189 protein-coding genes, 10 tRNA genes, 3 rRNA genes, 1 other RNA gene and 14 pseudogenes (2 of these 217 running past the window's edge) are annotated in these 230,686 nt (G+C 51.8%); 127 read left to right on the forward strand and 90 right to left on the reverse strand.

Annotated features, from left to right (window positions below; translation table 11 throughout):
- Nucleotides 1-3,603, forward strand: partial view of an ESPR-type extended signal peptide-containing protein gene (locus J7445_RS10350; RefSeq protein ID WP_209283041.1) — the end only. Its footprint begins 3,963 nt before the window's first position; the window shows 3,603 of its 7,566 coding nt (coding positions 3,964-7,566); the start codon falls outside the window, past its left edge; it ends in the stop codon at nt 3,601-3,603.
- A gap of 296 nt (nt 3,604-3,899) precedes the next feature.
- Nucleotides 3,900-4,943, forward strand: coding sequence for an NAD(P)H-dependent flavin oxidoreductase (locus J7445_RS10355; protein WP_070656609.1), 1,044 nt, complete (start codon nt 3,900-3,902; stop codon nt 4,941-4,943).
- A gap of 614 nt (nt 4,944-5,557) precedes the next feature.
- Here the strand turns inward: J7445_RS10355 and J7445_RS10360 are convergent.
- The 5 genes from J7445_RS10360 to J7445_RS10380 form a co-directional block, all read right to left on the reverse strand.
- Entirely contained in the window at nt 5,558-6,523 is a 966-nt protein-coding gene (locus tag J7445_RS10360; protein WP_209283042.1) for an IS30 family transposase, read from the reverse strand.
- A gap of 536 nt (nt 6,524-7,059) precedes the next feature.
- Nucleotides 7,060-8,433 carry a bifunctional UDP-N-acetylglucosamine diphosphorylase/glucosamine-1-phosphate N-acetyltransferase GlmU gene (gene glmU, locus J7445_RS10365; protein ID WP_070656252.1) on the reverse strand — a complete coding sequence of 458 codons (1,374 nt, stop codon included), beginning with the start codon at nt 8,431-8,433 and terminating at the stop codon, nt 7,060-7,062.
- 115 nt (nt 8,434-8,548) lie between these two features.
- The gene (locus J7445_RS10370; protein WP_039856010.1) at nt 8,549-8,740 is read right to left on the reverse strand and encodes a hypothetical protein; all 192 of its coding nucleotides are present in this window, start codon (nt 8,738-8,740) and stop codon (nt 8,549-8,551) included.
- 107 nt (nt 8,741-8,847) lie between these two features.
- Nucleotides 8,848-9,138, reverse strand: a complete 291-nt coding sequence (locus J7445_RS10375) for a hypothetical protein (RefSeq protein ID WP_039410312.1) — start codon at nt 9,136-9,138, stop codon at nt 8,848-8,850.
- A 62-nt stretch (nt 9,139-9,200) separates the two neighbouring features.
- Nucleotides 9,201-9,857, reverse strand: coding sequence for a pyrimidine 5'-nucleotidase (locus J7445_RS10380; protein WP_070539775.1), 657 nt, complete (start codon nt 9,855-9,857; stop codon nt 9,201-9,203).
- Between the two features lie 62 nt (nt 9,858-9,919).
- Here J7445_RS10380 and J7445_RS10385 point away from each other — a divergent pair, with 62 nt between their 5' ends.
- The 13 genes and pseudogenes from J7445_RS10385 (at nt 9,920) to J7445_RS10440 (ending at nt 19,224) form a co-directional block, all read left to right on the forward strand.
- Complete coding sequence (locus J7445_RS10385; protein WP_009312517.1) at nt 9,920-10,921, forward strand: thiamine ABC transporter substrate-binding protein; 1,002 nt, start codon at nt 9,920-9,922, stop codon at nt 10,919-10,921.
- Nucleotides 10,922-11,207: 286 nt separating this feature from the next.
- Nucleotides 11,208-11,456 (forward strand): methionine-binding protein, encoded by a 249-nt coding sequence (locus tag J7445_RS10390; protein WP_070656249.1) that lies wholly within the window; start codon nt 11,208-11,210, stop codon nt 11,454-11,456.
- A gap of 168 nt (nt 11,457-11,624) precedes the next feature.
- A complete protein-coding gene (locus J7445_RS10395) occupies nt 11,625-12,575 on the forward strand; it encodes an adhesin (RefSeq protein ID WP_070656247.1) in 951 nt (316 codons plus the stop codon).
- Nucleotides 12,576-12,578: 3 nt separating this feature from the next.
- Nucleotides 12,579-13,556, forward strand: a pseudogene (locus J7445_RS10400) (MafB family polymorphic toxin); the annotation flags it as partial.
- 84 nt (nt 13,557-13,640) lie between these two features.
- Entirely contained in the window at nt 13,641-14,390 is a 750-nt protein-coding gene (locus tag J7445_RS12375) for an HINT domain-containing protein (protein WP_257962858.1), read from the forward strand.
- A gap of 1 nt (nt 14,391) precedes the next feature.
- Nucleotides 14,392-14,934, forward strand: coding sequence for a suppressor of fused domain protein (locus J7445_RS10405; protein WP_070656256.1), 543 nt, complete (start codon nt 14,392-14,394; stop codon nt 14,932-14,934).
- Nucleotides 14,935-15,049: 115 nt separating this feature from the next.
- A complete protein-coding gene (locus J7445_RS10410; RefSeq protein WP_209283043.1) occupies nt 15,050-16,015 on the forward strand; it encodes an IS30 family transposase in 966 nt (321 codons plus the stop codon).
- A gap of 94 nt (nt 16,016-16,109) precedes the next feature.
- Nucleotides 16,110-16,574, forward strand: a pseudogene (gene mafB, locus J7445_RS12295) (polymorphic toxin MafB class 1); the annotation flags it as partial.
- 243 nt (nt 16,575-16,817) lie between these two features.
- Nucleotides 16,818-17,087 carry a hypothetical protein gene (locus J7445_RS10420; RefSeq protein ID WP_019271396.1) on the forward strand — a complete coding sequence of 90 codons (270 nt, stop codon included), beginning with the start codon at nt 16,818-16,820 and terminating at the stop codon, nt 17,085-17,087.
- Between the two features lie 124 nt (nt 17,088-17,211).
- Nucleotides 17,212-17,562: a helix-turn-helix domain-containing protein gene (locus J7445_RS10425; protein WP_244969480.1), complete on the forward strand. Its 351-nt coding sequence runs from the start codon at nt 17,212-17,214 to the stop codon at nt 17,560-17,562.
- Complete coding sequence (locus tag J7445_RS10430) at nt 17,466-17,894, forward strand: IS3 family transposase (RefSeq protein WP_209283019.1); 429 nt, start codon at nt 17,466-17,468, stop codon at nt 17,892-17,894. Before J7445_RS10425 ends, J7445_RS10430 begins: the two co-directional genes overlap by 97 nt.
- Nucleotides 17,825-18,364, forward strand: coding sequence for an IS3 family transposase (locus tag J7445_RS10435; protein WP_209283044.1), 540 nt, complete (start codon nt 17,825-17,827; stop codon nt 18,362-18,364). Before J7445_RS10430 ends, J7445_RS10435 begins: the two co-directional genes overlap by 70 nt.
- 323 nt (nt 18,365-18,687) lie before the next feature.
- Entirely contained in the window at nt 18,688-19,224 is a 537-nt protein-coding gene (locus tag J7445_RS10440) for a C40 family peptidase (RefSeq protein WP_070655535.1), read from the forward strand.
- A gap of 297 nt (nt 19,225-19,521) precedes the next feature.
- Here the strand turns inward: J7445_RS10440 and J7445_RS10445 are convergent, their stop codons facing one another.
- A complete protein-coding gene (locus J7445_RS10445; protein ID WP_070655537.1) occupies nt 19,522-20,058 on the reverse strand; it encodes a porin family protein in 537 nt (178 codons plus the stop codon).
- A gap of 458 nt (nt 20,059-20,516) precedes the next feature.
- Here J7445_RS10445 and J7445_RS10450 point away from each other — a divergent pair, with 458 nt between their 5' ends.
- Nucleotides 20,517-21,482 (forward strand): IS30 family transposase, encoded by a 966-nt coding sequence (locus J7445_RS10450; RefSeq protein ID WP_209283045.1) that lies wholly within the window; start codon nt 20,517-20,519, stop codon nt 21,480-21,482.
- Between the two features lie 53 nt (nt 21,483-21,535).
- On the opposite strand, the gene mutS is transcribed toward J7445_RS10450, so the two are convergent.
- The 4 genes from mutS to J7445_RS10470 form a co-directional block, all read right to left on the reverse strand.
- Complete coding sequence (gene mutS / locus J7445_RS10455) at nt 21,536-24,160, reverse strand: DNA mismatch repair protein MutS (protein WP_070656259.1); 2,625 nt, start codon at nt 24,158-24,160, stop codon at nt 21,536-21,538.
- Nucleotides 24,161-24,268: 108 nt separating this feature from the next.
- A complete protein-coding gene (gene ftsX / locus J7445_RS10460) occupies nt 24,269-25,186 on the reverse strand; it encodes a permease-like cell division protein FtsX (RefSeq protein WP_003758748.1) in 918 nt (305 codons plus the stop codon).
- Nucleotides 25,183-25,833 (reverse strand): cell division ATP-binding protein FtsE, encoded by a 651-nt coding sequence (ftsE, locus tag J7445_RS10465; protein ID WP_003765335.1) that lies wholly within the window; start codon nt 25,831-25,833, stop codon nt 25,183-25,185. The genes ftsX and ftsE overlap by 4 nt, the downstream gene beginning before the upstream one ends.
- A 333-nt stretch (nt 25,834-26,166) precedes the next feature.
- Complete coding sequence (locus tag J7445_RS10470; protein ID WP_003775962.1) at nt 26,167-26,649, reverse strand: TlpA disulfide reductase family protein; 483 nt, start codon at nt 26,647-26,649, stop codon at nt 26,167-26,169.
- Between the two features lie 189 nt (nt 26,650-26,838).
- On the opposite strand from J7445_RS10470, the gene arsC reads away from it, so the two are divergent.
- Together arsC and J7445_RS10480 are read left to right on the forward strand one after the other, a co-directional pair.
- Nucleotides 26,839-27,198, forward strand: coding sequence for an arsenate reductase (glutaredoxin) (gene arsC / locus J7445_RS10475; RefSeq protein WP_070656262.1), 360 nt, complete (start codon nt 26,839-26,841; stop codon nt 27,196-27,198).
- A 22-nt stretch (nt 27,199-27,220) separates the two neighbouring features.
- Entirely contained in the window at nt 27,221-27,895 is a 675-nt protein-coding gene (locus tag J7445_RS10480) for a YdcF family protein (RefSeq protein ID WP_070656265.1), read from the forward strand.
- A gap of 406 nt (nt 27,896-28,301) precedes the next feature.
- On the opposite strand, the gene ruvA is transcribed toward J7445_RS10480, so the two are convergent.
- The gene (gene ruvA, locus J7445_RS10485; protein ID WP_019271203.1) at nt 28,302-28,886 is read right to left on the reverse strand and encodes a Holliday junction branch migration protein RuvA; all 585 of its coding nucleotides are present in this window, start codon (nt 28,884-28,886) and stop codon (nt 28,302-28,304) included.
- Nucleotides 28,887-28,977: 91 nt separating this feature from the next.
- The gene (gene mnmE / locus J7445_RS10490) at nt 28,978-30,342 is read right to left on the reverse strand and encodes a tRNA uridine-5-carboxymethylaminomethyl(34) synthesis GTPase MnmE (RefSeq protein WP_070656267.1); all 1,365 of its coding nucleotides are present in this window, start codon (nt 30,340-30,342) and stop codon (nt 28,978-28,980) included.
- 604 nt (nt 30,343-30,946) lie between these two features.
- Between mnmE and J7445_RS10495 the strand changes: the two genes are divergently transcribed.
- Nucleotides 30,947-32,125, forward strand: a complete 1,179-nt coding sequence (locus J7445_RS10495) for a phosphoglycerate kinase (protein ID WP_003779993.1) — start codon at nt 30,947-30,949, stop codon at nt 32,123-32,125.
- A 74-nt stretch (nt 32,126-32,199) separates the two neighbouring features.
- Here the strand turns inward: J7445_RS10495 and J7445_RS10500 are convergent, their stop codons facing one another.
- From J7445_RS10500 to J7445_RS12300, 4 genes are all read right to left on the reverse strand, one after another.
- Complete coding sequence (locus J7445_RS10500; RefSeq protein ID WP_070656285.1) at nt 32,200-32,616, reverse strand: nuclear transport factor 2 family protein; 417 nt, start codon at nt 32,614-32,616, stop codon at nt 32,200-32,202.
- Nucleotides 32,617-32,652: 36 nt separating this feature from the next.
- Complete coding sequence (locus tag J7445_RS10505; RefSeq protein ID WP_070656270.1) at nt 32,653-33,549, reverse strand: polyprenyl synthetase family protein; 897 nt, start codon at nt 33,547-33,549, stop codon at nt 32,653-32,655.
- Nucleotides 33,533-33,760, reverse strand: coding sequence for an exodeoxyribonuclease VII small subunit (locus J7445_RS10510; RefSeq protein WP_029609485.1), 228 nt, complete (start codon nt 33,758-33,760; stop codon nt 33,533-33,535). The genes J7445_RS10505 and J7445_RS10510 overlap by 17 nt, the downstream gene beginning before the upstream one ends.
- Before the next feature lie 133 nt (nt 33,761-33,893).
- On the reverse strand, nt 33,894-36,035 hold the full coding sequence (locus tag J7445_RS12300; protein ID WP_244969481.1) for a transferrin-binding protein-like solute binding protein: 2,142 nt from the start codon (nt 36,033-36,035) through the stop codon (nt 33,894-33,896).
- A 215-nt stretch (nt 36,036-36,250) separates the two neighbouring features.
- Here J7445_RS12300 and rnpB point away from each other — a divergent pair.
- Both rnpB and J7445_RS10525 read left to right on the forward strand, forming a co-directional pair.
- Nucleotides 36,251-36,612: RNase P RNA component class A (gene rnpB / locus J7445_RS10520), an RNA gene on the forward strand.
- Nucleotides 36,613-36,810: 198 nt separating this feature from the next.
- A complete protein-coding gene (locus J7445_RS10525) occupies nt 36,811-38,268 on the forward strand; it encodes an oligopeptide:H+ symporter (RefSeq protein WP_070656273.1) in 1,458 nt (485 codons plus the stop codon).
- A gap of 96 nt (nt 38,269-38,364) precedes the next feature.
- Here J7445_RS10525 and J7445_RS10530 read toward each other — a convergent pair whose 3' ends face one another.
- The 3 genes from J7445_RS10530 to J7445_RS10540 form a co-directional block, all read right to left on the reverse strand.
- The gene (locus J7445_RS10530; RefSeq protein ID WP_070656276.1) at nt 38,365-38,832 is read right to left on the reverse strand and encodes a CinA family protein; all 468 of its coding nucleotides are present in this window, start codon (nt 38,830-38,832) and stop codon (nt 38,365-38,367) included.
- A 128-nt stretch (nt 38,833-38,960) separates the two neighbouring features.
- On the reverse strand, nt 38,961-39,323 hold the full coding sequence (locus tag J7445_RS10535; protein WP_070656279.1) for a cupin domain-containing protein: 363 nt from the start codon (nt 39,321-39,323) through the stop codon (nt 38,961-38,963).
- Between the two features lie 634 nt (nt 39,324-39,957).
- The gene (locus J7445_RS10540; RefSeq protein WP_070656282.1) at nt 39,958-40,935 is read right to left on the reverse strand and encodes a siderophore ABC transporter substrate-binding protein; all 978 of its coding nucleotides are present in this window, start codon (nt 40,933-40,935) and stop codon (nt 39,958-39,960) included.
- A gap of 235 nt (nt 40,936-41,170) precedes the next feature.
- Here J7445_RS10540 and J7445_RS10545 point away from each other — a divergent pair.
- The 4 genes and pseudogenes from J7445_RS10545 to J7445_RS10560 form a co-directional block, all read left to right on the forward strand.
- Nucleotides 41,171-41,776: pseudogene (locus tag J7445_RS10545) on the forward strand (helix-turn-helix transcriptional regulator); the annotation flags it as partial.
- A 61-nt stretch (nt 41,777-41,837) separates the two neighbouring features.
- Nucleotides 41,838-42,845, forward strand: coding sequence for an IS5 family transposase (locus J7445_RS10550; RefSeq protein ID WP_209283046.1), 1,008 nt, complete (start codon nt 41,838-41,840; stop codon nt 42,843-42,845).
- Between the two features lie 139 nt (nt 42,846-42,984).
- Nucleotides 42,985-43,350, forward strand: a pseudogene (locus tag J7445_RS10555) (helix-turn-helix transcriptional regulator); the annotation flags it as partial.
- Nucleotides 43,351-43,475: 125 nt separating this feature from the next.
- On the forward strand, nt 43,476-44,441 hold the full coding sequence (locus J7445_RS10560; RefSeq protein WP_209283047.1) for an IS30 family transposase: 966 nt from the start codon (nt 43,476-43,478) through the stop codon (nt 44,439-44,441).
- A 105-nt stretch (nt 44,442-44,546) separates the two neighbouring features.
- Here the strand turns inward: J7445_RS10560 and J7445_RS10565 are convergent, their stop codons facing one another.
- From J7445_RS10565 to J7445_RS10575, 3 genes are all read right to left on the reverse strand, one after another.
- Nucleotides 44,547-46,562 carry a prolyl oligopeptidase family serine peptidase gene (locus J7445_RS10565; RefSeq protein ID WP_070655309.1) on the reverse strand — a complete coding sequence of 672 codons (2,016 nt, stop codon included), beginning with the start codon at nt 46,560-46,562 and terminating at the stop codon, nt 44,547-44,549.
- A 272-nt stretch (nt 46,563-46,834) separates the two neighbouring features.
- Complete coding sequence (locus J7445_RS10570; RefSeq protein ID WP_083310395.1) at nt 46,835-48,919, reverse strand: tetratricopeptide repeat protein; 2,085 nt, start codon at nt 48,917-48,919, stop codon at nt 46,835-46,837.
- A gap of 412 nt (nt 48,920-49,331) precedes the next feature.
- Nucleotides 49,332-50,138: a DNA ligase gene (locus tag J7445_RS10575; protein ID WP_070655313.1), complete on the reverse strand. Its 807-nt coding sequence runs from the start codon at nt 50,136-50,138 to the stop codon at nt 49,332-49,334.
- Nucleotides 50,139-50,267: 129 nt separating this feature from the next.
- Here J7445_RS10575 and J7445_RS10580 point away from each other — a divergent pair, with 129 nt between their 5' ends.
- The 4 genes from J7445_RS10580 to J7445_RS10595 all read left to right on the forward strand — a co-directional run bounded on the left by J7445_RS10580 (nt 50,268) and on the right by J7445_RS10595 (nt 53,632).
- On the forward strand, nt 50,268-50,900 hold the full coding sequence (locus J7445_RS10580) for an MBL fold metallo-hydrolase (RefSeq protein ID WP_070655315.1): 633 nt from the start codon (nt 50,268-50,270) through the stop codon (nt 50,898-50,900).
- 336 nt (nt 50,901-51,236) lie between these two features.
- The gene (locus tag J7445_RS10585) at nt 51,237-51,761 is read left to right on the forward strand and encodes an outer membrane protein assembly factor BamE (RefSeq protein ID WP_070655317.1); all 525 of its coding nucleotides are present in this window, start codon (nt 51,237-51,239) and stop codon (nt 51,759-51,761) included.
- 9 nt (nt 51,762-51,770) lie between these two features.
- Nucleotides 51,771-52,202, forward strand: coding sequence for a L,D-transpeptidase (locus J7445_RS10590; RefSeq protein ID WP_070493706.1), 432 nt, complete (start codon nt 51,771-51,773; stop codon nt 52,200-52,202).
- 422 nt (nt 52,203-52,624) lie between these two features.
- A complete protein-coding gene (locus tag J7445_RS10595; RefSeq protein WP_209282936.1) occupies nt 52,625-53,632 on the forward strand; it encodes an IS5 family transposase in 1,008 nt (335 codons plus the stop codon).
- A 218-nt stretch (nt 53,633-53,850) separates the two neighbouring features.
- On the opposite strand, the gene J7445_RS10600 is transcribed toward J7445_RS10595, so the two are convergent.
- A complete protein-coding gene (locus tag J7445_RS10600) occupies nt 53,851-55,875 on the reverse strand; it encodes an OPT family oligopeptide transporter (protein ID WP_209283048.1) in 2,025 nt (674 codons plus the stop codon).
- 245 nt (nt 55,876-56,120) lie between these two features.
- On the opposite strand from J7445_RS10600, the gene metG reads away from it, so the two are divergent.
- The 4 genes from metG to prfB all read left to right on the forward strand — a co-directional run bounded on the left by metG (nt 56,121) and on the right by prfB (nt 61,386).
- A complete protein-coding gene (gene metG / locus J7445_RS10605) occupies nt 56,121-58,178 on the forward strand; it encodes a methionine--tRNA ligase (RefSeq protein ID WP_070656429.1) in 2,058 nt (685 codons plus the stop codon).
- Between the two features lie 57 nt (nt 58,179-58,235).
- Nucleotides 58,236-58,700 carry a GNAT family N-acetyltransferase gene (locus J7445_RS10610; protein WP_070656432.1) on the forward strand — a complete coding sequence of 155 codons (465 nt, stop codon included), beginning with the start codon at nt 58,236-58,238 and terminating at the stop codon, nt 58,698-58,700.
- A gap of 203 nt (nt 58,701-58,903) precedes the next feature.
- Nucleotides 58,904-60,157 (forward strand): UDP-N-acetylglucosamine 1-carboxyvinyltransferase, encoded by a 1,254-nt coding sequence (gene murA, locus J7445_RS10615; RefSeq protein WP_070656435.1) that lies wholly within the window; start codon nt 58,904-58,906, stop codon nt 60,155-60,157.
- A 125-nt stretch (nt 60,158-60,282) separates the two neighbouring features.
- Nucleotides 60,283-61,386 (forward strand): peptide chain release factor 2, encoded by a 1,104-nt coding sequence (gene prfB, locus J7445_RS10620; protein WP_039407069.1) that lies wholly within the window; start codon nt 60,283-60,285, stop codon nt 61,384-61,386.
- 300 nt (nt 61,387-61,686) lie between these two features.
- Here prfB and J7445_RS10625 read toward each other — a convergent pair whose 3' ends face one another.
- Entirely contained in the window at nt 61,687-62,577 is an 891-nt protein-coding gene (locus tag J7445_RS10625) for a DegV family protein (protein WP_070636109.1), read from the reverse strand.
- Between the two features lie 209 nt (nt 62,578-62,786).
- Here J7445_RS10625 and J7445_RS10630 point away from each other — a divergent pair, with 209 nt between their 5' ends.
- Nucleotides 62,787-63,272: a dihydrofolate reductase gene (locus tag J7445_RS10630; RefSeq protein WP_070656438.1), complete on the forward strand. Its 486-nt coding sequence runs from the start codon at nt 62,787-62,789 to the stop codon at nt 63,270-63,272.
- A 199-nt stretch (nt 63,273-63,471) separates the two neighbouring features.
- On the opposite strand, the gene J7445_RS10640 is transcribed toward J7445_RS10630, so the two are convergent.
- The 4 genes from J7445_RS10640 to J7445_RS10655 form a co-directional block, all read right to left on the reverse strand.
- A complete protein-coding gene (locus J7445_RS10640) occupies nt 63,472-64,884 on the reverse strand; it encodes an OmpP1/FadL family transporter (protein ID WP_070656441.1) in 1,413 nt (470 codons plus the stop codon).
- A gap of 299 nt (nt 64,885-65,183) precedes the next feature.
- The gene (gene pyrI / locus J7445_RS10645; protein ID WP_070539784.1) at nt 65,184-65,642 is read right to left on the reverse strand and encodes an aspartate carbamoyltransferase regulatory subunit; all 459 of its coding nucleotides are present in this window, start codon (nt 65,640-65,642) and stop codon (nt 65,184-65,186) included.
- A 9-nt stretch (nt 65,643-65,651) separates the two neighbouring features.
- Nucleotides 65,652-66,572 carry an aspartate carbamoyltransferase gene (gene pyrB, locus J7445_RS10650; protein WP_003758865.1) on the reverse strand — a complete coding sequence of 307 codons (921 nt, stop codon included), beginning with the start codon at nt 66,570-66,572 and terminating at the stop codon, nt 65,652-65,654.
- 47 nt (nt 66,573-66,619) lie between these two features.
- Entirely contained in the window at nt 66,620-66,856 is a 237-nt protein-coding gene (locus J7445_RS10655) for a hypothetical protein (RefSeq protein ID WP_209283049.1), read from the reverse strand.
- Between the two features lie 162 nt (nt 66,857-67,018).
- On the opposite strand from J7445_RS10655, the gene yccS reads away from it, so the two are divergent.
- Nucleotides 67,019-69,166 carry a YccS family putative transporter gene (gene yccS / locus J7445_RS10660; RefSeq protein WP_070656444.1) on the forward strand — a complete coding sequence of 716 codons (2,148 nt, stop codon included), beginning with the start codon at nt 67,019-67,021 and terminating at the stop codon, nt 69,164-69,166.
- Between the two features lie 205 nt (nt 69,167-69,371).
- On the opposite strand, the gene J7445_RS10665 is transcribed toward yccS, so the two are convergent.
- The 3 genes from J7445_RS10665 to J7445_RS10675 all read right to left on the reverse strand — a co-directional run bounded on the left by J7445_RS10665 (nt 69,372) and on the right by J7445_RS10675 (nt 72,659).
- Complete coding sequence (locus J7445_RS10665; RefSeq protein ID WP_019270747.1) at nt 69,372-69,821, reverse strand: DUF4149 domain-containing protein; 450 nt, start codon at nt 69,819-69,821, stop codon at nt 69,372-69,374.
- Between the two features lie 387 nt (nt 69,822-70,208).
- Nucleotides 70,209-71,441: a PilT/PilU family type 4a pilus ATPase gene (locus J7445_RS10670; protein ID WP_003744423.1), complete on the reverse strand. Its 1,233-nt coding sequence runs from the start codon at nt 71,439-71,441 to the stop codon at nt 70,209-70,211.
- A gap of 171 nt (nt 71,442-71,612) precedes the next feature.
- Complete coding sequence (locus J7445_RS10675) at nt 71,613-72,659, reverse strand: type IV pilus twitching motility protein PilT (protein ID WP_070656447.1); 1,047 nt, start codon at nt 72,657-72,659, stop codon at nt 71,613-71,615.
- Nucleotides 72,660-72,838: 179 nt separating this feature from the next.
- Here J7445_RS10675 and J7445_RS10680 point away from each other — a divergent pair, with 179 nt between their 5' ends.
- From J7445_RS10680 to J7445_RS10730, 11 genes are all read left to right on the forward strand, one after another.
- Entirely contained in the window at nt 72,839-73,540 is a 702-nt protein-coding gene (locus J7445_RS10680; protein ID WP_070656450.1) for a YggS family pyridoxal phosphate-dependent enzyme, read from the forward strand.
- 8 nt (nt 73,541-73,548) lie between these two features.
- Nucleotides 73,549-73,944 (forward strand): RNA-binding protein, encoded by a 396-nt coding sequence (locus J7445_RS10685; RefSeq protein WP_070656453.1) that lies wholly within the window; start codon nt 73,549-73,551, stop codon nt 73,942-73,944.
- Between the two features lie 90 nt (nt 73,945-74,034).
- Nucleotides 74,035-74,832 carry a pyrroline-5-carboxylate reductase gene (gene proC / locus J7445_RS10690; RefSeq protein WP_070656458.1) on the forward strand — a complete coding sequence of 266 codons (798 nt, stop codon included), beginning with the start codon at nt 74,035-74,037 and terminating at the stop codon, nt 74,830-74,832.
- 2 nt (nt 74,833-74,834) lie between these two features.
- Complete coding sequence (locus tag J7445_RS10695) at nt 74,835-75,389, forward strand: YggT family protein (protein ID WP_070656460.1); 555 nt, start codon at nt 74,835-74,837, stop codon at nt 75,387-75,389.
- Nucleotides 75,390-75,582: 193 nt separating this feature from the next.
- Entirely contained in the window at nt 75,583-75,999 is a 417-nt protein-coding gene (gene dksA, locus J7445_RS10700) for an RNA polymerase-binding protein DksA (RefSeq protein WP_003744416.1), read from the forward strand.
- Between the two features lie 484 nt (nt 76,000-76,483).
- Nucleotides 76,484-78,024: ribosomal RNA gene (locus J7445_RS10705) — 16S ribosomal RNA — on the forward strand.
- A gap of 101 nt (nt 78,025-78,125) precedes the next feature.
- Nucleotides 78,126-78,202: transfer RNA gene (locus tag J7445_RS10710), tRNA-Ile, on the forward strand.
- A gap of 5 nt (nt 78,203-78,207) precedes the next feature.
- Nucleotides 78,208-78,283: transfer RNA gene (locus J7445_RS10715), tRNA-Ala, on the forward strand.
- 431 nt (nt 78,284-78,714) lie between these two features.
- Nucleotides 78,715-81,606 (forward strand): 23S ribosomal RNA (locus J7445_RS10720).
- Between the two features lie 93 nt (nt 81,607-81,699).
- A 5S ribosomal RNA gene (gene rrf / locus J7445_RS10725) occupies nt 81,700-81,813 on the forward strand.
- Together the 16S, 23S and 5S rRNA genes with 2 tRNA genes alongside form the textbook arrangement of a ribosomal RNA operon.
- 348 nt (nt 81,814-82,161) lie before the next feature.
- A complete protein-coding gene (locus J7445_RS10730; RefSeq protein ID WP_209283050.1) occupies nt 82,162-82,461 on the forward strand; it encodes a ComEA family DNA-binding protein in 300 nt (99 codons plus the stop codon).
- A gap of 168 nt (nt 82,462-82,629) precedes the next feature.
- Here J7445_RS10730 and J7445_RS10735 read toward each other — a convergent pair.
- From J7445_RS10735 to hrpA, 8 genes and pseudogenes are all read right to left on the reverse strand, one after another.
- Nucleotides 82,630-82,777: pseudogene (locus J7445_RS10735) on the reverse strand (IS481 family transposase); the annotation flags it as partial.
- A 117-nt stretch (nt 82,778-82,894) separates the two neighbouring features.
- On the reverse strand, nt 82,895-84,400 hold the full coding sequence (locus J7445_RS10740; RefSeq protein ID WP_209283051.1) for an SWIM zinc finger family protein: 1,506 nt from the start codon (nt 84,398-84,400) through the stop codon (nt 82,895-82,897).
- 157 nt (nt 84,401-84,557) lie between these two features.
- A complete protein-coding gene (locus J7445_RS10745) occupies nt 84,558-84,863 on the reverse strand; it encodes an MGMT family protein (RefSeq protein WP_209283052.1) in 306 nt (101 codons plus the stop codon).
- Between the two features lie 33 nt (nt 84,864-84,896).
- On the reverse strand, nt 84,897-87,638 hold the full coding sequence (locus tag J7445_RS10750) for a tetratricopeptide repeat protein (RefSeq protein ID WP_209283053.1): 2,742 nt from the start codon (nt 87,636-87,638) through the stop codon (nt 84,897-84,899).
- A gap of 99 nt (nt 87,639-87,737) precedes the next feature.
- Complete coding sequence (locus tag J7445_RS10755; protein ID WP_209283054.1) at nt 87,738-91,064, reverse strand: DUF3418 domain-containing protein; 3,327 nt, start codon at nt 91,062-91,064, stop codon at nt 87,738-87,740.
- A 68-nt stretch (nt 91,065-91,132) separates the two neighbouring features.
- Nucleotides 91,133-92,710, reverse strand: a complete 1,578-nt coding sequence (locus J7445_RS10760; protein ID WP_209283378.1) for a phosphoethanolamine transferase — start codon at nt 92,708-92,710, stop codon at nt 91,133-91,135.
- A 157-nt stretch (nt 92,711-92,867) separates the two neighbouring features.
- Complete coding sequence (locus J7445_RS10765; protein WP_209283055.1) at nt 92,868-93,536, reverse strand: hypothetical protein; 669 nt, start codon at nt 93,534-93,536, stop codon at nt 92,868-92,870.
- Nucleotides 93,537-93,623: 87 nt separating this feature from the next.
- Nucleotides 93,624-95,018 (reverse strand): ATP-dependent RNA helicase HrpA, encoded by a 1,395-nt coding sequence (gene hrpA, locus J7445_RS10770; protein ID WP_083310331.1) that lies wholly within the window; start codon nt 95,016-95,018, stop codon nt 93,624-93,626.
- 330 nt (nt 95,019-95,348) lie between these two features.
- Between hrpA and J7445_RS10775 the strand changes: the two genes are divergently transcribed.
- Nucleotides 95,349-96,356, forward strand: coding sequence for an IS5 family transposase (locus tag J7445_RS10775; RefSeq protein WP_209283056.1), 1,008 nt, complete (start codon nt 95,349-95,351; stop codon nt 96,354-96,356).
- Nucleotides 96,357-96,647: 291 nt separating this feature from the next.
- Here J7445_RS10775 and ptsP read toward each other — a convergent pair whose 3' ends face one another.
- From ptsP to J7445_RS10795, 4 genes are all read right to left on the reverse strand, one after another.
- Nucleotides 96,648-98,435 (reverse strand): phosphoenolpyruvate--protein phosphotransferase, encoded by a 1,788-nt coding sequence (gene ptsP / locus J7445_RS10780; RefSeq protein WP_070655175.1) that lies wholly within the window; start codon nt 98,433-98,435, stop codon nt 96,648-96,650.
- Nucleotides 98,435-98,704: an HPr family phosphocarrier protein gene (locus J7445_RS10785; protein WP_003742589.1), complete on the reverse strand. Its 270-nt coding sequence runs from the start codon at nt 98,702-98,704 to the stop codon at nt 98,435-98,437. The genes ptsP and J7445_RS10785 overlap by 1 nt, the downstream gene beginning before the upstream one ends.
- 47 nt (nt 98,705-98,751) lie before the next feature.
- Entirely contained in the window at nt 98,752-99,189 is a 438-nt protein-coding gene (locus J7445_RS10790) for a PTS sugar transporter subunit IIA (RefSeq protein ID WP_049228185.1), read from the reverse strand.
- A 285-nt stretch (nt 99,190-99,474) separates the two neighbouring features.
- Nucleotides 99,475-100,038 (reverse strand): hypoxanthine-guanine phosphoribosyltransferase, encoded by a 564-nt coding sequence (locus J7445_RS10795; protein ID WP_003755895.1) that lies wholly within the window; start codon nt 100,036-100,038, stop codon nt 99,475-99,477.
- Nucleotides 100,039-100,382: 344 nt separating this feature from the next.
- Between J7445_RS10795 and pyk the strand changes: the two genes are divergently transcribed.
- On the forward strand, nt 100,383-101,855 hold the full coding sequence (pyk, locus tag J7445_RS10800) for a pyruvate kinase (protein WP_070655173.1): 1,473 nt from the start codon (nt 100,383-100,385) through the stop codon (nt 101,853-101,855).
- Between the two features lie 154 nt (nt 101,856-102,009).
- Here the strand turns inward: pyk and J7445_RS10805 are convergent, their stop codons facing one another.
- The gene (locus J7445_RS10805; RefSeq protein ID WP_070655171.1) at nt 102,010-102,648 is read right to left on the reverse strand and encodes a hypothetical protein; all 639 of its coding nucleotides are present in this window, start codon (nt 102,646-102,648) and stop codon (nt 102,010-102,012) included.
- A gap of 222 nt (nt 102,649-102,870) precedes the next feature.
- On the opposite strand from J7445_RS10805, the gene J7445_RS10810 reads away from it, so the two are divergent.
- From J7445_RS10810 to J7445_RS12305, 3 genes and pseudogenes are all read left to right on the forward strand, one after another.
- Nucleotides 102,871-103,398 carry a hypothetical protein gene (locus J7445_RS10810; protein WP_070655168.1) on the forward strand — a complete coding sequence of 176 codons (528 nt, stop codon included), beginning with the start codon at nt 102,871-102,873 and terminating at the stop codon, nt 103,396-103,398.
- A 275-nt stretch (nt 103,399-103,673) separates the two neighbouring features.
- Nucleotides 103,674-104,681: an IS5 family transposase gene (locus J7445_RS10815; RefSeq protein ID WP_209282936.1), complete on the forward strand. Its 1,008-nt coding sequence runs from the start codon at nt 103,674-103,676 to the stop codon at nt 104,679-104,681.
- A gap of 139 nt (nt 104,682-104,820) precedes the next feature.
- Nucleotides 104,821-104,940: pseudogene (locus tag J7445_RS12305) on the forward strand (IS5/IS1182 family transposase); the annotation flags it as partial.
- Nucleotides 104,941-105,091: 151 nt separating this feature from the next.
- On the opposite strand, the gene fabF reads toward J7445_RS12305, so the two are convergent.
- Both fabF and acpP read right to left on the reverse strand, forming a co-directional pair.
- Complete coding sequence (gene fabF / locus J7445_RS10820; RefSeq protein ID WP_070655293.1) at nt 105,092-106,339, reverse strand: beta-ketoacyl-ACP synthase II; 1,248 nt, start codon at nt 106,337-106,339, stop codon at nt 105,092-105,094.
- A gap of 176 nt (nt 106,340-106,515) precedes the next feature.
- Nucleotides 106,516-106,752 carry an acyl carrier protein gene (gene acpP / locus J7445_RS10825; RefSeq protein ID WP_003742600.1) on the reverse strand — a complete coding sequence of 79 codons (237 nt, stop codon included), beginning with the start codon at nt 106,750-106,752 and terminating at the stop codon, nt 106,516-106,518.
- Nucleotides 106,753-107,608: 856 nt separating this feature from the next.
- Here acpP and J7445_RS10830 point away from each other — a divergent pair.
- Nucleotides 107,609-109,060 carry a DUF389 domain-containing protein gene (locus tag J7445_RS10830; RefSeq protein WP_070655288.1) on the forward strand — a complete coding sequence of 484 codons (1,452 nt, stop codon included), beginning with the start codon at nt 107,609-107,611 and terminating at the stop codon, nt 109,058-109,060.
- Nucleotides 109,061-109,121: 61 nt separating this feature from the next.
- On the opposite strand, the gene J7445_RS10835 is transcribed toward J7445_RS10830, so the two are convergent.
- Nucleotides 109,122-111,020 carry a bifunctional chorismate-binding protein/class IV aminotransferase gene (locus J7445_RS10835; protein WP_070655285.1) on the reverse strand — a complete coding sequence of 633 codons (1,899 nt, stop codon included), beginning with the start codon at nt 111,018-111,020 and terminating at the stop codon, nt 109,122-109,124.
- Between the two features lie 167 nt (nt 111,021-111,187).
- On the opposite strand from J7445_RS10835, the gene ppk2 reads away from it, so the two are divergent.
- Nucleotides 111,188-112,117, forward strand: coding sequence for a polyphosphate kinase 2 (ppk2, locus tag J7445_RS10840; protein WP_070655283.1), 930 nt, complete (start codon nt 111,188-111,190; stop codon nt 112,115-112,117).
- 119 nt (nt 112,118-112,236) lie between these two features.
- Nucleotides 112,237-113,079, forward strand: coding sequence for a TonB-dependent receptor domain-containing protein (locus J7445_RS10845; RefSeq protein WP_244969545.1), 843 nt, complete (start codon nt 112,237-112,239; stop codon nt 113,077-113,079).
- A gap of 131 nt (nt 113,080-113,210) precedes the next feature.
- On the opposite strand, the pseudogene J7445_RS10850 reads toward J7445_RS10845, so the two are convergent.
- Nucleotides 113,211-113,330 (reverse strand): annotated as a pseudogene (locus J7445_RS10850) (IS5/IS1182 family transposase); the annotation flags it as partial.
- Between the two features lie 97 nt (nt 113,331-113,427).
- Here J7445_RS10850 and hutW point away from each other — a divergent pair.
- From hutW to J7445_RS10865, 3 genes are all read left to right on the forward strand, one after another.
- Nucleotides 113,428-115,248 carry a heme anaerobic degradation radical SAM methyltransferase ChuW/HutW gene (gene hutW / locus J7445_RS10855; protein WP_209283057.1) on the forward strand — a complete coding sequence of 607 codons (1,821 nt, stop codon included), beginning with the start codon at nt 113,428-113,430 and terminating at the stop codon, nt 115,246-115,248.
- Nucleotides 115,249-115,624: 376 nt separating this feature from the next.
- Nucleotides 115,625-115,816, forward strand: a complete 192-nt coding sequence (locus J7445_RS10860; RefSeq protein WP_141752028.1) for a hypothetical protein — start codon at nt 115,625-115,627, stop codon at nt 115,814-115,816.
- Nucleotides 115,817-116,073: 257 nt separating this feature from the next.
- Nucleotides 116,074-116,694, forward strand: a complete 621-nt coding sequence (locus tag J7445_RS10865) for an NAD(P)H-binding protein (RefSeq protein ID WP_070655277.1) — start codon at nt 116,074-116,076, stop codon at nt 116,692-116,694.
- Between the two features lie 388 nt (nt 116,695-117,082).
- On the opposite strand, the gene J7445_RS10870 is transcribed toward J7445_RS10865, so the two are convergent.
- Complete coding sequence (locus tag J7445_RS10870; protein ID WP_070655275.1) at nt 117,083-118,363, reverse strand: LysM peptidoglycan-binding domain-containing protein; 1,281 nt, start codon at nt 118,361-118,363, stop codon at nt 117,083-117,085.
- 280 nt (nt 118,364-118,643) lie between these two features.
- On the opposite strand from J7445_RS10870, the gene def reads away from it, so the two are divergent.
- From def to J7445_RS10885, 3 genes are all read left to right on the forward strand, one after another.
- Nucleotides 118,644-119,147, forward strand: a complete 504-nt coding sequence (gene def / locus J7445_RS10875) for a peptide deformylase (protein ID WP_016688303.1) — start codon at nt 118,644-118,646, stop codon at nt 119,145-119,147.
- Nucleotides 119,148-119,292: 145 nt separating this feature from the next.
- Complete coding sequence (fmt, locus tag J7445_RS10880) at nt 119,293-120,219, forward strand: methionyl-tRNA formyltransferase (RefSeq protein WP_070655272.1); 927 nt, start codon at nt 119,293-119,295, stop codon at nt 120,217-120,219.
- A 133-nt stretch (nt 120,220-120,352) separates the two neighbouring features.
- Nucleotides 120,353-120,874 (forward strand): O-acetyl-ADP-ribose deacetylase, encoded by a 522-nt coding sequence (locus tag J7445_RS10885; RefSeq protein WP_070655271.1) that lies wholly within the window; start codon nt 120,353-120,355, stop codon nt 120,872-120,874.
- 128 nt (nt 120,875-121,002) lie between these two features.
- On the opposite strand, the gene J7445_RS10890 is transcribed toward J7445_RS10885, so the two are convergent.
- Nucleotides 121,003-121,287 carry a PepSY domain-containing protein gene (locus J7445_RS10890; protein ID WP_070655269.1) on the reverse strand — a complete coding sequence of 95 codons (285 nt, stop codon included), beginning with the start codon at nt 121,285-121,287 and terminating at the stop codon, nt 121,003-121,005.
- A 172-nt stretch (nt 121,288-121,459) separates the two neighbouring features.
- Here J7445_RS10890 and rsmB point away from each other — a divergent pair, with 172 nt between their 5' ends.
- The 8 genes and pseudogenes from rsmB to topA all read left to right on the forward strand — a co-directional run bounded on the left by rsmB (nt 121,460) and on the right by topA (nt 131,205).
- Complete coding sequence (gene rsmB / locus J7445_RS10895) at nt 121,460-122,719, forward strand: 16S rRNA (cytosine(967)-C(5))-methyltransferase RsmB (RefSeq protein ID WP_070655267.1); 1,260 nt, start codon at nt 121,460-121,462, stop codon at nt 122,717-122,719.
- A complete protein-coding gene (locus J7445_RS10900) occupies nt 122,685-123,278 on the forward strand; it encodes a DUF4390 domain-containing protein (RefSeq protein ID WP_009312693.1) in 594 nt (197 codons plus the stop codon). The genes rsmB and J7445_RS10900 overlap by 35 nt, the downstream gene beginning before the upstream one ends.
- Before the next feature lie 3 nt (nt 123,279-123,281).
- Nucleotides 123,282-125,405 carry a sensor histidine kinase gene (locus J7445_RS10905; RefSeq protein WP_070655265.1) on the forward strand — a complete coding sequence of 708 codons (2,124 nt, stop codon included), beginning with the start codon at nt 123,282-123,284 and terminating at the stop codon, nt 125,403-125,405.
- The gene (locus tag J7445_RS10910) at nt 125,398-126,681 is read left to right on the forward strand and encodes a sigma-54-dependent transcriptional regulator (protein ID WP_070655260.1); all 1,284 of its coding nucleotides are present in this window, start codon (nt 125,398-125,400) and stop codon (nt 126,679-126,681) included. The genes J7445_RS10905 and J7445_RS10910 overlap by 8 nt, the downstream gene beginning before the upstream one ends.
- Before the next feature lie 431 nt (nt 126,682-127,112).
- Nucleotides 127,113-128,043: pseudogene (gene dprA / locus J7445_RS10915) on the forward strand (DNA-processing protein DprA); the annotation flags it as partial.
- 134 nt (nt 128,044-128,177) lie between these two features.
- Nucleotides 128,178-128,333 (forward strand): annotated as a pseudogene (locus J7445_RS12620) (DprA-like winged helix domain-containing protein); the annotation flags it as partial.
- Nucleotides 128,334-128,358: 25 nt separating this feature from the next.
- Nucleotides 128,359-128,814, forward strand: a complete 456-nt coding sequence (locus tag J7445_RS10920; protein WP_003742632.1) for a Smg family protein — start codon at nt 128,359-128,361, stop codon at nt 128,812-128,814.
- 84 nt (nt 128,815-128,898) lie between these two features.
- Nucleotides 128,899-131,205 carry a type I DNA topoisomerase gene (topA, locus tag J7445_RS10925; RefSeq protein WP_070655256.1) on the forward strand — a complete coding sequence of 769 codons (2,307 nt, stop codon included), beginning with the start codon at nt 128,899-128,901 and terminating at the stop codon, nt 131,203-131,205.
- A gap of 74 nt (nt 131,206-131,279) precedes the next feature.
- Here the strand turns inward: topA and J7445_RS10930 are convergent, their stop codons facing one another.
- Nucleotides 131,280-131,975 (reverse strand): hypothetical protein, encoded by a 696-nt coding sequence (locus J7445_RS10930; protein ID WP_029609880.1) that lies wholly within the window; start codon nt 131,973-131,975, stop codon nt 131,280-131,282.
- Nucleotides 131,976-132,164: 189 nt separating this feature from the next.
- Nucleotides 132,165-132,386 carry a hypothetical protein gene (locus J7445_RS10935; RefSeq protein ID WP_003742639.1) on the reverse strand — a complete coding sequence of 74 codons (222 nt, stop codon included), beginning with the start codon at nt 132,384-132,386 and terminating at the stop codon, nt 132,165-132,167.
- 270 nt (nt 132,387-132,656) lie between these two features.
- Between J7445_RS10935 and rsmD the strand changes: the two genes are divergently transcribed.
- The 20 genes from rsmD to rpsJ all read left to right on the forward strand — a co-directional run bounded on the left by rsmD (nt 132,657) and on the right by rpsJ (nt 152,352).
- Entirely contained in the window at nt 132,657-133,223 is a 567-nt protein-coding gene (gene rsmD, locus J7445_RS10940) for a 16S rRNA (guanine(966)-N(2))-methyltransferase RsmD (RefSeq protein WP_070655252.1), read from the forward strand.
- Nucleotides 133,224-133,344: 121 nt separating this feature from the next.
- Nucleotides 133,345-133,596 carry a YfhL family 4Fe-4S dicluster ferredoxin gene (locus J7445_RS10945; RefSeq protein WP_003679513.1) on the forward strand — a complete coding sequence of 84 codons (252 nt, stop codon included), beginning with the start codon at nt 133,345-133,347 and terminating at the stop codon, nt 133,594-133,596.
- A 99-nt stretch (nt 133,597-133,695) separates the two neighbouring features.
- Nucleotides 133,696-133,779: transfer RNA gene (locus tag J7445_RS10950), tRNA-Tyr, on the forward strand.
- Nucleotides 133,780-133,815: 36 nt separating this feature from the next.
- A tRNA-Gly gene (locus J7445_RS10955) sits at nt 133,816-133,889 on the forward strand.
- An 11-nt stretch (nt 133,890-133,900) separates the two neighbouring features.
- Nucleotides 133,901-133,975 (forward strand) — tRNA-Thr (locus tag J7445_RS10960).
- Between the two features lie 40 nt (nt 133,976-134,015).
- The gene (tuf, locus tag J7445_RS10965; RefSeq protein ID WP_003742643.1) at nt 134,016-135,200 is read left to right on the forward strand and encodes an elongation factor Tu; all 1,185 of its coding nucleotides are present in this window, start codon (nt 134,016-134,018) and stop codon (nt 135,198-135,200) included.
- Nucleotides 135,201-135,206: 6 nt separating this feature from the next.
- Nucleotides 135,207-135,282 (forward strand) — tRNA-Trp (locus J7445_RS10970).
- A gap of 119 nt (nt 135,283-135,401) precedes the next feature.
- On the forward strand, nt 135,402-135,674 hold the full coding sequence (secE, locus tag J7445_RS10975) for a preprotein translocase subunit SecE (RefSeq protein ID WP_003779769.1): 273 nt from the start codon (nt 135,402-135,404) through the stop codon (nt 135,672-135,674).
- 2 nt (nt 135,675-135,676) lie between these two features.
- Nucleotides 135,677-136,210: a transcription termination/antitermination protein NusG gene (nusG, locus tag J7445_RS10980; protein ID WP_070654427.1), complete on the forward strand. Its 534-nt coding sequence runs from the start codon at nt 135,677-135,679 to the stop codon at nt 136,208-136,210.
- A gap of 106 nt (nt 136,211-136,316) precedes the next feature.
- Nucleotides 136,317-136,751: a 50S ribosomal protein L11 gene (gene rplK / locus J7445_RS10985; RefSeq protein ID WP_019270604.1), complete on the forward strand. Its 435-nt coding sequence runs from the start codon at nt 136,317-136,319 to the stop codon at nt 136,749-136,751.
- Nucleotides 136,751-137,446: a 50S ribosomal protein L1 gene (rplA, locus tag J7445_RS10990; protein WP_003763421.1), complete on the forward strand. Its 696-nt coding sequence runs from the start codon at nt 136,751-136,753 to the stop codon at nt 137,444-137,446. Before rplK ends, rplA begins: the two co-directional genes overlap by 1 nt.
- 227 nt (nt 137,447-137,673) lie before the next feature.
- Nucleotides 137,674-138,174, forward strand: a complete 501-nt coding sequence (gene rplJ, locus J7445_RS10995) for a 50S ribosomal protein L10 (protein ID WP_003760504.1) — start codon at nt 137,674-137,676, stop codon at nt 138,172-138,174.
- A gap of 58 nt (nt 138,175-138,232) precedes the next feature.
- Nucleotides 138,233-138,604 (forward strand): 50S ribosomal protein L7/L12, encoded by a 372-nt coding sequence (rplL, locus tag J7445_RS11000; protein WP_003677916.1) that lies wholly within the window; start codon nt 138,233-138,235, stop codon nt 138,602-138,604.
- Nucleotides 138,605-138,792: 188 nt separating this feature from the next.
- Nucleotides 138,793-142,971 carry a DNA-directed RNA polymerase subunit beta gene (rpoB, locus tag J7445_RS11005; protein ID WP_070654428.1) on the forward strand — a complete coding sequence of 1,393 codons (4,179 nt, stop codon included), beginning with the start codon at nt 138,793-138,795 and terminating at the stop codon, nt 142,969-142,971.
- 167 nt (nt 142,972-143,138) lie between these two features.
- Nucleotides 143,139-147,314 (forward strand): DNA-directed RNA polymerase subunit beta', encoded by a 4,176-nt coding sequence (gene rpoC / locus J7445_RS11010; protein WP_003760500.1) that lies wholly within the window; start codon nt 143,139-143,141, stop codon nt 147,312-147,314.
- A gap of 352 nt (nt 147,315-147,666) precedes the next feature.
- Nucleotides 147,667-148,038 (forward strand): 30S ribosomal protein S12, encoded by a 372-nt coding sequence (gene rpsL / locus J7445_RS11015; protein ID WP_002218431.1) that lies wholly within the window; start codon nt 147,667-147,669, stop codon nt 148,036-148,038.
- A 117-nt stretch (nt 148,039-148,155) separates the two neighbouring features.
- A complete protein-coding gene (gene rpsG, locus J7445_RS11020) occupies nt 148,156-148,626 on the forward strand; it encodes a 30S ribosomal protein S7 (protein ID WP_003745196.1) in 471 nt (156 codons plus the stop codon).
- A gap of 18 nt (nt 148,627-148,644) precedes the next feature.
- On the forward strand, nt 148,645-150,750 hold the full coding sequence (fusA, locus tag J7445_RS11025; protein ID WP_003745199.1) for an elongation factor G: 2,106 nt from the start codon (nt 148,645-148,647) through the stop codon (nt 150,748-150,750).
- Between the two features lie 88 nt (nt 150,751-150,838).
- Nucleotides 150,839-152,023, forward strand: coding sequence for an elongation factor Tu (tuf, locus tag J7445_RS11030; RefSeq protein ID WP_003742643.1), 1,185 nt, complete (start codon nt 150,839-150,841; stop codon nt 152,021-152,023).
- 17 nt (nt 152,024-152,040) lie between these two features.
- A complete protein-coding gene (rpsJ, locus tag J7445_RS11035) occupies nt 152,041-152,352 on the forward strand; it encodes a 30S ribosomal protein S10 (RefSeq protein ID WP_002642322.1) in 312 nt (103 codons plus the stop codon).
- Between the two features lie 349 nt (nt 152,353-152,701).
- Here the strand turns inward: rpsJ and J7445_RS11040 are convergent, their stop codons facing one another.
- Complete coding sequence (locus J7445_RS11040) at nt 152,702-153,604, reverse strand: hypothetical protein (protein WP_070655579.1); 903 nt, start codon at nt 153,602-153,604, stop codon at nt 152,702-152,704.
- Between the two features lie 253 nt (nt 153,605-153,857).
- Here J7445_RS11040 and ubiG point away from each other — a divergent pair, with 253 nt between their 5' ends.
- Entirely contained in the window at nt 153,858-154,577 is a 720-nt protein-coding gene (gene ubiG, locus J7445_RS11045) for a bifunctional 2-polyprenyl-6-hydroxyphenol methylase/3-demethylubiquinol 3-O-methyltransferase UbiG (protein WP_070655581.1), read from the forward strand.
- Nucleotides 154,578-154,672: 95 nt separating this feature from the next.
- Here ubiG and J7445_RS11050 read toward each other — a convergent pair whose 3' ends face one another.
- The gene (locus tag J7445_RS11050; RefSeq protein ID WP_019270601.1) at nt 154,673-155,623 is read right to left on the reverse strand and encodes a bile acid:sodium symporter family protein; all 951 of its coding nucleotides are present in this window, start codon (nt 155,621-155,623) and stop codon (nt 154,673-154,675) included.
- Nucleotides 155,624-156,033: 410 nt separating this feature from the next.
- Here J7445_RS11050 and gltS point away from each other — a divergent pair, with 410 nt between their 5' ends.
- The 3 genes from gltS to adhE all read left to right on the forward strand — a co-directional run bounded on the left by gltS (nt 156,034) and on the right by adhE (nt 161,390).
- Nucleotides 156,034-157,254 carry a sodium/glutamate symporter gene (gene gltS / locus J7445_RS11055; RefSeq protein WP_019270600.1) on the forward strand — a complete coding sequence of 407 codons (1,221 nt, stop codon included), beginning with the start codon at nt 156,034-156,036 and terminating at the stop codon, nt 157,252-157,254.
- Nucleotides 157,255-157,378: 124 nt separating this feature from the next.
- The gene (locus J7445_RS11060) at nt 157,379-158,386 is read left to right on the forward strand and encodes a lysozyme inhibitor LprI family protein (RefSeq protein ID WP_070655584.1); all 1,008 of its coding nucleotides are present in this window, start codon (nt 157,379-157,381) and stop codon (nt 158,384-158,386) included.
- 388 nt (nt 158,387-158,774) lie between these two features.
- A complete protein-coding gene (adhE, locus tag J7445_RS11065) occupies nt 158,775-161,390 on the forward strand; it encodes a bifunctional acetaldehyde-CoA/alcohol dehydrogenase (protein WP_070655586.1) in 2,616 nt (871 codons plus the stop codon).
- 327 nt (nt 161,391-161,717) lie between these two features.
- Here the strand turns inward: adhE and J7445_RS11070 are convergent, their stop codons facing one another.
- Both J7445_RS11070 and leuS read right to left on the reverse strand, forming a co-directional pair.
- A complete protein-coding gene (locus J7445_RS11070) occupies nt 161,718-162,629 on the reverse strand; it encodes a helix-turn-helix transcriptional regulator (protein ID WP_070655588.1) in 912 nt (303 codons plus the stop codon).
- A gap of 696 nt (nt 162,630-163,325) precedes the next feature.
- Entirely contained in the window at nt 163,326-166,058 is a 2,733-nt protein-coding gene (leuS, locus tag J7445_RS11075) for a leucine--tRNA ligase (protein ID WP_070655590.1), read from the reverse strand.
- 196 nt (nt 166,059-166,254) lie between these two features.
- Between leuS and J7445_RS11080 the strand changes: the two genes are divergently transcribed.
- Both J7445_RS11080 and dnaJ read left to right on the forward strand, forming a co-directional pair.
- Nucleotides 166,255-166,590: a hypothetical protein gene (locus tag J7445_RS11080; RefSeq protein ID WP_141752036.1), complete on the forward strand. Its 336-nt coding sequence runs from the start codon at nt 166,255-166,257 to the stop codon at nt 166,588-166,590.
- Nucleotides 166,591-166,741: 151 nt separating this feature from the next.
- Nucleotides 166,742-167,878: a molecular chaperone DnaJ gene (dnaJ, locus tag J7445_RS11085; protein ID WP_070655592.1), complete on the forward strand. Its 1,137-nt coding sequence runs from the start codon at nt 166,742-166,744 to the stop codon at nt 167,876-167,878.
- Nucleotides 167,879-168,269: 391 nt separating this feature from the next.
- Here dnaJ and J7445_RS11090 read toward each other — a convergent pair whose 3' ends face one another.
- The 5 genes from J7445_RS11090 to J7445_RS11115 all read right to left on the reverse strand — a co-directional run bounded on the left by J7445_RS11090 (nt 168,270) and on the right by J7445_RS11115 (nt 175,260).
- Complete coding sequence (locus J7445_RS11090; protein WP_070655594.1) at nt 168,270-169,244, reverse strand: S49 family peptidase; 975 nt, start codon at nt 169,242-169,244, stop codon at nt 168,270-168,272.
- 81 nt (nt 169,245-169,325) lie between these two features.
- A complete protein-coding gene (locus tag J7445_RS11095) occupies nt 169,326-170,276 on the reverse strand; it encodes a YheT family hydrolase (RefSeq protein ID WP_070539157.1) in 951 nt (316 codons plus the stop codon).
- Complete coding sequence (locus J7445_RS11100) at nt 170,276-170,776, reverse strand: phosphatase PAP2 family protein (protein ID WP_234403886.1); 501 nt, start codon at nt 170,774-170,776, stop codon at nt 170,276-170,278. The genes J7445_RS11095 and J7445_RS11100 overlap by 1 nt, the downstream gene beginning before the upstream one ends.
- Before the next feature lie 1,092 nt (nt 170,777-171,868).
- Entirely contained in the window at nt 171,869-172,855 is a 987-nt protein-coding gene (locus tag J7445_RS11110; protein ID WP_019270056.1) for a peptidylprolyl isomerase, read from the reverse strand.
- Nucleotides 172,852-175,260 (reverse strand): LPS-assembly protein LptD, encoded by a 2,409-nt coding sequence (locus J7445_RS11115; protein ID WP_209283059.1) that lies wholly within the window; start codon nt 175,258-175,260, stop codon nt 172,852-172,854. The genes J7445_RS11110 and J7445_RS11115 overlap by 4 nt, the downstream gene beginning before the upstream one ends.
- A gap of 69 nt (nt 175,261-175,329) precedes the next feature.
- On the opposite strand from J7445_RS11115, the gene amgK reads away from it, so the two are divergent.
- Nucleotides 175,330-176,334 carry an N-acetylmuramate/N-acetylglucosamine kinase AmgK gene (amgK, locus tag J7445_RS11120; protein WP_070655599.1) on the forward strand — a complete coding sequence of 335 codons (1,005 nt, stop codon included), beginning with the start codon at nt 175,330-175,332 and terminating at the stop codon, nt 176,332-176,334.
- A 330-nt stretch (nt 176,335-176,664) separates the two neighbouring features.
- Here the strand turns inward: amgK and J7445_RS11125 are convergent, their stop codons facing one another.
- The 4 genes and pseudogenes from J7445_RS11125 to J7445_RS11140 form a co-directional block, all read right to left on the reverse strand.
- Complete coding sequence (locus J7445_RS11125) at nt 176,665-178,140, reverse strand: malate:quinone oxidoreductase (protein WP_049227788.1); 1,476 nt, start codon at nt 178,138-178,140, stop codon at nt 176,665-176,667.
- 375 nt (nt 178,141-178,515) lie between these two features.
- On the reverse strand, nt 178,516-179,103 hold the full coding sequence (locus J7445_RS11130) for a GNAT family N-acetyltransferase (protein WP_070655602.1): 588 nt from the start codon (nt 179,101-179,103) through the stop codon (nt 178,516-178,518).
- 12 nt (nt 179,104-179,115) lie between these two features.
- Nucleotides 179,116-179,226 (reverse strand): annotated as a pseudogene (locus J7445_RS11135) (IS5/IS1182 family transposase); the annotation flags it as partial.
- A 76-nt stretch (nt 179,227-179,302) separates the two neighbouring features.
- Complete coding sequence (locus J7445_RS11140; protein WP_019270050.1) at nt 179,303-179,893, reverse strand: 5-formyltetrahydrofolate cyclo-ligase; 591 nt, start codon at nt 179,891-179,893, stop codon at nt 179,303-179,305.
- Nucleotides 179,894-179,970: 77 nt separating this feature from the next.
- Between J7445_RS11140 and J7445_RS11145 the strand changes: the two genes are divergently transcribed.
- The 7 genes from J7445_RS11145 to J7445_RS11175 all read left to right on the forward strand — a co-directional run bounded on the left by J7445_RS11145 (nt 179,971) and on the right by J7445_RS11175 (nt 187,894).
- On the forward strand, nt 179,971-180,213 hold the full coding sequence (locus J7445_RS11145; RefSeq protein ID WP_070655604.1) for a hypothetical protein: 243 nt from the start codon (nt 179,971-179,973) through the stop codon (nt 180,211-180,213).
- Nucleotides 180,214-180,386: 173 nt separating this feature from the next.
- Nucleotides 180,387-181,115 carry a 30S ribosomal protein S2 gene (rpsB, locus tag J7445_RS11150; protein ID WP_002243114.1) on the forward strand — a complete coding sequence of 243 codons (729 nt, stop codon included), beginning with the start codon at nt 180,387-180,389 and terminating at the stop codon, nt 181,113-181,115.
- 123 nt (nt 181,116-181,238) lie between these two features.
- On the forward strand, nt 181,239-182,093 hold the full coding sequence (tsf, locus tag J7445_RS11155) for a translation elongation factor Ts (RefSeq protein WP_070655606.1): 855 nt from the start codon (nt 181,239-181,241) through the stop codon (nt 182,091-182,093).
- Between the two features lie 496 nt (nt 182,094-182,589).
- A complete protein-coding gene (gene pyrH, locus J7445_RS11160) occupies nt 182,590-183,309 on the forward strand; it encodes a UMP kinase (protein ID WP_070655609.1) in 720 nt (239 codons plus the stop codon).
- A gap of 427 nt (nt 183,310-183,736) precedes the next feature.
- Nucleotides 183,737-185,632 (forward strand): tRNA uridine-5-carboxymethylaminomethyl(34) synthesis enzyme MnmG, encoded by a 1,896-nt coding sequence (gene mnmG, locus J7445_RS11165; protein WP_209283060.1) that lies wholly within the window; start codon nt 183,737-183,739, stop codon nt 185,630-185,632.
- Between the two features lie 182 nt (nt 185,633-185,814).
- A complete protein-coding gene (locus tag J7445_RS11170; RefSeq protein ID WP_101810176.1) occupies nt 185,815-186,273 on the forward strand; it encodes a hypothetical protein in 459 nt (152 codons plus the stop codon).
- 133 nt (nt 186,274-186,406) lie between these two features.
- Nucleotides 186,407-187,894: a KAP family P-loop NTPase fold protein gene (locus J7445_RS11175; RefSeq protein ID WP_209283061.1), complete on the forward strand. Its 1,488-nt coding sequence runs from the start codon at nt 186,407-186,409 to the stop codon at nt 187,892-187,894.
- Nucleotides 187,895-187,954: 60 nt separating this feature from the next.
- Here the strand turns inward: J7445_RS11175 and J7445_RS11180 are convergent.
- The 4 genes from J7445_RS11180 to pyrE form a co-directional block, all read right to left on the reverse strand.
- A tRNA-Thr gene (locus J7445_RS11180) sits at nt 187,955-188,030 on the reverse strand.
- Between the two features lie 315 nt (nt 188,031-188,345).
- Nucleotides 188,346-189,656: an amino-acid N-acetyltransferase gene (gene argA / locus J7445_RS11185; RefSeq protein ID WP_209283062.1), complete on the reverse strand. Its 1,311-nt coding sequence runs from the start codon at nt 189,654-189,656 to the stop codon at nt 188,346-188,348.
- Nucleotides 189,653-190,114: an MJ0042-type zinc finger domain-containing protein gene (locus tag J7445_RS11190; protein WP_070655390.1), complete on the reverse strand. Its 462-nt coding sequence runs from the start codon at nt 190,112-190,114 to the stop codon at nt 189,653-189,655. Before J7445_RS11190 ends, argA begins: the two co-directional genes overlap by 4 nt.
- Before the next feature lie 112 nt (nt 190,115-190,226).
- A complete protein-coding gene (pyrE, locus tag J7445_RS11195; RefSeq protein WP_070655392.1) occupies nt 190,227-190,868 on the reverse strand; it encodes an orotate phosphoribosyltransferase in 642 nt (213 codons plus the stop codon).
- A gap of 252 nt (nt 190,869-191,120) precedes the next feature.
- On the opposite strand from pyrE, the gene J7445_RS11200 reads away from it, so the two are divergent.
- The 7 genes and pseudogenes from J7445_RS11200 (at nt 191,121) to J7445_RS11230 (ending at nt 196,343) form a co-directional block, all read left to right on the forward strand.
- Nucleotides 191,121-191,807, forward strand: coding sequence for a Bax inhibitor-1/YccA family protein (locus tag J7445_RS11200; RefSeq protein WP_019270041.1), 687 nt, complete (start codon nt 191,121-191,123; stop codon nt 191,805-191,807).
- A gap of 128 nt (nt 191,808-191,935) precedes the next feature.
- The gene (coaD, locus tag J7445_RS11205; RefSeq protein WP_016686445.1) at nt 191,936-192,442 is read left to right on the forward strand and encodes a pantetheine-phosphate adenylyltransferase; all 507 of its coding nucleotides are present in this window, start codon (nt 191,936-191,938) and stop codon (nt 192,440-192,442) included.
- Nucleotides 192,443-192,705: 263 nt separating this feature from the next.
- Nucleotides 192,706-194,814: a TonB-dependent receptor gene (locus tag J7445_RS11210; RefSeq protein ID WP_070655395.1), complete on the forward strand. Its 2,109-nt coding sequence runs from the start codon at nt 192,706-192,708 to the stop codon at nt 194,812-194,814.
- A 66-nt stretch (nt 194,815-194,880) separates the two neighbouring features.
- A pseudogene (locus J7445_RS11215) lies at nt 194,881-195,021 on the forward strand (IS5/IS1182 family transposase); the annotation flags it as partial.
- A gap of 88 nt (nt 195,022-195,109) precedes the next feature.
- A complete protein-coding gene (locus tag J7445_RS11220) occupies nt 195,110-195,472 on the forward strand; it encodes a hypothetical protein (RefSeq protein ID WP_016686442.1) in 363 nt (120 codons plus the stop codon).
- A complete protein-coding gene (locus J7445_RS11225) occupies nt 195,472-195,858 on the forward strand; it encodes an acyl-CoA thioesterase (RefSeq protein ID WP_016686441.1) in 387 nt (128 codons plus the stop codon). The genes J7445_RS11220 and J7445_RS11225 overlap by 1 nt, the downstream gene beginning before the upstream one ends.
- The gene (locus tag J7445_RS11230) at nt 195,855-196,343 is read left to right on the forward strand and encodes a TlpA family protein disulfide reductase (protein ID WP_070655397.1); all 489 of its coding nucleotides are present in this window, start codon (nt 195,855-195,857) and stop codon (nt 196,341-196,343) included. Before J7445_RS11225 ends, J7445_RS11230 begins: the two co-directional genes overlap by 4 nt.
- A gap of 424 nt (nt 196,344-196,767) precedes the next feature.
- On the opposite strand, the gene J7445_RS11235 is transcribed toward J7445_RS11230, so the two are convergent.
- Together J7445_RS11235 and rpmE are read right to left on the reverse strand one after the other, a co-directional pair.
- The gene (locus tag J7445_RS11235) at nt 196,768-198,420 is read right to left on the reverse strand and encodes an ArnT family glycosyltransferase (RefSeq protein ID WP_070655399.1); all 1,653 of its coding nucleotides are present in this window, start codon (nt 198,418-198,420) and stop codon (nt 196,768-196,770) included.
- Between the two features lie 169 nt (nt 198,421-198,589).
- Complete coding sequence (rpmE, locus tag J7445_RS11240) at nt 198,590-198,805, reverse strand: 50S ribosomal protein L31 (RefSeq protein ID WP_003741450.1); 216 nt, start codon at nt 198,803-198,805, stop codon at nt 198,590-198,592.
- A 282-nt stretch (nt 198,806-199,087) separates the two neighbouring features.
- On the opposite strand from rpmE, the gene J7445_RS11245 reads away from it, so the two are divergent.
- Nucleotides 199,088-199,603 (forward strand): acyltransferase, encoded by a 516-nt coding sequence (locus J7445_RS11245; protein ID WP_070655401.1) that lies wholly within the window; start codon nt 199,088-199,090, stop codon nt 199,601-199,603.
- 85 nt (nt 199,604-199,688) lie between these two features.
- On the opposite strand, the gene cysS is transcribed toward J7445_RS11245, so the two are convergent.
- From cysS to J7445_RS11270, 5 genes are all read right to left on the reverse strand, one after another.
- The gene (gene cysS, locus J7445_RS11250) at nt 199,689-201,110 is read right to left on the reverse strand and encodes a cysteine--tRNA ligase (protein WP_070655403.1); all 1,422 of its coding nucleotides are present in this window, start codon (nt 201,108-201,110) and stop codon (nt 199,689-199,691) included.
- Nucleotides 201,107-201,622 carry a hypothetical protein gene (locus J7445_RS11255; RefSeq protein WP_019269889.1) on the reverse strand — a complete coding sequence of 172 codons (516 nt, stop codon included), beginning with the start codon at nt 201,620-201,622 and terminating at the stop codon, nt 201,107-201,109. The genes cysS and J7445_RS11255 overlap by 4 nt, the downstream gene beginning before the upstream one ends.
- 10 nt (nt 201,623-201,632) lie before the next feature.
- The gene (locus tag J7445_RS11260) at nt 201,633-202,679 is read right to left on the reverse strand and encodes an AAA family ATPase (RefSeq protein ID WP_019269890.1); all 1,047 of its coding nucleotides are present in this window, start codon (nt 202,677-202,679) and stop codon (nt 201,633-201,635) included.
- A gap of 83 nt (nt 202,680-202,762) precedes the next feature.
- The gene (gene obgE / locus J7445_RS11265) at nt 202,763-203,917 is read right to left on the reverse strand and encodes a GTPase ObgE (RefSeq protein ID WP_209283063.1); all 1,155 of its coding nucleotides are present in this window, start codon (nt 203,915-203,917) and stop codon (nt 202,763-202,765) included.
- A gap of 195 nt (nt 203,918-204,112) precedes the next feature.
- The gene (locus J7445_RS11270; protein ID WP_070655407.1) at nt 204,113-204,811 is read right to left on the reverse strand and encodes a thiol:disulfide interchange protein DsbA/DsbL; all 699 of its coding nucleotides are present in this window, start codon (nt 204,809-204,811) and stop codon (nt 204,113-204,115) included.
- 210 nt (nt 204,812-205,021) lie between these two features.
- Between J7445_RS11270 and murJ the strand changes: the two genes are divergently transcribed.
- Complete coding sequence (murJ, locus tag J7445_RS11275; RefSeq protein ID WP_070655409.1) at nt 205,022-206,563, forward strand: murein biosynthesis integral membrane protein MurJ; 1,542 nt, start codon at nt 205,022-205,024, stop codon at nt 206,561-206,563.
- Nucleotides 206,564-206,754: 191 nt separating this feature from the next.
- The gene (locus tag J7445_RS11280; protein ID WP_083310411.1) at nt 206,755-207,729 is read left to right on the forward strand and encodes a glycosyltransferase; all 975 of its coding nucleotides are present in this window, start codon (nt 206,755-206,757) and stop codon (nt 207,727-207,729) included.
- 68 nt (nt 207,730-207,797) lie between these two features.
- Here J7445_RS11280 and J7445_RS11285 read toward each other — a convergent pair whose 3' ends face one another.
- On the reverse strand, nt 207,798-208,598 hold the full coding sequence (locus J7445_RS11285; RefSeq protein WP_070655411.1) for a competence/damage-inducible protein A: 801 nt from the start codon (nt 208,596-208,598) through the stop codon (nt 207,798-207,800).
- 313 nt (nt 208,599-208,911) lie between these two features.
- Here J7445_RS11285 and argG point away from each other — a divergent pair, with 313 nt between their 5' ends.
- The 3 genes from argG (at nt 208,912) to J7445_RS11300 (ending at nt 211,442) form a co-directional block, all read left to right on the forward strand.
- Nucleotides 208,912-210,255 carry an argininosuccinate synthase gene (gene argG, locus J7445_RS11290; RefSeq protein ID WP_070655413.1) on the forward strand — a complete coding sequence of 448 codons (1,344 nt, stop codon included), beginning with the start codon at nt 208,912-208,914 and terminating at the stop codon, nt 210,253-210,255.
- A gap of 95 nt (nt 210,256-210,350) precedes the next feature.
- Complete coding sequence (locus tag J7445_RS11295; protein ID WP_209283064.1) at nt 210,351-210,800, forward strand: DUF3290 family protein; 450 nt, start codon at nt 210,351-210,353, stop codon at nt 210,798-210,800.
- A gap of 12 nt (nt 210,801-210,812) precedes the next feature.
- On the forward strand, nt 210,813-211,442 hold the full coding sequence (locus J7445_RS11300; protein ID WP_070655417.1) for a DUF421 domain-containing protein: 630 nt from the start codon (nt 210,813-210,815) through the stop codon (nt 211,440-211,442).
- A 136-nt stretch (nt 211,443-211,578) separates the two neighbouring features.
- On the opposite strand, the gene J7445_RS11305 is transcribed toward J7445_RS11300, so the two are convergent.
- Together J7445_RS11305 and J7445_RS11310 are read right to left on the reverse strand one after the other, a co-directional pair.
- On the reverse strand, nt 211,579-213,033 hold the full coding sequence (locus J7445_RS11305) for a surface lipoprotein assembly modifier (RefSeq protein ID WP_070655419.1): 1,455 nt from the start codon (nt 213,031-213,033) through the stop codon (nt 211,579-211,581).
- 112 nt (nt 213,034-213,145) lie between these two features.
- Complete coding sequence (locus tag J7445_RS11310) at nt 213,146-213,886, reverse strand: Slam-dependent surface lipoprotein (protein ID WP_070655421.1); 741 nt, start codon at nt 213,884-213,886, stop codon at nt 213,146-213,148.
- 316 nt (nt 213,887-214,202) lie between these two features.
- Here J7445_RS11310 and J7445_RS11315 point away from each other — a divergent pair.
- Nucleotides 214,203-214,322: pseudogene (locus J7445_RS11315) on the forward strand (IS5/IS1182 family transposase); the annotation flags it as partial.
- Between the two features lie 118 nt (nt 214,323-214,440).
- Here the strand turns inward: J7445_RS11315 and J7445_RS11320 are convergent.
- Nucleotides 214,441-214,516 (reverse strand) — tRNA-Phe (locus J7445_RS11320).
- Between the two features lie 220 nt (nt 214,517-214,736).
- Between J7445_RS11320 and J7445_RS11325 the strand changes: the two genes are divergently transcribed.
- Nucleotides 214,737-215,009 (forward strand): oxidative damage protection protein, encoded by a 273-nt coding sequence (locus J7445_RS11325; RefSeq protein WP_029609564.1) that lies wholly within the window; start codon nt 214,737-214,739, stop codon nt 215,007-215,009.
- Between the two features lie 81 nt (nt 215,010-215,090).
- On the opposite strand, the gene J7445_RS11330 is transcribed toward J7445_RS11325, so the two are convergent.
- Together J7445_RS11330 and J7445_RS11335 are read right to left on the reverse strand one after the other, a co-directional pair.
- Nucleotides 215,091-215,696 (reverse strand): nitroreductase family protein, encoded by a 606-nt coding sequence (locus tag J7445_RS11330; protein ID WP_045072156.1) that lies wholly within the window; start codon nt 215,694-215,696, stop codon nt 215,091-215,093.
- Nucleotides 215,697-215,779: 83 nt separating this feature from the next.
- Nucleotides 215,780-216,181 (reverse strand): DoxX family protein, encoded by a 402-nt coding sequence (locus tag J7445_RS11335; RefSeq protein WP_070655423.1) that lies wholly within the window; start codon nt 216,179-216,181, stop codon nt 215,780-215,782.
- A gap of 122 nt (nt 216,182-216,303) precedes the next feature.
- Between J7445_RS11335 and J7445_RS11340 the strand changes: the two genes are divergently transcribed.
- Entirely contained in the window at nt 216,304-217,200 is an 897-nt protein-coding gene (locus J7445_RS11340; protein ID WP_070655425.1) for a LysR family transcriptional regulator, read from the forward strand.
- A 79-nt stretch (nt 217,201-217,279) separates the two neighbouring features.
- On the opposite strand, the gene J7445_RS11345 is transcribed toward J7445_RS11340, so the two are convergent.
- Nucleotides 217,280-217,711, reverse strand: coding sequence for a plastocyanin/azurin family copper-binding protein (locus J7445_RS11345; protein WP_003743313.1), 432 nt, complete (start codon nt 217,709-217,711; stop codon nt 217,280-217,282).
- A gap of 20 nt (nt 217,712-217,731) precedes the next feature.
- On the opposite strand from J7445_RS11345, the pseudogene J7445_RS12625 reads away from it, so the two are divergent.
- Nucleotides 217,732-217,794, forward strand: a pseudogene (locus tag J7445_RS12625) (transposase); the annotation flags it as partial.
- A 303-nt stretch (nt 217,795-218,097) separates the two neighbouring features.
- Here the strand turns inward: J7445_RS12625 and J7445_RS11350 are convergent.
- From J7445_RS11350 to J7445_RS11360, 3 genes are all read right to left on the reverse strand, one after another.
- The gene (locus J7445_RS11350; RefSeq protein ID WP_070655426.1) at nt 218,098-218,865 is read right to left on the reverse strand and encodes an ABC transporter ATP-binding protein; all 768 of its coding nucleotides are present in this window, start codon (nt 218,863-218,865) and stop codon (nt 218,098-218,100) included.
- A gap of 10 nt (nt 218,866-218,875) precedes the next feature.
- Nucleotides 218,876-219,922: a FecCD family ABC transporter permease gene (locus tag J7445_RS11355; RefSeq protein WP_070655428.1), complete on the reverse strand. Its 1,047-nt coding sequence runs from the start codon at nt 219,920-219,922 to the stop codon at nt 218,876-218,878.
- 455 nt (nt 219,923-220,377) lie between these two features.
- Entirely contained in the window at nt 220,378-221,493 is a 1,116-nt protein-coding gene (locus J7445_RS11360; RefSeq protein WP_070655430.1) for an ABC transporter substrate-binding protein, read from the reverse strand.
- 261 nt (nt 221,494-221,754) lie between these two features.
- Between J7445_RS11360 and J7445_RS11365 the strand changes: the two genes are divergently transcribed.
- Complete coding sequence (locus J7445_RS11365) at nt 221,755-222,585, forward strand: ATP-grasp domain-containing protein (protein WP_070655432.1); 831 nt, start codon at nt 221,755-221,757, stop codon at nt 222,583-222,585.
- Between the two features lie 99 nt (nt 222,586-222,684).
- Here the strand turns inward: J7445_RS11365 and J7445_RS11370 are convergent, their stop codons facing one another.
- The gene (locus J7445_RS11370; protein ID WP_049226661.1) at nt 222,685-223,335 is read right to left on the reverse strand and encodes an HAD-IA family hydrolase; all 651 of its coding nucleotides are present in this window, start codon (nt 223,333-223,335) and stop codon (nt 222,685-222,687) included.
- A gap of 155 nt (nt 223,336-223,490) precedes the next feature.
- Between J7445_RS11370 and J7445_RS11375 the strand changes: the two genes are divergently transcribed.
- From J7445_RS11375 to J7445_RS12380, 3 genes and pseudogenes are all read left to right on the forward strand, one after another.
- A complete protein-coding gene (locus J7445_RS11375; RefSeq protein ID WP_070613518.1) occupies nt 223,491-224,495 on the forward strand; it encodes a quinone-dependent dihydroorotate dehydrogenase in 1,005 nt (334 codons plus the stop codon).
- A gap of 75 nt (nt 224,496-224,570) precedes the next feature.
- Nucleotides 224,571-225,101 carry an Imm42 family immunity protein gene (locus tag J7445_RS11380; RefSeq protein ID WP_070655434.1) on the forward strand — a complete coding sequence of 177 codons (531 nt, stop codon included), beginning with the start codon at nt 224,571-224,573 and terminating at the stop codon, nt 225,099-225,101.
- Between the two features lie 115 nt (nt 225,102-225,216).
- A pseudogene (locus tag J7445_RS12380) lies at nt 225,217-225,413 on the forward strand (integrase core domain-containing protein); the annotation flags it as partial.
- A gap of 156 nt (nt 225,414-225,569) precedes the next feature.
- Here the strand turns inward: J7445_RS12380 and J7445_RS11390 are convergent.
- The 3 genes from J7445_RS11390 to J7445_RS11400 form a co-directional block, all read right to left on the reverse strand.
- Nucleotides 225,570-225,645: transfer RNA gene (locus J7445_RS11390), tRNA-Ala, on the reverse strand.
- 6 nt (nt 225,646-225,651) lie between these two features.
- A tRNA-Met gene (locus tag J7445_RS11395) sits at nt 225,652-225,728 on the reverse strand.
- Between the two features lie 167 nt (nt 225,729-225,895).
- Nucleotides 225,896-227,053 carry a class I SAM-dependent methyltransferase gene (locus J7445_RS11400; RefSeq protein WP_070655436.1) on the reverse strand — a complete coding sequence of 386 codons (1,158 nt, stop codon included), beginning with the start codon at nt 227,051-227,053 and terminating at the stop codon, nt 225,896-225,898.
- A 351-nt stretch (nt 227,054-227,404) separates the two neighbouring features.
- Between J7445_RS11400 and mraZ the strand changes: the two genes are divergently transcribed.
- The 4 genes from mraZ to penA all read left to right on the forward strand — a co-directional run.
- A complete protein-coding gene (gene mraZ, locus J7445_RS11405) occupies nt 227,405-227,860 on the forward strand; it encodes a division/cell wall cluster transcriptional repressor MraZ (RefSeq protein WP_019271187.1) in 456 nt (151 codons plus the stop codon).
- Nucleotides 227,857-228,810, forward strand: coding sequence for a 16S rRNA (cytosine(1402)-N(4))-methyltransferase RsmH (gene rsmH, locus J7445_RS11410; protein ID WP_070655438.1), 954 nt, complete (start codon nt 227,857-227,859; stop codon nt 228,808-228,810). Before mraZ ends, rsmH begins: the two co-directional genes overlap by 4 nt.
- Nucleotides 228,811-228,865: 55 nt before the next feature.
- On the forward strand, nt 228,866-229,129 hold the full coding sequence (ftsL, locus tag J7445_RS11415) for a cell division protein FtsL (protein ID WP_003743297.1): 264 nt from the start codon (nt 228,866-228,868) through the stop codon (nt 229,127-229,129).
- Between the two features lie 90 nt (nt 229,130-229,219).
- Nucleotides 229,220-230,686, forward strand: partial view of a peptidoglycan D,D-transpeptidase PBP2 gene (gene penA / locus J7445_RS11420; RefSeq protein ID WP_029609824.1) — the 5' portion only. It continues 282 nt past the right edge of the window; the window shows 1,467 of its 1,749 coding nt (coding positions 1-1,467); it begins with the start codon at nt 229,220-229,222; its stop codon lies off the right edge, out of view.

Here is a 230,686-nt window from a genome sequence, read left to right on the forward strand (position 1 = left end):
GCCAAAACCAGCGGTACCAACGGTGAAGCCAACAACCACTCGCTGAAAGAAATTACCAACGGTTCGACCATCACGTTGGAAGCGGGTAAAAACATCGTGCTGAACCAAAACGAATCTACCGTCAGCATCAATACCGCCGATGCGCCTGAGTTCGCAGGCAAAATCACCGCCAAAGGCGGACTGGATATGTCCAACACCAAGATTACTAATCTGGGCAAGGGCGACCAGCCGACTGACGCGGTTAACCTGAGCCAGTTGACCGATGCCATCAACAACGTCCGTGCGACCACGCTGACGACAGTCACTAATGATGCTCCGTTCGCATATGTCGCCGACGATGGCAAAATCTTGAAGCGCAACGTAACGGTTGATGGTTCAGGCGCAAAACAGGTTTCCTTTGTTTATGCCGACGATGCAAGTACGCCATATAACGGCAACGTAACCATTGCTGCGTTGAATCCGACCGACTCGCAAACCACCGTTCCGACCACGGTTGGCAACGTTGCTGCAGGTAAGGGACAAAATGATGCGGTAAACGTATCCCAACTGGACAAAGTTGCCAAAGCCTTGGGTACTTCCGTCAACAGCGCGACCGGCGAAATCGCCGCACCGAAATACTCTGTGATTTCCGGCAGCCCTGCGACTTCAGGCGTAGCTGATTACAACGATGTCGGCAGTGCATTGACTGCCTTGAGCAATGCCGTCCGCGCACCTCTGACTTTTGCAGGCGACAGCGGTACGCCTTCAACCCGTCAATTGGGCAGCACTGTTGCCGTTAAAGGTGGCGAAGCCGATGCAACCAAACTGTCCGACAGTAACAACATCGGTGTGGTTTCAGACGACGTCAATGGTACGCTCAACGTCAAACTTGCTAAAGATTTGCAAGGTTTGAACAGCGCGCGATTCGATACGGATGGCAGCTCCACGACCATCAATGGCGGCAATGTTACCTTGGTTGGAAAAGACGGTGAAGTAAACGCTTCAACAGCCGAAGGCAATACTTTGACCGACCAGGACGGCAATACCACCAAATCCATTGCCGGTATTACCGAATTGACAGATGAGGCTGGCAATACCAACTTGCTGAACGCCAAAGGCATCGAATTGAGCAATACCGACGGCGGCCACAGTGCGTTCAAAGCTGACGGCAGCAGCATTTCCGATAAAAACGGCAACAAAGTCGATACTACGGCAACCGGTATTACGTTGACTTCGGCAGCAAACGGCGGCAAACAAACCGTCAGCCTGACTCAAAACGGCTTGAACAACGGCGGCAACAAGATTACCAACGTAGCCAAAGGTACGGAAGACAACGACGCCGTCAACGTTGCCCAACTGAACGAACAACTCGCCGCCACCGAAAAAACCACTACTGTCGTCGCCGGTAAGAACGTGACCGTCAGCGAAAAAGTGGACGGCAACAACACCGAGTACACCGTCAACGCCGACAAGACCACCCTCAGCCAAGCGGCTAACGGTGCGGTTAAAGTCAGCGAAGGTGCGAAAGACGCCGACGGTGTCACCGATTACGCTTTGGATCTGACCGACGAAGCCAAAGCCGACATCGCCAAAGGCGTGGCGGCGAAAGACGCGGTGGACAACAAAGGCCTGACCTTTGCCGGCGACAACGGCACAACCGGTGCGAAGAAACTGGGTGACAGCCTGAGCGTCAAAGGCGACGGCAACATCCTGACCCGCGCCGACGAAAACGGCATCAGCTTCTCTCTTGCCGACAAGATTACCGTCGGCAAAGCAGGCAAAGGCAACAAACCGCTCGTGATCGACGGTACCGCCGGTCTGATTTCCGGTCTGAGCAACACCACTCTGGGCGGTGCGGACTTTGCCACTAAAGGTCAAGCCGCCAGCGAAGAGCAGTTGAACGCAACCCAAGCCAACCTGGCGAACCTGCTCGGCGGTAACGCAGCCAACGACAAAGGCAACGTGACCACTACCGACATCGGCGGCACAGGCAAAGACAACGTCCACGACGCCATTGCCGCAGTGAAAGAAACTGCCGACAAAGGCTGGAACCTGAACGCCAACGACGAAACCTCGTCTGAAAAAATCGGCTCAGGCGACACCGTGACCTTCAAAGAAGGCAAAAACGTCAAAGTCAGCCGCAACGGTAAGAACATCACCGTAGCGACTTCAGACGACGTCTCCTTCGATAAGGTTACCGTAGGTGGCAGCGTACTGACCGACAACGGACTGACTGTGGGCAACGGCAAAGCAGGCAAACCTGTCAGCCTGACCAAAGACGGTCTGAACAACGGCGGCAACAAAGTGTCCGACATCGCCGCAGGCGAAGCCGACACCGACGCAGTGAACGTTGCACAGCTCAAAGCAGCCGCAGCGAAAGCCACGTCCAAAGTGGACAGCGGCAACGACAACATCGTCGTCACACCTGAGCAAAATGCCGACGGCAGCACCACTTACAAAGTGGCGACCGCACCTAACCTGAAAGCCGACAGCTTCACCGCAGGCGATACCGTTGTGAACAAAGACGGCGTTAAAGTCGGCGATAAAGTAGCGCTGGACAAAGACGGTCTGAAAGCAGGCGATGTCAACATCACTGCCGACGGTATCAACGCAGGCAACAAAGCCATCAGTAATGTTGCTGAAGGCAAGAAAGATACTGATGCAGTAAATGTTGGACAGTTGAACCGTCTGACCGCTGCTGCTAAGACAGAAGTCGAAGCCGGTACCAACATCGCCAGCGTGAGCAGCAAACAAGGTGCGAACGGTCAAACCGTTTACACCGTGAACGCAGACGGCGCGAGCGTTTCCGCAGGTTCCGACAATATCGTCGTGACCAAAGGCAACAAAGACGCCAACAACGTAACCGACTACGCGGTTGACCTGTCTAAAGCCGTCAAAGCCGACATCGCCAAAGGCGTAGCGGCGAAAGACGCAGTAGACAACAAAGGCATCAGCTTCGCAGGCGACAGCGGTACGACCGTTGCCAACAAACTGGGTGATACCGTCGCTGTTAAAGGCGATGTCAACATCACCACCACCGCAGGTGCGAACGGTATTCAGGTCGGCCTCAACAAAGACCTGAAAGTCGACAGCGTCAAAGCAGGCGATACGGTTGTGAACAACAGCGGCGTCAACGTCGGCGACAAAGTGGTGCTGGGCAAAGACGGTCTGAAAGCAGGCGATGTCAACATCACTGCCGAGGGCATCAACGCAGGCGGTAAGAAAGTCACCAACGTCGCCGCAGGTACCGTCGCCGCAGACAGCACCGATGCGGTTAACGGCAGCCAGTTGTATCAAGCTAATCAGGCGATTAACCAAAGGGTGACCAACCTTGGCAATTACGTGGTGAACATGGGCGACCAGATCAACCAACGTATCGACAATGTTGAAAGCGACTCTAAAGCCGGTACCGCAGCAGCAATGGCGGTGGCTGGTCTGCCGCAAGCCTACCTGCCGGGTAAGAGCATGATGGCGGTTGCAGGCGGCGTATACCGCGGTGAAAGCGGCTACGCAGTCGGCTTCTCCAGCATCTCCGACGGCGGCAACTGGGTCATCAAAGGTACCGCTACCGGCAACTCGCGCGGCCACTACGGCGCGACCGCAGGTGTCGGCTACCAATGGTAATCCTGACCTAAAGCCTGTTTGAAGGCAAAGCAAAGGTCGTCTGAAAACCCGAAACAGGGTTTTCAGACGACCTTTTTCTATATCGGGTTGAATAGGAGGGGTAGTTTTCCAATATGCTGGATTTCGCAAACACCCGCTTGACACAAAACGCTAAGATTTGTTTTCAGACGACCTTGCAGCCATGCCCGACTATTTTTTGTGGCAAAATTCAGCCATGTTCCACATGGTCAGTCCGCGTATTTAAACTGAAGAAATTTCAAGCCGGCTGACGAAACAGTTTACAAGGAGAAACAGACATGAGCCGCATTTTATCCTCGCTGCGCTATCCGCTGATTCAAGCACCGATGGCGTTTGCACATGACACAGAGCTGACTTTGGCTGTCGGCAAAACCGGTGCTTTGGGTTCGTTGGCGGGGGCGATGTATGACGCCGCGGGTTTGGAAAAAGCGTTGGCACGGATGAAGCAGGAGGGCGGAGGCCGTCCGTACAACCTCAACTTTTTCGCCCACCGCACGCCGTCTGCCGAACGCGCGCAATACGATGCCTGGTTTGCCGTGCTGCGTCCATATTTCGAGGCTTACGGGCTGACGGAAAACGACATTCCCAGCGGCGGCGGACGCCAGCCGTTTGATGCCGATGCGTTGGCATGTGTGGAACGTTACCGCCCGCCTGTGGTCAGCTTCCACTTTGGTTTGCCTGCGCCCGAATACTTGCAGCGCGTCAAAGCGACGGGCGCGGAAGTGTGGAGCAGCGCGACGACGGTCGAAGAAGCCGTCTGGCTGGAACAAAACGGCGCGGATGCCGTGATAGCCCAAGCGTGGGAAGCGGGCGGTCATCGGGGATGGTTTTTAAACCGCTATCCCGACGGCCAAAGCGGCTTGTTTGCCCTGTTGCCCGCCATCCGCAAGGCCGTGCGCCTGCCTGTTATAGCCGCAGGCGGCGTTTCCGATGCCGCCGCCGTCCGCGCCGCGTTGGGATTGGGTGCGTCCGCAGTGCAGGTCGGAACCGCCTTCCTGCTCGCAGACGAAGCCCTGACCAAACCCGCTCACCGCGCCGCCATCCAAACCTCCTGTCCTGAAGATACCGTAGTGACCAACTTGTTCAGCGGCGGCGCGGCGCGCGGGCTTTACAACCGCTTCATACGCGAAGCCGGCCCGATGAATGACGCAGCGCTCCCGTTTCCCTTGGCGGGCGCAGCCGTCGGCGCATTGAAAGCCGCCGCCGAAAAACAAGGCTGCTATGACTTTTCCCCATTTTGGGCGGGACAAAACGCAGGACTGTGCCGCCCCGGCAGCGCGGTGGAAATCGTCGAACGACTGTGTGGCGGCATCGAGCGTTAGGACGGTTTGAATACGGGCAAGGCGGATATGGCAAACAAGGTCGTCTGAAAATGTGAACTAGGTTTCCAGACGACCCGTAGCGTGGGCTTTGCCCGCGAAATGAAGATAAAGACAACCATCCGATTCGGATTGTCGGACAGCAGGTTCGCGGACAAAGCCAACGCTACGGATTGGGTTTATTCCTAGCCTGTCGGGTTAAATAAAAGGTCGTCTGAAAATGGGAGGAGCGAGTTTGTTTCTCCCAAACTCAAATCTCAAAGTTTTCAGACGACCTTGTTTTAACTTGCAACTTGCCCCCTCTCCCGTCCGGCGGGAGAGGGCTGGGGAGAGGGTGGTTCTGCGGATTGCACGAATTTGATTTTACCTAAACCTCAGAAGCCACCCCCATCCTAACCTTCCCCCGCCGGACGGGGGAAGGGACAGGTTGCTGTTGCTGCAACGAGTAGCGTGGGCTTTGCCCACGAGATAAATGCCAAAATGTATGTCCATTCGGCTGTTGTCTGATTTTGATTATTGGATGATAGATTTCGTGGGCAAAGCCCACGCTACTTGAGTTATCCCAAGTCTGTTTTGATTGAATAAAAGGTCCTTGGATTCGGATTTCAAGTGCAACACTATGGTACTAGTGGTTTGAACAGATTCAAGAATAAAACACTTGGCGTTTCGTAGCCAAGTGTTTTTCTTGGCCGGTGGTTCAATTCATCTTGAACCCTGCGTATCTCCCGATTGCTGATGTTTCGGAAATCGGTTTGTTTGGGGAAATATTGGCGGATGAGTCCGTTGGTGTTCTCATTCAGCCCTTTCTCCCAAGAATGGTAGGGGCGGCAAAAATAGGTTTTCGCCTTCAATGCTTCGGCTATTTTGGTGTGTTGATAGAACTCTTTGCCGTTATCCATAGTGATGGTGTGCACTCTGGCTTTATGTGCCTTTAATGCCCTAACGGCTGCCAGAGCAGTGTCTTCGGCTTTGAGGCTATCCAATTTGCAGACGATGGTGTAGCGGGTAACGCGTTCGACCAAGGTCAGTAATGCGCTTTTCTGTCCTTTGCCGATGATGGTGTCGGCTTCCCAATCGCCGATGCGGGTTTTCTGGTCGACGATAGCGGGTCGGTTTTCTATGCCGACGCGGTTGGGCACTTTGCCTCTGGTCCATGTGCTGCCGTAGCGTTTGCGGTAGGGTTTGCTGCATATTCTGAGGTGTTGCCACAAGGTGCCGCCGTTGCTTTTGTCTTGGCGGAGGTAGCGGTAAATGGTGCTGTGGTGGAGTGTTATCCCGTGATGTTTGCGCAGGTAGGCGCATACTTGTTCGGGACTGAGTTTGCGGCGGATAAGGGTGTCGATGTGTTGAATCAGCTGCGAATCAAGCTTATAGGGCTTTCGCTTACGCTGTTTGATAGTCCGGCTCTGCTTCTGTGCTTTTTCGGCGCTGTATTGCTGCCCTTGGGTGCGGTGCCGTCTGATTTCGCGACTGATGGTGCTTTTGTGGCGGTTAAGCTGTTTGGCGATTTCGGCGATGGTGCAGTGGCGGGACAGGTATTGGATGTGGCATCGTTCGTCTTGGGTCAGTTGCGTGTAGCTCATGGCAATCTTTCTTGCAGGAAAGGCCGTATGCTACCGCATACTGGCCTTTTTCTGTTAGGGAAAGTTGCACTTCAAATGCGAATCCGCCGTCGTCTGAAAACGAGGGGAGTGAGTTTGTTTCTCCCAAACTCAAATCTCAGAGTCTTCAGACGACCTCGTTTCGACTGGTAACCTGCCCCCCTCTCCCGTCCGGCGGGAGAGGGCCGGGGAGAGGGTGGTTCTGCGGATTGTACGAATTTGATTTTACCTAAACCTCAGAAACCACCCCCATCCTAACCTTCCCCCACCAGACGGGGGAAGGGACAGGTTGCTGTTGCTGCAACGGGTAGCGTGGGCTTTGCCCGCGAAATGAACATAAAGATAACTGCCCGATTTTGATTGTCAGACAACAGGTTTGCGGGCAAAGCCCACGCTACGGGCTGGGTTTATTCCGAGCTTGTAGGGTTAAATGAAAGGTCGTCTGAAAACTTGTTGTTTTAAGTTTTCAGACGACCTTTTGGGTTGATACGAATCTAGGAGGAAAGCGATTTACTGCTCTATTTCTTATCCCCTTTTTCGGGACGTACCCAACCTTCGATGACGGTTTGGCGGGCGCGGGCGAGGGCGAGTTTGTTGTCTTCGACGTTTTTGGTAATCGTGCTGCCTGCGCCGGTTGTAACTTTGTTGCCGAGGGTGACGGGGGCGACTAGGACGCAGTTGGAGCCGATGCGGACTTCGTCGCCGATGATGGTTTTGTATTTGTTCACGCCGTCGTAGTTGGCAATGATCGTGCCTGCGCCGAAGTTGGTTTTGCTACCAACTTCGGCGTCGCCGATGTAGGTGAGGTGGTTGGCTTTGGTGCCTTTGCCGATGGCGGCGTTTTTGATTTCGACGAAGTTGCCGACGTGTACGTCGTCTGAAAGGCGGGCTTTCGGACGCAGGCGGGCGTAGGGGCCGATTTGGTTGTTTTGTCCGACTTCGCAGTCTTCGAGGTGGGAGAAGGGGGCGATTTTGCTGTTTGCGCCGATTTTGGCGTGTTTGATGACGCAGTTTGCGCCGATTTCGACGTTGTCGCCGATTTCGATGTCGCCTTCGAGGACGACGTTGACGTCAATCACGACGTCTTGTCCGTGTTTCAGACGACCTCTTAAGTCGAAGCGGGCGGGGTCGCGCAGGGTGACGCCTGCTTTGAGCAATTCTTGCGCTTGTTCGGTTTGGAAGATGCGTTCGAGTTCGGCAAGCTGGAGTTTGTTGTTCACGCCGGCGGCGAGGTGGGAGGCGCGCACTTGGACGGGATGGACTTTGATGCCGTCGGCAACGGCTTTGGCGATGAGGTCGGTCAGGTAGTATTCGCCTTGGGCGTTGTTGCTGGAGAGGCTGTTCAGCCAGTTTTCGAGTTTGGCGTTGGGCAGGACGAGGATGCCTGTGTTGATTTCGCGGACGGCTTTTTGGGCGGCGTCGGCGTCTTTTTCTTCGACGATGGCGGTTACGTTGCCTTGGCTGTCGCGGATGATGCGGCCCAAGCCTGTCGGGTCGGCGGGAACGTCGGTCAACAGTCCGACTTCGCTGCCTGCGGCTTCGAGCAGGGTTTCGAGGGTGGCGGTGTCAATCAGGGGAACGTCGCCGTACAGCACCAGCGTGCGACCTTCGGCGGCGAGGTGGGGCAGGGCGGTTTTGACGGCGTGGCCGGTGCCGAGTTGTTCGGTTTGTTCGACCCAGACGACGTCGCGTTTGACGGTGTCTAAAACTTGGTCTTTGCCGTGTCCGATGACGACGCAGATGTTTTGGGGATTCAGGGCGGCGGCGGTGTCGATAACGCGCTCGACCATGGGCTTGCCGCCGATGCGGTGCAGCACTTTGGGCATTTTGGAATACATGCGCGTGCCTTTGCCGGCGGCGAGGATGACGATGTTGAGGGGTGTGGCGGACATGATGGGCTTTCTCGAATGCAATGTTGATGAAGGGGGTATTTAGGGGTCGTCTGAACGGGGTTTTGGGGTTTCAGACGACCTTTTTATTTGGGTTTGGCGTGCGGACGTTTGGGGGTTATGGTTTGTTGGGTTTGGGGGTGAACCGGTAAGAGTCGGCATGGCTGCCATGTTCCAAGCGGTCGAGTGTGGTCGGTTTCAGGGGCGTGCGCGCGGATGTGTCGGCGGGACGGCTGTCGAAGTCGTAGCGGTCTGAGGTGCAGCCGCTCAGGATGGCGGCGGTAACGAAAATCAGGGCGAGGGAACGCATGGTTTTCTCCTTGAGAAGGACGGCAGATATGGGACGAACGGGATGGCGGTTATGTTTGAGGTCGTCTGAAACGGAAAAGACAGTTTCAGACGACCTCTGCGGGCGGATTATTCCTCAGTTTGCGTTTCGGGCGCGGTTTGTCCGGCGCCTTGGGGTTTGTTCCATGTCGTGCCGCGTACGTTTTCTTGGTCGCCGTGCAGCGGTTTGAGGGTGCGGCGTTCGGGGCGGTATTGGTTGTAACGCATATCGCGGGAGTAGGTGCCGTCTTCGTAATAGATGCGCGTGCCTTTTTCGTATTTGGGGCGCAGGGAGGTGTGGCCGGATTCGTTTTGGTAGGTTTCCCAAGTACAGCCGGTCAGGGCGGCTGCGGCGGCGAGGATGAGGGCGGTGTATCGCATGATGGTTGTCCTTGTGGTCGGGCGGCTTGGTGCCGTTGTTCAAACCCGATATTGTAAAGGTTTCAGACGAGTGCCGACAGTTTTTCGGCACATTCGGCGAGCGCCTGCATATCTTTTGCAACGGCGTCGGTAAAGGGCAGGGGATGGGCTTTGCTGCCGAACCATACGGTTTTCATGCCCAGCTCTTTGGCTTGGTGCAGGTTGTCCGCGCTGTCGTCGATCATGATGCACTGTTCGGGCGCAGCGTCGAGCAGGCGGCAGACGGTCAGGTAGGCTTGCGGGTCGGGCTTGTAACGCAGCCCGAAGTCGTCCGTGCCGAAGAGCGCGTCAAAACGGTTTTCCAAACCCAATGCCCCGATGATAGCGCGGACGTAAAACGAAGGGCCGTTGGAAAAAACGGCTTTGCGTCCTTTCAGACGACCTAAAACGCTTTCGGTTCCCTCCATGCCCTCCAATTTTGCCAAGATTTGCGCGATGGGATGGCTTTCGCGCAGAAACTCGCGGATGTCGATTTCGGGATGGTGGATTTGCAGGCCGGCAAGCGTCGCGCCGTATCGGTGCCAATAGTCCTGACGCAGGTCGGATGCCGCCTCTTCGGAGAGCTTGAGGCGTTGCGCCATGTAGTCGGTCATGGCGCGGTTGATGATGTAGAAAATGCCGGCATCGGCGTTGTGCAGCGTGTTGTCGAGGTCAAACAGCCAAATGGGGGAAAAGTTCATGTCGTGTGTTGATGCGGATTTTGTTATGATGTTTCGTATTTTACCCGTACAAAGGTTAGAGAATGAAACTGAAATTATCCGCCCTCGCCCTCTTGCTGGCTTCGGCAAACTTATCCGCCCAGACTGAAGTGCGCCTTGCCGTGCACAAATCCTTCAGCCTGCCCCAATCCGTCATCGCGCAGTTTGAAAAAGCCAACGATGCCAAAGTCTCCGTCATCAAAGCGGGCAGCGGCAACGAAATGCTCAACAAGCTGATTCTCAGTAAGGCAAACCCGATTGCCGACGCGGTGTACGGGTTGGACAACGCCAACATCGGCAAAGCGCGCGAAGCAGGCATACTGGCGGCGGCGCAGCCCAAATCCGCGCCCGTTTCAGCGGGCATGCCCGTCATCGCGGCGGTCAATTACGGCTACGTTACCCTCAACTACGACAAAAAATGGTTTGAACAGAAAAAACTGCCGCTGCCCAAAACCTTGCAGGACTTGACCCGCCCCGAATATAAAAACCTGCTGGTTACGCCCTCGCCCGCTACCTCCTCGCCCGGACTTGCCTTCCTGATGGCGAACATCGGCGGCATGGGCGAAGAGGGCGCGTTCAAATGGTGGGCGCAGATGCGTCAAAACGGCGTGAAAGTCGCCAAAGGCTGGAGTGAAGCCTATTACACCGACTTCACCCAAAACGGCGGCGCCTATCCGCTCGTCGTCAGCTACGCCGCCAGCCCCGCCGCCGAAGTCCACTACTCCAAAGGCAAATACAGCGTGCCGCCGACCGGCAACCTTTTCCTCAAAGGCGGCGTGTTCCGCCAAGTCGAAGGCGCGGCAGTCTTGAAAGGCGCGAAACAGCCCGAGCTGGCGGCGAAACTCGTACAGTGGCTGCAAAGTGGCGAAGTGCAAAAAGCCCTGCCGACCGAAATGTGGGTCTATCCCGCCGTGAAAAATACGCCGCTGCCCAAAGTCTTCGAGTTCGCCCAAGCCCCGAAACACACCGACTCGCCCAGCCGCAACGACATCGACACCAAACAGAAACAATGGGTCAGCCGCTGGACGAAGACCGTGTTAAGGTAAGCGGGAAGGTCGTCTGAAAAAACGCCGGTTCATCTGTTCGGCTGGATATAGTCAAATGACTTTATTTTCGATACGCAACTTATTGGTTGCCGTTATGCCCGTCCCCGCCGTAGCCTGTCCTCGCGCAGGCGGGGGCGGGAATGACGGAATTTGATGATATGCCGTATTTAAAGTTAAGGATGTTGGCTATAAAAGGGTCATCTGAAACCCCAAAATCGGCTTCAACCGTATCGAAACTGTGTTTTCAGACGACCCCTTACCGTTTCGTTTTGAATGAAGGAATCTTATGAAGAAATCCCTACTTTACGCCTTCACGCTGACCGCACTGGGCGGCTGCTTCTACACCGAAACCCCATACGGGCGCACCGCCGTCCTCGACCTGCCCGTCCATTCCCAAACCACCATCAACAAAACCGTTACCGTCAACGCCCCGCCGGGAACGACCGTCATCTATCAGGACAGCGAGTCGGTACACCGCTACGGCTATCCCTACCCGCCTTACCCGCGCCCGTATCCCGCGCGTCGGGTTTATTAAGATCAAAAGGTCGTCTGAAAAATTAATTTCTGCTTTCAGACGACATTATCCTTTTGTCCTTCAAATATACCGTTTAAGTTGTTCTTTACATTTTTTATTTAAAATTAAATTAAACTAAGGAAGGTTAACCAACCTCAGTTTTTTTAATACGCAAATCTAAGGAACAACATGAAAATTCTTCTCTCTACACTTACCCTATCCGCCCTCCTGCTCACCGGCTGCGGTACACTGACCGGCATTCCTTCACACGGCGGCGGCAAACGCTTTGCCGTCGAACAAGAACTCGTCGCCGCCTCGTCCCGTGCCGCCGTCAAAGAAATGGATCTGTCTGCCCTGAAAGGCCGAAAAGTCGCCCTTTACGTTTCTACCATGGGCGATCAAGGATCGGGCAACATTACCGGCGGACGCTACTCCATCGACGCATTGATTCGCGGCGGCTACCAAAACAACCCCGACAGCGCCACCCAATACAGCTATCCCACCTACGATACTACTGCCACTACCAAAGCTGATGCGCTCTCCAGCGTTACCACTTCCACATCGCTTTTGAACGCCCCCGCCGCCGCTCTGACTAAAAACAGCGGACGCAAAGGCGAACGGTCTGCCGGATTGTCTGTCAACGGCACGGGCGACTACCGCAACGAAACCCTGATTACCAATCCCCGCGACGTTTCCTTCCTGACCAACCTCGTCCAAACCATCTTCTACCTGCGCGGCATCGAAGTCGTGCCGCCCGAATACGCCGACACCGACGTATTCGTAACCGTCGACGTATTCGGCACCATCCGCAGCCGTACCGAACTGCACATCTACAACGCCGAAACCCTTAAAGCCCAAACCAAGCTCGAGTATTTCGCCGTTGACCGCAACAGCCGAAAACTGCTGATCAAACCCACTTCCGCTGCCTACGAATCCCAATACAAAGAAAAATACGCCCTTTGGACCGGCCCTTACAAAGTCAGCAAAACCGTCAAAGCTTCAGACGGCCTGATGGTCGATTTCTCCGACATCACCCCCTACGGTGACACAACCGCCCAAAACCGTCCGGACTTCAAACAAGGCAATGCCCAAAACCTTGATGTCAGCGACGAAGTCATCCGCCGCCGTGAAGGAGAATAAACCGTGAAACCGCTGCGCAGACTGACAAATCTCCTTGCCGCCTGCGCCGTAACGGCGGCTGCCTTCGGGCAGCCCGCCCTCGCGGCGGACTTAAGGAACGACCCTGTAGTACAGGATTTGCTCCGACGGGAGAATTTCGACCCCGGCAAAAAATTCCACCTCTTCGGCAAAGCACGCGGAACCGTGGCCGAGCGTACCGGACTGATGACCATTTCGCCCACCATCACACAACGGTTGGGCAATTTACAGATGGAAACCGCAACCATCTTCAGTAATCCCGGATATATCGTCCGCTTTTCCGGACACGGACATGAAGTCCATTCCCCGTTCGACAACAGTGCCAGCAAAAGCGACAGTTGGAAAGGCGGCAAAGTAATCGACGGTACGGGCATGACCTTTGCCAGCATGTCATGGGACGGCTACGAACACCACCCTGCCGACGGTTACGACGGCCCGCAGGGAGGCGGCTACCCCGCACCTCACGGCGCCCGGGATATTTACTCCTACGTTGCCAAAGGCCAGGTAAGGAGGCAGACTGTTGTTCACGACGACAACCGCTCGACGCAGCAACGGTTTGCGGACAGATTCGGCAACATACCGAAAAATTTTTCCGACCGTGCCGAAGAAGCCAATAAAAAAATGTTCGAACACAACCCCGGGCTCAACCGCTGGGGTAACAGCATGGAATTTATCAATGGTGTCGCCGCAGGTGCCCTCAATCCCTTTCTCAGTGCCGGAGAAGCCATCGGCGTAGGCGATGCGGTTCAAGGGACGGGTTTTGCCATCGATATGGCGACTGCAGCGGCCATCAGCACCATGTCGCCGGACAACGCCATTACCGCCATCGACCATTTGAGGAGTTTGGCAAAATCGGAAGAAAAAATCGGCAAAACTGTCCGCGATTGGACGGCGGAAAATCCCAATGCCGCCGAAACCGTCGAAGCCATGTCCAATGCCCTGCCATATATCAAAGCCAAAAACCTGACGAAGGCGGCAAAAGCAGGGAAAGCTGATGTCAGCAGAGATTTTTCAACATCCTACACCTGCTCCTTCCACGGCAGCACCCTGGTCAAAACGGCAGACGGCTACAAAGCCATTGCCCGTATCCGGGCCGGCGACCGCGTCTTTGCCAAGGACGAAGCAAGTGGGGAAACGGGATACAAACCCGTTACCGCCCAATACGGTAATCCGTACCAAGAAACCGTTTACATTGAAGTTTCAGACGACCTCGGTAAAATACAGACCCTCGTTTCCAACCGCATCCACCCGTTTTATTCGGGCGGCAAATGGATTAAAGCGGAAGATTTGAAAGCAGGAAGCCGGCTGTTTGCCGAAAACGGTGCAGAGCAGACCGTTCAAAGCGTTACCGTCAAACCGGAACCGCTGCAAGCCTACAATCTGACCGTTGCCGACTGGCATACTTACTTCGTCAAGGGTGATAAGGCGGAAACGGAAGGGGTTTGGGTTCATAATGAGTGTCCGTATAGTGGCAATAAAAACTTTAATACTGACAGACCATCAGGGTTTCGAAAATCAACTGTTGAAAATGCTTGGGATGCTGCCAAAGATGGCAGTAAACCTAATACGAAACAATGTCCAACATGTGGTAAAGATGTACATGGAAATCCACATAATAGAGAAAATAGAAATACCAAAGATGGTTGGGACGTAAGTCATAATCCTTCTTGGAATAACCGAGATAAAAATCATGCCAATAGAAAAGAACTGATTAATGATTTTAATTCTGGGACAGGGTTGGAATGCCGCCATTGTAATCGTTCAGGAAAAGACAATGATAGTAGATTTAAAAAGTAATATGATTAATCATGTTGAAAAATATATAGGCATTATTTCTCATGGCTCGAAAAGCGATTCGGGAAGTCAGTACAAATTAAATATCGCAGCTATTCCCTCTTCCCCTAACAGGGATTTAAAAACTTATATTACTTTAGGGTTAAGCAAACATGATCTGAATTATAAAAGTAGATTTGAAATACTTTTTGTATGTTCTTTAAAATATGATGAAAATCAGATTTTTCCATTTTTAAGATGGTTGGCAGAAACCATCATTGAGAACAAAAAAATTCTTCTTCGAGGACAGGTTATTTATTTGCCTAGAAGCATTGTTGATTCAACAAAAATGGACGCACTGTATGTTTCCGCCCCATTTTATTTCGATGATGATTTTCAGGTCTGTTATGGCGAACACTACAATATCGTTTTCCCTTTGCTTGTCCCGTTGTATAAACAGGAAGCAGAATTGGTGGAAAAGAAAGGTTGGAATGCTTTTGAGCAGTTCTTGCTGGATAATGAAGTTGACAACCTTTCGGATATGAATAGGAAACCGTTTGTTTGGTAAGGGCTTTCTTAAATTTGATCAAAGGTCGGCGGATTCGCATTTGAAGTGCAACTTTCCCTAACAGAAAAAGGCCAGTATGCGGTAGCATACGGCCTTTCCTGCAAGAAAGATTGCCATGAGCTACACACAACTGACCCAAGACGAACGATACCATATCCAATACCTGTCCCGCCACTGCACCATCGCCGAAATCGCCAAACAGCTTAACCGACACAAAAGCACCATCAGCCGCGAAATCAGACGGCACCGCACCCAAGGGCAGCAATACAGCGCCGAAAAAGCACAGAAGCAGAGCCGGACTATCAAACAGCGTAAGCGAAAGCCCTATAAGCTTGATTCGCAGCTGATTCAACACATCGACACCCTTATCCGCCGCAAACTCAGTCCCGAACAAGTATGCGCCTACCTGCGCAAACATCACGGGATAACACTCCACCACAGCACCATTTACCGCTACCTCCGCCAAGACAAAAGCAACGGCGGCACCTTGTGGCAACACCTCAGAATATGCAGCAAACCCTACCGCAAACGCTACGGCAGCACATGGACCAGAGGCAAAGTGCCCAACCGCGTCGGCATAGAAAACCGACCCGCTATCGTCGACCAGAAAACCCGCATCGGCGATTGGGAAGCCGACACCATCATCGGCAAAGGACAGAAAAGCGCATTACTGACCTTGGTCGAACGCGTTACCCGCTACACCATCGTCTGCAAATTGGATAGCCTCAAAGCCGAAGACACTGCTCTGGCAGCCGTTAGGGCATTAAAGGCACATAAAGCCAGAGTGCACACCATCACTATGGATAACGGCAAAGAGTTCTATCAACACACCAAAATAGCCGAAGCATTGAAGGCGAAAACCTATTTTTGCCGCCCCTACCATTCTTGGGAGAAAGGGCTGAATGAGAACACCAACGGACTCATCCGCCAATATTTCCCCAAACAAACCGATTTCCGAAACATCAGCAATCGGGAGATACGCAGGGTTCAAGATGAATTGAACCACCGGCCAAGAAAAACACTTGGCTACGAAACGCCAAGTGTTTTATTCTTGAATCTGTTCAAACCACTAGTACCATAGTGTTGCACTTGAAATCCGAATCCAAGGTCGTCTGAAAAACATCAGACGACCTTTCCTTCATTTGAAACAGAATATTGAGAACTAATTTCTTCAAAAATCCTACACCTGCTCCTTCCACGGCAGCACCTTGGTCAAAACGGCAGACGGCTACAAAGCCATCGCCCGTATCCGGGTCGGCGACCGCGTCTTCGCCAAGGACGAGGCAAGCGGAGAAACGGGATACAAACCCGTTACCGCCCGATACGGCAATCCGTATCAAGAAACCGTTTACATTGAAGTTTCAGACGACCTCGGTAAAATACAAACCCTTGTTTCCAACCGTATCCACCCGTTTTATTCGGGCGGCAAATGGATTAAAGCGGAAGATTTGAAAGCGGGAAGCAGGCTATTTGCCGAAAACGGTGCGGAGCCGACCGTTCAAAGCGTTACCGTTAAACAAGAACCGCTGCAAGCCTACAATCTGACCGTTGCCGACTGGCATACTTACTTCGTCAAGGGTGATAAGGCGGAAACGGAAGGGGTTTGGGTTCATAATGATTGTCCTCCCAAAAGAGCTCCTTAATACTATGCAGGAACTGTATCTGAATCTACTTTTTTAAATTCAGCTGAGAAATGGCTAGGGGAAAACTATAAGTCATATCAAAATGGTCGATATATATCACAAGATGGAATGCGACAGGTACGATATGGTCATCATGAAACAAATTCATCTACACATCATGGTCATTTTGAATCATATGACAAACCCAATGGACGTGTAATAGAAAATAGTGTAGTAACAATTATTCAGGATTAAAAAATTATGAGTGTAAAAGAATTATTCAAAGTTATCTTAGATAAAAATAAAGATTTTTCTATTAGAACGATTCATCGCACTCCAATGGGGATACTTCCCAAGCCTGTTGCTTTAAGTATTGTTCAATATGAAGATGACCAGGGATTTTATTTATTTTATTTGGATGAGACCGGTCGGGAACAAACGGATACTTATCATGACACATTAGATTCGGCATTTAAACAGGCTGAATTTGAATTTGGAATTAGAAAAGAAGAATGGATACAAAGATCTTAAGTATCAAACGTAAGATGGGTTGAAAAACTCAACAATCAAAAGGTCGTCTGAAACCGTGTTTGGTTTTGAACTGCACCCCAAAAGTTGGACACATCCCCTCCAACTCGCAAGGTGCAGTTTTTTTATGAGCAAATATACATTACACTTCAAATACCAAGCCGTACTCCACTACCTGCATATACGCAGCCAACAGCGTACCGCAGACCACTACGGCATTTCCCGAACCCACCTGCGGCGATGGATACGCGCTTATCAAGAAGGCGGTATCGGCGCACTCGAACATCCCCAATCCAAAACCATGCCCCAACACCGCAAAAACCCCTTCATCGCAGATAAACCCGACCAAGAAAAAACACAGGCAGAGCTTATCGAAGAGTTGTGCTATATGCGCGCAAAGGTCGCCTACCTAAAGGAGTTGAAAGCCCTCAGCCAAAAGCAGACCGCAAAGGACAAAGCCAAACCGTCCAAGCACTGAGGGCGCAACACCCGCTCAAATACCTGCTGCACATCGCAAACCTGCCCAAAAGCAGCTTTTACTACCATCACCAAGACCGGCCCGACCCCGATGCAGCCGACAAAGCCCTTATCGCCGAAATCTACGAACGGCATAAAGGACGCTACGGGCAAAGGCGCATTGCCGCAGCATTGGATTGGAACCGCAAAAAAGCAGCGAGGTTGATGAAGCAGTTGGGGCTGAAAGCCCTTATACGGGCGAAAAAGCCTACCGCCATCCCGCCATGGGCGAAATATCGGAACACCTCCTCAAACGCCGGTTCAAAGCCCGAAAGCCCAACGAAAAATGGCTGACCGACGTGACCGAACTCAAAGGAAAGGACGGCAAACTGTACCTCTCACCAATCTTGGACCTGTTCAACCGCGAGATCGTCGCCTACGCCATGAGCCGCAATGCTAACAGCGAAATGGTGAAGGAAATGCTCGAAAAGGCCGCACCCGGTCTGACTGATAAGAAAGGAACGATGCTGCATTCCGACCAGGGTGTGCTGTACCGTACGGCGGGGTATAGGGAATTGCTTGCGGAGCATTCCATGGTTCAAAGCATGTCGCGTAAGGCGAACTGTTGGGACAATGCGCCGATGGAGAGCTTCTTTGCGGTGTTGAAGACGGAGTGTTTCTATAACGCAGGAGAATTGACGGTGGACGAATTGATGAAACAGATAGATGACTATATGGATTACTACAACTGGGAACGTTGCAGTTTGAAATTGAAAAAGCTGAGTCCTGTCGCATACAGAACCCAGCTTGCACAGAGCGCCTGAATAGGCTTTTATGAGTGTCCAAGATTTGGGGGCCAGTTCAACCCACAAAGCCACCCGCATCCTAACCTTCCCCAACCAGTCGGGGGAAGGGACAAGCTGTCTTACAGCCACCCGTAGTGTGGGTTTTACCCACGATATAAATAACAGGTACAGCTAACGGATTTAGATTGGCAGACGGCAAGTTCGCAGGCAAAGCCCATGTTACTTGAGTTTTCCCAAGCCAGCTTTCATTGCATAAACAACAGTCGTCTGAAGCCCAAAATTCAGGTTTCAGACGACCTTAAAAAGGCGACAATCAGTGTTACTCATAAAGGTTAACCATCATGAAACACATATTTCAAACTATCCTGACAGCCTCCCTAATCCCTTTTCTTGCCTCATGCGGCTTCTCAACAGGCAAACACCGTCCGACGGCCAAACCCCACGCTACTGCCCGAAAAGTCCAACCCGTCCGCATCAGCAATATCGACCACACCCAAGGTTCGCAAGAGCTGATGTTGCACAGCATGGGCCTTATCGGTACGCCGTACAAATGGGGCGGCAGCACTACTTCCACCGGTTTTGATTGCAGCGGCATGATTCAATTCGTCTATAAAAACGCCCTCGGCGTCAGCCTACCGCGAACCGCCCGCGATATGGCGGCAGCCAGCCGTAAAATCCCCGAAAGCCGCCTCAAGGCAGGCGACCTCGTTTTCTTCAACACAGGCGGTGCGAACAAATACTCGCATGTCGGCCTATACATCGGCAATGGTGAATTCATCCATGCGCCAAGCAGCGGCAAAACCATTAAAACCGAAAAACTCTCCAGCCCGTTTTACGCGAAGAATTATCTGGGCGCGCATACTTTCTTTACCGACTGAAAAAACAGCAAATCAGCAATCGGTATAACGATTCGTTTGGTTTTTGATACGATATTTATTATAGTGGATTAAATTTAAACCAGTACGGCGTTGCCTCGCCTTGCCGTACTAATTGTACTGTCTGCGGCTTCGTCGCCTTGTCCTGATTTTTGTTAATCCACTATATCATCATTCCTGTACACGAATGATGAACTGAGAAGTCGGCTAGATAGTCAATCCAAATCGGAAATGCTGATAAAAAAGGTCGTCTGAAACCAAAATTTGGGTTTCAGACGACCTTTGTCTGTTTAAAAAAGATTATTTGAAGCGGTAGCCGACAGTAGCCATGTAGCTGTTGTTGTGGACTTTCAAATCGTCTTTTTTATAACGGGTTTGCTCCCATTCGGCACCGACTTCGACATTCGGCGTAACGGCGTATTTCGCGCCCACACCGTAGCCGAGACCGTTCATATTGCTGCGTTTCGCGCCCAGATTGTCGAAGCGGCCGTAGTGGTAGCCGACCTTACCGTAAGCCAGCGCATTGTCGGTCAGGCGGTAGCCTTGGACGTAGGAAACGTTGGCATCGACTTTTTGTTTTGCATTGCCCGCAATTTTACGGTGCAGCGGTTTGACGCCGGCTTCAACGCCGCCAATCCAGTTGGTTTGTCCGAATTGTGTGTTGTAGCTGCCGCGTACGGCGACGTCGCCTTTGGTTTTTTCGTTCAGATTGACATTGCGGACATCACTTTTGGTTGCGCCCGCGCCGACTTCCAAGCCTGCGCCGGTAAATGAACCGTCAGCGAAAGTAATAGCGGAAGCGGTAGCCAATAAAACAGTCAGTAAGGTTTTTTTCATGATAATGCTCCTTCACGGATAAACAGGAAGCTTGTTCTGCTTCCGACGAATCCAGTATCGGATGCTTGCAGATGTCCTGCAACCGCCTTTGCCGAGGCGTTACCCATTTTCTCAAGTACTTAACGTTTGTAATTCATTGAAACGGCTAAATTTGTATCGACCGAAGTGTCGAGGTGCGCGATTTATAATTTGCGTAAAGTGCGATGAAAAATATGAAGATTTATGGGGCTTGCTGTGTGGAGAGAGGGGTGTTTGGCAGTGGCGGTGGAGTGTAGAAAAAATGATAAAGGCTTAGATGACGGTTTACATTGGTTGGTGTGGTTTTATTGCCATAAGGGTGGGAAAGGACGTCTGAAAATTTTCAGACGGCGGCGGATTCGCATTTGAAGTGCAACTTTCCCTAACAGAAAAAGGCCAGTATGCGGTAGCATACGGCCTTTCCTGCAAGAAAGATTGCCATGAGCTACACGCAACTGACCCAAGACGAACGATGCCACATCCAATACCTGTCCCGCCACTGCACCATCGCCGAAATCGCCAAACAGCTTAACCGCCACAAAAGCACCATCAGCCGAGAAATCAAGCGGCACTGCTTACAAGGGCAACAATACAGCGCCGAAAAAGCCCAGCGGCAAAGCCAGACTATCAAACAGCGTAAGCGACAACTCTATAAGCTCGATTCGCAGCGGATTCAACACATCGACACCCTTATCCGCCGCAAACTCAGTCCTGAACAAGTATGCGCCTACCTGCGCAAACACCACCAAATCACGCTCCACCACAGCACCATTTACCGCTACCTTCGCCAAGACAAAAGCAACGGCGGCACCTTGTGGCAACATCTCAGAATATGCAGCAAACCCTACCGCAAACGCTACGGCAGCACATGGACCAGAGGCAAAGTGCCCAATCGTGTCGGCATAGAAAACCGACCCGCTATCGTCGACCAGAAAACCCGCATCGGCGATTGGGAAGCCGACACCATCGTCGGCAAAGGACAGAAAAGCGCATTACTGACCTTGGTCGAACGCGTTACCCGCTACACCATCGTCTGCAAATTGGATAGCCTCAAAGCCGAAGACACTGCTCTGGCAGCCGTTAGGGCATTAAAGGCACATAAAGCCAGAGTGCACACCATCACTATGGATAACGGCAAAGAGTTCTATCAACACACCAAAATAGCCGAAGCATTGAAGGCGAAAACCTATTTTTGCCGCCCCTACCATTCTTGGGAGAAAGGGCTGAATGAGAACACCAACGGACTCATCCGCCAATATTTCCCCAAACAAACCGATTTCCGAAACATCAGCAATCGGGAGATACGCAGGGTTCAAGATGAGTTGAACCACCGGCCAAGAAAAACACTTGGCTACGAAACGCCAAGTGTTTTATTCTTGAATCTGTTCAAACCACTGATACACTAGTGTTGCACTTGAAATCCGAATCCAAAGTCCTTGTTTTATATAAACCAACGCGCTTACTCCCCGCCTTCGGCAATCTGCTTAAGGCGATACAGTGCGTCTAGAGCTTCGCGGGGGGTGAGGTCGTCGGGGCGGATTTGGTTTAGGGCTTCGGCGAGTGCGTTGTGGGCGGGGTTGGTTTCTTGGTTTGCGGCAGTTTGGGCTTCAGTGTCCGCTGTTTCGTCTTGGCTAAACCCGCTGTATTCGTTTTCAGACGACAAGGTACTGAAGATGTCCAACTGCGGGCGGACGGCGGCGGCTTGGGCTTCGAGTTCGTCCAGATGTTTTTGGGCAGCTTTGAGGGCGCGGTTGGGCAGGCCGGCGAGTTTGGCGACGGCGATGCCGTAGCTTTTGCTGGCGGGGCCGGGTTCGATGTGGTGGAGGAAGACGATGTCTTGTCCTTGTTCGAGTGCGGAGAGGTGCATGTTGACTGCCGTTGCGTGGGCTTCGGGCAGCTTGGTCAGCTCGAAATAGTGGGTGGCGAAGAGGCTGAAGGATTTGTTTTTTTGCAGCAGGTGTTCGGCGATGGCGTGCGCGAGGGCGAGGCCGTCGAAGGTGGAGGTGCCGCGTCCGACTTCGTCCATGAGGACGAGGGATTGGTCGGTGGCGTGGTGGAGGATGTAGGAGGTTTCGCTCATTTCGACCATGAAGGTGGAGCGGTTGGAGGCGAGGTCGTCGGAGGCGCCGATGCGGGTGAAGATTTGGTCGATGGGCCCGATTTGGGCGGCATCGGCGGGGACGAAGCTGCCGGTGTGTGCCATGAGGACGATGTGGGCGACTTGGCGCATGTAGGTGGATTTGCCGCCCATGTTGGGGCCGGTCAGGAGCATGAGGCGGTGTTTGTGGTCGAGGCGGGTGTGGTTGGCGGTGAAGTGGCGCACTTGTTGCTCGACGACGGGATGGCGGCCGTTTTCGATATGGATGACGGGGTAGTCGGCGAACTCGGGGCAGACGAAGCCGCGTTCGGCGGCGGTGGCGGCGAAGGTGGAGAGTACGTCGAGGGCGGCGGCGGCTTTGGCGGCTTTTTGAAGCTGGGGAAGGGTCGTCTGAATGTCTTTGAGGAGGGCTTCAAACAGGCGTTTTTCCAATGCCAATGCTTGCTCTTGTGCGGTCAGGACTTTGTCTTCGAAGGTTTTGAGTTCGGGGGTGATGAAGCGTTCGGCGTTTTTCAGGGTCTGGCGGCGTTGGTAGTCGGCGGGGGCTTGTTCGGCCTGGACTTTGGATAGCTCGATGTAGAAGCCGTGGACGCGGTTGAACTCGACTTTGAGGGTGGAGAGGCCGGTGCGTTCGCGTTCGCGCGCTTCGAGGTCGAGCAGGAATTCGTCGCCGTGGTTTTGGATGTGGCGCAACTCGTCGAGTTCTGCGCAATAGCCTTGGTTGATGACACCGCCGTCTTTGAGCCAGACGGCGGGTTCGGGCATCACGGCGGCTTTAAGGGTTTCGGCGACGGGCAGGGTTTCGGGGAAAACGGCTTTGAGGGTTTCCAACAGGCTGCTGCCCTCGGCGGACAATTCGATTTCGGATAGAGCAAACAGGCTGTCGCGCAGGGCGGCGAGGTCGCGCGGGCGGGCGTTGCCGACGGCGATGCGGGCGGCGATGCGTTCGATGTCTGCGATGTTTTTCAGACGACCTTGCAGGGTTTCGTATTGCGAACCCAGCGCGGCAACGGCTTCTTGGCGGGCGCGGATGTGGGTGCGGCTGCGTAAGGGGTGGTGCAGCCAGAGTGCCAAGAGGCGGCTGCCCATGTGGGTGGCGCAGCCGTCGAGTATGGAAAACAGGGTCGGCGATTTCTTACCGGAGAGGGTTTGCGTGATTTCGAGATTGCGGCGCGTAGCGGCGTCCATGCCGATATATTGGCTGTCGGTTTCGAGCGAAATGCCGTCTAAGTGTTGCGGCATCAGGTTTTGCGTCAGGCGGATGTAGTTCAACAGCGCGCCCGCTGCGCCGACGGCGGCTTCGTGTTCCTTGCCGTCCAAACCGAAGCCGTGCAGGTCTTGGCAGCCGAAGTATTCGGTCAACAATTTCGCGCCCGCGTCGGCGGCAAACTGCCATGAGTTCAGGCGCGTGATGTTGGCAGAGGTTGCCTGAAAACCGTCAGGCAGGCTTTTGCCTTCGGGCAACAGGATTTCCGCCGCCTGCAAACGCGCCAGCTCGTCGGCGAGTTTGTCCGCCGTCGTCAGCTTGGTTTTGAATTCGCCGCTTTGCAAAGATGCCCACGCGATGGCGATGTGTTTTTTATCCGCGTTCACCGCTGCGATGCGGTTGGTTTCCTTGTCTTCCAAAAACGCCGCGTCGGTCAGCGTGCCGGGTGTAACGATGCGCACGACTTTGCGCTCCACCGGCCCTTTGCCCGCGCCGACTTCGCCCACCTGCTCGCACACCGCCACGCTTTTGCCCATCTTCACCAGTCGAGCCAGATACTGCTCCGCCGCGTGAAACGGCACGCCCGCCATCTTAATCGGCACGCCGTCCATCTGCCCGCGGGTGGTCAGGGTAATGTCCAACAGCTTCGCCGCTTCCACCGCGTCATCCAAAAACAGCTCGTAAAAATCGCCCATGCGGTAAAACACCAGCTTGTCGGCGTGCTGCGATTTGATGGCGAGATACTGCTGCATCATCGGGGAAACGGCGGATTTGCTCATGGGATGTGCCTTAATCAAACAGAAGACCTTTATTGTAGCAAAAGGCCGTCTGAAACCCTAAAACAAGGTTTTCAGACGACCTTTTGCCTTTACTTCAATCCAATGATTTTATTTCTTGGCTCTAAAGCCCAACAGATGTTGCGTGGTGGCAAGCCATGCGCCGAAGACGCCTAGGGCGATGACGAAGCCGAACACCAGTGAAACTTCGCTGAAATGGAAGAAACGCCAGCCGATATTGAGTCCGTAGGGTTTGAAGATGGCATCGACCAACGGACGCACAGCGGAAAGCAACCAGCCGCACAGTCCCAAGCTGACAGCGGCAGAAAAGATGCTCTGCCACATGGCTTGGTAAAGGAAAGGACGGCGGATAAACGATGCGGGCGCACCGAGCAGCTTGGTGATTTCGATTTCTTCTTTGCGGCTCAGGATTTGCAGACGGATGGTGTTGTGCGCGACAAGGACGAACGCCATACCCAGCGTCAGTGACAGAAACCATAAAATTTTGCGGATGAACTCGTTGATTTGATACAGCGTTTGCACCCACTCAGTATCCATGGTGGCGGATTCGACCATGGGCAGCTTGACCATATCCTGATAAATCGCCTGCATTTGTGCGGGCGGTGTAGCGGGATCGGGCGTTACGATAAATGCGTCGGGCAAGGGGTTGCCGTCGAGCATGGAAACAAGGTTTTGGTCGAGGTTGGATTGTAGCTCTTCCAAGCCTTCCTGCTTGCTGATGAAACGGATTTTGTTGAGGCGGGCATCGCGTTCCAACAGGTTGCGGACGGTATCGCTGTCGGCTTTGGAAGCGTCGGTTTCCATATAGAGCGTGATTTGCGGCGACTCGTTGAGCTTGCCTAACACGCTTTGTCCGCTTTGGATGGCCAAATACATGAAAAGCGGCAGGGTCATGGCGACGGCGAGCATCAGGAGGGTGAGCAGCGTGCCGACGGGTTGGCGCAGGAGTTGTTTGAGCGCAGTACGCGCGGATTCGACGTGCAGCGAGACGTAGTGGATGATGCTCATGCGAGTCGTCCTTTCGAGAGGCGCAGGATGCGGTGGCCGTAGTCTGCCATGAGGGTTTCGTCATGGGCGGCGACGATGACGGTGGTTCCTGCTTCGTGGAAGGTTTTGAACAATTCCATGATGTCGAGCGCGTAGGCGCGGTCGAGGTTGGCGGAGGGTTCATCGGCAATCAGGAGGCTGGGTTGGTGGACAACGGCGCGGGCGATACACAGGCGTTGCTGTTCGCCGCCTGAGAGGGTTACGGGATCGTCCAATTCACGACCTTTCAAGCCGACTTTTTCAATGGCGATGCGGGCGCGCTCTTCGGCTTTACGCGGCTGATAACCGATAATCCGCAGCGGCAGGATGACGTTTTGCAGGACGTTGCGGTCATAGAGGATTTTGTGGTCTTGGAACACGATGCCGATATGTTGGCGCATGAAGCCGATTTGGTTGTCGCTCAATTCGCCCAAGTCTTGGTTGTTGAACCACACTTTGCCTTTGCTGGGTTTGGTAATACCGGAAATCAGCTTGAGGATGGTGGACTTGCCGGAGCCGGAGTGGCCGGCGATAAATATCATTTCGCCTTTTTTGATTTGGAAGCTGACGTTTTTCAGGGCTTCAAAACCGCCGGGATAGGTTTTGGAAACTTGTTCGAAACGGATCATAAGGTATTCCTAGAAAGGGGTCAGGACAAACTTATCCACAGTTAATCCACAAAAGGATGCGCTATCGGAGATAGGTCGTCTGAAAAATAGGATATGTGCCGAATTATAAAGATTTCGGCGTTTTTTTGATAGTTTGCCCGGATATGGACGGCAGCAGGCAAAGCGTCGGACTGACGGCTTTACAACACAATATTACAGGTGTGATTGTCGCGTTTGCAAAATGCTTAAATACTTATCCACATGTCGAAAAGTCGTCTGAAAAGGATTTCGGCGTTTCAATCAAACCCGCCGTATCCGTTTTCAGACGACCTTCCACATCGGTTTCAGCCCGACTTATTTACATTTCTCTTTAGCCGCATTGACGGCGGCGGTCAGGCTTTTTTCGTTGACTTCGCCAGTGATGGTTTGTTTGTAGCCGCACTTCGGAGCTTCGACGACGGTGAACGGCAATACGCCGACGTTGTTGCCGTAAGACTTCATGAAATTGCGGCTATCCGCGCCGGTATAGCGCCAAACATGATAGCTGACGGGGGTTTGTTTCAGGAATTTGCCGATGTTGTCGGAAGTATCCAACGCGATACCGACCATATCGACGCTGCCTTTTTTCTGCGCTTTGTACCAAGCGGACATGGCGGGCATTTCCTTACGGCACGGACCGCACCAGGTCGCCCACAGGTTCACCACGCGCACGGGGGCTTTGAGCGATTGCAGGCTTTGCGGTTTGTTGTCGTTCCAGCCTGCCAGCGGATCGGCGGCAAACGCAGGGGCAGACAGAGCTGCAGTCATCAAAACAGAGGCAAGCAATAATTTTTTCATAAGTTCCATCCTTTGCATCAATCAGATTGATGGCATTGTAACCCCTTTCAGCGTGCTGTCTATGGAGAAAATGAAGATGTTGGATTTTAGCGGTCGAAAATGAAGATTATCGGCGGGATAAGTTGAGGAAATCTCCAATGCAGCCGATAATAAAGCCCATCAGCAAAATCTAAAACATCGGAGAACGCTATGTCGTCTGAATTCACGCTCTACCACAATCCCCGTTGCAGCAAATCGCGCGCCGCTTTCGACCTGCTCGAAGCGCGCGGCATCAAAGCCGAAGTCGTCAAATACCTCGACACCCCGCCTGATTTGGCGGCACTGCAAGACATCTTCGCCAAGCTGGGCTTGGAGTCCGTACGCGGCATGATGCGCGTCAAAGACGACTTGTACAAAGAACTCGGTTTGGACAAGCCCGACCTCGACAACCAAGCCCTGCTCGAAGCCATTGCCGCCCACCCTGCCCTGCTCGAACGCCCCATCCTGACCACACAGGACAAAGCCGCCATCGGCAGACCGCTCGAAAACATCGAAGCCCTGTTGGACTGAAGCGCGGGAAGGTCGTCCCTACATGATTTCCCTGTTCCGCAGCCGCAACGGCTTGCGCTACTACCTTTTTCGCGGCATAGGCCTGAGTATCCTGCTGGTACTCGGCATATTCGGCGAGGGCGCATGGCAGGTGTACCACACCGGCTCGCAGCCCCTGCCCGGTCATGTCCGCGCCGATGCCGCCCTCGTGCTCGGTGCCGCCGCATGGGACAAACGACCCTCGCCCGTTTTCCGCGAACGCATCAACCACGCCATCACCCTCTACCAAAGCCACCGCGTTGAAAAAATCGTCTTCACCGGCGGCACATCCAAAAAAGGCTACATGACCGAAGCTGAAGTTGGACGGCGTTACGCCCTCAAACAAGGCATACCCGCGCACAACATCATCTTTGAAAACACCTCGCGCAACACCTACGAAAACATCCGCAACATCCGTCCGATACTGCGCGCCGAAGGCATCGAAAGCATTATCATCGTCAGCGACCCCTACCACCTCGCCCGCGCCCTCGAAATCGCCTCCGACCTCGACATCGAAGCCTACATCTCCGCCACGCCGACCACGCGGTTCGACCAAAGCAAGGAAAAAAACAAATTCCTGCTTCAAGAAAGCTACGCCCTCTTCCTCTACCGCATCGGCAAATGGAGCGAAAACTTTTGGGACTGGCTGACCGTTCGGGAAACGAAAGAAGAAGTATAGTTCGGAAGAAAATTAAGGTCGTCTGAAAATTTTCAGACGACCTTAATTTTTACCTGCAACCTACCCCATCTCCCGTCCGGCGGGAGAGGGCTGGGGAGAGGGTGGCTCTAAGAGCTGAACGAATTTGATTTAACCTAAACCCACAAAGCCACCCCCATCCTAACCTTCCCCCGCCGGACGGAGGAAGGGATAAGTTACCGTTGCAGCAATCCGTAGCGTGGGTTCTACCCACGAGATGAAAGCAAATAGATTGTTGTCTGACTTGAATGGTTAAGTGGTGGATTTCGTGGGCAAAGCCCATGCTACTTGAGTTATCCCAAACCCGCGTTGATTGAATAAAAGGTCGTCTGAAAACGAGTATGAACGAGTTTCTCCAAAAACCCGAATCTCAAAGTTTTCAGACGACCTATTTCAACAGGTTTTTCAAAGCCAAGCGCACGCCTTCGCCAACTTCCGTACCTTTGGGAATGCCTTTGATGGCGGCTTTTGCCTCGCGTTCGTTGTAACCCAACGCAATCAGGGTATTGACAATGTCGTCTGTTTCATCGGCGGCAGGCGCAGCGGCGAAAAGTCCGTCGATAGCGGCATGGGAAACCAGTTTGCCGCGCAGTTCCAAAACCATGCGTTCGGCGGTTTTTTTTCCGATGCCGGGCGCGGAGGACAGGCGTTTGATGTCTTCGTCGGCAACCGCGCGGGCAAGTTCGTCGGCGGACATGGCGGAGAGTATGCCCAGCGCGGTTTTCGCGCCGATGCCGCTGACTTTGACCAACTGGCGGAACGTCGCCCGCTCGTCGGCAGTGGCAAAGCCGAACAATAAATGCGCGTCTTCGCGGACGACAAGCTGGGTGTAAAGCTGCACGGTTTCGCCCAAGGCGGGCAGGTTGTAGAAAGTCTGCATGGATACGTCGGCTTCGTAGCCGACGCCGTTGACGTCGATGACGATTTGCGGCGGGTTTTTCTCGATGAGTTTGCCGGTCAGTCTGCTGATCATGAGGATTCCGTTAAGGGGTTGGGTAAAAAGGTCGTTTGAAACCTGAATCTTGGTTTTCAGACGACCTTTCGCGTATGGATAAGGTTTAATCTTATTTGCCGATGCAGAAGCGCGAGAAAATCACGCCCAGCAAATCGTCGGCGGTGAATTCGCCGGTGATTTCGCTGCACGCGTTTTGGGCGAGGCGCAGGTGTTCGGCGAAAAGCTCGATTTGGTTGTTGTCGCAGAGGGCGGCGTTTTCCAGCTCGGCTTCGGCTTCGTGCAAGGCGTTGAGGTGGCGGCTGCGGGCGAGGAACAGGCTTTCGCTTTCGCCCTGCCAGCCGACTTCCTGCAACAGCGCGTGTTTGAGCAAATCGAGACCTGTGCCGGTTTTGGCGGACAGGCTGATGATGGTGTCTGCGCCGGTTTGCGCGAGGCTGTCTGAACGGACGGCGACGGGTTCGCCGGTCAGGTCGGCTTTGTTGTGGATTTCGATTTTTTTCAAACCTGCGGGCAGGCTGTTCAAAATGGCTTGGGTTTTGGCGTTCACGCCTTCGCGCGGGTCAATCAGAATCAGGGCGACATCGGCTTCGGAGACGGCTTTGCGGCTGCGCTCAATGCCGATTTGTTCGACCACGTCGTCGGTTTCGCGCAGACCGGCGGTGTCGATGATGTGGACGGGTACGCCGTCGAGGGTGATTTGTTCGCGCACGGTGTCGCGGGTGGTGCCGGCGATGTCGGTTACGATGGCGATGTCGTCACCCGCCAAGGCGTTGAGCAGGCTGGATTTGCCGACGTTGGGTGCGCCGACGAGGACGACGTTCATGCCTTCGCGCAAAATCGCGCCTTGTTCCGCGCTGGCAAGGACGGTTTTCAGACGACCTTGCAGGGCTTGGAGCTTGCCGCGCGCGTCGGCGGCTTCGAGAAAGTCAATGTCTTCTTCGGGGAAGTCGAGCGTGGCTTCGACCAACATCCGCAGGGTAATAAGGTCGTCCACCAACTCGTGTATGTGTTGGGAGAACGCGCCTTTGAGCGAACGCAACGCCATGCGTGCGGCGGATTTGCTGGAGGCGTCGATGAGGTCGGCGACGCTTTCAGCTTGGGCAAGGTCGAGTTTGTTGTTGAGGAAGGCGCGTTTGGTAAATTCGCCCGGCTCCGCCATGCGCGCGCCCAGTTCGAGGCAGCGCGAAAGCAGCATGTCCATTACCACAGGACCGCCGTGCCCCTGCAATTCAATCACGTCTTCGCCGGTAAAGCTGGCGGGTGCGGCGAAGTAGAGCAGGATGCCGTTGTCTATCGGCTGCCCGTCGCCGCCGAGAAAGTCGGTGTAAAGCGCGGTGCGCGGTTTGGGCGTTTTGCCGCCGCTGAGGGTTTGTGCCAAAGGCAGCAGGTTTTTGCCGGAAAGGCGGATAACGCCGACGCCGCCGCGTCCGGGGGCGGTGGCGATAGCGGCGATGGTGGGTTGGGATGCGGACATGGCTGGCTCGTATCGGGAACTTAATGGACGGTATTATATAGTGATTTCACAATGATAAAGGTCGTCTGAAAACGGGAGACAGGCGAGATTTATTTGCTACCGTACCGAATCGGTAACAAGAAAGAAATTGCCGAATTTCTGAAAAGAAGTATGGAACAGACGCCGGGCAAGGCTCGAAATCACTTGCACACGCTCTCGGACACCCTGTCGAGTAGGCTGCGGTATCGAGATTTTCACCGCTTTTCCGACGTCCGCACGGGATAATATCATGATTACATTCAGAATAAATAATATTTCGGAAGGACAAAACCCGCTTCTTAAATTACAAAGCAGGCAACTGTCTGTCGGTTTCACGATAAAGCTAAAGTCATAGAATTTTGTCATCCCTAATCTCGGCAATCATCATAAGCTATTTCATGTTCATTAATCGGAATCGCAAAAAGTCGTCTGAAAACAGGAGATTTAAAGTTTCAGACGACCTTATATCGACACTGCCGCTGACGCAAATCAAGTGCAGGCAAATCCCGCCTTTACCGATACGCCCCGTTCGCGGATAATTGAGAACATTCCCATTTCCGTTTCCAACCTTCACAAAGGATACATCATGGCATTTCTGAAACTGACCGAACAAAACGTGCAGGGCAAAACCGTCCTCATCCGCGCCGATATGAACGTGCCGTTCAAAGACGGCAAAATCAGCGACGACACCCGTATCCGCGCCTCGCTCGCGTCCATCAAATACTGCTTGGACAACGGCGCGTCCGTTATCGTGATGACCCACTTGGGCCGCCCGACCGAAGGCGAGTTCCACCCCGAAGACGATGTCGCCCCCGTTGCCGCACACTTGGGCGGCCTGTTGGGCAAAGACGTGAAAGTATTGAACGACTGGCGTGAAAACAAACCCGCCCTGAACGCGGGCGATGTCGTCATGCTGCAAAACGTGCGCATCAACAAGGGCGAGAAGAAAAACGATTTGGAACTGGGCAAAGCCTATGCCGCCTTGTGCGACGTGTTCGTCAACGACGCGTTCGGCACCGCCCACCGCGCCCAAGCCTCGACCGAAGCCGTCGCCCAAGCCGCGCCCGTTGCCTGCGCCGGCGTATTGATGGCGGGCGAACTCGACGCTTTGGGCAAAGCCCTGAAACAGCCCGCGCGCCCGATGGTTGCGATTGTCGCCGGCAGCAAAGTGTCCACCAAACTGACCATTCTCGAATCGCTGGCGGACAAAGTCGACCAACTCATCGTCGGCGGCGGCATCGCCAACACCTTCCTGTTGGCGGAAGGCAAAGCCATCGGCAAATCGCTGGCGGAACATGATTTGGTGGAAGAATCCAAAAAAATCATGGCGAAAATGGCGGCCAAAGGCGGCTCCGTACCGCTGCCGACCGATGTCGTCGTTGCCAAAGCCTTTGCCGCCGATGCCGAAGCGGTCGTGAAAGACATTGCCGACGTTGCCGAAGACGATATGATTTTGGACATCGGTCCGAAATCTGCCGCTGCGCTTGCCGAGTTGCTCAAAGCCGCAGGCACGGTGGTGTGGAACGGCCCGGTCGGCGTGTTCGAGTTTGACCAGTTCGCAGGTGGCACGAAAGCCCTTGCCGAAGCCATTGCCCAAAGCAAAGCCTTCTCGATTGCGGGCGGCGGCGACACGCTGGCGGCGATTGCCAAATTCGGCGTTACCGACCAAATCGGCTACATATCCACCGGCGGCGGCGCGTTCCTCGAATTCTTGGAAGGCAAAGAGTTGCCCGCCGTAGCCGCTTTGGAAAAACGCGGCGCGTAAGCGGTTTGATGTAAAACAGAGGTCGTCTGAAAACCTGAATCGGGTTTCAGACGACCTCTTCTTCTTTTCGCGGATTATTCCGCCGCACGGTTCAGTGCCGAACGAATCAGCATCTGCGTGCCGAACCAGCCCCAGTAAATGCGGTGATGAACGATTTTTCCACCGGCAATCTGCATGAGTTCCAAAATATCCACTTGATCGCCGTCGGGCGTTTCGCGCGGGTATTCCCAAACCAGCGTGTCCCCCGTCGTGAAATGCGTGCCGTTGCGATACCAGCGTACCAATTCATTCGGTCGGCGGCGCGTTCCTTCTTCTAAAAAAGCAAGGATGTCGGCTTTGTCGCGCAAAATGCCGCTTTGCCGCTGCATGATAAGGGGAACGAGCGGGCTTTCGAAAACGGCGTTGTCGTCATACAGACCGATCAGTCGGGCGGTGTCGTGGTTTTTGGCAAACTCGTGCCAGTCGTTGTAAATGCGTTCGAAATCGTTCATGGTAGTCATTTTTCGGTCAGGTTGTTTACCGGAGCCCTAATTTTTCCGCGCAGTAACAAATTCCGCCAAGAGCCGCAAATGCAGGGCTTTTGCACCGAAGGGTTCGAGCAGGGCGGCGGCTTCGGCGGTCAGGGTTTCGGCATAGGTGCGGGCGGCTTGCAGGCCCATCAGTTTGACGTAGGTCGGTTTGTCGTTGTCGCTGTCTTTGCCGGCGGTTTTGCCCAAGGTGGCGGTGTCAGCTTCGCAATCCAACACGTCGTCGATGACTTGGAACGCCAAGCCGAGTTTGGCGGCGTAGTTGTCTAAGGTGCGGACGTCGTCTGAATCCAAATCGGGGCAGGCAAGCGCGCCCAATACGACGGCGGCGCGGATGAGGGCGCCGGTTTTGAGGCTGTGCATCTGTTCCAACTGCGCCTGGCTCATGGCTTTGCCGACGTTGGCAAGGTCGATGGCTTGTCCGCCCGCCATGCCGAGGCTGCCGGATGCTTTGGCAAGCGTGGACAACATGGCGATTTGGCGTTCGGCGGGCAGTCCGGTCGGACGGCTCAATACGTCGAAGGCTTGGGTTTGCAGCGCGTCGCCGACTAAGAGGGCGGTGGCTTCGTCATATTTCACATGGCAGGTCGGTTTGCCGCGCCGCAGGCTGTCGTTGTCCATGGCGGGCATATCGTCGTGAACCAAGGAATAGACGTGTACCATTTCGATCGCCGCCATGGCTTGTTCGACGGCGTTTTGGTCGGCATCGCCCAATTCGGACGCGGCGAGCACCAAGAGCGGGCGCAGCCGTTTGCCGCCGCCGAGGGTAACGTAACGCATGGCTTCGTGCAGCGTGTGCGGCACTTGTTTTTCAGACGGCAGGAAACGCTCCAGCAGCAATTCGGTCTGCGCTTGGGCTTTTTGCTGCCATGCTTTCAATTCATTCGCCAGGTTCAAGGTTCAGCTCCTTCAGTTCGCCCGCGTCCAATACTTGCAGCTTTTGTTCGACTTCCGCCAGCTTGGTTTGGCAGTATCTGACCAACTCGTTGCCTTCCTGATAGGCTGCCAGAGCGTCTTCCAGCGGCATTTCGCTGCTTTGCATGGACTGGGTCAGGGTTTCGAGGCGGGCGAGGGCTTCTTCAAAGGATTTGGGGGCTTTTTTCATGATGATGCGGGCAAAAAATCAAAGCGGTATTGTAGCATTTTATGGGCTGCTTCTTGGACGGGAACGGAAAAAGGTCGTCTGAAAACCTGATTTCCAAGTTTTCAGACGACCTTTTGAGCTGATGATGCGGTAAAAATCAGTCTTTCAGAACAGCGGCGCCGAACGTACCGCTCTTGCCTTCGCTCGGATGGTCGAAGCGGCCGGCCATTTCTTCCGCCTGCGGACCGAGGAAAATGCCCGACATACTGTTTTTAGTTGTCCCGTCCACATAAACAAAACGGTTACCAGCGATATTGGCCTGGAGCATTACGGGGTTAAAACGTCCTTCTGCCGAATAAACGCCGCCGGTCAGCGATTTTTCACCAAAATCAACATTGAACAGGGATGAGCCGACAGTGTTGATGTTGGATACGTCATTGTAGAACGCATTGCCTTGGTAGATAGCCGAACCGGTTTGCGGCATGGCTTCAACAGGCGTCATCAGACCTTGGTAGAACACCAGGGATGAATTGAGCTCGCCGTTTTCCTTTTTGCTTCCGTAAAAACCGTAATGACCGTATTGCAGATGCGTACCGATGGCGCGGATAATTTTGTTATCCGACAAGGACAGCATACCGTTTGCCGCGTCAAATGTTTGTGGCAGCAGGTTGATTTTTTGTCCGTTGACTTCGAGGACATCAGGATTACCCACTCTGTTAATCACTTTGTTATCGGCACCGTCAACCGACAACATGGTGTAAAAACCGCCGATTGATTGCATAGCCGGAGCAACCTCCGCTTTTGGGGTAACTTCTTCAGCGGCTTTATGCTCTGCTTCAGCTTTAGCGGCTTCTTCCGCAGCTTTACGTTCCGCTTCGGCTTTAGCTTTGGCAGCTTCTTCGGCAGCTTTGCGCTCGGCTTCGGCTTTAGCTTTTGCAGCTTCTTCCGCAGCTTTTCGTTCCGCCTCAGCCTTGGCTTTAGCAGCCTCTTCGGCAGCTTTACGTTCGGCTTCAGCTTTGGCTTTGTCAGCTTCTTCAGCGGCTTTGCGCTCGGCTTCAGCTTTAGCTTTGGCAGCTTCCTCAGCAGCTTTACGTTCAGCTTCGGCTTTAGCTTTGGCAGCTTCTTCCGCAGCTTTTCGTTCCGCTTCAGCTTTGGCTTTGGCGGCTTCTTCAGCGGCCTTGCGCTCGGCTTCTGCCTTAGCTTTGGCTGCTTCTTCTGCCGCTTTTCGTTCCGCTTCAGCCTTGGCTTTAGCTTTGGCAGCTTCTTCAGCGGCCTTGCGCTCGGCTTCTGCCTTAGCTTTTGCAGCCTCTTCAGCAGCTTTACGTTCGGCTTCGGCTTTAGCTTTGGCGGCTTCTTCTGCCGCTTTTCGTTCCGCTTCAGCCTTGGCTTTAGCTTTAGCAGCCTCTTCGGCAGCTTTACGCTCGGCTTCAGCTTTAGCTTTGGCAGCTTCTTCAGCAGCTTTACGCTCGGCTTCGGCTTTAGCTTTAGCGGCTTCTTCCGCAGCTTTACGTTCGGCTTCAGCTTTGGCTTTAGCGGCTTCTTCAGCAGCCTTGCGTTCTTCTTCAGCTTTAACTTTGGCAGCTTCCTCAGCAGCTTTACGTTCGGCTTCGGCTTTAGCTTTGGCAGCTTCTTCTGCCGCTTTACGTTCCGCTTCAGCTTTGGCTTTAGCAGCTTCTTCCGCAGCTTTGCGCTCGGCTTCGGCTTTAGCTTTTGCAGCTTCCTCAGCCGCTTTACGTTTAGCTTCGGCTTTAGCTTTGGCAGCTTTTTCAGCCTCTTCCGCAGCTTTACGTTCCGCTTCGGCTTTAGCTTTAGCGGCCTCTTCAGCGGCTTTGCGCTCGGCTTCAGCTTTGGCTTTAGCAGCTTCTTCCGTAGCTTTGCGTTCAGCTTCGGCTTTAGCTTTTGCAGCTTCCTCAGCCGCTTTACGTTCTTCTTCAGCTTTGGCTTTTGCAGCTTTTTCAGCGACTTTTCGTTCAGCTTCGGCTTTGTCGTTGCTATCCGCTTTTACGTCTTGATTCTGGTTTTCAGACGACGTTTGTGTTGAATTTACGGAATTTTCTACTTCTTTATGAATATTTTCTTCAGATGCTTCTAAAGCATTATTTGCATCGGCTTGATTACCGGCAGGAGAGGTTGCCGTTCTTTCCGTTTGTCCGGATGGATTCGGAATATTGCCCGGTTGGACAATCGGGTAAGTCGGGGTTGGCGCGACAGACGGTGTACCGCCTCCGTCACCTCCTCCACAGGCTGTTAATATCGAAACGGCAATACAGGATAAGATATGGGGGTAAGGTGTTTTCATCGCAATGTTCTCAATTTAAAGTAGTTATGTGAAAATCATTCTATGCGTCTTTCATTTTTATGTCATATAATTTTTGCGACGAATGGTATCATTTTTAGTTAAACGGTTTATTTTATTTGCATTTTTTTAGTGTGAAATATGCAAAAAGCGTGATAAATGGTCGTTTTTTATACTCAAACGGTATGTTTTTATTGTGTTATAATCCGCGTTTCATACAGGTCGGACAGACAGTCGCCGCGTATCGCGTAAGGCATACGGGGAGGAAAGTCCGGGCTCCGCAGAGCAGGATGCCGGCTAACGGCCGGGCGCGGAAACGCGACGGAAAGTGGAACAGAAAGCAATACCGCCGACGGCCGCCTTCGGGCGGCACGGGTAAGGGTGAAAAGGTGCGGTAAGAGCGCACCGTGCACTTGGTAACAAGGCGCAGCAGGCTAAACCCCATCCGGAGCAAGACCAAACAGAACGCATTGACGCTGCTCGCCGAGCGTTCGGGTAGGTTGCTGGAGTGCATCAGTAATGGTGTGCCTAGAGGAATGACTGTCCGAGACAGAACCCGGCTTACCGTCCGGCCTGTATGTCCCGATTATTGAAAAAGGTCGTCTGAAAACAGAATTCTGTTTTTCAGACGACCTTTTGCTTTTTTAGGTCAATCAGTTTGACAGTTTTTTGATATTACGTTAAAAAAGGTTATGCCATATACGGCTGAAAAATGGGCGGTGCGCAATGTGCCGCAACTGAAAATAAAAGGCGGTTTCAACGCCTTTGGAGAACTTTTATGTCTGACAACTACTCCGCCCGCAAGGGAAAAACCTTCTTCGGGCATCCTATCCAGCTTTCCACCCTGTTCCACATCGAATTGTGGGAACGTTTCTCGTTTTACGGTATGCAGGGTATCTTATTGATTTATCTGTATTACACTGCCGACAAAGGCGGTTTGGGCATGGATAAGTCGCTCGCCGGCGGCATCGTCGGCGCGTACGGCGGCAGCGTTTATTTGTCCACCATACTCGGCGCATGGCTTGCCGACCGGATTTGGGGCGCGGAAAAAACGCTGTTTATTTCCGGCATCGTGGTCATGCTCGGACACATCGTTTTGGCAATCGCACCGAGTCTCTACGGGCTGCTGTGCGGCTTGGTGCTCATCGCGTTGGGCAGCGGCGGCGTGAAATCGTCGGCAAGCTCGATGGTCGGCTCGCTTTATGAAGCGGACGATATGAAGCCCCTGCGCGATGCCGGATTTTCGATTTTCTATATCTCCATCAACATCGGCGGCTTTTTAGGCCCGCTCCTGACCGGCTTGCTGCAAACCGAGATGGGTTTCCACTACGGCTTCGGCGCGGCGGCAGTCGGTATGGCTTTTGGATTGTGGCGTTACTCCGTTGGGCGCAAACTGCTGCCGCACACGCCCGCGCCCAATCCTTTGCGTCCTGAAAAAGTGAAAACCGCGGTTGCAGTCGGCGTGCTGATTGTCTTGGTTGTCGGCAGCCTGATTGCGTCAGATACGCTCAATTTGGACAACTTTTCCAAATTCCTGCTCGGTACGGTCATCCTCACCGTCATCGCCTATTTCGCGCGACTGCTCGGCAGCAGCCATGTGTCGTCTGAAAACAAACGCTACATCACCGCCTATATTCCGCTGTTTCTGACTATCTGCCTGTTTTGGGCGGTCTGGTTCCAAGTTTATACCGTGGCAACGGTGTACTTTGACGAAACGGTTGACCGCACATTAGGCAACTGGACTGTACCCGTCGCATGGAAAGATTCCATCCAAAGTATGTGGGTCGTCCTCTTCTCCGGCGTGATGGCGGCGATTTGGACGAAAATGGGCAGACACCAGCCGAAAACCCCGTTGAAATTCGCGTTGGCGATGCTGGTTGTCGGCATATCCTATCTTGGATTCGTACCGTATATCTCGTCCGGCACGCCCATGCCGATCATTGTTTTCGCGCTGATCCTGCTTGCCATCACCATAGGCGAACTCATGATTTCTCCGATTTCGCTTTCCATTTCCACCAAAATCGCCCCGCCTATGTTCAAAACCCAAATGGTCGCACTCAATTTCTTAGGGTTATCATTGGGCTTCACTTTGGGCGGCGTGCTGTTTAAAGAAGGATTCAACGATAAAGCACCGCTGGATTTCTACTGGATGCTTTGCGGCATAGGCGTGATAACCGGTGTGGTATTGTTATTGCTTGTTCCCGTTTTGAATAGAATGCTCAAAGGCGCGGATTAAAAACCGCTCTGAGCAAGACATGCAAAAGGTCGTCTGAAAAATTTCTCAGACGACCTTTTTCATGAACGCGGTTTGCCATTCTTGCGTTGGGAACCGTCAAACCAAATGTTCCGCCAAAAATTCAAGGGCGAAGGCGACTGCCTGATTTCTAACGGCCTCTCGGTCGCCGCTGAAGATTTTCATTTGCTCCAACGATTCGGTCGGCGTGGACAACCCGAACCACACCGTCCCGACGGGTTTTGCCGCGCTGCCGCCACCGGGGCCTGCGATGCCGGAAATACTCAAGGCGTAGTCGGCTTGGGCGACGGCTTGGGCACCTCGCGCCATTTCATACACGGTTTCGCGGCTGACCGCACCGTGTTGCAACAGCGTATCAGGCATGACGCCGAGGCGTTCTTCTTTGGCTTGGTTGCTGTAAGTAACGAAACTTTGATGAAACCATTGCGAGCTGCCCGCGATGCTGGTGAATGCGCCCGCAAGCAGGCCGCCGGTGCAAGATTCGGCGCAAGTAACGGTTTGTCGGCGTCGGGTGAGATGTTCGGCGATGGTTTGCAGCGCGGTCATGGGATGTCCTTTCTTTCTTCAATGGCGGCGGATTCGTCGGCGGCGGACGGGAAATAGATTATAGGTCGATTGCCAATGGTGGCGGAAGGTCGTCTCCAACCGCTTTTTCAGACGATCTGAAGGACATTCTATTCCGCACCCGCCTTCTTCCCGTCTTTCACCAGCACAATCACCAATTCGCTGTCGTCGGTTATTTTAATGGCGACATATTCGCTGCCGTCCGCCTTCAGGACGCTGCCCGGCCGCAATTCCTGCCTTTTTCCGCCGTCAAACAAAAATACCGAGCTGCCTTTGGTTTGGGTAACCAGCAGGGTGTGGCCAGGGTGGTTGTGGCGGGGGATTTCCTTGCCTTTGGGCAGGGTTTCGCGGATGACGGTGTAGTTTTCACCTTCAAAAACTTTGCCCGTGCCTTGGGCGGTTTCAGCGGCAGGCACGGCTGTGGCGAAGAGGCCGATGAGAGCGGTGAAAAGTTGGGTTTTGATGTTTTTCATGATGGTTTTCCTTTGGTTGCAGACAAAATTTATCGCGGACTAAAATCGCAATGATACGGCGTTGCCAACACCCTTATGTATTCTAGCGGTACACAGCGGGCGTTGCCGTCTTGTCTCATTTTTATTTTAATCCACTATCTGTTTCGGTCGGTTTGGGTCGTCTGAAAGCGGAATATGCCGCGTTATTCGTTTTCGTAACCGGTTTGATTAGACTCCGTATGGCGGTTTTCGTTTCGTTCTGAATGTAAGCCTGCGGCTTACTGCCCTCTCCCTAACCCTCTCCCACGGGGAGAGGGGACGGGTTGCCGTAGCCTTGCTGTTTGCCGCATAAACTCGAGTGCGGACTGCCATCGGTCTGAATCTTTGATTCAGACGCTCGATGCGTGTGCCTGTGGTGCTTCAAAAGGTCGTCTAAAAACGGAGCTTCAACGAAGTTAAAAATTTGCCTGAACCCTAAAAGCAGCCTGCAACCCAATCCCCTCTCCCCGTGGGAGAGGGCTAGGGAGAGGGCGGCAAACCAAAGGTTTGCTTGGGTGGTATTTTCAACGTGCAGGCTACTTTTCAATTCGTTGAAACCGCGCTTTAGCTTCGCAGAAACCCCCGCTTCTTTTTCCGCTCCGTTTTCAGACGACCCCTATTCTTTCCCCGCCGCAACGGGTTCGGCCTTTTCAAACGCCGCCTTCAACTGTTCTGCCGCCTGTATCAACTGCCGTGCGCCGCCCGCGACGATATAGTTGGCAGCAGGCATGACGATGATTTGCTTGCGCTTCCAAGCGTTCGTGCCGCGTACCAGCGCGTTATCCAACACTTCCACGACCGCCGGTCCTTCCTGCCCGATGGCGGCGGTGCGGTCGATGATGAAAATCCAGTCGGGGTTTTTCTCTTTGATGTATTCGAAGGAAACGGGCTGTCCGTGCCCCTCGTTGCGTAAAGATTCATCCACGGGCGGCAGGCCGATGTCGCCGTGTATCCAGCTGGCCAACCGCGACTGCGTGCCGAAGGCGGACACCTTGTTGCCCGTAACCGACAGCACCAGTCCGCGCCCTTTGCCTTTGGCGGCTTCGCGCGTTTGGGCGAACAGCGCGTCAATCTGCGCCTTCAATTCCACCGCGCGCGCTTCCTTGCCGAAAATCCGCGCCAGGGTTTCCATCTGCTTTTCGCCGCTGGTGCGGATATTGCCGTTGTCCACCGTCAGGTCTATGGTGGTCGCGTTTTTCGCCAACTGTTCATACGCTTCCGCGCCCGGCCCGCCGGTAATGACAAGCTGCGGATTGTAGCGGTGCAAGGCTTCGTAATTGGGTTCGAACAGCGTCCCCACCGTTGCCGCCTTTTCAAATGCAGGCTGCAAATAGTCCACGCGCACCGGCGCGGTAGTTGCGCCCACGTTCACGCCCAACTCGGTCAGCGTATCCAATGCCGCCCAGTCGTACACGGCGACGCGTTCGGGATTCTTCGGCACAACGGCATCACCCCGCGCGGTCGGCACGGTCAGCGTGGCGGCAGATGTGGATGCGGCTTGGGATGCGGCGGATACAGTTTTTTCGGCGGTAGGTTCGGGCGAACAGGCGGCCAGCAGGACGGCGCAGGCTGCCCAATAAAAACGTGGTTTCACGGTGTGCGGTTCCTTTGCATACGAATAAGAATATTTATTATTAAAAAAATAATCTGCAAAAACCACGCCGCAAAACGCAAAATTCCCGATACGGCAAAACAAATTCCCGAAACGGGAAAGGTCGTCTGAAACACGCTTTCAGACGACCTTTCCCGTTTCAACCAATCCCTGCGCTTGATTATTAGTAATAATTCCTATTTAATTCATTTTTTAGACAACCCGTTCCCATCCAAGCATGAACACCGCCGCCATCTACCGCCAATACCAAACCTATGTCCGCTCCGATAAATCCGGCTGGGCGTTGGACGGCTGTTCCGACAGCGCGCTCATGGCGCAGGCAAAACAGCCCGGTTTACATCTGGAAATGTGCATCAACCGCTTCGACTCGGGCATCACCCTGTCGCGGATGCGCGGCGGCGGAACGGGTGCGTTTCCCACCGAAATCCACAATTTCAGCCACAACTGCGCCCTGTTCGTCATGGTGTCGGGGCAGAACCGGTTACAAATGGGCGGCAGGGAATACCGCCCGTTTGCCGGCGAAATCTGGCTGGTGCGCGGCGAGTTGGCGGACGTATCCGAAACCCTGCTGCCCGACAACGGCGGCATGTGCGCGCTGCATTTGGATTTTTCGCTGGAAAAACTGCGCCGCTGGCACGACGAAGGCTTGCTGGACGAACGCCTGTTTTCGCCGCAAACGATAGGCCGATTCGCCCTGCAACGGCTGGCGCAAAACGCGGCAACACTGACGGCGGCGGCCTGCCCCCTGCTGCAACGCCCGTTCGAATCGGACGGCTTCGGCCTGCTCGCCGACGAAGCCGCCGCGCTGGAACTCTCCGCCCGAGACCTTTGCAAAATTCCCCAAAATCCCCTAAATTCCCACCAAGACATTTAGGGGATTTCTCATGAGCACCTTTTTCCGGCAAACCGCACAAGCCATGATTGCCAAACACATCGACCGCTTCCCACTATTGAAGTTGGATCAGGTGATTGATTGGCAACTGATCGAGCAATACCTGAATCGTCAAAGAACCCGTTACGTCCGAGACCACCGCGGCCGTCCCGCCTATTCCCTGTTGTCCATGTTCAAAGCCGTCCTGCTCGGACAATGGCACAGCCTCTCCGATCCCGAACTCGAACACAGCCTCATCACCCGCATCAACTTCAACCTGTTTTGCCGTTTTGACGAACTGAGCATCCCCGATTACAGCACCTTATGCCGCTACCGCAACTGGCTGGCGCAAGACGACACCCTGTCCGAATTGCTGGAACTGATTAACCGCCAACTGACCGCAAAAGGCCTAAAAATAGAGAAAGCATCCGCCGCCGTCATTGACGCCACCATTATTCAAACCGCCGGCAGCAAACAGCGTCAGGCCATAGAAGTTGACGAGGAAGGACAAGTCAGCAGCCAAACCACACCGAGTAAAGATAAAGATGCTCGTTGGACAAAGAAAAACGGTTTATACAGACTCGGTTACAAACAACATACCCGTACCGATGAGGAAGGCTATATCGAGAAACTGCACATCACCCCCGCCAATACCCATGAGTGCAACCACCTGTCGCCTTTGCTGGAAGGTATAGCCGAAGGTACGACCGTCTATGCCGACAAAGGCTACGACAGTGCGGAAAACCGGCAACATCTGAAAGAGCGCCAGTTGCTGGACGGCATTATGCGCAAAGCCCACCGCAACCGTCCGCTGACGGAAGCGCAAACCAAACGCAACCGATATTTGTCGAAAACCCGTTATGTGGTCGAACAAAGCTTCGGTACGCTGCACCGTAAATTCCGCTACGCCCGGGCAGCCTATTTCGGACTGATTAAAGTGAGTGCGCAAAGCCATCTGAAGGCGATGTGTTTGAACCTGTTGAAAGCGGCTAACAGGCTAAGTGTGCCTGTTGCTGCCTAAAAGGTGGCCCGGATGCCTGATTATGGGGCGTCCGGGGAGGATTAAGGGGGTATTTGGGTAAAATCAGGAGTAATTAGGAGCGGAAATAGACGAAAACCTGTGTTTGGGTTCCGGCTGTCGGGGGAAGGGCTTTTTTGCAAAGGTCTCCGCCCGATTATTGCGCTTCACCTTCCGCCGCCACGACAACGGCTACCGCCGCCGGCGCATAGACGAAGCCGCCGATATTTTGAACAGCGAATTCGCCCGCCCGCTGACCATCGCCGAAATCGCCCGCCGAGTCGGGCTGAACGAATGCTACCTGAAACGCTATTTCAAAGCGCAAACCGGCGAAACCGTCGCCGGACGCCTGCGCCGCCTGCGGCTGGAACACGCGCTCGCCCTCATCGAATCGGGCAGCACCGTCCAAGCCGCCATGCACTTTTGCGGCTACCGCCACGCGGGACGGTTCAATGAAGCGTTCAGGCGGCATTACGGATTTTTGCCTTCGGATGCGAAGAAGTGCTGATGGGGCCGGCGGCATAGATATTTTGATTTGAAACAACGGCGGATTCGCATTTGAAGTGCAACTTTCCCTAACAGGAAAAGGCCAGTATGCGGTAGCATACGGCCTTTCCTGCAAGAAAGATTGCCATGAGCTACACACAACTGACCCAAGACGAACGATACCATATCCAATACCTGTCCCGCCACTGCACCATCGCCGAAATCGCCAAACAGCTCAACCGCCACAAAAGCACCATCAGCCGCGAAATCAAGCGGCACTGCATCCAAGGACAGCAATACAGCGCCGAAAAAGCACAGAAGCAAAGCCGGCTGACCAAACAGCACCGGCGAAAACCCTATAAACTCGATTCGCAGCTGGTTCAACACATCGACACCCTTATCCGCCGCAAACTCAGTCCCGAACAAGTATGCGCCTACCTGCATAAACACCACGGGATCACACTCCATCACAGCACCGTTTACCGCTACCTTCGCCAAGACAAAAGCAACGGCGGCACTTTGTGGCAACATCTCAGAATATGCAGCAAACCCTACCGCAAACGCTACGGCAGCACATGGACCAGAGGCAAAGTGCCCAACCGTGTCGGCATAGAAAACCGACCCGCTATCGTCGACCAGAAAACCCGCATCGGCGATTGGGAGGCCGACACCATCGTCGGCAAAAATCAGAAAAGCGCGTTATTGACCTTGGTCGAACGCACTACCCGCTACACCATCATCTGCAAATTGGATAACTTAAAGGCCGAAGACACTGCCCGGGCGGCCATTAGGGTATTAAAGGCATATAAAGCCAGAGTCCACACCATTACCATGGATAACGGCAAAGAGTTCTACCAACACACCAAAATAGCCAAAGCATTGAAGGCGGAAACCTATTTTTGCCGCCCTTACCATTCGTGGGAAAAAGGGCTGAATGAAAACACCAACGGACTCATCCGACAATCTTTCCCTAAACAAACCGATTTCCGAAATATCAGCGATCGGGAGATACGCAGGGTTCAAGATGAGTTGAACCACCGGCCGAGAAAAACACTTGGCTACGAAACGCCAAGTGTTTTATTCTTAAATCTGTTCCAACCACTGGTACCCTAGTGTTGCACTTGAAATCCGAATCCAAGAACCATTAAAAAAGGTCGTCTGAAAAAGCAATTTCAGACGACCTTTTTTCATTCGCGGCGGCAGTGTCGCTCCCTGCCCTTAGCCTAAAAACTCTTTCAAAAACAGCAACACGCAGGCGAGTTCGTCGGCGGCTTCGCGTTGCGTGCCGTTGCCGGTATGTCCGCCGCCGTCCGGAGCGTAGAGCCACGATTGCGCGGAGGTTTCGCGCAATTTGGCGTAGAACTTGAGCGCGTGGGCAGGATGGACGCGGTCGTCGCTGAGGCTGGTGGTAATGAGCGCAGGCGGATAATTGATGCCGTCTGAAAAATTGTGATACGGCGACAATTCACCCAGCCAGCGTTTGCAGACTTCGTATTTCTGCGGGTTGCCGTATTCGTCCGTCCAGCTTGCGCCGGCGGAGAGCAGCGGATAGCGGATCATGTCGGTCAGCGGCACTTCGCACACCAGCGCGCCTATGCTTTGCGGTTCGCGCACGAAGGCGGCGGCGGTAATCAGGCCGCCGTTGCTGCCACCCTGCAAACCGATGTGTTTGGGCGAACTCATGCCGCGTTCGGACAAATCGCGCACGACGGCAATCAAATCATCGACGCTTTTGTGTTTGCTGATTCCCTGCGCCGCCTGATGCCAGCGCGGGCCGAACTCGCCGCCGCCGCGTATGTTCGCCAACACGAAGGCGTTGCCCTCTTCCAGCCAGTATTTGCCGATGCTGCCCAGATAGTGCGGCAGCTCGGGCACGCCGAAACCGCCGTAGGCATAAACCAGCGTCGGCGTATCGGGCGCGGCGTTTTTGCCGACGTGGAAATAAGGGATGCGCTCGCCGTCGGACGAAACCGCCCAAAACTGCCGCACTTCGAGGTCGTCTGAAACAAACTGCTGCGGCTGGCGGCGCATGACGGTCAGTTCCATCACGTTCAAATCCAGCGCAAACAGCGTCAGCGGCGTGGTGAAATCGCTGGCGGCAAGGTAAACCACGTCGCCGCCCCAAGGCTGGTCGGTCATTTCCAGCGCGCCCGAAGGCAGGCGCGGCAACTCAGTTTCCTGCCATTTGCCATCGGTAAAGCGCCATGCTTTCAGACGGCCTTGTACGTTTTCCAGCAGGCTCGCCACCACAAAACGCTTGGTCGTTTCCACGCTTTCCAATGCCTGCGTTTCATCGGGCGCAAACAAAAGCTGCGCCGCCCCGAGTTCGCCCCGATTCAGCTTCACCGCCACCAGCGCGCCGCTCGGATAGCTTTGGTTCGCGCGGTTCCAGTCCTTGCGCAGCGTCAGCAAAAGATGCCCCGCCAGATAGCCGACCACGTCGCAATCGGCGGGCAGGTTCAACGGTTTCGCCTCGCCTTCAGACGACACCTGCAAATACGTCTTGGTGTAAAAACCGTCCGACGCTTCAATCAAATCAATCGGCGAACCCTGCGGATCAAGGTAACGCCACGCGTTCACCATCATCCCGTCTTCGCCGATTTGGTACACCGGCAGGCTTTCCTCGAAACTCTTGCCGCGCTCCACCAGCCACACCTCGCGCGGATAGCCCGATTCGGTCAACTGCCGCTCGTCCCAAGCCGGACACACCCACACGCTGTTTTCATCGCGCCACGACACATGGTTTTTCCCCGCCGGAAAATGAAAGCCGCCCTCGACCAGCCCGCCCGCTTCCAAATCCACTTCCAACGTATAAGCCGTATCGCCGCCCGATTTGCTCAAGGTCAACAGCGCGCGATTGGGCTGCTCCACCAAGTGCGACACCCCTCCCAGATACACATCGTCGCCGAGCAACTCATCGAAATCCGCCACCGAAAACAGGATTTTCCACTCAGGATAGCCCGAACGGTAGGTCGCCGCCGTACACACACGGTACACGCCCTTCGGATATTCCGCGTCCTGATGGAAGTGGTACATCCGCGCGCGGTGTTCCTGACAAAACGGAATCTGCCGCGTGTCCTGCATCTGCGCCAAAATCCCGTCCGACAGCGCGCGCGCCTTATCGTTTTCCAAAAAACGCGCACGCGTTTCGGCATGCGCTTCAGCGGCGAAGTTTTGCGTTTCGGGGGCGTCGAGGTTTTCGAAATGGAGATAGGAATCGGGGTAGGATTTCATAGAAAAGGGGCCGTCTGAAAATAGCGAAAGCGGGAATTATAGCGGGAAAAACCTTGTTGCCAGACAAAAAGGCCGTCTGAAAACGAGTGTGGCGGGTTTCGCTACCGCTTCCGATACACTGCCCGTCATTCCCGCGCAGGCGGGAATCCAGAACGCAGAATTTAGGAAACCTTTTTTCCCGACAGATTTCTGTGCCGACAGGACTGGATTCCCGCCTGCGCGGGAATGACGGCTGATAATAGATACCCGTATCGAAAATTAAGCAAACCCATCTACTTATTCGGCGGATTAATCGGCAGCGTCGAGCGGGAGACTTTGACGTCGGGGCATTTTTGCTTCATCTGATAGCGGAACACTTCCGCCTTGCGTTGATTGCCGGTTTTTTCGTAATTCGTACCCAAAATCACCTCGTCCGCCAGATTCCGTATATCGGCATAAGGGATATAGAGGGATTGGGTCGTCTCGCAATATTCGATTTCCTCCGAATCGATTGGTTTGATAACCAGCAGGCGGAACTCTTCTTCGTCGCGGAAGGCGAAGTCTTTAAACAGATAGCGGATGTATTCCAAGGCTTCTTTATCGTCGTCGCTGACGGCGGAGTTGTCCTTGAAAAACTCGATAAGCTCTTCCAACGCTTCTTTTAATTTTTCCAAGCGGAACTGATGCCAGTCTTCATTTCCGACGGGTTTCAGGCGGATACCGAATTTCAGTTTTTCTTGAGGAAGAAGCCATATCCCGCATTTCTTTTCCGCAATATATTCATCTTTGTATGCGATATAAGCAATCTGATAGAGCGGCAGTTTTTCGTATTTATCATTCCAAAAACCGTCTTCCGGCAGGTCGTCTGAATTCTGACCATATTTTTGGGATGGGTTATGGAACGAAGCAGAAACATCCACTTCTCTAAGCCAATCTCCGTTTTTATTGAACACCAGACAGCAGCCCGAAGCCTCCACGCCGCCCTCTTTGCCATACAGGCGGAACTGGTTCAAATCGTTGACGCGGCTGGAGAAGCAGGTAAAAAAGGCATTATGGGACGCGCCATCCGCCTTGTTTTCCAACTCCAAATCTTGCTGGTTCAATAAGTCCAGTAGTGGCTTGCCTTCGGACGGATCGTTCATATAGGTGGAGCTGCCGAGTCGCATTGGACTGGCGGTTTCGTTGCCGCCGATGCCGAATAATATATGGCATACATGGGGCGAAGTGTAATGCGCCATCGGGGTAAAGCCCAACTCTATCGGCGTAATATGGAGAACCGCCAATACGGTTGCAACGGCGTCTTGCGGTTGTGAAGTCTCCCCTTTGAAAAGCGATTCCTGTATTTCTTGTTTTTTCTTTTCGAAATAGGAATTCCAGTCTTCATTGAGGTAATCAATATCCGTTAAACCTTGACGGATGCTTTTTTCCCATTCTTTTTCTTCATCACTTAATTGTGGTAATTGTTCGTAGGCAGCAGAAAAATATTTGCTAGCCAGACATTTAGCAAATTTTTCCGCTTCAGGTGTACTTTTACTTCTCTTAATCCGTTCAAGATAACAACGACCAAGCCGAAATTGGGCATAGATTTGTTGTTGAATACGATCTTGTTTATCCGTCAGTTGCTTGGTAAGTTTTAACAATTCTCGAAGGTGTTCAACAGCTTTTTCAAACAGTTTATTTGCTTTATCCGTATCTTTGGTTTTTTGAGCCTGTTCTAAATAACAAGTGCCAAGCCCATATTGTGCAAGGATTTGATACTGAATCTTGGCTTGTTTATCTTCCAGCTGTTCGGTAAGCTCCAATTCCTTCTTAAAATCTTCAACAGCCTGCCCGAACCGTTTGTCTGCTTTATTCGTATCTTTAGTTTTTTTGGCCTGTTCGAAATAACAGCTGCCAAGCCGAAATTGGGCAACAATTTGCTTATGAATCTTGTCCTGTCCATCTTTTAGCTGTTTGGTAAGCTCCAACCGTTTCCTAGAATATTCAACGGCCTGTCCGAATAGTTTGTCTGCTTTGTCCGTATCTTTGGTTTTTTGGGCATGTTTCAAATAACAAAAGCTAAGCCGAAATTGGGCAATAATTTGCTCCTCAATCTTGTTCTGTTCATCTTCCAGCTGTTTGGTAAGCTGCAATAATTCCTGAAAATGCCAAACGGCCTGTTCGAATAGTCCGTCTGCTTTATCCGTATCTTTGGCATTTATGGCTTGTTCCAAATAACAACCGCCAAGCCGATTTTGAATCTTAATTTGCTCTGGAATTTGAGTATTTTTATCCGTAATCCCGTCCCAAGCCTGATGAAGTATTTCAATCGCTTCAGCGTATTTTTTCTCATTAAATAATTGGACTGCTGCACTAATCAAATCATTAACATCCATCATTTATCCCTCTATCAAACCAATCCATTAAAAATCAATCAGGCGGAAATTGTACATGATAATAATCAATTAACTTAATCCGATACGTTGTTTACCTTCTGCCGTCATTCCCGCCCCCGCCTACGCGAGGACAGGCTATGGCGGGAATCCAGGATGCAGAATTGAGGAAACCTTTTTGCCCGATAAGTTTCCGTGCGGATAGGACTGGATTCCCGCCTGCGCGGGAATGACGGGCTAAAGGGAATGACGAGGCTAAATAAGCTGCTGTATCAAAGGTTAAATTCCCCGCGATATACCAAAGCTCCCCCTCCCGCCCCCAAAGCCGAAAACCAATTCAGTATCCATCCATGTTTATAAAAAGGTCGTCTGAAAACCTAAAAATACGGTTTTCAGACGACCTTTCGACCATCGGCTCTTACCTGTCCGTTCTAACCCGCACAAACGTGGCAAATTTCGGCGTGCCTTTTTGTGTGAAGCCGCGGTAGCGGTATGTGATGACCGCGCCGATTTTGGGCGGGTTGTCGCGGTCTTTGTCTTTGAAGCCGCTGCCGATGCGGAATTCGCCGTGTCGGTTTTTGCAGCCGACCGCGCCCAGCCGTCCGGCGTTGCGCCCTTTGCCTTCATAATGCCGCGTTACCGTGCATTCGTCGTCGTATTGGCTTTTCAGCTTCAATAATTGGCTGCTCCTGCCGCCGCTGTAACGTGATTCGGGCTGGCGCAGCATCACGCCTTCGCCGCCCTGCGCTTCGATTTGTTTCAAAAAATCCATCGCGTGCTGCCGGTCGCGGACTTTGGTTTGCGGGATGATGGTGATGGGCGCGTTCGGATGCGTTTTCAGCCATTGCGTTGCGACGGCGAGGCGCTGGTAGAGATTGCCCTGCGCTTTGGGTACATCGAAAACATGAAGTCGGATGCCGCGCCAGTCGCCGGAAGACGAGCGTACGGCGGCGGAAATCTGTTCAAACTGCCCGCGTCCGCTATACAGCTCGCCGTCGAGCGGATACGGCGGGAACTGCGCGGTAAAACCTTTGGGCGGTGTGAACGCGTAGCCCTGCCTGCTGACCAGTTGCCGCCCGTCCCAATACGCGCGCACGCCGTCGAGCTTCTCGCTCATCGCCCAGCCTATAATGTCTTGGTCTTTGTATTCCTGCGCCAGCATCAAATCCGCGCCGAGCGCCGTTTGGATGAAAAAAGCGGCAAAAATCGGTATCATGCCCTGCATTGAAGTTCTCATAAACGTTCCTGTAATGTGAGTGATTATTTCAAATATAATAATGATACCGCATAAACAGACCGAAGGTCGTCTGAAAATATCCGCCCCGTCCAACCACTACCCAAGGAATCCCGCCTCATGGCACTTCAAGCCGAAATTATTGCCGTTACCCCTTTCCGCCAAAACTGCACCCTTTTGTGGGATGACGAAACCCGCGAAGCCGTCCTGACCGATGTCGGCGGCGACGTTTCCTACCTCCTGCAAGAGCTGGACGCGAAAAACCTCACCCTGACCGCCATTTGGCTGACCCACGGACACCTCGACCATGCCGGCGGCGTGGTGGAATTGCGTGAACACCACCCCGTCCCCGTCATCGGCCCTCATGCGGACGACGAATTTCTGCTGCAAGCCCTGCCCGAAACGACCGCCCAATACGGCTTTCCCGTTTCCCCCGCGTTTAAGCCGACCCGTTGGCTGACCGAAGGCGAAACGCTCAAGGTCGGCAGCCACGCCTTCCAAGTCCTGCACATCCCCGGCCACACGCCCGGCCACGTCGTTTTTTACTGCGCCGAAGCAGGGCTGCTCATCGCGGGCGACGTACTGTTTTACGAAACCATAGGCAGAACCGACTTCCCGCGCGGCAACCACGCCGACCTCATCCATAATATCCGCACCAAACTGTTCGCCCTGCCCGAAGACACCCGCGTCATCGCCGGACACGGCAGAATGACCGACATCGGGCATGAAAAACGGCACAATCCGTTTTTTTAAAACCTGAAAGCGAAAGGTCGTCTGAAACACGGATAAGCGTTTCAGACGACCTTTTTAAAAAATTGGCATAAAACTTGCATGGAATCTGAACAAGAAATTAACATTTCGCCTTAAATTTGATTAAACATCAAAATAAACAACCAGTAACGCGATTTTACCCGACCCGGACACACGCTTGCCTGAAGCCGATGTACCATCATTTCCAATTATATCCGTATGAAATTGTTACAAAGTGACAATAAACGGCATCAGCACAAAGGGCAGCGTGCGGGTAAATCGTATTTTTCCATGCGGCAGAGGCATAACCGAAGCCGCCAACACGAAAAAGGATTAACCATGAAAACGTCCCGTATCGCCAAAACCGCCCTTTGCCTCGCTGCCGCAGCCGTATTGTCCGCCTGCGCCGGCAAAAGCCACGTTAAAGCCGACGGAACGACGGACAACCCCGTCTTTCCGAAACCCTACTCCGTAACCTTCAACAAAAACCAAGGCACATTCCCGACCGCCGATGAACTCGAACAGATGAAACCGGGTCTGAGCAAAGACGACATTTACAAAATCCTCGGCCGTCCGCACTACGATGAAGGTATGTTCGGCGTGCGCGAATGGAATTATCTCTTCCACTTCCGCACTCCCGGCGTTCCCGCCAATCCCGACATCGGCTCCGGCGTAGAAGGCATTACCACCTGCCAATACAAGGTCTTGTTTGACAAACACAAATACGCCCGCAGCTTCCATTGGAAAACCGTCTTCCCGGAAGACGCCGTCTGCCCGCCCGTACAACCCGAGCCGAAGGTTGCCGAACCTCAAATCATCATCCGCGAAGTTGCGCCTGAAACCCACCACCGCATCCGCAAATAACAGGAAAACATGTTTAAAAGAATCATCCTCGGCATATCGCTGCTGGCAGGGCTGAACAGCTTTGCAGCAGCCGATGCCGCCAAAGAATACATGCAACGCAAAAAAGTCATCGTCAACACCGCCAAAGCCGAGCTGTGTTTCACCGACGATGCCCAGTGTTACCCCGTGCTCATCGGCAAAACCACGCCGAAAGGCACTTTTGATATGCAGTTGATGAAGACTTCCAAACCCGGCTACGGCGGCGAAATCATCGGCTTCAAGCAGGAAAAAGACTTCCTCTTCGCCCTGCACCGCGTCTGGACGCTCAAACCCTCCGAGCGCCGTATGCAGCGCATCGCCTCCAACGTCGTCTCCGACCGCGTCATCACCAACGGCTGCATCAACGTAACCGACAAAGTGTACGACAAATTGCGCCAATACTTTGTTTTGGAAGTGATTTGACGGGTTTCACCATATAGCAGGCATGAAAAAGGTCGTCTGAAAACTTGAAATTCAAGATTTCAGACGACCTTTTTATTGACTCGATACATACTTGGAGCAAACCGAACCCATAGCGTGGGCTTTGACCACGAAATTTACTGCTTAATAATCTGAATTAGTTATCTGTGTCCGAGCATTCATCTCGTGGGCAAAGCCCACGCTACTCGTTGCTGCAACGGCAACTTATCCCTTCCCCCGTCCGGCGGGGGAAGGTTAGGATGGGGGTGGCTTTGTGGGTTTAGATAATATTCGTTCAGCCCGTAGAGCCCCCCTCTCCCCAGCCCTCTCCCACTGGATAAAAGAGCAAGAAGTTACAGATAGAGACCTTTGCAAAATTCCCCAAAATCCCCTAAATTCCCATCAAGACATTTAGGGGATTTTCCATGAGCACCTTCTTCCAGCAAACCGCACAAGCCATGATTGCCAAACACATCGACCGCTTCCCACTATTGAAGTTGGATCAGGTGATTGATTGGCAGCCGATCGAGCAGTACCTGAATCGTCAAAGAACCCGTTACGTCCGAGACCACCGCGGCCGTCCCGCCTATTCCCTGTTGTCCATGTTCAAAGCCGTCCTGCTCGGACAATGGCACAGCCTCTCCGATCCCGAACTCGAACACAGCCTCATCACCCGCATCGATTTCAACCTGTTTTGCCGTTTTGACGAGTTGAGCATCCCCGATTACAGCACCTTATGCCGCTACCGCAACTGGCTGGCGCAAGACGACACCCTGTCCGAATTGCTGGAACTGATTAACCGCCAACTGACCGCAAAAGGCCTAAAAATAGAGAAAGCATCCGCCGCCGTCATTGACGCCACCATTATTCAAACCGCCGGCAGCAAACAGCGTCAGGCCATAGAAGTTGACGAGGAAGGACAAGTCAGCAGCCAAACCACACCGAGTAAAGATAAAGATGCTCGTTGGACAAAGAAAAACGGTTTATACAGACTCGGTTACAAACAACATACCCGTACCGATGAGGAAGGCTATATCGAGAAACTGCACATCACCCCCGCCAATACCCATGAGTGCAACCACCTGTCGCCTTTGCTGGAAGGTATAGCCGAAGGTACGACCGTCTATGCCGACAAAGGCTACGACAGTGCGGAAAACCGGCAACATCTGAAAGAGCGCCAGTTGCTGGACGGCATTATGCGCAAAGCCCACCGCAACCGTCCGCTGACGGAAGCGCAAACCAAACGCAACCGATATTTGTCGAAAACCCGTTATGTGGTCGAACAAAGCTTCGGTACGCTGCACCGTAAATTCCGCTACGCCCGGGCAGCCTATTTCGGACTGATTAAAGTGAGTGCGCAAAGCCATCTGAAGGCGATGTGTTTGAACCTGTTGAAAGCGGCTAACAGGCTAAGTGTGCCTGTTGCTGCCTAAAAGGTGGCCCGGATGCCTGATTATGGGGCGTCCGGGGAGGATTAAGGGGGTATTTGGGTAAAATCAGGAGTAATTAGGAGCGGAAATAGACGAAAACCTGTGTTTGGGTTTCGGCTGTCGGGGGAAGGGCTTTTTTGCAAAGGTCTCAGATAAAAACAAGGTCGTCTGAAAACCTGAATCCCAAGTTTTCAGACGACCTCTTTATTTTCAAACCCAGCTTACTTGACGCGTCCTGCTTTCAACACGCGTTGTGCGAAGAACACCATGCCTGTGATGAAGAATGCCAGCCCAAGCCAGGACGCGGTGGTTTCCCAGTTTTCCAGACCCAGCGCGAGCGGAGCGTCGGAGCCGCCGTTGGTCACGGAGAAGGCGATGATGAATGCCATCACTACGCCGACCAGGCTTTCGCCGACAATCAAACCGGCGGAGAACAAGGTTCCGATACGTTCGGCGTTTTTCAGACGACCTTCACGGTTTTCCGCTTTCTTGCCGATGATGTGTTTCAACACCGCCGCCAACACTGCGCCGATCACGATGGGCATATTGACGGACGGCGGCAGGTAGATGCCCATGCCGACGGCGAGGACGGGCAGTGCGCGTTTTCCGCCGGACGATTTTTTCAACACCAAATCAACGACGATCAACACCGCGCCGATCACGATGCCGGTGAAGATGTACGCCCATTCGAGGTTGTGGGCGAAGATACCCGAGGCGATGGTCGTCATCAAAGTCGCTTGCGGAGCCGCCAAAGCCTGCGCCGCGTCCATGCCTTCGCGCGGCATTGCGCCGGTAAAGCCGTAGGCTTCGTAGAGCAGTTCCAACACGGGCGAGATGACGAATGCGCCGACGATACAGCCGATAATCAGTGCAATCTGTTGCCTCCACGGCGTTGCTTTGAGCAGGTAGCCGGTTTTCAAGTCTTGCAGGTTGTCGTTGGAAATCGAAGCCACGCAAATCACCGCCGAGCCGCAGAACAAGGTCAGCGCCAGCAAAAATTTGCGGTTGGCTTCATCCGCCATCAAACTGCCGGATTCGCCCACGACCAACAACACCAGTGAAATGATGACGATGGAAACGATGCCCACGCCGGAAATCGGGCTGGAAGACGAGCCGACCAAACCTGCCATATAACCGCAAGCAGCAGCAACCAAAAAGCCGATGATGGAAGCCAAAAGCGTACAAACGACCACCAAAAGCCAAGCCATGCCGCCCGTAATGTGCGAATCGCCGATAAAGTGATAAAACGATACGCCCAGCACCAGCATCATGGACAACACCCAGAAAATCATGGCTTTAGGCGACAAATCCTGTTCTGTACGTTCCGCCGCAGGCGCGCCGCCGCCGAAACTCTTGAACGACATTTTCAGGCCTTCCAGCATCGGCTTGAGCAGCATCAAAAGCGTCCAAACCGCCGCGATACCGATGGTACCTGCGCCGATAAAGCGTACCTTTTCCTTCCACAGCTTCATCGCAAACGCGGCCATTTCCATATCGGCAGGCTGCGGAATGTGCGATGAAAAATACGGCACGGCAATACCCCAAGCAATCGAAATGCCCAACAGGATGGCGATGCCGCCCGTCAGCCCGACCAAATAGCCCGCACCCAACAATGCCAGCGAAAAGCCCATCGGCAGTTGGAAAATCGCCGTGCCGCTTTTAAACCAATAACTCGCACTGTCGGCAATCACGCGCAAACCGTTGGAACAAAAGCTCATAAAGCCCGCCAACGCGCCGCCTGCCGCCAGCTCTTTAATGCCGCTGCCGCCCTGACGGCCTTCCTCTTCCTCGTGGCTGCCGACTTTCAAAATTTCCGCCGCCGCCACGCCTTCGGGATAAGGCAACTCGCTTTTCACCACCATCGCGTAACGCAGCGGAATGGTGAAAATCACCCCCAAAATCCCGCCCGCCATACACAACAGCGCAGTCTGCCAAAACGGGAAACCGCTCCAATAGCCCGCCATCAACAAACCGGGCAGGACAAAAATAATGCTCGACAAAGTACCCGCCGCCGAAGCCTGCGTCTGCACCATATTGTTTTCCAAAATATTGCTGCCTTTGAAAAACTTCAAAACCGCCATCGAAATTACCGCAGCCGGAATCGACGAAGCAAAGGTCAGACCGACTTTCAAACCGAGATAAACGTTTGACGCGGTAAAGATAACGGTAATCAGCGCACCGAGTATCATGCCCCGAAGCGTCAGCTCGCGGTAGTCCGCATAAGGATCGTGAGTGGATTGTGTCATCGTGGATAGCCTTTCGGTTGATAAAAAACACGACGGCAGGCTCGAACCGGCTGCCGAATCTGCCTTTATGGTGTTGCGACAGCAAGGAAATGTCAAGTTAGACAAAGAATATGCAAAGAAAACGGAAAGGCAAAAGGTCGTCTGAAACCTTAAATCCTCCTTTTCAGACGACCTTTCCCCCGTCTCGCCCGCACGATTTACGGTATAATTCCCATCTTTATCCATTGTTTTCCAAAGCATAAACCATGACACGCAAAATCCTCGTTACCTCCGCTCTGCCCTATGCCAACGGCAGCATCCATCTCGGCCACATGGTCGAACACATCCAAACCGACGTTTGGGTGCGCTTTCAAAAACTGCGCGGCCACGAGTGCCACTACTGCTGCGCCGACGACACCCACGGCACGCCCGTGATGCTTGCCGCGCAAAAACAAGGCATTGCGCCTGAAGACATGATTGCCAAAGTGCGCGAAGAGCACCTCGCCGACTTTACCGGTTTCAACATCGGCTACGACAATTATTACAGCACCCATTCCCCTGAAAACAAACAGTTTTCCCAAGACATTTACCGCTCGCTGAAAGCCAACGGCAAAATTGAGAGCCGCGTTATCGAGCAGCTTTTCGACCCCGAAAAACAAATGTTCCTGCCCGACCGCTTCGTCAAAGGCGAATGCCCCAAATGCCACGCCCAAGACCAATACGGCGACAACTGCGAAGTTTGCGGCACGACCTATTCCCCGACCGAACTGATCAACCCGTATTCCGCCGTTTCCGGTGCCAAACCCGAATTGCGCGAATCCGAACACTTCTTCTTCAAACTGGGCGAATGCGCCGACTTTCTCAAAGCATGGACTTCCGGCAATAACCCGCACGACGGCAAGCCCCATCTGCAAGCCGAAGCCCTCAACAAAATGAAAGAATGGCTGGGCGAAGGCGAAGAAACCACCCTGTCCGACTGGGATATTTCCCGCGACGCGCCGTATTTCGGTTTCGAAATCCCCGACGCGCCGGGCAAATACTTCTACGTCTGGCTGGACGCGCCCGTCGGCTACATGGCGTCGTTTAAAAACCTGTGCGACCGCATCGGCATCGATTTTGACGAATACTTCAAAGCCGACAGCCAAACCGAGATGTACCACTTCATCGGCAAAGACATCCTCTATTTCCACGCCCTGTTCTGGCCTGCCATGCTGCATTTCTCCGGCCACCGCGCCCCAACCGGCGTGTACGCACACGGCTTTTTGACCGTGGACGGACAAAAAATGTCCAAATCGCGCGGCACCTTCATCACCGCCAAATCCTATCTGGAACAAGGCCTGAACCCCGAGTGGATGCGCTACTACATCGCCGCCAAACTCAACAGCAAAATCGAAGACATCGATTTGAACCTGCAAGACTTTATCAGCCGCGTAAACAGCGACCTCGTCGGCAAATACGTCAACATCGCCGCCCGCGCGTCAGGTTTCATCGCCAAACGCTTTGAAGGTCGTCTGAAAGACGTTTCAGGCAGCGCATTGCTGGCAAAACTTGCCGCCGAAAGCGACAACATAGCCGAGCAATACGAAAACCGCGAATACGCCCGTGCCCTGCGCGACATCATGGCATTGGCAGACGCCGTGAACGAATACGTCGATGCCAACAAACCGTGGGAACTCGCCAAACAGGAAGGTCAAGACGAACGCCTGCACGAAGTATGCAGCGAACTCATCAACGCCTTCACCATGCTGACCGCCTACCTCGCCCCCGTGTTGCCACAAACCGCCGCCAACGCCGCGCGTTTCCTTAATCTGGACGCGATTACCTGGGCAAACACGCGCGAAACCTTGGGCGAACACGCCATCAACAAATACGAACATTTAATGCAACGAGTGGAGCAAAAACAAGTGGACGACTTAATCGAAGCCAACAAACAAAGCATTCAGACGACCCCCGCGCCTGCCACCGAAGAGAGCAAATACGAAAAAGTCGCCGAACAGGCGAGCTTCGACGACTTCATGAAAATCGACATGCGCGTCGCCAAAGTATTGAACTGCGAAGCCGTCGAAGGCAGCACCAAACTTTTGAAATTCGACCTCGATTTCGGTTTTGAAAAACGCATTATCTTCTCCGGCATCGCCGCGTCTTATCCCAACCCCGCCGAATTGAACGGCCGCATGGTCATCGCCGTCGCCAACTTCGCCCCGCGCAAAATGGCAAAATTCGGCGTATCCGAAGGCATGATCCTCTCCGCCGCCACCGCCGAAGGCAAACTGAAGCTCTTGGATGTCGATGCAGGCGCGCAGCCCGGGGATAAAGTAGGCTAAACGTTAAAAGGTCGTCTGAAAACAGTTTCAGACGACCTTTCTACACGATAACGCGTCATGAACATCACCCCCTTGCAAGCCTGCCACATCGAACCGCTCTCCCGTGCGCTCTACCAAGAATGGCACGACTTCGCCCCGTGGTCGTCGCTTGAAAAAATCCGTGCCTATTACCGGAAATGTCTGGACGGGGACGGTTTGCCGCTCGCCTTTGCCGCAGTTGCGGAAGACGGACGGCTGCTCGGTTCCGCCGCGCTCAAACGCTTCGACATGGAAGAATTTCCGCAATACGAATACTGGCTGGGCGACGTATTCGTCCTGCCCGAATATCGAGGCAAAGGCATCGGACACGCGCTCATCACCCATTGTCTGCAAACCGCCCGCTCCTTACGCCTGCCCGATCTTTACCTCTATACGCCCGACGTACAGGCGGTTTACGCCAAATACGGCTGGCGGGAAATCGCGACGCAATGGCACAACGGCGAAACCGTCTCCGTGATGAAACTAGATTTACAGGTCGTCTGAAAACGTAGAAACAGACATCGCAAGGTTGCGTCTGATATGTTCAGACGACCCTTCCGACCATTCATACCCTGTAAACGCCCTTCGGAAGAATTCTTCCCGCCCGCCCGCAAAAACCGTCAAAATCCCTTATAATTCCGAATCTAACCGAATCCCGTCCTGCCGGCAGCGCCGTCGGGACTTGTCTCAACAACGAAAGAAACACTGTGGACAAACTCAAAATCACCGCCAACGGCCCGCTGAACGGCGAAATCATCGTATCCGGCGCGAAAAACGCCGCCCTGCCGCTGATGTGTGCCGGACTCTTGACCTCCGGCACCCTGCGCCTGAAAAACGTACCCATGCTCGCCGACGTCAAAACCACCCAAAAACTGCTGCAAGGCATGGGCGCACGCGTTTTGACCGACAACGTTCACGAATTCGAAATCAACGGCGGCACCGTCAACAACACCTGCGCACCCTACGAACTGGTGAAAACCATGCGCGCCTCCATCCTCGTGCTCGGCCCGACGCTGGCGCGTTTCGGCGAAGCCCAAGTCAGCCTGCCCGGCGGCTGCGCCATCGGTTCGCGCCCTGTTGACCAGCACCTCAAAGGCCTCGAGACCATGGGTGCGGAAATCACCATCGAACACGGCTACGTCAAAGCCAAAGGTCGTCTGAAAGGCACGCGCGTGGTGATGGATATGATTACCGTCGGCGGTACGGAAAACCTGCTGATGGCGGCGACCCTTGCCGAAGGCACAACCATCCTCGAAAACTGCGCCATCGAACCCGAAGTCGTCGATTTGGCGGAATGCCTCGTCAAAATGGGCGCGAAAATCAGCGGCATCGGTACTTCCACCATGACCGTCGAAGGCGTGAAAGAGCTGCACGGCTGCGAACACAGCGTCGTTCCCGACCGCATCGAAGCCGGTACCTTCCTCTGCGCCGTCGCCATGACCGGCGGCAAAGTTGTCCTGCGCAAAGCCGCCCCCAAAACCATGGAAGTCGTTTTGGACAAACTCGTCGAAGCCGGCGCCATCATCGAAGCGGGCGACGACTGGATTTCCATCGACATGCAGCAACGACCGAAAGCGGTAAACATCCGCACTACCGAACACCCCGGCTTCCCGACCGACATGCAGGCGCAGTTTATGGCGATGAACGCCGTTGCCGAAGGCGACAGCCGCGTCGTCGAAACCATCTTTGAAAACCGCTTCATGCACGTTCCCGAACTCAACCGCATGGGCGCGAACATCACCACCGAAGGCAACACCGCCTTCGTCAAAGGCGTGGAAAAACTCTCCGGCGCCGTCGTCATGGCAACCGACCTGCGCGCCTCCGCCAGCCTCGTCATGGCAGGCTTGGTCGCCGGCGGCGAAACCATCGTCGAACGCATCTACCACCTCGACCGCGGCTACGAACACATCGAGAAAAAACTCGGTCAAGTCGGCGCGAAAATCGAACGGGTACGCGGTTAAGAGCCTTGTGTAAAAAAGGTCGTCTGAAAACCTGAAATTCAGGTTTTCAGACGACCTTTATCATAGAAAAAAGCCCGCAAATCCCTTACAATACGCCCCTAAAATTTTGAAAGCACACAAGAATCATGGAAGCCGAAGTAATCAACCAGCTCAACAACACCCTGAACGATTTGGAAAAGCGCAGCGAAGACATCCGCGTCTATATGGACTATCAGGGCAAGAAAGACCGATTGGAAGAAGTCATCGGCCTTTCCGAAGACCCTGAGCTGTGGAACGACCCCAAACGCGCCCAAGAAATCGGCAAAGAGCGCAAAATCCTTGAAGGCATCGTGTTGACGCTCGACAACATCGCGTCGGGCATCGAAGACAACCGAATGCTGATCGAAATGGCCGTCGAAGAAAACGACGAAGAAGGTTTCGCCGCCGTACAGGAAGACGTGGCGGGACTGGAAAAACAGATGGCGGATTTGGAATTCAAACGGATGTTCAACCAGCCCGCCGACCCGAACAACTGCTTTATCGACATCACCGCAGGCGCGGGCGGTACGGAGGCGGAAGACTGGGCGGGTATGCTGTTCCGCATGTACAGCCGCTACGCCGAACGCAAAGGTTTCAAAATCGAAATCCTCGAAGAAGACGACGGCGAAATCGCAGGTATCAACCGCGCCACCATCCGCGTGGAAGGCGAATACGCCTACGGCTTGCTGCGCACCGAAACCGGCGTTCACCGCTTGGTGCGCTACTCGCCGTTTGACTCCAACAACAAACGCCATACATCGTTCTCATCCGTGTTCGTTTATCCCGAAATCGACGATTCCATCGAAATCGAAATCAACCCCGCCGATTTGCGCATCGACACTTATCGCGCATCGGGCGCGGGCGGTCAGCACATCAACAAAACCGACTCCGCCGTGCGTATTACACACGAGCCGACAGGGATTGTGGTGCAGTGTCAAAACGACCGTTCGCAACACGCCAACAAAGCCGCTGCGATGGAAATGTTGAAATCCAAACTGTATGAATTGGAAATGCGCAAGCGCAACGAAGAAAAACAGGCGTTGGAAGAAGGCAAGTCCGATGTGGGTTGGGGCAGCCAAATCCGTTCATACGTCTTGGACTCCTCGCGCATCAAAGACTTGCGTACAGGCTACGAAGTCGGCAACACCAAAGCCGTATTGGACGGCGATTTGGACGGCTTCATCGAAGCCAGCCTGAAACAAGGCGTGTAAAACCTAAAATACAAAAAGGTCGTCTGAAAACCAGAGATTTCAGTTTTCAGACGACCTTTTTGTTTCCTATCCGTCAAATTAGCCCCGACACAAAGTCATGGCATAACCGACCGCAACACATGGGGTTTCCCTGCGAAATAAATGCGCATAAAACCCAATTCTTGTCGGCATGGCAGGCCTTCGGCAAAGCCTACACTGAATATTCAGATCATCTCCAACCGACATCTATTTAATCATCAGGCCGTCAATTCAAACAAGCAATGCCCATAGTCTTTAAGATATGGCTTTGCTTTGAAATTTTCAGACAGGGGCTGCAATGCGTTCCACCATTCCCACGCCGACGCCGCAGATACCGACGTGCGCAGCGACAACGGGTGATACGGGTACGCCCTGCCCGAGCCGCCTTCCGGTTTTTTCAAAAAAACGTTCGGCAAAAAGCCGGTAGCGTTCTTCGTCGCCGCTGTATAGGCCGCCGAGGATAAATTGGTCTTTCGGCTTGTCGTTCATCAGGCTGACGGTATTGGCAATAATGGAATCAAACATTTTGACATCGTCGGTAACGGTTTCCAAGCGTTCCAAATTGTCTTGCGAAAAGTGCAGGACGTTACGCAATCCGAGCCAATCGCCGAAAGACGCGCCGACGCGGGAAAGCGTGCCGCCCAAAGAAAGGGACTTGAGCGAAGAAAGTCCGAATACGATGTGGCAATAAGGCTTGAGGCTTTCCAAGTGTGAGACGACCGTTTGGGGAGGCAGGCCTGCCCGAAGCAGCCGTTCCGCCTCCATGGCGAAAAAGCCTTCCGGCATACAGCAGGTACCTGTGTCGATAACATGGATTTTCAATTGTGGAAACTGCGCCGCCATTTTGCGGATAACATCCGCCGAGTCGCTCAATTTGTGACTCAACGTCGTAACGATGGCTTCGTGATAGCCCTGCTCCACCAGATAATTGAATGTTTTGAACAATTCGTCTTCGCAAGGTGGCAGCGTGCTGATCGGGTCATCCAGATGATTGGTGCGCCATTCGCAATATTCTTTGTTGTTCACATCTGAACCGTCTGCATGCCATTGATGATTAAACGAAATGTTTAAATGCAGAATATGTATGGTGCTGTCGCGTCCGGCCATACTGTCAATGGAACCGCTGGATGTCGATAAAACCGCACAGCGGTACAAAGCATAAGAACCCGGCATACTGTCTCCCTTGAATATCCGACAATGAAAATCTGCTTACTTATATAATTTGGCCGCAAGACAAACGGCATTCTAAAATGATAAACGGTATATTTATTATTGTCTATATGATTATTACCTCAAGTCATATTTTAGGATGCCAGGAAGAAAACCGCTCCATACGCCATATCGTTTACAATACTGGCTTTCAGCCTCAAACAAGGATGCTCATGCAAAAAATCACTCTGATTGCCGCTTATGCCGCCCACCGTTGTATCGGCATCAACAATACCATGCCTTGGCATCTGCCCGAAGACTTTGCCTTCTTCAAAACCTATACCACGGGCAAACCGGTCGTCATGGGGCGTAAAACATGGGAATCCCTTCCTAAGAAACCCTTACCCGGCCGCTACAATATCGTTATTACCCGTCAGTCGGATTATCTTGCCGAAGGGGCGGAAACCGTCCCCGGACTGGAAGAAGCATTGGCATTGTGTGCGGATGCCGAAGAAATCATTATCATGGGCGGCGCACAGATTTACGCCCAAGCCCTACCGTATGCAACCGATTTGCGCCTGACCGAGGTGTCGCTCGATGTATCCGGAGACGCTTTTTTCCCTGAATTTTCATCGAATGAATGGAAAGAGCAGTTGCGTGAAACACACATAAGCGAGAAAGGTATCGGATACGCCTTTGTCCACTATGTACGCCGTTGACTAAGCATTTCTTTGAATCCGTATATTATAGTGGATTAAATTTAAACCAGTACGGTGTTGCCTCGCCTTGCCGTACTATTTGTACTGTCTGCGGCTTCGTCGCCTTGTCCTGATTTAAATTTAATCCACTATAAAAAAGGTCGTCTGAAAACCTGGATATTGGTTTTCAGACGACCTTTTGACGTCGGCGCAAAACGGTTTACTTGAATTTGTAAGTGTATTGCAATCCAACGATGTCGGCGTGGTTTTTGAAACGCGCGCCGGATGCGCCTTTGCTGTCCACATCGTTGCCGGTGGCGCGGTCAGTGTGGTAGCGGGTGTCGTTGATGTGGATGTGGCTGTAAGCGGCATCGAGGACGTGGTTTTTGCCGATATGGTATTTCGCACCGAGCGAGAACCAGATGCGGTTGCCGTCGGGCAGGCTGTTCATGCGGTAGCCGGCGTTTTTGACGGGCGAGCGGTCAAAGGCGATACCTGCGCGCAGTTGCAGCGGGTCGGTCACTTGGTAAGAACCGCCGAGCGCGACTTTGTAAGTGTTGCGCCAGTTGGGCGTGATGACGGTGCGGTCGGATTTGCCGTTGACGACGTTTTTGGTGTTTTCAAAAACCAGTTCCGCTTTGTTGAAGCGGCTGTGGCGCGTCCAAGTTACATCGCTGAACAGGTTGAATTTGTCGGTGGCTTTGTACATGCCGTGAACGGACAAGGATTCGGGCGTGACGATTTTGACGCTTGCTTTTTCACGCGGAACGTAACCGCGGGCGGCAAGCGCGCCCAAATCCCAAGCGCGGCGGGCGTATGCGCCGTCGGCTTCCCATTCTGCAGAGCCTTTGAGGGTGTGTGATACTTTGGAGCGGTAGTTCACGCCGACCCGTGCGCGGTCATTGATGTCCCACATCCAGGCAAGTTGATAGCCGAAGCCCCAGTCATGGCCTTTAACTTCGGCGTGTCCGTCAGATTTGCCTTGCGCGCTGACGGATACAGGGCGGCCGGCGGCGCGTGAAGCAAGGCCGCTGGCGAGTTGGCTAATAGCGCCGGAGGCATCCCAGTCGGAATATTTGCGCAATTCGGCTTTGGAATATTGGGCGATCAGGCCGGCACCGAAAGCATGATTTTCATTGGCTTTCCAAGCGACGACCGGCTCGATGTCGATGCTGGTAAGGCCGAGTTTGTTGATGTTGTGGCGCAGCACGGAATCTTTTTCGTATTCGGTGACAGAGCCGAAAGGGACGTAAACGCCCAAGCCCAAAGTTACGTCGTCATTGACTTTGTATGCGCCGTAGAGGTGCGGAACGACGGTGGTTTTGGTGATTTTGCCGCTTTTCGAGCCGGAAACATCGCCGCCTTGATAGTATTGGGCGGAATTGGCTTCGTAGCGGATGCTGGGCAGGACGATGTTGGCGTTGACGGAAACTTGGCTGCTGTCGAGTTTGGACAGGCCGGCAGGGTTGTAGAAGATGGTCGATGCGTCGGCCGCTTCCGCGCCGGAAGAGTTGGCGGTGCCTTGCGCGTTGACCGACTGCGTACCGAAATGGTAGCCCGAAGCGTGGACTGCGCCGGAGAAGAAGACTGCGCTGAGTAAGATTACGGTTTGTTTAATAGGTGAGTTCGTCATTTTCTTATACCTGCGTGCAAATAATAAAGAGGTCGTCTGAAACAAACGCCTCTATCCGATTAGTATAGGTGCTCGATTCTATACCACCTTACCGTTTTTGCCTAATCTTTTCGATTCTTTGCACGGTTTTAACCCTATTCGATTGTTGCAGGAAAGTCATTTCTCTTTCATGCCTTTGAATTATCGTTTGTTGTGAAACCGACAACACTTCCCAAATGTAAAAAGGTCGTCTGAAAACCTGATTTTCAAGTTTTCAGACGACCTTTCGCATTTATGCCGGTTCAGCTTTATAACTAAAACTAAGCCTCCGTCACGGAATCGCGGCTGAAGGTTTTTTCGCAGTAGTGGCATTTGAGTTTGGTCTGACTGCTTTGTTTGCGAACGTAGAAGCGGCTTTTCACCGGCTCGCCGTGGCTGGCGCAGTTGGTGTTCGGGCAGCGGAACACTTCGGCGATTTCGTCTGGCAGGGTGAGCCGGCGTTTGTTGATGACTTTGAAGTGGTCGATGGTGTTGACGACGGCTTCGGGGGCGAAGAGGGCAAGGCGGTTGGCGGCGTTGTCGTCCAGCCAGACGCCGGTGATTTTGATGATGTCTTTGCTGCCTTGGGTTTTGCTGGGCAGGTTGAAGCCGACGGTTACGGCGCTGCCGTAGTGCAGCAGTTTGAATTGGCGCAGGATAATCAGGCCTTTGCCGGCGGGGATGTGGTCGATGACGGTGCCTTTTTCGATGGCTTCGACGCTGAGTTTTGGGGTTTCCATATTTGCTCCTTATACTTCTTCGTTCAACACCAGCGATAAAATCGCCATGCGGGCGTAAACGCCGTTGGTCGCCTGCTCGAAATAGTAGGCGTGCGGCGTGGCATCGACGTCGGGGTGGATTTCGTCAACGCGCGGCAGGGGGTGCAACACGCGCAGGTTGGGGCGGGCGTTGGCAAGCATGGCGGCGTTGAGGTTGAATTTACCTTGGATTTTGGCGAACTCTTGTTCGTCGAAGCGTTCGCGCTGGACGCGGGTCATGTATAGGATGTCCGCCCATTCGACGGCGGCTTCGAGGTCGGGCAGGATTTGGTAACGGCAGCCTGCGGCTTCGAGTTCTTCGGTGATGTATTCGGGCATGGCAAGGCTGGGCGGGGAGACGAAAGCGAATTCGCAGTCCCAGCGTTTGAGGGCTTGGCAGAGGGAGTGGACGGTGCGGCCGTATTTGAGGTCGCCCGCCATGGCGATTTTGAGCTTGTTCAGACGACCTTGGGTTTCGTAGATGGTCACGAGGTCGAGCAGGGTTTGGCTGGGGTGTTGGTTGGTGCCGTCGCCGGCGTTGATGACGGGGACTTTGGAAAACTCGGCGGACACGCGCGCGGCGCCGTCTTTGGGGTGGCGTTGGATGATGGCGTCGGTGTAGCTGGAGATGATGCGGGCGGTGTCGGCGAGGGTTTCGCCTTTTTTCGCGCTGGTGTTGGCGCCGTCGGAAAAGCCGATGACTTTGCCGCCCAAGCGTTGCACGGCGGTTTCAAACGACAGGCGCGTGCGGGTGGAGGGTTCGAAAAAGCATGAGCCGATGAGTTTGCCTTCGAGCAGGTCGTCGCGCGGGTCGGCTTTGAGCTTGAGGGCGGTTTGCAGGAGCAGCTCGAGCTGTTCGGTCGTCAGGTCGGAAATGGAGATGACGTGTTGTCGGTAAAGCGGGTTGGGCATTCGGCTTCCTTTCTTCAATTCGGCAAAAACCCCGCTAAGGCGGGGTTTTACGAAACAACGACGGACGCGCCGCGGCGTGCGGTACGGGCAAAACGGGCGGGGCGGGCGTTGAGGCGCATGGGTCGTCTGAAATCGGTTTGAGGTGGCGGTATTATCGCATATTTGACGGGGTGGGGTTTCGGATTTTCGTGAAAAAGGGTCGTCTGAAAATGGCGACAGTTTGCGCTTTCAGACGACCCCGCAGCCCCGTTCCGCCCTGAAATCCTGTTAGAATACCGTTTCATTTCATTCATAATATAGTGATATAGTGGATTAAATTTAAATCAGGACAAGGCGACGAAGCCGCAGACAGTACAGATAGTACGGCAAGGCGAGGCAACGCCGTACTGGTTTAAAGTTAAGCCACTATAATCAAACCATTCCCATTTAAAGCTGCGCCCAATACGATGAAACTCCCGCCGCTCAAACCCCTCATCATCACCTCGCTGCCCGTCTTCGCCAGCGTCTTTATCGCCGCGACCCTCGTCTGGCGGTTCGGCACGCCCAAGCTCGCCATGCCCTTCGTGCTCGGCATCATCGCGGGCGGTCTCGTCGATTTGGACAACCGCCTGACAGGTCGTCTGAAAAACATCATCATCACCGTCGCCCTGTTCACCCTCTCGTCGCTCGTCGCCCAAAGCACGCTCGGCACCGGCCTGCCTTTCATCCTCGCCATGACCCTGATGACGTTCGGCTTTACCATTTTGGGCGCGGTCGGGCTGAAATACCGCACCTTCGCGTTCGGCGCACTTGCCGTCGCCACCTACACCACGCTCACCTACACCCCCGAAACCTTCTGGCTGACCAATCCCGTCATGATTCTGCTCGGGACCGTGTTATACAGCACCTGCACGCTCGTTTTCCAAATCATCCTCCCGCACCGCCCCGTCCAAGAAAGCGTCGCCAACGCCTACGAAGCGCTCGGCGGGTATTTTGACGCCAAAGCCGACTTTTTCGATCCCGACGAAGCCGCCTGGCTCGGCAACCGCCAAATCGACCTCGCCATGAGCAACACCGGCGTCATCAGCGCCTTCAACCAATGCCGCGCCGCCCTGTTTTACCGCCTGCGCGGCAAACACCGCCACCCGCGCACCGCCAAAATGCTGCGCTACTACTTCACCGCCCAAGACATACACGAACGCGTCAGTTCCGCCCACGCCGACTACACCGAGCTGACCGACACCCTCAAAAACACCGACCTCATCTTCCGCATCCGCCGCCTGCTCGAAATGCAGGGGCAGGCATGCCGCAACGTTGCCGCCGCCCTGAGGAACGGCAAAGACTACACATACAGTAAACGCCTCGGACGCGCGATGGAAGGCTGCCGCCAATCCCTTTCGCACTACACCGACGACCATCCCGAAAGCCGCAACATCCACCACATCCGCCGCCTGCTCGACAACCTCGGCAGCGTCGATCACCAACTGCGCCAACTCCAACACAGCGATTCGCCCGCCGAAAACGACAACAGCAGCGATACCCGCATCGCCGCCCTCGAAAACAGCAGCCTGAAAAACGTTTGGCAGACCGTCCGCAGCCAGCTCAACTTCGAGTCGGGCGTGTTCCGTCACGCCACGCGCCTCTCCATCCTCGTTGCCGCCTCCTGCATCATCGTCGAAATCCTCCATCTCAACCTCGGCTACTGGATACTCCTGACCGCCGTTTTCGTCTGCCAACCCAACTACACCGCCACCAAAAGCCGCGTGTACCAACGCATCGCCGGCACCATCCTCGGCGTCATCGTCGGCTCACTCGTGCCTTATTTCACCCCCTCCGTCGAAACCAAACTCTGGATAGTCATCGCCAGCACCACCCTGTTTTTCATGACCCGAAGCTACAAATACAGCTTCTCCACCTTCTTCATCACCATCCAAGCCCTCACCAGCTTCTCCCTCGCCGGGCTGGACGTCTATGCCGCCATGCCCGTCCGCATCATCGACACCATCGTCGGCTCCGTCCTCGCCTGGGCAGCCGTCACCTACCTCTGGCCGGACTGGCGTTACCTCACCCTCGAAAAAACCGCCGCCCAAACCGTCGGCGGCAACGGCGCCTACCTCAGAAAAATCCTCGACCAGCTCCAATACGGCATCGCCGACGACGTCGAATACCGCACCGTCCGCCGCCAAGCCCACGAGCGCACCGCCACCCTCAGCAGCACCCTCTCCGACATGAGCAGCGAACCCAAAAAATACGGCAACAACCTGCAAAGCGGCTTCACCCTCCTCAAAATCAGCTACGCCCTGACCGGCTACATCTCCGCGCTCGGCGCATACCGCAGCGAAATGGACGGCGCGTGCAGCCCCGACTTCGTCCGCAAGTTCTACCAAAGCGGCTACCGCATCGCCGACCTGCTCGAACGCCTCCCGCAAACAAGCGAACAAGATTTTCAGACGACCCTCTCCCAAATCCGAACCGACTTGGAAGCCTTACAAACAGAGGCAGGCGACGAACGTCAAAGCCACATCCTCCACCGGCAGCTCACCCTCATCGCCAACCAGCTCGACCCCTGCTACCGCAGCTTGCATGACATCGAAGCCATCCCGCAGGTCGCGTGATATCAATCAGCAGATAAACGAAAGGTCGTCTGAAAACCCGAAACAAGGTTTTTCAGACGACCTTTGTTTTGTCGGACTTGAATGGTTTCCTTTGATTTCTTGATGCGAAGGATAAAAACATGGAGGAACTCGCCGCCAAAGAAATGAAAAATCTGATAAAGAAGTCCGAATCATTAAAGAACAAGGCAATGCGACCAGTAGACGGCTAATTGTTCTCAAATTTCAAATAACGCCACAGCAAACCTAAGCCCAAGACGCTGCATACCAGATAAATGATGCTGGAAATGCCGTGCCACATACCGAAAGAGCCGCCCAATAATGAAAGCAGCCAATTTGCCGTACCTGTCTTGTGTGCTGCGATAACAGGGCTTATCAGGAATTGGTTGGACGCGGTCAGCAGCAGAAGGAGGATAATGAATTTCGGCGCTGCTTTGCAGTTGTCGGAAAATGAACGGTTTCGGTTACTTCGCACTACCAGCCAAGCCACTGTCCAAGCCAGCAGGCCAAAATAATTGTTGATTGAAAACAGCATGCCTGCGATATTGCCTGCTTCCTGTTTGCCCAGCCGTTCAAATAAAATCGGGGCGGCAATATAGCCCGCCATTACCTGCATACCCAGCCACAGGCTGGTCAGCAATGCGCACAATCGGTTCATCATCCCTCCTGAAATTCAAATCTGCCGCATACTAACATAGTTTTCAGACGACCTGAGGCTTACGCCGCCTTACGCCCAATCCGATCCGTCTTTTATAGTGGATTAACTTTAAACCAGTACGGCGTTGCCTCGCCTTGCCGTACTATTTGTACTGTCTGCGGCTTCGTCGCCTTGTCCTGATTTAAATTTAATCCACTATAGATGCGGAGAAACGCAAACTCAGCGAGCGTAAAAGCAATCAAACCTATCACTAAAAGAGGGGGAAACGACAGCATTCGGTTTGCAGTACGAAATGATCAAAGGTCTCAAGGAAATATGAAAGAAGGTCGTCTGAAAAACCTGAATCGGGGTTTTCAGACGACCTTTGTTTTGCCTGAAATCGGGTGTTTACGAAATCAGGTTCAAATCGCTGATGCGGTCGTAGAGGCGGTCGGGGTCGTTGCCTTCTTCGTGCATTTGGATGCGCAGGCGCAGGTCGTTGGTGGAAACGGCTTGGCGCAGGGCTTCGTCGTATTCGATTTGACCTTTGATGTAGAGTTCGAACAGGTGTTGGTCGAAGGTCTGCATGCCGTCTGTGCCGGAGCGCGTCATGAGTTCGCGGATTTCCATGAGTTCGCCTTTGAAAATCAAATCCTGCATGGCGGGTGTGTTGAGCAGCAAATCGACGACGGCGGTACGCTGGCTGCGGTTTTTCTTGATGGCGAGGCGCTGGCCGATGATGCCGGTCAGGTTGAGCGCCAAATCCATGAGGACTTGTTTGCGGCGGTCTTCTTGGTAGAAGTTGATGATACGCTCGATGGTTTGGGCGGCGGTGTTGGCGTGGATGGTGAAGACGCACAAGTGGCCGGTTTGGGCAAGCTGGAGGGCGTATTCCATACTGGCTTCGCTGCGAACCTCGCCGATACAGACGACGTCGGGCGCTTGACGCATCGCGCTTTGGACGGCGATTTTCCAGTCGTTGGTGTCGATGCCGACTTCGCGCTGGGTGAAGATGCTGCGGCGGGGTTTGTAGATGAATTCGATAGGGTCTTCGATGGTGACGATGTGGCCGGGCATTTTGTGGTTGCGGTAGTCGAGCATGGATGCCATGGTGGTCGATTTACCGGAACCGGTCGGGCCGGCAAGGATTAACAGGCCGCGCGGGGAAAGGGAGAGGTCTTTGAGTTTGGCGGGCAGGCCGAGGCTCTCCATTTCGGGGATTTCTTGGTTGATGCGGCGCAAGACCATGCCGACGCGGCCTTGTTCGTGGTAGGCGTTGACACGGTAACGGGTGTTGCTGCGGGATTGGACGGAGTAGTTGAGTTCCCATTCGCGGTTGAAGGTCTCAAGCTGCTCGGGGTTCATGGTGGATTCGACGATGGCGGCTGTGTCTTCGCCGGTCAGGGCTTTGTGCGGGACGGGGGTCAGGGTGCCGCTGACTTTGACGGCAGGCGGGAAGCCTGCGCTGATGAAGATGTCGGATGCGCCGCGTTTTTCTGCTTCGACGCACATGCGGTCGAGCAGGGGATGGAGGTGTGTGCCGATTTCGGCGGGGGTGGGGATATGCGGCGGTTGGTTTTTTTGCGAGTAGGCTTGCACCATTTCGCTGAGTAAGTCGTGTAAAGGAGTTGTTTCGCTCATTTTGTGTACTCTTTATCAGTAAGTGAATATTGAGACCGGCGGGCGGTTTGTTTGTTATTGGGTGTTGTGCCTGCCTTACGGAGGTCGTCTGAAAACGGGAAACGGGCTTCCTCATTGTATAAACTGCGTTTTCAGACGACCTTGTTTGTTCCCGATAATGGAATGTGCTGATCAGACGATGGTCATGCTTTCGCTGTTTTGCGCTTTGCTGCGGGCTACGTCGGGGCTGATGGTGCCTTGGCGGACGAGGGTTTGCAGCGCTTGGTCGAGGGTTTGCATGCCGTGTGCTTGACCGGTTTGCAGCGCGGAGTTGATTTGGGCGATTTTGTTTTCGCGGATCAGGTTGCGCACTGCGGGGGTAGAAATGAGGATTTCGTGTGCGGCGACACGGCCGTTGCCGTCGCGGGTTTTCAGCAGGGTTTGCGAAATAACCGCGCGCAGGGACTCGGACAGCATCGAACGCACCATTTCTTTTTCGCCGGCAGGGAATACGTCGACGATACGGTCCACGGTTTTGGCTGCGCCGGTGGTGTGCAGCGTGCCGAATACCAAGTGGCCGGTTTCGGCGGCAGTCAGCGCAAGACCGATGGTTTCTGGGTCACGCATCTCGCCCACGAGGATTACGTCGGGGTCTTCACGCAATGCGGAACGCAGGGCGTTGGCGAAGCTGTGGGTGTGTTGGTGCAGCTCGCGCTGGTTGACGAGGGCTTTTTTACTTTGATGGACGAACTCGATCGGGTCTTCGATGGTGAGGATGTGTGCGGGTTGGGTTTCGTTGATGTAGTTGATCATTGCCGCCAGCGTGGTGGATTTACCGGAACCGGTCGGACCGGTTACCAATACCAAGCCGCGCGGGTTGTCGGCGATTTTTTGGAAAATACGCGGGGCGCGCAGGTCTTCCAGCGTCAATACGGCGCTCGGAATGGTACGGAAGACGGCGGCAGGACCGCGGTTGGAGGTAAAGGCGTTGACACGGAAACGGGCGACGTTGGGCAGCTCGAAGGAGAAGTCCACTTCCAAATCTTGTTGGAACAGTTTGCGCTGATGGTCGTTCATGACCGAAGTGACCATGTTGCCGACTTCTTCGGCGGACATTTCGGGCAGGTTGATGCGGCGGATGTCGCCGTGAACACGGATCATGGGGGACATTCCGGCGCTTAAGTGAAGGTCGGAAGCTTTGTTTTTGACGCCGAAAGCGAGTAAGTCGGTAATCTGCATAATGTGGCCTTGTTTTAGTTTAGAATAATGAAGCGGAACCCGATTTAAAATGCGGACGCGGAATGCTGGGCATTTCCCTGTTCAGGTTCCGATAAATTGTATTATTTTAAATACATAAATCGTTCAGACCAAGTAAAATTTTCAAAATCGCTGTAATTGATGTAATAAAGGAAGAAATCATGTCGGTATTGCAACAAAATTATGCGGAGGTGTGCCGCCGCATTGCCGAAGCCGAGCAAAAGGCAGGCAGGCAGGCGGGCGAAGTGGGTTTGATTGCCGTCAGCAAAACCTTCCCTTCAGACGACATCCGCGAGGTATATGCTGCAGGACAGCGTGATTTTGGTGAAAACTATATTCAGGAGTGGTACGAGAAAACGGAAACGCTCGCGGATTTGCCCGACATCGTTTGGCACGTCATCGGCGATGTGCAGTCGAACAAAACCAAATTTGTCGCCGAACGCGCGCATTGGGTGCATACGATAGGTCGTCTGAAAACCGCCCGCCGCCTGAGCGAACAGCGTCCGCCCGAAATGCCGCCTTTGCAGGTGTGCATCGAAGTCAATATCGCGGGCGAGGAGGCGAAACACGGCGTTGCGCCCGATGAAGCGGTCGTGCTGGGGGTAGAAGTAGCGAAGTTGCCGAATGTGGTTGTGCGCGGGTTGATGTGTGTCGCCAAAGCTGACAGCGATGATGAAGAATTGCGTGTTCAGTTCCAAACCATGCAGCAACTGCTCGCCGACCTGAACGCGGCGGGTGTCCACGCGGATGTATTGTCAATGGGGATGTCCGGAGACATGTCTGTGGCAGTCGCGTGCGGCGCAACGCATGTGCGCATCGGCAGCGCGATTTTCGGCAGGCGGGAGCAAAAACAAAAAGGATAAAGCAGCCAATGAAACATATCGTCTCGGTCGTTTTGCTGGGTTTGACGTTAACGGGCTGCCGGTTGATGGGCTGGTATCAATGTGAATCCTTATCAGGCTGGTGTAAGCCCAAAAAGCCGGCAGCAATAGATTTTTGGGAAATTAAAGGCGAGCCGCCGCCTTCTATCGAGGATTTCCGCGGAACACGTTTGGCGGACGGGAGTTATTCTGTTGACGACAATGCTTATCGTACAGCAGCTAATGATTATTTCAGTAGGAAAATCAAAAAGTTTGAAGCTTGCGGACTAGCTTGGCACACCCGCGATAAACGCCCTTTGGCGGAAACTTTCAAACAAGAAGGCTTCGATTGTTTGGAAAAACAGGGCTTATATCGAACATCGCTGCCCGAAAGCGTCCGTTGGTAAAAAGGTCGTCTGAAATTTTTCCGGTTGGGTAGAAACGACATTTCAGACGACCTAAGAAAATGTATCTCATTTAAAAAATTAAGGAAATTTATGAACATCTACTTTTTAGGCGGCGGCAATATGGCAGCCGCCATTGCGGGCGGATTGGTCAAGCAGGGCGGATACTGCATCCACATCGCCAACCGCGGCGCGGAAAAACGCGAGCGTTTGGCAAAAGAATTGAATGTTGAAGTTTCCGAATCCCTGCCCGAACTGAATTCAGACGACGTATTAATCCTTGCCGTCAAACCACAGGATATGGAAGCCGCGTGCCGCAACGTTCGTGCCAACGGCGCATTGGTGCTCTCCGTTGCTGCCGGTTTGTCTATTGATACCCTCAGTCGCTACCTTGGTGGAACGCGCCGCATCGTCCGCACCATGCCCAACACGCCGGGAAAAATCGGTTTGGGCGTATCTGGCATGTTTGCCGCAGCGGAAGTCTCCGAAGCCGATCGCGCCGCCGCCGACCGCATTATGCGTTCCATCGGTTTGACCGTTTGGTTGGAAGAAGAAGACAAGTTGCACAACATTACAGGCATCAGCGGCAGCGGTCCCGCCTACGTCTTTTATCTGCTGAGCGCGCTGCAAGCCGCCGCTCAGGCGCAAGGGTTCAGCAAAGAAGATGCGCGCGCCCTCAGTCTCGCGACATTCAAAGGCGCGGTTGCCTTGGCAGAACAAAGCGGAGAAGACTTCGCGCAATTACAGCAAAACGTTACTTCCAAAGGCGGAACCACCCACGAAGCTATCGAAACGTTCAAATCATGCCGCGTCGCCGAAGCCATTGCCCAAGGCGTTGACGCTTGCGTCAAGCGTTCGCAGGAAATGGCACAACAATATAAGGTCGTCTGAAAATGCGTGGAGATTTATTGATATTGCTTGCCGACGGCATCGTTATCCTGTGTTTGGCACGTCTCTTCCTGCAGTCGGCGGGATTGAGTGAAAATCATGCACTCTTAGCGTTCAGCAAGCGATCAACCGATTGGCTGGTCAACCCGCTGCATAAAATTCTGCCGATTAAAAAATACGACCCCGCCTGCCTGTTGTCAGGATTGTTGTTATATTACATCGTATTCACCTTCATCACTTTAGTGGCGCAGCCTACCGCATTCAGCGCAAAAATCATCATCGCCAATTTTATACTGGCAGTATTGAATACAATTAAATCAGCAGCTTATGTGTTATTGATAGGGTTGTTTATCCGCATAGTGCTCAGTATTAAAGATCCCTATTCCCAACTTTCCGTCGCGTTGGAACGGATATATCGCCCCATACTTTCTCCCGTGCAGTTTTTAAAGTACGGACGCTACGATTTTTCAGGTAGTATATTGGCATTATTACTGTGGATCTGGTTAAGCAGCCTATCGCCTCAAATTACCCGTCAAATCAACTTGTGGCTACTGCAATAGACAGCGAGTTCATTAAGAATTTGCAGCATGACGTAAGCAAAACGCAAAAAAGTGAAAATCAAAACCACGGCTGTGAAAACATGGTATTATGCCGCCATTTCTAAACGGACTTGAGAAAAGAAGTTCTAAGAAATCAATAAAATAAAACACTTGAGTAGCATTTCGTTTCCCGCAATAGATTGAAAGAAAAATTATGGCAAAGCTGACAGAACAAGACATTTTGAATTGGGACGGTCCGGAAGAAGACTACATGAATAGCGATCAGTTGGCATTCTTCCGCGAACTGCTGGTAAAAATGCAAGACGAACTGATTGAAAACGCATCTGCCACCACCGGCCACCTGCAAGAACACGAATCCGCTCCCGATCCTGCCGACCGCGCCACTCAAGAAGAAGAGTACGCGCTGGAATTGCGCACCCGCGACCGCGAGCGCAAACTTCTGGGTAAAGTACAAGCAACCATCCGCAGCATCGACGAAGGCGAGTACGGCTTCTGCGCAGATACCGGCGAGCCCATTGGTCTCAAACGCCTCCTTGCCCGCCCGACTGCTACACTTTCCGTAGAAGCACAAGAACGCCGCGAACGTATGAAAAAACAGTTTGCCGACTAAAATAACGAAGTCGGTTGATTGAATTAGGTAGTAAGAAAATACAAGGTCGTCTGAAAAAGATTTCAGACGACCTTTGGTGTTGTTGAGGTAGGTTGTTGAGTTTGGTTTGAGAATGGTTTTGAAAGTTTCGAAATAAAAGCTGTTGAATTTCAGATTGTTGTCGGTTTTTGCAGAATTTTTTGCGGTTTGGGAGTTGACGGTTTTTGAGGGGAGGGGTATAGTTCGGTTCTTCGCTGCTTTGGCGGTGATTGAACGAACTAATAAGTATATCACAGTTGGTCTGATTTTTCGAGGTTTTGAAAAAAGTTTTGATTGACAATGATTTGAAATGCTTTATAATTCGTTTTCGCTCTTTAACAAAACAGATTACCGATAAGTGTGAGTGCGACAGCCTCACACTGTTTAAAAGACAGACAAGATGATGTTTTAGACATTGTCCTGTCAGTTTCTTTGAAACAGACCAGAAGTTAAAAAGTTAGAGATTGAACATAAGAGTTTGATCCTGGCTCAGATTGAACGCTGGCGGCATGCTTTACACATGCAAGTCGGACGGCAGCACAGAGAAGCTTGCTTCTTGGGTGGCGAGTGGCGAACGGGTGAGTAACATATCGGAACGTACCGAGCAGTGGGGGATAACTAATCGAAAGATTAGCTAATACCGCATATTTTCTGAGGAAGAAAGCAGGGGACCATTTGGCCTTGCGCTGTTTGAGCGGCCGATATCTGATTAGCTAGTTGGTGGGGTAAAGGCCTACCAAGGCGACGATCAGTAGCGGGTCTGAGAGGATGATCCGCCACACTGGGACTGAGACACGGCCCAGACTCCTACGGGAGGCAGCAGTGGGGAATTTTGGACAATGGGCGCAAGCCTGATCCAGCCATGCCGCGTGTCTGAAGAAGGCCTTCGGGTTGTAAAGGACTTTTGTCAGGGAAGAAAAGGGCGGGGTTAATACCCCTGTCTGATGACGGTACCTGAAGAATAAGCACCGGCTAACTACGTGCCAGCAGCCGCGGTAATACGTAGGGTGCGAGCGTTAATCGGAATTACTGGGCGTAAAGCGGGCGCAGACGGTTACTTAAGCAGGATGTGAAATCCCCGGGCTCAACCTGGGAACTGCGTTCTGAACTGGGTGACTAGAGTGTGTCAGAGGGAGGTAGAATTCCACGTGTAGCAGTGAAATGCGTAGAGATGTGGAGGAATACCGATGGCGAAGGCAGCCTCCTGGGATAACACTGACGTTCATGCCCGAAAGCGTGGGTAGCAAACAGGATTAGATACCCTGGTAGTCCACGCCCTAAACGATGTCGATTAGCTGTTGGGCAGCTTGACTGCTTAGTAGCGAAGCTAACGCGTGAAATCGACCGCCTGGGGAGTACGGTCGCAAGATTAAAACTCAAAGGAATTGACGGGGACCCGCACAAGCGGTGGATGATGTGGATTAATTCGATGCAACGCGAAGAACCTTACCTGGTCTTGACATGTACGGAACCCTCCAGAGACGGAGGGGTGCCTTCGGGAGCCGTAACACAGGTGCTGCATGGCTGTCGTCAGCTCGTGTCGTGAGATGTTGGGTTAAGTCCCGCAACGAGCGCAACCCTTGTCATTAGTTGCCATCATTAAGTTGGGCACTCTAATGAGACTGCCGGTGACAAGCCGGAGGAAGGTGGGGATGACGTCAAGTCCTCATGGCCCTTATGACCAGGGCTTCACACGTCATACAATGGTCGGTACAGAGGGTAGCCAAGCCGCGAGGTGGAGCCAATCTCACAAAACCGATCGTAGTCCGGATTGCACTCTGCAACTCGAGTGCATGAAGTCGGAATCGCTAGTAATCGCAGGTCAGCATACTGCGGTGAATACGTTCCCGGGTCTTGTACACACCGCCCGTCACACCATGGGAGTGGGGGATACCAGAAGTAGGTAGGGTAACCGCAAGGAGCCCGCTTACCACGGTATGCTTCATGACTGGGGTGAAGTCGTAACAAGGTAGCCGTAGGGGAACCTGCGGCTGGATCACCTCCTTTCTAGAGAAAGAAGAGGCTGTTGCATTCACACTTATCGGTAAACTGTAGAAGATGCGGAAAAATGCTTGAGTGAAGACAAGATTCGCTTAAGAAGAGAATCCGGGTTTGTAGCTCAGCTGGTTAGAGCACACGCTTGATAAGCGTGGGGTCGGAGGTTCAAGTCCTCCCAGACCCACCAAGAACGGGGGCATAGCTCAGTTGGTAGAGCACCTGCTTTGCAAGCAGGGGGTCATCGGTTCGATCCCGTTTGCCTCCACCAATACTTTCCAAATCAAAGCGAGTTAAAAAGGCAGTGTAACTGCTTTCTTTTTTTCTAAAGAGGAGTCTGCTGACGAATCAGTTTGACGGGAAAAGAAAGGCTGCTATAATAATCAGCTCATTTTGATTTGCGAAGTAAATAGCAATATTGAACGCATCGATCTTTAACAAATTGGAAAGCCGAAATCAACAAACAAAGACAATGTGTCTGTTTTTGATGATTGACCGATTGCAAACGGTCAGTTGTCTCCTGGATAGGAAAAGAAAAACAGGTGCAGTATTTGGGTGATGATTGTATCGACTTAATCCCGAAAGACAAAAGGCGGGATTAAGACACAACAAGCAGTAAGCTTTATCAAAGTAGGAAATTCAAGTTTGATGTTCTCGTCAACGGAATGTCAGGCAAAGTCAGAGAAGTTCTTGAAATGATAGAGTCAAGTGAATAAGTGCATCAGGTGGATGCCTTGGCGATGATAGGCGACGAAGGACGTGTAAGCCTGCGAAAAGCGTGGGGGAGCTGGCAATAAAGCTATGATCCCGCGATGTCCGAATGGGGAAACCCACTGCATTCTGTGCAGTATCCTAAGTTGAATACATAGACTTAGAGAAGCGAACCCGGAGAACTGAACCATCTAAGTACCCGGAGGAAAAGAAATCAACCGAGATTCCGCAAGTAGTGGCGAGCGAACGCGGAGGAGCCTGTACGTGATAACTGTTGAGATAGAAGAACAAGCTGGGAAGCTTGACCATAGTGGGTGATAGTCCCGTATTCGAAATCTCAACAGTGGTACTAAGCGTACGAAAAGTAGGGCGGGACACGTGAAATCCTGTCTGAATATGGGGGGACCATCCTCCAAGGCTAAATACTCATCATCGACCGATAGTGAACCAGTACCGTGAGGGAAAGGCGAAAAGAACCCCGGGAGGGGAGTGAAATAGAACCTGAAACCTGATGCATACAAACAGTGGGAGCACCCTTGTGGTGTGACTGCGTACCTTTTGTATAATGGGTCAACGACTTACATTCAGTAGCGAGCTTAACCGAATAGGGGAGGCGTAGGGAAACCGAGTCTTAATAGGGCGAACAGTTGCTGGGTGTAGACCCGAAACCGAGTGATCTATCCATGGCCAGGTTGAAGGTGCCGTAACAGGTACTGGAGGACCGAACCCACGCATGTTGCAAAATGCGGGGATGAGCTGTGGATAGGGGTGAAAGGCTAAACAAACTCGGAGATAGCTGGTTCTCCCCGAAAACTATTTAGGTAGTGCCTCGAGCAAGACACTGATGGGGGTAAAGCACTGTTATGGCTAGGGGGTTATTGCAACTTACCAACCCATGGCAAACTAAGAATACCATCAAGTGGTTCCTCGGGAGACAGACAGCGGGTGCTAACGTCCGTTGTCAAGAGGGAAACAACCCAGACCGCCAGCTAAGGTCCCAAATGATAGATTAAGTGGTAAACGAAGTGGGAAGGCCCAGACAGCCAGGATGTTGGCTTAGAAGCAGCCATCATTTAAAGAAAGCGTAATAGCTCACTGGTCGAGTCGTCCTGCGCGGAAGATGTAACGGGGCTCAAATCTATAACCGAAGCTGCGGATGCTAGTTTACTAGCATGGTAGGGGAGCGTTCTGTAGGCCGATGAAGGTGCATTGTAAAGTGTGCTGGAGGTATCAGAAGTGCGAATGTTGACATGAGTAGCGATAAAGCGGGTGAAAAGCCCGCTCGCCGAAAGCCCAAGGTTTCCTACGCAACGTTCATCGGCGTAGGGTGAGTCGGCCCCTAAGGCGAGGCAGAAATGCGTAGTCGATGGGAAACAGGTTAATATTCCTGTACTTGATTCAAATGCGATGTGGGGACGGAGAAGGTTAGGTTAGCAAGCTGTTGGAATAGCTTGTTTAAGCCGGTAGGTGGAAGACTTAGGCAAATCCGGGTCTTCTTAACACCGAGAAGTGACGACGAGTGTCTACGGACATGAAGTAACCGATACCACGCTTCCAGGAAAAGCCACTAAGCTTCAGTTTGAATTGAACCGTACCGCAAACCGACACAGGTGGGCAGGATGAGAATTCTAAGGCGCTTGAGAGAACTCGGGAGAAGGAACTCGGCAAATTGATACCGTAACTTCGGGAGAAGGTATGCCCTCTAAGGTTAAGGACTTGCTCCGTAAGCCCTGGAGGGTCGCAGAGAATAGGTGGCTGCGACTGTTTATTAAAAACACAGCACTCTGCTAACACGAAAGTGGACGTATAGGGTGTGACGCCTGCCCGGTGCTGGAAGGTTAATTGAAGATGTGAGAGCATCGGATCGAAGCCCCAGTAAACGGCGGCCGTAACTATAACGGTCCTAAGGTAGCGAAATTCCTTGTCGGGTAAGTTCCGACCCGCACGAATGGCGTAACGATGGCCACACTGTCTCCTCCCGAGACTCAGCGAAGTTGAAGTGGTTGTGAAGATGCAATCTACCCGCTGCTAGACGGAAAGACCCCGTGAACCTTTACTGTAGCTTTGCATTGGACTTTGAAGTCACTTGTGTAGGATAGGTGGGAGGCTTTGAAGCAGAGACGCCAGTCTCTGTGGAGCCGTCCTTGAAATACCACCCTGGTGTCTTTGAGGTTCTAACCCAGACCCGTTATCCGGGTCGGGGACCGTGCATGGTAGGCAGTTTGACTGGGGCGGTCTCCTCCCAAAGAGTAACGGAGGAGTTCGAAGGTTACCTAGGTCCGGTCGGAAATCGGACTGATAGTGCAATGGCAAAAGGTAGCTTAACTGCGAGACCGACAAGTCGAGCAGGTGCGAAAGCAGGACATAGTGATCCGGTGGTTCTGTATGGAAGGGCCATCGCTCAACGGATAAAAGGTACTCCGGGGATAACAGGCTGATTCCGCCCAAGAGTTCATATCGACGGCGGAGTTTGGCACCTCGATGTCGGCTCATCACATCCTGGGGCTGTAGTCGGTCCCAAGGGTATGGCTGTTCGCCATTTAAAGTGGTACGTGAGCTGGGTTTAAAACGTCGTGAGACAGTTTGGTCCCTATCTGCAGTGGGCGTTGGAAGTTTGACGGGGGCTGCTCCTAGTACGAGAGGACCGGAGTGGACGAACCTCTGGTGTACCGGTTGTAACGCCAGTTGCATAGCCGGGTAGCTAAGTTCGGAAGAGATAAGCGCTGAAAGCATCTAAGCGCGAAACTCGCCTGAAGATGAGACTTCCCTTGCGGTTTAACCGCACTAAAGAGTCGTTCGAGACCAGGACGTTGATAGGTGGGGTGTGGAAGCGCGGTAACGCGTGAAGCTAACCCATACTAATTGCTCGTGAGGCTTGACTCTATCATTTGAAGAACTTCAAATAAAAAGCTTACTGACTGATTCAGTCATCACCGAATATATTGATTGAGGCTTTACCGATTTGTACAGTTTAAGTTTGGCGGCCATAGCGAGTTGGTCCCACGCCTTCCCATCCCGAACAGGACCGTGAAACGACTCAGCGCCGATGATAGTGTGGTTCTTCCATGCGAAAGTAGGTCACTGCCAAACACCTATTCTAAGCCCCCGACAGATGTCGGGGGCTTTTACTTTGAATCGTTGACAAGTTTGGCGAACCGGACCCTCCTGCCTTGATAGCGGCGGTGGGGCGGAATGGGGTAATACTCCGAATGCTCCGGTTGCAGAAGAATGGACTTTTGAGAATGTGGATGGGGCCGCTTCGAAATTGAGGTGGGTTAGTAGATGTTGTAGAATCAATACATTGAGAGATAGTAAAGTTAGAAATATTTAAAATTGTTTGAATTAAAATGATGTAAAGTATATGATGATAAGATATATAGTGGTAACGTCTCCCCGGTGTTACCGTCCATATTAACGAAATGATAGGAAAACGCCCTTATGAAAAAACTCCTCTTTGCCGCACTCTCCGTTTTAACTGCCTCGCTGTCGCTGGCAGCCGTCAACATCAATACCGCCTCTTCTTCCGAATTGGAAGCCCTGCCCGGCATCGGTCCGGCCAAAGCGAAAGCCATTGTGGACTACCGTCAGCAGCATGGTGCCTTCAAATCGGTGGAAGAGCTCAAAAACGTCAAAGGCATCGGCGAGGGTATCTTCTCCAAACTGAAGGCCGAAGCAACCGTCGCGCCCGCACCTGCAAACTCAAAAGCTAAAAACGCCGTCCCATCACCTAAAAAATAACCCCATCCGCGTATTCGTGAAATTGCAGGTGAATACGATGGTCAAACTAAAAAACGTCCAGTTCCGGAAGGGAGTGGGCGTTTTTGTTTGTCGAACCGATCTTGTTACCGTCGCTCAGAGTGGGACAGGACAATGTACCGTTTCAGCAATTTCTCTACAATATTGTGACTTACTCCTTACGACCTTAAGTGCTCGGGTAGGTGGTGACGCGGCTCACTTGGTAGCGGCGGGTTAGGGAGGTAACGCTTTCCTTTTCCTGTGTGTAAGCCTGCCAAACGGCTTGGTGGTATGGAGTGAAGCAGGTGTTTTTGTGCATGTTCCTGTTTCAGTATTCTCCTGAAAATACTGCAAACAACGCTACTGTTTTCTATATGTAAGGATTGCAGGCTTGCCTGGAAAATTCATCGTCAGGGTGTGGATGAATAGCTTTTTCCTAAAACCCCGCCCGATCCAATTCTTCCAACAGCGCAGGCCGGCGCGGTTTTTCGCTATATCGTTCCCTGATTTCGTCGGCAAAGTCTTCCATCGCCTGCCGTTGTGCGGAATATTGGCGGCGGAGGCCCTTTAATTGGTTAAAGAGCTGGCGGTATTGATTACGGTTGCTTGCCTTATTGATTTCAGCCTCAAAGATTTTCAGGTAGCAAGCTACGATTCGGTCGTGATACGGCTCGGGAAAAGACGGGGCAAAACGTTCCATCATGTACAACGAAAGATGTTGCTGCAATAGGGCAAGCAGCCGGTCGAATTCCTGGTCATGCTCCAATATTTCAGCTTGCAGCGAATATTGACCCGACAAGCGCGCAAGCAGGCGGTTGAATTCATGTGGCCATTCGGTGGCGGAAAACGTGGCTTTCCATGCCTCGTAATGCGGCAATGAAAGGCTGGTGGAAAACGCCAAATCTGCTGCGATTTCGCGTACATTTTTACCGGTTTCCTTTAATACATCAAAAAGTTGCAGCTTCCATTTGTGCAGTGTGCCGAGTGTTCCTTCATCTTCGGCAATGCTGATGCCTTCGCGCAAGAGGCGCTCCGCTTCCGCCCAATCTTGCTGCCCGACAGCTTGTTCTACCGCGATTTTTCTGAATTTCGGCAGGTGCAGATGTCGTCTGAAATAATCCTGCGCGGCAGCAGTATCGCCTTTCGCCTGCAAAACCTGCCAACCCTCGAATGCCCAAAATTCATGTTCCCAACCCGACTCGGTAGCAGCCAAACGTTTAGCCACATAATCTTGCCACGCCTGCCATTCGCCGCGCAGTCGCCAGATTCGGGCGCGGATTTGGTAGATTTTATTGCCTGCCTCCGAGAAATCAAAATAGCGGCTGTCGTCCAAGCATTTGTCCAAAAAATTGATCAAACGCTTTGGGACGTTTTCCATGACCGCTTCTTCCAGCAGGTCGATTGCCATATACATAGCATCGCCCAACATACCGTCGGAATCGTCCGCCTTTTCAAAAGCATCCTGCAAACGCGGTATCAACAGAGGCAAAGCCTGCTGCAACGCCTCCGTCCCCTCCCGCGCCACATCTTCCAACCAGTTTTGCAGCCTGAAGCCCAGATCAGCGGCTTCGTAGTAATCATAATATCGGGTTCGGGAAAAGATTTTGGAGAGCTGCTGCCGATACGGATTGCCGCCCTTTTTAGGCTGCTGCGCGTCAGATTCGTCAGGCTGCCCATCCGGCGTTTGAGCGCGCACCGCATACCACAACGCCGCCATATGCTTGCACGCCCAGCCATAAGGACAATCGCAGCCCCCATCCTTAATGTACAAATCACTATCCAGCTTCAGCCATACCGAATAGTTTTCCGAACCACACACCTCCGCCCGATAACGCCCTGCCGAAGTTTTTTGGACGTCGCGAACCTTACCCTGCTGAAAATACAACAGGCCGCGTTCGGCGATATGGGGTGGGAACAGGTGGAGCGGATGGATACGGGGCATGGTTTGCTTCCAAGAAGTTGTTGAAATATGGGAAGTTTACTGGTTCAGACGACGTTTGTGGAGAGGGTAGAGGGAAGATTTGTTTTGCAAAGAGGTAAAAGGTCGTCTGAAAATGGGGTTCAGACGACCTTTGGGGTGGGTGGAAAGGGAAGTGGTTTTAGAAAGACAGCGTGCGTGCGTACCGCACACACCCTACAGACGGTTTTTGTGGGATTGCAGGTAGGGTGTATGCCCAAAGGCACGCACGCGGTTGCAGGCTACGGCTTGCTGCGGCATTAACCACGCGGTGGCAGGGGTAATCGCCGTAATCCGCCGTATGACGCAGCACGCTACTGACCAAACGGGTGTTTTTCTCCCTGCCGATCAGGCGGGCGATTTGACCGTAGGTGGAGACTTTGCCGCAGGGGATTTCAGCGACGGCGGAAAGGATTTCGTAGGCGAGGCGGTCGTTTTTGGGGCGCATAAACGAGAGGTTAAACTTTAAGATATATGGATACTACACCTCCAATATAAACCCTTCTTTTGCAACAACGTCTTTTCCATCTTGAACGTTATCCCAATCTGGAATAATTGCTAATTTTGATCCCGTATTTAATTCTTTCCAAGAATGTAAATTTTCACCAACCAACGCATTTAAGTGAACGAAAAATCTTGTTTGATCATCTGAATGTGCAAAAACAAATTCTCTTATTTTATCCCCCACTTTCAACTGGCGTTCAACCGTAACAACAATGTGTTTATTTGATAGCTGTTGAGTGATGGCAGATTTTTTATTTTTAGGCTTAAATTCATTTAAAAAGCTCCCCCAATAATCAGTTTTAAATGGATTTTTCGTAGATGATAAATACATTTTTTCTATAAAATTAATTAAAAAATTACAATCTCTATTAGGATAAGATAAATAATCCTTAATTTCTGGAACATGATTTCTGATAAAGTCAAACCATTCTACAGAATTTGTACATTTTCTATACTCGGATCTAGTTAAAAGCAACATAGCGATCTCATTACAAATATTACGAACTTGGAAACATGCGCATTTAATATAGCCATGATTACGCAAAACATCATTTAATGTAGCAACTGCACGAGAAATACCTTTAGCTCGCTCAGGAATTTCATCAATATTCTCTACACTAGCTTTAATGGCTCTAGCTCTATATGATCCCTCAATACCTCTAAATTTAGAATTCTTCCATTCTTTTGTGAGTTCTAAAGTCCTTTCAAAATTATTTGAATACATTAAAGATCTAAATAAGTAATCTGTAATATATTCATGCAATTCGGAAGGTTTATTTTCATCAAGAAATAATTCCTCAAATAATTGAGCTGATTTATTTGCATTATGTTGTAAAAAATATGAGATAGCTAAAAAATATTTTGCAATTATTAGATTAGGATTTAATTGCAGTGCTTTCTCAAATTGTTTAATAGCCCTAGAAAATGCATTCATTTCATTCAACAACCTGCCATACCCAATATGAAATTCAGGAATGTGCTTACAATCCCTTTCATTTCTCTGAAACAATTCTAATAGGTTAGCCAGTTGTTGTGGATTAGTTTTTTTATTTTTCCAATGTTTAACTTTTTTATTTAACTCCATTAATATAATTTTCAGACTGCTTGGTAGAGTTTCATCAATATAATTAATACTATTTTTTGATATCCCCAACCTTTTTTGTTGCTCAGCATTTGCTGCAATTGCCCTTGCACGATGCGCAATATCAGTTTGGATTTTTCCTCGTATTTCAATATTTCTTGGGTTAGAAAGTAGCAAATTAGCTATAGACTCGCCAAGTCTATATGTTTCTGATTCATCATCCGTTTTTCGAGTAATTAAGCTAGTATTAGAAAGCTGTTGGATACTTTCTGCGATTTCATCTTCAGATAGATTAAGAATGTCCCTCAAATCAATTCTAGTACTATTCGGTTTTATATAAAGACATTCTAATATTTTAATAGCATCTTCACTTAATGAATCAATTAAATTTCTAAATGAGAATTGGGCAATTTCTTTATTAGCATATTGAATAGAAGAATCTATACTTCCTCCTTTCAAATATAAATCGATAGTTAATCTAATAGCAAGCGGGTTCAAAAAACACATTTCTGCAATCTGTTTTAGCTTATTTTCATCTATTTTGTGTTCACTTAACCCACCTGTTCTTTTAATCAAATATGCGCGAGCTAATTGAACCGCATCCTGTTTTTTTAAGTCCTTAATTTTAATAATTTTACTATTTTCAATAGAGATTCTACTAGTAATTAAAATTTTCCATGTTAGTGGAATATCTGATAGAAAATCATTAAATTCCCCCTGGTTAGAAATTAACAGCGTTTCTAAATTGTCAATACATAAAATAAATTTTTTATTTTCTTCTGACTGTTTCAATTGTTCAAAGGTTTCATATTCGGTATCTAACAAATCATTTAAAATCTCTGTGATTTCTTTTTCTAATTCTGTTACGGATTGAGCTGCATTTAATGGCTTAATACCTTCATCAGTTAATTCTTCTTGTTTTAATGTAACGTAAATACAGGCATCAAAATGATCTTTTGTAGAGTAATCATCAACAATTTTTTGTAAAGTTTCTAATACAATTGCTGTTTTGCCATTACCCCCTGGTGCAACAAGAGAAACAGTCAAAGAGCGGCGATCCAATTTATTAATTAATGAATTTTTTAATGATGTGACAGTTTCATTGCGTCCTATTAACCCTGTAATAGAATGTTCAAATCTCTCAGGTATATTATTTGGCAATTTACTAAAAATATTAAGAATCCAATCATCTGGTGGATCCATAATGCTTCCTTGTTCTGCCGCTAACAAAGTCTTCTGAATTTTTGTTAAACCCAAAATATCAATAATAGGTTCACTTGCCAGAGATGCAACCTTATACCAATAATTAATATGAAATGGTCTATTAGGGTGAGCAATTATATTTCTGATATGAAAAATTCCATTATTAATGAAAAAATTTCTTAAACTTGTAATTTCAGGTTCGAGACTTGTACCTTTAGCTACTGGAGCAATTAATTGAAATAATCCATCTAAATATGATTGCTCCACCAAATCTTTTGTAGTCAACGTTACAATATTTTGATCTTGTACTTCAGTTTCTCTTTTTAGTAAGTCCTGATTCTCCAAAACCAAATTTCCAATTTCAATTTCAATTTCATGTAGCAACATTGCTGTCTTACGTCTGAACAAATTTAAATCTAACACATCATTTAACATGGCTTAGCCTTTACATATTGTTTAATAGGAAATAAACTTAATTAAATTAAATTACGCAAATATTTTATTACGCACTATATAATAACTCATTAGATTGTTTTAACTCTTCTCCCACTCCTTCAACAACCTTTTCACCGACACCGGATACGGTGTTTTCAATTCCTGCGCAAACAGCGACACTCTCAATTCTTCAATCATCCATCTAAACGCGGCGAGGTCGTCTGAAACGGGTAGTCCTTGTTTCACCAAGCCGTCTGTTTTTTCCTGCCACATTTGTTCCAATTCCTGTATGTCGGCTTCGCGGGCTGCGTCGCGGGCGGGGTTGCTGCTGTATTTTTCGAGGCGCAGGGTCATGGCTTTGAGGTAGATGGGGAGGCGCGGCCATTGTACCCACGGGGTGCGGGTGGCGAAGCCGGCGGCGAGCAGGGTTTGCAGGCGTTGGCGCAGGAGGTGGGTGAGCGGGTGTTTGCCGAGTTTGCCGTTTAGTTCGGCGTAGGCGGCGGCGGTTTCCTGCAGGTAACGGCTGAGGGCTTCTTTGACGGCGGGCAGGCGGCTGCGGGCGCGTTTGATTTGTTCTTTGAAGGCTTTTTCGTTGCGCGGCAGCTCGTCTTCGCCGATAAAGGCGCGGTCGCAGACGGCTTGGGTGAGGTCGTCGCGCAGGGTGTCGGCGTTGATGTGTTTGAGCAGCATGGCGGCTTGGGTGAAGCCTTGGATGCCTTTGTTCAGGTCTTTAACTTGTTCTTTTAGTTGTAGTTTCATGAGTTCGATCACGCCTAATCTGTGGGCTTGTTCGGCGGCGGCAGACGTGTCGAACAGGCGCAGGGCGATGCGGCCGTCTTTTTCTTTTTGCAGGCCGAGGTAGCCGGTGAGCTGTTGTTTGCCGCGGGCGAATTTGATGGATTCGGGCAGGGTGCCGATGTCCCACGTGGTAACGTTGTCGCGCTCGAATTCTTGGGTGTTGTCGCGGAAGGTGGTGGCGGCGGCTTTGCCAAGTTGTTGTTGGATTTGGATTAAATCGCGCCCCATGGCTAATTCTTGCCCGCCGTCGTCGATGATGCGGAGGTTGAAATAGCAGTGTTCGGGCAGCCTGAACGCGGCCCATTCGTCTTGGTTGATTTGCTCCAGTATGCGGATGTCGCCTGCGGTTTTGGCGATGGCTTGGGCGAGCTGGGGCAGGATGGGGGCGTTGCGGTCGGGGTTTTGGCTTAAAAATTGGGTGATGAATTCGGGCACGGGCACGCAGATGCGGCGGATTTGTTTGGGCAATGCTTTGATTTGTAGCTGGATTTTTTCGCGTATCATGCCGGGCACGAGCCATTCGAGGGCGGCGGGGCTGATGCGGTTGAGCACGGTGAGCGGCAGGGTGAGGGTAACGCCGTCGAGCGGGTGGTGCGGTTCGAAGCGGTAGCTGAGTTTGAATTTGCCGTCTGCGGTTTGCCAGTGTTTGGGGAATTGTTCTTCGGTGATGTGCGCGGCAGCGTGCTGCATGAGGTCGTCGCGGCTGAGGAACAGCAGGCGCGGGTTGTCGCGTTCGGCGGTTTTGAGCCAGGCTTGGAAGGTGCCGATGTCGGCGAGGGGGAGGGGTTTCAGACGGCCTTTTGGGGGTGCAGGCTGCTTTTTGGGTTTGGGATCGTCTGAAATGTTTTGTAGGGTGTGTGAACTCGGTTCACGCACGCGGTTGTCCTTTTGAGATTTTAGGACATCTGCTGCATCCGCTCGTGCCAATAAGATGAGTTCGCCGGCAGTCTCGGCATCGGGATAGTGCACCAAGCCTGCTTCGTCAAATTGTGCCATTACGCCACTTTGTAATGTCGCCCATTCTTCGGCGGAACCGATGGACGGGTCGCATTGCTGCTCGGCAATCAAGGCAACGATTTTGCCGTGCCATTGTTTGCTGTCGATCGTTACACGGTCACCCAGCAGTATCGGTTGACCGTCGGCGTAGCATAGGGAGTTTTCAGGTAGCCTTTGGGCTTTGGGGGCGTCTGAAACCGTTGAAGCTGCGGCACTCTGTTCCCTCTCCTGTGGGAGAGGGTTTGCTGCGGTTGCGGAAAAGTTGGTTTGTGCGGCAACTGTTTTGCCCTCTCCCCAACCCTCCCCCACGGGGGAGGGGGCGGTTTGCTGGGGATTTTCAGGTAGTCTTCGGGAGTGCAGGCTGTTTTCGGTGTGCAGGTCGTCTGAAACCGCGTCCGCCGTATAAAAATCGGGCAGCCGTTCGTTATAAAACGCAAACAGGGCTTCATCATCGACCAGTACATCCTGCTTGCGCGATTTGTGTTCGAGTTCGGTAATTTCCTTAATCAGCATTTTGTTGTGGACAAAAAAGTCCGCTTTCAAATCGCATTCCTGCGCCACTAACGCGCTGCGGATAAAGATTTCGCGCGCTTCTTCGGGGGCGATTCTGCCGTAGGACACGGGGCGGCGCGGCAGGACGGTCAGGCCGTAGAGCGTTACCCGTTCGCTGGCGATGACTTCGCCGCGTTTTTGTTCCCAATGCGGCTCGAAATAGTGGTAGCGGACGAGGTGCGGCGCTTCCTGCTCGATCCATTCGGGCTGGATGGCGGCTACGTCGCGCGCGTAAAGTTTCGTTGTTTCAACGAGTTCCGCCGCCATCACCCATTTGGGTTTGGCTTTGAACAGGGCGGAGGCGGGGAAAAGGTGGAAGCGGCTGCCGCGCGCGCCGGTGTAGTCGTTGCCGTCGGGCGATTTCATGCCGACGTTGGCGATAAGGCCGGTGAGCAGGGCGCGGTGGATTTGTTCGTAGCCCGCTTCTTTGGCGGCGCGGATTTGGGCGCGGTGTTGTTTCTTATCCAGTTGTTTTTGTTTGAGTTTGGCGGATAAGTCTTGGTCGCCTTGGCTTTCAGACGACGTGAGCTGCCTGACTTCGGGAGGTCGTCTGAAAGCGGCTTCCTTGGTGGTCAAACCCATTTCAATCGCGGTTTGGGCAAGCTGGTGATGCAACTCGCGCCACTCGCGCATCCGCAGGTGCGACAGGAAATATTGGCGGCACCACTGCACCAACTGCTTGTTGGACAAGCCTTTATCGCGCTCGCGCTGGAAGCTGTCCCAAATGTTCAGGTAGGCAAGGAAATCGGACTGCTTGTCGGTAAAGCGTTCGTGTGCCTTGGCGGCGGCATCGCGTGCCTCCAGCGGCCGTTCGCGCGGGTCTTGAATCGACAGCGCGGACGCAATCACCAATATTTCCGCCATGCAGTCGTGTTTCTTCGCCGCCAGCAAAATGCGCGCAATTTTCGGGTCGATGGGCAGGCGCGCCATTTGCTCGCCGAGGCGGGTCAGGCGGTAGCGGGGAGGGGCGACGATATTGCCTGAAAAGTTTTGAAGGTCGTCTGAAACGGTTTTGTCGTTTGTCGGATTGTGTCGGGCGTGAATGCCTGAGCCGCGTGCTTGATTTTTAGTGTTTTGCATAGTCTTGTAGGTCGGGCGTTCATGTCCGACGTGGTCTCAATTTATATTGTTTGTAGGTTTGTGCCGCCTTATTGCGGATAAACATATTCCGCTTTGCCGTTGCGGATGTTCAGGCTGCCTGCATCGCCTGTGATCAGGTTACCGGTTACCGAGCCTTCGGTGCAGCCTGAAACCTTCATATCGTAGCCCAGCGTGTGAATCAGGAAAGTTGAAAGCTGTTGGTGGAAGGCAATTTCGCAAGGCGCAAAGGCTTGGTTGGCGGATTGCTGCACGGCAGCATCAGGGCTGTATAACACCAGCGGTACGATGTAGCTGTCGGGATGTACCGTGCCTTGGTTGAAGGTGTCTTTGTGCACATACTGCCCGTGGTCTGAGGTATAAACAAACAACCAGTTGTTTTCAGGCTGTTTTTGCAGCTGCTGGAATACGGTTTGGATCATTTGGTCGGTTTTGTGGATGGTACTGTCGTATTTGTCCACGATATTGGCTTCGCCGAACACCTTATCCTGTTGTTGCAACAGCGCGCCGTATGGGACGTGCGAACCGCGTTGGTGCAACACAATAAAATGCTTGCCCTGCTGCAAATTGATTTTGTCGAACAGCGGCAGCAGCTTATCGTCGGGCATATTGTCGCCGTTGCGGTAGCCGAGTTGGGTCGGTTGAATCAGATGGTCGATCCACTTTTTGCCGATCAGGTTCAAAATCGCCATCTCGTTTTCCGCTTGCGCGCTGTAAAAATACGTTTCGTAACCCTGCTCTTTGGCGAGGCGGAACATATTGGTATCGCCGCTGCTGATTTGTTCGTAGCCGTTGGCATGCGGTATGGCATTGAAAAAGCTGGGCAGGGATACAGCCGTCATCAAAGCGGCGGAATAGCTTTGCTTCACAATCGGCTTAAAGTCGGCTTGCGACAGTCGGGTCAAAAACGGCGAAGTTTCGCGTCCGTAGCCAAACAGTTTCAAATGCGCCGCGCTTTCGCTTTCACCCATGATTAGGACGATATTTTGAATACTGCCTTGTCCGGTTTTGCTTGGCGCAGGCTGTTTGAAAACAGGAATCTTGTTTAAATCAAACAACTGATACGGCAATACGCGCCCGACAAAATAGCCGAAGCTGAAATAATTGGCTTTGACGCGGCTGTATGTCGGTTTGGGAGAAATACCGTGTTCCTGCGTCGTACTGAATGAACGTCCAAAAATCAGCAACATCGCCGCAGCGAACAATATATCGGCGGCAAAATGCGTCTTACGGCGGAACTTGGCAAGGCTGCTAAACAGCACGACTTCCGCCACACCCCACAACGCAGGCAGCCACAACTTATCCAACATCGACGCCCCCGCGCTGCCGACTTCGGTAACCTCTTTCAGCATCAGCCAATAATTGATGCCCGTCATCCAACTTTGATAAACCGCGTAATGCACATTGTTGGCAATGATGCTGAGCGCGAAAAACAACGCAATCAGCAACCGTGAAGCCTTATAACGCGCAAACAGATACAGCGCAGCAATCACAAATATCAGCGCAAACGTTTCCGCCATTTTCGCAGCCGGCAGGGTTTCAATCCCAAATACAAAACGATAGGCAATTTCGCTGGCAGTAAGTAGGGATGAATAGAGAAAGAGAACGAAAAGGGATTTTTTCATAATGGGAAGTTCACAATAAAAGTTGCAGGCTGGGTTTGGGGGCTCGGCAACGGTATTCTTCAGCAGCTATCTGTTTACAGATTGTTTTTTAAAAACGAGGTCGTCTGAAACGGTTTTGTTGTTTGTCGGATTGTGTCGGGTATTTGTGCCCGACAAAAAATTAGGAGTTAGCTTTTTTGTCATCTTCCCAATATGGCAATATGTCTTCACGCAAATAAAAGGAACGTTGCAATATGGAAAAACACCAAAAAGATATTATAAAAAATAAAAAATATATAACCATGCCTAATAAAATATTATTTTCTGCAACGGAATTCAGTATTATAACGATATCTATCAATATGGATTTACTAGACTTTCCAAAGCAACCTAGGATCGAAAAAATGAGAATTCCCCATATTGCAGAAAAAATAAAGTTTATTTTTTGTAAATTTGCTTTTTCTTCTTGATAAGCACTCCATAATACAGAATTATTTTCTTTCACTGCTTTTCTTCTTAATCGGTACAATGATTTTCTATAATCTGTATTTTCGTTTTCAAACATATAAATATTAAATTTTGATAGAATAGTTAAGATAACAGAAAAATAAATTCCTTGAATAATAGGAACAATTACAGAAAAAATAAAAGAGAAAAGGATAACAGATTCAAAAATGCTGTATAGGTCTAAATTTTTCTGTTTATTTAAAAGTGCTGTAATAGAAAATCCATGTCTTAAATTTAAATACATATCGAAAAATGAAATTATCAGCAATGATGCCAAAAACCATTCGAGTCTCATCAATCTCTGTAATAATCCGTTGCTGAGTTTTTCTAAAATATCGCTCATTTATTATTCCTTCAATGTTTGTATGATAAAGTAATTATGCTATCGTTCCCCGATTTTCGTTAGACATCAATGCCCGTCCTATGCTTTTCAGACGACCTCCACCGCCCCCAATTCCAGCAACACCTGAAAACCATCATTGATATACCGCGAATCGGGCATTTCTAAAAACGGGAATGCCGCTACGTCGCCGAGTTTCAATGCTGCCATGCGCAGGATGACGGCGGCCAGGTTGCTGCGGACGATTTCAGGGTCGGTAAATTCGGTGCGGCTGTTGAAATCTTCTTCTGAAAATAAGCGGATACACACGCCTGCGGAGACGCGTCCGCAGCGGCCGGAGCGTTGGCGTGCGGCGGCTTGGGAGATTTTTTCGACATGAAGCTGCTCCACTTTCGCCCGTGCGGAATAGCGTTTGACGCGCGCGAGGCCGGTGTCGATGACGTATTTGATGCCCGGCACGGTGAGCGAGGTTTCGGCGACGTTGGTTGCCAGTACGATGCGGCGTTTCGCGCCTGTGGGGTGGAAGATTTTGTGCTGTTCGGCGTGCGACAGGCGTGCGAACAGGGGCAGGATTTCGTCGTTGCGGCGCAGTGTGGATTTGCGCAGGGCTTCGGCGGCTTCGCGGATTTCGCGTTCGCCCGGCAGGAATATCAAAATATCGCCTTCGCCGTGTCGCGCCAATTCGTCCGCCGCATCGACAATCGCGTCGGTCAGTTCTACTTCCGCGTCGTCTTCGTCTTTGCTGGTCAGCGGGCGGTAGAGGATTTCGACGGGATAGGTGCGCCCGCTCACTTCCAGCACGGGCGCGCCGTTGAAGTGTTGGGAGAAGCGTTCTGCGTCTATGGTTGCCGAGGTGATGATGACTTTCAAATCGGGGCGGCGCGGTAGTAGCTGTTTCAGGTAGCCCAGTAGAAAGTCAATGTTCAGGCTGCGTTCGTGCGCTTCGTCGATGATAATCATGTCGTAGGCGGCGAGATAACGGTCGGTCTGGGTTTCCGCCAGCAGAATGCCGTCGGTCATCAGCTTGACGCAGGCATCGCGCGAGGTGTGGTCGGTAAAGCGCACTTTATAGCCGACCGCGCTGCCGATTTCCGATTTCAATTCTTCGGCAATCCGCTCCGCCACCGAGCGCGCGGCCAAACGGCGCGGCTGGGTATGCCCGATCAGCCCCGCCGCCCCGCGCCCGAGTTCCAAGCAAATCTTGGGCAACTGCGTGGTTTTGCCCGAACCGGTTTCGCCGCAAATAATCGTTACCTGATTCTCGGCAACGGCTTTTTTGATTTCTTCGAGTTTTTCGTGAACGGGCAGGGTGTTGTCGAATTCGGGTTTGGGCAATGCTGCCAAACGCTTCAAAAAGATTTCGTGCGATTTTTGGTATTTTTCTTCGACTTTGGACAAGCCGCCGTATTTGTTGGGATTTTTGAAGGCGGAACGCAGGAAGTGTCGGTCTTTGGAGAGGGTTTGGGAGAAATCGGGATGGGGCATGGCGTTGGAAAAATTTCAAATAAAACAAAGGGAGTGATTATAGCAAAGGTCGTCTGAAAATTTTCAGACGACCTTTGCCGTTTCGGAAATATTAAGGATGATCTGCAACATAAGCCCAGAGGCTTGAAATCTTGGCAATCTTCAAATATTTCTTAAAAAGCGGAGGTCTGGATTCCCGCCTGCGCGGGAATGACGGTGCGAGGGTTCGGATTCGATATAAAAGGCTGCCAGAGGTGGGAGTTGAGAGTCCCGGAATTCCAGCAATCTGAGACCTTTGCAAAATTCCCCAAAATCCCCTAAATTCCCACCAAGACATTTAGGGGATTTCTCATGAGCACCTTCTTCCAGCAAACCGCCCAAGCCATGATTGCCAAACACATCGACCGCTTCCCACTATTGAAGTTGGATCAGGTGATTGATTGGCAACTGATCGAGCAATACCTGAATCGTCAAAGAACCCGTTACGTCCGAGACCACCGCGGCCGTCCCGCCTATTCCCTGTTGTCCATGTTCAAAGCCGTCCTGCTCGGACAATGGCACAGCCTCTCCGATCCCGAACTCGAACACAGCCTCATCACCCGCATCAACTTCAACCTGTTTTGCCGTTTTGACGAACTGAGCATCCCCGATTACAGCACCTTATGCCGCTACCGAAACTGGCTGGCGCAAGACAACACCCTGTCCGAATTGCTGGAACTGATTAACCGCCAACTGACCGAAAAAGGCCTAAAAGTAGAGAAAGCATCCGCCGCCGTCATTGACGCCACCATTATTCAGACCGCCGGCAGCAAACAGCGTCAAGCCATAGAAGTCGATGAAGAAGGACAAGTCAGCGGCCAAACCACACCGAGTAAGGACAAAGATGCTCGCTGGACAAAGAAAAACGGCCTCTACAGACTCGGTTACAAACAACATACCCGTACCGATGAGGAAGGCTATATCGAGAAACTGCACATCACTCCCGCCAATACCCATGAGTGCAACCACCTGTTGCCTTTGCTGGAAGGTATAGCCAAAGATACGACCGTCTATGCCGACAAAGGCTACGACAGTGCGGAAAACCGACAACATCTGAAAGAGCATCAGTTGTTAGACGGCATTATGCGCAAAGCCCACCGCAACCGTCCGCTGACGGAAGCGCAAACCAAACGTAACCGATATTTGTCGAAGACCCGTTATGTGGTGGAACAAAGCTTCGGTACGCTGCACCGTAAATTCCGCTACGCCCGGGCAGCCTATTTCGGGCTGATTAAAGTGAGTGCGCAAAGCCATCTGAAGGCGATGTGTTTGAACCTGTTGAAAGCAGCTAACAGGCTAAGTGTGCCTGTTGCCGCCTAAAAGGCGGTCCGGATGCCTGATTATCGGGTATCCGGGGAGGATTAAGGGGGTATTTGGGTAAAATCAGGCGCAATTAGGGGCGAAAACAGCCGAAAACCTGTGTTTGGGTTCCGGCTGTCGGGGGAAGGGCTTTTTTGCAAAGGTCTCAATCTTTAAACATTCCTGAAAAGCTAAGTCTGGATTCTTTGCTGCGTAGGCATGATTGGGAGTCTCTGATTCGGGTTCGATAAAAGGTCGTCTGAAAACCGAAGTTGGTTTTCAGACGACCTTTTAGTTTATAGAGAACCCTGTTTACGCCTGCGCTATCGGGCTGTCTTCTTCCTGCCGCTCTTCTTCGTGTTCCGCGCTGTTGAGCAATTTCAGCAGCTTTTCGGTTTTTTCCGAATCTTCGCTGCGGAGGATTTTGGCGGTTTCGGTTTCGAGCAGGGCGGTGTTGCTGTGCAGGATGATGTTTTTGACGGGCAGCAGGTTGTTGGGGTTCATGGAGAAACGGCGCAGCCCCATGCCCAGCAGCATCCGCGTGTAGGCGGTGTCGCCTGCCATTTCGCCACATATGGAGACGCTTTTTTCCATGCGGTTGGCGGTGCGGATGATGTGTTGCAGCATTTTGAGGACGGCGGGGTGTCCGGGCTGATAGAGGTGGCTGACGCTGTCGTCGCCGCGGTCGACTGACAAGATGTATTGAATCAGGTCGTTGGTGCCGATGGAGATGAAATCGACGAGTTTGAGGATGCTGCCGACGGTCAGGGCGGCGGACGGGATTTCAATCATGCAGCCGACGCTGACCGTGCCGAAGGTTTCGCCGCGTTCGGCGAGCTGGCGTTGGGCGGTGTCGAGGTGGATAAGGCATTGGCGCACTTCGGACAAGGAGGTAATCATCGGCCACATCATGCGCACGGGGCCGTGGGCGGCGGCGCGGAGGATGGCGCGCATTTGGGTGCGGAACATGACCGGTTCGGCGAGACACAGGCGGATGCCGGTAAGTCCGAGCGCGGGGTTGAGGCTGCCGTTGGGGGTGGAATTTTGACCGAACCAGCGGGGGTTTTTGTCCACGCCCAAATCGACGGTGCGGATGGTGATGCTTTTGCCTTTCATCTTTTTCACAATCGCGCTGTACACTTCGTACTGCTCGTCTTCAGACGGCATGGTGTCGCGGTTGAGATAGAGGAATTCGCTGCGGAAGAGTCCGACGCCGTCTGCGCCGAAGTTGTGCAGGGCTTTGATGTCTTCGGCGGATTCGATGTTGGCGAGCAACTCGATGTTGATGCCGTCGGCGGTGGTGGCGGCGGTTTTTTTGAGTTTGTTGAGTTCGCGCTTGTGGATGCGGTATTCGCGGGCGAGGCGGCGGTATTCGTTGAGGACGACTTCGTCCGGATCAATAATGAGGACGCCGTTGATGCCGTCGACGATGACGGTTTCGTTTTCGGTAATGAGCCTGCGGGCGTTGTGCAGCCCGATGACGGAAGGGATGTCGAGGCTGCGGCCTAAGATGGCGGTGTGGCTGGTCGGGCCGCCGACGTCGGTAACGAAAGCAGTGATGCGCTGCTCTTTAAAGAGGACGGTGTCGGCAGGCGAGAGGTCGTGGGCAATCAGGATGGTGTCTTCAAACAAGCCTTCGGTCAAATTCAGGTCGTTGCTTTGCCCGACGAGATTGTTGTGGATGCGGCGGACGACTTGCAGCATGTCTTGTTTGCGTTCGCGCAGGTAGTCGTCTTCGATGCTGTCGAACTGGGCAGCGAGCTTGTCGCTTTGCTGTTTCAACGCCCATTCGGCGTTGATTTTTTGTTCTTTTAAAATATCGACGGGTTCGCGCGAGAGGGTCACGTCGGTCAGCAGCATAAGGTGCAGCGAAATAAACGCACCCAACTCGGTCGGCGCGTTTTCCGGAATCGCGCTGCGCAACTGTTCCAACTCTTTGCGCGTGGCTTTGATGGCGGCATCGAAACGGGCGACTTCGGCATCGACAAGGTCGTCTGAAACATCGTATTGCGGCACTTCAGCCGTGCCGCGCGTAATCAGGTGGGCTTGTCCGATGGCGATGCCTTTGCCCGCCGCCACGCCGTGCAGCACGATACTCATTATTCGCCCTCGCCGAAGTAGTCGTTGATTAAATCAGTCAATGCCTTCATGGCGGCGACTTCGTCCAAGCCGTCGGTTTCCAGCTCGATGACCGTGCCTTTGGCGGCGGCGAGCATCATTAAGCCCATGATGCTTTTGCCATTGACGCGGCTTCCGTTTTTCGTTACCCAGACTTCGCTTTGAAACTGAGACGCGGTTTGGGTGAATTTGCTGGAAGCGCGGGCGTGGAGACCAAGTTTGTTGATGATTTCGATTTGTTGTTTTTGCATATTCGGCTTTCGGGTGTGCGGGGTCGTCTGAAAACGTGTTGGTCGGGTTAGACGGCTTCGGCGTGCTGTTTACACACCAAATCTTCCGGTTCGGCAGTGATGGCGAAAATGCCTTTGACGGCGGCTTCCCTGACTGTTTCGGTAAAGGCGGCAAGATCTTCCGCCATGGGCGAGTATTGGGTCGCTTTAATCATCATCGGCGCGTTCAGTCCGGTCAGGATGGCGGATTTGCCCGCACGAACTAGCCTGCGGGCAGCGTTGCACGGCGTTGCGCCGAAGATGTCGGTCATAATCAATACGCCGTGGTTTTCCGGAAACTCTTGCAACGCGGCGATGGCATTGTTGATGATGTCGGTTTGGTCTTCGTCAGGCTCCACGCCGAGGATACGGATGTTTTCCGGCATTCCCATGGGGAAGAAATGATGGGTCAGGCTGCGGTAGGCTTCGCCTACGGCCTCGTGGGTTATGATTAAGAGGTTGATCATGATGTGTTCCCTGATGATTTTATTCGGCCGGTGTGGGCGAAAGTATAGTGGATTAACTTTAAACCAGTACGGCGTTGTCTCGCCTTAGCTCAAAGAGAACGATTCTCTAAGGTGCTGAAGCACCAAGTGAATCGGTTCCGTACTATCTGTACTGTCTGCGGCTTCGTCGCCTTGTCCTGATTTAAATTTAATCCACTATATCGTCCGTTCACCCGCCACATAGCGCGATATGGTGGCACAAAGGTCGTCTGAAAAGGTTTTCAGACGACCTTTTTTAATCTTGTCTCAGCCTTGGTTGAGCGCGTAAATCTCGCCCAAATTGCGCCAGCAGCCCGCCGCGTCCATACCGTAGCCGAAGACGTAGCGGTTGGGAACATCCAGCCCGACATAATCCGCCTTGGTCGGTTTTTCCTTGTCGATCAACTTGTTGGCAAACACAGCCGCACGGCAGCTCGCCGCGCCCATTTCCAAGAGCTTGGACTGAATCGCCGACATCGTGTGTCCCTCGTCCAAAATATCGTCCAATACGACCACATGACGCCCCCGAATCTGCTCCGGGTCGGGCATCCGTTTCCAGTTGAACGCACCGCCCGCCAGCTTGTCGCCGTAACGGGAAACATGAACATAATCAAAGTCCAACGGAAAGCGCAACAGCGGCAGCAACTGCCCAGTAAACACCACCGCCCCACCCATCACAGGCAGCAGGAGCGGATATTTGTCCCCCAAGTCGCGCGTAATTTCGTCCGCCACTTTTTGCAGCGCGGCACGGCATTGGTCTTGGTCGAACAAAAGCTCGGCATTATCAAGCATGGCTTGGGTTTCAAGGCGTTTGGTTTCTAAATCAATCATGGTAAACGGGGAAAATCAGTTGAGGAAAAAGAAATTATAAACCCAAATCGCGCTGAGGTCGTCTGAAAGCAGGCTTTAAAGTTGCAGAAGAACAGTTTGTTTTTCTAGAACCCGTATAAGCCTGCCAAATTTAGCCTAAGTCAGAAAATTCTGTAATTTTCCACCAGTTGTTTGGCTTTAGGAGTAGAATGCCAAAATATTAATTTGTATCATGATTTGAGGCTTAAGTGTCTCAACACAGAATGTTGCTCTACAAATTTCAGACGACGTTTGGATGAAATTTTGTAATTTTCCAACAAAGCCGTATGCCATTTATCAACGGATTGACCGAAAGGACGCTTCACATGAGTAATGCAAAACGCGATGTAACCCGCATCAGCCACAACACCAAAATCGTTGCTACGTTGGGGCCGGGCAGCAACAATGTTCAGTTGTTGGAAGACATGATCCGTGTAGGCGGTCTGAATGTCGTCCGTTTCAATTTCAGCCACGGCACGCCCGAGTTTCATCAGGAAAATGCCCGCATCGTGCGTGAAGCGGCAAAACGCGCCGGACAGGAAATTGCCATCCTCGCCGACTTGCAAGGTCCGAAAATCCGCGTCGGCAAAATCGCCAGCGGCAGCATTGAATTGAATAAAGGCGAAACGCTGGTTCTGGATGCCGCGCTCGAAGGCGAAGGCACGCGCGACGCGGTCGGTTTGGACTACCGTGACCTGCCTAACGATGTCGTTGCGGGCGATGTTTTGTGGCTGGACGACGGTTTGCTGACTTTGACCGTGGAATCCGTTGAAGGCAGTAAGATTGTTACTAAAGTTGAAAACAGCCATGTGTTGAAAAGCAACAAAGGCATCAATAAACGCGGCGGCGGTTTGTCCGCAGGCGCGTTGACCGAGAAAGACTTTCGCGACCTGAAAACCGCGATTGCCATCGGTTGCGATTACCTCGCCATCAGCTTTGTGAAATCCGCCGAAGATTTGCACATCGCCCGCGCCAAAGTCGAAGAAGAAATGAAAGGCAGCACTGCCGTACGCCCCGGTTTGGTTTCCAAAATCGAACGGGTGGAAGCGATTGAAAACTTGGACGAAATCATCCTTGCCAGCGACGGTATCATGGTGGCACGCGGCGACTTGGCGGTCGAAGTCGGACACGCAGCCGTCCCCGCCCTGCAAAAACGAATGATCCGCCGCGCACGCGAGTTGCGCCGCTTCAGCATTACCGCAACCCAAATGATGGAATCCATGATCACCAACCCCGTACCGACCCGCGCGGAAGTCAGCGACGTGGCAAACGCGGTATTGGACGGCACCGATGCGGTGATGTGTTCCGCCGAAACCGCCGTCGGCGCGTATCCTTTTGAAACTGTCAGCCAAATGGCGATTATCTGCGCGGCAGCCGAAAAAGAGCAGGACTCGCTCAACGGCGTTGCCGAACAGGTCGATTATCCCGAAGCCGTCAGCACCAACCTGGCAATTGCCGGCGGCGCGGTCGGAGTAGCGCGTGCGGTTCACGCCAAAGCGATTGTCGCCCTGACCGAAAGTGGCTCAACCGCCTTCGAAATCAGCCGCCACAACATCACTTTGCCGATTTTCGCCCTGACTCCGAGCATTTCCGCCCAACGCCGCATGGCAATGTATCGCGGCGTGCGCCCGATGATTCTGGCGACCAGCACCGACCACGATACTGCACTAAACGAAGTGGAAGCTGTGTTGGTCGAACACAAAATCCTGTGTTCCGGCGACCAATACATCATTACCAGCGGCTCGAAAATGCGCGAATCCGGTTCGACCAATACGCTGGAAGTGTTGCGCGTTAAATAATCGACACGCAAACGACAGATAATCATGAGGTCGTCTGAAAACTTGGAAACGGGTTTTCAGACGACCTTTTCGCAATATGCCGTGTCGTCATGCGGAATGCGGAGCGGATGGCTTGCCGGAGCGGGTTATATTGCCTGATGCTCAATACAGATGCTCAATACAGCAGTTTTTTGCGGGGTATTTCGATTGTACCGACCTGTTTCAGTAGGCTGATGTCCAAATCCGTCTGCGAGATACAGGCATCGCCAAAAACGTTTTCACAGTCGGTGTCCACGCGGACGATTCCGCCGAATTCTCCTGCTTTGGCAAGGGTATGGATGTCGGCAAAAATACCTGCGTAAATTTCGTCTGCCGCCAGCATGTCCGCTCCTTCGGCAAATACCGGCAGCCGTGCCAGCGCGGCGGCGACAGCCGAAGCGGAAGGGTGGTCAGAAATAGCGGTGGCTTTCAGGCGGATGTTTTTCGCCATACCTTTACCGTGATTGCGGATAACGAAGGCAATCATGCCGGGTTTGTCTTCTACCGGGCGGATGGCGGCATGCAGGACGGGGTGGACGCTTTCACGCTGTATCAGTTTTTCCCGATGCTGCATTTCGCTTTTTGCCTTGATTCTGACCGAAACGACAGCCCACGCAAGCCAAACCAGCGCGATGGCGGAAAATGCCGTGATGACAGGGGTAAGGTCGGCGAGATAATCTTGGGGGTTAAACCAGACGCAGGCGGTTAGAAAACCGGCAAAAAACATCAAAATGTATAAAGCCGGTGCAAAACGGCTGAGGACGGATGCGTGCATAAAGATTCCTGTCGTTGGCAGAATAAGGTCGTCTGAAAGCGCTGTGCGGTATTGTCTTAAGACAATATGATTGTAACGTAAACCATATGGTTTAACATGCCCGAATAACGAACGGCATAATCGGAAGAGGGACGGCGACGCTATTGCCTCCCGCCGCCCGCTGCTTTACCATAAGCCGCTTTCGGTAAAAATGCCGCCACCACTTCCCATCACACAACTACCATGAAAAAACTGATCACCTCGTTGCCTATTTTCATTGTCTTAGCCGACATGGTTTACGGCTTTGTCCTCAATATCTCGCAAGGGCTTAATTTGCAGCAAAGCACGCCTTCTGACGGCGGACTTGCCGTTACCCCCGATATTGCGTTCAACAGCCTGCAAATTATTGCCAACGGCGGCATGATGGTTATTATCGGCTTCGGACTGCTGACTCTGCTCCAACTTAACGGTACGGTTTTAAAACGCCGTATCCTGCCCATCGGCATTTTCCGCACGTTGGGGCTGCTGGCGGTATTGGCATTCAGTGTGCCGTCGCTGTGGGAATGGGGCAATGCGCTGATTTCCGCTGCTATGGGGTATCCCGTGTTCAATTTCGGCAACCCGCGCTATTTGGCCAGCGCATTTTGTATGCCGCTGATTGCCTTATTGTGTCTGAAGCGGCTGTACGATTGGTACAAACTGCACCGTTTGCCGCAAGCGGATACGGTCGTGCCTGCCGCAGCACAGGAACCGGATAAAAAGGTCGTCTGAAAATCCTTTTTCTGGTTTTCAGACGACCGGTTTCCATAGGTTTCGGGAAATAAAGAATATCGGAAAATAGCAAAGATGAGATGCTTAAACCTAATGATATATAACGTGAATTCGAGATAAGGCTCTCTTTGTCTGATGGTGGGCAGTGCGTCGCAGATGCCTGTTGTGAAATGTGGCGGGACTTCGCCCGCGAAAAAACGTTTTAACCTATAGAGACCTTTGCAAAATTCCCCAAAATCCCCTAAATTCCCACCAAGACATTTAGGGGATTTTCCATGAGCACCTTCTTCCAGCAAACCGCACAAGCCATGATTGCCAAACACATCGACCGCTTCCCACTATTGAAGTTGGATCAGGTGATTGATTGGCAGCCGATCGAGCAGTACCTGAATCGTCAAAGAACCCGTTACGTCCGAGACCACCGCGGCCGTCCCGCCTATTCCCTGTTGTCCATGTTCAAAGCCGTCCTGCTCGGACAATGGCACAGCCTCTCCGATCCCGAACTCGAACACAGCCTCATCACCCGCATCGATTTCAACCTGTTTTGCCGTTTTGACGAGTTGAGCATCCCCGATTACAGCACCTTATGCCGCTACCGCAACTGGCTGGCGCAAGACGACACCCTGTCCGAATTGCTGGAACTGATTAACCGCCAACTGACCGCAAAAGGCCTAAAAATAGAGAAAGCATCCGCCGCCGTCATTGACGCCACCATTATTCAAACCGCCGGCAGCAAACAGCGTCAGGCCATAGAAGTTGACGAGGAAGGACAAGTCAGCAGCCAAACCACACCGAGTAAAGATAAAGATGCTCGTTGGACAAAGAAAAACGGTTTATACAGACTCGGTTACAAACAACATACCCGTACCGATGAGGAAGGCTATATCGAGAAACTGCACATCACCCCCGCCAATACCCATGAGTGCAACCACCTGTCGCCTTTGCTGGAAGGTATAGCCGAAGGTACGACCGTCTATGCCGACAAAGGCTACGACAGTGCGGAAAACCGGCAACATCTGAAAGAGCGCCAGTTGCTGGACGGCATTATGCGCAAAGCCCACCGCAACCGTCCGCTGACGGAAGCGCAAACCAAACGTAACCGATATTTGTCGAAGACCCGTTATGTGGTGGAACAAAGCTTCGGTACGCTGCACCGTAAATTCCGCTACGCCCGGGCAGCCTATTTCGGGCTGATTAAAGTGAGTGCGCAAAGCCATCTGAAGGCGATGTGTTTGAACCTGTTGAAAGCGGCTAACAGGCTAAGTGTGCCTGTTGCCGCCTAAAAGGTGGCCCGGATGCCTGATTATCAGGCATCCGGGGAGGATTAAGGGGGTATTTGGGTAAAATTAGGCGCAATTAGGGGCGAAAACAGCCGAAAACCTGTGTTTGGGTTCCGGCTGTCGGGGGAAGGGCTTTTTTGCAAAGGTCTCCTATAGTGGATTAAATTTAAATCAGGACAAGGCGACGAAGCCGCAGACAGTACAAATATTACGGCAAGGCGAGGCAATGCCGTACTGGTTTAAATTTAATCCACTATATTTGTCCGATTCAAGATTAGATTGATGTGTCTGCTGGCAAGGTCGATGCTGCGGTTTGACTGATTTTGAAACATTGCATTATTTAAAAAGGTCGTCTGAAAAACCTTTGTTTCAGGTTTTCAGACGACCTTTTGTCTTGTTTCAAACCGCTTCAATCAGTCTTTGAAACGTTTGAACACCAGCGTACCGTTGGTACCGCCGAAGCCGAAGGAATTGGAGATGGCAACGTCGATTTTCGCGTCGCGCGCTTCGTTGGCGCAGTAATCCAAATCGCAGCCCGCCTCGATGTCTTGTTCAAAGATGTTGATGGTCGGCGGGGATTTTTGCTCGTGTACTGCCAACACGCTGTACAACGCTTCCACGCCGCCTGCCGCGCCGAGCAAGTGGCCGGTCATGGATTTGGTGGAGTTGACAATAACTTTACGGGCATGGTCGCCAAGCGCGCGTTTGAGCGCTTTGGTTTCGTTGGCATCGCCCAACGGAGTGGATGTACCGTGTGCGTTGACGTAATCGACGTCTTCGGGATTCAGTCCGGCATCTTTCAACGCGCGGGTAACCGCCAATGCAGGGCCTTCTTCGTTCGGAGCGGTGATGTGGTAGGCATCGGAACTCATGCCGAAACCGACGATTTCGGCGTAAATTTTCGCGCCGCGTTTTTTCGCGTGTTCCAATTCTTCCAACACCAGCACGCCCGCACCTTCTCCGATGACGAAACCGTCGCGGCCTTTGTCCCACGGACGGGAAGCGGTGACGGGATCGTCGTTGCGGGTGGAAAGGGCTTTCATTGCAGCGAAGCCGCCGACGCCCAAAGTGCTGATCGCGCCTTCGGCACCGCCTGCAATCATCACGTCGGCGTCGCCGTATTTAATCAGTCGGGCGGAGTCGCCGATAGAGTGCGCGCCGGTGGTACAGGCGGAAACCATGCCGTAGCTGGGGCCACGGTAGCCTTTGAGGATGGTAACGTGGCCCGCAATCAGGTTAATCAGCGAACCGGGAATGAAGAAAGGGTTGATTTTGCGCGCGCCGCCTTCGATAACGGCTTTACCGGTGGCTTCGATGCTGGGCAGGCCGCCGATGCCGGAGCCGATGTTCACGCCGACGCGGTCTTTGTCGAGGCTTTCCAATTCGTCCAAACCGGCATCGCTGATGGCTTGCAGCGCGGCGGCGATGCCGTAGTGGATGAACACGTCCATACGGCGCGCTTCTTTCGCGCTGATGTATTGGCCGATGTCGAAATCGCGCACTTCGCCGGCGATTTGGCTGTTGATGTCGGATGCGTCAAAGCGGGTAATCCGGCCGATGCCGCTTTTGCCTGCGAGCAGGTTGCTCCATGCGGTGGCGACGTCGTTGCCGACCGGTGATACTTGGCCGAGGCCTGTGATGACTACTCTTCTCTGACTCATGATAATCTCGCTGTTGGTTTTCGGTGGGATGCGGCAAGATGCCGTCTGAAAATGATAATAGCGGTTCGGAATCGGATTCCAGGCGGCTATTATAACGGATTTTGCCCCATATATATAAGGTAACAGCCTCTATTGCGTTAACGCAGCAGAGGCTGGGGATGTTTGGTGCGACCGAATTAGCCGTTGTGGGCGTTGATGTAGTCGATAGCCAGTTGTACGGTAGTGATTTTTTCGGCTTCTTCATCAGGGATTTCGCAACCGAAAGCTTCTTCCAAAGCCATAACCAATTCTACGGTGTCCAAAGAATCTGCGCCCAGGTCGTCTTGGAAGGAAGATTCATTTTTGACTTCGGCTTCGTTTACGCCCAGTTGTTCAGCAACAATTTTCTTAACTTGTTGTTCGATGTTTGACATATCAGTCGTTCCTTTTGCCTTGCGGCGGGTTGTTTAAGAGAAATAAATTCGTCGGTATTGTACCGAGTTCGGATAGAGTTTTCCATCTAAGTCTGCATTCTAACACAGATTATTCTGGAAAAACCTGTTGTTGTGCATATTAGCATAGCCTGATTTTAACCTACAAGCGGGAATTTGTTTTTCTTTGGTATCAATAAGTTAATAAGCGGAAAGGTCGTCTGAAAACTGATTTCCCCGTTTTCAGATGACCTTTTTATGAGATTAATGGGGGCTTGGAAGTTAATGAGTAGCGTGGGCCTCGTCCGCGAGCCTGTTGTCCACAATTTGAATTTAGCGGTTATTCTTGCATTTATATCGTGGGTAGAACCCACGCTACTCGTTGTTGCAACGGAACTTGTCCCTTCCCCCGTCCGGCGGGGGAAGGTTGGGATTGGGGCAGGTTGCAGGCAAAAATAAGGTCGTCTGAAAACTTTGGGATTTGGGTGTTAGGGAAACCCGTTCGCGTTCATTTTCAGACGACCTTTTATTCAATCAAGGCAGATTTGGGATAACCCAAGTAGCGTGGGCTTTGCCCACGAAATCCACCATCCAACAACTAAATCCGACAACAGTCACATAGACTTTCATTTCGACATTCATTTCGTGGGCAAAGCCCACGTTACGGCTTGCTGTAACGGCAACTTTGCCCTTCCTTCATCTAACGGAGGAAGTTTGCGGACGTATGCTAATATATTGTATATTGCGGGAAGTGTGCCTGTCAGATTTAGCCGTAATGGCAAGGCATTATTTCATTACTCAAAAATTCTTTATGAACTTAGATGTTTAAAATAAACTATTAAAACTTTAGGATACGCACATGCAAGATCAGGAAGAAAGTAAAAATCAGGAAATACAAGAAAAGCAGGAACAAGAAGACAATGGTGCCATGACCAAGTTGCAAGATGTGTTCAATCTTGCGCATGACCAAGCTCATCCCGATAAGATCGATGCCACCATCCGCGCCAATACTCGGGTGACCGGAACCAATATGTGGGTATTGATGTTTGCCATTGCCGTGTCGAGTATCGGTCTGAATGTAAACAGCACGGCGGTAGTGATCGGCGCGATGTTGATTTCGCCGTTGATGGGGCCGATTGTAGGTATGGGTTACGGTTTGGCGGTAGGGGATACTGCGCTGATCCGTCAAGCGATGCGCAATATTATTATATTCGTCGTCATCAGCTTGATTACCGCTACGTTGTATTTCCTGTTAACCCCGCTCAAAGGGGCGCAAAGCGAGCTTTTGGCGCGTACTCAGCCGACCCTTTGGGATGTGTTGATTGCCTTCTTCGGCGGTAGTGCGGGTATTGTGGCGCTGACCCGAAAAGAGGGAGGCAATGCCATACCGGGAGTGGCGATTGCGACTGCATTGATGCCGCCCCTGTGTACTGCGGGCTACGGACTGGCACATGGCAACTGGCACTACTTTCTCGGTGCTTCATATCTTTTTGCCATCAACTGCGTGTTCATCGCTTTTTCGACCTTGTTGTTTTCCAAGCTGCTCAAGCTGCCGCGCAGGGGGTTGGTAAAAGAATCCAAACGCCGGCTGCAAAGTATCATGATTACTGCCGTCGTGTTGGCTGTGATGATTCCGAGCGGCTATATGGCATCAGGACTGGTGCGTCAGGAAATCTTCAACACCAGAGCCAATGCCGCCATTGCCACTGCGCAGCAACAGGAAGGTTTTTTCGTGCTGCGTAAGATGTTGAACCATAGAGAAAATAAAGTCGATCTGATTGTCAATGGAACGGGCAATGCCGAGAAAATTTCCGCCTTGCTGGTGAAAAGCCTTGAAGCGTCAGGTGTGAAAGCGCCGAAGGTAAACGTGGTTTATGCGGGAGGGAACGATGCCAAAATCGAAGAATTGCTGGCAAGCCAAAACAACTCGGTACAGTTGCAAAACGAGCTGAAAGAGCAGCAAGCCTACATCGATACCGTGCTTGCGGGCAAAACTGCCGATACCGCCGGTGCTGACGATGCTGCGGTACTCAAGGAAATAAAAGCCCAATATCCCGAAGCGGAAAAAATCGTTGTCGGACGCGGCTTGGTTTGGGAGAAAGCGCAAACAGAGCCTGTTTCCGAGCAGCCTGAAAGCAGCAAAAATACTAAATCGGAAACAGGCGAACATGACGATATTGTCGTTGTCTCGCTCGAATTTAAGGAGCCTTTGCCTGCCAAAGATCGCGAACGCTTACAGGCGTGGTTGAACCAGCGTTATGAGGGTAAGGCCGTGCGCATGTTTGTGAACACTCAAGCTTCAGACATATAACCCGTTTCACGAATACTCCGCCTGTCGGCTTTATCCGTTTTCAGGAAATCATTTATTGTTCCTAATAAACCAAATCCGCCTCAAACACGCCCCTCAAGGCGTTGGAGAGGCGGATTTTTTCTGCGCGCTCGAGCATGTCGCGGGTGATGTGGGTTTCGATGACTGCGTCCGCGCCCAAGTAGGTTTGCGGCTGCTGCAATACGGCTTGGCGCATGACGCCGTTGAGGATGTCCAAATCCAGAGACGGGGTGAGCCATTGCCCTTGGTATTTGACGAACACGTTGCTTCTGCCGCCTTCGAGCAGGAGGCCGTCTGAATTGAAAAACAGGCTGTCGAACGCGCCTTGTGTTTCGGCGGTTTGCCATGCTTGGTCGTACAGGGTGCGGCGGGTGGTTTTGAAGCGGCGCAGGTAGTCGCGGCGCGGGAGGGGTTGCGGGGCGGGGATGACGCGCTGCGGGGCGGACAGCTCGGCGGTGGCGGCATGGCTGAGAATGAGGCCGTCTGAAACGAGTTCGGCTTTCAGGCGGAAGAGGCCGTCGGGCAAGTCGGCGATGTATTGCCGGATTCGGGTTTCGCCATCGTCGGGCAGGGGCAGGTTGAAGGCTTGGGCGGAGGTTTTCAGACGACCTAAATGCAGGCCGAGCAGGCGGCATTGCCTGTTTTCTACGCGCATGGTTTCGAAGATGCCGAAGGCGGGGCGCAATTCGTTGAGGAAACGGGCTTTCCAGCCGCATTCCCGATATTCGGCGGTGGGGTCGCTGTCGATGACGATGCCGGAACCGACGCCGTACACCCCTTGATATAGTGGATTAACTTTAAACCGGTACGGCGTTGCCTCGCCTTGCCGTACTATCTCTACTGTCTGCGGCTTCGTCGCCTTGTCCTGATTTGTTAATCCACTATCTAGGTCGTCTGAAATCGAGTCTGAAACGGGTTTGAGCGATAAGGTGCGGATGACGACGTTGAATATGCCTTCAAACCCAAGCCCACTTTCGCATGGATTCAGGTAGCCGATGCTGCCGGTGTACAGGCCGCGCGGTTCGGCTTCGAGCAATTCGATAATCTGCATACTCATGCGTTTGGGCGCGCCGGTGATGCTGCCGCAGGGGAAGGCGGCGCGGAGGATGTCGGCGGCGGTGATGTGCGGCAGGGCTTGGGCTTGGATGGTGCTGGTCATCTGCCAGACGCTGCCGAAACGCGATACTTTAAACGGATCGGGCACGCATACTTTGCCGGTTTGGGCGATTTTGCCGAGGTCGTTGCGCAGCAAATCGACAATCATCACGTTTTCGGCGCGGTTTTTCGGGTCGGCTTGCAACTCGGCGGCGCGGCGTTCGTCTTGCCCGTCGCCCAAAATCGGCGCGGTGCCTTTCATCGGTTCGGTGCTGATGGTGCCGTCCGCACCGATTTTGAGGAAGAGTTCGGGCGAGAAACACAGCGTCCACGCGGATTTTCCTGCCGCATCGGGCAAGTGGGACAAAACGGCATAGGGGACGGGTTGGCGCAGGCGGCGGTAGAGGCTGACGGGGTTACCGTAGGCTTGCAGGTGCAGGCGGGTGGTGTAGTTGATTTGATAGGTGTCGCCGCGCCGGATGGCTTCGTGGATTTGGCGGATGCGGTCGAGGTAATCGGCTTCGGATACGGAGGATTGCGGCGTGGAGATGCCGGCGGGGAGGTCGTCTGAATTTTGGGCAAGCCAGCTTTCGGCATTGATATCGGCGCAGTCAGCAAACCAGTGCAGGGCAAGATTGCCGCCGCGTTCGGACGCTATCCCCATCAGCGGCAAACCGAATTCGTAGTCTGCAAACAACACAGCATGCAGCCCTTTTTGCCAGCCCTTTTGCAGCGCATCGTTTAGCGAATCCAGTTCGTTATGATGGAAAAGGCGGCTTTCCACATGATTTTGATAGAGTTTTGCGCGGCCGCTCACGGCATCGTCAAACAGGGCGAAATAGGGCATGGCTGTGGTGCAAATAGCCTGATTATACGCCGTTTTTACACAAATTAGCAGACCGCGCCGAAAAAAATGGCGCAGTGTAATTTTATGTAGTCCGCAGCAGCACAAAAGGAGTAAAATCAAGTCATCCCACACCATATCATTTCAAACTTAAGCAATAAGGAGACCCTATGGCAGATCATCAGTTAGAACCCTTCGAAAACGTTGAATTGGGCGAAAAACAAGACCAGTTACAAGTTTTTGAAAGAGCTGTTTTGGAACACGAAGGACGCGGTACGGACGAAGACTCCAGCAGCGCGCCGCTTCCCGCCAACTACCCCTACAAACAACGTATGCGCCGCGCCGCATACGAAAAAGAAAAACAAAAGCTGCAAATCGAATTGCTGAAAGTGCAAAGCTGGGTCAAAGACTCCGGCCAACGCATCGTCAGCCTGTTTGAGGGCCGCGACGCCGCAGGTAAAGGCGGTACCATCAAACGCTTTATGGAACATTTGAATCCGCGCGGCGCACGCGTTGTCGCTTTGGAAAAACCGACCACCACCGAACGCGGTCAATGGTATTTCCAACGCTACATCCAAAACCTGCCGACCGCAGGCGAAATGGTATTCTTCGACCGTTCATGGTACAACCGCGCCGGCGTAGAGCGCGTGATGGGCTTCTGCGAACCCAACGAATACCTGCTTTTCATGCGTCAAACCCCTGAATTGGAACGTATGCTCGTTGCCAGCGGCATCCACCTCTTCAAATTCTGGTTCTCCGTATCCCGCGAAGAACAACTGCGCCGCTTCATCTCCCGCCGCGACGATCCCCTGAAACACTGGAAACTTTCCCCCGTGGACATCCAGTCGCTCGACCGTTGGGACGACTACACCGAAGCCAAAAACGCCATGTTCTTCCACACCCACACCGGCGATGCGCCTTGGGTCATTATCCGTTCCGACGACAAAAAACGCGCCCGCCTCAACTGTATCCGCTACTTCCTGCATCAGTTGGACTACCCGGGCAAAGATGTGAAAGCCATCGGCAAAGTGGACGAAAAAATCGTCCTCGTCCCCGATACGCGCTACAAAGAGAAAACCGTCGATATCGGTCATGACTGATTGATCGGTCAGCTGTTTCAGCAGTAAAAAGGTCGTCTGAAAACCTGAAATACGGGTTTTCAGACGACCTTTTGTTTGTGTGGTAAAGGTCTTGGATACGGGCTGTCCTAAAAGATAGGCTGAACACCGAAACCGACCAAGCCTATCTCAACGCCAACCCTGACGGTACGGCAACCCGTTTCAACGATTCCGCACTCACGCCCAGCCTGCGCCTGAGTGTACCGATGGGCGAGCAGTTCACCGGTTTTGCCACTTATTCACAAGGCTTCCGCACGCCGCCGTTTGACAGCGCGACTATGGCGTTTGCCAACACAACCTACGGCTATGCCGTCATCCCGAATGCCAACCTCAAATCCGAACGCTCCAACAGCTTCGAATTGGGCATGAAGTTCAAAAACGAACGCGCCCGCGCGCAAGTTACCGCGTTCTACAACCGTTATCGAAACTTCATCGACCGCACCGAAGTCGGCACTGCCTCCATAGGCGGCTGCCCGATTATCCAGTACCAATATCAAAACCTGGATAGGGTCAAAACCTACGGCGCAGAAGCCTCCGCCGCCTACAAATTCCTGCCGGGCTGGCAGGTTTCCGGCAGCATCGCTTGGATGCGCGGCAAACAGCAAGACGGCACGCCGCTGGATTCCGCCTACCCGCTCAACGGCGTTTTGGGCATCGACTACGCGCAAGAAAAATGGGGCGTCGATACCAAACTGCGCTGGTCGAAAAAACACAGCCGCGTCAGCAGCGACAGCGTTTTCCAAGCGCCGGGCTACGGCGTATGGGATGTCGGCGCGTGGTACAGGCCGTCTAAAAACGTCGAAATCGGCGCGAACATTTACAACATCGGCAACAAAAAATACTGGCAACACGCAGACGTCGCCGGCATGAGCCGCTCAAGCGTGATGGATTTGTACACTGAAACCGGCCGCAATTTCGCCGCCCGTGTGCAGCTTAAGTTTTAACATGAACCCAAGAGGTCGTCTGAAAACAGGTCATGGGTTAAATGCCTGACACTCAAGCCAAACAGCAAATCAAATCTTTGATTTTTCAGACGACCTCAAGCCATCCCGCACAATGCCGACCTCAAAATTTATAGTGGATTAACTTTAAACCAGTACGGCGTTGCCTCGCCTTGCCGTACTATCTGTACTGTCTGCGGCTTCGTCGCCTTGTCCTGATTTAAAGTTAATCCACTATAGTCAGTTACCGATACTTTTCATTTTCTGTTTCCCCTCGCTATCGTCCCTTGACACTACCTATCACTAGTGATTTAATTTTCAAATATGGTTAATAATCATTTTTAATCAAATATGGAACAGCAGCTTGTTTGGACACCGCGCCAATCCGCGCCCAAAGCCTTTCCCGAACGGCAGGCGTTGATGCCGATATGGGGCGGCATACCGATTCCCCGTCCGCAATGGCAGAACATCTGGCGGCAGAAGCTCCCCCATGCCGCCGATTCCGACGCGCTCGCCTATCTGCACATCCCCTTCTGCGCCAACCACTGCGTGTTCTGCGGCTTCTACCGCAACGCATGGAAAGAGAGTTACAGCAGCGTTTACACCGACAAAATCATCGAAGAAATGGCGGCGGAATCCGAAATCCGCCAAGGCAACGGCAAAATCCGCGCCGTCTATTTCGGCGGCGGCACGCCCACCGCGCTGCAAACCCCGGACCTCGCCAGACTCATCCGCGCCTGTTACCAATACCTGCCGATTGCTGACGACTGCGAGTTCACCATCGAAGGCCGCATGAGCCATTTCGACATCGAAAAAGCCCAAGCCTGCATCGAAGCGGGCGCCAACCGCATTTCCATCGGCGTGCAAACCTTCGACACCGCCATCCGCCGCCGCCTCGGTCGCAAACACGGCGGCGACGAAGCCTTTGCCTATCTGGAAAAACTATGTGAAATCAATGCCGTCATCGTTGTCGATTTGATGTTCGGCCTGCCCAACCAAACCGACGCCGTTTGGCAAAACGACCTCGAACGCGCCACCGCCCTGCCTTTGTCCGGACTCGACACCTACGCCTTCAACCTCTATCCCATGCTGCCTATCAACCGCATGGTGGAGAAAGGCGCATTTCCCGCCCCGCCCGGTTTCGACGTTCAGGCAGACCAATACGCCTACGCCGTCGAAACGCTGGCGCAAAAAGGCTGGAACCAAGTCAGCAACAGCCATTTCGCCTATCCCGGCCGCGGCGAACGCAATCGCTACAACACTCTGGTCAAATCCAATATCCCCTGCTGGGCGTTCGGCTCCGGCGCAGGCGGCAACCTCGGCGGCTTCAGCTATCAGGTGCAGGGCGATTTGGACAGCTACCTCGCCACCCCGAAAGGCGAAAAAAACATCGCCTTCATGAGCGGTCACAGCCCGAACAAAACCCTGCTCGGACAAGTGCAGCACGACATGGAAACAGGTCGTCTGAATCCCTCGCTGTTTGACGGCAACGCCGCCGCGCAGAAGCTGATTGCCCAATGGCAGGCAATGCAGCTCTTTGAAGAAAAAGGTTCAGACGGCCTCATCCGCCTGAACACCAGCGGCCGCTACTGGTCGCCCACCCTCATCCGTAAACTCATGCTCACCCTTCCGACCCAAGAAAAGGATCAAACCATGCAAAAACTTTCATCCGAACAACAAATCATGTTGCGCCAATCATTGGAAAAAAATCCCGGCCAAGTGCTCGAAATGCTCGCCGGGCAAAACCAATGCAGCTTTGAAGACGTCATCCGCTGCCTGCCCGAAAACTGCATCCGCCAAACCGAAGGCAGCCGCATCGTCGAAATCCTCCAAGCCGTCGCCGCTTGGGACGAAGCCGTCACCTTCATCGCCCACACCCCCGACGCCATCGTCGAAGTCACCGGCAAACTGCCCGGCGGCAAAGTCGGCCGTGGCTTCTACAATTTCGACCACCCCGAAACCGACGGCGGCGTACACGGTCATATCTATTACGAAAACTGCGCCGCCATCTACCTTTTAGAGCGTCCGTTTATGGGCAAAGACACCTGCTCGCTCAACTTCATCAACCGCAACGGCGGCGCCATGTTCAAAATCTTCGTCGGCCGCGACGAAGCAGGCGAACTCAAACAACACCAAATCGAAGCCATGAGAAAACTGTTTGAGGCAGCTTAAACAGGTTTCAGACGACCTTTGGCTGGAACCGATAAAAATTGCCGCATTCCTGCACAAACGAAATCATCTTCCGGCATCGCAAATATCCGATGATTCGACAGGCTGCCTGCAAGATTGGCGTTTGCCCAAAGTAAGCTTGCGCTTACCGCCCTCTCCCTAACCCTCTCCCACGGGGAGAGGGGATTGAGGATACTGAGATTCAACCATTTTGGGCTTCTCTGCCACTTGGAGTTTCCCTGCCAACCCATTCCCTCTCCCCGTGGGAGAGGGCTAGGGAGAGGGCAAAGCCCGCATTACGACAGTTGTTATAAAACCTACTTTACCCGTTTTCAGACGACCGCAGCTCTGTCACGAAAGAAAACCAAAAAGAAGTAGCGTGAGCTTTGCCCACGACCACACGGCTTCAAACACAACAAGGTCGTCTGAAAGTGCAAACATCAACGAAGTTAAAGCGAATGTAGCGAGTTTTGTTGAAACCCAAATACAGATTTCAGACGACCTTTGGGTCAAAGTCGCGGGCGAAGCCCACGCTACGACTGCCCCCATTTTTGGCTTCTCTGCCACTTAGAGTTTACCTGCCACCCCATCCCCTCTCCCCGTGGGAGAGGGCTAGGGAGAGGGCAAAGCACGAACCGTGCAGGGTACGCTTTTGGGTTTCAGTTTCACAATAGTCGGAACGTAGCGTGGGCTATGCCCACGACCACACAACATTCAAATGCAAATAAGGTCGTCTGAAAATCAAAAATCCTTACCCCACACGACTCTTCCACAACAAAGTGGACAAATTATTGAACCCCTTACCATCCGACACACAAAGGAGTCCTCATGCAACTTATCTTCGGCGCCAACGGCCCGTCCGGCCGCGCATTCATCCGCACGCTCACCCACCCCGCCGACACCGTCGCCGTATTAAGAAAGCCGTCTGAAGATTCGTTCTTTAGCGAACACCGCATTCAGACGACCGTAGCCGACGCGCTCGATACCGATGCGCTCGACAAAGTGTTCGCACAATACCGCCCCGACAGCGTCATCAGTTTCGTCGGCGGCAAAAACGAGCAAGGCATACGCAGCGACGCACTGGGCAACATCAACATCATCGCCGCCGCCCAAGCCGCCAACCCGCAAGCCCGTTTCATCCTGATTACCAGCATGGGCTGCGGCGAACAATGGGACATGATGAGCGAACCCTTCAAACAAGCCCTCGGCGAAGCCGTCCGCGCAAAAACCGAAGCCGAAATCTACCTCAAACAAAGCAGCCTGAACTGGACCATCCTCCGCCCCTGCGGCTTGGACAACAGCGAAGACAGCCGCCACATCCTGACCGACCACCCCGACAGCATCCCTAAAAACTACATGAGCCGAAACGGACTTGCCACCGCTGTCGCCGCTGTCCTGCAAGACCCCGGCAGCATTGGTAAAGTTTACACCGTCGGCGCAGGCAGTTAACACCGCGCCCATGGTCAAACAGGTCATCTGAAAAGGTTTCAGACGACCTGTTTGGCGCGTGACTGATTCGATAGGTAACAATATATCCGCTTATGACTTGGTAGGGATGAGCGGCAGAAGTTTATCGGCACGTTCAAGAAACAAGTTATCTTGAGGATAAATCGGATTGGGCAGATAGAGCGAGCGATAGCAAGAAATATCGACATCGTCATTCCCGCGCGGGCGGGTATTTGGAGGCTTGGGATTGCGGCAATCTTCATATTTTTCTGGAAAACTCAGGATCAGACTCACGCCTGAGTAGGAATGACAGTACGGCGTTGCTTATTCAAAATTTTATGAAAAAACGTCGTCTGAAATTTTCAGACGACGTTTTCTTGTCGGCAATCCATCAATATTTATTGATGTTGCTGTGGATATTGTATTGGTTGTATTCCGTATCGTGGGAATCTTGCGGCTCGTTGCGGACGTGCGGTTTGTCGTCAGACATGTTGTCCAAGTCGCGGCCTGGTTCGGATACGGTGTCGCCGATGTTGACGTTGGTCAGGTTTTCCAAAATGATGGCGGACGAGAGATGTTCGCCAGTGCGGTACACCATAGCCAATGCGGTTTCTTCGGCAGGGATGGAAACATATTTGACTACGCTCTTACGGCCTTTTTTGCCGTCTTCCAAATCAACTTTCACTTGGCGGTCGCGTTTGTAAATGCTCAAGACCGTGCCTTTGTCCAAGCCGTCGGCAGAACCTTTGTTCAGGGTAACGGTTTGGAATTGTCCGGCTTCGTGTACGCCGTCGAGGATGGAGATGACTTTACCGTCGATGTGTTGCGTCGGCGCGTGCGGCATGATTTGGAAGGGCTCGGTTTCGCCGTCCATTTTCAGCAGGAAGTCGCCTTTGCGGATTTCGGAAACGGCTTCTTCCACAATCATAGGCTGCGCGGTTTGGGTCGGTACTTTCGCCAGCGGATGCAGGCGGGTGTAGTATTCGCCGTCTTTCAGGTATTTGCGGTCTTCGTCGGAAGCGGAGTCCAGCGCGCTGTTGGTGTAGGGCAGGGTGCTGACGATGCCGCTGAAGACGACTTCTTGTCCGAGGTATTTGCGGGTATCGGGATCAGTCAGGTCTTTGACGGCGCGGTAAACCAGATAGCGGCCGGGTTCGGTAATGCCGTAGGCGTACACGCGTTCGCCTTTGCTGTACATAATGCGGTTGTCAGGGCCGTCGATCAGGCGCGGTGCGTCTTGGGTCTTCATTTGGTCGATGAACTGCGGATGTTGCATGAACATGCGGTAGAAGTTCACGTTGACGGTTTGGATGCCGTAGCCTGAAGAGGTTTCGCGAACGCGCGGGCTGAGCTTGATGACGGGAATGCCATCATTGCCTGCGGAGCCGTTTTCGAAGCCCAGTTGCGGGCGGCCGTTGACGTAGCGCAAAACCAACACCTGACCCGGATAAATCAGGTGCGGATTGCGGATTTCGCCGCGGTTTGCACCCCAAAGGCGGTTCCACTGCCACGGGCTGTACAGATATTTGCCGGAGATGCCCCAGAGTGTGTCGCCGTTTTTCACGACGTAGCGTTGCGGCGCATCGGGGCGCACTTTTAATGAAGCTGCTTGAGTGTGGGCGGAAATTGCCATGCCCGCGACACAAAGCAGGGTTATAATACGTTGTTGCATAACCGTTCCCCTTGAAATTGATTCGGTTTGTCTTTAAATGATAAACGGAGAAAATGAAATGGCCGGGAGTTTGCAAAAACCGCCGTCCCCCTTTAAAAAACGTCAATGGGCGTTTCGTGCGCATTGAACGGAAATTCATTGGTACATATTTTATCATTGAATGTTGGTGTCATCACGGGAATTGTGAAGACAGACGCAAAATTTGTATGAAAACACACACGATCTGCTGCCGGATGCGTTTGGATGCGCGTCCCAAGTATTGAAAAACGAAGAGAAAATTATGGCTTTACTGAATATCCTGCAATATCCCGACGAGCGACTGCACACCGTGGCAAAGCCTGTCGAAAAAGTCGATGAGCGCATCCAAAAGCTGGTTGCCGATATGTTTGAAACCATGTACGAAGCGCGCGGCATCGGGCTGGCGGCGACGCAGGTCGATGTGCATGAGCGCGTCGTCGTGATGGATTTGACCGAAGACCGCAGCGAGCCGCGCGTGTTCATCAACCCCGTCATTGTTGAAAAAGACGGCGAAACCACTTACGAAGAAGGCTGCCTGTCCGTGCCGGGTATTTACGACACCGTTACCCGCGCCGAACGCGTCAAGGTCGAGGCTTTGAACGAAAAAGGCGAGAAGTTCACACTGGAGGCGGACGGTCTGCTGGCGATTTGCGTGCAACACGAGCTGGATCACCTGATGGGCATCGTTTTTGTCGAACGCTTGTCGCAGCTCAAGCAGGGGCGGATTAAGACCAAACTGAAAAAACGTCAGAAACACACCATCTAAAAGCCGAATGATACGGTCGAACAGGTCGTCTGAAAGAGGGAAGCGGCAGGCAAGCCGTTGTTTTTCAAACTTTCAGACGACCTGTCGCAATGTTTGCCGTTGCGCTATATAGGTCGTCTGAAACCCATTTCCAAGGAGTTTCCCCATGAAAGTCATCTTTGCCGGTACGCCCGATTTTGCCGCTGCCGCCTTGAAAGCCATAGCCGCCGCCGGTTTTGAAATCCCGCTGGTGTTGACCCAGCCCGACCGTCCCAAAGGACGCGGGATGCAGCTTGCCCCGTCTCCCGTGAAGCAGGCAGCATTGGAATTGGGTTTGCGCGTGGCGCAGCCTGAAAAACTGCGCAACAACGCCGAAGCGCTGCAAATGCTCAAAGAGGTTGAGGCCGATGTAATGGTCGTTGCCGCCTACGGGCTGATTCTGCCGCAAGACGTGTTGGATACGCCGAAACACGGCTGCCTCAACATCCACGCCTCGCTGCTGCCCCGTTGGCGCGGCGCAGCGCCGATTCAGCGTGCGATTGAAGCAGGCGATGCCGAAACGGGCGTGTGCATCATGCAGATGGACATCGGTTTGGACACCGGCGATGTGGTCAGCGAACACCGTTACGCCATTCAACCGACTGATACGGCGAATGAAGTACACGACGCGCTGATGAATCTCGGTGCGGAAGCGATTGTTGCTGATTTGCAACAATTAAAGGCGGAGGGTCGTCTGAAAAGCGTCAAACAGCCCGAAGAAGGTGTGACTTATGCACAAAAATTAAGCAAAGAAGAAGCGCGTGTCGATTGGAACGAAAGCGCGGCAGTGATTGAACGCAAAATCCGCGCCTTCAACCCCGTCCCCGCTGCATGGGTGGAATATCAAGGCAAGCCGATGAAAATCTGGCGGGCTGAAGTAGTGGCACAACAAGGCAGGGCGGGAGAAGTGTTGTCCTGTTCGGCTGACGGCTTGGTCGTTGCCTGTGGCGAGAACGCGCTGAAAATTACCGAATTGCAGCCTTCGGGCAGCAAACGGATGCCGATTGCGGCGTTTGCGGCAGGACATAAGATTGAGGTTGGGACGGTTTTGTAGAAGCGGTTTGCAGACTGATTAATTTTCAGACGACCTTTCTTCTGATGATTCAGAGGTCGTCTGAAAATATCGGCAGGGAAACGTTTGGTTTTGTTGAACTGACGACAAGATTCCCCACGTTTAGGAGCAGATCATGGCAGTGTTTGAAGTAGTCGAAGACGATATTACGAAACTTGAAGTCGATGCCATCGTGAACGCCGCCAATGCCTCGTTGTTGGGCGGCGGAGGCGTGGACGGCGCGATTCACCGCGCGGCGGGACGGGAATTGTTGGAAGCGTGCAGAAAGTTGAACGGCTGCCGCACGGGCGAAGCGAAAATCACCAAAGGCTATCATCTGCCGGCGAAATTTGTGATTCACACCGTCGGGCCGGTTTGGTTCGGCGGACACCGCAGCGAAGCGGTCAAGCTGGCGGAAGCGTATCAAAATTCCCTGCTGTTGGCGCAAGAACACGGCATCCGCAGCATCGCCTTCCCCTGTATCAGCACGGGCGTGTACCGTTTCCCCGCCGATTTGGCTGCCGAGACTGCTTTGGCGATTTTGAAAAAAACCTTGCCGCAGTGTCCGTCTGTCGAAAAAATCGTTTTCTGTTGCTATTCGCCGCAGGATGCCGAACGCTATCGGGCATTGTTGGAACGGGACGGGGCGGTCGTCTGAAAGTCCCGAATCAGGCAAAACGGCAGATTAAATGTTTTCAGACCTCGGGCAAGCTTGAGGTCGTCTGAAAACAGAAAAGCCGGACAGACAGTCCGGCTTCCTATAAGAATCCATTAATCAAGAATCGATTAATCGTCGCAGTGGTTGTCGGTATCGACTCTGATGACGCGGCCGCTTTGTGAGGAAACGTCCACATCGTATTCGGTGCAGCCTCTGCGGATTTCGATTTCCCAGCGTCCGTCGCTGTGGTCGATGTCGGTAACGCGGCCGCCGCCGACGCGTTTCTTGGCGATTTTGACGGCTTGCGCTTGGGAGATGGCGCGGGAATGTTTGTGCGGTGCCGCCGCGGCGGTCAGGCTGCCGGAAACGAGTGCGGCAGAAACGGCAAGCAGGGAGAGGAAGCGTAAATTCATGATGAATCCTTATGTGTGTTGAAAAGAACGGACTATATGGATATTGTCATGAGCGGGCAATCGGATTAACACAATTTGAATCTTGCCCTGAACACCGCCCGAACCGCTTGTGCGGCGTTTACATTTTTAACGAACAAATCGAACCACAGCAGGTATTTAAGGAATTGAATTTATGAGTATGTCCCTCGCCCAAAAACTCGCCGCCGACAGCATTGCGGCGGTCGCCGAAGGGCGCAACCTTCAGGATGTGTTGGCGCAAATCCGCGCGGCGCATCCCGAGCTGACGGCGCAGGAAAACGGCGCGTTGCAGGATATTGCCTACGGCTGCCAGCGTTATCTGGGCAGCTTGAAACATATGCTCGCGCAGATGCTGAAAAAGCCGATTGACAATCCGCAGCTCGAAAGCCTGCTTTTGGCGGCAATGTACCAACTGCATTACACGCGCAACGCGCCTCATGCGGTGGTCAACGAGGCGGTCGAGAGTATCGCGAAAATCGGGCGCGGGCAGTACCGTTCGTTTGCCAACGCGATTTTGCGGCGTTTTTTGCGCGAGCGGCAGAAGCTGGAGGCTTCGTGCAAAAAAGACGATGTGGCGAAGTACAACCTGCCGCTGTGGTGGGTGGCATACCTGAAAAACCATTATCCGAAACACTGGCACAACATCACCACCGCGCTGCAATCGCATCCGCCGATGACGCTGCGGGTCAACCGACGCCACGGCAATGCCGAATCGTATTTGGAAAAGCTGGCGGCGGAAGGGGTTGTGGCTAAGGCGTTGGACGAATATGCGGTAACGCTGGAAGAAGCCGTGCCGGTGAACCGCCTGCCCGGTTTTGCCGAAGGGCTGGTGTCGGTGCAGGATTTCGGTGCGCAGCAGGCGGCGTATCTGTTAAACCCTAAAGACGGCGAACGGATTTTGGACGCGTGCGCCGCACCGGGCGGGAAGACGGGGCATATGTTGGAACTGGCGGATTGTCATGTTACCGCTTTGGACATAGACGAAGGTCGTCTGAAAAGGGTGAAGGACAATCTCGACCGCTTGGGGTTTCAGACGACCGCTCTGGCTTGCGCCGATGCGCAGGACTTGGCGGCGTGGTATGATGGAAAGCCTTTCGACGCCATCCTTGCCGACGTGCCGTGTACCGCTTCGGGTGTGGCGCGGCGCAATCCCGACGTGAAATGGCTGCGCCGTCCGACCGATGCCGCCAAAACCGCCCGTCAGCAGGAGGCATTGCTGGACGCGCTTTGGCAAACCCTGACGAAAAACGGCAGAATGCTGCTTGCCACCTGCTCGGTGTTCGTCGAAGAAAACGACGTTCAGTTGCAAAAATTCCTCAACCGCCACGCCGATGCAGAGCTGATCGAATCGCGTGTGCTTTTACCGAACAAACATCAAGATGGCTTTTATTACGCGCTTATCAAAAAGCAGTAAACGGCTGTTTGGAACGCTGTTGCTCGCCCTGTCGCTGAATGCGGCGGCGGAGGGCATCAGCGTGACCCGCTCCGAGGCGAAGCTGACCGAGACCGGACAGCTTTCCGTCAGCAGCCGTTTCCGCACCGATTTGCCCGACCAGCTCAAACAGGCGCTCCGGCAGGGCGTGCCGTTGAATTTTACTTTGAGCTGGCAGCTTTCTGCGCCGTCCATGCCGTCTTACCGCTTCAAGTTTGACCAGCTGCTCAACAGCGACAACACCATCCACTACAAACTTTCCTTCCATCCGCTGACCAACCGCTACCGCATAACCGTCGGCACGTTTTCCACCGAATACGACACGCTCGATACCGCCTTGCGCGGCGTAGGGGCGGTCGCCAACTGGAAAGTGCTGTCCAAAGGCGCGTTAAGCGGCGTCGCAGCGAAAGACACGCAAGCCGAAATCCGCCTGCTGCTCTCGACGGCGAAGCTGCCCAAACCCTTCCAAATCAACGCATTGACTTCTAAAAACTGGCACTTGGATTCCGGCTGGAAGTCGCTGACCATCTCTCAGGAGTAAACCATGCGCCGCTTTCTCCTGATTGCCGTGTTGGCGGCGGTGGGACTGCTCTACGGACTGACCATTGCAACGGGCAGCACCAGCCCGCTGGCGGAATATTTCTGGTGGATTATCGCCCTGTGTGCGCTGCTGATGCTGGTGTTGGCGTCGGTTTTGACGCGCTACGTCCTGCTCCTCATGCGCGACAAAAGCAAGGGCGTGTTCGGCTCGCAGATTGCGCGGCGGCTGTCGGGGATGTTTACGCTGGTGGCGGTATTGCCGGGCGTGTTCCTGTTCGGCATTTCCGCGCAGTTCATCAACGGTACGATTAATTCGTGGTTCGGCAACGATACCCACGAAGCCCTCGAGCGCAGCCTGAACTTGAGCAAATCCGCGCTGAATCTGGCGGTGGACAACGCCGTCAGCAACGCCACGCCGGTGCAAATCGACCTGATTAGCACTGCGTCTGTGGACGGAGATTTGGGCAAAGCGTTGACCAGTGCCGCCAAATCGGGCGGCTTTACCCAGCTTTCGCTATACGACGTCAAAACCCATAAAACCGAGAAAAGTGTCAATCCGCTGAAACTAAACCAGCCCGAACTCGACAAAGAAGGATGGGAGAAGCTGGAGCAGACCGGCTCGATACGCAGTTTGGAAAACATAGAAAACGTCTTGTACGCGCAAGGCTGGATGCTGATCGGCGCGCACAACGGACGCGATTACGCCTTGTTTTTCCGCCAGCCCATCCCGCAGGATGTGGCGCAAGACGCGACGCTGATTGAAGCGGCGCGGGCGAAATACGCCGAATTGAGCTATACCAAACAAGGTCTGCAAACCTTCTTCTTGGCGACTTTGCTGGTTGCCGCGCTGTTGGCGATTTTCCTTGCCTTGGTAATGGCGCTGTATTTCGCCCGCCGCTTCGTCGAGCCGGTATTGTCGTTGGCAGAAGGCGCAAGGGCGGTGGCGCAGGGCGATTTCAGCCAGAAACGCCCCGTGTTCCGCAATGATGAATTCGGCAGGTTGACCCAGTTGTTCAACCACATGACCGAACAGCTTGCCATTGCCAAAGAAGCCGACGAGAACAACCGCCTGCGCGAAGAAGCGGCGCGCCACTATCTCGAATGCGTGTTGGAAAGTTTGACCACGGGCGTGATTACTTTGGATGCCGAAGGTCGTCTGAAAACCTTCAACAAAGCCGCCGAACGGATTTTGGGCATTGAATTGGTGCCGCTGTGGGGCAGCAACTGGCATGACTGGCGCGGACAATCGCCGCAGCAGACCCTGCTTGCTGAAGTGTTTGCCGCCATTGAAGAAACCGCCAATGCCGCCAAGCCCGTCCAAGTCGAATACGCCGCCCCCGACGATGCGCGCATTCTCTTGGGTAAAGCCACCATCCTGCCCGACGACAACGACAACGGCGTGGTAATGGTGATTGACGACATCACCGTCCTCATCCGCGCCCAAAAAGAAGCCGCTTGGGGCGAAGTGGCGAAACGGTTGGCGCATGAAATCCGCAATCCGCTCACGCCTATCCAACTTTCCGCCGAGAGATTGGCATGGAAATTGCATGATAAATTGGACGAACAACACGCCCAAATCCTCAACCGTTCGACCGACACCATCGTCAAACAGGTGGCGGCATTGAAAGAAATGGTCGAAGCCTTCCGCAATTACGCCCGCGCTCCGTCGCTGAATTTTGAAAAACACGATTTGAACCGCTTGGTCGAAGAAGTGTTGCTGCTGTACGAGGGCGGGGCGTGCCGCTTTGTTCCGAACTTGTCCGACAAACCGCAGCCGATTTCCGCCGATACCACCGCCATGCGGCAGGTGTTGCACAATATTTTCAAAAACGCGGCGGAGGCGGCGGAAGAGGCAGAAGTTCCGCAAGTGAATGTCAGTGTCGGTGAAGATAACGACGGACAGGTTTTATTGACCGTTTGTAACAACGGCAAAGGTTTCAGCAAGGAAATGCTGCATAATGCCTTCGAGCCGTATGTTACCGACAAGCCGACAGGTACGGGTCTGGGATTGCCCGTTGTGAAGAAAATCATCGAAGAGCACGGCGGCCGCATCAGCCTGAGCAATCAGAACGAAGGCGGCGCGTGTGTGAAAATAGCCTTACCCCGATTGGTAGAAACTTATGCGTAGCAGTGATATTTTAATTGTAGATGACGAAGTAGGTATCCGCGACTTGCTCTCGGAAATCCTCCAAGACGAAGGTTATTCCGTGGCTTTGGCGGAGAACGCCGAAGAGGCGCGCCAACTGCGCCACCAAACCCGTCCCGCCATGGTGTTGTTGGACATCTGGATGCCCGACTGCGACGGCATCACCCTGCTCAAAGAGTGGGCGAAAAACGGGCAGCTCAATATGCCCGTGGTGATGATGAGCGGACACGCCAGCATCGACACCGCCGTCGAAGCCACCAAAATCGGCGCGCTCGACTTTTTGGAAAAACCGGTTGCCCTGCAAAAGCTGCTCTCTACCGTCGACCGCGCCCTCAAACACGGCGAAATGCAGATGGCGGCGGGCTTGTCCTTCGATAAGCTCGGCAACAGCCCCGCCATTCAGGAATTCAAACAGCAGCTCGAGCCTGCCGTGAAAAAAAGCGGTCCCGTGCTGCTCAGCGGCGAAACCGGTTCGCCGTTTGAAATCGTTGCCCGCTATTTCCACAAAAGCGGCACACCTTGGGTCGAACTCAGCCGCGTCGAACTCATCGCGGACGCGCCTTTAGAGTTGCTGCAAAAAGCATCGGGCGGCACGCTCTATCTCGGTGATGCCGCGCAGTACAGCAAAAACATCCAAAACGGCATCAGCTTCATCCTCGGTAAGGCAGACCGTTACAACGTGCGTGTCATTGTCGCCGGCAGCCATGCCGCCGATGAAAGCCCGGCAGACGCCATTGCCGATGCCAAGTTGTCCGAACTGCTCTCCGGCAACGTCATCAGCATCCCGCCGTTGCGCAGCCAATCCGAAGACATCGCCTTCTTGGTCAACCAAGTCATGACCGAATTGGCGGACAGTGAAAAAATCCAGCCCGTCAAATTCAGCAACGGCTCGCTGACTGTCCTCTGCCAATACAACTGGCCGGGCAATTTCGACCAACTCCGCAGCGTCGTGAAAAACCTGATGCTGGAAGCGGACGGACAAGAAGTCCACGAGCAGGCGGTCGTTGCCGCATTGGGACAAAAACGGGCAACGGTTGCTACCGAAATCGTCGGCGGTTTCAACTTCAACATGCCTTTGCGCGAACTGCGTGAAGAGTTGGAACGCCGCTATTTCGAATACCACATCGCCCAAGAAGGGCAAAACATGAGTCGCGTCGCCCAAAAAGTCGGCTTGGAGCGCACGCACCTTTACCGCAAACTCAAACAATTAGGCATCAGCGTTTCCCGCCGCAGCGCAGCGGAAAAAGCAGAAGAGTAGGGCGGCAGTAGGATAAAAGGTCGTCTGAAAGCATATGGCACGCCGCGGTATGTTTTCAGACGACCTTGTTTGCCATCAACTCGACCGCTTTTGCCGTATCCAACCCACTGATGCAAATCCGGTTCATTTATTGAATGCGCCATTCCCGTGCAGGCGGGAGAAGGAATCACGGCTGCGTGCGACAATCATTTGAATAACAGATATTTCTACCGTATCGTGTAGAATATAAAAATATTACAAAAGTTACTAACGGGCTGCCGGCTGTTCAGCAGCATCCGCATGGCGGTGAACGGACAGGAAACCGGAAGCTGGCGCGGGAACGCCGTATCGGTTTAAAGTTCGCCGGTTTTATCTTTAAATACTGACATTTATCCGTTTTCAGACGACCTCACGAACAAAGGTCGTCTGAAAACAACAAGGGGACACAATTGATGACGGAAAATGACCGCCTTGCCTGGCTGCAACTGGCGTTTACGCCTTATGTCGGCGCGGAGGGCTTCTTGCTCCTGCTGCAACGTTTCGGCAGCGCGAAAGCCGCGCTGGATGCTCCGGCGGAACAAATAGCCGCGGTGGTGCGCCACAAGCAGGCAGCCGAATCTTGGCGCAACGGCGAAAAACGGGCGTTGGCGCAAAAGGCTGCGGAAGCGGCGTTGCAATGGGAAACGCAGGACGGCTGCCGTTTGTTGCTGCTGCAAGATGATGATTTTCCCGAAATGCTGACGCAGGGCATTACCGCGCCGCCGGTTTTGTTTTTGCGCGGCAACGTGCAACTGCTGCACAAACCTTCCGCCGCCATCGTCGGCAGCCGCCATGCCACGCCGCAGGCGATGCGGATTGCCAAAGATTTTGGTAGGGCGTTGAGCGAAAGGGATATTCCTGTCGTGTCGGGTATGGCTTCGGGTATAGACACCGCCGCCCATCAAGGCGCGTTACAGGCGGGCGGCAGTACCATCGCCGTCTGGGGAACGGGCATAGACCGCATTTATCCGCCGTCCAATAAAAACCTTGCCTATGAAATCGCCGAAAAAGGGTTGATCGTCAGCGAGTTTCCTTTGGATACGCGGCCTTTTGCGGGCAACTTCCCGCGCCGCAACCGCCTGATCGCTGCATTGTCGCAGGTTACGCTGGTGGTCGAGGCCGCCTTGGAATCCGGTTCACTGATTACCGCCAAGCTGGCGGCGGAGATGGGGCGGGAGGTGATGGCGGTACCCGGTTCGATAGACAATCCGCACAGCAAAGGCTGTCACAAGCTGATTAAAGACGGCGCGAAATTGGTGGAATGTTTGGACGACATCCTTCACGAATGTCCGGGGCTATTGCAAAATGCGGCAGTTCCATCATATTCTATAAATAAGAAAAACAAAAAAACGGAAAAACGCACTGCCGTCAGAGAGACGTCGTCTGAACCTGTTTTACCGTTTTCAGACGACCTTCATGTCCGAAAACAGCCGGCGCAAGCCAATACGGTTGCCGCGCCGACAGCGGAAGACGGGCTGCTGGACGCCATGGGTTACGACCCCGTTCATCCCGATATATTGGCGCAGCAAACCGCATGGGCGGCGGCAGACGTTTACGCTCGACTGCTGGAATACGAACTCGACGGCATCGTCGCCGCCTTGCCGGGCGGACGCTATCAGCGCATAAAAGCATAATTGATTCATTCATTAAGGAACCAGCATGACAGAAGTCATCGCCTATCTCATCGAACACTTCCAAGATTTCGACAACTGCCCGCCGCCGGAGGATTTGGGCCGCCTGTTGGAAGATGCGGGTTTTGACGTAACGGAAATCGGCAATACGCTGATGATGATGGAAGTGTTGTTCAATACGTCCGAATTCGCCGCCGCGCCGTTCGACAGCCATGCCCTGCGCGTGTATTGCAACGAGGAAGTGGAAAACCTGCCGCAGGAAGTCATGGGGCTGATGCAGTATCTGGTTGCCGAACGCGCCATCACTTACGAGCAGCGCGAAATCGTCATCCACGCCCTGATGCACATCCCGCCCGAAGAAATCACACTCGATACGGCGAAAGTGCTGGTGTTGCTCTTATTGTGGGCGCACAAAAGCGAATTGCCCGTCTTAATCGGCGACGACCTGATGGGCGCGCTCAACGGCAAAGCGACCATGCATTAAACCTTTTCAGACGACCTTTTGACGCAGCTTGTTCAGAAAGGTCGTCTGAAACGCATCATCCAATACATTAAAAGAGAACAAACAATGGCGAAAAACCTCTTAATCGTCGAATCACCGTCCAAAGCCAAAACCCTGAAAAAATACCTTGGCGGCGATTTCGAAATTTTGGCCTCCTACGGCCACGTCCGCGACCTCGTCCCCAAAAACGGTGCCGTCGATCCCGAACACGACTTCGCCATGAAATACGAGCTGATCAAACGCAACGCCAAACACGTCGATGCGATTGTTGCCGGAGCTAAAGAAGCCGAAAACATCTACCTCGCAACCGACCCGGATAGGGAAGGCGAAGCGATTTCCTGGCACCTTTTTGAAATCCTCAAATCCAAACGCGGCCTGAAAAACATCAAGCCACAGCGTGTCGTGTTCCACGAAATCACCAAAAATGCCGTGCTCGATGCCGTCGCCAATCCGCGCGAAATCGAAATGGATTTGGTCGATGCGCAACAAGCCCGCCGCGCTTTGGACTATCTGGTCGGTTTCAACCTCTCGCCATTGTTGTGGAAAAAAATCCGCCGCGGCTTGAGCGCAGGCCGTGTGCAAAGTCCCGCCTTGCGTTTGATTTGCGAACGCGAAAACGAAATCCGCGCGTTTGAAGCGCAGGAATATTGGACGGTGCATCTCGACAGCCACAAAGGCCGCAGCAAGTTCACCGCCAAACTCGCCCAATACAACGGGGCGAAACTCGAACAATTCGACCTGCCAAACGAAGCCGCGCAAGCCGACGTGTTGAAAGAACTTGAAGGCAAAGAGGCCGTCGTTACCGCCATCGAAAAGAAAAAGCGCAACCGCAATCCCGCCGCGCCGTTCACCACATCCACCATGCAGCAGGATGCCGTGCGCAAACTCGGCTTCACCACCGACCGCACCATGCGTACCGCCCAGCAGCTTTACGAAGGTATAGACGTGGGGCAGGGCGCCATCGGTCTGATTACCTATATGCGTACCGACAGCGTGAACTTGGCTGACGAAGCGTTAACCGAAATCCGCCATTACATCGAAAACAAAATCGGCAAAGAATATCTGCCGAGTGCCGCCAAACAATACAAAACCAAATCCAAAAACGCCCAAGAAGCGCACGAAGCCATCCGTCCGACTTCCGTGTACCGCACGCCCGAAAGCGTCAAACCCTTCCTGAGTGCAGACCAGTTCAAACTCTATCAAATGATTTGGCAGCGTACCGTCGCCTGTCAGATGACGCCCGCCAAATTCGACCAAACCACCGTCGATATTACCGTCGGCAAAGGCGTATTCCGCGTAACCGGACAAGTGCAAACCTTCGCAGGCTTCCTCAGCGTTTACGAAGAAAGCAGCGACGATGAAGAAGGCGAAGACAGCAAAAAACTGCCCGAAATGAGCGAAGGCGACAAATTGCCCGTGGACAAACTCTACGGCGAGCAACACTTTACCACCCCGCCGCCGCGCTACAACGAAGCCACGCTGGTTAAAGCCCTCGAAGAATACGGCATCGGCCGCCCCTCGACCTACGCCAGCATCATCTCCACGCTCAAAGACCGCGAATACGTTACCCTTGAGCAAAAACGCTTCATGCCCACCGATACAGGCGACATCGTCAACAAATTCCTGACCGAACACTTCGCCCAATACGTCGACTATCACTTCACCGCCAAACTCGAAGACCAGCTCGACGAAATCGCCGACGGCAAACGCCGCTGGATTCCTGTGATGGACAAATTCTGGAAACCGTTCATCAAGCAAGTGGAAGAAAAAGAAGGCATCGAACGCGCCAAATTCACCACGCAGGAACTCGACGAAACCTGTCCGAAATGCGGCGAACACAAACTGCAAATCAAGTTCGGCAAAATGGGCCGCTTCGTCGCCTGCGCCGGCTATCCCGAGTGCAGCTACACGCGCAACGTCAACGAAACCGCCGAAGAAGCCGCCGAGCGCATCGCCAAAGCCGAAGCAGAACAAGCCGAACTTGATGGGCGCGAATGCCCCAAATGCGGCGGACGGCTGGTGTACAAATACAGCCGTACCGGCAGCAAATTCATCGGCTGCGCAAACTACCCCAAATGCAAGCACGTCGAGCCGCTGGAAAAACCCAAAGATACCGGCGTCCAATGCCCGCAATGCAAAAAAGGCAACCTCGTCGAGCGCAAATCCCGCTACGGCAAACTGTTTTACAGTTGCAGCACCTATCCCGACTGCAACTACGCCACTTGGAACCCGCCCGTTGCCGAAGAATGCCCGAACTGCCATTGGCCGGTCTTGACCATCAAAACCACCAAACGCTGGGGCGTGGAAAAAGTCTGTCCGCAAAAAGAATGCGGCTGGAAAGAACAGATTGAACCGCCTGCACCGAAAGAATGATGAAAGTAGGTTGGTTTAAAGAGAAAAGGTCGTCTGAAAAAATTTCAGACGACCTTTGCTGTTCTGTGATTGTTTTATTTAAATCCGCGTGTCGTTTTAAAGTCCGATAAAATACGGTTCATTTCTGGTTCAAATAAGGCTATGTAATCGTAAGATAGACCGCGGCTGGCACTAGGGTGGGGCAGGCAGACGACTTCGCAATTTTCAAACGATTGGAATCTGATTTTGAAACGTGTACCGCTAAAATCTTTTTGTACTACTCGTAGCGGTTGAGTTTGTTTTCCGACAAGCTGCTCGAAGCGCGGCAATACATTTGCGCAATTAAGATAATTTGTCAGGTTGCTTCCCATGAAGAGAATCAATTTAGGGCGTAGTTTCTCAATGTGGTAGAGAAAATTATCGACGTGTTCAGGTTGGAGAAATTTGTTTGGATTGTCGATTTTGTTGCCCTGAGTGGCTGCCCAGTTGGTTTGAACCAGGGATTTTTCAAATGCACCGCCCAATCCATTTTCGTCTAAGGGGTGTCCCCACATTTCAAACCAGTTTTTTATCGTATTGTCGTAACGCCACTTTTTTGCCTGCTCACCATAATAGAGGGATTTATTGGCAAATGTATGGTCGATTTTGTTTTCAGGGAGTTTGTATTCACCTGCTACATAAGCAGCCTCATCGGCTTTACTCCAACCCCATTCATACCCACAAATCATTAAACCATGTTTGTCGTTGTAACCTTGGAATATACTGTTACTGAGATTCAGGTCTGACATGATAATAACCTTATATAAATATTTCACAGAGAGATACTCATTATAAATAAGTAAATGTAATTTATCTAGTTTAAGTTTAAAATGCACTTTACATGGTGAAACATAGTTCAGTATTTCATGTCGTCAAACTCAAACTGAAAAGGTCGTCTGAAAAATTTTCAGACGACCTTTTCAGTCTTATTAAGAAAGGATTTAACGCCTTGCAAAAACCAGTGTGGCAAGAAAGAATAAACTGACTATCAGAGCAACGGTTTTGCCGATCAAGGGCAGGCAAAAGACGAACCAAAGCAGACCGCGTCCCAAGTTCGGAATCAATCCCAAGTGGCGGTAATATTCGTCAAAGAAATGGGCGTGGGCGGTGAAGGCAATCACGCCGCCGATATAAACACCCAAAATAATTTTCCAAAGCGGCATTGTCAGCCATCCATATTTTCATTAAGTATTATGGCCAATAGACTGAAAAAACGGTGGGAAAGTTCTAATGGTGGACGTAAGCAACCTTTTTATTTGAGAAAATATTTTATGATTTATAAAATTTTGTAAGTTTACCATTATAAAAAATAAAATTTCACGATGCGCCGATTTGTTTTCATGCGGCCTTAAATGAAAAAAACGCTGCGGTATAATGGCTGCTTTGTCATTCTTTAGAGGTCGTCTGAAACTGTTGGACGATTCGTTTTAATCATGAGCAAACACAGCAAACATTCAAATCAAGTCCGCATCATCGGCGGGCAATGCAGGGGACGGAAACTGGTTTTTGCAGATGCGGACGGTCTGCGTCCAACGCCTGACAGTGTCCGCGAAAAACTTTTCAATTGGCTGGGTCAGGATTTGACCGGTATGAATGCGTTGGATTTGTTTGCTGGAAGCGGCGCGTTGGGATTTGAGGCCGCGTCCCGTAACGCGAAGAGGGTGGTGCTGGCAGATAATAATCGCAAAACTGCCGATATGCTGCGGCAAAACGCCAGAGCATTGGGTTTGGATAAACTGGAAATCCTCAATACCGATGGCCTTGCGTATCTGCAGAGGTCGTCTGAAAAGTTTGATGTGGTCTTTTTGGATCCGCCGTTTGCGTGGCAGGATTGGGAAAATTTGTTTGCTTCTTTGAAAAACAGCTTGAAAAACGGGGCAATGGTCTATATTGAAGCAGGGGAGCTGCCCGATTTCCCCGAGTGGCTGGAGCCTTATCGCGAAGGACGGGCGGGTAAGAGCAGTTTTGTGCTCTTGCAGTTTGTCCAAGTAGCTGAATAGTAAGAGATTTGAGAATCATTACCAGGGTGTAAACATTCGCCTAAACGGATTGTTTTTGACGCGTTTGTGCTATAATCCGCGCCCAATCGGTTTTGATAATTTAAATGAAAAAGGAAAAGAAATGTCGCTCTTTATTACAGATGAGTGCATTAACTGTGACGTTTGCGAGCCGGAGTGCCCCAATGACGCCATCTCGCAAGGCGAGGAAATTTACGAAATCAACCCTAATTTGTGTACGCAGTGCGTAGGCCATTACGATGAGCCGCAATGTCAGCAGGTATGTCCCGTGGACTGCATCCTGATTGATGAAGAGCATCCGGAAACACACGAAGAGCTGATGGCAAAATACGAAAAAATCATTCAGTTCAAATAAATTCTTTTTTAAAGCAATAAATTGAGTGATTTTAAGAAAACAAAATTAAAAAAGAACTTGACGAAAATCTGAGTCACGAATAAACTTGCGTTCTCTTTTGGTGGGATTCCCGAGCGGTCAAAGGGGGCAGACTGTAAATCTGTTGCGAGAGCTTCGAAGGTTCGAATCCTTCTCCCACCACCAAATTCCAATGTGTTGGAGCATTGATGCAGTAAGTCTGCGGGTGTAGCTCAATGGTAGAGCAGAAGCCTTCCAAGCTTACGGTGAGGGTTCGATTCCCTTCACCCGCTCCAATAGTCTATTGGCCCATGTAGCTCAGGGGTAGAGCACTCCCTTGGTAAGGGAGAGGCCGGCAGTTCAAATCTGCCCATGGGCACCAAATACCATTTTCTCAGTATTTTAAAGATAGGAAATTTGCCATGGCAAAGGAAAAATTTGAACGTAGCAAACCGCACGTAAACGTTGGCACCATTGGTCACGTTGACCATGGTAAAACCACCCTGACTGCTGCTTTGACTACTATTTTGGCTAAAAAATTCGGTGGTGCTGCAAAAGCTTACGACCAAATCGACAACGCTCCCGAAGAAAAAGCCCGCGGTATTACCATTAATACCTCACACGTAGAATACGAAACCGAAACCCGCCACTACGCACACGTAGACTGCCCGGGTCACGCCGACTACGTTAAAAACATGATTACTGGTGCCGCACAAATGGACGGCGCGATCTTGGTATGTTCCGCTGCTGATGGTCCTATGCCGCAAACCCGCGAACACATCCTATTGGCTCGCCAAGTAGGCGTACCTTACATCATCGTGTTCATGAACAAATGCGACATGGTTGATGATGCCGAGCTGTTGGAGCTGGTTGAAATGGAAATCCGTGACTTGCTGTCAAGCTACGACTTCCCAGGTGACGACTGCCCGATCGTACAAGGTTCTGCACTGAAAGCCTTGGAAGGCGACGCCGCTTACGAAGAAAAAATCTTCGAACTGGCTGCCGCATTGGACAGCTACATCCCGACTCCTGAGCGTGCCGTGGACAAACCGTTCTTGTTGCCTATCGAAGACGTATTCTCTATCTCAGGTCGTGGTACAGTAGTAACCGGCCGTGTAGAGCGCGGTGTCATCCACGTTGGTGACGAGATCGAAATCGTAGGTCTGAAAGAAACCCAAAAAACCACTTGTACCGGTGTTGAAATGTTCCGCAAACTGCTGGACGAAGGTCAAGCAGGTGACAACGTAGGCGTATTGCTGCGCGGTACCAAACGTGAAGAAGTGGAACGCGGTCAAGTATTGGCTAAACCGGGTACCATCACTCCTCACACTAAATTCAAAGCAGAAGTTTACGTATTGAGCAAAGAAGAGGGTGGTCGTCATACTCCGTTCTTCGCTAACTACCGTCCTCAATTCTACTTCCGTACTACCGACGTAACCGGCGCGGTTACTTTGGAAGAAGGTGTAGAAATGGTTATGCCTGGTGAGAACGTAGCCATCACTGTAGAACTGATTGCACCGATCGCTATGGAAGAAGGTCTGCGCTTTGCGATTCGCGAAGGTGGCCGTACCGTAGGTGCGGGTGTGGTTTCTTCTATCATCGCTTAAGTTTAGAGGCCAATAGCTCAATTGGTAGAGTATCGGTCTCCAAAACCGAGGGTTGGGGGTTCGAGACCCTCTTGGCCTGCCAAATAAAAAATTAACCGGCCCTGTGCCGGTTAATTTTTTTGCATTTCTTTTTTAGTAATTAATTTAAACCATTGCATGAGTGAGATAGTGCGACTTTGATGCTGTGGTGAGTGAGTAAAGATGACTGAACATACATCTGAACATAAAGCAGAAAAGTCGGGTCAGCTTGTAACATCCGGCAATCATTCTACGCCGCCTAAGCGAGAAGGGCTGCTTTCCTATTTTAAAAACTCATGGTCTGAGTTTAAAAAAGTTGTTTGGCCTACGCGAGATGATGCAGTTAAGATGACGATATTCGTCGTTATATTTGTAGCAATCTTGGCAGTATTTATTTATGCGGCAGACAGTGCTATTTCTTGGCTGTTTTTTGATGTGTTGTTGAAGAGGGGGTAAAAATGTCAAAACGTTGGTATGTTGTGCAGGCTTATTCCGGCTTTGAGAAAAATGTCCAGAAGATCCTAAAAGAGCGTATCGCTCGCGAAGGTATGGAAGGTTATTTCGGTCAGATTCTTGTTCCGGTTGAAGAAGTGGTCGATATTAAAAATGGTCGCAAAACCATTAGCGAGCGTAAGTTTTATCCGGGCTATGTTTTGGTCGAAATGGAAATGACCGATGATTCATGGCATTTGGTGAAAAGTACCCCTCGAGTTTCAGGTTTTATTGGTGGTACGGCAAATAAGCCTACTCCGATTTCTCAAAGAGAGGCTGATGCAATCTTGCAACAGGTTCGTTCTGGGGTTGAGAAGCCTAAACCTAAAGTTGAATTTGAAGTGGGGCAGCAAGTTCGTGTGAACGAAGGACCTTTTGCTGACTTCAACGGTATTGTAGATGAAGTGAATTATGAGCGTAATAAATTGAGGGTTTCTGTTCAGATTTTTGGTCGTGAAACCCCGGTTGAGCTGGAGTTTGGTCAAGTAGAAAAGATTTAAGTTTTTAAATCCCTTGAAAAAAAATCTCTAAGTAAATATAATACTGAATTCTTTTTTGGGAAGCGGAAATGGTTCCGCGCTATACCCGTTTTTAGGAGTCCTATAAGTGGCAAAGAAAATTATCGGCTATATCAAACTGCAAATTCCTGCAGGTAAAGCCAATCCATCTCCCCCAGTTGGTCCTGCTTTGGGTCAGCGTGGTCTGAATATTATGGAATTCTGTAAAGCATTTAATGCTGCAACTCAAGGCATGGAGCCTGGTTTGCCGATTCCAGTTGTAATTACTGCATTTGCGGATAAGTCATTCACTTTTGTGATGAAAACTCCTCCGGCCTCTATTCTGTTGAAAAAAGCTGCCGGTTTGCAAAAAGGTAGTTCTAATCCTCTGACAAACAAAGTGGGTAGATTGACCCGTGCTCAGTTGGAAGAAATTGCTAAAACTAAAGAACCTGATTTGACTGCTGCTGATTTGGATGCTGCTGTTCGCACTATTGCTGGTTCTGCTCGCTCAATGGGTTTAGATGTGGAGGGTGTTGTATAATGGCTAAAGTATCTAAACGCTTGAAAGCTTTGCGCTCTTCTGTTGAAGCCAATAAATTATATGCAATTGATGAAGCAATTGCTTTGGTAAAAAAAGCAGCGACTGCTAAATTTGACGAGTCTGTCGACGTATCTTTCAACTTGGGTGTTGATCCGCGTAAATCTGACCAAGTTATCCGTGGTTCAGTTGTTCTGCCTAAAGGTACTGGTAAAACAACCCGCGTGGCGGTATTTACTCAAGGTGCAAATGCTGAAGCAGCTAAAGAAGCTGGTGCTGATGTTGTCGGCTTTGAAGATTTGGCTGCTGAAATCAAAGCAGGTAATCTGAACTTTGACGTTGTTATTGCTTCTCCTGATGCAATGCGCATCGTTGGTCAGTTGGGTACTATCTTGGGTCCGCGTGGCTTGATGCCAAACCCTAAAGTGGGTACTGTTACTCCTAATGTGGCTGAAGCAGTTAAAAATGCAAAAGCAGGTCAAGTGCAATATCGGACAGACAAAGCTGGTATCGTTCATGCAACTATCGGTCGTGCTTCGTTCGCTGAAGCTGATTTGAAAGAGAACTTTGATGCGTTGCTGGACGCTATCGTTAAAGCTAAACCCGCTGCTGCTAAAGGTCAGTACCTGAAAAAAGTTGCTGTATCCAGCACTATGGGTTTAGGTGTTCGCGTTGATACATCAAGCGTGAATAACTAATCTAAGAAATTTTCAAGCAACTCTATTTTTGAGTTGCTTGAATTTGGGCTACTTAGAATTAAGTAGATGTCCAAGACCGTAGGGATCGCAAGATTTAATCGTAACTGCCCTACGCAGACGGTAGTCCTGAAACACATTGCAAGATTGCTTGTAAGATGTCTTTTTAGGTTACCGCGCTGGTGGGATATCATTCCGATATCCTGTTTATAAACAGTGGGAGGTAGACCTTGAGTCTCAATATTGAAACCAAGAAAGTAGCCGTAGAGGAAATCAGCGCAGCAATTGCTAACGCTCAGACTCTCGTGGTTGCTGAATATCGCGGTATCAGTGTTTCCAGCATGACTGAGCTTCGCGCTAATGCGCGTAAAGAAGGCGTTTACTTGCGCGTTCTGAAAAACACATTGGCTCGTCGTGCAGTAGAGGGTACTTCATTCGCAGCTTTGGCTGATCAAATGGTTGGTCCGTTGGTTTATGCTGCTTCTGAAGATGCTGTTGCTGCTGCTAAAGTGCTGCACCAATTCGCGAAAAAAGATGACAAGATTGTAGTTAAAGCCGGTTCTTACAATGGTGAAGTGATGAATGCTGCTCAGGTTGCTGAGTTGGCTTCTATTCCGAGCCGCGAAGAGCTGTTGTCCAAACTGTTGTTCGTTATGCAAGCTCCTGTATCAGGCTTTGCGCGTGGTTTGGCTGCTTTGGCAGAGAAAAAAGCAGGCGAAGAGGCCGCTTAATCAATTTTGTTTCTGTTAATCAATTATTTTTTAATACAATATTTGGAGTATAAATAGCATGGCTATTACTAAAGAAGACATTTTGGAAGCAGTTGGTTCTTTGACCGTAATGGAATTGAACGACTTGGTTAAAGCTTTTGAAGAAAAATTCGGTGTTTCTGCTGCTGCAGTTGCAGTTGCAGGTCCTGCAGGTGCTGGTGCGGCTGCTGCTGAAGAAAAAACTGAATTTGACGTAGTATTGGCTTCTGCCGGTGACCAAAAAGTTGGCGTGATTAAAGTAGTTCGCGCAATTACCGGTCTGGGTCTGAAAGAAGCTAAAGACATCGTTGATGGCGCACCTAAAACTCTTAAAGAAGGTGTTTCTAAAGCTGAAGCTGAAGACATCCAAAAACAATTGGAAGAAGCCGGCGCTAAAGTCGAAATCAAATAATTTGATGCTTCCTGTGAAGGCTGGCAGTTTTCTGCCAGCCTTATTTTGCTTGTTGTTATTAGGTTAATAGATTATTTACATTTATTTGCAATTTATTCGCAAGTTAAGTTTAAATAAATGTAAATAACACAAACAATAGGCGTTATTTCAGACGACCTCTTTCTTTAAAATTGCTTTTCGGAGTGTATATGAACTATTCGTTTACCGAGAAAAAACGTATCCGTAAGAGTTTTGCAAAACGAGAGAACGTATTGGACGTTCCCTTTTTGTTGGCAACACAAATTGATTCTTATGCGAAATTTCTGCAATTAGAAAATGCTTTTGATCAGCGCACTGACGATGGTCTGCAGGCTGCATTTAATTCTATTTTCCCTATCGTAAGCCACAACGGTTATGCGCGTCTGGAGTTTGTGCATTACACGTTGGGTGAGCCTTTGTTTGATATTCCTGAATGTCAATTGCGTGGAATCACTTATGCCGCTCCTCTGCGTGCGCGTATCCGATTGGTGATTTTAGACAAGGAAGCGTCTAAACCGACAGTCAAAGAAGTTCGTGAAAATGAAGTGTACATGGGCGAAATCCCATTGATGACTCCAAGCGGTTCGTTTGTCATTAACGGTACCGAACGTGTAATTGTTTCTCAGTTGCACCGTTCTCCCGGTGTGTTCTTTGAGCATGACCGTGGTAAAACCCATTCCTCCGGTAAATTGTTGTTCTCCGCTCGAATTATTCCTTACCGTGGTTCGTGGTTGGATTTCGAATTTGACCCGAAAGATTTGCTGTATTTCCGTATCGACCGTCGCCGCAAAATGCCGGTTACGATTTTGTTGAAGGCCTTGGGCTACAACAATGAGCAGATCTTGGATATTTTCTACGATAAAGAAACGTTCTATCTGTCTGAAAATGGTGTTCAAACCGATTTGGTTGTAGGTCGTCTGAAAGGTGAAACTGCCAAAGTTGATATCCTGGATAAAGAAGGCAACGTCTTGGTTGCTAAAGGTAAACGTATTACCGCAAAAAATATCCGTGATATTAGCAATGCGGGATTGACTCGTTTGGATGTGGAGCCCGAAAGCCTGTTAGGCAAAGCGTTGGCTGCCGATTTGATTGACCCGGAAACAGGTGAAGTATTGGCTGTTGCCAATGATGAAATCACTGAAGAGTTGTTGGCAAAATTTGATATTCATGGTGTAAAACAGCTTACTACGCTTTACATTAATGAATTGGATCAGGGCGGTTATATTTCCAATACTCTGCGCACTGATGAGACTGCTGATCAGCAAGCAGCACGTGTTGCGATTTATCGTATGATGCGCCCAGGCGAACCCCCTACCGAAGAGGCAGTAGAGCAATTGTTTAACCGCTTGTTCTTCAGTGAAGATAGCTACGATTTGTCTCGCGTAGGTCGTATGAAATTCAATACGCGTACTTATGAACAAAAATTGTCTGAAGCACAACAACAGTCTTGGTATGGCCGTTTGTTGAATGAAACTTTCGCAGGCGCTGCCGAAAAAGGCGGTTATGTTCTGAGCGTCGAAGATATTGTTGCCTCAATTGCTACTTTGGTTGAATTGCGTAACGGTCATGGCGAAGTGGACGATATTGACCACTTGGGCAACCGTCGTGTGCGTTCGGTAGGTGAGTTGACTGAAAACCAATTCCGCAGTGGTTTGGCTCGCGTGGAACGTGCTGTAAAAGAACGCCTGAATCAAGCGGAATCAGAAAACTTAATGCCGCATGATTTGATTAATGCGAAACCTGTTTCTGCTGCCATCAAAGAATTCTTCGGCTCAAGCCAATTGAGTCAGTTTATGGATCAGACCAACCCCTTGTCTGAAGTAACCCATAAGCGCCGCGTATCTGCGTTGGGCCCGGGTGGTTTGACCCGTGAACGCGCCGGTTTTGAGGTGCGAGACGTGCATCCGACCCACTATGGCCGCGTATGTCCGATTGAAACGCCTGAAGGTCCGAACATCGGTTTGATTAACTCATTGTCCGTTTATGCGCGTACCAATGATTATGGTTTCTTGGAAACTCCTTACCGCCGCGTTATCGACGGCAAAGTAACCGAGGAAATCGATTACTTGTCTGCCATTGAAGAAGGCCGTTATGTGATTGCACAGGCGAATGCTGATTTGGACAAAGACGGTAATTTGATTGGCGACTTGGTAACTTGTCGCGAAAAAGGCGAAACCATTATGGCAACGCCTGACCGTGTGCAATATATGGACGTGGCAACCGGTCAAGTGGTATCCGTAGCGGCATCCCTGATTCCGTTCTTGGAACACGATGATGCGAACCGTGCATTGATGGGTGCCAACATGCAACGTCAGGCCGTACCGTGCCTGCGTCCTGAAAAACCGATGGTTGGTACCGGTATCGAACGTTCCGTTGCTGTTGACTCTGCTACTGCAATCGTTGCCCGCCGCGGCGGTGTGGTTGAGTATGTTGATGCCAACCGTGTTGTGATTCGTGTCCATGACGATGAAGCGACTGCCGGTGAAGTGGGTGTCGATATTTACAACTTGGTTAAATTCACCCGTTCCAACCAATCTACCAATATCAACCAACGTCCGGCCGTCAAAGCTGGCGACGTTTTGCAACGCGGCGATTTGATTGCTGACGGCGCATCCACCGATTTGGGCGAATTGGCTCTGGGTCAAAACATGACCATCGCCTTCATGCCGTGGAACGGTTATAACTATGAAGACTCGATTCTGATTTCCGAAAAAGTGGCTGCAGACGACCGCTATACTTCGATTCACATTGAGGAATTGAATGTTGTTGCCCGCGACACCAAGCTGGGTGCGGAAGATATTACCCGCGATATTCCGAACTTGTCCGAGCGTATGCAAAACCGTTTGGATGAATCCGGTATCGTTTACATCGGTGCGGAAGTGGAAGCAGGTGATGTGTTGGTAGGTAAAGTAACGCCTAAAGGCGAAACCCAACTGACTCCTGAAGAGAAACTGCTGCGCGCCATCTTTGGCGAAAAAGCATCCGACGTAAAAGACACCTCGTTGCGTATGCCTACTGGCATGAGCGGTACGGTTATCGACGTTCAAGTCTTTACTCGCGAAGGTATCCAACGCGACAAACGTGCTCAATCCATTATTGATTCCGAGCTGAAACGTTACCGTCAAGACTTGGGAGACCAGTTGCGTATTTTTGATAACGATGCATTCGACCGTATTGAGCGTATGATCGTTGGTCAAAAAGCCAACGGCGGTCCGATGAAGCTGGCCAAAGGCAGCGAAATTTCGACAGAATATCTGGCAAGTCTGCCCAGCAAACACGATTGGTTCGATATCCGTTTGTCTGATGAAGATTTGGCCAAACAATTAGAACTGATTAAATTGAGTCTGCAACAAAAACGCGAAGAAGCGGACGAATTGTACGAAATCAAGAAGAAAAAACTGACCCAAGGCGACGAATTGCAGCCTGGCGTACAAAAAATGGTGAAAGTCTTTATCGCCATCAAACGCCGTCTGCAAGCCGGTGACAAAATGGCGGGCCGCCACGGTAACAAAGGTGTGGTATCGCGTATTCTGCCGGTGGAAGATATGCCTTACATGGCGGACGGTCGTCCCGTGGACATCGTACTGAACCCGTTGGGCGTACCTTCCCGTATGAACATCGGTCAGATTTTGGAAGTTCACTTGGGTTGGGCGGCAAAAGGTATCGGCGAGCGTATCGACCGTATGCTGAAGGAGCAACGCAAAGCCAGCGAGCTGCGCGAGTTCTTGAACAAACTCTACAACGGCAGCGGTAAGAAAGAAGATTTGGATGCCCTGACTGATGAAGAAATCATCGAACTGGCTTCCAATCTGCGTAAAGGCGCATCTTTCGCATCGCCGGTGTTTGACGGTGCGAAAGAATCCGAAATCCGTGAAATGCTGAATTTGGCTTATCCGAGCGATGATCCTGAAGTCGAAAAATTGGGCTTTAACGACAGCAAAACCCAAATTACGCTGTATGACGGACGCTCTGGCGAACCGTTTGACCGCAAGGTCACAGTAGGTGTGATGCACTATCTGAAACTGCACCACTTGGTTGACGAAAAAATGCACGCGCGCTCTACCGGTCCGTATAGTTTGGTTACTCAACAGCCTCTGGGCGGTAAAGCTCAGTTCGGTGGTCAACGTTTCGGTGAGATGGAGGTTTGGGCGCTGGAAGCATACGGCGCAGCCTACACACTGCAAGAGATGTTGACCGTGAAGTCCGACGACGTAACAGGCCGTACAAAAATGTACGAGAACATCGTCAAAGGCGAGCACAAAATTGATGCCGGTATGCCTGAGTCCTTCAACGTATTGGTTAAAGAGATTCGCTCACTGGGCTTGGATATTGATTTGGAACGTTACTAAACAGAAGTTTTCAGACGGCCTCTTTGAAGGTCGTCTGAAAAAGCGGTTGCAGAATAAGAATGAATTAATCGAAATCTGAAAATATCAGGTCGTCTGAAACCGTAACGTACCGTTTCCAATATCGAAAATCCGCCACGCGGTAAAAATACTTCCTTCAAGGAGCAAAAATGAATTTGTTGAACTTATTTAATCCGTTGCAAACTGCCGGCATGGAAGAAGAGTTTGATGCCATCAAAATCGGCATTGCTTCTCCCGAAACCATTCGTTCATGGTCTTACGGCGAAGTTAAAAAGCCTGAAACCATCAACTATCGTACGTTCAAACCTGAGCGTGACGGTCTGTTCTGCGCCAAAATCTTTGGTCCGGTCAAAGACTACGAGTGCTTGTGCGGAAAATATAAACGCTTGAAATTTAAAGGTGTAACCTGTGAAAAATGTGGCGTGGAAGTGACTTTGTCCAAAGTGCGCCGCGAACGCATGGGTCATATCGAATTGGCCGCGCCTGTGGCACACATTTGGTTCTTGAAATCCCTGCCTTCTCGTTTGGGTATGGTGCTGGACATGACTTTGCGCGACATTGAACGCGTATTGTACTTTGAAGCATTTGTTGTGACCGACCCCGGCATGACTCCGCTGCAACGCCGTCAATTGCTGACTGAAGATGACTACTACAACAAACTGGACGAATACGGCGACGATTTCGATGCCAAAATGGGTGCGGAAGGTATCCGCGAATTGTTGCGCACCTTGGATGTAGCAGGCGAAATCGAAATCCTGCGCCAAGAGCTTGAGTCGACCGGTTCAGATACCAAAATCAAAAAAATCGCCAAACGCTTGAAAGTGTTGGAAGCCTTCCACCGTTCCGGTATGAAACTGGAGTGGATGATTATGGACGTGCTGCCGGTATTGCCGCCTGATTTGCGTCCTTTGGTTCCGTTGGATGGCGGTCGTTTTGCCACTTCCGATTTGAACGATTTATACCGTCGCGTCATCAACCGTAACAACCGTCTGAAACGCCTGCTGGAACTGCACGCTCCTGACATCATTGTTCGCAACGAAAAACGTATGTTGCAAGAAGCGGTTGACTCGCTGTTGGATAACGGCCGTCGCGGTAAAGCCATGACCGGCGCCAACAAACGTCCGCTGAAATCGTTGGCAGACATGATTAAAGGTAAGGGCGGTCGTTTCCGTCAAAACCTGCTGGGTAAACGTGTGGACTACTCTGGTCGTTCCGTGATTACCGTAGGTCCATACCTGCGTCTGCACCAATGTGGTTTGCCGAAAAAAATGGCTTTGGAACTGTTCAAACCGTTCATTTTCCATAAACTGGAAAAACAAGGTCTGGCTTCTACCGTTAAAGCAGCGAAAAAATTGGTAGAGCAAGAAGTACCGGAAGTATGGGACATTTTGGAAGAAGTCATCCGCGAACATCCGATTATGCTGAACCGTGCGCCGACCCTGCACCGTTTGGGTATTCAAGCGTTTGAACCTATCCTGATTGAAGGTAAAGCCATTCAGTTGCATCCGTTGGTATGTGCCGCGTTTAACGCCGACTTTGACGGTGACCAAATGGCGGTACACGTTCCATTGAGCTTGGAAGCGCAAATGGAAGCGCGCACCTTGATGCTGGCTTCAAACAACGTATTGTCTCCTGCAAACGGTGAACCGATTATCGTACCTTCCCAAGACATCGTATTGGGCCTGTACTACATGACTCGCGACCGCATCAATGCTAAAGGTGAGGGTAGCCTGTTTGCTGATGTGAAAGAAGTGCATCGTGCATACCATACCAAACAGGTTGAGCTGGGTACGAAAATCACCGTACGTCTGCGTGAATGGGTGAAAAACGAAGCCGGTGAATTCGAGCCAGTCGTTACCCGTTACGAAACGACTGTCGGTCGTGCATTGTTGAGCGAAATCCTGCCTAAAGGCTTGCCTTTCGAGTACATCAACAAAGCGCTGAAGAAAAAAGAAATTTCCAAACTGATTAACGCATCGTTCCGCCTGTGCGGCTTGCGCGATACGGTTATTTTCGCCGACCACTTGATGTATACTGGTTTCGGATTCGCAGCCAAAGGCGGTATTTCCATTGCTGTTGACGACATGGAAATTCCGAAAGAAAAAGCAGCCTTGTTGGCTGAAGCCAATGCCGAGGTTAAAGAAATCGAAGACCAATACCGTCAAGGTTTGGTCACCAACGGTGAACGCTACAACAAAGTGGTGGATATTTGGGGTCGTGCCGGCGATAAAATCGCTAAAGCGATGATGGACAACTTGTCCAAGCAAAAAGTTATCGACCGTGATGGCAACGAAGTCGATCAAGAGTCATTTAACTCCATCTATATGATGGCAGACTCCGGTGCCCGTGGTTCTGCGGCTCAGATTAAACAGTTGTCTGGTATGCGTGGCTTGATGGCAAAACCAGACGGCTCGATTATTGAAACGCCGATTACCTCAAACTTCCGCGAAGGTCTGACTGTATTGCAATACTTTATTGCGACCCACGGTGCGCGTAAGGGTTTGGCGGATACCGCATTGAAAACCGCGAACTCCGGTTACCTGACCCGTCGTCTGGTAGACGTAACTCAAGACTTGGTCGTTGTTGAAGACGATTGTGGTACTTCAGACGGCTTTGTTATGAAAGCGGTCGTACAGGGCGGTGATGTGATTGAAGCATTGCGCGATCGTATTTTGGGTCGTGTTACCGCGTCTGACGTTGTCGATCCGTCAAGTGGCGAGACCTTGGTTGAAGCCGGTACGTTGTTGACGGAAAAACTGGTGGATATGATTGATCAATCCGGTGTGGATGAGGTCAAAGTCCGTACCCCGATTACTTGTAAAACCCGCCATGGCTTGTGTGCGCACTGTTACGGTCGCGACTTGGCACGCGGCAAACTGGTTAATGCCGGTGAAGCAGTTGGCGTGATTGCCGCTCAGTCTATCGGTGAACCGGGTACCCAGTTGACCATGCGTACGTTCCACATCGGTGGTGCGGCATCCCGTGCGGCAGCAGCCAGCCAAGTTGAAGCCAAATCCAACGGTACGGCACGATTCAGCAGCCAAATGCGTTATGTTGCCAACAATAAAGGCGAATTGGTTGTCATCGGTCGCTCTTGCGAAGTAGTTATCCATGATGACATCGGCCGTGAACGCGAACGCCACAAAGTGCCTTACGGTGCGATCTTGATGGTTCAAGATGGTGAAGCCATTAAAGCCGGTCAAACGTTGGCAACTTGGGATCCGCATACCCGTCCGATGATTACCGAACACGCAGGTTGGGTGAAATTCGAAAATGTTGAAGAGGGTGTAACCGTTGCCAAACAAACTGACGATGTAACCGGTTTGTCTACCTTGGTGGTTATCGACGGCAAGCGCCGTTCCGGCAGTGCATCCAAACTGCTTCGTCCTACTGTAAAATTGTTGGATGAAAACGGTCTGGAAATCTGTATTCCAGGTACCTCCACCCCGGTATCTATGGCATTCCCTGTGGGTGCAGTGATTACCGTGCGCGAGGGTCAGGAAGTCGGTAAAGGCGACGTATTGGCGCGTATCCCGCAAGCCTCTTCCAAAACCCGCGATATTACCGGTGGTCTGCCGCGCGTTGCCGAGCTGTTTGAAGCACGCGTGCCGAAAGATGCAGGTATGCTGGCAGAAATTACCGGTACCGTTTCATTCGGTAAAGAGACCAAAGGCAAACAGCGTCTGATTATCACTGATGTAGACGGCGTAGCATACGAGACTTTGATTTCCAAAGAGAAACAAATTCTGGTGCACGACGGTCAAGTGGTAAACCGCGGTGAAACCATCGTAGACGGAGCGGTAGATCCGCATGATATTCTGCGTCTGCAAGGTATCGAAGCACTGGCGCGTTATATCGTTCAAGAGGTGCAAGAGGTTTACCGTCTTCAAGGCGTGAAGATTTCCGATAAACACATCGAAGTCATCATCCGTCAGATGCTGCGCCGTGTGAATATTGTCGATTCAGGTGAAACCGAATTCATTACCGGTGAGCAAGTCGAACGCGGCGATGTCATGACCGCCAATGAAAAAGCTTTGGAAGAAGGCAAAGAACCGGCACGTTACGAAAATGTATTGTTGGGTATTACCAAAGCCTCCTTGTCAACCGACAGCTTTATTTCTGCCGCATCGTTCCAAGAAACGACCCGCGTTCTGACCGAAGCCGCCATTATGGGCAAGCAAGACGAGTTGCGCGGTCTGAAAGAGAACGTAATCGTAGGTCGTCTGATTCCTGCCGGTACCGGTTTGACCTACCACCGCAGCCGCCGCCAGCAATGGCAGGAAGCAGAGCAAGAAGCTTCCGAAATCGAAGCAACAGATGAATAATCCGTAGGATGTTTGTTTAAAAGAAAACCGCAAGGCAATATCACTTGCGGTTTTCTTTTTCAGACGACCTGTGTGGATTATCAGTGTCGTTATGAAAAGTACGGTAGGAAGGGTGGCTCTAATAGAGTTGCAAACCGATTTATGCTTGATAAAGGTCGTCTGAACAAAGAGTGCGTATCGTTTGATGATTTTTATCCATTTCAGACGACCTCAGTTGCTAAATAGTTCTTAGTAAATACAAAATACCAACTTTTATCCGCCGTTTGCTTGACTAAACTCTTGCAATAAAAATATAATTCCACTCTTGCCGACATGGTGTCGGCAAGTATTTAACTCAACAGGACGAGAAAATATGCCAACTATCAACCAATTGGTACGCAAAGGCCGTCAAAAGCCCGTGTACGTAAACAAAGTGCCTGCACTGGAAGCCTGTCCGCAAAAACGCGGCGTATGCACCCGTGTATACACGACTACCCCTAAAAAACCTAACTCTGCATTGCGTAAAGTATGTAAAGTTCGTCTGACCAACGGTTTTGAAGTCATTTCATACATCGGCGGTGAAGGCCACAACCTGCAAGAGCACAGCGTCGTACTGATTCGCGGCGGTCGTGTAAAAGACTTGCCGGGTGTACGTTACCACACTGTACGCGGTTCCTTGGATACTGCAGGTGTTAAAGACCGTAAACAAGCCCGTTCTAAATACGGTGCTAAGCGTCCTAAATAATTACAGGGACTTAAATAGGCACGTCGGCCGCCTAAGCTGAACAACGGCCGAGTAAGTGAATGCTCATTTGGGTATTCATGGGAATTGACCCGACTGAATAGATTAAAGGAAATTAAAATGCCAAGACGTAGAGAAGTCCCCAAGCGCGATGTATTGCCTGATCCTAAATTCGGCAGCGTCGAGCTGACTAAATTCATGAACGTATTGATGATTGACGGTAAAAAATCTGTTGCCGAACGTATCGTTTACGGTGCGTTGGAGCAAATCGAGAAAAAAACCGGCAAAGCAGCAATCGAAGTATTCAACGAAGCCATTGCAAACGCCAAACCTATCGTGGAAGTGAAAAGCCGCCGTGTAGGTGGTGCAAACTACCAAGTTCCTGTTGAGGTTCGTCCTTCACGCCGTCTGGCTCTTGCAATGCGCTGGGTTCGCGATGCGGCCCGTAAACGTGGTGAGAAATCCATGGACCTGCGTTTGGCAGGCGAATTGATTGATGCGTCCGAAGGTCGCGGCGGTGCGTTGAAAAAACGTGAAGAAGTACACCGCATGGCTGAAGCCAACAAAGCATTCTCTCACTTCCGTTTCTAATTTTGAAAGGCTAATAAAATGGCTCGTAAGACCCCGATCAGCCTGTACCGCAACATCGGTATTTCCGCTCATATCGACGCGGGTAAAACCACTACTACAGAACGTATTTTGTTCTATACCGGTTTGACCCACAAATTGGGCGAGGTACATGACGGTGCGGCTACTACCGACTACATGGAACAAGAGCAAGAGCGTGGTATTACCATTACCTCTGCTGCCGTAACTTCCTACTGGTCCGGTATGGCGAAACAATTCCCCGAACACCGCTTCAACATCATCGACACTCCGGGACACGTTGACTTTACCGTAGAGGTAGAGCGTTCTATGCGTGTATTGGACGGTGCGGTAATGGTTTACTGCGCGGTGGGCGGTGTTCAGCCACAATCTGAAACCGTATGGCGTCAAGCTAACAAATACCAAGTACCACGCTTGGCGTTTGTAAACAAAATGGACCGTCAGGGTGCCAACTTCTTCCGCGTTGTCGAGCAAATGAAAACCCGTTTGCGCGCAAACCCAGTACCTATCGTCATTCCGGTAGGCGCAGAAGACAGTTTCACCGGTGTTGTTGACCTGCTGAAAATGAAATCTATCATCTGGAATGAAGCCGATAAAGGTACAACCTTTACCTATGGCGACATTCCTGCCGAGTTGGTTGAAACTGCCGAAGAATGGCGTCAAAACATGATTGAAGCCGCAGCCGAAGCCAGCGAAGAATTGATGGACAAATACTTGGGCGGCGATGAGCTGACCGAGGAAGAAATCGTAGGCGCATTGCGTCAACGTACTTTGGCAGGTGAAATTCAGCCGATGTTGTGCGGTTCTGCATTTAAAAACAAAGGTGTTCAACGTATGTTGGACGCAGTTGTAGAATTGCTGCCAGCTCCTACCGATATTCCTCCGGTTCAAGGTGTTAATCCTAACACTGAAGAAGCCGACAGCCGTCAAGCCAGCGATGAAGAGAAATTCTCTGCATTGGCGTTCAAAATGTTGAACGACAAATACGTTGGTCAACTGACTTTCATTCGCGTTTACTCCGGTGTCGTGAAGTCCGGTGATACCGTATTGAACTCTGTAAAAGGTACTCGTGAACGTATCGGTCGTTTGGTGCAAATGACTGCTGCGGATCGTACTGAAATTGAAGAAGTACGCGCTGGCGATATCGCCGCTGCTATCGGTCTGAAAGATGTTACTACCGGTGAAACCTTGTGCGCAGAAAGCGCGCCGATTATCTTGGAACGCATGGAATTCCCTGAGCCGGTAATCCATATTGCCGTTGAGCCGAAAACCAAAGCTGACCAAGAGAAAATGGGTATTGCCCTGAACCGTCTGGCTAAAGAAGACCCTTCTTTCCGTGTTCGTACAGACGAAGAATCCGGTCAAACCATTATTTCCGGTATGGGTGAATTGCACTTGGAAATTATTGTTGACCGTATGAAACGCGAATTCGGCGTGGAAGCAAATATCGGTGCGCCTCAAGTGGCTTACCGCGAAACCATCCGCAAAGAAGTCGAAGCCGAATACAAACACGCTAAACAATCCGGTGGTAAAGGTCAATACGGTCACGTTGTGATCAAAATGGAACCTATGGAGCCGGGTGGTGCAGGTTACGAATTTATCGACGAAATTAAAGGTGGTGTGATTCCTCGCGAATTCATTCCTTCTGTCGATAAAGGTATCCGTGACACCCTGCCTAACGGTATCGTTGCCGGTTACCCAGTTGTTGACGTTCGTGTACGTTTGATCTTCGGTTCTTCGCATGATGTCGACTCTTCACAACTGGCCTTCGAATTGGCAGCTTCTCAAGCCTTTAAAGAAGGTATGCGTAAAGCCAATCCAGCTCTGTTGGAACCAATCATGGCAGTTGAGGTGGAAACCCCTGAAGAATACATGGGTGACGTAATGGGCGACTTGAACCGTCGTCGTGGCGTTGTATTGGGTATGGATGATGACGGTATCGGCGGTAAGAAAGTTCGCGCCGAAGTACCTCTGGCAGAAATGTTCGGTTATTCTACTGACCTGCGTTCTGCAACCCAAGGCCGCGCTACTTACTCTATGGAGTTCAAGAAATATTCTGAAGCTCCTGCCCACGTAGCTGCTGCTGTAACTGAAGCCCGTAAAGGCTAATCAGGCAAATAGGTCGTCTGAAAGGCTGAAATGATTTTTCAGGCGACCTCTGTTCTTTAATCGATCTTTAATGTAAAGGAATTAGCTCATGGCTAAGGAAAAATTCGAACGAAGCAAACCGCACGTAAACGTTGGCACCATCGGTCACGTTGACCATGGTAAAACCACTCTGACTGCTGCTTTGACTACTATTTTGGCTAAAAAATTTGGTGGTGCTGCAAAAGCTTACGACCAAATCGACAACGCTCCCGAAGAAAAAGCCCGCGGTATTACCATTAATACCTCACACGTAGAATACGAAACCGAAACCCGCCACTACGCACACGTAGACTGCCCGGGTCACGCCGACTACGTTAAAAACATGATTACTGGTGCCGCACAAATGGACGGCGCGATCTTGGTATGTTCCGCTGCTGATGGTCCTATGCCGCAAACCCGCGAACACATCCTATTGGCTCGCCAAGTAGGCGTACCTTACATCATCGTGTTCATGAACAAATGCGACATGGTTGATGATGCCGAGCTGTTGGAGCTGGTTGAAATGGAAATCCGTGACTTGCTGTCAAGCTACGACTTCCCAGGTGACGACTGCCCGATCGTACAAGGTTCTGCACTGAAAGCCTTGGAAGGCGACGCCGCTTACGAAGAAAAAATCTTCGAACTGGCTGCCGCATTGGACAGCTACATCCCGACTCCTGAGCGTGCCGTGGACAAACCGTTCTTGTTGCCTATCGAAGACGTATTCTCTATCTCAGGTCGTGGTACAGTAGTAACCGGCCGTGTAGAGCGCGGTGTCATCCACGTTGGTGACGAGATCGAAATCGTAGGTCTGAAAGAAACCCAAAAAACCACTTGTACCGGTGTTGAAATGTTCCGCAAACTGCTGGACGAAGGTCAAGCAGGTGACAACGTAGGCGTATTGCTGCGCGGTACCAAACGTGAAGAAGTGGAACGCGGTCAAGTATTGGCTAAACCGGGTACCATCACTCCTCACACTAAATTCAAAGCAGAAGTTTACGTATTGAGCAAAGAAGAGGGTGGTCGTCATACTCCGTTCTTCGCTAACTACCGTCCTCAATTCTACTTCCGTACTACCGACGTAACCGGCGCGGTTACTTTGGAAGAAGGTGTAGAAATGGTTATGCCTGGTGAGAACGTAGCCATCACTGTAGAACTGATTGCACCGATCGCTATGGAAGAAGGTCTGCGCTTTGCGATTCGCGAAGGTGGCCGTACCGTAGGTGCGGGTGTGGTTTCTTCTATCATTGCTTAATTGAAGGATATCGATAAATGGCAAACCAAAAAATCCGTATCCGCCTGAAAGCTTATGATTACAGCCTGATTGACCGTTCTGCTCAAGAAATCGTTGAAACTGCAAAACGTACCGGCGCCGTTGTAAAAGGTCCGATTCCGTTGCCGACTAAAATCGAGCGTTTCAACATTCTGCGTTCTCCACACGTGAACAAAACTTCTCGTGAACAATTGGAAATCCGCACCCACTTGCGCCTGATGGACATCGTGGACTGGACTGACAAAACTACCGATGCACTGATGAAACTGGACTTGCCAGCCGGTGTTGATGTAGAAATTAAAGTTCAATAATTGTTGCCTTTATGAAACCGAACGGGTATCCCGTTCGGTTTTTTGTTATCCACGTGTGTTGTAGAAATTAACAGCACTGTTACACTTTCGGCCTTTGTTTGAAAATCTGGTTGGGAAATGATTCGGTATTATCAAGAATGTCGATAGACGTAGGAAATACGCTCTGTTCTTGACAACGCTGGATAGTTATTTAAAGAAACATTTAAGCAAAAACAAAAGCTGTCCGAGGCAGAAAAAAGTCTAAACAACGTGACAATTTCCTATATCTAAGGTCGTCTGAAAGCCATTTATATCTTTCAGATTATATCTTTCAGACGACCTTTATGGATTTAACTAAAATGAGTCCGTTTTAACGATTTTTAGGAGGCTGGAGTTTCTCTACCTGAATGTCTTTCGGATGGTCAGCGATAAATGATTTGGTCGCTTTGAGAATTGCTTGGATGCGAGGATCAGTCCATGGGACAATTTTATTGTGTCCATCACGTTTGTCATACCAGATGATCACACCATCAGTATATTTTTTACTGATTTCCAGCATTTTTTTCCAACGTTCGGCATTAATAAATTGTTTGAAATAAGGACTACCAGTGGCGGAATAATATTGCGGCCAGAGATAGCCGATGATTTTTTTGTCGGGATAACGTTTTCTAATCTCGGTGATGGTGGTTTGGACGTCTTTTTCCCATTGCGCCAAATCGGGCGTGGTGATGTAGAACACGGGATTGGCGTAGTCGCTGATGGCTGCGCTCATCTGACGGCGCTTGCTGAATTGCCGCCATTTTGCCAATACTGCTTCGTTGTCCGCCTGAGTTTGGTAGTAGCGGATGGCGTGCAGGTGTTCGTCGGGCAAGCCGTAGTTGCTGATGTAGGCGCGGGGATTTTCTTCTTTGAAAATCTGGTACATGCGGGCAAAGTTGGTTTTAAGTTCCTGAGGAGTGAGGATTTGTCCGTCTTTTTCGGCAAACCAGGTTTCGATGTCGGTGGAAATGGTGCGGTAGCCTTCGCGATAGGATTGGCGCGCCAATTCGCGGATGCGCTTTTCGTTCAATACGCCGTGTTTGCGTTTGCCGGCAGGGTCGGGCATGATCAGCTCGGATTCGTAAATCAGGAATACTTTGGACAGTTTGTCGGCGGTTAGGTCGGGTTTGCCGACGTAGTCCATGCGGTCGTAAATGATAAAGTCTTTGCCGGAGGCAAGCGCGGAAGCGGCGGCAAGGAAAAGTAGGGATGCGGCGCGGATAAATGGTTTCATTGGGTTTTCTTTTGAATGGGAAACGGGGTGTTTGCTGCTTCGGAAATGTGTGGGCAAGTTTATATAAATTAATGGGAAAGGTCGCGGCAAACAAGGCGGAAGGGGTAAAAACAAGTCAAAGGTCGTCTGAAAAGGGTAAGCGGCATTTTCAGACGACCTTTTGGCGGCTGGCGGCGGTTTGTCTCTGTTCCATCCTCCTGCTTTGCTATAAAATCAAAACCCTCTTCAACCCGAAATCCAAATCAGGAAAATCATGATGGAAGCAGCCGGACAACACAACGTCGATGCGGACGAAATCGCTAAATTCAGCCAAATTGCGGATAAATGGTGGGATAAAAACGGCGAGTTCAAACCTCTGCACGACATCAATCCGCTACGCTTGGGCTATATCAATTCATTCGCTCAGTTGGCGGGCAAGCGTGTTTTGGATGTCGGCTGCGGCGGTGGGATTTTGTCGGAAAGCATGGCAAAACGCGGGGCGGCGCACGTTACCGGCATTGATATGGCGGAAAAATCGTTGCAAACCGCCCAAGCCCATGCCGCTGCCGAAGGAGTGGACAATATCGATTACCGCTGCATCCGCGTCGAAGACCTTGCCGCCGAACAGCCGCACAGTTTCGATGTTGTAACCTGCATGGAAATGATGGAACACGTTCCCGATCCCGCCGCCATCGTCAAAGCCTGTTCGGAGCTGGTGAAGCCTGACGGTATGGTGTTTTTCTCCACCATCAACCGCAACCCTAAATCTTATCTTCATCTGATTGTCGGCGCGGAATATGTGTTGAACTTTGTTCCCAAAGGGACGCACGATTGGCAAAAATTCATCACGCCCGCCGAGCTGGCGCGGATGTGTAGACAGGCAGGGTTGGATGTGATTGACACTAAAGGCATGACCTACAATCTTTTGACCCGCCGCTATTCTTTATGCGACTCGACGGAAGTGAATTATATGATTGCCTGCCGTCCAGTCTAAAGTTGTTTGTCCGAATCATGATAAAAGGTCGTCTGAAAAATGTTTTTCAGACGACCTTTTGATTATTTACCGAAGGTTGAACCGACCACCGCAGCTTATTGCTCACGCTTATCCCACCAAGCGAACAAATTGCCCAAGACGGTTCCCGATACGGAGTGCCAGACACAGGCGACGGCGGTGGCGACGGCAGATTCGGCGTTACCCGGGAAGAATTTGGCACTCAAGCCGGTGGCGAGACCGGCGTTTTGTACGCCGACTTCGATGGCGAGGGTACGTTTTTTGGCTGTGTTCATACCAACCAGTGCGCCGCTGTAATAGCCGAGGATGTAGCCGCCGATATTGTGGGCAGCGATGGCGAGGACCATAACGAGGGCTGATTCGGCGAAGCGGTGGCCGTGGACGGCTGCCACGCCGCCGACAATGCAGGCAAAGGCGACCACGGCAACGGCAGGCATAATGGCGCGTACATCTTCAAACCAGTGTTTTTTGTGCAGCAAAATATTGGCGACAGAACCGATAACGACGGGTAACAGGGTAACGAGCAACATAAACTTGAACATGCCCCAGCCGTCCATTTCGACGGTTTGTCCGACAAGGTAAGTCATCCACAGCGGCGTCATAACGGGGGCGAGGACTGTGGAGACGGTGGTCATCCCGACTGAAAAGGCAACATCGCCTTTGGCAAGGAAACTCATGATGTTGGATGAGACACCGCCAGGGCAAGTACCGACCAAAACCAAACCCAGCGTCAATCCGGGCGAGAGGTTGAAGGCTTTGGCAATACCGATGGCAAGCAGCGGCATGATGGTGTATTGGGCGACTGCACCGATGAAAATATCGAGCGGACGTTTAGCCAAAATTTGATAGTCTTCTTTGCCCAAAGTCATGCCCATACCGAGCATGATGATGCCGAGTACGACGACTTGAGTGTCGCCTTTCACCCATGAAAAGGTAGCGGGTTCGATAAAGGCGACGATAGAGGCAAGGACGATAATCAGGGCGGTGAATCGGGTCATTTGCCGGCTGACGGCAGTCAGAAAGTTCATAGTTTGCTCCTTTGTAAGTTGTTATGTATGACGGCGGTTGCCTTAATTTAACGGATATTAACTTTTCCATGTGATTCTGGCAATAATGGACAGATGTGTGTCAAAGGTCGTCTGAAAACTAAGAAAGTGCTGTTTTTGATAACGACGTTTTTTCTAGAAACTGATTTATATATTGTCAACAATGTTTAGTTGACACCTATAAACCATTCACAATCAATCAATAAGTAGTCAAAAGTAATGCCATGATTGAAAAAAATATTTCATTTATTTGCTGAATATTCCGTATAAAAATGCCCGAAATCCTAACTAGTCTTTGACAATCTTTAACCCATCCCCTAATATCCAACAGTTTGATTCCGCACGGCGGATTTAAGAAAAACATTTTTGAGATTTTGAGAGGTAAAACAATTATGGAATGGGAATTTAACAGTTACTACACGTTGATTGCCGCTACATTGGTTTTGTTGATTGGTAAGGTTTTGGTAAACAAAGTCAAATTCCTGCGCGATTTCAACATTCCCGAGCCTGTGGCAGGCGGTTTGATTGCTGCGATTGTTCTGTTTGCACTGCATCAAGCCTACGGCGTGAGCTTCAAATTTGAAAAACCGCTGCAAGATGCATTCATGCTGATTTTCTTCACCTCTATCGGTTTGAGCGCGGACTTCTCCCGCCTGAAAGCGGGCGGTTTGCCTTTGGTGATTTTTACTGCCGTCGTCGGGGCGTTTATCGTTGTGCAAAACTTCGTTGGTGTCGGCTTGGCGAAGGTTTTGGGATTGGATCCGCTTATCGGCCTGATTACCGGCTCGATTACGCTGACCGGCGGACACGGTACGGCAGGTGCATGGGGGCCAGACTTTGAAAACAAATTCGGCTTGGTCGGTGCCACTGGGTTAGGTATGGCTTCGGCAACATTCGGCTTGGTATTCGGCGGTTTGATTGGTGGTCCGGTTGCGCGTCGTCTGATTAACAAACTGGGACGCAAACCCATTGAACCAAGCGCACGCAAAGAAAATGCCGATGAGCATACCGACGATGTGTTCGAACAAGCGAAGCGTACACGCCTGATTACCGCCGAATCCGCAGTCGAAACGCTTGCCATGTTTGCAGCGTGTTTGGCATTTGCTGAAATTGTGGACGGCTACGATAAAGAATATCTGTATGACTTACCGAAATTCGTATGGTGTTTGTTTGCCGGTGTCGTTATTCGTAACATCCTGACTTCTGCGTTTAAAGTCAATATGTTCGACCGCGCCATCGACGTATTCGGCAATGCCTCCCTGTCGCTTTTCCTCGCAATGGCACTTTTGAACTTGAAATTGTGGGAATTGACCGGTCTTGCAGGACCTGTAACCATCATTCTCGCCGTACAAACCGTCGTGATGATTCTGTACGCAACCTTCGTTACCTACGTCTTTATGGGACGCGACTACGATGCAACTGTTTTGGCAGCAGGACACTGCGGCTTCGGTTTGGGCGCCACTCCGACCGCCGTTGCCAATATGCAGTCCATCACACAGACTTTCGGTCCTTCGCACAAAGCCTTCTTGATTGTACCTATGGTCGGCGCGTTCTTCGTGGACTTGATTAACGCGGCAATCCTCTCCGGTTTCGTAAACGTTATCACCAAATAGGTAAGCGTTTATAACGGTTCGTTGAAAAAGCACTTGCAACATTTACTTGCTGCAAGTGCTTTTGTTATGATGGCCGTCTGAACGGCAGGCCGGTTTGGTCTGCAACCGCATCAAGGAGATATTTATGAACAAAAAACTGCTGGCTTTGCCGCTCGTCCTGATATTGGCCGCGTGCGGCAAGGATGAGCCCAAGCAGGCTTTGGAATGCAATCATCCCGCCGCCATCCAAAGCATCAAAACACAAATCCAAAACATTATCCGCCAAGAAGCGCGCGCATTCGCCCGCAACGACAGCCGCCAATTTGTCGATGCGGACAAAGTCATTGCTGCCGGTTCCGAACTGGAAATCGGCTTAAACAATGCCCAACAAATTGATGAAGACAACAAAACCATGTGCGGTGCAGATTTAAGCATCCGCGTTCCTGCCGATGTCCTTAATGCAGCGGAAGACAATAGCCCTTTGATTTACAGTGAAACGACTTTAGCCGAAATACTGGAACAAAAGCTGACAGGCAGCAATTTGAAATTTGCCGACAATACACTTTCGACTTCCGTACGTTATACGCCTGATAAAGACGGCAACGCCGTTTTGGAAGACAACACTGTCTCCATGACGGCGCGCACGCTGTCCTCGCTGCTACTGCCCTACGGTGTCAAAAGTATTGTGATGATTGACGGCAAGGCAGTCAGCAAAGAAGATGCTATGAAGTTGTTGAAAGGCAAATACGATGAGCCGCCTGTCGTTTCTCCGGAAGATATTCTGGAAAACAATGCCGCCAGCCAAGCATCGGGCGTGCCGCAGGCAGCAGGATTGGAAACCGAAATCTTGCGTCCTGATGCAGAAGCGAAACGCGAAGAGCCGTCGTTCTCGCAAAGCGATTTGGACAATGCACGCAGCCAAAACCGCAATGCAGATTCCGAAATTCAAAGAATATGGGACGGAATGGAACATACTGTTCAAAAGGAACTGCTCACCGAACAGCGTGCCTGGATTCAGAACAAGATCCAAAACTGCCAACAGGCTGCTGCCCAGGCTGACAGCCCTGCTCATGCCGAATACCTCAAGCTCCAATGCGACACCCGCATGACGCGCGAACGCACGCAATACCTGCGCGGTTATTCGATTGACTAGACGGATTTTTCTTCCAATCATTAAAAGGTCGTCTGAAACTTTGACTTCAAGGTTTCAGACGACCTTTTTCCTTTTTTCTTTATTTAGCTTTGTCTGATTCATTTGTAATTTTGATACAAAATCCGACGAATTTCGTTTCCATATGAATTGCAGCAGGTAAAACAATAGCAATATGGCGAAGGGGAGAACTCGGCAGCCTCCTTTAGCAAACTCGTTAAAATGATTTTATTTCAATGTATTAAAAAACGAAAAATCCTAAAAAAGGTCGTCTGAAAACAGCGTGCATGGTTTGTGATGTAAGTCAAAGAGAAATGTAACAAAATTACTTATAGTAATCGTAGTGAAAATTTATCGACTTTATTGCCACCTTATATCAAGGAGATACACCATGAACGCATCAGCCGACAATGTCGTCAGCCCCGCCGTAGCCGAGGTCAACAGTTTGGTTGAAAAGGGTTTGCGCTCGTTGGACGAGTTTCGCAAGCTGAATCAGGAGCAGATTGATTATATCGTTGCCAAAGCCTCTATTGCTGCGCTTGACAAACATGGTGTACTCGCCATGCACGCGGTCGAAGAAACGGGGCGTGGTGTATTTGAAGACAAGGCGACCAAAAACCTGTTTGCCTGCGAAAACGTCGTGCGCCGCCTGCGCGATTTGAAAACCGTGGGCGTCATCAGCGAAGACGATGTAACCGGCATTACCGAAATCGCCGATCCGGTCGGGGTCGTCTGCGGTATCGTGCCGACCACCAATCCGACTTCCACCACCATTTTCAAATCCCTGATTGCGCTGAAAACCCGCAATCCGATTATTTTCTCGTTCCACCCGTCCGCCCAACAGTGTTCCGCCCACGCCGCCCAAATCGTGCGTGATGCCGCGATTGCCGCCGGCGCGCCGGAAAACTGTATCCAGTGGATTGAAAAACCATCTATGGAAGGCACTTCCGCGCTGATGAAACATCCGGGCGTGGCGACGATTTTGGCGACCGGCGGCAATGCGATGGTGGAAGCGGCTTATTCCTGCGGCAAACCCGCACTCGGCGTCGGGGCGGGCAACGTGCCTGCCTATGTCGAAAAAACGGCAAACATCCAACAGGCGGCACACGACATCGTGATGTCCAAAGCGTTCGACAACGGCATGATTTGCGCCAGCGAACAAGCCGTCATCGCCGACAAAGAGATTTATAAAGAGCTGGTCGAAGAGTTCAAATCCTACGGCGTGTACTTTGCCAACAAAAAAGAAAAAGCCATGCTCGAAGACTTCATCTTCGGCGTTACGGCAAACTGCGCCAACTGCGGCGGCGCGAAACTCAATGCCGCCGTTGTGGGCAAACCGGCGGCGTGGATTGCCGAACAGGCAGGGTTTAAAGTCCCCGAAAAAACCAACATCATCATCGCCGAATGCCGCGAAGTCGGCCCCAACGAGCCGCTGACCCGTGAAAAACTCTCGCCCGTACTGGCGATGCTCAAAGCGGATTCCACCGAACAAGGTTTGCAGTTTGCCGAACAAATGGTCGCCTTCGACGGCTTGGGACACTCCGCCGCCATCCATACCGCTGATCAAGAATTGGCAAAAACCTTCGGCACCCGCGTCAAAGCCTTACGCGTGATTTGGAACTCGCCCTCCACCTTCGGCGGCATCGGTGACGTTTACAACGCCTTCCTGCCGTCCCTGACCTTGGGCTGCGGCTCTTACGGCAAAAACTCCGTCGGCGGCAACGTCAGCGCAGTCAACCTGTTAAACATCAAAAAAGTAGGCCGTCGGAGAAACAACATGCAATGGTTCAAAGTACCCGCCAAAATCTATTTTGAGCGCGATTCCATCCAATACCTGCAAGACATGAAAGACTGCGAAAAAGTCATGATTGTGACCGACCGTTCGATGGTCGATTTGGGCTTCGTCGATAAAGTGACCCACCAGCTCCACCAACGCAAAAACAAAGTAACCATCCAGCTTTTCACCGATGTCGAAGCCGATCCGAGCGTGCAAACCGTCTATAAAGGCACGGATCTGATGCGCAGCTTCCAGCCTGACACCATCATCGCACTAGGCGGCGGCTCGCCGATGGACGCGGCAAAAGCCATGTGGCTCTTCTACGAACAGCCCCAAGTTGATTTTGAAGACCTCGTCCAAAAATTCATGGACATCCGCAAACGCGCCTTCCGCTTCCCCGAATTGGGTCGCAAAGCCAAATTCATCGGTATCCCCACCACATCGGGCACCGGCTCCGAAGTCACGCCGTTTACCGTCATCAGCGACGGTGACAAAAAATACCCCATCGCCGACTACTCGCTGACCCCGACCATCGCCATCGTCGATCCCGCGTTTACCATGACCGTCCCCGCCGGCGTAACCGCCGACACCGGTCTGGACGTACTGACCCACGCCGTAGAAGCATACGTTTCCGTGCTTGCCAACGACTTTACCGACGGTCTCGCCCTGCAAGCCATCAAGCTCGTGTTCCAATACCTCGAACGCTCCTACAAACACGGCGCGTCCGACCCCGAAGCGCGCGAACACATGCACAACGCTTCCACCATCGCAGGCATGGCGTTTTCCAACGCATTCCTCGGCATCAATCACTCGATGGCGCACAAAATCGGCGGCAAATACCACGTTCCGCACGGCCGCGCCAACGCTATCCTGCTGCCGCACGTCATCCGCTACAACGGCACGCGCCCGCAGAAAACCGCTACCTGGCCGAAGTACAACTACTACAAAGCCGACCTGAAATATCAGGAAATCGCCCGTACCTTAGGCTTACCGTGCGCCACCCCTGCCGAAGGCGTAGAATCCTTCGCCCGCGCCTGTCATGAACTGGCGGTCAACGTCGGCATCAAAATGTCGTTCAAAGAGCAGGGCATCGACGAAAAAACCTTCATCGACGGCCGCAAAGAACTGGCAATGCTGTCCTTCGAAGACCAATGCACCCCCGCCAACCCGCGTCTGGCATTGGTTGCCGACATGGAAGAAATCCTGACCAAAGCCTATTACGGCGAATAAGGTTCGCGAAACACAATAAGGCGTAAGGAAAAGGTCGTCTGAAAACCGCATTTCGGGTTTTCAGACGACCTTCGTTTTTATGTAGTCCCCGCTTATGACTGCTTCACTTATTTTTAGCAGCCGTAGCGTGGGCTTTGCCCACGGAGCACATAAGGCGGAATAGTCTCGGCAAGATTTTGTATTTCGCGGGCATATCCCACGCTACGATTTGCAGCATCTCAAATCCTTCCGCTCCAACCGCCGTCAAACATCTAACAGGTTTATGTGAACAAAGGTCGTCTGAAAACCTGAAACATGGTTTTCAGACGACCTCTTACTATTGCCCTATCACTCGCCGCGTTTTCTCAACTCCGCCGGTGTGCAGCCGAAATATTCGCGAAATGCCTTGGTAAAGCTTGAAACATGGGCGTAGCCGCAACGGTAGGCTATTTCGCCTATGCTGACGCTGTCCGTACCCAAAGCATACAGCGCATATTGCATATGCTTGTGCCGCAGCCACTCGCTCGCCGTCGTACCAAACGATTCTTTCAGGCGGCGTTGCAGCGTCCGCTCGCTGATATGCAGCGCGTCGGCAAGCGCAGATACTTGGTGCGCGCCCGCATCGAATGCCTGGTTGAGCAGACGGATGAAACTTTCCGAAGGATGAGGCGGTTCGGCGGCGGTTTCGGTATAGGGATAGCGGTTGAGAAAATCCGTCCACAGTCCTGCCAAAAGTTGCAACACGTCCGCTTCACGCTGTAAGTCATCCGCCAATCCGCCGTGTTCCGCCCCCTTCAAGCTGCTTAAAGCAAGGCGGCGCAAACTACTGTCCAGTGGCCAATGTCTGACTTTTTCCCAATAAACCACCTGCAGCAAACCCGCATATTGCGGGCGAGCCAACCAGCGGTCTAGCCCCTTGAGCGTCAGTTTCGCCGTATGCCTGCCTTCATACAAATAACGGCTGAACAAGATTTCCTCGTCGCACGCAATCAATAGGACATGTCCGCCTTCAGCCTCAATACGGTAACGTTCGCGATTGATGCCGAAATCCAAACTGCCTTCGAGCAGCAGGACAAACGCGATGTATGGCTCCGACAGGCGCGTGCTTTGAAACGTTTTGCGCGCGGTCAGGCTGCCGCCGTGCAGGGAAATGCCGCTGCACAAGGTTTCAAAACGGTAGCTGCCGTCCAAATAGTCGCCCCCTTCGCCCTGTTGAACCATATTGACGAGCTGTTGGCTGTTAAGACAGGATGTTTCCATAAGCTGTGTGGTGGAATCTGCGTATTTTGAACAAAAGGTCGGGCTACTTTATCACAATGGCAGAAAGACGGAAAACGGTGAAAACCCATAAAAGGTCGTCTGAAACCAGTACGCAGGTTTTCAGACGACCTTTGCTTTCTCAAAAATAATCTGTGGGCAAAGCCTACGCTACGGGTGGCTTTCAACCTGTAATGCGGGCTTTTCCGCGAAAACAACCCATCAATTAAACAAAAATTCCCCATGCCGTCATTCCCGCGCAGGCGGGAATCCACTTTTGAATTTCAGCAACCGTTTTTAAAACACCTGTTTTTTAGGCTTATAGAGTAGCGTGGGCTTTGCCCACGTATGTGCAGCGGGAGAAGTAGCCGTTGGAATTGTTTTTTATGTTTTCTCTATCGCCCGTAGAGCATGGTTTTCAGACGACCTTGTGCGTCAGTAATCCCAGTTTTTTCAAAAGCAATCCGCGGGCAAAGCCCACATTACGGTGAGTTGTTTTTAAAACCCACCGTCGCTTAGCGTTTCCAATGGATTCCCGCCTGCGCGGGAATGACGGAATGTAATCTTTATCATCATCTCGCGCGTGTCTTGTCCCCAAAACGCCTCCGCTGAAAAAAATGCAAAAAGGTCGTCTGAAAACCCTGTTTCCAAGTTTTCAGACGACCTTTCCTAATTACAGCAATCAATGCCGAATCGGCTTTACACCACGATATTCACCAGTCTGCCCGGTACGACGATGATTTTCTTGGCGGGCTTGCCTTCCATGAATTTCACCGCGCCTTCGGTGGCGAGTGCGGCGGCTTCGAGGTCGGCTTTGGATGCGTCGGCGGCAACGGTAATTTTGCCGCGCAGTTTGCCGTTGACTTGAACCATGACTTCGATTTCGGATTTGACCAAGGCGGTTTCGTCGACTGTCGGCCAGCCTGCTTCCCACAGTTTCGCGCTGTTCAATTCGCTCCACAGGGTTTCGCAGATGTGCGGCACGATGGGCCACAACAGGCGTACGGCGGTTTCCAATACTTCTTGGGCGACGGCGCGGCCTTGTTCGCCGCCGGTGTCGGTTTTGTCGTATTGGTTGAGCAGTTCCATCACAGCGGCGATGGCGGTGTTGAACTGCTGGCGGCGGCCGTAGTCGTCGCTGACTTTGGCAATGGTAGAGTGCAGTTTGTGGCGCAGGTCTTTGAGTTCTTTAGATAAACCGTCTTGGTTGCCTGCAAACGCTTTGACCGCGCCGCCTTGTTTCAGGTATTCGTAAACGGTACGCCACAGGCGGCGCAGGAAGCGGTGTGCGCCTTCGACGCCGCTGTCGCTCCATTCGAGGGACTGTTCGGGCGGTGCGGCGAACATCATGAACAGGCGGGCGGTGTCCGCGCCGTAGGAGTTAATCAGCTCTTGCGGATCGACGCCGTTGTTTTTGGACTTGGACATTTTTTCCGTGCCGCTGATGACGACGGGCAGTCCGTCGGCTTTCAGAACGGCGGAAACGGGGCGGCCTTTGTCGTCGAAAGTCAGCTCGACATCGGCGGGGTTGATCCAGTCTTTGCTGCCGTTGGCATTTTCGCGGTAGTAGGTTTCGCAAACGACCATGCCTTGCGTGAGCAGGCGTTCAAACGGTTCGTCCACGCTGACCAAGCCTTCGTCGCGCATCAGTTTGGTGAAAAAACGCGCGTACAAGAGGTGCAGAATCGCGTGTTCGATACCGCCGATGTATTGGTCGACCACGCCCCAGTATTTCGCGGCTTCAGCCGATACCATGCCTTCTGCGAACTTGGGCGACATGTAGCGGAAGAAGTACCAGCTCGATTCCATGAATGTGTCCATGGTGTCGGTTTCGCGTTTTGCCGCGCCGCCGCAACATGGGCAGGTGGTTTCGTAAAACTCGGGCATTTTTGCCAGCGGCGAACCCATGCCGTCGGGTACGACGTTTTCGGGCAAAACGACCGGCAGTTGGTCGGCGGGGACAGGGACGTCGCCGCATTTTTCGCAATGGACGATGGGAATCGGGCAGCCCCAGTAGCGTTGGCGCGAAATACCCCAGTCGCGCAGGCGGTATTGGGTTTTCGGTTCGCCCGCTCCGATAACTTGTAATTTAGCGGCGACAGCATCAAATGCTGTCTGATAATTCATGCCGTCCAGTTCACCTGAATTGATTAAGACCATGAAGTCATCTTTGACTCCATACCATGCTTGCCATTTATTAGGCGTAAACGGCAAATCTCTTGAATCAGAACCACTACCATCACCATAACCAGCACCACATCCGGAACCGCCACCAAAACCCATAGCTTCTTCTTGCTCTGGTGAAAGTCCGATTGTTACGCGTTGTAAAACCTGCTTTTTCGGCAGATTGTATTTGGTGGCGAACTCGAAATCGCGTTCGTCGTGTGCCGGAACCGCCATCACTGCGCCGTCGCCGTAACCCCACAATACATAGTTGGCAATCCACACTTCCAGTTTGTCGCCGTTAAGTGGGTTGACGACGTAGCGGCCGGTCGGCACGCCTTTTTTCTCCATTGTCGCCATGTCGGCTTCGGCAACCGAGCCGGCTTTGCATTCGGCGATAAATGCCTGCAATTCGGGTTTGTCGGCGGCTGCGGCGGTTGCCAGCGGATGCTCGGCGGCAACGGCAACATAAGTCGCGCCCATCAGCGTGTCGGGGCGGGTGGTATAAACTTGCAGGAATTTCGCGTAATCGCCTTCCAAGCCTTGTTTGCTGTCGTCTGAAACGGCGAAGCGCACGGTCATACCGCGAGATTTGCCAATCCAGTTGCGCTGCATGGTTTTGACTTGTTCCGGCCAGTGTTCCAGCTTGTCCAAATCGTTGAGCAGCTCTTCGGCGTAATCCGTGATTTTGAAGTAATACATCGGGATTTCACGTTTTTCGATCAACGCGCCCGAACGCCAACCGCGTCCGTCGATGACTTGCTCGTTGGCAAGGACGGTTTGGTCGACGGGGTCCCAGTTTACCGTGCCGTTTTTGCGATAGACGATGCCTTTTTCAAACAGCTTGGTAAACAGCCATTGTTCCCAGCGGTAGTATTCGGGTTTGCAGGTGGCGACTTCGCGTTCCCAGTCAATCGCAAAACCCAGGCTTTTGAGCTGGGTTTTCATGTATTCGATGTTGTCGTAGGTCCAAGCGGCAGGGGCGACGTTGTTTTTCATCGCCGCGTTTTCCGCCGGCATACCGAACGCGTCCCAACCCATAGGCTGCATGACGTTGAAGCCGTTTAAGAGTTTGAAGCGGCTCAATACGTCGCCGATGGTGTAGTTGCGCACATGCCCCATGTGCAGCTTGCCGCTGGGGTAGGGGAACATGGAGAGGCAGTAGTATTTGGGTTTGGAAGCGTCTTCGGAGACGTTGAAAATACGGGCGTCATCCCATTTTTTCTGCGCCGCAGGCTCGATGGCGGCGGGCTGGTAATGTTCTTGCATAATAATGTACTTGGACTTAAATAATGAGAAAGAATAATAAAAGCGCAATTATATAATAGGCAGACTCGTTTTGATATGAATACCAGTCAGCTCCATGATTCGACCCTTCCTCCAAAAAATATTGACTTTATTTTTTTCTTCTTAGAATCGCTCTGTGGATTACAACCCTAGTACCTAGTATCAAAGGAGACTTCATATGAAATACACATTAAGCTTGTTAATGATATTAACCTTGTCCGCTTGTGGAGTAGTCGGTAATACTACCATTTCTGACAATTCGTTAAAAAATAAAGCCGCATTTGCATTAAATGTTCCGGCTGAAAGTATTAGCATTTCCAATCGCCATGGAGACATCGATTCAGTCAAATTCGTAGCAACAACAGGCGATAAATCATATTCTTGCTATGTAACCACTGTCATGGGAGCGGTTTCATCTGACGCCTTATGTTCTGGTTCAAATGTTCATGGCGGCAAAGGAAGTCGAGGAGGATCGAGTTGTAACGCTTTATTGAAAGCTGCTGGCCGCTGCTAATAATTGCCGTAAATCGAGCAAAAGGTCGTCTGAAACTATTTCAGACGACCTTTTTTATAAATCATATCTTGCTCTTTTACACTTGAGTTTTCCCCACCCCACCCATATATCCGGTCTAGTTTTTACACATATCAACAAAACCATCACTATCATGAGCAACCAAGATTTTTATGCAACACTCGGCGTGGCGCGCGGTGCGAGCGACGACGAAATCAAAAAAGCCTACCGCAAGCTGGCGATGAAATACCATCCCGACCGTAATCCGGGTGACAAAGAGGCGGAAGAAAAATTTAAAGAAGTTCAAAAAGCCTACGACACCTTGTCCGACAAAGAAAAACGCGCCATGTATGACCAATACGGCCATGCCGCGTTTGAGCAGGGCATGGGCGGCGGCGCGGGCGGATTCGGCGGTTTTGGCGGGTTCGGCGGCGCGCAAGGCTTCGACTTTTCCGACATTTTCAGCCAAATGTTCGGCGGAGGCGGGGGCGGCGGCCGTCAGCAAAACTATCAAGGCGCGGATTTGCAGGTCGGCGTGGAAATCACGTTGGAAGATGCCGCCAAAGGCATCAAAAAACGCATTAACATCCCGACCTACGAAGAATGCGATGTCTGCCACGGCAGCGGCGCAAAACCCGGTACGTCCGCATCGACTTGTTCGACCTGTCACGGTTCCGGTACGGTACACGTCCGCCAAGCCATTTTCCAAATGCAGCAGACCTGTCCGACCTGCCACGGCACAGGCAAGGAAATCAAAGACCCGTGTGTCAAATGTCGTGGCGAAGGCCGCACCAAAACCAGCAAAACCGTTGAAGTCAACATTCCCGCCGGCATCGACGACGGTCAACGCATCCGTTTGAGCGGCGAAGGCGAACCGGGTACGCACGGCGCGCCCGCAGGCGATTTGTACGTCAACGTCCGCGTCAAAGAACACAAAATCTTCGAGCGCAACGGCTTGGATTTGCATTGCGAGTTGCCCATCAGCTTCGCCGTCGCAGCTTTGGGTGGCGAAGTCGAAGTTCCGACCTTGGACGGCAAAGTCAAACTGAGCATCCCGAAAGAAACGCAAACCGGCCGCCGTATGCGCGTCAAAGGCAAAGGCATCAAATCCCTGCGCTCCAGCGCGACGGGCGATTTGTACTGCCACGTTGTGGTGGAAACACCGGTCAACCTGACCGACCGCCAGAAAGAGTTGCTGGAAGAGTTTGAAAAAATCTCCACCGGCCTCGACCGCAGCCAAACCCCGCGCAAAAAATCGTTCTGGGACAAAGTGGGCGAACTGTTTGACTGATTCGGGTTTGAAAACAGCAAAAGGTCGTCTGAAAGCTGATGTTGTCGGCTTTCAGACGACCTTTCTCCAACCTGTTTCAAAGAAAGCCGCAGATAGAACGGATAATTTGCAACCGATGCACTTGATGCATAGTTACCTTCGGGAATTGTTCTTTGACTATGACGAGACAACATGATACCGGTTTAAAGTTGATCCGCTACGCCATATTCGGGCAGCTCTTCCGTGGGCAAAGCCCACGCTACGAATGAAGGAAATCATTCGGTTCTAAATGGATGTAAATACCCGCTTGCCGCTATTACGATATTCCTCTCTTCATTTTCTGCAGAATCAATATCCTCCAAAACAAAACGGCGTCTGAAAGCTTTTCAGTCGACGTTTTGTTTGTATTGCCTTACCACATTTTCGACAATGTTTTTTCCACTTCAGCTTTGACTTGCGCACCGAAATGGCGGCGCACAAATTTACCGAAATCATCTTCGGGAGTATAGCTGACCAGTTCGGGGGCTTTGACGACATCGCGGGCGATGCTGTACACGCTGCCGAAGTCGTCAATCAGTCCGACTTTTTTTGCTTCAAGGCCGGTATAGACGCGGCCGCTGAATACGTCGGGGTATTCTTTGTCTTTCAATTTTTCACCGCGTCCGAGCTTGACGGCCTTGATAAATTCTTGATGGATGTCTGACAGCATGGCTTCCCAGATTTTCGCCTGTTCGGGCGTTTCGGGAGTAAACGGATCGCCCATGCCTTTGTTGCTGCCTGCGGTTTTCAGACGACGTTTGATACCCAGCTTGTCCATCAGGCCGGTTACGTCGAAACCGCCGCCGATCACGCCGATACTGCCGACAATGCTGGAGGGGTCGGCGTAGATTTTGTCCGCGGCGGCAGCGATGTAGTAGCAGCCGGAGGCGCACATATCTTCGGCGACGACATAGACGGGGATGTCTTTATGTTCGCCTTTCAGACGACGTATCTCGTTGAAAGCTGTATTGGAGATAACGGGCGAACCGCCGGGGCTGTTGGCGCGGATGACGATGCCTTTTGCATTCGGATTACTGTAAGCCGCCTCCATGCTGTCACGCAGCATTTTGACTTGGTCGTCCATGCCTCCACCGATTTCGCCTTCCAATGTAATGACTGCCGTATGCTCTTTGCCTGCGGCCAGCCCTTGTCCGGCCGTGCCGTCGTCCGAACCGAACCATAATGCGGCAATCAGCAGGACGCCGATAATCCGCCAGAAGTTGCGCCAAAAACGGGCGCGCCGCTGCTCTTTATAGGCGGCAAGCAGTACGTCGCGCAAGACGTCCCGTTCCCAGCGGCCTTCCGGGCTGTCCGGACGTTTATCGGGGTATCCGTTGGTTTCTTGCATAATTTTCCTTTGTTTCTAAATAAATCCTAAATCAGGTTCGGGGCATTTTATAACGAAACTTCCGGCTGAAAAACCTTCCGTTTACTCGAATGCCTCAAAATACGCCAGCAGGGTTTGCGGCAGCCATTGCAGGTTCAGACGACCTTTGTCGTGGCTGACGAACGCGGCGTGTCCGCCGTATTGCGGTTGCAGCAGCGTAACGGCGGACGAAACCTCTTCTACCGTCGGCAAGGCTTTCGGCGGTAGAAACGGGTCGTTGACGGCGTTGAGCAGCAAAAGCGGCGTGCGTACGGTTTTCAGCCAAGGCTTGCACGAAGCGCGGCGGTAATAATCATGCCGGTCGGCAAAACCGTGCAGCGGCGCGGTAAACCTGTCGTCAAAATCCCCCAGCGTTTTGCATTCTTTCAACGAGGTCGTCTGAAAACCTGTTGCGGCGGCTTTGGGCAATAAAGATTTTAAAAAATAGCGGGTGTAGAGCAGTTTTGACATTCCCTTATCAAAGCGCGTGCCTGCCGCTGCCGCATCCACCGGCGCAGAGACGGCGGCAGCGGCGTAAGGTACGGCAGCCATACCCAGACTGCCGTATTCGCCCAAATATTTTGCCAGCGCATTGCCGCCCAAAGACACGCCCGCCGCATAAATCCTGCGGTAGCGTTCAGACAGCATTTCCAGCATAAAGCTGATTTCCCGCGTATCGCCCAAATGATAAAACACAGGCGCGGTATTCTCCACGCCGCCGCAACTGCGGAAATGCACTACCACGCCGTTCCAGCCTTTTTCAATGACCGCGCGCATCAATTCAACGGCGTAATGGCTGCGGCTGCTGCCCTCTAATCCGTGAAACAAAACCACCAAAGGCGCATCAGGATCGGCGGCATCGACAAAATCACAGGCAACCAAAGTGCGTCCCGTACTGTCCGGCAGCAGCTCGCGGCGGTAGGCAGGGGCGGGGCGTTGAATGAATTTGGCAAATATTGTGTCCGCATGACCGTTGCGCAGCCATAAGGGCGTATTCGGGCATAAGGTTTCCATTATTCGAAATCCTTTTTGAAAACAACATAATAAACCAATAGCGCCGTCAGCGTCCCATTCGTCCATCCCGCCCAAACATCCGTCGGATAATGTACGCCTAAATAAACCCGTGAAAACCCCGTCAACAAGGCAAATAAGATGCCGACGGCAAAAGCGGTACGGCGGTATGCAGTCCGATAACACAATAGAATCAGCATCACTGCGACTGCGGCAGAAAACGTACTATGTCCGCTCGGAAACGAAAAATTGGCCTCTTCGACGGCACGAGGCCAAAGCAACGGGCGCGGACGCTGTATCCATGCCTTTATCCAAAGCATATTCAAAGTCGGCAACAATGCCGCCAAAGGCACGAATACCGCTGCCCGCAGTTTGCCAAACCGCCACAGGCATACCGCCGCCAAACAGACCAGCGGTACGGCGACGGCGGTTTTACCCAGATAATGAAGCAACAGCGCGATCGGAAAAAACCATTGTCCCGTCTGTTCGTGAATGACAAGCATCAACGGACGTTCGAATGCAAAACTCCCGCCATTTGCCAGATGGGCGGCGATATAAACAGAAAGAGGCAAAAATACCACAATGGCAGTTTGTACAAAACGGCGGAAAAAAAGAAAAAAATCAGGCATAAATCAGTGAAAAAATCAGGTTTGAATCAAATATCCGACAAACAAGCCGCGTTCGCAATCAAGAAGGACGAACTGATAGTCTTTGGCATTAATTTTTGATAATTATTGCTTTTTTCTCTCTGGAAAATCAGGTAAACCGAATAAGGATACCGCGAGAGAGTGTTATTCTGACCGTACAAACCAAACGGCATCCGTATCGTTTCCCGTCAGGGCAGGCGGATGGTTCCGATAATAATTTCATTCAACATTCGGAGGTTATTATGTCTGTGTCAGTATTGTTTTTAGAGGCGATTGTGGCTGTCGGCCTGGCATCCGTCGCCGCCATCGGAATACTGTGGGCAGGCGGAGCGGATTGGTAATCCGTCCGTATGCCGTCCCGTAAAAGGTCGTCTGAAAAACAAAATGTTTTTCAGACGACCTTTTTTATTATAGTGGATTAAATTTAAATCAGGACAAGGCGACGAAGCCGCAGACAGTACAGATAGTACGGCAAGGCGAGGCAACGCCGTACTGGTTTAAATTTAATCCACTATAATTTAACGTTTGCTTGAAATAAAGCAAACCTATACCTGCCACCCGCCCTCCGAAATGATAATGCCCTATCTATTTCGCAGACGGGACCCGCACTACGGTTACTACGGTTTCCCTCTCCTTGCCTGCCGAAGAAAAACGGTTGAGTGAAAATAATACATTGATTCTGAAAGGCTTATATTCAAGCAGCCGCCTAATCCGGAAAAATGAATAAATTCAGGATGATGTCGTCTGAAAATCTGAATTTCGAGGTTTCAGACGACCTTTTTAAGCGGCAACCATTATTCATATTTTATTGGATGCGGTGGCAATAGCGAAACGGGTATTTTAAATTTTCATCCGCTATGTTTAGAATCGGCTTGATTTCGGATGGATGCCGTTTGCTGCAAAACAAAACGTCGTCTGAAAAACTTTCAGACGACGTCTGCATCCGCCTTAGCGTATGTCGATGTGCGCACCTTCATGCAGTTCGCGCAGCAGGTTGATTTCCGCCTGTTCGGCTTTTTGGCGCGACAGATATTGACGTATGGTGTTGTGTTGACGCTCTTCGGGCGTGCCGGCGTCACGGACATCGTTCAGCTTAATGATGTGCCAGCCGAATTGTGTGCGTACGGGTGGACTGACTTGGCCGGGTTTGAGTTTGTGGACGGCTTCTTCAAACGGCGGAACCATCATGCCGTCGGCGAACCAACCCAAATTACCGCCGCTGCTCGCGCTACCGTCTTGCGAATATTGGCGCGCCAAACCGGCGAAGTCTGCGCCGCTGCGGGCTTGTGCGTAGATTTTGCGGATGGTGCTTTCCGCGCCGGCCGCAGCGTTTTCGTTGTCGGCCTTAATCAGAATGTGTTGCGCATTGTATTGGCGCAGCGGCTCGCCTTCGGGCAGGGCGATGCCTTGCTGTTTCGCCTGTTCGATAGCGCGTGCAACTTCGGCATCGCTGATGCGGCTGTGCTGCATGACTGCCTGTTGGCGCACTTTTTCCGCGATGATGCTGTCCGCAATTTCACGGCGGATAGAGGCCGACGGGTTTTTCAGTGAAGGATTAGCGGCAATGACCGCCTCGATTTCTGCGTTATCTGCTTGAATATTCTTTCGTTTGCCCGCTTGGACAATCAAGGATTGGTTGATGAGTTGCGCCAGAACTTGTTCGCGCAATTCGTTATCGCCGATTTGTGTGCCTTTAGGGATGGTTCGGCGCGCCCGTTCGACTGCCTGCGCCAGTTGGCGGCGGGTAATGACTTCGTTGTCGGCGATGGCGGCAATGCCGTCGCTCAGACGTACCCCGTCAGAACGGGTTTCGGTATCAGTCGTCTGAACAGCGACGGGTTTGACGGATTTTTTTACTGTTTTAGCATTAGGGGCTGCGTGTGCGTTCAATGCCAGACCGAGTGCGGCGGCAAGAATCAGGGGTTTGACGTTCATGGGGTAACTACCTCGTTGGTTTTGCTGTAGCCGGGAATGGCCAAGCGCAGTTTTTCAAATGGATTGTTGCCGAGATTGCTCAGGTCTTTGAGTTGGAGATTGAAGAAAACGGCATTTTTGCGGCTGTTTTCGCCGGTCACGTAGCGTTGTCCGACGAGGCTTGCGCTCCAGCAGCCGCAGTTGCTTTTATATTCAGCTTCTACCAGCATTTCAAGCGGTTTCTTGGCTTGAATTTCGTAGTTGTAACGTGCAACGGCGTAAAGGTTTTTACGGATAGGCCATTGCGCCGCCAAATCGACTTGGCGGATTTTGTCGTAGAAATAGTTGCCGTCGGATTGCAGGTAAATGCGTTCGTTGCGACCGTATTTGTAACGCGCGCTCAATACTTTGCCCGGCTCGGGATTGTAGCGGATGGTCGCGGCGTAGCTTTCGGCGCGGCTTTCGTTTTGGTTGTAGTGGACATCGAAGCCGGCATGGATGCTATTGCTCAGTTTGCCGTGCGCAAAGCCGACCCAGTCGGATTGGCTGCGTTCATAACGGCCGACGCTGCCGTTCAGCAATACGTTGTCGTTTTTTAAATAAAACTTCTGTCCGATACCGGCGCGGAACAGCTCGGCACCGTTGTTCGGGTCAAGGAAGCGGGTTTGCGCGGCGGCGGTCAGGCTGTTGGCGGAGTTGATGCGGTCGTTGCCGACGTATAAGTTCTCACGGAAAAGCTGGTTGTAAGAAAAGCTGTTTTCCGAGGTGTCGAAATTAGGTAAGTCGTTTTGGGACTTGGTTGGGATGTAGTTGTAGAACAGGCGCGGTTCGAGGGTTTGCAGATAGGCTTTGCCGAACACATTGGCGTTGCGCTCGAAGGTCATGCCGGTATCGACGTTGAATATCGGCAATACGCGGCTGACGCGTCGGCCGGATTGGTTGCCGAACGAGCCTAAGTCGTAATAAGTCGCGTGTACCCCGATTTTCGGACGGATATAGCCCCATTGGTTGTTGAAATCCCAACGGACGCTGGGATACAGCACGGTACGGCTGCCGTCTTGTTTGCTGTCGTGTACGAAACGGGTGAACTGGCTGAATACGTTGATATTCGCCTTGCCCATGGTTTTCTGCCAACGTCCGGTCAGGCGCGGCATGATGGCGTAGGGTTCGTCTTTGTAACCGTTTTGGTTGGCAAGGGTTTGGTATTTCTGTACGTTCAGCGCGCCGTCAAAAGAGCCGCCCCAGACATTGTCGCCGTAGTTCAGCCACAGTTGGCGGTTGAGGTTGACATTGCTGGCAATGTCTTCGCGTCCGTAGAAATCTCGGTAGTAATTGTCGTCTGAAACCTGATTGAAGCTGATGCCGCCGCTGAGTTTGTCAGTCAGTTGGTGGTTGTGGTCAAACTTGATTTGATAGCGGTTGTTTTCGTGGCGTTTTTTATCGTACGGCATCCAATCGCCGTCGATGACGCCGTTAAATTTCGGTTCGAGATAGCGAACCTGTCCGCCAAGCTGCACACCGCGCGAGCTGATGATGCCGGGGCGGAAAGTGGCGTCCAAATTGGGGGCGAGGTTGAAGTAATAAGGGAGGGCGAGTTCCAAACCGTCCGAACCGGTTGCCAGCGTCGGAACCAGCAGACCGCTCTTGCGATGACCGTTGAGCGGGAAATCCGCCCAAGGCGTATAAAGCACCGGAACGCCGCCGAACACCAGCGACGCGTCTTTTGCCACGCCTATGCCCGTTTCCTGATCGGTTTCGATGCTTTTCGCTTTGATGTACCAACTCGCATCACCGGGCGAGCAGGTATTGAATTTGGTATTGATGAGCTTGTACAGCCCTTTGCCTTTCATTTCCGCCTTTTCGCTGACGCTTTGGAGGCGGCGGCCGTCTTTTTCGGCATCGACGCGGACGTATTCGCTCGAGCCGGTATTGTCTTTCAGGTTGTACACCAAAGTATCGCCGCTGACGGTCGAACCGTCTTGATACAGCTTAAAGCGGTCGCCCGCCCTGACGGTATCGCTGGTTTGGTCGTAATCCGCCCAATCGGCGTTTAACACTTCCTGATTGCGCTCGATGATGACATCGCCTTCAGCGCGGACGGCGACTTTCGACTGTCCGGCAACCTTGTCCGCAATCACGCGGGTGTAATCCTGCGGCAGGGCTTCTTCGCCGCTGCGTTTGATTTCAGGCTGCTTGTTTGCTTCGGAAACCTGATGCTGGCAAAACAGGCAGGTATCGCCTAAGGACAATTTGTCCTGATCGGTCGGACGATGGTTCTCCACGCTTTGAACCGCAGGCGGGGTGGTCTTTACCGGCTCGTAATCGGCAGGTTGCGGCAAAGATGCATTTTGCGCATATGCCCCTCCCGCGCCGAAGCCGACGCTTAACGCCAAAACCAATGGTTTGAGTGAAAATAAACGAGCCAAAATCGCCCCTTAAATCGGTTTGCCAGTTAGAATAGCGGTTATTTTAACCTGAAAATCCGCGACACCGCTATGCAACGACAAACCGAATTACAAAATTGGCTGCACGCCGTCTATCCCGAACAAAACTTTGAATTGAGCTTCGCCGCCGCCGATGCCGACTTCCGACGCTACTTCCGCGCTACTTTTGCCGACGGCAAGACCGTCATCTGCATGGACGCGCCGCCCGATAAAATGAGCGTCGCTCCTTACCTAAAAGTGCAAAAACTTTTCAATATGCTTAACGTTCCCCAAGTATTGCACGCCAATGAAGCACAAGGATTTATGGTGCTAAACGACTTGGGCAGCACCACTTTCCTGACCGCCATGCAGCAAGAGCAAGGCGCGGATGCACACAAAGTCCTGCTGCTTGAAGCCATAGACGAATTGGTCGGGCTGCAAAAGGCCAGCCGTGCAGGCGAATTGCCCGAATACGACCGCGACATCATGCTGCGCGAAATCAACCTGTTCCCCGAATGGTTCGTCGCCAAAGAACTCGGACGCGAACTCAACTTCAAACAACGCCAGCTTTGGCAGCAAACCATCGACACCCTGTTGCCGCCGTTGCTTGCCCAGCCGCAGGTGTACGTCCACCGCGACTTCATCGTCCGCAACCTTATGCTCACAACCGGCCGCCCCGGCGTACTCGACTTCCAAGACGCACTCTACGGCCCGATTTCCTACGACTTGGTTTCCCTCCTGCGCGATGCCTTTATCGAATGGGAAGAAGAATTCGTATTGGACTTGGTCATCCGTTACTGGGAAAAAGCCCGCGCCGCCGGATTGCCCGTACCCGCCGCGTTTGATGAGTTTTACCGCTGGTTTGAATGGATGGGCGTACAACGCCATCTGAAAGTCGCCGGTATCTTCGCCCGCCTGTACTACCGCGACGGCAAAGACAAATACCGCCCCGAAATCCCGCGTTTCCTCAACTACCTGCGCCGCACCTCCCGCCGCTACACCGAGCTTGCACCGCTTTATACGCTGTTGGTCGAACTGGTTGGCGACGATGAATTGGAAACCGGGTTTACGTTTTAAAAGGCAGATGGCTTTGTGTCACTTTTGATAAGAAAAGAGGTCGTCTGAAAATCCTGAAATGGGGTTTTAGACGACCTTTTATATTCTTTATATATGTGAATTCGGGTTTGTCCACTGTGCCAATTTAAGCTTGATCCGGCAACAATCAAAACATCGGTACCTTCATTCCCGCGTAGGTGGGAATGACGGCTGAGCCTTTTTGTTCAGGTTTGCCATGTATAGCTGACTTTATTGGTTTTATGCTGCACTGCCAACGATGGGCATTTCCATTCTATCCACACATGAAAACAGCGTATCTCAAGGATACGCTGTTTCATCCTTACTTTCCCATCATTGATGATGGATACCCAATACTTTGGCGTTGTGGCTGATGATTTCTTCGGCAAGCTGCGGGTTGTCGTTGAGCTTGATGCCGAAGCCGGGGACAAGTTCTTTCAGACGACCTTCCCATGAGGAAATGCGGCTTGGGAAGCATTGGTGGATGAGTTTGATCATCAAGGGTACGGCGGTTGATGCGCCGGGGGATGCGCCCAAGAGTGCGGCAAGCGAGCCGTCGGCGTGGGCGACGATTTCGGTGCCGAATTGGAGGACGCCGCCTTTTTCGGAGTCTTTTTTGATGATTTGAACGCGTTGTCCTGCGGTGATGAGTTCCCAGTCGTCAGGGTTTGCTTCGGGGTAGTATTCCAGCAGGGAGGCAAAGCGTTCTTCTTTGGTTTTACGCAATTCGCCCAACAGGTATTTGGTCAGCGGCATATTCGCCCAACCGGCGCGCAGCATGGGGTAGAGGTTGTCCAAGTGGATGGACAGGGGCAAATCCATGAGCGAGCCTTGTTTGAGGAAGTTGGAGCGGAAGCCTGCGTAAGGGCCGAACATGAGGTGGCGTTTGCCGTCCACATTGCGGGTGTCGAGATGCGGAACGGACATGGGCGGCGCTCCGACGGAGGCTTGTCCGTACACTTTGGCGTTGTGCTGCGCGGCGGTTTCGGGGTTACTGTTGCGGAAGAACAGGCCGGAAACGGGGAAGCCGCCGTAGCCTTTGCCTTCGGGGATGCCGGATTTTTGCAGCAGGGTCAGTGCGCCGCCGCCTGCGCCGAGGAAAAGGAAGCGGGTGCGGATGGTGAGCTGGCCGTCGGGATTGCGGGTGTCGCTGGTTTTGAGTACCCATGCGCCGTCGGATTCGCGTTTGATGTCGTCGACGTGGCGGTTGAACTCGGTTTTGACGCCTTTTTCGCGCAGGTATTGCACCATTTGGCGGGTCAGGCTGCCGAAATCGACGTCCGTACCTTCGGCGGAGTAGTTGGCGGCGACGGGTTGGCCTTCTTTACGGCCGTTGATGACCAGTGGCGCCCATTCGGCGATTTTGGCGCGGTCGGTGGAGAATTCCATCCGTTCAAAGAGTTTTTGGGATTTGAAGGCGTCGAAACGTTTTTGCAGGTAGTCGCAATGGTCGGTGTTCATGACCAGCGACATATGCGGGACGGTATGGATGAAGGAGTTGTCGGTGATTTTGCCTTCTTCGACAAGCGATGACCAGAACTGGCGGCTGATGTGGAATTGTTCGGCAATATTGAGGGCGCGGGTCGGGTCGATGGTGCCGTCTGCGCCGAGCGGGGCGTAATTGAGTTCGCATAATGCGGAATGCCCTGTGCCGGCGTTGTTCCAAGCGTTTGACGATTCCAACGCTACGTCTTCCAAGCGTTCGATAAGGGTGATTTCCCAAGACGGTTCGAGTTCTTTGAGCAAAACGCCCAAAGTCGCGCTCATAATGCCTCCACCCACCAAGACAACATCTGTTGCTTCAGCCATGGTTGTACTCCTAGAAACAGGCATATCCTGCCTTTATGATTATCCGTTGTATTACGAACGCCTGTCTCGGCGGTAAAACCTGCTGGCGCGGTGTTTTTGGCGTGGAAGATTGCGCGCGTGTTTTACGTTTTGAACCGATGTTAAACCGTTCATAATATGTTATTGAGAATTTAGTGGATTTTTCTGAGAATTGCAAAGATTTTCTGTTTGGATTTACATAAACGCGGTTTGAAAAGGTCGTCTGAAACATTCAGATGGCCTTTATTTATCAGGGTATTGGCGGTGTCACACCTTATTTCATTAATTTTTTAAAGACTTCAGATTGTCAGCAAGATGGACGTGTTTTGATGAAAAAATGAAGAAGAAAACGTTTTTTCAGGATGCGTCATAAGCTGCCACTTTTTCGAGCAGTTTTGCCCTTGCCTGCGGCCATTCTTCGCGCAGCAGGCTGTATTCCACCGTATCGCGCACGCTGCCGTCTTTCCGCAGCTTGTGGCAGCGCAAGATGCCGTCTTGGTGTGCGCCCAGGCGTTCGATGGCGCGTTGGGAGGCGGTGTTGAGGTTGTCGGTCTGCCAGCAGACGCAGCGGCAGTTTAAAGTGTCGAAAACGTAGTCGAGCAACATGATTTTGCAGGCGGTATTGATGCGTGTGCGCCGTGCCGACAGGGCGTACCATGTGAAACCGATGTAGAGGCGGGGGATGGCGGGATCGATGTGATAAAGCGAAGTCGATCCGACGATTTTGCCCGTGTCTTCGTCGATGACGGCAAAGGCGAGGCGGGTTTGCGTGGCGGTGCGGATGTAGTCCGCCACTTGGTGGGGTTCGGGCGCGGTGGTTACGTTCAGCTTCCAGACTTCGCCGTCGCAAACTGCTTCGTGCAAACCGGCTTCGTGTGCCGTTGTTAAAGGTTCGAGACGGACGCGATCGAAGGACAAAACGGGAACGGATGAGAAATCAGCCATGGGGTTTCCTTTGTGTAGTGGATTAAATTTAAACCAGTACGGCGTTGCCTCGCCTTGCCGTACTATTTGTACTGTCTTCGGCTTCGTCGCCTTGTCCTGATTTAAATTTAATCCACTATATTTGATGGTTTGAGTTTTCAGACGACCTTTTATAGTGTCTTAACGGACGGCATCTTTGAGGTCGTCTGAAAGCTATTGATTAATGATGTTTGAACACCAGCACGCCCGACTCCGATACAAACCCGTCCAGCGGCAGGTCGTGCGGTTCGCGCGGCAGCGTGTCAACCAGTTGGCAATCGAAGCCTACGCCTATGGTTTTTGCCTGTAAACGGTATTTCATCGCCGCGAGCGTCGCGTCGTAATAGCCGCCTGCCTGCCCCAAGCGGTAGCCCTCGCGGTCTATGCCGACAATCGGGACGAACAATATCGATAAACCGTGTACGCGGATTTTGCGTCCCGCAAACTGCGGCACATTCAATTTCGCCCTGCCGCGCTTGCGTTCTTGTTTTACTCCGTTGGCAGGATAGGGCGTAAACCACATCCGCCGCGAACGCGGTTCGATATAAGGCAGATAAAGTTTGGCGCCGCGTTTTTGCGCCGCGCGGACGAAACCGTCCAAACGAAGCTCGTTGCCCATCGGCCAATACACGCCGATCTTCCGTCCCTTCTTGATATAACGTTTGAGCAGACGGTTAATCGTTTGTCCTGCCGCCAGTCGCCCTTGATGCCCCATCTGCGCGCGGGCGCGGCGCAACTCTCGGCGCAGGGCGTGTTTTTCCTCATTCCTCATTTCAGACGACCTTTTGAGTGTTGTTGTAGAATACGGCGATTATAAACGCTCCGTTAACATCAAAACAGGATTCCGCCATGTGGCATATCGTCCTTATCGGCTACCTCTTCGTCGCAGTCATGTATTCAGCCGCCCAGCCGAGCATTGCGCGTGCGCTGATTTATTTGGTTTTTTGGGCGGTATTGCCCGTCGCGTTTACCGTTTTCACCGTCACCATCCGCCGCCGCAACCGCCTGATGAAGCAGCAGGAAAAAGAAGTATTCGAACAAAGCCGCCGCACAGCCGGACAAGAAGGCGGTAAACACGACGGCAGTGCATAAAATCCCTTTTCAGACGACCCCTTATCCGCTATAATCCGTCAGTTTTCCATTTCGGAAACACACTATTTTTTAAAACTTATGCCCACTTTCGCCGAAGGGTGCTTGACAATAGGTGCAGCCTATCAAGTTCTATGCGATTGAATGTGTGCTCTTAACCCTTTCAAGGAAATAAAATGTCTCAAATTACTATGCGTCAGATGATTGAAGCCGGCGTTCACTTCGGCCACCAAACCCGTTTCTGGAACCCAAAAATGGCACAATACATTTTCGGTGCGCGCAACAAAATCCACATCGTCAACCTGGAAAAAACCCTGCCGATGTTCCAAGAAGCGCAAGAAGCCGTACGCCGTCTGGTTGCCAACAAAGGCACCGTGCTGTTCGTCGGCACCAAACGTCAAGCGCGTGAAATCATCCGCGAAGAAGCTACCCGCGCCGGTATGCCTTTCGTCGATTACCGTTGGTTGGGCGGCATGCTGACCAACTACAAAACCGTTAAGCAATCCATCAAACGCCTGGAAGAAAAAACCGCTGCTTTGGAAAACGCTGCCGAAGGCGGTTTCAACAAAAAAGAAATTCTGGAAATGCAACGCGACGTTGAAAAACTGGAACGTTCTTTGGGCGGTATCAAAAACATGAAAGGCCTGCCTGACGCGATTTTCGTTATCGACACCGGCTACCAAAAAGGTACTCTGGTTGAGGCTGAAAAACTGGGCATCCCTGTTATCGCCGTAGTCGATACCAACAACAGCCCTGACGGCGTGAAATACGTTATCCCCGGTAACGATGACTCCGCCAAAGCCATCCGCCTGTACTGCCGCGGCATCGCCGACGCAGTTTTGGAAGGCAAAAACCAAGCGCTGCAAGAAACCGTAGCCGCTGCCCAAGAAGCTGCTGCCGAGTAATCCGGCAAACCGAAGAGGGGCGTTATGCCCCTTTTCTCAAATCCCGTTCTGAAAAGCCTTTTCAGACGACCCCATTCCCAAACACGGATACCCCGTGTTTCCCCAAAATCTAGGAGATTCAAAATGGCAGAAATTACTGCAAAAATGGTTGCCGACCTGCGCGCCGCTACCGGCCTGGGCATGATGGAATGCAAAAAAGCCTTGGTTGAAGCCGAAGGCAACTTCGAAAAAGCCGAAGAAATCCTGCGCATCAAATCCGGCGCGAAAGCCGGTAAACTGGCTGGCCGTACCGCTGCCGAAGGCGTATTGGCTTACGCCATCAACGGCAATGTCGGCGTATTGGTTGAAGTAAACTGCGAAACCGACTTCGTTGCCAAAGACGCAGGCTTCGTAGAATTCGCCAACTTCGTTGCCAAAACCGCTGCCGAGAAAAAACCCGCTACCGTTGAGGAACTGAGCGAATTGGTTGAGACCGAACGCAAAGCCATCATCGCCAAATTGGGCGAGAACATGTCTGTCCGCCGCTTCCAAGTCATCGACACTGCCAACCAACTGGTTGCCTACATCCACGGTGCATTGGCTACCGAAGGCGTATTGGTTGAGTTCAAAGGCTCTGAAGACGTAGCGCGTAAAATCGGTATGCACATCGTTGCCGCCAAACCGCAATGCGTAACCGAAGCCGAAGTAGATGCCGAAACCATCGAAAAAGAACGCCACATCTATACCGAACAAGCTATCGCTTCCGGCAAACCTGCCGACATCGCCGCTAAAATGGTTGAAGGCCGTATCCGTAAATTCTTGGCTGAAATCACTCTGAACGGCCAAGCATTCGTAATGAACCCTGACCAAACCGTTGCCCAATTCGCTAAAGAAAACGGCACTGAAGTGGTTAGCTTCGTACGTTACAAAGTAGGCGACGGTATCGAAAAAGCCGTTGTCGACTACGCAGCCGAAGTTGCCGCTGCTGCTAAAGTGTAAGGCAATTATGAAAAAGAAAGCACCTGGATTCCAAACGAATCAGGGTGCTTTTTTTTGAGAGCTACACTGTTTAAAATACTGTCGAACAGAAAATATTTCATCATAATCAACACATAATGAGACCTTTGCAAAAATAGTCTGTTAACGAAATTTGACGCATAAAAATGCGCCAAAAAATTTTCAATTGCCTAAAACCTTCCTAATATTGAGCAAAAGTAGGAAAAATCAGAAAGGTTTTGAATTTTGAAAATGAGATTGAGCATAAAATTTTAGTAACCTATGTTATTGCAAAGGTCTCATAATAATTTATCCAAACCCATACACCCACGGAAAACGCGTTACCCTGTCAGCCAAACATCCCGAAAAGTCGTCTGAAAAATCAAACGCCCTTTCCCCGCATTGAAGCAGCGCCACAGGGTGAACTGAGCATTTGGAATGAATGGTCAGTTCGCTCTGAATAATCGGCGCTATCCACCCAAAGAAAGCAAGGTATCCCATGACACAGCAAATCAAATACAAACGCGTATTACTGAAACTCTCCGGCGAATCCCTGATGGGTTCCGATCCTTTCGGCATCAACCACGACACCATCGTCCAAACCGTCGGTGAAATCGCCGAAGTTGTCAAAATGGGCGTACAAGTCGGCATCGTCGTCGGCGGCGGCAACATCTTCCGCGGCGTATCCGCCCAAGCAGGCAGCATGGACCGCGCCACCGCAGACTACATGGGCATGATGGCGACCGTCATGAACGCCCTTGCCCTCAAAGATGCTTTCGAAACCCTCGGCATCAAAGCGCGCGTACAATCCGCGCTTTCCATGCAGCAAATCGCCGAAACCTACGCCCGCCCCAAAGCCATCCAATACCTCGAAGAAGGCAAAGTCGTCATCTTCGCCGCCGGTACGGGCAACCCCTTCTTCACCACCGACACCGCCGCCGCCCTGCGCGGAGCCGAAATGAACTGCGACGTCATGCTCAAAGCCACCAACGTGGACGGTGTTTATACCGCAGACCCGAAAAAAGACCCGTCCGCTACGCGCTACGAAACCATCACCTTTGACGAAGCTTTGAACAAAAACCTCAAAGTCATGGACGCGACCGCCTTCGCCCTCTGCCGCGAACGCAAACTCAACATCGTCGTCTTCGGCATCGCCAAACAAGGTTCGCTCAAACGCGTCGTTATCGGCGAAGACGAAGGCACGCTGGTTCATTGCTGATTTACATCGGGCAATGCATTGAAGTGATTTGATCAAGCAAAAGGTCGTCTGAAAAACCGAAACTTGGTTTTCAGACGACCTTCTTTTTTCTCAATATCCTCTCCCCTATGTATGGTAACGGATGGTCGGAAATCCAAAGATTGCATGCGGCAACGTAACGCATTCGTTGCCTGCAAAATTCATCTAAATTCTTCTAAAAAACTGTGGATTTGAGATTTGGTCAAACCCGTTTTATCCGTTTTCATTTCGGTGAGGCCGGATTTTCAGACGACCTTTTTCCCATCCCGTACCCGCAAGCCCCTTTCCACCTGTCAAATCCCCCCGAAAAAGCGTACAATCCCACGTTTATTTTTGAATTCATTATATTTTCAGACGACCTCCGTCAGAGAAAAGAGGTCGTCTGAAACCATTAGGCCCGTTGACACACATGACCCACATGATTTACCCCAAAACCTACGACGTCATCGTCGTCGGCGGCGGCCACGCAGGCACGGAAGCCGCGCTCGCCGCCGCACGCATGGGCGCGCAGACGCTTTTGCTCACACACAACATCGAAACGCTCGGACAAATGTCGTGCAACCCCTCCATCGGCGGCATCGGCAAAGGCCATCTCGTGCGCGAACTTGACGCGCTCGGCGGCGCGATGGCGTTGGCAACCGACAAATCCGGCATCCAGTTCCGCCGCCTGAACGCCAGCAAAGGAGCGGCAGTGCGTGCCACGCGCGCGCAGGCGGACCGCATCCTGTATAAAGCCGCCATCCGCGAAATGCTGGAAAACCAAGAAAACCTCGACCTCTTCCAGCAGTCGGTTGACGACGTTACCCTCGACGGCGAACGCATCAGCGGCGTGGTTACCGCGATGGGTGTGGAGTTTAAAGCACGCGCCGTCGTGTTGACCGCCGGCACGTTTTTGTCCGGCAAAATCCACATCGGTTTGGAAAACTACGAAGGCGGCCGTGCGGGCGACCCCGCCGCCAAATCCTTGGGCGGCCGTTTGCGCGAATTGAACTTGCCGCAAGGCCGTCTGAAAACCGGCACGCCGCCGCGTATTGACGGACGCACGATTGACTTCTCCCAACTGACCGAACAGCCCGGCGACACACCCGTTCCCGTAATGTCCGTGCGCGGCAGCGCCGAAATGCACCCGCGCCAAGTGTCCTGCTGGATTACGCATACCAACACGCAAACCCACGACATCATCCGCTCAGGCTTCGACCGCAGCCCGATGTTTACCGGCAAAATCGAAGGCGTTGGCCCGCGTTATTGTCCGTCTATCGAAGACAAAATCAACCGATTCGCCGACAAAGACAGCCATCAGATTTTCCTCGAACCCGAAGGCCTGACCACGCACGAATACTATCCTAACGGTATCTCCACCAGCCTGCCGTTTGACATCCAAATCGCCCTCGTGCGCAGCATGAAAGGCCTCGAAAACGCCCATATCCTGCGCCCCGGTTACGCCATCGAATACGACTACTTCGACCCGCGCAACCTCAAAGCCAGCCTTGAAACCAAAACCATCCAAGGCCTCTTCTTCGCCGGACAAATCAACGGCACGACCGGCTACGAAGAAGCCGCCGCACAAGGCCTGCTCGCAGGTGCGAACGCCGTGCAATACGTCCGCGAACAAGACCCGCTCCTGCTGCGCCGCGAACAAGCCTATCTCGGCGTATTGGTGGACGACCTCATCACCAAAGGCGTGAACGAGCCTTACCGCATGTTCACCAGCCGCGCCGAATACCGCCTGCAACTCAGGGAAGACAACGCCGACATGCGCCTGACCGAAGACGGCCACAAAATCGGCTTGGTGGGTGAAGAACAATGGCGCATGTTCAACGAAAAGCGCGAAGCCATCGAACGCGAAATCCAACGTTTGAAAACAACATGGTACACGCCGCAAAAACTCGCCGAAGACGAACAAATCCGCGTGTTCGGACAAAAACTCAGCCGCGAAGCCAACCTGCACGACCTCCTGCGCCGTCCAAACCTCGACTACGCCGCACTGATGACGCTCGAAGGCGCACAACCCGAGTGCAGGCTGCCTGAAAACGTGATTGAGCAAGTCGAAATCCAAGTCAAATACCAAGGCTATATCGACCGCCAAAACGAAGAAATCGACAGCCGCCGCGACATCGAAACCTTAAAGCTTCCCGACGACATCGATTACAGCAAAGTCAAAGGCTTATCCGCCGAAGTGCAGCAAAAACTCAACCAGCACAAACCCGAAACCGTCGGCCAAGCCAGCCGCATTTCCGGCGTAACGCCTGCCGCCGTCGCATTGCTGATGGTGCATTTAAAACGTGGGTTTAAGGGAGCGAAGTAAGCTACCTGAACGCGGAGCAGCCGCAGGTCAGATAATTCTTGTGTTTCGACACATCTGTTACTACAAGATGTCAGATTCAAGAATCTGACTTGCGGTAGGTTTTCAAAGTCTACAAAAGCAGCCTACACATTAAAATTGATGTGTAAAACCCAACCTGAAAATCAAATAAACAAGGAGTAACAATGGGCTTTTCCCTATATTTCTACCGCTTTGAAAATGGCGAACAGGTAGACGGAAACCGCGAAGGTGCAAAATCATTTTTAAACAGCAGGGGGCTAGATAGCTGCCTTCGTGATAAGGACGGCAACTATTTAGAGTTTGATAACTGTTCCACAGATTTGGAAATAACGGATTTCAATGATAGGGAATGCCAGTTTGAAGGAAATATTGGTCATGCATATTTAACGGATGAGGAGTGTAGTTTCATCTATGAGCTGTGCCGTGCTGCGGATTGGGTGATTGTTAATCCGCAATTTAGCGATACTGAACCCTTATTTATCTTATTAGAACAAGACACTGCACAACATTTACCGGAAGAATATAGTGATAACTATACTGTCATATCTTCTGGGGAAGAGCTACAAATGCTGCTTTTAAACGGATTTCATCAGTTTCAAGCTTGGAAAAACCGTATTTTGTAGTAACTGTATTTTTGCCCGACGGGGTGAAAAATACAGTTGCTACGAGTGAATGATTGCGGTCTGGATTCCCGCCTGCGCGGGAATGACGATGCGTGTATTCTTATTTGAATTTATGATTAAACAAAGGGATGACATGGAAACTCAAACTTTAGAAAAACCCACTTTCGGTACACAAGACGAATTCAAGCGTAAGCCGATAGCCGAAAACATCATCAGGCTGCTTACCTCAGATATCGACCTTTCCCCTATGGTCATCGACGGCGGCTGGGGAACGGGCAAAACCGAATTTTGCCAAAAGCTGATTCGGCTCATACAGCAGCAACATCCCGATTACCAGCCTGTCTATATTGACGCCTTCCGTTCAGACCACAGCGGAGAGCCTCTGCTGGCATTGCTTGCCGAAATCATCAAAGCATGTACGCCTGAAGATACTGGCGAGCAGCCGTCTGAACAGCGCAAAGAAATGACGAAGAAAGTCGCGAAAGCCGCAGGATTCGTAATGAAAACCGTTGCTAAGGCAGCGGTTGGTCATGTCCTAAAGCAAAATATGGAAGATTTAGCAGAAGGAATGAGCCAAATTATAAATGATAAGCAAGAAGCAAAAAATGCAGCAGCAACCGTAGCTGGTGCTGCCACCACACTTGCCAGCCATTCCATTGATGCAACTATTGATGCAACCGTCGAAGCCTTGTTGAAAGAGCAAATCGAAGCGGAAAAAAATCTGGAAACGCTCAAAGCCTGCCTAAAAAAATTTGCAGAGGAAAAACCGATTATTCTGTTTATCGACGAACTCGACCGCTGCCGCCCCGATTACGCCGTCGATATGCTGGAAGTCATCAAACATGTCTTTGATGTTGAAAACGTCAAAGTCGTTCTGGTGACGAACACCAAGCAACTGCGCGCGGCGATTAATCATCGGTATGGGTTGGAAGTAGATGCGCAAAAATATTTGGATAAGTTTTTGAAGTACAGCTTTGCTTTGCCGGATAAAGTTGTGGCTCGGCTTGAGGAAGAAAGAAAATTTGTATCAATTCGTTATTGTCAGGAATTAATAGAACTGAATGATGAATTATCTCTGTTAATCAAAAATAATCCAATCATGGATTTCCTTGGTGAGATTATTCAACGAAATAATCTGTCGCTAAGAGAAACGGAAACATTAGTACGATATTTGGAAATATTTAATTCTTTAGCCCAAGGATTAGGGAAAGATTTTGTAATTGAATATAAATTGCTCATTATTACAGCTATATTTATCTTTTGTTTTTATCCAAAATTAGCTGAAGATATTAATAGAAATCGCACACATGCCGAAGATTTTGCTCAATTATTCAATATACAATCATTACCTGACTTCAATGATGAACAGCGTACTTATATTTCTGAGGAAACAGATATACTGGCTATTACATTAATTAACTATAGTTGTATTAAAGATCCTCGGTTCAATTTTCGTGGCAGTGATATTGCAGAATATTGGAATGAGAAAATGAATTTCAGGTTCTTAATGAATAGTAATTTAGGTTATCGTCAAGGATTGTCGCTAAATTTTATGTCGCAAAAACTGTTTGGTATTTTGAAAAATGCTTTCCAAGTCCTCAGCCTTGAACAAACACCATAATAAAAAAGTCGTCTGAAAACCCAGAAACCAAGTTTTCAGACGACCTCTCTTTATCCAATCTGGTGCCGGAGAAGGGAATCGAACCCCCGACCTTCGCGTTACGAATGCGCTGCTCTACCGACTGAGCTACACCGGCACGGTGTTCGTTATCATATACATAAACGGGATGATCAGCAAGTTCGTATTTCCCGATAAAGTCGTTGCTCGGTGAAAATATATGCCGTGTTTTCAGACGACCTTTTTATAAAAGACCGTATGGGGATATTATTTTGATTCTTGACTTTCCACTCCTTCCAACCGCCCGGAAACGGCAATGGGTTGGGCAGGTTTATCCGGAATCGGCAAGCTGTCAGCCTACGTCCGAATATAATATTTAACAGTGAACAAGCTAAATCTGAATGATGGGTTCGACCGCGAGGTCGGATGAACGGGAGGCGCAAAACGTGTCGCATCAAGGTTCGATATTTCGTACAAACACTTGCGAATTGCGGCCGTTGGCAAGGTAGTCGCGGCGGCGTTCTTCGGGTAAGGCGTCGGGAGAGGTCGTCTGAAAACCGCGTTCGACAAACCATTCGCCTGTGTGGGTTGAGAGGGCGAACAGACGGCGGATGCCCAAGCTTTGGGCTTTTTGGAAGAGGTGGTCGAGCAACATTTCGCCGTAGCCGCCGTCGCGGGCTTCGGGGGAGACGACGAGGCAGGCGAGTTCGCCGATTTCGGGGTCTTCGAAAGTTTTGAGGGCGACGCAGCCGTAGATGTTGCGGTCGTGTTCGAGGACGGAAAAGCCGGAGATGTGGTTTTCGAGATATTCGCGGCTGCGGTGTAACAGGATGCCTTGTTCTTCAAGCGGGCGTATCAGGGCGATGATGCGCGGGATATCGCGGCTGTGGGCTTGGCGGATGGAGACGAAGGCATCGCGGGCGATGGCGGTGCCGCAGCCTTCGCGGGTGAAGAGTTCGCGCAATAGTCCGCCGTCTTCGCGTCCGCTGAGGATTTGAACGCGGCTGACGCCGTTTTCGACGGCATTGACGGCGGCTTGGAGCAGGCGCACGGGGATGTTGTGTGCGGTTTCTATCAGGTGGCGGACTTCGCCTGAGGATAGGGTGGACATGAGGATGCCGTCGGCGTTGCAAATGCCGGCTTCTTCGGTCAGGTACACGAGTTTTTCGGCTTGAAGGGCGACAGCGACGGCTTCGGCGGCTTCGCTCATGCTGAGGTTGAAGGTTTTGCCGCCGTAGGAGTGTCCGAGCGGGCTGATGAGGACGATGGCGCCGTCGTCGAGGCGGCGGTTGATGGAGTCGGTGTCGGTTTTGCGGACGATGCCGGTATAGCCCATGTCTATGCCGTCAATGACGCCGAGCGGACGGGCGGTGAGAAAATTACCCGAAGCGGTGGGAATCGGTTTGTTGCGCAAGGGGGCGGATGCGCTGCTGCACAGGGCGGCTTCGATGTCGCTGCGTATCATGCCGACTGCCTGCTTGGCGTCGCGCAGGGTGGCGTCGTCGGTAATGCGGCGGTTGCGGTGGTATTGCGGAACGAATTGTCTGTCGGCGGCGAGGCAGTTGAGAAAATGGCGCGTGCCGTGTACCAACACGAGGCGCACGCCCAAGCCTGCAAGCAGGTGGAAATCGGCGGCAAGACGGTTCAGGGTGTCGCCTTCGAGCAGGCTGTCGGTGATGCCGATAACCAGTGTTTTGCCGCGCAGGTAGTGGATATAGGGCGCGGCTTCGCGAAAATCGGCAACAAAGCCCGGAGATGTGTTCATAACAAAACCAGATAGAAAAGCTGCATGATGAGGACGGTCAGCGCGACCAGTACCGCCAGCGTCCAGTTGAAGCCTTCTTCGGATTTGGCGGGTTTGGCAGCGGCAGCCATCAAGGCTTGGAATTCTTCAGTCCGCCGTTTTTCCTCTTCGGCGCGCCGTGCCTCCTCTTCTTTGGCTTTTCGGGCGCGTTCGGCGCTGTCGAGCAGGTTGGCGATTTCGTGGCGGGAGAGTTGTTTACGGTTGCGGATGTTACCACCCATGTCGTGTACGAGACGAACGTCAGTAACGGCGTTGGGCAGTGTATCGGGGTTGGCGGGGGCGGAGGACGGCGCAAGGCTGTCTTTGGCTTTGAACAGACCTTCGCATTTATTGCAAACGACAAAGCCTTGTGCGACGTTGAGCTGGGTGTCTTTGACCCAAAGTGAAGTTTTGCAGTGTGGGCAGATACATGCGGGCATAGGTGTTTTCCGTGTAAAGTGTGGAATGTGTTGTTTTAATGTGTGTTTGATTGGGGTAGGTCGTCTGAAAAGGGATTGTCCGTCTTCAGACGACCTTTTGTTTATCGGGATTTTAGGCGACGCCGTAGCGTTCGCGGTAGGCTCTGACCGGTTCGAGGAAGCCGCCGAATTCCGCATTGTTTTGCAGGAGCGTGAACAGGTCGTTCAGATTGGCAATGGCGACGACGGGCAAGCCGTATTGTTTTTCCACTTCCTGAACGGCGGACAATTCGCCCGTGCCTTTTTCCATGCGGTCGAGTGCGATGGCGACGGCGGCGGGCGTTGCGCCTTCCGCTTCAATCAGTTTGACCGATTCGCGCACAGATGTTCCCGCAGAAATCACGTCGTCGATAATCAATACGCGGCCTTTGAGCGGCGCACCGACCAACACGCCGCCTTCGCCGTGGTCTTTCGCTTCTTTGCGGTTGTAGGCAAACGGCACGTTCACGCCTTTTTCCGCCAGCATCATCGCCGTTGCCGCCGCCAAAATAATGCCTTTGTAAGCCGGGCCGAACAGCATGTCGAATTTCACGCCGTTCTCAATAATCGCCTGCGCGTAAAACTTCGCCAGTTGCAGCGTCGATGCGCCGTCGTTAAACAATCCGGCGTTGAAAAAATAAGGCGACTGACGGCCTGCCTTGGTCGTAAATTCACCGAATTTCAATACATTCTGCGCCAGCGCAAACTTAAGGAAATCTTGACGGAAATCGGACATTTTGCTTCTTTCGAAAGATATTGATTTATAAAGGAAGAGATTATAAAGGATTCATGAGGAAAATGCAGGTCGTCTGAAAACAGGTTTTCTGGTTTTCAGACGACCTGTTTCATTCAAGCCCTTTAAAATACGCCATTAGCCATTACCTATCGGTAAGCGGCGACGGCGGCATACTTGATATGCCCAAGCCGATGATTTACTGTTACAATCCGAATTTATTTGTTTTCAAACCATTTTTCAGGAGCAAACGCCATGCGAAACGACGTTTACGACTATACCGTCACAGGACAGGTTGCTAAAAATACCGTCCTGCAAAAAACTTACCGCCTGCTCGGCCTGTCTTTCATTCCCGCCGTTGCCGGCGCATATTTCAGCGGCCAGTTTGGACTGAATCTGTTCTCTCTGTTCGGTCAAGGCTGGATGGGGCTGGTTGCCGTGCTGGTGTTCTTCTACGGCATGACTTTCCTCATTGAGAAAAACCGTTACAGCAATGTCGGCGCAACCCTCCTGATGATCTTCACTTTCGGCATGGGTGTGCTGATCAGCCCGCTTCTGCAATATACGCTCGCTATTCCAAACGGTACGCAAATCGTCGGCATCGCTGCCGCCATGACTGCCGGGGTGTTCTTCACCATGTCTGCAATGGCGCGCCGCACCAATGTCAATATGAATTCGCTAGGCCGCTTCCTGACCGTCGGCGCGGTAGTGTTGATGATCGCGATGATTGCCAACTTCTTCCTGCAAATCCCGGCATTGAGCCTCGCCGTTTCGGCAGCGTTTGTCCTGTTCAGCTCGCTGATGATTATGTGGCAGGTGCGTACGGTGATTGACGGTGGCGAAGACAGCCATATCAGCGCGGCTCTGACCATCTTCATCTCCATCTACAATATCTTCAGCAGCCTGCTGCGTATTTTGTTGGCGTTCAGCGGCGATGATTAACCGTTTACGCATCTGACGAAAGAATTCAAAGGTCGTCTGAAAACTGCAAACAGGTTTTCAGACGACCTTTTTGACATTCCATTCCCCGCCCGCTATCCTGACGGCTGCCATCACTCATCCTACTACCCATGAACACTATCCCCCCGCGCCGCGCCGTTTACGCAGGCAGCTTCGACCCGCCGACCCTCGGCCATCTTTGGATGATACAAGAAGCTCAGGTTCTTTTTGACGAACTCGTCGTCGCCATCGGCATCAATCCCGAAAAACGCAACACCTACACCATAGACGAACGCCGCGCCATGCTCGAAGCGATTACGGGCGACTTTCCCAATGTCCGCATCAGCGTATTTGAAAACCGCTTCCTAGTCCGCTACGCGCGCGAAATCGGCGCGGGCTTTATCGTTCGCGGTATCCGCTCCGCCGCCGACTACGAATACGAACGCTCCATGCGCTATATCAACAGCGACCTTGCACCCGAAATTTCGACGGTTTTCCTGATGCCGCCGCGCGAAATCGCCGAAGTGTCTTCCACTATGGTCAAAGGCCTGGTCGGCCCGGATGGCTGGCACGACATAATACGCCGCTACCTGCCCGAAGCCGTGTACAAAAAAATCGTGCAGGATTATGAAACTTAAATGTTGTTAACGAGAAGGTCGTCTGAAAGCTTGAAACGCAAGTTTTCAGACGACCTTTCGATTTATGGCGGTGTTTGTGTAATTCTAAATTTATATTTAATAATCAGATAATAGTATTCATTTTAAATGTATTTTTATTGGTAGCTGCTTCGTTGCAGAATATAAACACGATTTGTTATAAATAAAGATAATTGTTATCAATTATTTCGATTAAACAAAAATATTTCCTATAATGCGGCATCCCTTCACCTTTCGAGTTGAACATGCAATATTCCACCCGCCTTTCCTTGCTTCCCGCCCTGATTGCCTCCGCCTTCCCGCTGTATGCCGCCGATACAGCCGATGGTGAACATTACACCGCTACCCTGCCCACCGTTACCGTGGTCGGACAGTCTGACACCAGCGTACTCAAAGGCTACATCAACTATGACGAAGCCGCCGTTACCCGCAACGGGCAGCTCATCAAAGAAACGCCGCAAACCGTCGATACGCTCAACATCCAAAAAAACAAAAATTACGGTACGAACGATTTGAGTTCCATCCTCGAAGGCAATGCCGGCATCGACGCTGCCTACGATATGCGCGGCGAAAGCATTTTCCTGCGCGGTTTCCAAGCCGACGCATCCGATATTTACCGCGACGGCGTGCGCGAAAGCGGGCAGGTGCGCCGCAGCACTGCCAACATCGAGCGCGTGGAAATCCTGAAAGGCCCGTCTTCCGTACTTTACGGCCGCACCAACGGCGGCGGTGTCATCAACATGGTCAGCAAATACGCCAACTTCAAACAAAGCCGCAACATCGGTGCGGTTTACGGCTCATGGGCAAACCGCAGCCTGAATATGGACATCAACGAAGTGCTGAACAAAAACGTCGCCATCCGCCTCATCGGCGAAGTCGGGCGCGCCAATTCGTTCCGCAGCGGCATAGACAGCAAAAACGTCATGGTTTCACCCAGCATTACCGTCAAACTCGACAACGGCTTGAAATGGACGGGGCAATACACCTACGACAATGTGGAGCGCACGCCCGACCGCAGTCCGACCAAATCCGTGTACGACCGCTTCGGACTGCCTTACCGCATGGGGTTCGCCCACCGGAACGATTTTGTCAAAGACAAGCTGCAAGTTTGGCGTTCCGACCTCGAATACGCCTTCAACGACAAATGGCGCGCCCAATGGCAGCTCGCTCACCGCACGGCGGCGCAGGATTTCGACCATTTCTATGCAGGCAGCGAAAACGGCAACCGCATCAAACGCAACTACGCCTGGCAGCAGACCGACAACAAAACCCTGTCGTCCAACTTCACGCTCAACGGCGACTACACCATCGGCCGTTTTGAAAACCATCTGACCGTAGGCCTGGATTACAGCCGCGAACGCCGCAACCCGACATTGGGTTTCAGCCGCGCCTTTTCCGCCTCCATCAACCCCTACGACCGCGCAAGCTGGCCGGCTTCGGGCAGGCTGCAACCCGTCCTCACCCAAAACCGCCACAAAGCCGACTCCTACGGCATCTTTGTGCAAAACATCTTCTCCGCCACGCCCGATTTGAAATTCGTCCTCGGTGGCCGTTACGACAAATACACCTTTAATTCCGAAAACAAACTCACCGGCAGCAGCCGCCAATACAGCGGCCACTCGTTCAGCCCCAACATCGGCGCAGTGTGGAACGTAATGCCCGCCCACACGCTCTACGCCTCGTATAACAAAGGCTTCGCGCCTTATGGCGGACGCGGAGGCTATTTGAGTATCGACACTTCGTCTGCCGCCGTGTTCAACGCCGACCCCGAGTACACCCGCCAATACGAAACCGGCGTCAAAAGCAGTTGGCTGGACGAACGTCTCAGCACCACATTGTCCGCCTACCAAATCGAACGCTTCAATATCCGCTACCGCCCCGACGCACAAAATAATCCCTACACTTGGGCAGTCGGCGGCAAACACCGTTCGCGCGGCGTGGAGTTGTCCGCCATCGGACAAATCATCCCCAAAAAACTCTACCTGCGCGGATCGTTGGGCGTGATGCAGGCGAAAGTGGTTGAAGACAAGGAAAATCCAAACCGCGTGGGCATCCATTTGGAAAACACCAGCAACGTTACCGGCAACCTGTTTTTCCGTTACACGCCGACTGAAAACCTCTACGGCGAAATCGGCGTAACCGGTACGGGCAAACGCTACGGCTACAATTCGAGCCAAAAGCTAACCACCACGCTTCCCGGCTTCGCCCGCACCGACGCCATGCTCGGCTGGAACCGCAAAAATCTGAACCTTACTTTCGCCGTCGGCAACCTGTTCAATCAAAAATACTGGCGTTCCGACGCCATGCCCGGCGCGCCGCGCACTTATACGGCACGGGTGAATTACAGTTTCTAATCCCGGTCAGAAAACAGAACAAAGGTCGTCTGAAAACTCGAAACACGGGTTTTCAGACGACCTTTTACTTTCTATAGTGGATTAAATTTAAATTAGGACAAGGCGACGAAGCCGCAGACAGTACAGATAGTACGGCAAGGCGAGGCAACGCCGTACTGGTTTAAAGTTAATCCACTATATACGCTCATGAATAAGGCGGGACGCTTAAGGCTGCAAAGAATGCGGCAGTCCGTAAAGATGGCGTTTGCACGGCCTTTGCTATATCATTCCCTTATCTGAAACTAAGGAAAACATCATGTACGAAGTCAACCGCAGCGTCTTCCTGCTCATCCCGCTCGATCCTTTTTGGAACTGGCTGCAAACCCTGCCCGGTAATCATCTTGACGGTTTGACGCTTGAAGACATTCAAGCCGATGCCAATTCTTACCTCGTCCGTCCGTGTGAAACCGCCGACGAAGTATGGGACGAAATCGAAGCGCGGTTTGAAGACATTTTCGCTGCCGAACTTGCCGACTGGTGCGAAGATGAGAGCGAGTGGCCTGATTTGGACGCCGATATTTTCAACGAATGGTTCGACATACAGCTCTCCACCGTCATTACCGACCTCGAACACGAACCGCTCGCCCGTGAAGCCTTTCAACCCTTTAATCTGAACTGATGAACGTCCGCGTCCGCAATTACCATCTTGACGGCTACGGTCATGTCAACAACGCGCGCTATCTCGAATTTCTCGAAGAAGCGCGCTGGACATTTTTTGAGGAACACGGTTTCTTGTCCGAAATCGACGGCTTGATGCTGGTGGTTGTCCGCACCGACATCCGTTATCGCCGCGCCGCCGTCGAGGGCGACATATTACGCTTTGAAGGTCGTCTGAAAGAGCTGACCTCGCGTCATATTATCCTTACCCAAAACATCGTTTTGCCCAGCGGCAAAAATGCCGTCGAAGCCGAAAGTACGCTGATGGTTGTCAGCGCAGAAAGCGGGCGGAGCATCAGCATTCCCGAACCTCTATTTACCCTTTTAAAACAATACGCCGAAGCATGAAAAAACTCATTACCATTGCCGCAGTCGCCATTATCGGCGTGCTGCTCGCCATCGTCCTCATTCCGGATAACAAACCTGCTCCCGCATTCTCTTTGTCCGACCTGCAAGGCAAACCGGTGTCCAACGCCAATTTGCAAGGCAAAGTCAGCTTCATCAATTTCTGGTTTCCCTCCTGCCCGGGCTGTGTCAGCGAAATGCCCAAAGTCATCAAAATGTCCAAAGACTATCAAGGTAAAGACTTCCAAGTCCTCGGCATTGCCCAGCCGATAGACTCGTTGGAAAGCGTAAACCAATACGTCAAAGAATACGGCTTGCCTTTTACCGTCATGTTTGATGCCGATAAAGCCGCCGCCCAAGCGTTCGGTACGCAGGTTTACCCGACTTCTTTCTTGATCAATAAAAAAGGCGAAATCCTGAAAACCTTTGTCGGCGAGCCGGACTTCGCCGCGCTTTATCAGGAAATCGACAAAGAATTGGCGAAATAGTAATCAAAAAAGGGAGCAATGATGCGCCCTTATGTATTTATTGGGATAACGTGTTGATTCCTTTCTCGCAAATGCTGATTGATGCGGAAATGACAGCAGTTTCGGCAATATTGTTTTTGTGTGCCTTTCTTCATAACCTTAGATGATTTAAAAGGTCGTCTGAAAATCTAAATATCGGTTTTCAGACGACCTTTGTGTTTATAATGGATTAACTTTAAACCAGTACGGCGTTGCCTTGCCTTGCCGTACTATCTGTACTGTCTTCGGCTTCGTCGCCTTGTCCTGATTTAAAGTTAATCCACTATATCAAATACCTGTCAGACGCATTCTTGCAAACGATGTTTCCGATATTCAAATTCCCATGAAAAGACGTCGTCTGAAACGGATTTTCAGACGACGTTTGTCATTCACACCCCTAGCGGATTCATTCAGCTTTCTCCAGCAGTGCGAAGCCTTCCACTTTGTTTCTCGGTCTCGCGCCCTGCCAGATTTCCGTCCAACCTTGCGGCGCGTCGGTGTTTTTAGGCTGCTGCACCAGACGGTAGCGGCAGGCAGCGTCGTTGATATGGGGTTTCAATTCGCTGTATTGCGCCCAAGCGATACGGGCGCGGCGGTCTTCGGCGGCGATGCTGATACATTCGAGGTCGTCTGAAAGCCGTTGTTTCAGTTCGGGGGAGAGGGAGGCTTCCATTTGGAGGACGACGGGCGCATGACTTTTGGCGGCATCAAGCCACGGTAGGAACAGGGTCATCAGCAATGCCCACGCCAGCGTAACGCCTGCCGCCCAGTTGGTGACGGCTTGTCTGCCGCGGATGTTTTTACGGGTAATTGCCCACAGCCACAACGGGGTGAACAACAGGGCGACCGCCATCGGCATCGGGTCGATGTCAGGCGTGTAATACGGGCTGAAATAGGCGGCACGTTCGGCGAGTTTGGCAGGCCAGCCGTAGTTCATGGCGAAAAAGCCCGTCCACAGGAAGATGGCGAAAAGACCGAACGACATGATGCCGAACCAGTTGATAAACGCCGCCGCGCCGCGCCGCAGTCCGTCCAGTTGAGCCGCGCCGAGCAGGGCGAGCGGGGGCAGCAGCCAAACGAGGTTGTCTTGTAGGCGTTGCGGGCTGACGGCGAGAATGCTGAGGACGATGAGGAACCATGAAATACACAATACGCTCCAGTTTTTTTCGCGGATGCGGGGACGGCTTAACGTCCATGCGGCGAGCGGCCACGCGGGCAGGGTAAACCAGAGCAGGTTTTTCAGGTAATAGAACAGGCTGAAGGTCGTCTGAAAATCACCCAAACCGCCGAATGCGCCGAGCGAATGATGTTGCAGCCAGAAGGAAAAGAGTTCGGGCTGTATTCTGGAGAAGATGAGCGGGTAAACCGTCAACAGCGGCAGTCCGATGGCAAACGCGCCGACCAGTGTCAGGTAATAGCGTTTGACGCGCCATTTCTCATCGAGCAGCAGGGCGGGTGCTAAAAACATCAGCGCGGCGGTCATCAGATAGCCCGATGAAAGCGACAGCAACGCCCAGCCGAAGCCCAGCAACAGGGAGGAGGTAATGACGCGGCGTTGCGCCAACGAAAAGCCGCACAATATCATGCCCGATGCGGCAAAGGCGACCGAAGCGGGGTTGAGGAAGTGCGCGACCGAGAGCAGCCCGATGCTGCCGATCAGGATGAGGACGACGCTGCGCCCGTGGTGCCTGCCCAAAAAGTTGAATCCGGCAAAACCGCAGGCGGTCAGCCCGATAATCGTAAAGAAAACGCCCGCAAAACGCGCGGCATCATAAGCGTCCGCCGCCCAAGGCGACAACAGGTGTTTGAACGCCGCCGCCACCCACAAATAGACGGGCGGAATCTGAAAATCCGGCTGTCCCAACACATGGGCGACCAACGGCGTCGCGCCTGCGTCTAAGGCTTCGACGGCGGTAAAGACGGTGGGTTCGGCGGGATTCCACAAGTCGTGCGAAAACACGCCCGGCCACAGCCAGGCAAATGCCATCAGCAGCAAGAGCCAGGGTTTTTCATGGGTTTTGGCAGGTTGTCGCGGATCGGGCGGGGTGTAAGTGAGCATAGCTTTGAGGATGTTGAACGTATTTTCGTGTAGTTTAGCAAAGATTCGGCGGGAGGTCGTCTGAAAGGAGGGATTTGGTTTTTAATCTGGCGAAAATGCATTTTCAGACGACGTATAAAGCAAAAAAGACTGCATAAAATGCAGTCTTTTTATTTCAGTAGAGCGGCGATTAGCGTTTGAACAGGTTGCCGAATTTGTTGTTGAATTTGTCCACGCGACCGGTGGTGTCGACGATTTTTTGAGTGCCGGTGTAGAACGGGTGGCACAAAGAGCAAACCTCGATGTTGAAGTTGTCTTTTTCCAGCGCGGATTTGGTGACGAATTTGTTACCGCAAGAGCAGGTAACGTTGATTTCGTGGTAATTAGGGTGGATACCTTGTTTCATTTTGTTTCCTTTCGGTTAAGCGGGCATAGGGGATGTACCTATGCTTCAGACAAGAGTCGGATTCTCGCTGTTTTTTTCTGTTCCGTCAAGAGGATATTGCCCGAGAGAGGTTGGTCGGCGTTGCTTTTGTGTTCTTGAAATGATGATTGGGATAATAAGATGCTGAATTATTTATCATATTGTTTATTTTGGTAATTTTTTGAGAATTTTTGCTTTATTCTTGAACTTTGTGCAAAATAGGGGTCTGATGACAATATATTTGAAATGAGGAACCGTATAGGGATGAAGGCAAGAGTAAATGGTTTGATTCTGCGAGTAATCGGCGGTTTACTGCCGCCGTCTTATTGCAGCGTTTTGGGTTCGCCTGCTAAAAAAGTCCGTGGTTTTTTGGCAAAGAGAGTGTCGCCGCATATCGGCAAAAACGTCAATATCGAAAAAGGTGCGTATGTCATGCCGGATACGGTGATCGGCGATAACTCGGGTATCGGTGTTAATTGTGAAATATGCTATGGTTTGACAATAGGCAATGATGTCATGATGGGGCCGGAATGTTTGTTTTATTCTAATAATCACAAGTTTAATCGTGAGACTTTGAAATATGAGGGCTATACGGAAGTCAATCCGATTGTGATTGAAGATGATGTGTGGATCGGACGGCGCGCGATTATTATGGGTGGTGTCCGGATAGGCAAAGGAGCGGTTATCGGCGCGGGGGCGGTAGTAACCAAAGATGTACCACCGTATTGCGTAGCTGCGGGGAATCCTGCGGTCATTAAAAAGAACCTATTGGAAGATTGAGTACAAACATCACTGCTTTCAATCAAATATCAAAAGGTCGTCTGAAAAATGATTTTCAGACGACCTTTTTTCGTATCAAAGCAAATTAGCCGCGCCGCCAAGTCGTACCGCCAGCGTTGTCTTCCAGAATGATTTTGTGTTCGTTCAGAAGATCGCGGATGCGGTCGGACTCTGCCCAGTTTTTATCCGCGCGCGCTTGTTTGCGCTGGGCGATTAAATCTTCGATTTCTTCGTTGGAGAGGCCGTCTGAAACCGCGCCGCCTTGCAGGAACTCGGTCGGATCGCGTTGCAGCAGGCCGATGATGCCGCCCAAAGCTTTTAGGCAGCCGGCGAGGTACGCATCATTGGTTTTATTCACTTCGCCTGCCAGCTCAAACAATACGGCAACCGCTTCGACCGTACCGAAATCGTCGTTCATGGCAGCGTAGAAACGGCGGGTGTAGTCGTTGGCGTTTTCAGATAAGTCAAACTCAGCCGCTGGTGTGTTTTTCAACGTGGTGTACAGACGGGTCAGCGCACCTTTTGCATCGTCCAAATGCGCATCCGAGTAGTTCAGTGGGCTGCGGTAGTGGGCGCGCAGGATGAAGAAACGCACGACTTCAGGGTCGTATTGTTTCAATACTTCGCGGATGGTGAAGAAGTTACCCAACGATTTGGACATTTTTTCGCCGTCCACACGGATGAAGCCGTTGTGCAGCCAGTATTTAACGTGGCTGGCGATGCTTTGGCCGTGGTGAGTTTGCGCGTGGTCGTGGCCGCAGGTATGACCGCTGGCACCGACGCTTTGGGCGATTTCGTTTTCATGGTGCGGGAACTGCAAGTCCGCGCCGCCGCCATGGATGTCGAAAGTATCGCCGAACAGGTTTTCACTCATGGCAGAGCATTCGATGTGCCAACCCGGACGGCCGTTGCCCCAAGGGCTTTCCCATGCCGGTTCGCCTGCTTTGGCCGCTTTCCACAATACAAAATCAAGCGGATCGCGTTTGAAACCATCCACTTCCACACGCTCGCCTGCGCGCAGGTCGTCCAACGATTTGCCCGACAATTGTCCGTAAGCGGCAAACTCGCGCACGGCGTAGTAAACGTCGCCGTTTGCGGCAGGGTATGCCTTACCGTTTTGAATCAGGGCTTCAATCATGGCAATCATTTGCGGGATATTTTCCGTTGCCTTCGGCTCGATGTCGGGACGCAACACGCCCAAAGCATCGGCATCTTCATGCATAGCCTGAATGAAACGCGCGGTCAGTTCACCAATGGTTTCGCCGTTTTCAGCCGCACGGGCGATGATTTTGTCGTCTATGTCGGTAATGTTGCGCACATAAGTGAGCGGATAGCCGCACTCGCGCAGCCAACGGGCAATCATGTCGAACACAACCATCACACGGGCATGGCCTAAGTGGCAATAGTCGTAAACGGTCATGCCGCAAACGTACATGCGCACGTTTTTAGGGTCGATGGGGATGAAAGGTTCTTTTTGACGGGTCAGGGTGTTGTAGATGGTGGTCATGGGGTATTTGAACTTTCTGTAATCGTCCAAGGAACATACTTTTGGTTTAAGCAGGTTGAGATAACAACATGAGGATCAATAGCTTTCAATAACCTTTTTAATTTATCCTTTAAGTCCGACAAATTATAGATTTGACGTATTCCGTCTGGCTGCTCTATGTGTAAAACGATACGGATGTTTTTACATTTTAGGGATTCTTCAGCAAAGTTTTTTTCAATAGGATTATTTGCTTTAAATTTTGCTGAAACAATGCCCGCAAGCGTATCTTTTACTTTTAAAGCAATTTCCTGTTCTAAAGGCAGCTTTTCCGGATTACGCTGCCCAATTCTAAAATCTTTAATTTCACAAAGCCATAGTGTTTGATTTGCTTCGATTGCGATAAAGTCTATGGCTTTATTGCCTGTTGAACATTTATTTTCAAACTGTTTACGGTAGTGTGACCATTCATCGTATTTTGAGGTGATGCAATGTTCAGGAAATTCAAATTTCAATGAACCTTCGGTAATTGTCATTTGTTTTCCCTTAAATATCTAGATATCTTTCTGATTGTGCAAGATTTTCATTAAGAGCGACAATGGTTGATAAATCAGTTGTATCGTCGGCTTGTTCCAGTTTTACATCACCTTCACTTGCAATCAATGAAAAATAACGGCTTGATATGTTTTTCTCCTTTACTTTGAGGATCTCAAGCTCTCTCAATAAAAATAAAGAGTGTGTCGCAATGAAGACTTGAATGCCTTGTTGAGATAAAGACCAAATAATACGGGCAGCCACTTTGATCAATTTAGGATTCAGATTAGCTTCCGGTTCATCCCAAAATAGATAGCCTTTATCTAGCAATGCCCCTGTTGCGATTAACCGGGCAATCATGACAAATTTCCGCAAACCCTCTGCTACCAAAGGTGCTTCAATCTTACCGCCCGTATTTGTCAGCGATAGATAAAACCTTCCTTGTTCTTCAGATACTTTTCCTCCCATTGCGTTCTCAAGAGGTTCAAGTAATTCTCGAATTTTGGTTTCTCTGGGACCTTTGGCAAGCGGGTGATTTAATTGCATACAGGTATCAAACCAAGTTTCTTCGAAAGGGATGCTTTGGTTTTGATACAAAGAAGTGAACCAAGGGCAAAGTGTAATTAATTCACGGCTGGGTAAAAAGATAGGCGTCGGAGTATGTTCACTTTCTTTCAGCCCGATACTTTCGATATTGACTTGCGATGATGAATTGCTGGAAAAATTCAGCCTACTATGCGTAGTACCGTTTTGCAGTTTTAAAACAATTTCCGTACGTCCACGCCCCTGCAAACGTTTGCTCAACCTGCCCAAGGAATCGGGACGGAAAACATTCAGTAATTTATCGGCAAAACTTTTTTGCAATTCTGTTTTCAGTAATCTGTTTTTGGTGTTAGATGTTACTTCTAGCAGGCTGTATAAAATTTTTAACAAATGTGTTTTGCCACAACCGTTTTCGGCAACAATAACATTGAGATTTTCAGAAAATTCAAAAGTATCGTTTGGAAGAACGGTAAAGTTCGTCAACTCAAGCGACTGGATATATTGGTTAGATGACATTTTTAATCCATTTCAATCTTGCTTTAAGATTGTTTCAGACAACCTTTTTGTAGAACAAATATCGTCTGAAACCTTTTCTTTTTTCACTCCGGTTTAAACACACCTGTATCCGTTTTAGGCTGCTGCTCGGCAATCTCGGTATTTACCGCTGCCTGCTCCGCCTCCGCTTTTTCAGCTTCGATACGTTTTTTCTCGGCCAGGTATTGGTTGATTTGGTGTACCAACTCCTGCGTGCCTTGGTGGGTCAGCGCGCTGATTTGGAAGAGGCGCGGGGTTTCCATGTCGAATTGGAAGCGGTCGTCTGGTTTCAGGTAGTGCCAGCCGATGGCTTCGAGGAAGGCGGCGGTGCGCGCTTGGGCTTCTTCTTCGTCGAGCATATCAAGTTTGTTCAGCACCAGCCAGCGCGGTTTGCCGTAAAGTTCTTCGTCGTATTTGCGCAATTCGTTGATGATGGCGAGTGCTTCTTCGGCGGGGTTGACGGTTTCGTCGAAGGGTGCCAAATCGACGACGTGCAGCAGCAGGCCGGTGCGCGATAAGTGTTTGAGGAAGCGGTGGCCGAGACCTGCGCCTTCTGCCGCGCCTTCAATCAGACCGGGGATGTCTGCCATGACGAAGCTGTGATTTTCGTCGATACGCACGACGCCTAAGTTCGGGTGCAGGGTGGTGAAGGGGTAGTTGGCGATTTTGGGACGTGCGGCGGATACGGCGGTAATCAGGGTGGATTTACCGGCGTTGGGCATGCCTAATAAGCCGACATCGGCGAAGACTTTGAGTTCGAGTTGCAGGGAACGGGTTTCGCCTTCTTCGCCGGGCGTGGATTGTTTCGGGGCGCGGTTGACGGAGGATTTGAAGTGGATATTGCCCAAGCCGCCTTTGCCGCCCTTGGCGAGGCAGACGCGCTGGCCGTGGTGGGTGAGGTCGGCGACGATTTCGTCGGTGTCGAGGTCGCGGATAAGGGTGCCGACGGGCATTTTGAGGACGATGTCGTCCGCACCTGCGCCGTAGCGGTCGGAGCCGTGGCCTTTTTCGCCGTTTTTGGCTTGGTAGCGTTTGACGAAGCGGTATTCGACGAGGGTGTTGGTGTTTTCGTCGGCTTCTGCCCAGACGCTGCCGCCTTTGCCACCGTCGCCGCCGTCAGGACCGCCGCGCGGTACGAATTTTTCGCGGCGGAAACTGGTTGCGCCATTACCGCCTTTGCCTGCGGCGACTTCGATTTTTGCTTCGTCGATGAATTTCATGGTGTTCTCTTGTATTTTGGGTTTCAGACGACCTTTTGTGTCGGAGGTCGTCTGAAAAAATGGGAATGGGGGATATTATAAGGGATATGGGGGATGTGCGCCCGTTTCTCTGTCCTGCTTGGTTTTTTGCCTGATGTTTTGTGAAAACAGCCGTCCTGAAATCGCGGTTTCGGACGGCTGTTTGCTTTTTTGGGATTATTTGGCAGTTTTTTGTTCTTCGCGTACTTTGTCTGCAAGCAGGTCTATGGTTTTCATACCTGATTCCCAGTCGGCAAATTCGACTTTGTATTTGCCGCCGACAATGACGGTAGGCGTGCCGTCAATTTTGTAGGTGTTGGTCAGCTCTGCCATTTTGTCTGCGCGGGTTTGGCTTTCGGGGGATTCGTAGGCGGCGAGGACTTTTTTGCCGTCAAAAGCGGTTTGCTCGGCCAACCATTTTTTGAGGGTTTCAGGGTCTTGCAGTTTGACTTTCTGATTAACCATAGCATCAAAGATATGGCTGTTTGCAATGTCTTTGGTGTCTGCGACCGCCATATCGACGGCGGCAGCAAGGCGCGCCAACGGTTTCATCTCATCGCCCCAAACAACGTGTTCAGTACGAAGGTAGGTGTCGTCTTTGAAGGTTTTGGCGTGTTTGCTTAAAACGGGCTCGAGGTGGGCGCAGTGTGGACAGAAGTAGCCGAAAAATTCGAGGACTTCGACTTTACCTGCCTGCTGTTGGGGAATAGGTGTGCTGAGTGTGGTGTAGTTAAGCCCCTCAACTAAAGCGACAGGTGCAGCGGAAGCTGCTGAGGCTGCGGGCGCGCTGTCGGCAGGGACGCTGGTTTGGGCTTTGTTGTCGCAGGCGGTCAGGGCAAGCAGGGCGGCGGTAAGCGCCAAGGCTTTCAGTTTCATGTTTATTCCGTGATAGTTTGGTTAAATGGGAGATTTTATTGCATTTTGGCGGTTTGATATATGGTTTGATGTGAAAAAGACGGTTTCATGTAGGGAAATGATGGTTTCAGGCGATGTTGAAAGAGGTCGTCTGAAAAAAGTGTTCTGTTCAATTCTGTCGTACAATACGCGCTTTCAGACGACGTCTGGACTTTTGAAGGAATAAAACGGATGAATTTGTTAGGGGCTTTGGCCAAGGTCGGCAGCTTGACGATGGTGTCGCGCATACTTGGATTTGTGCGTGATACGGTAATTGCCCGAGCGTTTGGTGCGGGTATGGCAACCGACGCTTTTTTTGTGGCTTTTAAACTACCGAACCTGCTGCGCCGCGTATTTGCGGAAGGGGCGTTTGCACAGGCTTTTGTGCCGATTTTGGCGGAATATAAGGAAACGCGTTCGAAAGAGGCGACGGAGGCGTTTATCCGCCATGTGGCGGGGATGCTGTCGTTTGTCCTGGTGATCGTTACCGCGCTGGGCATTCTTGCCGCGCCTTGGGTAATTTGGATTTCCGCGCCCGGTTTTGCCAAGGAGGCGGACAAGTTTCAGCTTTCCATCGATTTGCTGAAGATTACGTTCCCATATATTTTATTGATTTCGTTGTCTTCCTTTGTCGGCTCGGTACTGAATTCTTATCATAAGTTCAGCATTCCTGCGTTTACGCCGACGTTTTTGAATATTTCTTTTATCGTCTTTTCGCTGTATTTCATACCGTATTTTGATCCTCCCGTTACTGCGCTGGCTTGGGCAGTCTTTGTCGGCGGGATTTTGCAGCTTGGCTTTCAGCTCCCTTGGTTGGCGAAACTGGGCTTTTTGAAACTGCCCAAACTGAATTTTAAAGATGCGGCGGTCAACCGCGTGATGAAACAGATGGCGCCTGCGATTTTGGGCGTGAGCGTGGCACAGATTTCCTTGGTCATCAACACGATTTTTGCTTCTTATCTGCAATCGGGCAGCGTTTCGTGGATGTATTACGCCGACCGCCTGATGGAGCTGCCCAGCGGCGTTTTGGGGGCAGCGCTCGGTACGATTTTGCTGCCAACTTTGTCCAAACATGCCGCCAATCAGAATACGGAGCAGTTTTCCGGACTGCTCGACTGGGGTTTGCGCCTGTGTATGCTGCTGACCCTGCCGGCGGCGGTCGGTCTGGCGGTGTTGTCGTTCCCGCTGGTGGCGACGCTGTTTATGTACCGAGAATTCACGCTGTTTGACGCGCAGATGACGCAACATGCGCTGATTGCCTATTCTTTCGGTTTAATCGGCTTAATCATGATTAAAGTGTTGGCACCCGGTTTCTATGCGCGGCAAAACATCAAAACGCCCGTCAAAATTGCCATCTTTACGCTCGTTTGCACGCAGTTGATGAACCTTGCCTTTATCGGCCCTCTGAAACACGTCGGGCTTTCGCTTGCCATCGGTTTGGGCGCGTGTATCAATGCGGGATTGTTGTTTTACCTGTTGCGCAAACATGGTATTTACCAACCCGGTAAAGGGTGGGGGAGTTTTCTGGGTAAAATGCTGCTGTCGCTTGTCGTGATGGGTGGCGGATTGTGGGCGGCGCAGGCTTATCTGCCTTTTGAGTGGGTGCATGTCGGCGGTTTGCGTAAAGCCGGTCAGTTGTGCATCTTGATTGCGATAGGCGGCGGTTTGTATTTCGTTTCGCTGGCTGCGATGGGTTTTAGACCGAGAGATTTCAAACGGGTGGAAACGCACTGAATCGCAATTATCAATTATTATGGAAAGGTCGTCTGAAAACCGGATGCATAGGTTGGAAAGCTTGTCCCTTATTTATTTCCTAGATGGTATGTTATAAAAATTATTAGCGTCTTTAATATTAAACTTGAAACTTAAATACGCGGTGAATGTCTATCTTTAATCGGTTAACCTTCTTAGCAGGATGCAGATTTATGTCGATAACAGTTTCGCTCATCGTCCCCGTCTATAATGGCGGAAAATTTGCGGCAGGTTTGTGCCGTCATTTTGCAGGTCTGCATAAGGCTGTCGAAGGGATAGAATTTATTGTTGTAAACGACGGTTCTACCGATGATACATCGGCTCAGTTCAGGCAGTTTTTCAATGAACATCCCGAATTGCAGGCGCAGTTGATTGATACGCCCAACGGCGGAGTCAGCAGGGCGCGCAATATCGGTTTGTCCAAAGTGCGCGGGGAATATGTGATGTTTATGGATCACGACGACAATGTTGATCCGCCGCTTATGACAGGTTTGGTTGAAAAAATGAAACGTTCCGATGCGGATATACTCCAATTCAATGTTGATGCGCGCTATCCTGCCAATGAGGATGAGGTTATCGGTTTAGCGGATTATATGGACCGCTATCCGTTTTGGTCGTGCGTTTGGGCGTATATCTACAAACGCAACCTGTTGGAAAAAGCAGGTCTGAAATTTATCGAAGGCATGAAATATTTGGAAGACGGCGTATTTTTGACCGAGTATTTTTTGCAATGCAAAACCGTCATTGCCAGCAATACCGTTGTTTATGATTATGTCGACAACCCTGAATCCGCTATGCGCAGCAAGCGTACGCCCGAGCAGACGAAGAAATACCTCGACGACATCGGTTTGGCAGTAAGGGAATATACGCGCCTGCTCGCTACGCCTGGGCAGCCGCCTAAAGTTGCCCGCAGGTTATTGGAAATACGGGATTCCTTCCAATTCATCCATTTGGTTTCGATGCTTAAAAGCGGTGTTTCTACGGACGAACTGTTCCGCAGGCTGGAAGAAAACGGCTACGATTTCCGAATGGCGGGCTATCCCAGCAAATTCAACCGCCGCCGCGACGTACGCCTTTTGTGCCACGTATTCCGCAGCCGTTTGTTGTTAAAGCTTCTGGCGGCTTCCAAGATCATGGCGAAAGATTGACAGACTCAAAAAGGTCGTCTGAAAACCAATACAGGTTTTCAGACGACCTTTTTATTTCATCCTGCGCTTCAATCAGGCGTATCTTTCAACTCTGCGCCCAAATCCTTCAAACGCTGCAATACTTCGTCCCATGCTTTATCCAAATCGCGGCACGCTTCGCCTTCCGCCTTGATGCCGAATTCGATATGCGGTTTGACCGCCGTTCCGTCCGCATTCTGCCAGCCGACGCTGGGCAGGCTGTAAGAGAGCACGCCCGGGTAGGTGTGTTCGACGTATTCCATAATCGGCGCGACACGCGATTCGGGCTGACCGAATACATACACGCTGCGGCTGCCGCGTTCGGTTTGGTTGAAGCGGTCGGCGTAATAAGTATCCAAAACCCATTCCGCCATCGGGTGCGCCATCACGGGGAAGCCGGGGAAGAAATAATGTTCGCGGATGGAAAATCCGGCGATGTTGTTGAACGGGTTGGGCACAAGCTCTGCACCTGCGGGAAAATCCGCCATTTTCAGGCGCTGGGCGTGTTCGGGGGCGTCAAGCGGTTCGCCGCGTTTAAGGGTAACGGCTTCGATGAACTTGGCGGCTTCGGGATGGCGGGCGACGGGCAAATCCAAAGCGGCGGCGGCAGCTTGGCGGGTGTGGTCGTCGGGCGTGGAACCGATGCCGCCGGTAACGAAAGTCGGCAGGCCGTCTGAAAAGCTGCGGCGCAGTTGTTTGACCAGCAAATCAGGTTCGTCGGGCAGGTATTGCACCTGATTGAGCTTCAGCCCGCGCGATTCCAGCAGGGATTTGAAAAAGGCGAAATGCTTGTCTTGGCGGCTGCCGTGCAGAATTTCATCGCCGATGATGATGAGGTTGAAAGCGTTCATGGATAGGATTCTTTACCGATGCCGTCTGAAAATGTTGATGGTACTTTAATTTATTCCCTCTCCCGTGGGAGAGGGTTAGGGAGAGGGCTGAGCTTGCGTTTTTCAAGCAGCGTTTGCTTAAGGGCTGCTGTCTGCACCCTCTCCCCAACCCTCCCCCACAGGGGAGGGAGTCGGGTTGCGGATGGCGTAAAGGTTGTCTGAAAAGATTTTCAGCGAAACGGGCAAGGCTCATTTTCAGACGACCTTGACGGCTGACAATGTGTTCTATTTATAAGATAATGAACTCCATTTTTCAAGTCCAAAGGATTCCCTCATGAGCCAAAACAATACTATCCTGCAACACCTCCCCATCGGTCAAAAAGTCGGCATCGCCTTCTCCGGCGGTCTTGATACCTCTGCCGCGCTGTTGTGGATGAAACTCAAAGGCGCGCTGCCTTATGCCTACACTGCCAACCTCGGTCAGCCCGATGAAGACGACTACAACGCCATTCCCAAAAAAGCGATGGAATACGGTGCGGAAAACGCTCGCCTGATTGATTGCCGCGCGCAGTTGGCACATGAAGGCATCGCCGCCATCCAATGCGGCGCGTTCCACGTTTCCACCGGCGGCATCGCCTATTTCAACACCACGCCTTTAGGCCGCGCCGTTACCGGCACCATGCTCGTTTCCGCCATGAAGGAAGACGACGTCAACATTTGGGGCGATGGCAGCACCTACAAAGGCAACGACATCGAGCGTTTCTACCGTTACGGCCTCTTGACCAATCCCGCGCTGAAAATCTACAAACCTTGGCTCGACCAACAATTTATCGACGAACTCGGCGGCCGTCACGAAATGAGCGAATTTCTGATTGCCAACGGTTTCAACTACAAAATGTCGGTTGAAAAAGCTTACTCCACCGATTCCAATATGCTCGGCGCAACGCATGAAGCCAAAGATTTGGAATTCCTCAACAGCGGCATCAAAATCGTCAAACCCATCATGGGCGTTGCCTTCTGGGACGAAAACGTCGAAGTCAAACCCGAAGAAGTCAGCGTGCGCTTTGAAGAAGGCGTGCCCGTTGCATTGAACGGCAAAGAATACGCCGACCCCGTCGAACTCTTCCTCGAAGCCAACCGCATCGGCGGTCGCCACGGCTTGGGTATGAGCGACCAAATCGAAAACCGCATCATCGAAGCCAAATCGCGCGGCATCTACGAAGCCCCGGGCATGGCGTTGCTCCACATCGCCTACGAACGCTTGGTTACCGGCATCCACAACGAAGACACCATCGAACAATACCGCATCAACGGCTTACGCCTCGGCCGCCTGCTCTATCAAGGCCGCTGGTTCGACAGCCAAGCCCTGATGTTGCGCGAAACCGCCCAACGCTGGGTCGCCAAAGCCATTACCGGCGAAGTAACCCTCGAACTGCGTCGCGGCAACGACTACTCGATTCTGAACACCGAATCGCCCAACCTGACCTACCAACCCGAACGCCTGAGCATGGAAAAAGTCGAAGACGCCGCGTTCACCCCGCTCGACCGCATCGGCCAGCTCACCATGCGCAACCTCGACATCACTGACACCCGCGCCAAACTGGGTATTTACTCGCAAAGCGGTTTGTTGTCGCTGGGCGAAGGTTCGGTATTGCCGCAGTTGGGCAATAAGAAATAAAGCAGCCCAGCCATTTTGAATTGTTTCAAACGGGAAAGGTCGTCTGAAAAACCGTTTTCAGACGACCCCACCTTTTCCTCAAATCATTTGAAATCATGAAATTCTTCACACACTTTTATCTTGAAAACCATATGTATTTCAACGACTACTTGAAATACGTCCTCATTTTTGCCGCGCTCGTCGTCCTGTTGCTCGCCGTGTCGCAATACCTGCGCCACCGCATGGACACCAAATACCGCGACCTGAGCATCATTGCCCTGCTGCTGCTTATCCTCATCAGCGGCATCCAATATCTCTCGTACAGCGAACGCCAAAACTTCGCCGCGGATACATCGCGCATGGTCGGTTTTCTCAATACCCTGATTGAAAACCAAAAAGTGGAAAAGCGCGACATCAGCGTCAACAGCACGCACCTATACAACGGCATGATCGTCGGCATCAAAAACCAATACTACGAAGTCCATTTCAATCAAGACTTCTCCGCCTACACCCTGACCCCCATCAATCTGGTCAACAACAACATCGAACTTATCGACAAAGAATAACAGGACACACTCATGGAAGCATACTCCCTCCTTGCCCTCAAACTCCTTATGGGAATTTTAGGTTTGGTTTTGCAAATCAACCTTTTAGGTAAAGGCAACCTCGCCCCCACCTCCGCCATGGATCAAGTGCAAAACTATGTTCTCGGCGGCATCATCGGCGGCGTGATTTACAGCGACAGCGTCGGGCTTTTACAGTTTTTCCTCGTGCTGATTTTGTGGACGCTGTTGGTCTTGAGTCTGAAATTCATCAAAAACCACAACCACTGGGTCAAATCCATCATTGACGGGAAGTCCGTCTGGGTCATCGTTAACGGTGAAATCCAAACCGAAGAATGTATGAAAAACGGCATCAGCGCACACGACCTGATGTTTAAGCTCCGTGCCGCCGGTATCTACGAAATTGCCGCCGTCAAGCGCGCCGTCATGGAGCAAAACGGGCAGCTTACCGTTATCCAATACGGCGACGAAAGCTTGCGTTACCCCCTGATTACCGACGGGCAAATCGACCATGACATCTTAGAAATCATCAAACGCGACAACGAGTGGCTGAAACAGGAACTTGACCGCCTCCATCTTGATGCCTCGAAAGTCTATATCGGTGAATACATAGACGGGAAATTGGTGGCACATCCTTATCCTTGATGGTGAAAGTGAAGATTGTGTTTGGATAGGTTTTCGCAATAAACCTACCGTTAATCCAATGCTCGAATAGAGTCAAAAGAAAAAAGGTCGTCTGAAAACTGAATTTCAGACGACCTTTGTGTTTCTGCGTCCCGCGTTAGAACGATTTGACCAGCGACAGACCGACTTCGTTTTGTTTGTAGCTGTACAGCCAGTCGGTGTTGCCGTGGACGCGGCGGTGTTTGTAGCTGAGGACGGGCTTGAGTCCGCCGAATTTCCAGCGATCCGCGCCTATGCTGAGGCGGTAGGTTTGCTCTTTGTCGCGGCGGCGTTGTTCGAGTACGGCGTTTTCTTCGCGGTGGCTGCGGATGCCGAAGGTGGCGGAAGCGGAGGCGTCGAAGCCGGCTTCAAACATTTTTGCCGCGCCCAGCCGTGCGGAGATGAGGCGGTAGCTGTCCACCGGTTCTTTGGCTTTGCGCTGCTGCCAGTCTATGCCGCCGTAGAGCATGAGGTCGTTGCGCGGGAAGTAGGACAGGGTGTTGTAAACGGAGATGAGGTTGCCGTCGAGCAGGCGGGTTTTGTCGGAATAGGAGAGGTATTTCCACTCGGCTTCGGTGTTCCAAGTCCAGCTGCCTTTGTCGAGGTTCCACTCGCTGCGTACGCCGTAGGCGCGATTGAGGGTTTTGCCGCCGCTGCCGTTCCATTCGACGAGCGGGGCAAGGGCGAAGGTGTGGCGGTGGTTTTCAAACTGGTAGCCTGCGCTGAGGTTGAGTGTGTGTTCGTTGAAGTCTTTATGGTCGCGGTAGAAGCGGCCGTAGCCGAGCGCGCGGGCGGCGATGCCGTGGTGTCCTTTAATCTGCCAGCGGCGGACGGAGGCGGCTTCGTATTTGATGCCGTTGGCGGAAATGGGTTTGTCGCCGGAAAACTCTTCCCAGCATTCGCCGTCGATTTCGGTTTTACACCACACTTTACCGCTGGCTTCGTTGATGTTGCTGTTGTGGACGGCACCGACGGAAAGGCTGCCCTGCCAGCTTTGGCGTTGGTTTAAGGAATCGCGGAAATGTCCGATGTTTTCTTTGACGGCTTCGGGCAGGTCTTCGTTTTGAAGGCGCATAAATTCGGAAGTGGCTTCGCGGTTCAGACGACCTTCAAAGAGCAGGCGGGCGTAATCGAGCCGTCCGCGCGTGAAGTCGGGGTGGCGTTGCAGCAGGGTTTCGTAGTCTTGTTTGGCGGCTTTCCATCTGCCTTCGCCGCGGGCGAGCGAGGCGCGGGCAAAGAGGGCGATGTCGGGGTCGTATTCGGTTTGCTGTGTATAACGTTCAAGCAGCGGGCGCACGGTCTGCCAGTCGCTGTGGTTGACGGCGTTGAACAGGGCTTCGCCTTGGTCGGCTTCGGGGTCGGTTTCGGCTGTCTGCCCGATGTTTTCGGAGGGAATGTCGAGGCGGTATTCGCGCACTTTTTGTTCCTGTTCCTGCATGGTTTGGCGGGTGTTCTGCCACAGGCGTTGCGCGGTACGGTCGTCTGAAAAGTCAGAACGGGGCGCGGCAAGGACGGGCGCGGCAAGGACGGGGGCGGCGAGAAACAGGAGAAGGCAGGCAGACGGTTTGTACATGATGTCGGCTTTCCGGTCGGCGGTTTTCAGACGACCTTGAGAAGGTGGTTGGCGGGCTGGTGTTTAAAAAAGCCTGCATGAAGCAGGCTTTATTTTACTTAAACTACGGATTTTAGCGTTTTACACCGCCGTATGCCGTATCCAAGTTGCGGTTGGTTTTAAATTTGGCAACACCGGCCAGCGCGCTTGCGTTGTGACCGAAGAAGTGGCCTTCGGTTTTACCGAAGTGGCCGTTGGCGCGGGCATAGCCTTCAAACGATGCGCTAGATGGTTTGATGCGGGCATGGACATCCATGTTTACCGCGTTGTTTCTCATAGAACCCGCCAAGACGCGTTGACCGAAGTCTGCGCGCAAAGTACCCACCATCGGGTTGTTGCCGGTGTAGTTGTTGATACCTTTAACTGCGTAGTTGGCTACGCCTGATACCGGCATAGAAGTAGCGCGTTTGTCGCCTGAGTAGAAAACGCCGCGATTGGTGCCTTTGGCGTATTCTTTACCGACCCATTCGCCGTAATACACTTCCGAGCCGCCGCTCTTGATGGTATTGAACGCATAGCGGCCGAGGTTTTGACGGGTGCGTGCGTCGTTAACCTGTACGGTTTTCACGCCGTTGCGGTCTACATTGCCGGGCATATGGTTCACGTTGGTGTAGTGTACGCCTGAACGGTAGGCAGCGTGTTTCATCACTTTTTCGCCTTCGGCTTCAGATGCGGGTTTGCCCCATTTTTTGCCGTATTTGTGGTTTTGGTAACCATAATCAAACGGGTTGTAGTAATCGTTGGCGGCAAATACGCCTGCGCTGAACAAAACAGCCAAAACAGCAGCGGTGGTTTTTTGCAGATTCAGTTTCATGATACGCTCCTTAGGGGAAAAACGATGGTTGGGAAAATAATGTTCTGTCAGTGTGAGCAGATTATCGTTCGTTATGTGAGGAGACTTGTTTTTCTTTTATCTGAATCTCATTCTAGGCTGGGAGTGTTAGAGGAGAATTAGCGGATGTTTTGGAGAAGGTTGGAATGAGATAAGAATAGGATAAGAATGTTTGTTTTTAGTTAAGAAGTATAGTAAACACGGTTGGCGTTGGTGCACGCCGCAATTTAATCTGTCCTGATATTGAAATGTTTTGGTGATGGATTAATTGATTGGTGATGGATTAATTGAAATGATTTATAGTGGATTAAATTTAAATCAGGACAAGGCGACGAAGCCGCAGACAGTACAAATAGTACGGCAAGGCGAGGCAACGCCGTACTGGTTTAAAGTTAATCCACTATATAAAGAAGAGAAAAGGTCGTCTGAAAATTTCTTTCGGCGGAACCCGCAGAGCTTGTTTCAGACGACTTTTGAAATTGAGAAATAATATCTAGGAAATAGGCAAAAAAATAACCGCCAAAGGCGGTTCGTTTTGGTGGCCAGAGGCGGAATCGAACCGCCGACACACGGATTTTCAATCCGTTGCTCTACCAACTGAGCTATCTGGCCTTCGCTGTTTCGTTGCGAGATGTGCATTAAACCAAAAACGGCGTTTTAACGCAAGGTTTATTTCGATGCGCCGTATATTATTTTTATAAATATATGTTTTATATTGGATTAAAAAAGCAGCGTATTTAGCAGGTTTTCCCCGTTTTTCGCAGCCTTTCCTATAAATAGGCAATACGATAAAATACGCGCTGTCTGAAACACCATCATGAAGGAAGCTGCCATGACCCGTATGGTTCACTGCGTCAAACTCGGCAAAGAGGCCGAAGGTATGAAATTCCCGCCACTGCCCAACGAGCTGGGCAAGCGTATTTTTGAAAATGTGTCCCAAGAGGCTTGGAATGCGTGGACGCGTCATCAAACCATGCTGATTAACGAAAACCGCCTAAGCCTTGCCGACCCGCGCGCGCGCGAATATTTGGCGCAGCAGATGGAGCAGTATTTCTTCGGAGACGGGGCGGATGCTGTTCAGGGCTATGTCCCTCCGCAAGAATAAGCGCAAGCTGTTTTGAATGGCAAAGGTCGTCTGAAACCTAAATTGGTTTTCAGACGACCTTTTTTAATGTTGACGGGCAAATTATGCGCCGAACACTTTCAAACGGTTTTCCACCGGTTCGAAAGCTTTTTCACCGGCAGGCGCTTCGATGCCGCCGATGACCATTTGCGCGCGCAAGAGCCAGCTTTCGGGCAGGTTCCATTCTTTGGCGATGGCGGCGTCGGGTAGCGGGTTGTAGTGTTGCAGGTTCGCGCCCACGCCGGCGGCGGCAAGCGTTGTCCAGAGGGCGTATTGCATCATCGCGTTCGCATGGTCCGCCCAAACGGGGAAGTTGGCGGCGTAGGAAGGGAACTGCTCTTGCAGACCTTTGACGACGTTTTGATCTTCAAAAAACAAAATGGTCGCCGCGCCTGCTTTGAACAGATTTAATTTTTGCGCAGTCGGCTCGAACTGTTCGGCAGGCACGATGGCGCGCAAAGCGTCTTCAACGAATTGCCACACTTTGCCGTGTTCTTCGCCGAAAAGGACGACAACGCGGGTGGATTGCGAGTTGAAGGAAGAAGGCGTGTGTAAGACGGCATGTTTGACGATTTCGCTGATTTCTTCGTTGCTGACAGGCAGGTTTTTATTCAGCGCGTAAATGGAGCGGCGGGTTTCGGCCGCTTGTTGCAAGGTTTGATAAGTCATGTTGTTTTTCCTTTGATTGATGTTGAATCGGTTGGCGGGTTTGGAAATCTATTTTGCTTGTTTTCAGACGACCTTTGGGTCTATCAGGATTTGTTTTTGCCGAACAGGTTGTCCAATGCCAATGAGCCGCCGCCGGCTGCTGCGAGATAGAGGAACACGAAGCAGAACAAGACTGCCGATTCGCCGCCGTTAGCAAGCGGGAACAGCACCGAACCTTTGGCAGCGTGTGCCATAAAGTAGGCAGCCGCCATCTGACCGGACAGGACGAAGGCGGTAGGACGGGTAAACATTCCGAGAATCAGCATGATGCCGCCGACGATTTCCAAAATACCCGCCACCAGCATCAAGCCTTCGGGCGAGCCGCTACCCATGGCGGTCGGGAAGCCGAAGAATTTCGCCGTACCGTGTAAGAGGAAGAGGTAGGCGGTTACGATACGCAATACGGACAATAAAATAGGTTGGATACGGGCACAGGTTGCAGACATGGGATACTCCTAATCAAAATGTAAGAACGGAATGAAAACTAATCTTATTTGGGCAGTATAGATAATTACTGCCAGTAGATATATACTGCTTTTATTGATACAACGTTTCCCCAAAAGAAAACATGGATACCCTGTTCAGCCTCAAAGTTTTCCGCCAAGTCGTCCAAAGCGGCAGCTTCACCCGCGCCGCCGAGCAGCTTGATATTTCCACCGCAATGGCGAGCAAACACGTCAGCCATTTGGAAAATTCGATTAAAGCCAAACTGCTGCACCGCAACAGCCGCAACCTCCACCTGACCGAAGCGGGCGAAGAATACTACCGCCAATGCAGCTACGCGCTCGATACGCTCGACACCGCCGCGCAAAAGGCGGCAGGCGGGGCGGACACGCCGCAGGGTATGTTGCGCGTGACCATGCCGCTTTGGTTTGCGGGCAATTTAATCAGCAACTGGCTGGCGGAATACCGCGAACGCTATCCCGAAGTCATGCTCGATTTAGTACTCGACAACCGCCACGTCGATTTGATTGCCGAAGGCTTCGACCTCGCCTTGCGCGTCTCAAAAACCCTGTCTCCGTCGCTTATCGTCAAACCGCTTGCGCAAATCCAGTTCGTCCTGCTCGCCTCGCCTGACTATCTGGCGAAACACGGCACGCCGCAAACGCCCGAAGAAGCCATGCGCCATCCCGCCATCCTGCCGTCCTATACCGACCAGCGCAATTTGGAAATCACGCATCAGAAAACGGGCGAAAAAAGCATTCTGACGCTTAATCCGGTGATTCTAAGCGACAATACGCTGATGATCCGCGAATTGGTCAGGGCGGGCGCGGGCATCGCCTATCAGCCGCTGTGGTCTGCCAGACAGGATTTGAAGGAAGGCAGGTTGGTCAGCCTGCTGCCGGAATATCGGGTGCGGACCGAGCAATTAAACGCGGTTTATGTGGACAGGGCGTTTTTGAGCGCGAAGGTGCGCAGTTTTATCGATTTCCTGAACGAGAAGATTTCGGCGGAAGGGGAATGAGGATTGGGGATGAAGATTAGCAAAAGGTCGTCTGAAAACGGGAAAGCGGTTTCAGACGACCTTTTGTTTGTGCGGCGGTTTATTTGACCTGCTGCATGTATTTTTTCAGACGACCTTTGCTCTGCATGGCGCGGTTTTCCAGTTCGTCCACAACGGCTTGCGCTTTGGCTTTGTTCACCGGTTTGCCGACCTGAATCACGCCGCTCATGTTCATCATGCGGTGCGGCGGGCAGGTATAGACGTATACGCCTTCTTTGTCGAGTTTGAGGGTGAAGTCTTTGCCGTCTTCGGAGAGGAAGTCGGCAACGCCGTCGGGCAGGGCCTTGCTTTGCACCCAGTGGCCTTTGTTGGCGGCTTTGAAGGTTACGGTGTCGCCGACTTTGGCGTTGACGTAGCCGGGTTCGAACACCATGCTACCGTCTTTGCCGTTGTCGAGCATTTTGACTTCGTGGTTGGCGGCGTATGCGCCGAGGGAAGCGGTCAGCATGAGGAGGAAGAGGGATTTTTTCATGGGGGAGTCCTTTCTAAGGATATAGTGGATTAAATTTAAATCAGGACAAGGCGACGAAGCCGCAGACAGTACAAATAGTACGGAACCGATTCACTTGGTGCTTCAGCACCTTAGAGAATCGTTCTCTTTGAGCTAAGGCGAGGCAACGCCGTACTGGTTTAAAGTTAATCCACTATAAAAAATATGGGACGGGCTGATAAGTCTAAGAAGTAAGCCTTGGGCTTACTGCCCTCTCCCTAACCCTCTCCCGCGGGCGAGGGGATAAGTTGCAGGGAGAACGCAGGCCGGATGCTCAATTCCGACATTTCAGGAGCGGATTGTTGATTGTCAACCGTCGTCATCCTCGCGCGGGCGGGGAATCCATTGGAATGACGGCGGCGGTTAAGTTACGCACTCTGCCGCATCGGGCGGATAACGGGCAGGCCTTTGCTGTCGTATAAGAGTTCGATGTCCACTTTGTACAGCCTGCCTATCATGTCTGCCTGCAACACGTCCTGCGGCGCGCCCTGCGCCTGTACTTTGCCTTCGCCGAGCAGAATCACGCCGTCTGAAAACTGCGCGGCGAGGCTCAAATCGTGCAACACCATCAGCGTAACCAGATTGTGTTCGTGCGTGTATTGCACCACGCGCTCCAAGAGGTTCAATTGGTGGTGCATATCCAGCGCGCTGACCGGTTCGTCCAGCATCAGGATTTCGGGACGGCGCAGCATGACTTGGGCAAACATGACGAGCTGCCGCTGTCCGCCGGAAAGCCGCATGACGTCGCGGTGCGCCAGATGGCCGATGCCCAGCTCCGCCATGATACTTGCGGCTTCGTGCAGCAGTTCGTCGCCGACGTGCATGTGCAGCGCGTCCATGCGGCCGAGCAACACGACTTCCAGCGCGGTCAGCGAGGCTTCGGCGGCGGTATCCTGCGGCATATAGCCTATGCGTTTGCGCCAGCTTTGCAGGTGGATTTTGCTCAACACTTCGTCGCCGTAGCGGATGGTGCCTTTGTGCGCCACTTCGCCGAAAATCGTTTTCATCAGCGAGGATTTGCCCGTGCCGTTCGGGCCGAGCACGGAATAGACTTTGCCTTGTTCCAGCGTCAAATCGATACTGTCGGCGACCACATAATCGCCGCGCCGGATATGGACGTTTTCAAGTTTCAACATTTCAGACGACCTACCGTTTCGTTAACACAATCCAGAAGAAGAACGGCACGCCGACAAACGACGTAACAATCCCCACCGGAAACAGCGCGCCGGGGATAATCACCTTGGACAACACGCTCGCCACAGATAAAAACGCCGCTCCCGCCAGCATCGCGCCGGGCAGGAAAAAGCGTTGGTCTTCGCCCAAAAGAATCCGCGCCACATGAGGCGCGACCAGTCCGATAAAGCCGATGACGCCGACGAAACTGATTGCCGTTGCCGTCATCACCGCCACCAATACCAGCGTTTTCAGGCGCAAAAGTTGCAGATTGATGCCCAGCCCGACGGCGCGTTCTTCGCCCAGGCGCAGCGCAGTCAGCTTCCACACGTCGCGCGAAAGCAGAAACACGCATACCGCCGTAACCGCCGCCGTAACGATGACCGTTTCCCAAGTCGCCTTGGTCAGGCTGCCGAACAGCCAAAACAGAATCTGCTGCGAAATCTCAGGCGCGGCGATAAACTGAATCAGCGACAAAATCGACTGAAATAGGAACAAAAGCGCAATCCCCACCAACACTAGCATCGCCGAATTAAAGCGGCGCGCCGAGGCAAACAGAAACAAGATGCCCGAAGCCAGCATGGTCATCACAAACGCACCGATGGGGACGGCGACCGTTTCAGGCAGCCCGAAACCGCCGAACGCAATCACCGCCGACGCGCCCAAACCCGCCGCCGCCGCCAAGCCCAGCGTATAAGGGCTGGCCATCGGGTTGTTCAACAACGTCTGAATCTCCGCTCCGCCGACACCCAAAGCCGCGCCTACCACCAGCGCCATCACCGCAATCGGCAGGCGCAAATCCATCACAATCAGGCGGTTCATTTCATCGACTTCGGGTTTGCCCAGCAAAACATTGACCACTTCGCCGACAGGCAGCGTGTCCGTCATCGCCGGGCCGGTGGCGATGTCGAATAAGAAGCTGACCGCCGCGATGATTAAAAACATCAAAACAATCAACCAACGCTTGCCTTCTAGCCTGCGCTGGTTCCTCACAATCTCGGCAACAACCGAATCATTCATTTTTCAAACCTTTGAAATTAAGGAACAAGATCGGACATCCATGCCCGACCATCTCTTTTGTCTGTATCCGTTTTGAAGGGTGGTTTTTTGAAAATCGGAATAACGGCTTTCCAAAACGGCTTTGCCCTCTCCCTAGCCCTCTCCCACGGGGAGAGGGAACAAATTGCAGGGAATCGCAACAATAGTTGAATTTCAGTTATCCGATTCCCTCTCCCCGTGGGAGAGGGTTAGGGAGAGGGTAAAACAGTCAAACCCACCTGAAGCTCTCTGTTCGGCACGACAGGAATTCGTAGCGTGGGCTTCGCCCACGAAAACAGGGAAACCCCATACCATTCGCCATCATTTCTGAAAACATTACCCGCGGGCAAAGCCCACGCTACGGTTCTATACAAAACCCATGCTGCTTTCAGACGACCTTCCGCATAAAAAGGTCGTCTGAAACCCAGAAGCCCGCCTTATTGCCCTTTCGGATACAGGTAGAACGTACCGTTCGGTACAACCGGCAGGTTTTGGCGGTAGAAGTCGATATAAGTCTTTTCAGGATTGAAGTCTTTGAACAACTGCGGATAAATCGCTTTGGCCATAAATTGAATCGATGCGCCGTCGGAGAGTGTGCGCGAATTGGCGTGGTAGGCGGCGTAGAGGCGGTTGTTTTTAATCGCAGGCAGGTTCGCCCAGCCGGCGCGTTTGGCAAAACCGGCCAAGCGTTTTTCCGCTTCGGCTTTCGGAATGCCCCAGCCCATCACCATGGCGGTCGGGCTTTTCTTCAATTCGGTTTCGCGGCCGGTAATCACGATGACGTCGGGTTTGGCGGCGAGGACTTTTTCAGGATTGATCGGACCGTAGAACTCGACCGAAGAAGCGGCGATATTGTTGCCGCCGACCAGTGTCGCCATCGAACCCCACATGCTCTTACCGAAGGTTACGCTGTGTTCCGCAGGGCCTTTGTTGCCGAACTCGATATACACTTTGGGCTTGGGCAGGTTGGCTTTTTTCACGCGCGCCTGGATGGTGTCGGCGATGCGTTTGTAGTCTGCCGCCAGCTTGTCCGCTTTTTGCTGCTGGCCGGTCAGCGTGCCGATGAGTTTGGTTGATTGAATGTGTTTGGCGACCGTTTGCGCGTTGTAGTCCAACACCACAATCGGAATGCCCGCTTTGTTGATGCGGGCGAGGTCTGAACCCAAAGCCTTGTACTGCCAGTCTGCCAGAATCAGCAAATCGGGTTTCAATGCCAATACTTTTTCAACGGAGAACGTGCCGACTTCCACTTCGCCCACGTCGGCAAGCTGGTTCAACTTGGGCACGGCTTTGCTGAATGCCGCCCAGCTCGGCGGCGCCCAGTCGGCCCAAACCGCTTTGGAGAAGCCGACCACATTATTCAGCGCGTCCTTGCCGCCGATGGCCATATAGTCTTGATAATAAAAGCCCAAAACCACGCGTTTGGCGGGCAGGTCGACGGTTACTTTGCGGCCGTTGACATCGGTAATTTGAACCGGTTTGGCATGGACGGCGGCAGTGCCGAATGCCAATGTGGCGGCGAGGGCAAGGGAGGAGAAGCGCGAAAGTTTCATTAGAGTAAAATCCTTTTAATAAATAATGTTATATGTAATTTACATATGAATAAGAATCTTTATTATTTATATGCGAGACTAATAGATTTAAAATAAATGGAAAAGTTCCGTTATTCAGGGAAGTTTTTTTTATTGCAAGCGTGATGGTGTTTATTGTTTAGACAACGCCTGCCGTTTGCCCGATAAAAGGTCGTCTGAAACCTCAAGCAAAGACATAAACCTTTGTAAATCTTCAATCATTTTATTCTTCGAAAGTCCGCCATGCTGATAATTACCACCTGCCTTGCCTACCCCGAACCGCCATCCAACCTGCTGCCGTTGGCGGACACGCTGACACGGGACGGCATACCCACTGCCTTCGCGCCTTGGCAAAACCGCCCGAAATCCGCCTTTATCCTGCCTTTGTGCGCATGGGATTATGCGTTGGAGCCTGAAACGTTTGGGCAGTGGCTGACCGAAGCGGAAGCGGGCGGGCAAAGATTTATCAACCCCGTCGGGCTGATGCGTTGGAACATGGGCAAACGCTATTTGTGCGATTTGGCAGAATGGGGGGCGGACGTGATTCCGAGCGTGCAGACGTCGTCTGAAAAAGAAAAATTGGAAGACATTTTAGAGAATCGGGGTTGGCGGGAAGCGGTCGTCAAACCCGTTATCGGGCAGAGCGGGCGCGGCGTGGCAAAAATCAGGGCGGGCGAAGTGTCGTTGAAGGCGGAGGATTATCCACAAGGCGTCATCGTCCAACCTTATATCCGCGAAATCGAAACGGCGGGCGAAACCTCGCTGGTGTTTTTGGACGGGCGATTCAGCCACGCCGTGCTGCGTATGCCGCCCCAAGGCGAATGGCGCGCCAATTCCGCCTACGGAGTCGCCGTCAGCCCTGCCGCGCCGCCGGAAAAAGCAATCAAAACCGCACGGCAGATATTGGACATGCTGCCTGAAATACCGGCATACGCCCGCATAGACGGGACGCTGATTGACGAAAGATTACTGCTCAACGAATTGGAACTGATCGAACCCGCCCTTTACCTGCATACCGCTGAAAACGCGGTTGCCGATATGGTGCAGGCGGTAAAGCGCGTTATCGCGGGCTGACGATAAAGAGTCCATGCCAAAAAGGTCGTCTGAAAACAAAGGGAGCGCGTTTTCAGACGACCTTTTTTCAAAATCAGAAAACGAAATGACGGCCGCGCATTATAAACGCGCGATAAAGCCGGGCAGCTCGGACAAATCGTTCAAGATTGCCAAATGCGGCCGCGTTGCCAGTTGCGCGGCGGTATGTGCGCCGGTCGGTACGGCAACGGCAGGGGCTTTTGCATTTGCCGCCATATCCAAATCGTGGGTCGTATCGCCGACAATCAAAGTTTGCGAAGGCTCCAGCCCCAATTCGGAACATAAGGCAAAAACCATATCGGGCGCGGGTTTGGACGCATATTCGCTTGCGCAGGCGGTTGCCATCCAAAAATCCGCCGTCCCCGTCTGCATAATAGAACGGTCCAAGCCCGTACGCCCTTTGCCTGTCGCTACGGCAAGCCAAAAGCCTTGTTGTTTCAAAGTGTTCAAACAAGGGATGGCTTCGGGGAACAAGGTCATATTGTGATTGTTCGGATTCAGATAATGCGCGGCATAGGTTTCCGCCAATTCTTCGCGCAGGTGCTCGCCCGCATCAGGCGCAAGTCGGAAGATGATTTCGGGCAGGCTGTAACCGATTAAGGCACGGATGGCATCCGCATCGGGGGCTTTTAAACCGCAGTCGGCAAAACTTTGTTGAAACGTACGGATAATCGGGCGCGTCGTATCGGCGAGCGTTCCGTCCCAGTCGAAAATAATCAGTTCAGGCTTCATAAGGAATCCTTTCAGACGACGTTATCGATATGATTGTATAGCGGATTTTCAGACGGTTCAAAACGGCATTTCCTTTGAAGATTTGTTTGGCCGGCAGGAAAATACGGCAGTTTCGGGTAAAATACGGCGGTTTGCCAATCATCCGAAAGAAACCCATGTATTCCCTAGCCCGCAGCCTGCTGTTCAAACTCGATGCCGAAAAAGCCCACCATTTCACTCTCGACGCGCTCAACAAAGTTTATAAACTCGGTTTGCTTCCGATTTTCGACAACCGAATCAAGCCCGTCAAGCTCATGGGCATCAGCCTGCCTAATCCGGTCGGGCTGGCCGCCGGACTCGACAAAAACGGCGAATACATAGACGCATTGGGCGCGCTCGGCTTCGGCTTCCTCGAAATCGGCACGGTAACGCCCAAACCGCAGCCCGGCAATCCGCAGCCGCGCCTCTTCCGCGTTCCTGAACACCAAGGCATCATCAACCGCATGGGCTTCAACAACCACGGAATTGACGCCATGATTCAAAACATCGAAAAAAGCCGTTATCAGGGCGTGTTGGGCATCAACATCGGCAAAAACGCCGTAACCCCCATCGAAAACGCCGCCGACGACTATTTAATCTGCCTCGAAAAAGCCTACGCACACGCAAGTTACATTACCGTCAATATTTCCTCGCCCAACACCAAAAACCTCCGCGCACTGCAAGGCGGCGACGAATTGAGCGCGTTACTCGAAGCCCTCAAAAACAAACAGGCGCAGCTTGCCGCCGCACACGGAAAATACGTCCCGCTCGCCGTCAAAATCGCTCCCGATTTGGATGAGGCGCAAATCGAAGATATCGCCCACGTCGTCAAATCCGTCGAAATGGACGGCATCATCGCCACCAATACCACCATCGACAAATCAAGCCTCGGCAGCCATCCGCTCGCAGGCGAGCAGGGCGGTTTAAGCGGTCTGCCCGTACGTGAAAAAAGCAACCGAGTGCTGAAAACATTGGCGGAACACATAGACGGCAAGCTGCCGATTATCGGCGTAGGCGGCATCATGAACGGCAAGGATGCCGCCGAAAAAATCCGCCTCGGCGCAACCGCCGTCCAAGTGTACAGCGGCATGATTTATAAAGGTCCGGCATTAGTGAAGGATTGTCTGGCAGCGTTGAAGTAAGCGCGATTTCCAACATGTTAAGAAATTAAAAGATGTTAGCAAAAATTAGTTTAATATACATATATCTTGGAGGATATGATGATTTTTGGAGATCCATATAAATTTGCTATTCAATTTGATTTTGTAGAAGATTGGTTTCTGGAATGGGGAGAAGATTTGAAAAATGATGGGGTATTTCATTATATTATTCAAGGTTATATCTTGCCAACCGAATTGAAGTATCAATCAATCAGCATTCTAGATGCGGTAAATTCATTGAATGTAAAAATAGGCAGCCTGAATCAATTCAATGCTTCTACAATCTATAATCAAGATGCTCAATATATTTTGGAAAAATTAGAAAATATTTTGGAAAAGATCTTAAACGGAGATGAAACCTATGAGGAATATCAATTATATGACTCAACCTATTTAAATATAGAAGAAAATATTTTTGATAATCAAAATAGCTGGCTGGTATCAGCCGACCATTCGGAAAAAATCATATTTAGAGATTATAAAGGGGAGATTCAGGAGGTTATATTAGAAAAAGGATATTGTATAGATATAATGGAAAAAGTAATCACTTGGGCAAGATCTTATTTTCAAAATGAAAAATGGATTTAATTAGGGGCTGACGTAGATTAGCTGTAGAAACCAGTAGCGTTGTTTACAGTATTTCCAGGAGAGTATTGAAACATGAACATCCACAAAAACACCCGCCTTACCCCGCACTTAAAGCCGCAAGTCGTTTGACAGTCCAGAACATCGGCAAAAGGAGTTGTGCCGCTTTGTTAATTTCTATAACACCGTGAAGCCGCACCGCAGTTTGAACGGCGATACGCCGTTTGAGGTCTTGCAGGTTTATTTCTCTTAACCTGTGGTGTAAACAGCGCGACAATTTTCTACATTAAGGTTTTCAGACGACCTTTTGTGTGAACATAGATGACTAAAAGAATGGATGAGGGCGTGCAGATTGGCTTAACAACCGTTTTCAGTCGTTTCAATGAATATTGTATCGGCTGCTTATCAAGTTTTAAGGATAGGTAGATATATAAATAAAAAAGACCTTGTTTGAACAAGGTCTTTTTTATCTGGTGGAGGTAAGCGGGATCGAACCGCTGACCTCTTGCATGCCATGCAAGCGCTCTACCAACTGAGCTATACCCCCGAAATTTGGTGGCGAATCAGGGACTCGAACCCCGGACACAAGGATTATGATTCCTCTGCTCTAACCGACTGAGCTAATTCGCCGTTTCGTGAAGTCGCTATTATATGTTGTTTTGAGTTTTTGGCAAGTTTTATTTTGTGCTTTATGTTTTGTTTTTGTTTTTTAATGGAATAAAGCATAGATGAGGTCGTCTGAAATTGCGTTTCAGACGACCCTTGTGTTGTTAAAGGGGAGGTATTGTGAGGCGTGGTTAGAGTTTGTGGCAGATGTCGCCAAAGCGAAAACCTGTCCAGTCGATGTCGATGTTTTTGCCAAAAGCGATGACTTTGAAGAGTTCGCCCATTTCGTGTTGATCGGTCAGTTTTTGTACGGCGGTACTGACACGGAGGTAGTCTGCTGTGCCTAGCGAGGCGGTTTGTGCCAACAGGTCGGTAATGCCTAGGTTGAATAGGAAATGAGATTGGGGCAGGTAGCCGATGAGGTCTAGTCCGCCGTCGGTGCCTGCTTGGGCAATATCGGTAAAGTTGACGTGTGCGGTCAGATCAGTCAGGCCGATATGGAAAAACGGGTCGTGAACGGTGTGGTGGCGGTAGTGGGCGATGAGCGTGCCTTCGTCGCGTTGCGGGTAGTAATACTGGGCGGCGTCAAAACCGTAGTCGATAAATATCATGCCGCCGCGTGTGATTTTTTGCGCGAGGGTGAGAATAAAGGCGTATTGGGCGGGGTGTAACTCGCTGGTGTAGGGGTGTTTGGTTTCGGGAAAATAGGTGGCGGCTAAACACAGGAGGTCGGGTTGTTTCAAAGGTTGCGGACTTTGTTCGAGCTGTCCGTCGGAGTTGATGGAGACGCCGATATGTTGAAAGGTATTTTGGGTGCGGCGGATGATTTCAATGGGCATAGCATCTAGGACTTCATTGCCGATGATGATGCCGTCGAAGGATTCGGGCAGTTCGGTCAGGTGGATGACTTTTTGTGCCAGTTGCGGGGTGGTCTGTTCGGCGATGAATTGGCGTTGGCGTTCGGCAAGCTCGGGGGAGAGTTCGATGATGTAGTAATGCTTGAGGTCGTCTGAAAGGCTTTTCAATAATGTGGCGGCGAGATGTCCCGTACCTGCACCGAATTCGTAGATGTTGCCGGCGGTTTTGGGGAGTAGTTCGGCAAGTTGTCGGGCGAGGGTTTGTCCGAATAATGGGGTGAGGGTGGGGGCGGTGATGAAATCGCCGTCTGTGCCGATTTTGTGGCTGCCTCCGGTGTAGTAGCCGTATTCGGGTGTGTAGAGTGCAAGCTCCATAAATCGTGAGAAAGGAATCCAGTTATTTTGGGCTTTTATTTCCTGTGTGATGATTTCGAATAGTTTGGAACTTGAGGCTTGCGCGGCAGGGGCGGGGAGGGGGAGGTGTGCCTTCATAATTGTTAGATAATGTAAAATTTATGAATTTATTTGTCTATTATAACGTGAACGGAAAAGGGGCGTTTTTTCATTTTTTTATACCATATATTGTGTCTAAATAATATTTTCAATACTACATATTGTGTTTTTAAAAACCAAATAGGGTAAAATTGGCAGTTCAGGCTGTGTGCCTGTTTGGTTAAAATACTGTTTTTTAATGATTTTGTTGTTGCATATGTACTGGGATTTTAGAGTAAGGCGATTTGACCGAGGCGTTAAAATTTTTTATAGTGTGGGCTAGTGGGGCGATGTGGGTAAAAGTGTCTGCATTGCCCAAAAAATTTCGATTTAAACCGATAGGACGAAATTGTGTTTGGTGGCGCTCACGAATTGAGTATTGACAGCAAAGGGCGGTTGGCAATTCCTGCCAAGTTCCGCGATATTTTGCTGCGCCATTATACGCCGTCGATTGTGGTTACTTTGGATTCCCGTGAAAAATTGTTGATGTACCCAGAAGCTGAATGGGCAAAGGTTGCCGAGCAGCTTTTGCACCTGAAAACGGCAGGAAATCCGATGTTGCAGCGTTATCAAAATCTGCTGCTGCATAATGCGGATACGCTGGAATGGGACAGCGCCGGCCGCGTACTGATTCCTGCCAATCTGCGCAAACGGGTGGATTTTGAAAAAGACGTTACCTTGGTCGGTCGCGCCAACCGTTTGGAATTGTGGGGCCGTGATCAATGGGAAGCTGAAATGACTCAGGCTTTGGATGATGATCCTGAAGAGTTGGCATTCCAATTAAGTCAGACGGATTTGCAATTGTGAGTAATGCTGAATATCAACATATCACCGTTTTGTTAAATGAGGCGGTTGATGCTCTGGCGGTTCGTGAAGACGGTATTTATGTAGATGGGACGTTCGGCAGGGGAGGGCACTCCCGATTGATTTTGTCCCGTCTGGGCAGTCAAGGTCGTCTGATTGTGTTTGATAAAGACCCGCAAGCGATTGAAGCTGCGCAAAAGCTGGCCGAGCAGGATGGGCGAGTTACGGTAGTCCATGACGGATTTTTAAGTTTTCAGACGACCTTGGATAAGCTGGGTATTGAAGAGATAGATGGTGCGTTGTTTGATTTGGGGATTTCGTCCCCGCAGATAGATGACGGCGCACGAGGTTTCAGTTTCCGTTTTGATGCACCTTTGGATATGCGCATGGATCCGACGCGGGGAATGTCCGCTGCAGAATGGATTGCAACAGCATCGGAACAGGATTTGCACGAGGTTATCAAGAATTATGGTGAAGAGCGGTTTAGTCGCCAGATTGCGCGCGCCATTGTTGCGCAACGGACAGAAAGTCCGATCGATACAACCCGCAAGCTGGCGCAGCTCGTGGCACAAAACGTCCGTACTCGTGAGCGGGGGCAAGACCCTGCGACGCGCACCTTCCAGGCAGTTCGCATCTTTATTAACCGCGAGCTCGAAGAGGTAGAGGCGGTTCTGCCGCAAGTGATGGGTCGTCTGAAGCAAGGCGGACGTTTGGCGGTTATTGCGTTCCATTCGCTTGAAGACCGCATCGTGAAACAGTTTGTCAAGAAGTATTCGCAACATCCTCCCTTGCCGCGTTGGGCGGCAGTAAAAGAAGCGGATTTGCCTCTGCCGCCGTTAAAGTCGGTGGGAAAGGCGATAAAGCCGGGTGTTGAGGAAACCGCCTTCAACCCGCGGGCGCGCAGCGCAGTTTTACGAGTCGCGGAGCGGACGGGCGGTGAGATTACAGAATAAGCATTATGTGGGGCAGGTGTCCTCGGAACAAACAGATTGAGGTCGTCTGAAAATAATGAATAAATTAAATATCCTTTTGTTGGTCTTGGTGTCGGTATCTGCTTTTGCGGTGGTCACCGTGCAAGACCAATCGCGTTTGCACTTCATCGCTTTGGATAAAGCGCAAAAGCAGGAAATTAAGCTTGATCAGGACTATGCACGCTTGAAATTGGATCAGGCGCGGCTGGCGAACCACAAGCTGATTAAGGTGGCTGCTGAGAAGCAGCGCCTCAAACCGCCTAGTGCGGGCAATACTGTGATGGTGGAAAGAAAAAAATAATATTAATAATGATAAAGCCGGCAAATAGAGAAGATATTCGTCGGTATGCGGAACACGGGTTCGGCAAACATAATATATGAGAACTTTAAAATGTTGATTAAGAACGAATATAAGCCTCGGATGCTGCCTAAGGTCGAAAAAATCAAAAAACCCGTTACCAGCGACGGGCGTATCCGTATTGTTTTGGGGTGTATGGCACTTGCTTTTACTGCATTGCTCGGGCGCGGTATTTATCTGCAAACCACGCAGCATGAGTTTTTGAAAAATCAGGGTGATCAGCGTTTTGTCCGTACCCTGACTCTACCTGCGTCGCGCGGCATGATTACGGACCGTAACGGCGCGACTTTGGCGTTGAGTGCACCGACTGAATCCTTGTATGCCATGCCTTCCGGTATGGAAGAAATGCCGACTGCTGAACAGATGGCTAAGTTGGCGGCTATTGTTGATCTGCCTGTTGAGGCGTTGCAGGAAAAATTGGCGAAAAAAGATAAAGATTTTATTTATCTGAAGCGCCAACTCAGCCAAGAAAAAGCGGAAGAAATTAAAGCTTTGGGCATTAAAGGCTTGGCATTCCAAAAAGAACTGAAACGCCATTATCCGATGGGTAACCTGTTCGCACACGTTATCGGTTTTACCAATATCGACGGCAAAGGTCAGGAAGGCTTGGAATTGTCGCGAGAAGACAGTCTGCATGGTGCGGACGGCGCGAAAGTGGTTTTGCGCGACAATAAAGGCAATATCGTCGATAGTTTGGATTCTCCGCGGAACAGCGATCCGAAAAACGGGCAGGACATGGTTTTGTCTTTGGATCAACGTATTCAAACGCTTGCCTATGATGAGCTGAATAAAGCAGTGGCTTATCACAAAGCCAAAGCAGGTACGGTTGTGGTATTGGATGCACAAACCGGCGAAATCTTGGCTTTGGTCAACAGCCCTGCCTATGATCCCAACCAACCGGGCAGCGCCGATAGCGAACAACGCCGCAATCGCGCCGTTACCGATATGATTGAGCCGGGTTCCGCGATGAAGCCGTTTACAATTGCTAAAGCACTGGATTCCGGCAAAGTCGGTGTGGCTGATCGTTTTAACACCATGCCTTATAAAATTGGTCCCGCTACCGTACGCGATACCCATGTGTATCCTACTTTGGATGTGCGCGGCATTATGCAAAAATCTTCCAACGTCGGCACCAGTAAACTGTCTGCAAAATTCACGCCTAAAGAAATGTATGATTTTTATCATGATTTGGGTGTGGGCGTGCGGATGCACTCCGGTTTCCCAGGTGAGACGGCCGGTCTTTTGAGAAGCTGGCGCAGATGGCAGCCGATTGAACAGGCAACCATGTCTTTCGGTTACGGCTTGCAATTGAGCCTGCTTCAATTGGCGCGTGCTTATACCATGTTGACACATGACGGCGAATTGTTGCCGGTCAGCTTTGAGAAACAGGCGGTTGCGCCCAAAGGCAAACGCGTGATTAAAGCTTCGACCGCGCGTGAAGTTCGTGATTTGATGGTGTCTGTAACCGAGCCCGGCGGTACGGGTACGGCGGGTGCGGTA

This window comes from Neisseria sicca, from assembly GCF_017753665.1.
Taxonomy (GTDB): Bacteria; Pseudomonadota; Gammaproteobacteria; order Burkholderiales; family Neisseriaceae; genus Neisseria; species Neisseria flava.

Coding starts and splice junctions, on each gene's coding strand:
- J7445_RS10355 (WP_070656609.1), top strand. CDS start 3,900: ATGAGCCGCATTTTATCCTCGCTGCGCTATCCGCTGATTCAAGCACCG.
- J7445_RS10360 (WP_209283042.1), bottom strand. CDS start 6,523: ATGAGCTACACGCAACTGACCCAAGACGAACGATGCCACATCCAATAC.
- glmU (WP_070656252.1), bottom strand. CDS start 8,433: ATGTCCGCCACACCCCTCAACATCGTCATCCTCGCCGCCGGCAAAGGC.
- J7445_RS10370 (WP_039856010.1), bottom strand. CDS start 8,740: ATGCGTTCCCTCGCCCTGATTTTCGTTACCGCCGCCATCCTGAGCGGC.
- J7445_RS10375 (WP_039410312.1), bottom strand. CDS start 9,138: ATGCGATACACCGCCCTCATCCTCGCCGCCGCAGCCGCCCTGACCGGC.
- J7445_RS10380 (WP_070539775.1), bottom strand. CDS start 9,857: ATGAACTTTTCCCCCATTTGGCTGTTTGACCTCGACAACACGCTGCAC.
- J7445_RS10385 (WP_009312517.1), top strand. CDS start 9,920: ATGAAACTGAAATTATCCGCCCTCGCCCTCTTGCTGGCTTCGGCAAAC.
- J7445_RS10390 (WP_070656249.1), top strand. CDS start 11,208: ATGAAGAAATCCCTACTTTACGCCTTCACGCTGACCGCACTGGGCGGC.
- J7445_RS10395 (WP_070656247.1), top strand. CDS start 11,625: ATGAAAATTCTTCTCTCTACACTTACCCTATCCGCCCTCCTGCTCACC.
- J7445_RS10405 (WP_070656256.1), top strand. CDS start 14,392: ATGATTAATCATGTTGAAAAATATATAGGCATTATTTCTCATGGCTCG.
- J7445_RS10410 (WP_209283043.1), top strand. CDS start 15,050: ATGAGCTACACACAACTGACCCAAGACGAACGATACCATATCCAATAC.
- J7445_RS10420 (WP_019271396.1), top strand. CDS start 16,818: ATGAGTGTAAAAGAATTATTCAAAGTTATCTTAGATAAAAATAAAGAT.
- J7445_RS10425 (WP_244969480.1), top strand. CDS start 17,212: ATGAGCAAATATACATTACACTTCAAATACCAAGCCGTACTCCACTAC.
- J7445_RS10435 (WP_209283044.1), top strand. CDS start 17,825: ATGGGCGAAATATCGGAACACCTCCTCAAACGCCGGTTCAAAGCCCGA.
- J7445_RS10440 (WP_070655535.1), top strand. CDS start 18,688: ATGAAACACATATTTCAAACTATCCTGACAGCCTCCCTAATCCCTTTT.
- J7445_RS10445 (WP_070655537.1), bottom strand. CDS start 20,058: ATGAAAAAAACCTTACTGACTGTTTTATTGGCTACCGCTTCCGCTATT.
- J7445_RS10450 (WP_209283045.1), top strand. CDS start 20,517: ATGAGCTACACGCAACTGACCCAAGACGAACGATGCCACATCCAATAC.
- mutS (WP_070656259.1), bottom strand. CDS start 24,160: ATGAGCAAATCCGCCGTTTCCCCGATGATGCAGCAGTATCTCGCCATC.
- ftsX (WP_003758748.1), bottom strand. CDS start 25,186: ATGAGCATCATCCACTACGTCTCGCTGCACGTCGAATCCGCGCGTACT.
- ftsE (WP_003765335.1), bottom strand. CDS start 25,833: ATGATCCGTTTCGAACAAGTTTCCAAAACCTATCCCGGCGGTTTTGAA.
- J7445_RS10470 (WP_003775962.1), bottom strand. CDS start 26,649: ATGAAAAAATTATTGCTTGCCTCTGTTTTGATGACTGCAGCTCTGTCT.
- arsC (WP_070656262.1), top strand. CDS start 26,839: ATGTCGTCTGAATTCACGCTCTACCACAATCCCCGTTGCAGCAAATCG.
- J7445_RS10480 (WP_070656265.1), top strand. CDS start 27,221: ATGATTTCCCTGTTCCGCAGCCGCAACGGCTTGCGCTACTACCTTTTT.
- ruvA (WP_019271203.1), bottom strand. CDS start 28,886: ATGATCAGCAGACTGACCGGCAAACTCATCGAGAAAAACCCGCCGCAA.
- mnmE (WP_070656267.1), bottom strand. CDS start 30,342: ATGTCCGCATCCCAACCCACCATCGCCGCTATCGCCACCGCCCCCGGA.
- J7445_RS10495 (WP_003779993.1), top strand. CDS start 30,947: ATGGCATTTCTGAAACTGACCGAACAAAACGTGCAGGGCAAAACCGTC.
- J7445_RS10500 (WP_070656285.1), bottom strand. CDS start 32,616: ATGAACGATTTCGAACGCATTTACAACGACTGGCACGAGTTTGCCAAA.
- J7445_RS12300 (WP_244969481.1), bottom strand. CDS start 36,035: ATGAAAACACCTTACCCCCATATCTTATCCTGTATTGCCGTTTCGATA.
- J7445_RS10525 (WP_070656273.1), top strand. CDS start 36,811: ATGTCTGACAACTACTCCGCCCGCAAGGGAAAAACCTTCTTCGGGCAT.
- J7445_RS10530 (WP_070656276.1), bottom strand. CDS start 38,832: ATGACCGCGCTGCAAACCATCGCCGAACATCTCACCCGACGCCGACAA.
- J7445_RS10535 (WP_070656279.1), bottom strand. CDS start 39,323: ATGAAAAACATCAAAACCCAACTTTTCACCGCTCTCATCGGCCTCTTC.
- J7445_RS10550 (WP_209283046.1), top strand. CDS start 41,838: ATGAGCACCTTTTTCCGGCAAACCGCACAAGCCATGATTGCCAAACAC.
- J7445_RS10560 (WP_209283047.1), top strand. CDS start 43,476: ATGAGCTACACACAACTGACCCAAGACGAACGATACCATATCCAATAC.
- J7445_RS10565 (WP_070655309.1), bottom strand. CDS start 46,562: ATGAAATCCTACCCCGATTCCTATCTCCATTTCGAAAACCTCGACGCC.
- J7445_RS10570 (WP_083310395.1), bottom strand. CDS start 48,919: ATGATGGATGTTAATGATTTGATTAGTGCAGCAGTCCAATTATTTAAT.
- J7445_RS10575 (WP_070655313.1), bottom strand. CDS start 50,138: ATGCAGGGCATGATACCGATTTTTGCCGCTTTTTTCATCCAAACGGCG.
- J7445_RS10580 (WP_070655315.1), top strand. CDS start 50,268: ATGGCACTTCAAGCCGAAATTATTGCCGTTACCCCTTTCCGCCAAAAC.
- J7445_RS10585 (WP_070655317.1), top strand. CDS start 51,237: ATGAAAACGTCCCGTATCGCCAAAACCGCCCTTTGCCTCGCTGCCGCA.
- J7445_RS10590 (WP_070493706.1), top strand. CDS start 51,771: ATGTTTAAAAGAATCATCCTCGGCATATCGCTGCTGGCAGGGCTGAAC.
- J7445_RS10595 (WP_209282936.1), top strand. CDS start 52,625: ATGAGCACCTTCTTCCAGCAAACCGCACAAGCCATGATTGCCAAACAC.
- J7445_RS10600 (WP_209283048.1), bottom strand. CDS start 55,875: ATGACACAATCCACTCACGATCCTTATGCGGACTACCGCGAGCTGACG.
- metG (WP_070656429.1), top strand. CDS start 56,121: ATGACACGCAAAATCCTCGTTACCTCCGCTCTGCCCTATGCCAACGGC.
- J7445_RS10610 (WP_070656432.1), top strand. CDS start 58,236: ATGAACATCACCCCCTTGCAAGCCTGCCACATCGAACCGCTCTCCCGT.
- prfB (WP_039407069.1), top strand. CDS start 60,283: ATGGAAGCCGAAGTAATCAACCAGCTCAACAACACCCTGAACGATTTG.
- J7445_RS10625 (WP_070636109.1), bottom strand. CDS start 62,577: ATGCCGGGTTCTTATGCTTTGTACCGCTGTGCGGTTTTATCGACATCC.
- J7445_RS10630 (WP_070656438.1), top strand. CDS start 62,787: ATGCAAAAAATCACTCTGATTGCCGCTTATGCCGCCCACCGTTGTATC.
- J7445_RS10640 (WP_070656441.1), bottom strand. CDS start 64,884: ATGACGAACTCACCTATTAAACAAACCGTAATCTTACTCAGCGCAGTC.
- pyrI (WP_070539784.1), bottom strand. CDS start 65,642: ATGGAAACCCCAAAACTCAGCGTCGAAGCCATCGAAAAAGGCACCGTC.
- pyrB (WP_003758865.1), bottom strand. CDS start 66,572: ATGCCCAACCCGCTTTACCGACAACACGTCATCTCCATTTCCGACCTG.
- J7445_RS10655 (WP_209283049.1), bottom strand. CDS start 66,856: ATGAAACGGTATTCTAACAGGATTTCAGGGCGGAACGGGGCTGCGGGG.
- yccS (WP_070656444.1), top strand. CDS start 67,019: ATGAAACTCCCGCCGCTCAAACCCCTCATCATCACCTCGCTGCCCGTC.
- J7445_RS10665 (WP_019270747.1), bottom strand. CDS start 69,821: ATGAACCGATTGTGCGCATTGCTGACCAGCCTGTGGCTGGGTATGCAG.
- J7445_RS10670 (WP_003744423.1), bottom strand. CDS start 71,441: ATGAGCGAAACAACTCCTTTACACGACTTACTCAGCGAAATGGTGCAA.
- J7445_RS10675 (WP_070656447.1), bottom strand. CDS start 72,659: ATGCAGATTACCGACTTACTCGCTTTCGGCGTCAAAAACAAAGCTTCC.
- J7445_RS10680 (WP_070656450.1), top strand. CDS start 72,839: ATGTCGGTATTGCAACAAAATTATGCGGAGGTGTGCCGCCGCATTGCC.
- J7445_RS10685 (WP_070656453.1), top strand. CDS start 73,549: ATGAAACATATCGTCTCGGTCGTTTTGCTGGGTTTGACGTTAACGGGC.
- proC (WP_070656458.1), top strand. CDS start 74,035: ATGAACATCTACTTTTTAGGCGGCGGCAATATGGCAGCCGCCATTGCG.
- J7445_RS10695 (WP_070656460.1), top strand. CDS start 74,835: ATGCGTGGAGATTTATTGATATTGCTTGCCGACGGCATCGTTATCCTG.
- dksA (WP_003744416.1), top strand. CDS start 75,583: ATGGCAAAGCTGACAGAACAAGACATTTTGAATTGGGACGGTCCGGAA.
- J7445_RS10730 (WP_209283050.1), top strand. CDS start 82,162: ATGAAAAAACTCCTCTTTGCCGCACTCTCCGTTTTAACTGCCTCGCTG.
- J7445_RS10740 (WP_209283051.1), bottom strand. CDS start 84,400: ATGCCCCGTATCCATCCGCTCCACCTGTTCCCACCCCATATCGCCGAA.
- J7445_RS10745 (WP_209283052.1), bottom strand. CDS start 84,863: ATGCGCCCCAAAAACGACCGCCTCGCCTACGAAATCCTTTCCGCCGTC.
- J7445_RS10750 (WP_209283053.1), bottom strand. CDS start 87,638: ATGTTAAATGATGTGTTAGATTTAAATTTGTTCAGACGTAAGACAGCA.
- J7445_RS10755 (WP_209283054.1), bottom strand. CDS start 91,064: ATGCAAAACACTAAAAATCAAGCACGCGGCTCAGGCATTCACGCCCGA.
- J7445_RS10765 (WP_209283055.1), bottom strand. CDS start 93,536: ATGAGCGATATTTTAGAAAAACTCAGCAACGGATTATTACAGAGATTG.
- hrpA (WP_083310331.1), bottom strand. CDS start 95,018: ATGCCCCATCCCGATTTCTCCCAAACCCTCTCCAAAGACCGACACTTC.
- J7445_RS10775 (WP_209283056.1), top strand. CDS start 95,349: ATGAGCACCTTCTTCCAGCAAACCGCCCAAGCCATGATTGCCAAACAC.
- ptsP (WP_070655175.1), bottom strand. CDS start 98,435: ATGAGTATCGTGCTGCACGGCGTGGCGGCGGGCAAAGGCATCGCCATC.
- J7445_RS10785 (WP_003742589.1), bottom strand. CDS start 98,704: ATGCAAAAACAACAAATCGAAATCATCAACAAACTTGGTCTCCACGCC.
- J7445_RS10790 (WP_049228185.1), bottom strand. CDS start 99,189: ATGATCAACCTCTTAATCATAACCCACGAGGCCGTAGGCGAAGCCTAC.
- J7445_RS10795 (WP_003755895.1), bottom strand. CDS start 100,038: ATGATTGATTTAGAAACCAAACGCCTTGAAACCCAAGCCATGCTTGAT.
- pyk (WP_070655173.1), top strand. CDS start 100,383: ATGAGTAATGCAAAACGCGATGTAACCCGCATCAGCCACAACACCAAA.
- J7445_RS10805 (WP_070655171.1), bottom strand. CDS start 102,648: ATGCACGCATCCGTCCTCAGCCGTTTTGCACCGGCTTTATACATTTTG.
- J7445_RS10810 (WP_070655168.1), top strand. CDS start 102,871: ATGAAAAAACTGATCACCTCGTTGCCTATTTTCATTGTCTTAGCCGAC.
- J7445_RS10815 (WP_209282936.1), top strand. CDS start 103,674: ATGAGCACCTTCTTCCAGCAAACCGCACAAGCCATGATTGCCAAACAC.
- fabF (WP_070655293.1), bottom strand. CDS start 106,339: ATGAGTCAGAGAAGAGTAGTCATCACAGGCCTCGGCCAAGTATCACCG.
- acpP (WP_003742600.1), bottom strand. CDS start 106,752: ATGTCAAACATCGAACAACAAGTTAAGAAAATTGTTGCTGAACAACTG.
- J7445_RS10830 (WP_070655288.1), top strand. CDS start 107,609: ATGCAAGATCAGGAAGAAAGTAAAAATCAGGAAATACAAGAAAAGCAG.
- J7445_RS10835 (WP_070655285.1), bottom strand. CDS start 111,020: ATGCCCTATTTCGCCCTGTTTGACGATGCCGTGAGCGGCCGCGCAAAA.
- ppk2 (WP_070655283.1), top strand. CDS start 111,188: ATGGCAGATCATCAGTTAGAACCCTTCGAAAACGTTGAATTGGGCGAA.
- hutW (WP_209283057.1), top strand. CDS start 113,428: ATGGAACAGCAGCTTGTTTGGACACCGCGCCAATCCGCGCCCAAAGCC.
- J7445_RS10865 (WP_070655277.1), top strand. CDS start 116,074: ATGCAACTTATCTTCGGCGCCAACGGCCCGTCCGGCCGCGCATTCATC.
- J7445_RS10870 (WP_070655275.1), bottom strand. CDS start 118,363: ATGCAACAACGTATTATAACCCTGCTTTGTGTCGCGGGCATGGCAATT.
- def (WP_016688303.1), top strand. CDS start 118,644: ATGGCTTTACTGAATATCCTGCAATATCCCGACGAGCGACTGCACACC.
- fmt (WP_070655272.1), top strand. CDS start 119,293: ATGAAAGTCATCTTTGCCGGTACGCCCGATTTTGCCGCTGCCGCCTTG.
- J7445_RS10885 (WP_070655271.1), top strand. CDS start 120,353: ATGGCAGTGTTTGAAGTAGTCGAAGACGATATTACGAAACTTGAAGTC.
- J7445_RS10890 (WP_070655269.1), bottom strand. CDS start 121,287: ATGAATTTACGCTTCCTCTCCCTGCTTGCCGTTTCTGCCGCACTCGTT.
- rsmB (WP_070655267.1), top strand. CDS start 121,460: ATGAGTATGTCCCTCGCCCAAAAACTCGCCGCCGACAGCATTGCGGCG.
- J7445_RS10900 (WP_009312693.1), top strand. CDS start 122,685: ATGGCTTTTATTACGCGCTTATCAAAAAGCAGTAAACGGCTGTTTGGA.
- J7445_RS10905 (WP_070655265.1), top strand. CDS start 123,282: ATGCGCCGCTTTCTCCTGATTGCCGTGTTGGCGGCGGTGGGACTGCTC.
- J7445_RS10910 (WP_070655260.1), top strand. CDS start 125,398: ATGCGTAGCAGTGATATTTTAATTGTAGATGACGAAGTAGGTATCCGC.
- J7445_RS10920 (WP_003742632.1), top strand. CDS start 128,359: ATGACAGAAGTCATCGCCTATCTCATCGAACACTTCCAAGATTTCGAC.
- topA (WP_070655256.1), top strand. CDS start 128,899: ATGGCGAAAAACCTCTTAATCGTCGAATCACCGTCCAAAGCCAAAACC.
- J7445_RS10935 (WP_003742639.1), bottom strand. CDS start 132,386: ATGCCGCTTTGGAAAATTATTTTGGGTGTTTATATCGGCGGCGTGATT.
- rsmD (WP_070655252.1), top strand. CDS start 132,657: ATGAGCAAACACAGCAAACATTCAAATCAAGTCCGCATCATCGGCGGG.
- J7445_RS10945 (WP_003679513.1), top strand. CDS start 133,345: ATGTCGCTCTTTATTACAGATGAGTGCATTAACTGTGACGTTTGCGAG.
- tuf (WP_003742643.1), top strand. CDS start 134,016: ATGGCAAAGGAAAAATTTGAACGTAGCAAACCGCACGTAAACGTTGGC.
- secE (WP_003779769.1), top strand. CDS start 135,402: ATGACTGAACATACATCTGAACATAAAGCAGAAAAGTCGGGTCAGCTT.
- nusG (WP_070654427.1), top strand. CDS start 135,677: ATGTCAAAACGTTGGTATGTTGTGCAGGCTTATTCCGGCTTTGAGAAA.
- rplA (WP_003763421.1), top strand. CDS start 136,751: ATGGCTAAAGTATCTAAACGCTTGAAAGCTTTGCGCTCTTCTGTTGAA.
- rplL (WP_003677916.1), top strand. CDS start 138,233: ATGGCTATTACTAAAGAAGACATTTTGGAAGCAGTTGGTTCTTTGACC.
- rpoB (WP_070654428.1), top strand. CDS start 138,793: ATGAACTATTCGTTTACCGAGAAAAAACGTATCCGTAAGAGTTTTGCA.
- rpoC (WP_003760500.1), top strand. CDS start 143,139: ATGAATTTGTTGAACTTATTTAATCCGTTGCAAACTGCCGGCATGGAA.
- rpsL (WP_002218431.1), top strand. CDS start 147,667: ATGCCAACTATCAACCAATTGGTACGCAAAGGCCGTCAAAAGCCCGTG.
- rpsG (WP_003745196.1), top strand. CDS start 148,156: ATGCCAAGACGTAGAGAAGTCCCCAAGCGCGATGTATTGCCTGATCCT.
- fusA (WP_003745199.1), top strand. CDS start 148,645: ATGGCTCGTAAGACCCCGATCAGCCTGTACCGCAACATCGGTATTTCC.
- tuf (WP_003742643.1), top strand. CDS start 150,839: ATGGCTAAGGAAAAATTCGAACGAAGCAAACCGCACGTAAACGTTGGC.
- rpsJ (WP_002642322.1), top strand. CDS start 152,041: ATGGCAAACCAAAAAATCCGTATCCGCCTGAAAGCTTATGATTACAGC.
- J7445_RS11040 (WP_070655579.1), bottom strand. CDS start 153,604: ATGAAACCATTTATCCGCGCCGCATCCCTACTTTTCCTTGCCGCCGCT.
- ubiG (WP_070655581.1), top strand. CDS start 153,858: ATGATGGAAGCAGCCGGACAACACAACGTCGATGCGGACGAAATCGCT.
- J7445_RS11050 (WP_019270601.1), bottom strand. CDS start 155,623: ATGAACTTTCTGACTGCCGTCAGCCGGCAAATGACCCGATTCACCGCC.
- gltS (WP_019270600.1), top strand. CDS start 156,034: ATGGAATGGGAATTTAACAGTTACTACACGTTGATTGCCGCTACATTG.
- J7445_RS11060 (WP_070655584.1), top strand. CDS start 157,379: ATGAACAAAAAACTGCTGGCTTTGCCGCTCGTCCTGATATTGGCCGCG.
- adhE (WP_070655586.1), top strand. CDS start 158,775: ATGAACGCATCAGCCGACAATGTCGTCAGCCCCGCCGTAGCCGAGGTC.
- J7445_RS11070 (WP_070655588.1), bottom strand. CDS start 162,629: ATGGAAACATCCTGTCTTAACAGCCAACAGCTCGTCAATATGGTTCAA.
- leuS (WP_070655590.1), bottom strand. CDS start 166,058: ATGCAAGAACATTACCAGCCCGCCGCCATCGAGCCTGCGGCGCAGAAA.
- J7445_RS11080 (WP_141752036.1), top strand. CDS start 166,255: ATGAAATACACATTAAGCTTGTTAATGATATTAACCTTGTCCGCTTGT.
- dnaJ (WP_070655592.1), top strand. CDS start 166,742: ATGAGCAACCAAGATTTTTATGCAACACTCGGCGTGGCGCGCGGTGCG.
- J7445_RS11090 (WP_070655594.1), bottom strand. CDS start 169,244: ATGCAAGAAACCAACGGATACCCCGATAAACGTCCGGACAGCCCGGAA.
- J7445_RS11095 (WP_070539157.1), bottom strand. CDS start 170,276: ATGGAAACCTTATGCCCGAATACGCCCTTATGGCTGCGCAACGGTCAT.
- J7445_RS11100 (WP_234403886.1), bottom strand. CDS start 170,776: ATGCTTGTCATTCACGAACAGACGGGACAATGGTTTTTTCCGATCGCG.
- J7445_RS11110 (WP_019270056.1), bottom strand. CDS start 172,855: ATGAACGTCAAACCCCTGATTCTTGCCGCCGCACTCGGTCTGGCATTG.
- amgK (WP_070655599.1), top strand. CDS start 175,330: ATGCAACGACAAACCGAATTACAAAATTGGCTGCACGCCGTCTATCCC.
- J7445_RS11125 (WP_049227788.1), bottom strand. CDS start 178,140: ATGGCTGAAGCAACAGATGTTGTCTTGGTGGGTGGAGGCATTATGAGC.
- J7445_RS11130 (WP_070655602.1), bottom strand. CDS start 179,103: ATGGCTGATTTCTCATCCGTTCCCGTTTTGTCCTTCGATCGCGTCCGT.
- J7445_RS11140 (WP_019270050.1), bottom strand. CDS start 179,893: ATGAGGAATGAGGAAAAACACGCCCTGCGCCGAGAGTTGCGCCGCGCC.
- J7445_RS11145 (WP_070655604.1), top strand. CDS start 179,971: ATGTGGCATATCGTCCTTATCGGCTACCTCTTCGTCGCAGTCATGTAT.
- rpsB (WP_002243114.1), top strand. CDS start 180,387: ATGTCTCAAATTACTATGCGTCAGATGATTGAAGCCGGCGTTCACTTC.
- tsf (WP_070655606.1), top strand. CDS start 181,239: ATGGCAGAAATTACTGCAAAAATGGTTGCCGACCTGCGCGCCGCTACC.
- pyrH (WP_070655609.1), top strand. CDS start 182,590: ATGACACAGCAAATCAAATACAAACGCGTATTACTGAAACTCTCCGGC.
- mnmG (WP_209283060.1), top strand. CDS start 183,737: ATGACCCACATGATTTACCCCAAAACCTACGACGTCATCGTCGTCGGC.
- J7445_RS11170 (WP_101810176.1), top strand. CDS start 185,815: ATGGGCTTTTCCCTATATTTCTACCGCTTTGAAAATGGCGAACAGGTA.
- J7445_RS11175 (WP_209283061.1), top strand. CDS start 186,407: ATGGAAACTCAAACTTTAGAAAAACCCACTTTCGGTACACAAGACGAA.
- argA (WP_209283062.1), bottom strand. CDS start 189,656: ATGAACACATCTCCGGGCTTTGTTGCCGATTTTCGCGAAGCCGCGCCC.
- J7445_RS11190 (WP_070655390.1), bottom strand. CDS start 190,114: ATGCCCGCATGTATCTGCCCACACTGCAAAACTTCACTTTGGGTCAAA.
- pyrE (WP_070655392.1), bottom strand. CDS start 190,868: ATGTCCGATTTCCGTCAAGATTTCCTTAAGTTTGCGCTGGCGCAGAAT.
- J7445_RS11200 (WP_019270041.1), top strand. CDS start 191,121: ATGCGAAACGACGTTTACGACTATACCGTCACAGGACAGGTTGCTAAA.
- coaD (WP_016686445.1), top strand. CDS start 191,936: ATGAACACTATCCCCCCGCGCCGCGCCGTTTACGCAGGCAGCTTCGAC.
- J7445_RS11210 (WP_070655395.1), top strand. CDS start 192,706: ATGCAATATTCCACCCGCCTTTCCTTGCTTCCCGCCCTGATTGCCTCC.
- J7445_RS11220 (WP_016686442.1), top strand. CDS start 195,110: ATGTACGAAGTCAACCGCAGCGTCTTCCTGCTCATCCCGCTCGATCCT.
- J7445_RS11225 (WP_016686441.1), top strand. CDS start 195,472: ATGAACGTCCGCGTCCGCAATTACCATCTTGACGGCTACGGTCATGTC.
- J7445_RS11230 (WP_070655397.1), top strand. CDS start 195,855: ATGAAAAAACTCATTACCATTGCCGCAGTCGCCATTATCGGCGTGCTG.
- J7445_RS11235 (WP_070655399.1), bottom strand. CDS start 198,420: ATGCTCACTTACACCCCGCCCGATCCGCGACAACCTGCCAAAACCCAT.
- rpmE (WP_003741450.1), bottom strand. CDS start 198,805: ATGAAACAAGGTATCCACCCTAATTACCACGAAATCAACGTTACCTGC.
- J7445_RS11245 (WP_070655401.1), top strand. CDS start 199,088: ATGAAGGCAAGAGTAAATGGTTTGATTCTGCGAGTAATCGGCGGTTTA.
- cysS (WP_070655403.1), bottom strand. CDS start 201,110: ATGACCACCATCTACAACACCCTGACCCGTCAAAAAGAACCTTTCATC.
- J7445_RS11255 (WP_019269889.1), bottom strand. CDS start 201,622: ATGACAATTACCGAAGGTTCATTGAAATTTGAATTTCCTGAACATTGC.
- J7445_RS11260 (WP_019269890.1), bottom strand. CDS start 202,679: ATGTCATCTAACCAATATATCCAGTCGCTTGAGTTGACGAACTTTACC.
- obgE (WP_209283063.1), bottom strand. CDS start 203,917: ATGAAATTCATCGACGAAGCAAAAATCGAAGTCGCCGCAGGCAAAGGC.
- J7445_RS11270 (WP_070655407.1), bottom strand. CDS start 204,811: ATGAAACTGAAAGCCTTGGCGCTTACCGCCGCCCTGCTTGCCCTGACC.
- murJ (WP_070655409.1), top strand. CDS start 205,022: ATGAATTTGTTAGGGGCTTTGGCCAAGGTCGGCAGCTTGACGATGGTG.
- J7445_RS11280 (WP_083310411.1), top strand. CDS start 206,755: ATGTCGATAACAGTTTCGCTCATCGTCCCCGTCTATAATGGCGGAAAA.
- J7445_RS11285 (WP_070655411.1), bottom strand. CDS start 208,598: ATGAACGCTTTCAACCTCATCATCATCGGCGATGAAATTCTGCACGGC.
- argG (WP_070655413.1), top strand. CDS start 208,912: ATGAGCCAAAACAATACTATCCTGCAACACCTCCCCATCGGTCAAAAA.
- J7445_RS11295 (WP_209283064.1), top strand. CDS start 210,351: ATGAAATTCTTCACACACTTTTATCTTGAAAACCATATGTATTTCAAC.
- J7445_RS11300 (WP_070655417.1), top strand. CDS start 210,813: ATGGAAGCATACTCCCTCCTTGCCCTCAAACTCCTTATGGGAATTTTA.
- J7445_RS11305 (WP_070655419.1), bottom strand. CDS start 213,033: ATGTACAAACCGTCTGCCTGCCTTCTCCTGTTTCTCGCCGCCCCCGTC.
- J7445_RS11310 (WP_070655421.1), bottom strand. CDS start 213,886: ATGAAACTGAATCTGCAAAAAACCACCGCTGCTGTTTTGGCTGTTTTG.
- J7445_RS11325 (WP_029609564.1), top strand. CDS start 214,737: ATGACCCGTATGGTTCACTGCGTCAAACTCGGCAAAGAGGCCGAAGGT.
- J7445_RS11330 (WP_045072156.1), bottom strand. CDS start 215,696: ATGACTTATCAAACCTTGCAACAAGCGGCCGAAACCCGCCGCTCCATT.
- J7445_RS11335 (WP_070655423.1), bottom strand. CDS start 216,181: ATGTCTGCAACCTGTGCCCGTATCCAACCTATTTTATTGTCCGTATTG.
- J7445_RS11340 (WP_070655425.1), top strand. CDS start 216,304: ATGGATACCCTGTTCAGCCTCAAAGTTTTCCGCCAAGTCGTCCAAAGC.
- J7445_RS11345 (WP_003743313.1), bottom strand. CDS start 217,711: ATGAAAAAATCCCTCTTCCTCCTCATGCTGACCGCTTCCCTCGGCGCA.
- J7445_RS11350 (WP_070655426.1), bottom strand. CDS start 218,865: ATGTTGAAACTTGAAAACGTCCATATCCGGCGCGGCGATTATGTGGTC.
- J7445_RS11355 (WP_070655428.1), bottom strand. CDS start 219,922: ATGAATGATTCGGTTGTTGCCGAGATTGTGAGGAACCAGCGCAGGCTA.
- J7445_RS11360 (WP_070655430.1), bottom strand. CDS start 221,493: ATGAAACTTTCGCGCTTCTCCTCCCTTGCCCTCGCCGCCACATTGGCA.
- J7445_RS11365 (WP_070655432.1), top strand. CDS start 221,755: ATGCTGATAATTACCACCTGCCTTGCCTACCCCGAACCGCCATCCAAC.
- J7445_RS11370 (WP_049226661.1), bottom strand. CDS start 223,335: ATGAAGCCTGAACTGATTATTTTCGACTGGGACGGAACGCTCGCCGAT.
- J7445_RS11375 (WP_070613518.1), top strand. CDS start 223,491: ATGTATTCCCTAGCCCGCAGCCTGCTGTTCAAACTCGATGCCGAAAAA.
- J7445_RS11380 (WP_070655434.1), top strand. CDS start 224,571: ATGATGATTTTTGGAGATCCATATAAATTTGCTATTCAATTTGATTTT.
- J7445_RS11400 (WP_070655436.1), bottom strand. CDS start 227,053: ATGAAGGCACACCTCCCCCTCCCCGCCCCTGCCGCGCAAGCCTCAAGT.
- ftsL (WP_003743297.1), top strand. CDS start 228,866: ATGAATAAATTAAATATCCTTTTGTTGGTCTTGGTGTCGGTATCTGCT.